Consider the following 230686-nt stretch of genomic DNA (forward strand, 5'->3'; position numbering starts at 1 on the left):
TTAACACCTACGGTGAATTAATTGATTTAGGTGTTAAGCATAAATTGATTGAAAAAGCCGGTGCTTGGTATAGCTATAACGGTGATAAAATTGGTCAAGGGAAAGCGAATGCAACCATATATCTGAAAGAGCACCCTGAAGCGGCCGAAGAAATTGATAAAAAACTGCGTGAAATGCTACTAACTCACACTGGTGAATTTAGCAGTGCAGCCACTGATTACATCAGTGAAGCCGAAGAAAATGAATCGCCTGAAGAATTTTAATATTGATTCATTGGTTTGATAAATAAGCAGATTATTAACGCCACTCCAAAAAAGAGTGGCGTTTTTTATTTTTCATTTGCACTATATTGGGAGTAAACAATAGTTTTCCAGTGGAAAAATAGCCAACTGAAAGGTATAAACATACTTTCAGAAAATACTCAGACGCTTTACAATGAAAGCCACGAATGGATGTATCTATACTTTAAAACGCTCAAGTTGCAGTTAAGTGACCAAATAGGCAATAGGAACATTCATCAATGTGTGACTAATGCGAATGAATGTCATCAACTGTACTGAAACTTACAGTATGAAGAGTATAAATTTTACTTCTACGCAAAGAGACTTTATCTTATCAGTCACTTTTTAATCGGAGAGTTGATTAGAGGTGATGTTACATTCCATCTCAACAATTCGTAATTCAGTTTCCAGCTTGAAATCGGGATAAATATGAGTAAAAGCACCGCTGAGATCCGTCAAGCGTTTCTCGACTTTTTTCATACAAAAGGTCATCAGGTGGTAAGTAGCAGTTCGCTAGTACCAAATAATGACCCAACATTATTGTTCACTAACGCAGGGATGAACCAGTTCAAAGATGTATTTCTTGGTCTGGATAAAAGAGCATATTCCCGAGCGACTACGGCACAAAGATGTGTGCGAGCAGGTGGTAAACATAACGATTTAGAAAACGTTGGCTACACAGCCCGTCACCATACTTTTTTTGAAATGCTCGGTAACTTTAGCTTTGGCGATTACTTCAAACATGATGCGATCAAATTTGCTTGGGAGCTATTAACTGGAAAAGAGTGGTTTAACCTACCAAAAGAGAAATTGTGGGTTACCGTGTATGAAACCGATGATGAAGCCTATGAAATTTGGAACAAAGAAGTCGGAATTCCAGTTGAACGCATTATTCGTATAGGCGACAACAAAGGTGCACCATACGCCTCTGATAACTTCTGGCAGATGGGGGATACTGGTCCTTGTGGCCCATGCACCGAAATTTTCTATGACCATGGTGAGCATATCTGGGGTGGGCCTCCAGGAAGTCCTGAAGAAGACGGCGATCGCTATATTGAAATCTGGAACATCGTCTTCATGCAGTTTAACCGTCAATCAGATGGCACGATGGAACCATTACCTAAGCCATCTGTGGATACTGGTATGGGGCTTGAACGTATTGCGGCTGTATTGCAGCATGTTAACTCTAACTATGATATCGATATTTTCCGCGACCTTATCGCTGCGGCTGCAAAGGCTACAGGTGCTAGCGACCTATCAAATAAATCACTTCGTGTTATTGCTGACCATATTCGCTCTTGTGCATTCCTCGTGAGTGATGGCGTCATCCCATCGAATGAAGGCCGTGGTTATGTATTGCGCCGGATTATTCGCCGTGCTGTACGTCATGGCTATATGCTAGGGGCAAAAGAGACCTTTTTCTACAAGCTGGTTGCTCCACTGATTAAAGTGATGGGATCAGCAGCAGATGAACTTGCTCGTCAACAAGCTATGGTTGAAAAAGTGCTTAAAACGGAAGAGGAACAATTTGCACGTACATTAGAGCGTGGTCTTCAATTATTAGATGAAGAACTTGCGGCTCTTAAAGGTGACACCTTAGATGGCGAAACTGCGTTCCGTTTATATGATACTTATGGTTTCCCTATCGATCTTACCGCGGATGTTTGCCGTGAGCGTAACATCAAAGTTGATGAAGAAGGCTTTGAGCGCGCAATGGAAGATCAGCGCCGCCGTGCAAGAGAGTCGAGTGGTTTTGGTACCGACTATAATTCGTTAATTAAGGTTGAAAAACACAGCGAATTTTCTGGTTATGCCTATAATGAACAATTAGCCACTATCACTGCTATCTATAAAGATGGCCAGTCAGTAGATTCCCTGAATGCTGGTGAAGAAGGTCTTGTGATCCTTGATAAGACTGCATTCTATGCTGAATCGGGTGGTCAAGTTGGCGATACGGGTGTACTGCGTAATGAGAGTGGTCATTTTACTGTCACTGATACACAAAAATATGGTCAGGCAATTGGTCATATTGGTCAGGTAGAGTCTGGCTCACTAGTCATTAACCACCGTATAGATGCTAAAATTGATGTGAAAAGACGTGATGCAATACGCCTTAATCACTCAGCAACTCACCTGTTGCATGCGGCATTACGCCAAGTACTTGGTGAGCATGTATCACAGAAAGGCTCTTTAGTTAACGATAAATATCTCCGCTTTGATTTTTCACACTTTGAAGCAATGACACCTGCACAATTACGCGCAGTGGAAGACATTGTTAACGCACAAATTCGTAAGAACACACCAATTGAAACGGAACTTATGGATTTAGAAAGTGCAAAAGAAAAAGGTGCGATGGCATTATTCGGTGAAAAATACGAAGAACGTGTACGTGTTCTGAGTATGGGCGATTTTTCTATCGAACTTTGTGGTGGGACACATGCAAGCCGTACTGGTGATATCGGTTTATTCCGCATCACCAGTGAATCAGGTACGGCTGCGGGGGTTCGTCGTATTGAAGCTGTCACAGGGGAAGGCGCGATTGAAAGCGTACATAACCAATCTGATCAGTTGAATGCGATAGCTCACCTCTTAAAAGGTGATATGAATAGCTTAGTTGAAAAAGTTAAGTCTGCATTGGAAAAATCTCGCCAATTAGAAAAAGAGATTTTGCAACTAAAAGATCAACAAGCATCCCAAGAAAGTGCTTCACTTAGTAGTAAAGCAAAAGATATTAAAGGGATTAAATTACTTGTTAGCCAATTAAGTAACACTGAACCTAAACTTTTGAGAACGATGGTTGATGATCTCAAAAATCAGTTGAAATCGGCGATTATCGTGCTTTCAACAACGAGTGGTGATAAAGTCAGTGTAATTGTTGGTGTAACTAATGATTTGACTGCTAAAATAAAAGCGGGTGATTTGATATCATATGTTGCACAGCAAGTCGGTGGTAAAGGTGGTGGGCGCCCAGACATGGCTCAAGCGGGTGGTACGGATGTGAGTGCGTTACCAGCGGCGATGGCCAGTGTAGAAGAGTGGGTTAACTCACGACTATAAGCGCTGATTAGGTTGCCTCATGCACCGTGAGGCAACTTTATCTGTTGCAACGTTGTTAATATGTTGTGGGTAGTGTTATATTTTGTACGTATATAATTAAAATGATTGCCTTGATGGCATCGATGCTTTAGGTGTATATCATTGCTTTACGTTTTCACGGTGTGTGATGGACAATAGCGGGGGAAACCTAGAGACCCGACTCTTTTAATATTTCAAGGAGCAAAGAATGCTTATTCTGACTCGTCGAGTTGGTGAAACACTCATGATAGGCGATGAGGTAACAGTTACTGTACTGGGAGTAAAAGGCAATCAAGTTCGTATTGGTGTCAATGCCCCAAAAGAAGTTTCTGTTCACCGTGAAGAAATTTATCAACGGATCCAGGCTGAAAAGACTCAACCAGATAATCAATAATAATGAATAAGCGTCCATATCTTGAACCACACAGCAAAGATGGACGCTTGTCTTTCATTTGACCTCATTCTTAACCCTGCTATATTTTAATTTATTCGGCCTTCAAGCGAGTGGTTTAACTTACCACGATACCAATTTGATACTTATCGTTGACAACTTCCTCTCTAGCTTCTCAATTTGAACGCAGCGCTGACTATTTTTCGAGAATTCATTTTTCAATTCATCATTTTTTATCGGGTAAAATTTTGTGAAATTACCCCGTGATGAATCCGATTTTCGGTGCTAAACTAATCATCTTGCTTGTGAAATGTGCAAACAGTCATTATAAACCAAAAAGTTTGGAAAAATTGTTTGACTTCTAAAGCTAGGAAAGTAATATGTGCGCCACACAGAGACGAGATGTTCAAAACAAATCGTCTGTGACTAAAAACGGTGAGGTGGCCGAGAGGCTGAAGGCGCTCCCCTGCTAAGGGAGTATGCGGTCAAAAGCTGCATCGAGGGTTCGAATCCCTCCCTCACCGCCATTTTAGATAGCTGCATCCGTAGCTCAGCTGGATAGAGTACTCGGCTACGAACCGAGCGGTCGGAGGTTCGAATCCTCCCGGATGCACCATATTTAACCCTATGAGTAAAACTGGTGGGGTTTGTTTTTAGTTTTTAGCAACTAAAAACAAGCAGTAGTTATGAAGTGTAGAGTTTGATATTGTAATGCATCCGTAGCTCAGCTGGATAGAGTACTCGGCTACGAACCGAGCGGTCGGAGGTTCGAATCCTCCCGGATGCACCATCTTCAGCTAGTCCTTGTCTAGTGTATCAAAATTTCCTTTATCAAAACGATGGCTAATTATTGAATCAACGATTCAATGAACGAATTAAGCATCCGTAGCTCAGCTGGATAGAGTACTCGGCTACGAACCGAGCGGTCGGAGGTTCGAATCCTCCCGGATGCACCAGAACAAGAAGCTCCTCATAGAGGGGCTTTTTTTTCGTCTATCAATCAGATTTATCATAATTCGATGTTATTCCAAATGCGTATCTTATATAAACCACACATCTAAGCAGCGACAATTTCCTTCATTTACGCTAAAGTAAGCTTCTTACTAAAATAAAATTACATCACAGGCGGGAGGTCGATTTGATCCCGGACGTATCTAAAGCGCTCTCATGGTTAGAGGCGCACCCAGAAGCACTGAATGGTATTCAACGTGGTATCGAACGTGAAACATTACGTGTTACTCCGAAAGGTTCTATTGCTGAAACTTTGCATCCGGAAGAATTGGGGAAAGCATTAACACATAAATGGATCACGACAGATTTTGCTGAGTCTTTACTTGAGTTCATTACACCTGTGGATAAAAGTACTAGGCACAGTTTGGCTTTTCTTAGGGATTTACACCGTTATACGGCTCGTCATCTGCACAATGAAAGGATGTGGCCATTAAGCATGCCTTGTTTTATCGAAAACGAAGATAAAATAACGCTTGCTCAATACGGTACATCGAATGTAGGCCGCTTCAAAAACTTATATCGTGAAGGGCTAAAAAACCGTTATGGCGCATTAATGCAGACCATTGCTGGTGTTCATTATAATTTTTCATTGCCAATTGAATTTTGGCAGGCGTGGGCAGGTGTTAAAGATGCACAGAGCGGTAAAGCGCAAATTTCTGATGGTTATTTACGCCTGATTAGAAACTATTATCGCTTTGGCTGGGTGATCCCTTATTTATTTGGGGCATCTCCTGCTATTTGTGGCTCATTCCTTAAAGATAGAGAGACTAAATTAACCTTTGAAAAGACAGCGACGGGAACGTATTACTTACCTTATGCGACGTCGTTAAGAATGAGTGATTTAGGCTATACGAATAAGTCTCAGAGCGATTTAAACATTACCTTTAATGATTTAGATAGCTATGTGGCTGGTTTGAAAAAAGCGATTTATAAGCCGTCTGAGGAATTTGCCGCGCTAGGTGTGAAAAAAGCAGGTAAGTATATTCAATTGAACACCAATGTGTTGCAGATTGAAAACGAGCTATATGCACCCATTCGACCTAAGCGTGTGCCAAAAGGTGATGAGTCACCATCTGATGCATTGTTGCGTGGTGGTATTGAGTACATTGAAGTTCGTGCGTTGGATATTAACCCGTTTAGCGCGATTGGGGTTGATGAGACGCAAACGCGCTTCCTAGACCTGTTTTTGATTTGGTGCGTGTTAGCTGATGCACCAGCAATGAATGCTCAAGAATTAGATTGCAGTCGCCAGAACTGGAACCGCGTGATCCTTGAAGGGCGTAAACCGGGTCAAGTTATCGGTATTGGTTGTGGTAGTGAAATGAAACCATTGGTGGAAGTAGGGCAGCAGTTATTTGATGACTTAATCCGTGTTGCTGAAGTCCTCGATACCTGTTGTGATGCCAAATATCAGGAAGTTTGTCACCAATTTATTTCAATGTTTGAAGATCCAACTCGGACGTATTCTGCATTAGTGATGGATAAAATGGTTGAACAAGGTATTGGTGGCTACGGATTAGAATTAGCTGAAAAATACTATGCGCAATTGGTTAGTGAACCTTACGAAGTGATTACCGAAGCTCAGTTTGAAGCTGCTCGATTAGCTTCCATAGAAAAACAGGCTATGATAGAGAAAGATGAAACTGAAAGCTTTGAGGATTATTTGCGGAGGCATGCAGGGCGCTAAAAGAAAATGGCCACAACGAAGTGGCCAAATATAAAATCTCTTAGAGAATTAGGGATGATAACAAATTTGCGCGTCTTTCATAGATTAAGACTCAGCGATTGCCAAATAGTTTCATTTATTTTGCAAATAAAATAATTTTTTTTCAGGAGGTCAATAAATGCCGTTATTAGACAGTTTTACTGTAGATCATACGCGTATGGCTGCGCCTGCGGTTCGTGTAGCAAAAACGATGAAAACACCTAGCGGAGACACGATTACCGTTTTCGATCTGCGCTTCACCGTGCCTAACAAGGAAGCCATGTCTGAAAAAGGCACTCATACCCTTGAACATCTATTTGCAGGGTTTATGCGAGACCATCTCAATGGCAATGGTGTTGAGATTATTGATATCTCTCCAATGGGGTGCCGTACTGGGTTTTACATGAGCTTAATTGGTGCACCTGATGAGCAACGTGTTGCCGATGCTTGGAAAAGTGCAATGCAAGATGTATTAAAAGTGCAAGATCAGAATAAGATCCCTGAGCTGAATATTTTTCAGTGTGGCACGTATAAGATGCATTCACTAGACGAAGCTAAACAAATTGCACGCAATGTCCTAGCGTCAGAAATTCGAATTAACAAAAATGATGAACTTGCATTACCGGCTGAAAAGCTGACTGAACTGCATGTTTAAATAACGTTAATGCAACAAACTGCACCTAACTTGTTAGCGAATAACACATTAAGGTGCAGTTTTTTTATTGATATTTAATGAACTTCAGATGTAGAAGCATTCGTTGCGATAGGGGTAATTTTGACTTGCTTAATAATATTATCGCTAATGAGCAGGACCTCGACTAAATAGTGTGAAATGACGATTTTTTCTTGCAGCTCAGGGATATCGCCAATCGCTTCTAACACCATACCATTCACTGTTCTCGGCCCATCGACAGGAAGGTGCCAATCAAAGGCTTTGTTCAAGTCACGAATATTTGCCGTACCATCAACGAGTACACTACCATCGCTTTGCGGTAAAACTTCTTCAGACAATGAAGGGGACATCGACGTGGTAAAATCGCCGACGATTTCCTCAAGGATATCTTCAACCGTAATCAGCCCTTGAATCTCACCATACTCATCAACAATGATGCCTATTTTTTCTTTATTATGTTGGAAGTTTATTAGCTGAGTACTTAGTGGCGTACTATTTGGAATAAAGTAGATACTGTCGGCTGCTTTGATCAAATTCTGCTTGGTAAACTCCCGTTTCTCCATCATCAAACGATAGGCTTCACGGACACGCAAAATTCCAATCGCATCATCAAGGGAGTCACGATACAGCAGGATGCGGCCATGAGGTGAGTGGGTCAGTTGCCGAATGATAGATTTCCAATCATCATTAACATCAATACCGACGATCTCATTCCTTGGTAGCATAATGTCGCCAACAGTCACTTTTTCAAGATCTAAAATCGACAACAGCATGTCTTGATTTCGCCTGCTGAGTTTAGCTTTTGACTCATGAACGATGGTTCTCAGTTCATCTTTACTGACCGCATCACTGCGTATTACAGGGGGTTTTATGCCACAAAGAAACATGAATAATAATGTTATTTTGTTGAAGGCCCAAACCACTGGCAGCATAATTTTTTGTAGAGGTTTTAAAATATAGCTGCTTGGGAAAGCAATTTTTTCTGGGTATAAAGCCGCGATAGTCTTAGGCATCACTTCAGCAAAGACTAATATCACAAAGGTTAAAATACCCGTGGCAATTGCGACACCCGCATTGCCATATAGGCGCATACCAACAATAGTCGCTAGGGATGAGGCAACAATATTGATTAGGTTATTGCCGATAAGAATCAAACTAATGAGTTTATCGGGGTGACGAAGTAATTTTTCGACACGTTTTGCTGACCGGTTACCTTGTTTGGCAAGGTGCTTTAAGCGGTAGCGATTCAGCGTCATCATACCTGTCTCTGACGCAGAAAAATATGCGGACATGATAATTAAAATGATTAATATAATGATGAGCGTACCGGTAGATACGTGATCCAAAACTAGGTTCCTTATACTGTGTAGATAAGATGATTTTATTCGTCTTAGCGTTAAGATACCAGAATTTGTTGCATCAACCGGTTGCCAAAGAATGCCATTGTTAGAATAAAGGCTCCAGCGACGTGGAAAAATAGAACTCGCTTCCCTCTCCAACCACCGTGGAAATGGCCCCACAGTAAAATAATATAGACGAACCAAGCGATAACCGATAAGACAGATTTATGGATATTCTCTTTATCAAAGATATTATCCATATAAATAAAGCCAGTGCATAAGGTTAAGGTGAGTAGGATCACACCAACTTGGGTGATATGAAACATTTTGCGCTCAATGACCATCATAGGCGGCATATCTGAACTGAATTTCAGGGTTTTATTCTTTAGTTGAAAGTCTATGAGTGCAACTTGGAATGCATATAGTGCAGCGATTAAGAGTGTCGCATAACTCAGTAACGCTAAACCAATATGAATGAAGAGTGGGACACTGCCTTCTAGGTGGGTGATAAACTCACCGGGCATAATGGTGGATAACATTAAATTGATGACAGCAAAACTATAGACAATCGGCGTCAAATACCAAGCTTTGCCCTTATAAGCCACGACGGTCATAATAATACACATGAGTAAACTCACGGCGGAACCTAAGTTTAATAATGTGAGGTTTTGTCCTTCATCACCACGAAAAATCAGTAACTTTAGCGTTATTGCATGAGTTATCAGTGCAATAACGGCCAATAAAAGGGCTAGTCGGCGATAGACAGGTTGTTTTCGAACCTGGCCGGGTACGATCAGCGATAGGCTGAATAGGTATGTACAAACTGCTATGACTGCAAATACTGGCATAGTATAGTGTCGTTATTCATTTTAAGTGGATTATATTGTGTAGTATAACTCGTGGAGCTGCCGGCTCCAACCATTGGTACAGTTAATAAGCCTCTTCTTAATCGTTAATCGCATGATAAGAGCGCCTCTCACGGAGTATGACTGTTCATTTTATGATTGAAATCTGATTTTACTATTCAGTCAGTCAAATCAATACTAACAGAGTGAAGCGAATAAACGTCAGGTGTGATACACTGTGGCGAAAAATTTCGGCGTTGGTTTCAGTTGTGGCTGTCATCGGTTATGCACCTTTGAAAAATAATGAGTGAGTGTTGTCTAAATTAGCCATTGCGTACTTGTATTTTTAAGTATCAATAACCAGATAGAGTGTTGACAGTAGGCCCATAAACAGAATTGAGTTAAGACATATGTTTGATAATTTAACTGACAGACTATCGCGCACTTTGCGCAACATCAGCGGGCGTGGGCGTCTGACTGATGAGAATATTAAAGATACATTGCGTGAAGTTCGTATGGCTTTGCTGGAGGCAGACGTAGCGCTTCCCGTTGTCCGTGAATTTATTCAAAAAGTAAAAGAAAGCGCTGTTGGCCAAGATGTCAATAAAAGCTTAACTCCAGGTCAAGAGTTCATCAAAATTGTTCAGAATGAACTGACCAAAGCCATGGGTGATGAAAACCATCAACTTAACCTCTCGGCGCAGCCACCAGCGGTTGTCTTGATGGCTGGTTTGCAAGGTGCGGGTAAAACCACAAGCGTTGCAAAACTGGGTAAGCTTTTAAAAGAGAAACAAAAGAAAAAAGTTTTAGTGGTCTCTGCTGACGTTTATCGCCCAGCAGCGATTAAACAGCTAGAGACATTGGCAGAAACGGTTGGTATTGATTTTTTCCCTTCAGATGCCAAAGAAAAACCCGCAGCAATCGTACAGAAAGCTTTAAAACACGCTCAGCTACAGTTCTATGATGTGTTGTTGGTGGATACCGCAGGTCGTTTACACGTTGATGAAGCGATGATGGACGAAATTAAAGAGGTCCATCGCATTATCAATCCTGTAGAAACCCTGTTTGTTGTTGATGCGATGACAGGTCAAGATGCCGCGAATACGGCTAAAGCTTTTAATGAAGCGCTACCGCTTACTGGGGTGGTGTTGACGAAAGTTGATGGTGATGCGCGTGGTGGTGCGGCTTTATCCATTCGCTCAATTACAGGTAAGCCAATCAAATTCTTAGGGGTTGGTGAAAAAACGGATGCTTTAGAACCTTTCCACCCAGAACGTGTAGCGTCCCGTATTTTAGGTATGGGAGATGTGTTATCTCTTATTGAAGAGATCGAGCACAAAGTTGACCGCGATCAGGCAGAAAAACTTGCTAAAAAGCTGAAAACAGGTGACGGTTTTGATTTAAATGACTTTTTAAGTCAGTTAAAACAGATGCGCAATATGGGCGGCATGGCGAGTATGATGAGCAAGATACCTGGAATGTCTCAAGTTCCAGATGCTGTTAAGTCGCAAATGGATGATAAAATCACTATCCGAATGGAAGCGATAATCAATTCAATGACGCGTAAAGAACGTGAAAAACCTGAAATTATCAAGGGGTCACGTAAACGTCGTATTGCCGCTGGTTCAGGTACGAGTGTTCAAGAAGTCAACCGCCTTTTGAAGCAATTTGATGATATGCAACGCATGATGAAAAAGATGAAAAAAGGCGGTCTTGCCAAGATGATGCGTGGCATGAAAGGAATGATGCCTCCGGGTTTTCCGGGGCGTTAAGCAACAAAGCTAGAAAGAATATGCACTTTTGATTGATTTTTACGTCGAAGCGAGTAAAATTTTCGGGCTTTTTATATGACAGCCGGACTCTATCCCTCGATGGAGTCTGGTTGTTTTATTAACTAATGAGGATGTTATGGTAACAATTCGTTTATCTCGTGGCGGCGCAAAAAAGCGTCCGTTCTACCAAATCGTTGTAACCGATAGCCGCAATGCGCGTGACGGTCGTTTCATCGAGCGTGTTGGTTTCTTCAACCCAATCGCTTCAGGTCAAGCAGAAGAACTGCGTTTAGACTTGGATCGTGTTGAGCACTGGGTTGGTAAAGGCGCAACTATTTCTGACCGTGTTGCACAACTGGTCAAACAAGCTAAAAAAGCAGCTTAATCTGTCACGGTGGTAACTATGGGCAAGCAAGTAAATCTAGCGACTCCTACTCACCCAATCGTCTTGGGGAAATTAGGCGCTGCATATGGAATTCGTGGTTGGCTCAAAGTTTTTTCCTCCACCGAACATGCTGAAAGTATTTTTGATTATCAGCCTTGGTTTATTCAACGTTCAGGTCAGTGGCAACATGTGGAACTGGAAGATTGGAAACACCATAACAAAGATATCATTATTAAACTTAAAGGGGTCGATGACCGCGATGCAGCAACGTTGTTAACTAATTTTGAAATAGTCGTTGATTCAACGCAACTTCCTGAATTAGATAATGATGAATATTACTGGAAAGACCTTATGGGCTGCCAAGTAGTGACACTGCAAGGTTATGATCTCGGGACCATCACCGATATGATGGAAACCGGTTCTAATGATGTCATTGTGATTAAGGCAAATCTAAAAGATGCATTTGGCATCAAGGAGCGGCTGGTTCCGTTTCTTGATGGGCAGGTTATCAAGAAAGTCGATCTTAAATCTAAACTCATTGAAGTTGATTGGGATCCTGGTTTTTAAATCTCCGGTTGAACGGTTTTAATGAGTGGGACTAAATAATGTGGATTGGTGTAATTAGCCTGTTTCCCGAAATGTTCCGCGCAATAACCGAGTACGGGGTAACTGGTCGGGCAGTGAAAAATGGCCTACTGTCTGTCGAGTGTTGGAATCCACGCGATTTCACTCACGATAAACATAAGACAGTTGATGATCGCCCCTATGGTGGTGGTCCAGGCATGCTGATGATGGTGCAACCTTTAAAGGATGCTATCAACACAGCAAGAACTGAGGCAGGTGAGGGTGCGAAAGTTATTTATCTGTCACCTCAGGGACGCAAACTCAGCCAAGAGGGGGTTTGCGAATTGGCAACGAATGAGAAGCTAATTCTTGTTTGTGGTCGATATGAAGGCATTGATGAGCGAATCATTCAAACCGAAATTGATGAAGAATGGTCAATCGGTGATTATGTTCTCAGTGGTGGGGAACTCCCCGCGATGGTGTTGATTGACTCGGTGTCTCGGTTTATTCCGGGAGTACTTGGTCATCAAGCTTCTGCACAAGAAGACTCTTTTGCAGAGGGACTACTTGATTGTCCACACTATACCCGTCCTGAAGTGTTAGACGGCATGCAAGTACCTGATGTTTTATTATCCGGTAACCATGCAAAGATAGATAGCTGGCGTATGAAACAATCACTTGGCCGTACCTGGCTTAGAAGACCTGAGCTTCTGGAAAGCCTAGCTCTGACTGACGAGCAGAGGATGTTGCTGACTGAATTTCAAAATGAATATTGGTCTGAGCAACAAGTGAATCCAGACAATTAAAATAATTGTCTAACATATATCAGTTTACCTAGGGTAAGAGAATTATTATGAGCAACATTATTAAACAACTTGAACAAGAGCAGATGAAGCAGGACGTACCTTCATTCCGTCAGGGTGATACTGTGGAAGTTAAGGTATGGGTCGTAGAAGGCTCTAAAAAACGTCTGCAGGCATTTGAGGGCGTGGTTATTGCTATTCGTAATCGCGGTCTGCACTCTGCATTCACTGTTCGTAAAATTTCTAACGGCGAAGGTGTTGAGCGTGTATTCCAAACTCACTCTCCAGTCGTAGATAGCATCACTGTTAAACGTCGTGGTGCCGTTCGCAGAGCTAAACTGTACTACCTGCGTGAGCGTTCTGGTAAGGCAGCTCGTATTAAAGAGCGTCTGAACGCCAAGTAATACGCTTTCGCTACATCCGAAAGAATATAAGGCCCGCCCCAGTGCGGGCCTTTATATCTCTGTCATCTTTCGGCCCGTACATTGCTGGTTGCACTCCTTCAGCTATATCAATCCCTCAATATCTCACTTATACACTGCTTACCGGCAACATGGACAGATAAGAATGATCCTTTTCAACACTCATTAAGGATTCCGATTCTTATTTATTAAGATATTATTAATTTGATCTGTCTCATTTCATACTATTACCAAATTGTAAACTTATGATTACACCCTCTTTCTGTTTGTATGTTTTTTGAGCGTTAATAAAAGAGGTGGATATTTTATTATTTGCTTTTTCAATTGGTTATCTGTGTGTTCATTTTTATTTACATCGCTGTAATTATTTTACATTTTTGGATTGTAATCTTTACGTTCCATGGTATGTTATTAACCAGCACACAAACACAATATATAAACAGTTAAGCAGGTAATAAAAATGATCATGCAAAAAGATGTACTCAATAATGTGAATATTCGTGATGAACAGGTATTAATTACACCTGAGGCTCTAAAACAAAAATTTCCACTGAGTCACAGCAACCTGCATGCCATCGCGGCTTCGCGTAAAGTCATTGCTGATATTATTCATCAACGCGACCCACGCTTACTCGTGGTATGCGGCCCTTGTTCTATTCATGATGTCGATGCGGCTATTGAATACGGCCAACGTTTACAGAAACTTGCTGCTGAATTGAATGACAGTTTATATATTGTGATGCGTGTTTATTTTGAAAAACCTCGTACAACTGTTGGCTGGAAAGGTTTAATTAGCGACCCATTAATGGATGGTTCGTTTGATATGGAAAAAGGCTTACATATTGCTCGCGACTTGCTGACAAACCTTGTTAATATGGGGCTACCTTTGGCGACAGAGGCTTTGGATCCTAATAATCCTCAGTACTTAGGTGATCTTTTCAGTTGGTCTGCCATTGGTGCAAGAACAACAGAATCGCAAACACACCGTGAAATGGCATCGGGTCTATCAATGCCTGTAGGATTTAAAAATGGTACCGACGGTAGCTTATCGACAGCGATTAATGCGATGAAAGCGGCGTCTATGCCTCACCGTTTTATGGGAATTAATCAATCAGGTCAAGTGAGTTTGTTGCATACAAAAGGCAATGAAAATGGACATGTTATTTTGCGTGGCGGTAAGACACCAAACTATAGCCCAGAAGATATTGCTGCCTGTGAAGCTGAAATGCGTAAAGCTGGACTTGAACCGTCATTGATGGTTGATTGTAGCCACGGTAACTCGAATAAAGATTTCAGGCGTCAACCGTTGGTTGTTGACTCTATCATCGAGCAAATTACTCATGGAAATAAGTCAATAACCGGTATTATGTTAGAAAGCCATTTACATGAAGGCAATCAAAGTTCTGAACAGCCACGTAGCGAAATGAAATATGGCGTGTCAGTGACCGATGCTTGCATTGATTGGGAAACAACCGAAACAGTATTGCGTAAGCTCCATCATGCATTGCAGCCAGTGCTTGACGAACGTGCTGAAAAATTTGAAATTGCAAGTTGATACAAGGTATAGGTATGTCTGCTGAATTATCTCATCTGAGAGAACAAATTGATGAGGTTGATAAATCGTTATTAGATTTGTTGGCTAAACGCTTACAACTGGTTGCTGAAGTCGGTGAAGTCAAAAGCCAACATGGTTTGCCTATTTATGTCCCTGAGCGAGAGTCAAGCATGTTGGCTGCTCGCCGCCAAGAAGCAGAACGGATGGGGATACCGCCTGATTTAATAGAAGATGTTCTTCGCCGCGTGATGAGAGAATCTTACGCTCGCGAAAATGATAAAGGATTTAAAACCCTGAAACCTGATGCTGGCCCAATTGTGATTGTGGGTGGTGATGGCAAAATGGGGCGCTTGTTTAATCGTTTACTGACACTCTCAGGTTATCAAGTTAAAACGCTGGGTGAACAGGATTGGGCGCAAGCAGAGTCAATTCTTTCTGGTGCTAGCGTTGTTATTATCAGTGTACCGATCCATTTGACAGTACAGGTAATTGAACGACTGCCAAAATTGGATAAAGAAACAGTCCTCATAGATATTGCATCGGTTAAAGATAAGCCTTTAAAAGCGATGTTAGCAGCGCATGCAGGACCTGTTTTAGGCTTACACCCCATGTTTGGTCCTGATGTAGGAAGTGTTGCTAAACAAGTATTTGCCTTTTGTGATGGCCGAGATAGCGAATCTTACCAGTGGTTCCTAGAGCAATTACAGGTTTGGGGAGCCCGCTTGAAAAAGATTACAGCCAGTGATCATGACCGTAATATGAGTTTTATTCAGGCGTTGCGCCATTTTACAACTTTTACGTATGGTCAAAATTTAGCGCAGGAACATGTGGATCTACAGCAGTTGTTAGAGTTGTCATCGCCTATATATCGCTTGGAACTGGCAATGGTTGGGCGTCTATTTGCTCAAGACCCTCAATTGTACGCTGATATTATTATGTCATCCGATGAAAATATTGAATTAATTCGCCGTTACTATCAGTTACTCGGCCAATCTATAGAGATGCTCGAACGTAAAGATAAGGCCGAATTTATTCGACAATTTAATGAAGTAAGCGATTGGTTCGGGGAAGATGCTCACCATTTTATGAAAGAAAGCCAATCGCTGTTGCAAAGAGCCAACGACAACCGCAAGTAGCTTTTAAAAATGGCTCCTATATAAGGAGTCATTTTTATGTATCGTCAAAAAATTCGCCGCAATTTACCTACCTGATCTTTACCATCTACACGTAATTTCACTTATTTTGATTTTTTGTAATTAAAAATACTGTACTCATTTACTTGTATAGTTATTTATATTGCTATTTTTTAATAATATCTATTTATAGAGTGAATATTTATAAATTAAACGATTTAACTGATAAAGTTAGTGAATAATTTACCGATATTAATTCTCATAAAGTGACAGTTTTATCGGTGAGGAATCTATGTCTTTGAAGGATATGAAAATTAGCGCAAAATTATCCATTGCGTTCGCTTTCTTTATTTTACTTATATTAGTGAGTTCGGCGTTTTCTTTCGTCAGCTTGAACAAAGCCAACAACGGTATTCAAACAATCATCTATAAAGATTATCCAATGACTGTTAGAGCTAATCAGCTAATGGATAATTTTTATTCTTATATTGGCATACAGGAGTTGATACTTCTGGATGATCGAGATAGCGATAGGCGTCGAAATGAACTAAAAAAAATTAGTTCAAACGTCGCCCAGCTTTTGAAGGAATTAGATGAAAACGCAATGGATGAGCCCTCTAAAGAGGGGCTAATTCAGATCCGTGATGTTCGTCAGCGCTTTCTACAATCTCAGGCCCGCTTAAATGAATTCTTAAATAATAACAATCGCAGTGCTGCTATTGATGAGATGATGAATAATACGTCAGCTATTCAACGTGAGTACCGTGAAAGAGTTCAAAACTTCATCGAAGTTCAGAATAGACGCATGCAAGCAGCTGCTGGGGTTGTAGAGAGTAATTATAATTTTAATAAATGGTTATTAGCGACTCTTGTGATTATTAGCATTGCAACAGGCTGTGGTATGGGCTGGTTTATTGCACAATCGATCACACGCCCATTGAGCCAAGCCGTTGGTTTTGCTCAAGCGATAGCATCGGGAGACCTAACACAACATGTTGCAGCCAGATATCGCGATGAAACAGGTATACTATTACAAGCGTTAGTTGAAATGAAAACACGCTTACTTGAGATAGTTAGAGAAGTTCAACATGGCTCCGAGAGTATTTCAGCTGCCGCAGGCCAAATTGTGGCAGGAAACCAAAACCTAGCGGCAAGAACAGAAGAGCAGGCGACATCCGTAGAAGAAACAGCGAGTTCTATGGAGCAAATTACATCCACGGTACAAAATACCGCTGATCATACCCATCAAGCGACGCAGCTTGCGGCAGATACTGCTGTTGCTGTAACCAAAAATGGGCGAATGATGAATCAAGTGACAGAAAAAATGCGGGTTATTCATTCTTCATCAAGCCAGATGACAGATATCATTAATCTCATTGATTCGATTGCATTCCAAACCAATATTCTTGCTTTAAACGCTTCTGTTGAAGCCGCAAGGGCTGGTGAGCATGGGCGTGGTTTTGCCGTTGTTGCAGGTGAAGTGAGATTATTAGCGCAAAAAAGTGCGAATTCAGCGAATGATATTCGAGGCCTTATTGAAAATTCTCTCGCTCAGACGAAGGAAGGCATGGAATTAGTTGAACATGTTGAATCTCAAATTAATGACATGGTTAAAAATGTCGATGAAATCGATCAACGTTTGCAAGAAATAGGCCAAGCAAGCCATGAGCAAAGTTCGGGGATCTTGCAAATCAATAGTGCAGTTGGGCAGCTTGATGCGACAACGCAGCAAAATGCGAGTTTAGTGGAAGAATCCGTTGCCGCAGCGGCGTCACTTAATGAACAAGCATTGCACCTTAAACAATTGGTGAACTATTTCCGTATCGACTTTGCAAATAGATAACATTATTAAATCAAAATAATGGTGTTATTGATGATGTCATTGAAATAGGTTGGTGATGATATAAAGCCAGTGTGTATTGACTGGCTTTATATTTTGCAATGTCACTCGATTATGGCGCGATTTTCTCGGGTTCAACAGGAACGATATTTTCAGAAGGGTAGCAACCAAGAACTTTAATAGAACGTGTAATGGCTGATAACTCTTTTAATGCCTGTTGCATATTCCCAGAACGTAGGTTGGCATGCACATCTATATAAAACATCTCTTCCCAAGGTTTGCCATTGATAGGACGAGACTCGAGCTTACTCATGATAATCTTATTATTTTTTAAGATGATAAGTGCATCAACAAGGGCACCTGCTTGTTGGCCTGTTGTGATAAGTAATGTGGTTTTTGCAGGTACTTGCTCTGTAACTTCAATGGATTGTTGAGCAACGACAATAAAACGCGTCATGTTAATTTGCTGATTAGCTAAATTATGCTCGAGAACCTGTAAACCATACAAGGCACCACCCGCTTCGCTGCCGAGTGCTGCAACATGCGGTGAGTTTTGTTGGGCGACATTTTGCATCGCGGTTGAAGTGCTATCACAGTATTCAATTTTCCAATGTGGGAACTGAGCTAAATATTGACTGCATTGTTGGAATGGCTGCGGATGACTATAAACCGTTTCTATTTTACTGAGATCAGTGCCCCCAACGGTAAGCAGGCAGTGATTGATGGGGAGACGAATTTCACCCACAATCGATAATGTGGTGTTTTGCAATAGATCATACACATCATTGATTGCACCTGAGCTAGTATTCTCTATTGGTAAAATACCATAATCGGCTTGGCCACTTTCAACGAGAGAGAAAATATCTTGGAATTTATGGCAACTACACTCAACCAATTGGTCAAAATGACGAGCTGAATATTGGCGTGCAGCAATATGAGAATATGAACCTTTAGGGCCTAAAAATGCGAAACGCGCAGAGTCATTGGGTGTTAAGTTTAAATATTGCTGCAAGATGGCTTGCTGCGTAAGTACGGAATCTTCAATGATCATTTGAAAGAGACGTGTCACATAAAAACCATCTAACCCTAGTGGTTTAGCTTTATTAATCAACACATCTAATAATTGACGTTCACGTTCTTTATCCCGTATTGGGCGGTTATCTTCTAATTTTGTCTGTGCAACTTCAACGGCATATCCACGCCTTTTGGCTAGGAGTTCGAGAAGTTCGCTGTCCAATTGGCTAATTTTTTTTCGTATCTTCAGTAAATTAGTGCTGTTATCCATCCTACCCGCCCTATAAAACATCGCTGAAACAAAAAAGCCCCCTAATTTAGGGGGCTTGCAAATCTTGTCATCTTTTCTTTCTCAAACGACAAAAGCCCCTAATAGGAGTGGCTAAAGCTAAAGAAAGAAAAGAAAACAAAATTCATATGCATAATAATATCACCATTGTTTGTCTAGTCTTTAAATAGACCTGATACAAGAGCAGATGTCAACAAAAAAGAAGCTGTTCAACTAAAAACGCGCCTATGGTAGGCGCGTTGGCAAGGTTTCAAGATAAGTTTGTAGATAATATAAAATTATAACGTAACGAGGTTCGCTTCTTTTACACTATTGCTGGCTCTTCTTGATTCTCCTTTATGTTGCACTTTATTAAGTTGTCTTTCGAGTTTGTTAATCAATTCATTTATGGCAACGTACATATCTTCATGTTTTGCACTAGCAACGAGTTTTCCTGTGGCTGTTTTAATATTGGCATCTACCATAAAACCTTGTGGTTCTTTTGATAAGACAACATGAGGACTAATTAAATTGACTTGCCATTTTTCAAGTTTAGTCAGACGGCTTTCAATGTGATCTCGGATAGCTGGGGTAATATCCATTTGTTTGCTAGTTATGTTCACTATCATATAGTTACCTCTCATTGTTTCCGCCTTTGATGTATTCAGAATACTGACTATTTATCTAAAAAACTTGACATAGATCACACTTGAAGAATGCAGTTACACTTCGTGATCTGAACTGTGATTCAGGATAAAAAAGAAAGGGAAAGGGATTGCCAAGTTAAGGTTCTTGGGCGAAACTGAAATAGTTGACTATCAATACGGTTAATAGTCGGTACTCTTTTTGGGTTAAAATTCGCAATTGGCGTAAAATGCGAAAAATACTCTGGAAAATCAACAGAACCGAATTTATTTCGGGATGAACCTATCTTTATCACGCCATACTGGAATAAAAAAAACAGCAGCCGAGGCTGCCGTTTTCAATCGTTACTGACTAGCGTTAGTTTGCATTGGCGGCGAGTAAGCTATTAACTTTATTAGCTTCGACATCTAACCCCATCTGCTTATAAGCTATTTCCATATATTTTAGTGCTTTATAGGTAGCTTCAGTATCTGGGTAATCCCTTAACATTTGTTGCGCACGATTGACAACCGCGACATAAGCCCCGCGTTTGTTGTAGTATTCAATGACAGAAAGGTCAAACCTTGCTAAGCGATCTTTTAAATAAACAAGACGTTTACTAGCATCGTTAGCATAGAGGCTGTTAGGATAATAGCGAACTAACTGACTAAAATCTTTGAAGGCAACACGTGCATGTTGAGGATCTCTGTCTGAACGGTCGATACCAAAGAAACCTTGCAGTGCACTGTCATCAAGTGCCATTGCCGTTAACCCGCGCATATAAAGAACATAGTCAATATTTGGGTGAGTTGGGTTTAAACGCATAAAACGGTCAATTGCTGCTATCGCCATTGGTAGCTCAGCTGATTTATAATAAGCATAAATCAGATCTAATTGCACCTGTTGTGCGTAAGGGCCAAATGGATAACGGTTATCCAATGCTTCCAGTTGTTTGATGGCTGCTTTGTAGTTACCATCCTGCAACTTTTGCTGACCAATACTGTACATTTCAGCCGGAGTGCTATCAGGGCTGACTTCATTATTGCTGGAGCATCCGGTGAGTACCAGGCTCAACGTGGCAGCAGCCACCAGATATTTTATACGTATCATCACGTGTTGGTTATCCTCTGAGTGTTTCGAGGGAGACTATCCGTAAGGCTCCCGGCAAAATTCGAGTTACAATAGCATACATTTTAAATAAAACGGCACTGCCGTCAAAACACAAACACTAAAAAAGTAGATTAATTTATGGCTCAACAAGTACAACTTAATGCAACTGTTGCTGAATCACAGCTCGGTCAACGTTTAGATCAGGCTTTAGCGGAATTGTTCCCTGATTATTCGCGTTCACGTATAAAAGAGTGGATTTTAGATGATAGAGTGCAGGTTAATGGGAAAGTTATCAATAAGCCAAAGGAAAAAGTTTTAGGCGGAGAAGAAATTTTAGTTGATGCATTAATTGAAGAGGACAATCGTTGGGAGCCACAAGATATTCCTCTTGATATCGTTTATGAAGACGATGATATTCTCGTGATTAATAAGCCTCGTGGATTAGTTGTACACCCTGGCGCAGGAAATCCAGATGGCACGATATTAAATGCCTTATTGTATCGTTACCCTGAGATTGCCGATGTGCCACGAGCAGGTATTGTGCATCGCCTAGATAAAGACACAACAGGGCTGATGGTTGTGGCAAAAACAGTTCCTGCACAAACTCGTTTAGTTGAGTCGTTACAATTACGTGAAATTACACGTGAATATGAAGCGGTTGCGGTTGGCAGAATGACGGCTGGCGGCATGGTGGAAGAGCCTATCTCACGGCATCCGACTAAACGCACACATATGGCTGTTCATCCAATGGGAAAACCCGCATTGACACACTATAGGGTTATGGAGCACTTTAGGGCTCATACACGTTTGCGTCTACGCTTAGAAACCGGTAGAACACACCAAATTCGTGTCCATATGGCACATATCAATCATCCTCTTATTGGTGATCCTCTGTATGGTGGGCGTCCACGTCCGTTAAAAGGGGCGAGTGAAGCATTTTTTGAGGTGATGCGTAAATTTGACCGTCAAGCGCTGCATGCCACGATGCTTCGGTTGTATCACCCAATTTCTGGTATTCAAATGGAGTGGCATGCGCCTCTGCCAGATGATATGGTTGAGCTTATTGAAGCCTTAAAAGCAGACTATCAACTGCACAAAGACGATATGGATTGGTAATGAACTCATTGATTTTTCCTGACTGGCCACAACCTAAAAAGGTCTCATGCTGTAGCACCACACGTATTGGTGGGGTCAGCTCATCTCCATTTGATAGCCTAAATTTGGGTGATCATGTTGGTGATGAGCCAATGGCCGTCAGTGAAAATCGTTACCGCCTTCAGGCATTAGCAGGGTTGCCACAACAGCCGTTATGGCTCGAACAAGTCCATGGTACAAAAGTATTATGCTTAGATGGCAGCGACATTGAAAATAAACAAGCTGATGCCGTTTACACTCATCAAACGGGCGTTGTTTGTGCCATCATGACGGCAGATTGTCTGCCGGTTCTCTTTTGTAGTCAGGATGGACAAGAAGTTGCCGCTGCTCATGCCGGATGGCGTGGGTTATGCGATGGTGTTCTTGAAAATACAGTTGCTCAGTTTTCGTGCCCCAAAAATCAAATTATGGCTTGGCTGGGCCCTGCAATTGGCCCCAGCAAATTTGAAGTCGGGCCAGAGGTCAGAGACGCTTTTATCAAGCAGTCAACTGAGCTGGCCGCAGGTTTTGCTATTCATGGCGACAAATTTTTAGCGGATATCTATTTATTGGCACGTAAAAAGTTGCAAGCCGTTGGCGTAACTTCAATTTATGGTGGGGAGTTTTGTACCGTGAGTGACAAAAACAGATTTTACTCCTACCGTCGTGAGGGAAAAACGGGGCGCATGGCCTCATTAATATGGGTAAATAACTAGTGTTTAGTGAGTTATTCTGAATTAACCCATATGGATGAAATAATTCATTTATAAACTTGAATAAATAAAAATAGACCTCATCTATTCTCCAGAAGCAATTTTAATCTCATTTTTAGTGGAGGTGTTATGCGTCTGGATCGTTTAACTAATAAATTCCAGCAAGCTCTCGCTGACGCCCAGTCATTAGCCCTTGGGCGCGAAAACCAGTTTATTGAACCTATTCATTTATTAAGTGCACTGTTTAATCAAGAAGGTGGCTCTGTACGACCTCTTTTGACAACGGTGGGTGTCAATGTCGGGCAGTTGCAACAAAAAATTGAAGAAGCGCTTTCGCGTTTACCGCAAGTGCAAGGGGTTGCCGGTGATGTGCAGCCTTCAAGTGATTTGATCCGTCATTTAAATTTATGTGATCAATTAGCACAAAAAAATGGCGATGAATTTATCTCCTCTGAATTATTTCTTCTTGCAGCTTTAGAAGCGAATACATCACTTGCGGATATGCTTAAAGCAGCCGGTGTCAATAAAGCGAATTTAAATAAGGCAATAGAACAAATGCGTGGTGGCGAAAAAGTGAATGACCAAGGTGCTGAAGACCAGCGCCAAGCGTTAAAGAAATTTACTGTTGACCTGACAGAGCGTGCGGAACAAGGCAAGTTAGACCCAGTGATTGGTCGTGATGAAGAAATTCGCCGTACTATTCAGGTATTACAGCGTCGTACAAAGAACAACCCTGTGCTGATTGGTGAGCCTGGCGTTGGTAAAACCGCGATCGTTGAAGGATTAGCGCAACGTATTGTGAATGGTGAAGTGCCTGAAGGTCTGAAAAACAAGCGTGTTTTATCCTTAGATATGGGAGCCTTAATCGCAGGTGCTAAATACCGTGGTGAGTTTGAAGAGCGTTTAAAAGGCGTACTGAGTGACCTTGCTAAGCAAGAAGGTAATGTCATTCTGTTTATTGATGAATTGCATACCATGGTTGGTGCGGGTAAAGCGGACGGTGCCATGGATGCGGGGAACATGTTGAAACCTGCATTAGCACGCGGTGAATTGCACTGTGTGGGGGCAACAACACTTGATGAGTATCGTCAATATATAGAAAAAGATCCGGCTTTAGAACGTCGATTCCAAAAAGTGTATGTTGCAGAGCCAAGCGTTGAAGACACAATCGCGATTTTACGTGGTCTGAAAGAGCGCTATGAGTTGCATCACCATGTGCAGATTACGGACCCTGCAATCGTCGCAGCGGCAACGTTATCTCATCGCTATATTACGGATCGTATGTTACCGGATAAAGCGATTGACTTAATTGATGAAGCTGGTGCGAGTTTGCGTATGCAAATGGACTCGAAACCTGAATCGCTTGACCGTTTAGAGCGCCGTATCATTCAGCTCAAATTGGAACAGCAAGCCCTGAAAAAAGAGTCCGATGACGCGAGTAAGAAACGTCTTGATATGCTCGAAGAAGAGTTAGCGGAAAAAGAGCGTGAATATTCTTCATTAGAAGAAGAATGGAAAGCAGAGAAAGCGTCATTAACAGGTACACAGCATATAAAAGCCGAGTTAGAGAACGCACGCTACGAAATGGAGAAAGCACGTCGTAGTGGTGACCTCGGAAAAATGTCTGAACTGCAATATGGCCGTATTCCTGAGTTGGAAAAACAGTTAGATGCAGCGACTAAAGCAGAAAATAAGAGTATGAAACTTCTGCGAAATAAAGTGACTGATGTCGAAATCGCTGAAATTCTAGCTCGTTGGACTGGTATACCTGTTTCTCGTATGTTGGAAAGCGAAAGAGAAAAACTATTACGTATGGAACAGCAATTACACCAGCGCGTAATAGGCCAGGATGAAGCGGTAGTTGCGGTATCGAACGCTATTCGTCGTAGCCGTGCAGGTTTGTCAGACCCTAATCGCCCAATAGGTTCATTTATGTTCTTGGGGCCAACTGGGGTTGGTAAAACGGAATTATGTAAAGCACTGGCAAACTTTATGTTTGATAGTGATGATGCGATGGTTCGTATCGATATGTCCGAGTTTATGGAAAAACATGCCGTTTCACGTTTAGTGGGGGCTCCTCCAGGATATGTGGGGTATGAAGAAGGTGGTTATCTAACTGAAGCCGTTAGACGTCGCCCTTATTCTGTTATTCTCTTGGATGAAGTCGAAAAAGCACACCCAGATGTCTTTAATATTTTATTACAGGTATTGGATGATGGGCGCTTAACGGATGGCCAAGGTCGTACGGTCGACTTCCGTAATACCGTTATTATTATGACATCAAACCTCGGTTCTGATTTAATTCAAGAACGTTTTGGTACTATCGGTTATTCAGAAATGAAAGATATGGTTATGGAGGTTGTAGCACATAGCTTTAGACCTGAATTTATTAACCGTATCGATGAAGTGGTCGTGTTCCATCCATTAGGTAAAGAACATATTACAAACATTGCGAATATCCAGCTTGGTCGTTTATATAAACGTCTTGAAGAACACGGCTATGAAGTTACCGCATCATCTGCGGCATTGGAAAAAATTGGTGAAGCAGGGTTTGACCCAATCTTTGGTGCTCGTCCATTGAAAAGAGCAATCCAACAAGAGATTGAAAACCCTCTAGCGCAAGAAATATTGTCAGGTAAATTGATCCCAGGTAAACCAATAGTCTTAGATGTGGAGAATGATGAGATAGTCGCTAAACAGTAACTATTCGCTTTTCAATTAGGTAATAGAATCCAAGGCGGCCTTAGGGTCGCCTTTTTATCACCTTTTTTCATGAAAAGAGGCCCTTTTTGCTATAAAAATGCACCAAAAGTGTAAAAAACAATCAGTCGTCAAATTTTTTTAAAAAAAGACTTGCTAGAATTTTCTGACTCCCTATAATGCGCCTCCACTGACCGACGATGAGCCAACACAGAATGTGATGGCAAGCCCAAAAGGCTAACGACGGCAGACGAGAGAATCTGAAAAGATAAGCGAAAAAAAGCTTGACTCTCGATGAGGAAAGCGTAATATACGCCACCTCGCGACAACGACCTAAACGGTTAATATCGAAAGATAAAGTCGCAACGCTCTTTAACAATTTATCAGACAATCTGTGTGGGCACTCACAGGACACTATCAAAAAAATATTTGATTTTAAGTCTTGAAGAGTGACTAACACGTTAATTCATATATGAACTAACAATGTGCAATTCGATTGTGGAAGGATAACGCGAAGGCGAGTGAGCATTTCCGAGACAGTACTGAGGTACGGCGAGGAAAGCGGAGCGAAGCCGACAAGGTTAGCCGAACAGAAGCGAATTGATAAACAGTTTAATTCTTTGAGCATCAGACTACTTTTAATTGAAGAGTTTGATCATGGCTCAGATTGAACGCTGGCGGCAGGCCTAACACATGCAAGTCGAGCGGTAACAGGGGAAGCTTGCTTCTCGCTGACGAGCGGCGGACGGGTGAGTAATGTATGGGGATCTGCCCGATAGAGGGGGATAACTACTGGAAACGGTGGCTAATACCGCATAATCTCTAAGGAGCAAAGCAGGGGACCTTCGGGCCTTGCGCTATCGGATGAACCCATATGGGATTAGCTAGTAGGTGGGGTAATGGCTCACCTAGGCGACGATCCCTAGCTGGTCTGAGAGGATGATCAGCCACACTGGGACTGAGACACGGCCCAGACTCCTACGGGAGGCAGCAGTGGGGAATATTGCACAATGGGCGCAAGCCTGATGCAGCCATGCCGCGTGTATGAAGAAGGCCCTAGGGTTGTAAAGTACTTTCAGTCGGGAGGAAGGCGTTGATGCTAATATCATCAACGATTGACGTTACCGACAGAAGAAGCACCGGCTAACTCCGTGCCAGCAGCCGCGGTAATACGGAGGGTGCAAGCGTTAATCGGAATTACTGGGCGTAAAGCGCACGCAGGCGGTTGATTAAGTTAGATGTGAAATCCCCGGGCTTAACCTGGGAATGGCATCTAAGACTGGTCAGCTAGAGTCTTGTAGAGGGGGGTAGAATTCCATGTGTAGCGGTGAAATGCGTAGAGATGTGGAGGAATACCGGTGGCGAAGGCGGCCCCCTGGACAAAGACTGACGCTCAGGTGCGAAAGCGTGGGGAGCAAACAGGATTAGATACCCTGGTAGTCCACGCTGTAAACGATGTCGATTTGGAGGTTGTGCCCTTGAGGCGTGGCTTCCGGAGCTAACGCGTTAAATCGACCGCCTGGGGAGTACGGCCGCAAGGTTAAAACTCAAATGAATTGACGGGGGCCCGCACAAGCGGTGGAGCATGTGGTTTAATTCGATGCAACGCGAAGAACCTTACCTACTCTTGACATCCAGAGAATTTAGCAGAGATGCTTTAGTGCCTTCGGGAACTCTGAGACAGGTGCTGCATGGCTGTCGTCAGCTCGTGTTGTGAAATGTTGGGTTAAGTCCCGCAACGAGCGCAACCCTTATCCTTTGTTGCCAGCGATTCGGTCGGGAACTCAAAGGAGACTGCCGGTGATAAACCGGAGGAAGGTGGGGATGACGTCAAGTCATCATGGCCCTTACGAGTAGGGCTACACACGTGCTACAATGGCGTATACAAAGAGAAGCGACCTCGCGAGAGCAAGCGGAACTCATAAAGTACGTCGTAGTCCGGATTGGAGTCTGCAACTCGACTCCATGAAGTCGGAATCGCTAGTAATCGTAGATCAGAATGCTACGGTGAATACGTTCCCGGGCCTTGTACACACCGCCCGTCACACCATGGGAGTGGGTTGCAAAAGAAGTAGGTAGCTTAACCTTCGGGAGGGCGCTTACCACTTTGTGATCCATGACTGGGGTGAAGTCGTAACAAGGTAACCGTAGGGGAACCTGCGGTTGGATCACCTCCTTACCATTGAAGTGTTCTTGTGAAGTGTTCACACAGATTGTCTGATGAAATAGAGTCAACGGTATCAATAGGCTTGTAGCTCAGGTGGTTAGAGCGCACCCCTGATAAGGGTGAGGTCGGTGGTTCAAGTCCACTCAGGCCTACCACTTTTTGCTTATGCTGCGTTGTAGCTTAGCTCGTTTACCCGCGTAAACGTCGCCAAGACTACGCCTTGCCTAAGAAAAAAGACCTTCCGAAGACGCGAACCGCGTAAAGAAGAAGATAATTGGTACTGTCAAACCTGTTATGGGGCTATAGCTCAGCTGGGAGAGCGCCTGCCTTGCACGCAGGAGGTCAGCGGTTCGATCCCGCTTAGCTCCACCATAATACTTTTGAATTATTCAGAATAGATTAGTTATAGTCTATTGCGAATAATTATGCTCTTTAACAATCTGGAACAAGCTGAAAATTGAAACAACGCACATTGTTTATCGCTTAAACAATGTGAGAGTCTCTCAAAAATCTCAACGCGAATGCTGTTTTGTCATGATGGCAACTGTAATGAGCGAGCAGTGTGAAATTCAAGGCGGACAGCGCACAGCAAGCGCAGCGTACATTGGTACGTGAGCATTGCGAGCACTGCCCAACGCAGAAGTTCACCACGCGCAGCCATTACCGGTCAGAACGACACGAAAAGACACCTTCGGGTTGTGAGGTTAAGCGACTAAGCGTACACGGTGGATGCCTAGGCAATCAGAGGCGATGAAGGACGTGCTAATCTGCGAAAAGCGTCGGTAAGGTGATATGAACCGCTATAGCCGACGATGTCCGAATGGGGAAACCCAGTGCAATTCGTTGCACTATCGTTTGATGAATCCATAGTCAAACGAGGCGAACCGAGGGAACTGAAACATCTCAGTACCTCGAGGAAAAGAAATCAACCGAGATTCCCCTAGTAGCGGCGAGCGAACGGGGAGCAGCCCAGAGTCTTAATCAGCATCAGCATCAGGAGAACGGTCTGGAAAGTCCGGCAGTAAAGGGTGATAGCCCCGTATCCGAAGGTGTTGGTGTTGTGAACTCGACGAGTAGGGCGGGACACGTGTTATCCTGTCTGAATATGGGGGGACCATCCTCCAAGGCTAAATACTCCTGATTGACCGATAGTGAACCAGTACCGTGAGGGAAAGGCGAAAAGAACCCCGGCGAGGGGAGTGAAATAGAACCTGAAACCGTGTACGTACAAGCAGTGGGAGCCCCATCACTCAAGTGCCTCGGCAATTGAGTGAGGGTTTAAACAACCACCACAAGAACAGCGCAGGATTTGCAAACAAGATTGGCTGATTTTTTCAAGCCGCAGCGCAGTGTACATAGAAGTACACGAGCAGCGGAAGTTAAAAAATCGGGCAAGATTGGCCGCAAAGACAAGCGGGACATTTGAGGATGGGGTGACTGCGTACCTTTTGTATAATGGGTCAGCGACTTATATTCTGTAGCAAGGTTAACCGTATAGGGGAGCCGTAGGGAAACCGAGTCTTAACTGGGCGATTAAGTTGCAGGGTATAGACCCGAAACCCGGTGATCTAGCCATGGGCAGGTTGAAGGTTGGGTAACACTAACTGGAGGACCGAACCGACTAATGTTGAAAAATTAGCGGATGACTTGTGGCTGGGGGTGAAAGGCCAATCAAACCGGGAGATAGCTGGTTCTCCCCGAAAGCTATTTAGGTAGCGCCTCGTGAACTCATCTTCGGGGGTAGAGCACTGTTTCGGCTAGGGGGTCATCCCGACTTACCAACCCGATGCAAACTACGAATACCGAAGAATGTTATCACGGGAGACACACGGCGGGTGCTAACGTTCGTCGTGAAGAGGGAAACAACCCAGACCGCCAGCTAAGGTCCCAAAGTCATGGTTAAGTGGGAAACGAAGTGGGAAGGCTCAGACAGCCAGGATGTTGGCTTAGAAGCAGCCATCATTTAAAGAAAGCGTAATAGCTCACTGGTCGAGTCGGCCTGCGCGGAAGATGTAACGGGGCTAAACCATGCACCGAAGCTGCGGCAGCGACATTTAGATGTTGTTGGGTAGGGGAGCGTTCTGTAAGCCTGTGAAGGTGTGCTGTGAGGCATGCTGGAGGTATCAGAAGTGCGAATGCTGACATAAGTAACGATAATGCGGGTGAAAAACCCGCACGCCGGAAGACCAAGGGTTCCTGTCCAACGTTAATCGGGGCAGGGTGAGTCGACCCCTAAGGCGAGGCAGAAATGCGTAGTCGATGGGAAACAGGTTAATATTCCTGTACTGGTGATAATTGCGATGGGGGGACGGAGAAGGCTAGGCTGGCCGGGCGACGGTTGTCCCGGTTTAAGGATGTAGGCAGGTGAATTAGGCAAATCCGGTTCACTATATGCTGAGGTCTGATGACGAGTCACTACGGTGGCGAAGTAGCTCATGCCCCGCTTCCAGGAAAAGCCTCTAAGCTCTAGATTATCATTAATCGTACCCCAAACCGACACAGGTGGTCAGGTAGAGAATACTCAGGCGCTTGAGAGAACTCGGGTGAAGGAACTAGGCAAAATGGTGCCGTAACTTCGGGAGAAGGCACGCTGGCGCTAGGTGAAGTCCCTCGCGGATGGAGCTGAAGCCAGTCGCAGATACCAGCTGGCTGCAACTGTTTATTAAAAACACAGCACTGTGCAAACACGAAAGTGGACGTATACGGTGTGACGCCTGCCCGGTGCTGGAAGGTTAATTGATGGGGTTATCCGTAAGGAGAAGCTCTTGATCGAAGCCCCAGTAAACGGCGGCCGTAACTATAACGGTCCTAAGGTAGCGAAATTCCTTGTCGGGTAAGTTCCGACCTGCACGAATGGCGTAATGATGGCCAGGCTGTCTCCACCCGAGACTCAGTGAAATTGAACTCGCTGTGAAGATGCAGTGTACCCGCGGCAAGACGGAAAGACCCCGTGAACCTTTACTATAGCTTGACACTGAACATTGAGCCTTGATGTGTAGGATAGGTGGGAGGCTTTGAAGTGTGGACGCCAGTCTGCATGGAGCCAACCTTGAAATACCACCCTTTAATGTTTGATGTTCTAACGTGGCCCCATCATCTGGGGTGCGGACAGTGTCTGGTGGGTAGTTTGACTGGGGCGGTCTCCTCCCAAAGAGTAACGGAGGAGCACGAAGGTTGGCTAAGCATGGTCGGACATCATGCGGTTAGTGCAAAGGCATAAGCCAGCTTGACTGCGAGAGTGACGGCTCGAGCAGGTACGAAAGTAGGTCTTAGTGATCCGGTGGTTCTGAATGGAAGGGCCATCGCTCAACGGATAAAAGGTACTCCGGGGATAACAGGCTGATACCGCCCAAGAGTTCATATCGACGGCGGTGTTTGGCACCTCGATGTCGGCTCATCACATCCTGGGGCTGAAGTAGGTCCCAAGGGTATGGCTGTTCGCCATTTAAAGTGGTACGCGAGCTGGGTTTAGAACGTCGTGAGACAGTTCGGTCCCTATCTGCCGTGGGCGTTGGAAGATTGAAAGGGGCTGCTCCTAGTACGAGAGGACCGGAGTGGACGCACCACTGGTGTTCGGGTTGTCATGCCAATGGCACTGCCCGGTAGCTAAGTGCGGAAGAGATAACCGCTGAAAGCATCTAAGCGGGAAACTTGCCTTGAGATGAGTCTTCCCTGACTCTTTAAGGGTCCTAAAGGAACGTTTAAGACTAAGACGTTGATAGGCTGGGTGTGTAAGCGTAGCGATACGTTGAGCTAACCAGTACTAATGAACCGTGAGGCTTAACCTGACAACACCGAAGGTGTTTTAGAGAGAACGTTGTGAAGCGCACACAGAGTGCGAGAAATTAGCTTGTTCAAGATTGCTGTTCTGGTTGGTGCAAGCCGACGGGAACGAAAACCGAATTTGTCTGGCGGCAATAGCGCGGTGGTCCCACCTGACCCCATGCCGAACTCAGCAGTGAAACGCCGTAGCGCCGATGGTAGTGTGGGGTCTCCCCATGTGAGAGTAGGGAACTGCCAGACATTAAATTAAAGACTTATTGCGAAGCGATAAGCAGCCGTTAGGCGAAAGAATAGTGGAGCGGTAGTTCAGTTGGTTAGAATACCTGCCTGTCACGCAGGGGGTCGCGGGTTCGAGTCCCGTCCGTTCCGCCACTTATTAAGCCCCGTGAGATTTCTCACGGGGCTTTTTACTATTTGTAAAATCAGTTTTGCTCTGCAATTTCTTTGCTCATGGTTTCCTTATTTAGCCGTTATAGTGAATGATAAGAAGGCATCTTGTAATATTCTATAAAGCACTCAAAAATGGTTAGTATACAGTCATTATAAGGGGGGTTAGTCTTAACTTCATAAGATATAACATGATAGCTTTGATATACTACAAGCCATGTCGTTTCTAAACTTGTTAGAATACGGTTAACTTCTCATTTTTGTAGGGATTTAAAACGTGGCGAAAAGAACCTATTCTGTTAGATATATTGCAGGTCAACCCGCTAAACGTATCCAACCCATGCCTGTACATATGTTAGGAGAATCACTACCCGTCGGATTACCTTTATTTGCAGCAGGTGAAACCTTAGATGTTCTGACATGGAATATTTATAAGCAGCAACGTCCAAATTGGAAGATTGTGCTAGATGAGCTTGTTAAAGGTAAAAAGCTGATCCTACTGCAAGAAGCACAAATGTCCCCAGAGCTTGTTTCATTTGCGGCATCGCATCAATTAATTGCAGACCAAGTGCCTGCTTTGCCTTTCTCTCCGCATCCTGCTGGCGTAATGACACTTGCGACTTCTCATCCTATATATTGTTGTCCACTACGAGAAAAAGAGCCTTTATTGCGTTTAGCAAAATCTGCATTAATAACGGTGTATCCGCTGCCGAATGGAAAGCATCTGATGGTGGCGAATGTACATGCGATTAACTTTAGTTTTGGGGTCGATGTTTACACACGACAATTAAGTAAATTAGGTGACCACATTGCTAAACATGTTGGTCCTGTACTGCTAGCTGGTGACTTTAATGCTTGGAGTCGGCAAAGAGTGAATGCATTAAAACGCTTTGTGAGGAGTGTTGGGTTAAAAGAAGTTGGCTATGATCATGACCAACGAACTAAAGCCTTTGGAAGACCTTTAGATTATTTATTTTATAGAGGGCTGAAGGTAAAGGATAGCTACGTTACAAATACCGATGCTTCGGACCATAACCCGATTATAACTCAATTTGAACTCGTTTAGTTTTATTGGCGTTAACCGTCTCTTTTTCTAATTGTTATTTTCACCTTATACTTTAGTGGTATTCTTATTATGCAGAAGTGAGTTTAATATCTTCAACTCTTCTTTATAGCACTTTTCTCGATAGACTCGTTACCCCGATTAAGAAACCGGTTAGTAATAGCCAAGTTAATATTGATAAGAGCAAAAAATAGCTCCCCCATCCCGTTCATTGCTGCATCTCGAATCTTTTATCGTAAAGGTATCATTAAACCAATTACTGCCAATACAGAGACGATTTGGCTATTGATATTTGAGATAGGGATTAACGGCATATTGCGATTATAAAGAGATATATAGAGTAATAGATAAGCAACACTATCTTATTATCCATAATATTGGAGATGAAAAAATTTTATAAGATGTATTATTTCATTGTTAAATTGTTGGTCGTTACAGAGGGCACAATAAACAAATCTAAAAAAGAATATTATTATTTCATTAAGTGATAAATTATATGATTAATTATAATTAAATTGATTCTCCATCGGTTGATATATTTATCATCGTGATTAATATATATTTTTTAAATTAACATTAATTGCCAAATATATGAGTGGCGAATTATTGAATATCAGCTATATTTACTTAGTCATACGCTGTCTATTTAAAAACTATTTAAATATAGGTGGTTAATAATATGAAAAATATCATAATAGTTGGTGGTGGGACAGGTGGTACAATGTTAGCCAACATTTTAGCTAGGAAATTAAATAACGATATTTTTGCTAAGAAAATAAAAATAACATTAGTTACTGATAATCCTATTCATTATTACAAACCTGCCTTTATGTATATAGCATTTAATTTGTTTTTTAAAGATGAGCTAAGTCGTCATGAGCGTTCATTATTAAGGCCAGAAATAGATTTGGTTATCGATAAAATCGATGCATTTGATTTTAAAAATAAAGAGTTAAAATCACGTAGTGGTAAAGTTTTAAATTATGATTATCTTGTTATTGCAACAGGATGTGTTCCTAGACCGGATAGAATTGAAGGATTAAAAGAAATAGGTCATCATTTTTATGCTTATGATCCCGCGAGAAAATTAGCCGATCAATTATCTAAAATTGAAAAAGGTCGGATTTTTATAACGGTATCTTTTCCTGAAACACCGAATGTCCCTCATCAATGCGGTATTGCGCCCATGGAAACAACGCTTATGCTAGATGAATTTTTACGTAAGCGGCGTGTGAGAGATAATATTGAGATTGTCTATACTTACCCTACAGTATCTCAATTATTACGTAATTGTCTTTTCCTTCAACAACCTGTTTGTGAAGCGATTCCTGAAATTTTTAATATAAAGAATATTAAATCTCAACGTGGCTTTACTTTAAGTAAAGTTGACCCAGATAAAAAGGTCGCTTATTCAAAAGAAGGTGATGAACAGCCTTTTGATATTTTAATTAGTACGCCGCCAATTACTGCGGTAGAAGCCGTCGTGAATACAGGTTTAAGTGAACATAATAATGGTGAAGGTTGGTTGCCAACTGATCATGAAACGCTACAAGTTTACGGTACGGAAGGTGTCTATGTTATTGGTGACACTGTTGATTTACCCATAAGTAAGGCGGGTGGTAGCTGCCATAATCAGGCTGCAATTATCGCTGATAATATCGTTGGCGAATTGACTTACGGTTACCCAGCGGCAATTTATGACGGCCGAGTTCAAGCTGTTGCACAAATGGGGCTAAATGCAGGGATGCCTTTACAGTACGACTATAAACATGATGTGTTGCCGATACCTGCGACTAAAGTGGGGGGATTGCTCCGAAATGGTTTCAATAGGGGAATTTATTGGGCTGCTATTCGTGGATTAGTGTAGGAGGGTCATGATGATGTCAAATGAAAATACACAAGCGAAACTTATTGAATTACTTAATTCAGAGTCTGCGGATCATTTAGCTGAAAAAATTTCCCCACTTCTACATTTAAAACGTTTGGACAATATTGTTGACCTGTTGTCTTTACTGTCTGACCTTGTGGATATTCTCGATTTAGGCACAGTTGAAAAATTAGCTAATTCATTTGAAGACACGTTAACGCCGGTTTGGGAGTTAGGAACAGCGTATAACATGGCTAAGATGGAAGCTATTTATGATAATAAAGATCAAAGTTTTCGTTCGGTTTATAGCTTATTAAAAGATCCAAATACATTACGGGGAGTGAGCATCCTATTAAGGACCTTGCAGATTATGGGGTCTAGGATACCTCAATCTAGTGACAAGTAATTTTAGGAGAGTGGTATGAGCTTAGATACAAAAAATGCATTTGATACTCGTATAATACACAGCTTTTATAACCAGAGGGAAAATAAAGGTTCATTAATACCACCTATATACCAAACTGCAACCTATTCGTTTAAAGATGCAGAAGAGGGAGCAGCTTGTTTTAGTGGTGAGAAAGAAGGTTTTATCTACACAAGAATTAATAACCCAACCTTAGATTTATTAGAAAAGAGAATTGCTGATTTAGAAGAGGGAGAAGCCGCGATTGTGTTTTCTTCAGGTATGGGGGCCATTACGTCAACTTTTTGGTCTTTAATGAATCCTGGGGATGAATTGTTGGTCGATATGACTGTTTATGGTTGCACTTATTCTTTCTTTCATCACGGATTGGAACGATTTGGTGTTCGTGTGCGTCATATTGATATGAGCAACCTTGAAACTGTAGCGCAATCAATCAGCGAAAATACGCGCATGATATTCTTTGAATCACCCGCTAACCCTGATATGCGTTTAGTGGATATAAAAGCCGTCAGTGAGCTAGCTAAAAAAAATAATATCATGGTCGTCGTGGATAATACGTATTGTACCCCTTACTTACAAAAGCCAATAACATTAGGTGTTGATATTGTTATTCACTCGCTGACTAAGTACATGAGTGGCCATGGTGATGTCGTCGCTGGCGCAGTGATTACGACAAAAGAGATAGCCAAACAAATTAGGTTAGTTGGCTTAAAAGATATGACAGGGGCATGTTTATCGCCACATGATGCGAGTTTGATTATACGCGGGATGAAAACGTTACCTATTCGCATGGAGCGTATAGTGAAAAATGCTCAGCGAATCGCACAATATTTAGAATCCCATCCGCAGATTGAGTTTGTGGTCTACCCTGGTTTAAATAGCTTTAAACAGTATGAATTGGCCTGCCGGCAGATGAAGCTGCCAGGTGGGATGATAGCATGCGAAATAAAAGGTGGGATTGAATCTGGTAAGCGTTTTTTAAACCGCTTAAATCTGTTTTCTCGGGCTGTAAGTTTAGGGGATTGTGAATCTCTAGCACAGCATCCCGCCAGTATGACTCATTCGACGTATACACCTGAAGAACGGTTATTTTATGGCATTAGTGATGGCTTAATTAGATTATCGATTGGGTTGGAAGACGTTAATGATTTGATAGCAGACCTTGATCAAGCTCTGCAATTAGAAAGTTAAAAGAAAACGCCCCTGAAGTTTAGCAGGGGCGTTATTTGATGTTGTGTTCTATTTAATGCGCTATGGTTAATTGTTATTTGTTTGGTTATGTTGGAATGAACGCATAATAAAATAGGCGACAGTGAGTATTACAACCCAAATACAGCCAACCAGTAAAGCCACTTGTGTTTCTTTAAAGAAGCCAAGTAATGCGATAACAAATACCATAAATGCAATTGTTATTGCAGGACCTATTGGCCAGAATGGCACTGGGAATTTAAGTTTCTTAACGTCTTCTTTGCTCATTTGTCGGCGCATCGCAACTTGTGAAAGCAAGATCATTAACCATACCCAGACAGTTGCAAAAGTCGCAATTGACGCAATAATCACGAAAATTCGCTCAGGTAGAAGGTAATTTAGATAGACACCGAGGAGCATGACAACGGACATCACAAGCACGGTCACCCAAGGTACACCATTGCGGGTGAGTTTAGTGAAAACTCTTGGGGCTTGTTTATCTTGAGCCATACCATACATCATTCGACCCGCACCAAAAATATCACTGTTAATGGCGGAAATCGCCGCGGTAATCACCACGATATTAAGTATGTTGGCAGCAGAAGTAATATTTAAGCTAGAAAAAATTTGTACGAATGGACTGCCATTTTGCCCGATTTGGTTCCATGGGTAGATGCACATTAAAATAAAGAGTGTTAATCCATAGAATAACAAGATACGAATCGGCACGGCATTGATTGCTTTCGGGATGGTTTTTTCTGGGTTTTGTGCTTCACTAGCTGTGATACCAATGACTTCAATACCACCAAATGCAAACATGACAATAGCTAAAGAAGCGATGACACCCGCGATGCCATTCGGCATGAAACCCCCGTGTTCCCAGAGGTTTTGAATACCAACAGCATGGTCAGTTTCTTTGCCAAAACCATAAAACATTAAGAACGCACCACCGACAATCATTGCAATGATCGCCGTGACTTTCACGATGGATAACCAGAATTCTAGCTCGCCGAATATTTTAACGTGGCATAGGTTTAGTGCACCAATAAATAACACAATGCTTAGCACCCATATCCATTGGTCTACATGCGGGAACCAAAAGCCCATATACATACCGAAAGCGGTGATATCCGCTAGGCAGACAACAAGCATTTCGAAAACATAGTTCCAACCAGTTAAAAAGCCAGCTAGTGGGCCCATATAATGGCTTGCATAGTGGGAGAATGAGCCTGGAACAGGGTTATGAACAGCCATTTCACCGAGCGCGCGCATGACCATAAAAACGGCGGCCCCACCAATCATATAAGCAATTAAAACGGCTGGGCCTGCTGCTTGTATCGCTGACGCAGAACCATAAAACAGGCCGGTACCAATCGCTGACCCTAAAGCCATAAAGCGAATGTGTCTGACACTCAATCCCTTTCTGAGTTGATTTGTTTTACTACTTTGCATTTTGTTTCCTGTCTTAAAATTACCGAATATTGTTCCGGTTTTTTCTCTATTAGATGCACTTTGTTGAAACCAAGCTGATTACATTACCATAAAGCGTATGGTTCGCGGGATAGATATCTTGCAATATACGCGCCATACACCAAATTATATGAAGTTCACGAGGCGAAAAGATTTTGAACGAATAACGCGTGCAGTTGAATGGGACATTCTCGTTGTCGTTCGCATGCAACTTGCATGCGTTAGAGTATATAATACGCATGAAGCTGACAATGCTAGAGAGAATTATGAAATACCCAATTAATGAAATTTTTCAAACGTTACAAGGGGAAGGTGTGTTTACTGGCGTTCCCGCCGTATTTATTCGCTTACAAGGCTGTCCTGTGGGATGTAGCTGGTGTGATACAAAACATACTTGGGATAAAGACGCTGACAAAGAAACAACACTTGGCGATATCGTCGTGAAAACGATGGATACAGATTCATGGTCGTTGGCCAATAGCCATGAATTGATTGCTCTTATGCATAAGCAAGGGTATACGGCAAAACATATTGTCATTACGGGTGGCGAGCCATGTATTTATGACCTCGTACCTCTGACGACGGAATTAGAAAACCAAGGTTATCAATGTCAAATTGAAACCAGTGGTACGTATCCTATTCAATGTTCCAGTCAAACCTGGGTGACGGTGTCGCCAAAAGTGGCTATGAAAGGTGGGTTACAGGTACTGACGGAGTCAATCAATCGAGCGAATGAAATCAAGCATCCAGTTGCGCGTGAAAAAGATATTGAAGAGTTGGATAATTTATTATCAAAACGCACAGAAAAAAGTGCTGCGGTTGTTGCGTTACAGCCGATTAGCCAAAAAAGCGCAGCCACTAAGCTATGTATTGATACCTGTATTGCGCGAAATTGGCGACTTTCCATTCAAACACACAAATATCTCAATATCGCCTGATGTGCCGCGATGTTCACGGCATATCAGTGAATGACTATTCGCCGCGATAAATACATCCAGCATTACAGGTTTCTTTCACCGTTACGGCGCTTAATAAAGGTAATAGGGGTTTGGTTTTATGCCAAATCCAACTTGCCAAGACTTCACTGGTTGGGTTTTCGAGGCCTTCAATATCATTTAAATAATAGTGATCGAGCTGATCTAAAATTGGCTTAAACGCTTCTTTAACATCACTAAAATCAATTAGCCAGCCTGTTTTCTCATCGATTTCACCTGTGAGCTCTAGTCTCACCATGAAAGAATGTCCATGGAGGCGCCCGCATTTGTGACCTTCAGGAACATAAGGAAGCCTATGGGCTGCTTCAAAATGAAAATCTTTATAGATACTTGTTCTCATAACCAACTCCGTATAAATCAAAACGCAGTGTATTCTACTGAAATTTGTGCTCGGAGCATCTTATTTTATCGAATTATTGCTAACCATTTTTATGAGTATGATTCACTAGCTATTTTCATTAGGCTTTTTAGCTATTAGTTATGGCGATCGTTTCTTATCCCGTTTAGCAAGGGTGTTATAACCTGACAAACTATCGGGGTAGTAATTTTAGATAAGCAACTCTGGGGTTATAGAATAATGACAAAAAAACAGTCTCCCATATCGGCATTGCCAATATCGGTGGAACAACTTTCACGTTTGCAGACGGCTGTCGATGACTTTTCATCTCACCAACTCGCTTGGTTGTCTGGTTATTTGTGGGGAATGGTTAATCAAAATACAGTCACTAACGTGCCTATGAGTGCTGAAGTACCACAAGATGAAACTATTACGATTATTTCAGCTTCACAAACAGGGAATGCTCGACGTTTGTCTGAGCAACTGAGAGAACGACTCATAAGTGAAAAACTGAATGTCAACTTAGTTAACGCGGGAGATTATAAATTTAAACAAATCTCACAAGAAAAAGTGTTAGTCATCGTAGCATCAACTCAAGGAGAGGGAGAGCCTGCCGAAGAAGCGGTTGCTTTATATAAGTACTTGCATTCTAAAAAGGCACCCAATTTGAGTGGTACGGTATATGCTGTTTTTGCTTTAGGTGATTCTTCTTATGAAAAGTTTTGCCAAGCAGGGAAAGATTTTGATACTCAATTATCGCAATTAGGCGCGACATCATTACTTGAGAGGATTGATGCCGATGTCGAGTATCAATCCATCGCTGAAGCATGGATTGAGGATTTGACGCAGCGCCTTAAAGAGCGAGTGCCTACGCAAAGTGATCAGCAATTGGTGGTAACCCAAGCGGGCAGTGTTGATGAAATACATTCATCGCCTTATACAAAGACAGCGCCTCTGACCGCGTCATTACTCGTCAATCAAAAAATTACTGGGCGTGGATCGCTAAAAGATGTTCGTCATATTGAAATCGACCTTGGCGATTCAGGGTTACGTTATCAACCGGGAGATGCTCTCGGTGTGTGGTTCGATAATGATTCAGCCCTTGTCGATGAATTGATAGGCTTATTATGGCTGACAGGTGATGAACCAGTTCAGGTGGCTGAACAATCATATCCATTACGTGATGCATTGATACACCATTTAGAATTGACTCAAAACACCCATCTAATTGTTGAAAAATATGCCAATTTAGCAAAGGACGATGCATTACTTGGTTTGATCAGCGATAAACAAGCACTGTTACATTACGCTCAGACAACCCCTATTGTTGATATGGTTAGGCAGGCTGCTTCTCAGCCGACAGCCCAAGAGTTTGTTGATATTCTTCGGCCGATTACTCCAAGACTGTATTCAATTGCCTCTTCACAAGCGGAAACAGAGGATGAAGTACATGTCACTGTAGGGGTTGTACGTTATGACATTGATGGACGAGCTCGTACGGGTGGCGCTTCTGGTTTTTTAGCTGATCGCCTTAAAGAAGGTGACGAGGTACGTATATTCATTGAACATAATGATAACTTTCGCCTTCCAGCTGACACCTCGAAACCCGTCATTATGATAGGCCCAGGAACCGGTATCGCTCCATTTAGAGCCTTTATGCAGCAACGTGATAATGAACAAGCGACAGGTAAAAACTGGTTGTTTTTTGGTAATCCTCACTTTGTTGAAGATTTTCTCTATCAAGTGGAATGGCAGCGCTATGTCAAAGATGGCTTATTGACCAACATTTCATTAGCTTGGTCTCGAGATCAAGCCCAAAAAGTTTATGTGCAGGATAAGTTACGCGAACAAGGGGAAGAGGTATGGCGCTGGATTGAAGATGGCGCACATATTTACGTCTGCGGCGATGCGAATCACATGGCACGTGATGTGGAACATGCGTTGTTGGATATTATTAGCCAATACGGCAACATGGATAGTGAATCGGCAGATGAGTTTTTGAGTGAGCTGCGCGTAGAGCGCCGGTATCAGAGGGATGTCTACTAATGAGCGATAAAAAATACGGGCCTTTGGTCGTAGAAGGCAAACTGGCTGATAGTGAGCGTATGAAAAATAATAGTCATTATCTGCGTGGAACTATCAAAGAAGACCTTAAAAATGGGCTGAGTGGGGGTTTTGAGGGGGATAACTTTCTGCTCATTCGCTTCCACGGTATGTATCAGCAAGATGATCGCGATATTCGCGCGGAACGGGCGGAGCAAAAATTAGAACCTCGCCATGCGATGATGCTACGCTGCCGATTACCTGGTGGAATTATTACGCCGAAGCAATGGTTGGACATCGATAGATTCGCCTCTGAGCATACGTTGTACGGTAGTGTGCGTATTACTAATCGGCAGACCTTTCAATTTCATGGCATTTTAAAAGGGGATGTCAAGCCAGCGCATCAGATGTTACATCACGTCGGGTTGGATGCCTTAGCAACGGCCAATGATGTCAACCGTAATGTGTTATGTACATCTAACCCTGTGCAGTCTGAGTTGCATCAGCAGGCGTATGAATGGGCAAAAAAAATATCGGAGCATCTATTGCCTAAAACCAATGCTTATGCGGAGATTTGGCTTGATAAAGAGAAAGTCGCAACCACAGATGAAGAGCCTATATTAGGGAAAACCTATTTACCGAGAAAATTCAAAACATCGGTAGTGATCCCACCCTTAAATGATGTAGATCTACATGCTAACGACATGAATTTCATAGCGATCGCTGAAAATGGTGAGCTTATCGGTTTTAACGTACTGGTTGGTGGTGGTTTAGCCATGACTCATGGTGATACAGCAACTTTTCCACGGTTAGCCAGTGAGTTCGGGTTTATTTATTTGAAGGATACGTTAGCTGTTGCGGAAGCGATTGTGACGACTCAGCGCGACTGGGGAAATCGTACTGAACGTAAAAACGCCAAAACAAAATACACTCTTGAACGGGTTGGTGTAGAAACATTTAAGCAAGAAGTAGAACGGCGTTCGGGAGTGACATTTGAAGCCATTAGGCCTTATCAATTTACTCAACGTGGTGATCAAATTGGTTGGCTAAAAGGGATAGATAATCATTGGCATTTAACGTTATTTATTGAAAATGGCCGCCTGATTGATTTACCTAATAAGCCCCTAAAGACAGGTGTAGCAGAAATTGCAAAAATTCATCAAGGGGATTTTCGTTTAACGGCAAACCAAAATTTAATTGTTGCTGGTGTACCTGAAACGGAAAAAGCCCGTATTGAGGCGATTGCCCGTGAACATGGTTTGATGAGTGCAGAAGTGACTGCGCAGCATGAAAACTCAATGGCTTGTGTTTCTTTCCCAACGTGTCCACTGGCGATGGCAGAGGCCGAGCGTTTTTTACCTGAATTTGTCACTGAGGTTGAAAAAATCATGCAATCACACGGCATTGGTGATGAGCATATTGTTTTACGCGTTACGGGGTGCCCAAATGGATGTGGTCGAGCAATGCTGGCGGAAGTTGGGCTCGTGGGTAAAGCACTCGACAGATACAATTTACATTTAGGGGGAAACCGGATTGGTACTCGCATTCCTCGTATGTATCGTGAAAACATTAGTTCAACCGAAATTTTATCTCTTTTAGATACCTTGATTGGTGATTGGGCTAGAGGGCGTCAAGCACAAGAAGGATTTGGTGATTTCTTAATACGCACGGATGTGGTGAAACCAGTACTGAACTCTGCGGTTGATTTCTATGAGGTTAAGGAGGCCGTATGAGCCAGCTTGAACTCGCTGAGGTATTAAAATTAGACAAAGCAGAACAAGACGAGTATTTATCTGCATTTAATGCCCAGTTAGAAAAATATGATGCTATCAAACGAATCGAATGGACAATGAACCATTTACCTACAGCGTTTGTATTGTCATCGAGTTTTGGAATACAAGCCGCTTTAACGCTACATATGGTCACTCAAGTCATTCCTGATATTCCAGTGATCCTCACCGATACAGGGTATCTTTTCCCTGAAACCTATCGTTTTATTGAGGAATTGACGGAAAGGCTGAGGTTAAATTTGCATGTTTACCGTTCGCCATTGTCTCCTGCTTGGCAAGAGGCTGTTTATGGGCGCTTATGGGAACAAGGACTATCAGGAATCGAGCAATATAATCAAATCAATAAAGTTGAGCCGATGAACCGTGCTTTGCAGGAATTGAAAGCACAAAGCTGGTTTTCTGGATTACGTAGAGAGCAGTCGGCGAGTCGTGCTATGTTGCCGGTATTGAATATAGGTAAAGGGATATTTAAAGTCTTACCTGTTATTGATTGGAATAATCGGCAAGTACATGAGTATCTGACACAGCATAACCTACCTTATCATCCATTGTGGGAACAAGGATATTTGTCCGTGGGGGATACCCACACCACTCGAAAATGGGAACCGGGTATGAGTGAAGAAGAAACCCGCTTCTTTGGTTTAAAGAGAGAATGTGGGCTTCATGAAGGTTAAGCGATATCAATATATTGAGTGGCTGACTACTAAATTAGCCACTCAATATCATCATTAATTTATTCTAGAATAAGTATTTAAATCTCACTCTTGTGCCGTAACGATCTTTGTCGCTATTTTTCACTTCAATATCTTTTCCATCAATGACTGAATAGTATGCCCCGATATAAATTTTAAAATTATTCATATCAAGTATATCCGGTAACTCATAAGAGGTATAAAGGGTATGAATATCATATTTGCCAGGACCAAAGATGACTTCATTATCAATATTGTTATCATAATTTAATGCATAGGATTTGATGTCATTATGAGCGTAGATATACCCTAACTGTAAACGACGCCATAGAATATTTGCACCTGTCGTAAAATCAGTTTCATGACTGGCATCTAAATAGGCGGTATTCCAATTTATCGTCAAGCCATTGGTTGGATCATTTTTTAAATTATTCCAGCCCAATGTTAAGCCATAGCCATTGCGTTTAGACTGATCTTTAAATTGGCCTGTGTTTTTATCTTCATAACCATAGGCATTATTCACGATATTGCTTTCTAGCGCAGCAGCAATTTTAAAGCTATCTTTTTCCCAAGCGATAACAGGACGGACATAGACAACATTCTTTTTATTAATCAGTTTTCGTCCGTGGTACTCACTATTGCTAAAGATACTGGTACCATCTTCAATAAGCAGGTTTGTTTCGAAATACCAATTGTCATATTTCGTATTAAACATCATGCTGCCGCCGCTATTGGTTCTTCCTCGACCTTCTTTCATCATATAAATGTAGCCAAACCCATCGCTATAGGTGTCATTGGCGGTATTGCCTGAATACTCAACAAAGGTATCTTGATTTAATGGGAACATATCATAGGCTTCATAGCGACCGAGCTTTATTTGCCAACTCTCTTTTTTACCAAAATGAAATTCAGCATCATCTAAGCTCACATCTCCATCAATTTTAGCGAGAGGTTGGACAGAAAAACCCGCATAGTTTTTATTATCTAATACTCGTTCACCATCTAAACCGATTAGAATTCGTCCATTGATTCCCCATTTATCATAGTCACCAAAATCTTTGTCTTTTCCTGCCTGGGTATTAATTGAAGTAAGTTGTCCTTTTTTACTAGCAATATCTGTATTAAATTCGACATCACCATACAACTTAAGGGTTCCATATTGACTATTGGTTTCAATTAAATTAGGCGCTTCAGGTGTTTTTTTAGTCACTATTTGTTGGTCATTAGCAGGTTGACTAATCGTAGCATTATTCTTTAATACATTTTCTAAATGGGCAGCTTTTTGTTCAGCAAGTTCGGCTCTTTTTTCAGCTGCAAGGGTTCGTTGTTCTAATAGGGCTAAACGTTGTTCTATTGATAGAGAGTTTGTATTAGCTAAGGTTATTGTTGGTACAGTTAATCCCAAGCTAATAGCAATAGCGAGTAGTTTCATATTCATTCTTTATTCCTTTTATACCTAAGTGGGAAATATATTTCCCACTTGATATTTTATTATTGGAGTAGTGTCTGTATATTTATTTCAGTCAATGAGTTTACTTCCAGATCTGCTTCGGGTAATAACCCTTCAGCGATAATACCAATAGCATAAATCCCTGCTTTCTTTAGAGATTGTATTCCTGCTATTGAATCTTCAAAGCCAACACAAAATTCTACGGGGACATGAATAAGTTGTGCTGCCTTTAAAAATATTTCTGGGTCAGGCTTTCCTTTTGCTAAGGATTTAGGGTCAACAATAGCTTGAAAATAACTATCAATATTTAATTTCTTTAATATCGTTGGTGCATTCTGAGATGCTGAAGCGATAACACAAGGAATATTGTATTGATAGGCCTGTTCAATTAATTCTAACACGCCAGGTAAAATATCTTTTGGCGTAATGTTATCCAATAACTTCACATAGTAGTTATTTTTTCTTTCTGATAATTCACTTTTCTCTTGAGCAGAAAAAAGGTTTTGCTTATTACCATAATTTAATATTTTATCTAATGATTCTGTTCGGCTAATACCTTTTAAGGTTTGATTGAACTCTTCATTAATGTCAATACCAATTTCATTCGCTAATTTCTTCCATGCTAAATAGTGATAGCCAGCGGTATCCACAATAACGCCATCTAAATCGAATATCAGACCTTTAACCATTAGTTTTATCCTCATTGAAGTTTAAACAAAAAGCCGTGTTATCAATAAGGTGATATTGATGATGATTAATGGATATTATGCAGGCTTTATCGCTCGTAACAGTAATGTCATTATGAGTTAGGTTAATGTGATACAAAACATTTTGATGGTTTAAATGGAAACTCAGTCTCTGCCATTGGTTTGGCAATGATGGTGTAATATTGAGAGTATCTTGACGAATATCCACACCCGCATAAGCCATAATCGTGGTATTTAACGTTGCGGCCATGACACCGGTATGAATTCCTTCAGCAGTTGTTCCACCTTGAATATCATTGTAGTCTGAATATAAGGCATCCTGATAAAGTTTCCATGACAGGTCATGTCTTTGTATTTGTTCGGCTAAATAGGCATGAACAATACGAGATAACGTTGAACCATGAGACGTTCGTTCAAGATAATACTGAAGGTTTTTTTCAGCGAAATCGTCAGACAATGAGTAGCCTAGAGACTCAATTAAGAATTTGACGGTCGCTTTATCTAGATTATTAAATAACATCAGCGTATCGGCTTGTTTAGCGACTTTAAAATCATCGGCTGACTTATTTTCTTTACGCAATATCCGATCCATACGATAAATATTGCCATATTTTTGGCGATAGCTTTCCCAATCCAATTCATTCAACGAAAAGTAACCTGAAAATTGTTCAATCACTTCATCTTGATTAAGCGTAACGGCCAGTTGGGTTCTAATATGGTTAAGTTGCTGGATGAGATCTGCATCAAAGCCCAATTCAGTGAATTTATGGGTAAAGTGGCTATTGCTATACAGTGTCACTATTTCATTAAATAGCCATGCGACCATTAAATTGGTATAGGCATTATCTTTTAAACCACCTTCTTGTGAGTCAGAATATTTTTCATGGAATTCATCAGGTCCCATAACGCCACTAATATGAAAACGCTGATCTCGTTCATCAAATTGGCATAGGCTTACCCAAAATAAGGTAATTTCATTGAGTAATTCTAAACCGTAATCCGCCATAAATTGATGATCAAGAGTATTGCGCCAATATAGCCAGACGTTGTAAGCAATCGCTAATGAAACATGGCGTTGACGGCAACTATGATCCGGATCCCATTGTCCAGAGAGTGGATTGAGATGTAGCACTTGTGTTTGTTCACTACCATCATGCCCTGATTGCCATGGGAACATGGCTCCTTGAAAACCTGCCGCTTTGGCTGCTGAACGCGCCGTTTCTAAACGATGATAGCGATAGAGTAAAAGTTGGCGAGCGGTGTTAGGAAAATGCATGATATAAAAAGGCAGTATGAAAATTTCATCCCAGAAAATATGCCCTCTATAGGCTTCGCCGTGTAAGCCTCTTGCTGTTACAGATACATCTAATTGATGTTTTTCATTACTAAATGGTGAAGCCGATGCAAGCAGATGGTAGGTATGTAAACGCAACAATTTTTGTGTCATTAAATCGCCTGAAACAACAATATCAGCGCTATTCCATAAGCTTGCCCATGCTTGTTTAGTCTCTAATAATTGCGCTTTTAAGGTAGGAAGTTGCCAGTTTACAATTTCATGCCAATGATGTGGGTAGGCGGTAGAGGTTGTCATAGCAACACATTTTTCTAATGTATAGCTGATATTTTGTTTGGCATTAAAAGTAATTGTTTGATCAACCACGGATTCAGAAATATGGCAAACAATGTCTTTGTCTGTAAAAAAATCACCATAAATATTTGAGGTCAAACCTATCCCTATTTTTGACTGATTTGTTTCTGCTAATAGGTAAGCTGTTTGTTGTTTTGCACCTGTTTTTAACACATGGTAATGATGTTGATTAAGACTACGATAACGTTCCACTCCGGCGTTAACCGTATTTCCTTCTAATCTGGTGACTACGGTTATTTCCGCGGAGAAATTTAATGGCGTAAATTGGTAGTGAAGACAATAGTGGGACATATCCGCCATATTGGTAAACTTGAAGCAGCGAATACTCAATTGTTTTCCATCCGCGGTTTTAATCAGCCAATCAGATGACATCACTCCGGTTTTCATGTCTAAATGACGGGTGAGGCGGTGAGTCGTTACGTTATTAGGATGAATATAATCAGAGTCACCGATTCTAAGGGAGATAAATTGTCCATTCGGCGCATTAACGAAATCTTCATTAATAACTTGATGATCACCTATTTGGGATGTTGCTTGATTATATAATCCTGCCACATAGGTTGCTGGGTAGTAATTTTTGCTGGCGGTCATTTCAGGTAATGTGCCGCGTAGTCCGATATAACCATTTGCAACAGTCAATAGTGACTCTTGGCAATATTCATCTTTACCTGACGTTAGCCCTGAATATTCGATAGACCATGTAAATTCATTTTCTTTATCAGCTAATTTTTCCGCTATATTCGTTAACTGATTTAATGAGTTCGTTTTTTCTATAATAAAAGGAGAGTTAAACGTCTCAGAGAAAAAGTTTGCTAAGTTAATTGTTTTATTATCTTTTGTTTTAATAATAGCATTTTTTTCAGCATCCGGATCAAAAGGAGGAGCTATAATACCTCCATGCATCAGAGGAAAGTCATTTTTTATTTTCTCAACAACGTTTAACCAGTCATGATAAGTATTATTTAAAAAATCAAATGAGTAATGTTGTTTTTTATTTTTGTCTTCAACAGACACGCTGATATCTGAAAAAATAATAAGTAAGTAATTCATAATAAACCTTAAATTTAATGATACATTAATTAGCTTGTAGCGTGCCTTTTCTTTCTTTATAGCGATAGGCAATAATCGTTAACCCAATCGGAACGATAATAGAAACAATCATGGCAAATAGATAAACTAACCAATAAGTAGGCTGTATCGATAAAATGCCAGGTAAACCACCAACGCCAATACCATTTGATAACACATGATTTAAACCGCAAATCAACCCCGCAAGCGCGGATCCAATCATTGCGCATAGCATTGGAAATCCATATTTTAAGTTAACCCCATACATGGCGGGTTCGGTGACACCTAAATAAGCCGAGATAGCCGCAGGAATAGTAATTTCATGTTCATTGACTTTACGACTGACAATGATAATACCAACAACCGCAGATGCTTGAGCAATATTAGAGAGCGCAATAATTGGCCAAATAGGTGTACCGCCATAGCTCTGAGTCATTTGTAGATCAATGGCTAAGGTTGTGTGATGTAATCCGGTAATCACCATTGGCGAATAGAAGAAACCAAAGATAGCAGAGCCAATAGGGGCGAAGTCACCTAACATTAATAATTTGATTATTTCAGCGATACCATTACCGATCCCTCTGCCTATTGGGCCTAAAATAACATGGGCAACAAAAACAGAAACAATTAGGGTAACGATTGGAACAATAACCAATTTTAAATAATCGGGGATATAACGGCGTAAGCGGGTTTCAAACCAACCTAAAAATAATCCAGCCAAAATAGAAGGAATGACTTGAGCTTGATAGCCTACTTTCGCAATGGTAAATAATCCAAAGTTCCAAATATCAGGCACTTGGGAACCTAAATTATAGGCATTCATCAGCTGAGGTGACACTAATGTAATACCAAGTACTAAACCGAGAGCTGGGGTACCCCCCATTTTTTTAGTACTAGACCAACAAATACTCACGGGTAAAAAATGGAATATCGCTTCACAAGGTAACCATAGAAATTCATAGATAGGTTGTAGCCAAGGATAAAAATAGGTTAATGGTTTATTTTCTGATATCGGCATTTCACCGATGACATTGCGTAAACCTAAAAGTAAGCCCCCACAAATTAAAATTGGTAATAAAGGAACAAATATTTCAGCCAAATTAGCTATTAGTCTTTGCCAAAAGCTCATGTTTTTTTTGGCGTCAGATTTGACCTCATCTTTGCTTTTTGTTTTTAACTCTAAACAATTAGAAAGTGTTTTATAGTAGCTTTCAACTTCTATACCAATAATAACTTGAAATTGACCTGCATTATTAAAACAGCCTTTAACAAAAGGAATTTGTTTTATTTTATCTATATCAGCAAGATTGGGATCATTAAGGACAAAGCGTAACCTTGTTAAGCAGTGAGAAACACTAATGATATTATTTTTACCGCCAATCAGCACAATAAGCTCTTCAATGGCTTTTAAATCTTTGGCACTAGACATATTCATTTTCTCGTGATGGTTTCGTTTTTTTTAATATATATCGTTATTTGACTTATTCAAACGGGAACGTTCCCATAACTAGACGATGATCACATGTCATTATCATTAATTATTGAAAATTATTAATTTAAGCTGTCGCTAGAAATAATGATTTTTTGAGGGGGAATTGTTTCTTTTTGCATTTTGATCAATATATTAGCTGCTTCTTTCCCACTTTCTCTAAAACCTAAACGGTAAAACTTAGTTTGAGGAAATAAAAATGTCAGTAAGTCGTTGCGACCAATACAGGCAACATCAATATGTGTCATTTTTTGTTCAGACAAATATTTTTGAACGCCAAATGCTAAAGAATCTGTTGCGCATAAGATAGCTTGTGGGGATGTCGTGACTATTTCTTTAGCGAGCAGGTAACCACTTTGATAATTTAGCTCACCTAGACGTGCATGAGGGGTTAAATGATGCTGTTCGCAATATTGTAAGTAGGATTGATAACGAAGTAAGCCCGTTGTTTCATCATGAATATTGATCCCAACATAACTGATTTTGTCATGTTTCTTTTGTCCATGAAAATAATGCATTAAGTTTTTAACTGCATTGTCATCGTCGTGACAGATTGAAACAAACCCTTCTAATGGTCGTGCAATGACCACCATTTTTTGCTTCCATTCGACCAATTTATTGGTATCTATACCTGAAAAAGCGAAGAGCACAATACCGTCAACTTTTTGACGAGCAAGCATTTTTAAATGTTCTTCTATTTTCTCTTGCTTAAACTGGGTTTCTAAAATAATTGGGTCGATATTATTTTCATAGAAAATAGGTAGCATGGAGCTGACAGCTTGGTTTTCTGCATAAGAATCTAGACGAGTCATGATGATGCCAAAAGAACGATTTGAGTATCCTCGCATCGCACGAGCCGATTTTGATGGCGTAAATTGATATTTTTTGATTATTTGATTAACTTTTTGTCGAGTTTCTTCATTAACCATTGGATCTTGATTAATGACACGTGAAACCGTTGATTTACCTACACCGCACAATTTTGCTATATCATTGATGGTTAATTTTTTTTTATCAGTATTTATCATGATGTTTCGTCTTAATTGGCTGAATACTTATAAAGGCTAAATAATTTATATTTTTGTTCTATTGATGATCTTAGTCTAACTCATTTTTTTCAAGATATTTGTATAAAAGAAGCGATCAACATCCGTTATCACCCTTCTCCGTATTCACTGACCTATTTGGTCTCTGCCATTGACTCAGTAATGACTTATTCCTTTGCGTTACATCTAATGAATTTTTGGCATTTCATAACCCAACTTGCACGCCATATAGTCAATTTAAATCGTTGTCATAAAAAAGTGATATAACACCGGAAGAGTAAGATGGAATATTTACCGTTATTTGTGGATCTGCGATCCCGTAAAGTTGTGCTAGTTGGCGGTGGTGATGTTGCGGCACGTAAAGCAGAGCTGTTACTGAAAGTCGATGCAGCGCTTATGGTCATATCTCCTACATTAAGTCCGGTTTTACAACGTCTTTATGAGCAAAAAAAATTTATCTGGGTTAAGGAAGAGTATCATTTTTCTCATATCGAAAAGGCTTATCTCGTGATCGCTGCAACAGACCAACCTGCATTGAATGAGAAAGTTTTTCATGATGCGGAGTCACAACAAATTTTAGTTAATGTTGTGGATGAGAAACCATTATGTTCTTTCATTGTTCCGTCAATTATTGACAGAGACCCCGTCGTTATCGCCATCTCATCTGGGGGAACAGCGCCGGTTCTTGCTCGCTTATTGCGTGAAAAACTTGAAGCCATGTTGCCGAATTCGTTAGGGCATATGGCAAAAATAGCAGGGCGGTGGCGAGAAAAAGTCAAATCATCGATAACGAGCATGCGTGAACGAAAACGCTTTTGGGAAAAAAGCTTTAATGGTCGTTTTGCATCGTTAGTTGAAAAAGGTCAACTCCTTGAAGCCGAACAGCAATTAGAGAAGCAATTATCTGAAAGGGATAATAGCGGCGAACTTATCCTAGTAGGCGCTGGGCCTGGTGATGCGGGCTTGTTGACGTTAAAAGGCTTGCAAGTTGTGCAAAACGCGGACGTTGTTTTATATGACAACTTAGTCAGTGAGGAAGTACTTGATTTAGTGCGACGAGATGCAGACAAAATCTGTGTCGGAAAGCGAGCTCATCATCACTCGGTTTCACAAGAAGAAACGAATGCATTAATCGTCAAATTGGCTAAACAAGGAAAAAAAGTTGTTCGATTAAAGGGGGGGGATCCGTTTATTTTCGGGCGAGGTGGTGAAGAGCTTCAGGTTGCGGCAGAAGCTCAAATTCCTTTCCAAGTGGTTCCTGGTATTACAGCCGCGATTGGTGCAACCGCCTATGCGGGGATCCCGCTTACACATAGAGAACATGCTCAAAGCGTCACGTTTATCACGGGTCATTGCAAAAATAATGGTAACGACCTTGACTGGCCAGCACTGGCTAGCGGACATCAAACATTAGCTATCTATATGGGAACGGTAAAAGCTGAATATATCAGTAAACAACTGATTGAGTTTGGACGTTCTCCAAACACACCTGTTGCGGTCATTGGTTGCGGAACACGCAATAATCAGCAGGTGCTTAGCGGGCAGTTACATGAATTAGAGACACTTGCTCAGCAAGCACCTTCCCCTGCTTTATTGGTGATTGGCGAGGTTGTTGCATTGCATCAACAATTAGCTTGGTTTGGTCATCATGGCGTGGAAAACAGATGGCGTTCCGCCGTGCTGGAATTGGCTTAAAAGGAGGCCATCATGAATGAAAAACGATTGACTCATTTGCAGCAACTGGAAGCCGAAAGCATTCATATTTTACGTGAAGTCGCGGCTGAGTTTGCAAACCCGGTAATGCTTTATTCAATAGGCAAAGATTCATCCGTCATGCTTCATCTAGCGCGAACAGCGTTTTATCCGAGTAAATTGCCATTTCCGCTGTTACATGTTGATACTGGGTGGAAGTTCCGTGAAATGTATGAGTTTCGCGATAAAACAGCGAAAAATTATGGGTTTGAGCTTTTAGTTTATCGTAATCCAGAAGGGGCTAAACTGGGAATCAATCCATTCATACATGGTAGTGCAAAGCATACTGATATCATGAAAACAGAAGGATTGAAGCAAGCGCTCGATAAATATGGTTTTGATGCGGCATTTGGCGGTGCAAGACGTGATGAAGAAAAGTCACGAGCAAAAGAAAGAATCTATTCTTTTAGAGACCGCTCTCATCGCTGGGATCCCAAAAACCAACGCCCTGAGTTATGGCATAACTACAATGGGCAAATAAATAAAGGTGAAAGTATACGTGTCTTTCCTTTATCAAACTGGACTGAACTGGATATTTGGCAATATATCTATTTGGAAAATATCGACATCGTTCCCCTTTATTTTGCGAAAGAACGCCCTGTGTTGGAGCGTGATGGCACATTATTAATGGTCGATGACGACCGTATTGACTTACAAGCGGGCGAAGTCATTGCTAAACGTAAAGTCCGTTTTCGTACTTTAGGATGTTGGCCATTAACTGGAGCCGTTGAATCACAGGCAGAAACATTACCTGAGATTATCGAGGAAATGCTGATATCGACAACCAGTGAGCGTCAAGGCCGATTAATTGATAGCGATCAGTCAGCATCAATGGAGCAAAAAAAGCGCCAAGGGTATTTTTAAGGGGGGAAACGTTATGGCAGATGTCACATACAATGAAACAATTGCGGAGCAAATCAAGCAACAAGGTGGTGTGGAAGCTTATTTGTTAGCGCAACAGGAGAAAGGGCTATTACGTTTCCTGACTTGCGGGAATGTGGATGATGGAAAAAGTACGCTCATTGGTCGCTTACTTCATGACACACGGCAAATTTATGAAGATCAACTTTCTGTTCTGCAAAATGACAGTAAACGTATAGGAACACAGGGGGAAAAGTTAGATCTTGCGTTGCTGGTGGATGGTCTTGCAGCTGAACGTGAGCAAGGCATCACTATTGATGTCGCATATCGCTATTTCTCCACGCAAAAGCGTAAATTTATTATTGCAGATACGCCTGGGCATGAGCAATATACCCGAAATATGGCAACGGGCGCATCGACATGCTCACTTTCTATTTTGTTGATCGATGCTCGAAAAGGTGTTCAAGAGCAAACGCGACGTCATAGCTTTATCAGCACGTTGCTGGGGATCCGCCATTTAGTGGTTGCCGTCAATAAAATGGATTTGATGGACTATAGCGAAAGCGTATTCGAAAAAATTAAACAAGATTATCAGTCTTTTGCGACTGAGTTGCCTATCGACCTTAATGTATGGTTTGTGCCTATTTCGGCACTTGATGGCGATAATATTGTTAATAAAAGTCACAATCTACCTTGGTATCAAGGTGAGACGTTACTGCAAATTTTAGAGAATGTTCAAGTTCAGCAAAAAGCCTCAGAGCAAGCATTACGTTTTCCCGTTCAATATGTGAATAGGCCTAACCTTGATTTTAGAGGTTATAGCGGCACCTTATCTTCAGGAATAATTCATATTGGGCAGTCTGTTAAAGTGCTTCCTTCTGGGCAGTTATCGCGAATCAAAGATATTGTCACTTTCGAGGGTTCACAACATGTTGCAATACCCGGTGAAGCCATCACGTTGGTCTTGGAAGATGATATTGATATTAGTCGCGGAGATTTAATTGTTGCCGAGGATGATACGCTAACAAGAACGCGTCAAGCGCTTATCGATGTTGTTTGGATGTCAGAACAACCATTGGTACAGGGGCAGCAGTTAGATATCAAAATTGCAGGCAAAAGAAGTCGAGCGAAGGTAGAAAATATTCAATATCAAGTTGATGTGAATAATTTGACGCAAAAGGTCGCGACTGAGTTACCGCTAAATAGTATTGGCCTTGTTGAATTCTCGTTTGATGAACCCCTGTTATTGGATAATTATCAACATAATGCGGATACCGGCGGCATGATCTTAATCGATAGGTTAACGAATGTTACAGCAGGCGCGGGACTCGTTCGTGAAATTAAAGCAGATTTCATTGAGCAAGATGATCACTTTAGTGAATTTGAAATCGAGCTGAACAAGTTAATTAGGCGCCACTTCCCTCACTGGGGAGCTCGTGATTTGCTGGGTGGAAAATAACTATCATGGATTTGATTAATGAACATATTGTGTGGCATCCACATGCCATTACGCGTCAATTTAGAGAGCGAGCGAATGGCCATAAGGGGGCAGTGCTATGGTTTACGGGGCTGTCTGGCTCAGGTAAGTCAACATTGGCTGGTGCAATTGAACAAACATTAGCCGAGATGGAGATTAAGACTTACTTGCTTGATGGTGATAACGTACGCCATGGATTATGCCGAGACCTTGGTTTTAGCGAGGAAGATCGGCAAGAGAACATTCGACGCATTGGCGAAGTGGCTAAGCTGATGGTTGATGCTGGACTGATAGTTGCGACAGCGTTTATATCTCCTTATCGAGAGGACAGACAACGGGTTCGTGAATTGTTTGAAGCAAATCAATTTTTTGAATTGCACGTAGCAACACCAGTAGACATCTGTGAACAACGCGATCCAAAAGGGCTGTATAAGCAAGCGAGAGAGGGGAAGATAACGCATTTTACAGGGATTGACTCTCCGTATCAGGAGCCATTACAGCCGGAGTTACGCATTGATGGACGGCAGCCCATCGCTGATTCAATAACGCAAATTCTCCACTTGCTGAAAACTCAACAAGTTATTAAAACCTAATCTGTTATTCTCAAAAAGATGTTGCTGAATGGCCTTGAGTAGCATCTTTTCATCAACGACGCCGTTAAATCACATTTAATGGTATCTTCTTTTTACTTTCACGCTGATAAAATAACCTTTTTCTATTAAGATGTTGCACGAAAGTACAATCAATATTGTCTTGGCGCTCGTATTTTTGTTGGCAAATTTCACTTGGATTGGTAATAGTGATTTTTATGATTCAAGGTACCCTATAATTTGCTAGTGAGAAACGGAACAAAAACAGCGTGATCAACACTAAGTTGAGTGAATTTTAATCATATAATATGTGATTTACTCTGACTTTTATGACATTACTTTCTTCTTAGTAGCGTCATGAGCTGAGTTATGGGATGATTAGCAAATCATTTCAGGGGGCAGAATGGGCAAATTAACGCTTCTATTAATCGCAGTATTAGCTTGGACGCAATATTCTCTATGGTTAGGAAAAAATGGTATCCATGATTATGTGCGAGTAAAAGACGATGTTGCAGCGCAAGAAATTATCAATTCTCGCTTAAAAGTGCGTAATGAGCAGTTATTTGCTGAAATTAATGACCTAAACGATGGTCAAGATGCGATTGAAGAACGAGCTCGCACAGAACTCGGAATGATCAAACCTGGCGAATCATTTTATAGAATGGTCAAAGAAAGTAATAATCAGAAAGCATCTAATAATCAATAAATAACGTATTTGCTCATGAATTATTATCGCGATTGGCCATTAATTTCGATGTAAGATCCAACATAATGAATAACTCAATCATTGGGGAAAACCCGCAAATTGTTGCAATAATTCCCGCGGCAGGTATTGGCAGCCGTATGAATGCTGATTGCCCAAAACAGTATTTACAAGTCGCAGGGAAAACAATCATTGAACACACGATTAGTGCATTGTTACTCAACCCTAGCGTCACCCATATCGTTGTCGCACTCAGCCCGGATGATGATTATTTTGCTAAGCTTGATATTGCACAAGATCCGCGAGTGACCACAGTAAACGGTGGAAAAGAGCGCGCGGACTCAGTGATGGCGGGGTTAAACCTTTTAGCCAAAAACGAAAGCATGCAAAATAAGTGGGTGTTGGTGCATGACGCAGCACGTCCTTGTTTGCATCAAGATGATTTAAATAAAATTATTCAGCTATCAACAAAAGAGTGTTGTGGCGGAATTCTTGCTGCGCCTGTTAGAGACACAATGAAGCGGAGTTTTAAAACGTCTGCTCTTATTGATCATACAGTTGAACGTGAAGCATTATGGCATGCATTAACCCCACAGTTTTTTCCATTATTGTTATTGCGGGATTGTTTAAGTAAAGCTTTGAAAGAAAATGCGGTTATCACAGATGAAGCCTCTGCCCTTGAATATTGTGGTTATCAACCTGTATTGGTTTCAGGGCGTTCAGATAACTTAAAAGTGACCAGACCAGAAGATCTTGCTCTGGCAGAATTTTATCTTTCTAAAATGAAATAAAAGGAATAAATCATGAGAGTTGGGCACGGGTTCGATGTACATAAGTTCGGTGGTGATGGTCCCATCATTATTGGTGGGGTTCGTATTCCATATGAACAAGGTTTATTAGCTCACTCTGACGGTGATGTTGTATTACATGCAGTAACGGATGCAATTTTAGGGGCTGCTGCACTCGGGGATATTGGTAAATTATTCCCAGATACCGATCCGGCCTATAAAGGTGCTGATAGCCGTGTGCTACTAAAAGAAGCTTATCGTCATGTACGTGCAAAAGGTTACAGTATCGGTAATATTGATGTCACTATCATGGCACAAGCCCCTAAAATGCTGCCACATATTCCACAAATGCGTGTCAATATTGCAGAAGACCTAGAATGCCATATGGATGACATTAATGTTAAAGCGACGACAACTGAACAATTAGGTTTTGTTGGTCGTAAAGAAGGTATTGCATGTGCTGCGGTAGTATTACTTGTTAAAGATAATGGTAGTGAAAATCATGAATGTACAGTACCTGCATGGTAAGCCGCTATCATTCGGTAAACTAAAAAGTCAGCCTGAAGACTTCATCGTTAAGGAAAACTTAGGTTTTGAGCTTGATGGAGAAGGCGAGCATGTTATGGTTCGTGTTGAAAAGATTGGCTATAACACGCTATTTGTTGCCGAGCAGCTCGCTAAGTTCGCAAAAATTTCAGCAAGAGCAGTGAGCTATGCTGGCTTAAAAGATCGCAATGCGATGACGGAACAATGGTTCTGTTTGCAGATGCCAGGTAAAGAAACACCTGATTTTTCTTTGTGGCAACTTGATGGCTGTCGAGTGATTGCGACAACGAGACAAAAAAGAAAATTGCGCATTGGCACCTTGAAAGGAAACCAATTTGAATTGACCATTCGGGAGATTTCGGATCCTGACGATGTCGAATTGCGTTTACAGAAAATAGCAGAGCAAGGCGTTCCTAACTATTTTGGTGAACAACGCTTTGGTCGAGATGGACAGAATTTAACTCAAGCGTTACGCTGGGCAAATCAAGAAATTACTGTTCGTGAGCGCAACAAACGTAGCTTTTACCTGTCAGCAGCACGCAGTGCGATGTTTAACCACGTGACGAGTGAGCGTATTGCGAACCAGACCGTCAATCAAGTGTTATTAGGTGATGCTCTTCAATTGACAGGGCGTGGCAGTTGGTTTGTGGCAACGACAGAAGAATTTTCTTCATTACAACCCCGAGTTGATACATTTGAACTTAGCATCACGGCACCTTTGCCCGGTGATGGTGAATTAGGTACGCAAGAAGATGCGCTAGCCTTTGAGACGGGTTGCTTAGAGAATTATCGCGCCTTGATAACATTGATGAAAACGGAACGGGTATCCTCAACACGTAGGGCGATGATGATGAAACCTCAAAACCTTCAATGGCAATGGGTTGATCAAACGACATTAAAAATGTGTTTTTTCCTTAATTCGGGAAGTTTTGCAACGAGCGTGGTGCGAGAACTTATTAATCAGGATAGTGCCGATGCTGAAAATTTTATTGAGTAACGACGATGGTGTGACAGCCCCTGGTATCCAAACACTGGCAGCTGCTTTACGCCAATATTATCAGGTGCAAGTGATTGCACCTGATCGTAATCGTAGTGGTGCATCAAACGCATTAACTTTAGATAAACCTTTAAGGATCCAAACACTGGCTAATGGTGACCTTTCAGTACAAGAAGGTACGCCGACAGATTGTGTTTATATTGGTGTTAACAAAGTGGTGAGACCAAGGCCTGATATTGTTGTATCTGGCATTAACTGTGGTCCTAACCTTGGGGATGATGTCATTTACTCAGGTACCGTTGCGGCAGCGACGGAAGGTCGACACTTAGGTTTACCTTCCATAGCAGTTTCTCTTGATGGTGACACGCATTTTGAAACCGCCGCAAAAGTGACTTGTGACATATTGGCATTGTTACAAAAAAATCCATTGCGAGCAGGCAATATATTGAATATCAATGTACCTGATATTCCTTACAATGAAGTGAAAGGGATTAAAGTCACTCGTTGTGGCAGTCGTCATGCCGCCTCTGAGGTTTACAATCTCGAAGATCCTAAAGGTAATATGCTGTATTGGCTTGGGCCAGTGGGGGAAATCCGCGATGCAGGGCCTGGTACCGATTTTGAGGCGGTATCGCAAGGTTATGTCTCCATTACGCCTTTACAAGTGGATTTAACAGCTTATAAAGCACATTCATTGATTGAAGAGTGGCTAGAGAAATCAGGAGTGAAAGTAGAATGAAAACAGGGCTCATGAAAGAACTATTGGCACAGTTACGCCAACAGGGAATTCACGATGAGCGCCTATTAGACGCTTTATCACGAGTTCCGCGTGAACGTTTTGTGGATGAAGCGCTTTCACATAAGGCCTATGATAACATCCCATTACCTATAGGTTATGGGCAAACTATTTCTCAGCCTTATATTGTTGCTAAAATGACCGCATTGCTTGCGGTTACACCGCAAGATCATGTTTTAGAAATAGGCACAGGTTCTGGCTATCAAACGGCTGTTTTAGCGCATTTAGCGGATCATGTTTTTTCAGTCGAAAGGGTGAAGAGTTTACAATGGACGGCGAAACGCCGTTTTAAACAACTTGATTTGCATAATATCTCTACTCGTCACGGTGATGGTTGGGAAGGATGGCAATCAAAAGGGCCTTTTGATGCGATTATCGTCACCGCAGCACCCAGTGAAATTCCTCCTCGGCTATTACAGCAATTAAAAGAAGGTGGACGTTTAGTTTTACCTGTTGGGGATAAAGACCAAGCCCTCAAGTTGATTATTCGTCGAGGAAATGATTATCACGCAAATGTCATAGAGAAAGTGCGCTTTGTTCCTTTAGTTTCAGGTGACTTAGCTTAGCGATTTAGTGGCGATGATCTTCGACAAAATATGACCTTGACTGCTCTAAAACTGAGTAAGTCGCATTTTCTATTAAGTCATAATCTCAAATTGTTATATTTTTGATATATTTGGCTTGTTCAATAATTTATATTTCTGTTTTAATAAGCCAAATACTTTTCGTTTAAGAGTTTTAATGTTCTAAATAATTCAAGCTGTAGCTAGGTGATGCAGGGCCTATAAAAGAGGTGACCTATGCGCATAAACCTAGTTAACAATGCTGCAACTTGAAGTATGATGAGAATAATAGGCTCGAATGTTTTACTGACGCAAATTTAGTTGTGATGTCAGATTTTTCTTCACGGGAGAAGATGCATGAAAATTGTTAGCCCAATAAACAGAATTCGATGGGCGGTGATCTTTTCATTTGGCGGGGCATTACTGGCTGGATGTTCAACTCCGTACCATACAGCAGCGCCGATTACTAGCGTAAATGAAGGTCAAGGAAATCAATCAAGTCAACAAACAGTTCAAAGAACACCATCAAGCAATAGTGGTGGGACGAGTATTGCGATGCCTTCTTCACGGCCTAATTTGTCTGCAAATTCTTCATCATCTGTTCGCACGTCGGCCCCAGTGAATATGGATGGACAAGGCCGTATTATCTATAACCGTGACTATGGCAGTATTTCAAAAGGCAGTTATAGCGGTAGTACTTACACGGTACAGCGTGGCGATACGTTATTCTACATAGCGTATATAACGGGCAATGATTTCCGTGAGTTAGCATCGAAAAACAATATTCCAGAGCCTTATAGCCTAAATGTTGGGCAGGTGATCAATATTGGTAATGGAAATGTGAACTCAAACGGACAATTAGCATCAAATTCATCAAATAGTAACCAGCAACCGGTTGATCTTCGAACAACTAATGCGTATCCTGCAAATGGAAGCGGTCAAAATACGGGTAAAATGTTGCCTAATAATAAGAAGCCTGCAACGCAAGTTTCTACAGCAACAACCTCGACTGCTTCTACAACTTCTACGACGACAGCAAGCAGTACAAATAGCTCATCGATAAAATGGCGCTGGCCAGCAGAAGGGAAAATGATAGAAGGTTTCTCTGATGCGCAAGGTGGAAATAAAGGCATTGATATTGCCGGTTCACGAGGCCAACCTGTACTCGCTGCTGCTCCCGGTAAAGTGGTATACGCAGGAAATGCACTACGTGGATATGGAAATCTTATAATAATAAAACATAACGATGACTACCTAAGTGCTTACGCGCATAACGATACGTTACTTGTGCGTGATCAGCAGGATGTCGCTGCTGGGCAAAAAATTGCAACTATGGGTAGCACCGGTACAAGCTCGGTTAGGCTACATTTTGAAATTCGTTACAAGGGAAAATCAGTAAACCCGCTGCGCTACTTACCGCAGCGATAAACTGGGCAGAATGCAATGACATTCTGTCCTCATTATCAAGGGTAGGAGTCACTGATGAGCCAAAGTTCGCTGAAAGCTAACGAGTTATACAATGACCTCGACGACAGCATGATGGATGATGCTTTTGATGAGAGTCAATTCAAAGAAGAGGATCTGGTTGCAGAACTAGACGATGAAATGGACTTATTCCAGAGCACGAATTTGCGTGTTCTGGATGCAACCCAAATTTATCTCAGTGAAATTGGATTCTCTCCGCTCCTGACAGCTGAAGAAGAAGTTTTCTATGCTAGGAGAGCCTTGCGTGGTGACATTGCTTCACGTCAACGCATGATAGAAAGTAATCTTCGCTTAGTTGTTAAGATCTCTCGACGTTATAATAATCGGGGCCTAGCATTACTTGATCTCATTGAGGAAGGTAATCTAGGGTTAATTCGCGCAGTTGAAAAATTTGATCCTGAAAAAGGTTTCCGTTTTTCAACATATGCGACGTGGTGGATACGCCAGACGATTGAACGTGCCATCATGAATCAAACCAGAACCATCCGCCTCCCTATTCATATCGTCAAAGAGCTCAATATTTACCTTCGAACCGCCCGAGAATTAGCGCAAAAACTTGATCATGAGCCTAGCGCTGAAGAAATCGCCGAACAGTTAGATAAGCCAGTAGAAGATGTTAGCCGTATGCTACGTTTAAATGAACGTATTACCTCGGTTGATACGCCTATTGCCGGTGATTCTGAAAAATCTTTACTTGAGGTTCTATCTGATGAGAATGAATCAGGCCCAGAACATACAATTCAAGATAACAACTTAAAAGAAAACATTGTGAAGTGGTTATTTGAATTGAATCCTAAACAGCGTGAAGTATTAGCACGACGTTTTGGTTTATTGGGTTATGAGGCAGAAACGCTCGAAGAGGTTGGTCGAGAAATTGGATTAACACGGGAAAGAGTACGTCAGATTCAAGTGGAAGGGTTAAGAAGGTTAAAAGATATTTTACAAGGTGAGGATCTTTCTTTGGAAGCCTTATTTAATATGTAAAAATCGTTAACAGTAGATTATCAAAGCCCTCAGCGACAAACTGAGGGCTTTCTTTTTATGGATAATATGTCAAAAGAGGTTTGTCGCCTTAGGCTTTATATTGGCGCACCACTATGAAATTTGAAATCATTATCGGGAGACAGAATAAGCTGTGCTTCGATAATACCGAACATTTTAACGCGGTCACTGATATCTGTTTTACTGATAGATTGTGCTAGTTGCAGATAATCTTGATAGTGTCTCGCTTCCGAACGCAATAATGAGACGTAGAAATTAGCTAAATCATCATCTAAAAAAGGGGCTAGCTTAGCAAAGCGTTCACATGATCGGGCTTCAATATAAGCACCAATGATCAGTTTATCGACCAATGTTTGCGGCTCATGCCCACTCATATGGCTAAACAGACCTTTAGCATAACGGCTTGCTGTTATGCCATCATAAGGAATATTTCGTTGGTGCATAATTTCTAACACTTGATAAAAATGATGAAGTTCCTCTTTAATCAAGAGTACCATTTTATCAATTAAATCTTGGCTATAAGGAGACTGTTTTCTTGCTAGGATCTGTTTTGATACTTGGTTTTTATGCTTTAAAGTATCAACATTTCCTATACGATCGTAGGCAAAGTCCTCATAAGGTTTAAACCAAGCAAGCAGTGTCGCGGCACTCTCTTTATCAACGGCATATTTACGGATCAAAAACATTGCGCTTTGCGCCGCTTTTAATTCACATAAAAGGTGGTCTTTTAAGAGTATAGGTAAACTTTCAGGCTCACTTGCTTTTTTAACCCAACTATCAGGCGTTTCACAATGTAAAAACGCGCTGATAGGCGCCAGTAGCTCAGCGTGATCTTGCATACTACTTATCCATTTCCTTTAAACGATATAACCAATCTAATGCTTGTTTCGGTGTTAATCTATCAGGGTCGATAGTCTCTAATGCACTGAGAACTGGTGACGGTTCTTCAGGCGCTAAAAAGCTTAATTGTGCGCTATCAACATGGCTAGCATTGGTATTATTGGAAATGAACTCTAGCTCTTTAAGTTTTTGTTTCGCGCGTTTAATGACCTCTTTAGGCACGCCCGCAAGAGAAGCAACAGCGAGACCATAACTTTTGCTTGCCGCACCTTCTTGAACATTATGCATAAAGGCAATGGTGTCACCATGTTCCATCGCATCTAGATGGATATTAACAGCACCTTCTAATTTCTCAGGTAGTGTTGTTAATTCAAAATAATGGGTTGCAAATAAGGTCATCGATTTTATACGATTGACTAAATTTTCTGCACAAGCCCAAGCTAGAGATAGACCATCGTAAGTTGATGTTCCACGGCCAATCTCATCCATAAGGACCAAGCTGTGTTCAGTCGCATTATGTAAAATATTAGCGGTTTCGGTCATTTCAACCATAAAAGTAGAACGCCCAGAGGCTAAATCATCTGAAGCACCAACGCGCGTAAAAATACGGTCTACAGGGCCAATAACGGCTTTAGTCGCGGGAACAAAGCTACCAATATAAGCAAGCAAAGTAATCAACGCAGTTTGGCGCATATAGGTACTTTTACCCCCCATATTGGGCCCTGTGATGATGAGGAGCCGGCGTTGCGGAGACAGCGAAAGCGGATTAGAGATAAATGGCTCGCTGAGTACTTGCTCTACGACAGGGTGACGACCTTCAGTAATATGAATGCCCGGTTTATCTGTCAGTTGTGGGCAAGTGTAGCCAAGCGTTTCAGCTCGTTCTGCTAAGTTGTTCAATACATCTAGTTCAGCTAGTGCTTCCGCACTGATTTGCAAATTGGCTAAATGGGGCAAAAGCATATCGAATAGCTCATCGTAAAGCGCTTTTTCAATCGCTAATGCTTTGCTTTTCGATGTTAGTACTTTGTCTTCGTACTCTTTTAATTCGGGAATAATATACCGTTCAGCGTTTTTCAGCGTTTGGCGGCGTACATAATGAATAGGGACTAAATGGCTCTGACCTCGACTAACTTGAATAAAATATCCATGCACCGCATTGTAGCCAACTTTTAGCGTATCAATGCCGAGCTTTTCTTTCTCTCGAATTTCCAGTCTATCAAGGTAATCTGTTGCTCCATCAGCAAGCGCTCTCCACTCATCCAGCTCACTGTTATAGCCGGGGGCAATAACACCGCCGTCACGTACGAGCACTGGGGGGGCATCAATAATAGCGCGTTGTAACAGATCTTGTAATTCATCAAACTGATTAATACGTTTTTGTAAGCTTTGTAAATATTCGCTGTTGGATTGGCTGAGAATTTGATGAATTTCGTGGTATTGCTCAAAAGCGTGGCGCATACGCGCTAAATCACGGGGACGAGCTGAACGTAATGCTAATCGTGCGAGTACACGCTCTAAATCACCAATTTGGCGAAGTAGGGGCTGTAATAACTCAAAGCCACACTGTTGTAGCGCCGTGATAGCCTGTTGACGATTATTAAGGGTTTGAATATGACGTAACGGTGTATGTAGCCAGCGTTTTAGCATACGACTCCCCATTGGGGTTACACATAGGTCTAAAATGGCTGCTAATGTATTTTCTGTTCCACCCGATAAATTTTGGGTGATTTCGAGATTACGGCGCGTTGCCGCGTCAAGAATAACACTATCGGATTGCCTTTCCATGATAATGCTACGGATATGGGGCAGTGCAGTGCGTTGTGTATCTTTAACATATTGAAGAAGACAGCCTGCTGCTCGTAGCGCTCTGGAAGCATTTTCAACACCAAAACCAATAAGGTCTTTTGTGCCGAATTGTAGACCTAACTGCTGCTTCGCTGTCTCTAATTCAAATTCCCATAAAGGACGACGACGCAGCCCTTTACAGTTCTCAATCAGAGTCATACTGGTAAAGTCTTCAGGATAGAGTAACTCAGCAGGACGAGTGCGTTGTAATTCAGCTTGTAAGGCTTCTTCATCATCGATCTCACTGATCATAAACCGGCCTGAAGTAATATCTAAGGTGGCAAAGCCATAACCCTGTGGCTCTTGCCAAATTGCAGCCAGTAAATTGTCCTGACGCTCATTCAGTAATGCTTCATCAGTAATTGTTCCTGGGGTCACAATACGTACAACTTTTCGTTCAACAGGCCCTTTACTGGTTGCTGGGTCGCCTATTTGTTCACAGATTGCAACAGATTCACCCATTTGCACTAATTTTGCCAAATAGTTTTCCGCGGCGTGGTGCGGAACTCCCGCCATAGGTATAGGCTGACCCGCAGTTTGCCCACGCTTAGTCAGTGAAATATCTAATAATTGAGACGCCTTTTTGGCATCATCAAAGAAAAGCTCGTAAAAATCTCCCATACGATAGAACAGCAGTATATCGGGATGTTGTGCTTTTAGTTTTAAATACTGCTGCATCATTGGTGTATGGGATTCGAAATTTTGGTTGTCAGTCATAGCATTGTCTGTTGTTACTTAATGAGTTTATGGAGTTTTACGAGTATTAGTACCTGATTGCATTTTACTTATCACTGTTACAGTATCACAGAGTTAGCCCAATTAGTGATTCAGCGTTGGCCTATTGTATAACGTCTTGTTAGAAATTCATCCGCAAACATGGATATGAGTAAAAATTTAGGAAAAGATTCGCAGAAATTAGGCTAAGAGAAAAAGAGTCTGTGCCAATTTGGCATGACTCTACCTCAAATTGTACGTTGTCTCTCTCGTGAATGTTCGGAGAAAATGGCTGTTTTTAACCAGTAATAGCCTTAAATTTTATGTTTAAGTGTATTTAAAAATTAGCCACTTTCCCCGTGAGCTTATCTTCCGTGACCAGTGGTTGAAATTTATTCATCTGAATATAACGAGTCTAATGAAGAGCGCAATTTATGCGCAAGCTCTGGGGCGACATATTTCCCCGTAATGATTTCAATATATGAGGCACTATCATGTGATTCAGCTTGAGTAATAGCTAAGTCAAGTTCATCACAGCAAGTGACTTTTTGACAATACCAATCATGGCAGCCGAGTGCCGCAGGTAATTGAGCATAATTCCACTGAGCAATATCATTGAAATAAGCATTGGGATTTTTACATATGAGTCGCTCGAAGAGGTATCCATCGTTATTAATGATGAAGATGATGGGTTTTAATCCAAAACGGGCAAACTGACAGATCTCTTGTGCGGTTAATTGGTGTGCACCTTCTCCTGTGATTAATACGACCCGACGATGCGGTGCAGCTAAAGCAGCTCCAAATGCAGCAGCAGTAGACCATCCGATAGACCCCCATAATGCTTGGTTATAGAATTGAGCGTTTTTCGGAAGTTGTGCAGAGAGTAATCCCATTAATGACGTCCCTGTATCAGTAATAATAATATCGTTCTCTTGAAACATTTTTTCCAATCGAGAGTAGAGGTATTCAGCTGATATTAATTCATTATCGGTGACGGGGGGCTCACCTAAAGGTTGAACACTAGGGGGCATTTGATGGAAAACAGGGATTTGTTCTTGCAAAGCGTTAAGCACATCTTTCATATAAACGTGAGGGTAGTGATTAGGACCAATATTGACATGATCTGGCATAATGCTGATATGGTTTTCGACGGGAATATCCGCGGTAAAACAGCCTGTATTCATATCCGTCATCATGACGCCAATACTCATAATGCAATCACTACTTTCAACATATTCATAAACATGTTGATTCATTAATTTACCATAGTAGGCTCCCATATAATTGGGGGTTGTTTCACTTAATACTCCTTTATCCATAATCATAGAAGCATAAGGCAGATTGGATTTATTGATTAGGGATAACACGGCATTTTCGAGCCCTAAACGCGCAATTAAAATCCCTGGGAGTACACTTATTTTTTTACTGTTTGTCAGCTTATTTAAGATAGCGGTAATTACGACAGCCAAATTTTCCTGATGACTGTTGGGGGGACTTATCGCTGGTGGGTATGGCATATCTGTATGGATTGCCATTTGTGCATAATCGGCTGGAATGCCAATATAAACAGGCCTACGCTCAGATAAAGCGCATGTAATTAATCGTTTTACTTCCTCGACACAATTTTCAGGGGTAAGAATTGCCTGTGCACAGCTCAATGGCTGATACATTTTATAGAATAGAGTATGGTCACTATGGCCGAGTGAATGATGAATTAATTTTTGGCTTTGTAACATTCGACTTGAAGGCATGCCCACGAGATGAAAAATAGGCAAATATTCGGCATAAGAACCTGCAATGGCATTAATCGCACTTAATTCACCAACACCAAATGTTGTTGAGAGTGCAGCGATACCTTTTACTCGGGCATAACCATCTGCGGCATAGGCAGCATTTAATTCATTACAACAACCAACCCAGCGTAGTTCGTTATGCTCACAGACAGCATCATTAATTGGAAATGAATAATCTCCAGCAATACCAAAAATGTCACTAATACCTAAATCATAGAGTTGCGACAATAAATACTGTATAACTGTTTTTTTCACTTTTCTCTCCATTAATTATTTAATAATGGTTAATAAGCAGTCTTTTGTGGACGGTTTCAATATGAGTTATTCGATGTGATCCGCGTTGTATAAATGAAATAATATAATAAAGCGTAAAATATAAATTAGGAGGTAATCTTTTGTTTGTTAAGCACTAATAATATTTCTATTCTTGAAAGGAGCGTACAGATATGATGGTGTGTGTCATTGACAAAAAACACGTAACTTATTAGTGTCCTAGAAAATATAAATCAATTAATTTTTAGGATGGCTTGACGATGAATAGATTGAAGGTTTTATTTTTATCTTTAGCCTTATTAAGTCCAATCGCTTTTGGTGCAACGGAGATTAATTATACTAAATCTCTTTATTTAAAATTTGCTGGCACAGTAAATGTTGTCATGAACGATGGTGTATCGGCAGATTATGTAAAAGCTATTTCTCAAAAGGCAGATGAGAAAGGGGCCGAGTATTTTGTTATCACTTCCATTGAATCTGAAGGAAGCGGTAATGATGTCTCTGTTACAGCAAGCCTATACAAAAAACAGTAATGATAAGTAGTCGCATCTAATAATATATATTTTTACTATATAGTATGGTGTTGTTCTATATAGAATAGAAACTCTTTTGTATATCGTATTTTTCAGAGAATAAAAAACGCCTTTAGAATAAAAAGGCGTTTTCATTAATAATGGTGAGTAAAATTGGACAGTTGCTGTTAATAAAAATTAATTTTGCGCAGCGATAACCATAATTTCCACAAGCACTTGTTCTCTCGCCATATTTGCTTCCACTGCCGCACGTGCAGGACTATACTCAGCTGGCATCCAAGATTCCCAAACCGTATTAAATGCAGCAAAGTCACGCTTCATATCCTTAATCCATACTTGAGCAGAAAGGATTCGAGTTTTATGACTATGACTCGCAGCTAGCAAAGCATCTATTTTTGCGAGAACTTCTTGGGTTTGAGAGGTAATATCACCAGATAAATCAGTTGGAACTTGCCCTGATAAATAAACTAAACCTGCATATTCAACGCTATCTGCTAAACGTGGTTTGGGATTATTACGCTTTATCATATTTGTATTACCTTGTTAATCCAGTTAAAGAGATTGGTGAAGTTTTTCCTGAAATTAATTGATTAAGGATCTCTGCACTTCCCGCTGCCAATGTAAAGCCTAGACTACCATGGCCAATATTTAGCCAAAGATTATCGTATTCAGTTTTACCTAACATAGGGGGGCCTTTGGGGGTCGATGGGCGCAATCCGCACCATGTTTCGGCATCATCGAGATGCGTCAATTCAGGAAAGGTTTTGCTTATAATATTTTTTAGCGCAAGAATACGGTTATCACGTAACCCTAATTTATCATAGCCAATATCTACCATTGCTGCGATACGAAGCTGTTGATTTAATTTTGCGTAAACAATCTTATTACCGTAATCAGTAACATTAATCTTTGGTACGATGTGTTCTTTTTCTGGGTAGGGAATTGAAAGACTATATCCCTTTAGACCAAGCATAGGTACATGAATACCTAGTGGACGTAATAGTTCTCTACTTCCATTACCTGCACAAACAATGACATCATCACCAAGAATAGTGCCTTGATTAGTTATAACACCTGTGATTCTTTGTTTATTTTTAATAAATGAAAGCACAGCATGTTGTAAACAGAGTTTAAAATCAGCTTGAGTTGATAAGAATTGCAGTAAATTTTTACAGAATAAGTAGCAATCTGCACTTTCATCATCAGGCGCATAAATTGCTCCCTTGAGTTGTGATTGAATATTCTTTAGTGAAGGCTCTAATTCAGTAATTTCAGCAGGAGTTAATACTTTTTGAAATTGGCTATCAATAGTTTCACAAGCTTTATTAAAGCTTTTTTGTTCGCGGTGAATAATTAACTTTCCTGATTTTTCCCAAGCAAAATCACCAATATCACCATTGGTTCGCCAACTATTCATTATTTCTTGGCTGAGTAATGATAAGCGAAGCTGGTGAGCACCATTAATTTTATTAGTCTTTCGGTTACAAGCGAGGGTAAATTGGGTTAGCCACGCCCATTGTTGAAGGGAAAATTGAATTTTTAAATTTAAAGGGGAGTCATCCTTTCCCATCCAACTTAAACCTTGTAATGGCACTCCTGCATCCGCTAAAGGTGCAACATAACGATAGCTAAGTTGCCCACCATTGGCAAAACTGGTTTGCATGCCGACATCAGATTCTGATTCTAATAACGTGACGGCATGACCCGCTTTTATTAAAGCATATGCGGTACTGAGACCAATAACACCTGCACCAATCACCACCACATGTTTTTTCATAATTATCCGCAACCAATAATAACAGGAGAGTTATTATTTAACGGCGAATAAGTTAACTAAACAATTGAGTTTTCATTGCAGGAGTATAACTTTTGGTTAACTACTTTATTTCTTTTTTCTAGGGTCAGTGACAACGTGTTTACATAATTTTGGGCGGCTTTGGTCAAGGGCCTATCTGCACGATGAAATACTGAAACGGCTAAATGTAGATCCTCTTTCAATGGATGGATCATCGATTTTGGTAATGTGTGTTCAGCAGAGAAAATATCCGTAATACTGCAACCTAATCCAGCACGAACAAACTCAGCGGCCATGTGATAAGTATGTACGCTAATATTAGAAACAGAAAATTCATGGTATTGCTGTAATAATTGAGCAAGAGAGTCTGAACCTGGATGGATCCAGCGATTTTGGTCAATATCAGCTAATGAAATCGGCCCTTGGTGCTGTTGGTGATCAACATAAACGAGTGGTATTTCGGCGATAGGTAATACCGTAATACCGCCTTCAATGGATAAATTGAAACCAATACCAATATCTAAGTCTTGCTGAGTTAATAACTGCATAATATCGACAGTATGGTGGGTACCAATTGTCAATTTAATGTTCGGATGTTTTTTTATGAACAGCGCTGTCACTTCAGGAACTAAATTCAGACCAAGGCTTGGTAAACAACCTATCGCCAATTTCCCTTGAGGGTTTTTGGATAAATTTTGTGCTAATATTCTTAGGCGATCTAAATTTCGATAAACTTCTTTTGCTTCATCAAAGAGCAGTAAAGCTTCATCCGTGGGTAATAATTTACCTCTAATTCGTTGAAATAATACTAACCCTAATTGTTGCTCTGCATGTTTTAGCGCTTTACTGGCAGCTGGCTGTGAAATGTGCAAAACTTCCGCTGCACGAGTTAAAGAACCACAAGTCATTACAGCATAAAAGATATCAAGATGTCTTAATTTCATTCTATGTAGCCTACCTACTATTCATTTTGTAGGCATTCTAACGGATAAATAAAAAATAATCAGATAACTGAGTCAATGAATTATTGAATTGTCGGTAATAAGTGCAATTTATAGCGAGGAAAAAGCGAAGTGGTGAACTTCCTCATCTATTTTTTACTATGGGAAGCTCACCAAAGAGAAGCGAATTATTAAGTGAAGTAAGTACCGATCTCAATAAATATTTTGATCAAAATACTGTTTGAAATATCCACAATAAATGCACCTACCATAGGGACAACGAGGAAGGCTTTATGTGAAGGACCAAATGCTTTTGTCACCGTTTGCATATTTGCAATGGCGGTTGGCGTAGCACCCATTCCAAAACCACAATGACCAGCACTAATAACGGCGGCATCATAATCTTTACCCATCATTTTGAAGGTAACAAAGCAGGCAAATAATACCATGACAACAGTTTGCACAGCGATGATGATTAATACAGGTCCAGCCATACTTGCTAACTGTCCAAATTTTAATGACATTAATGCCATTGCTAAGAACAGTGATAAGGAAACGCTACCTAATACATCGACAGTAGGTTCAAATACTTCATGTTTAAATACATGAGCCAGGATATTACGGATAATAATACCTACGAATAAGCACCATACAAAGGTTGGTAATTGTAGGATAGTATCTTTAAATAACGCACTAATATAACCACCAACGACGATACAGATAATCAGCATTGAAATTGTTTCAATGACATTATTGGCGTTAATTTTTCTCTGGACACTGGGTTGCTCAAAAGCCTCAATGATAGTGTCACGTTCTTGCTCTGTTGTCTTAGGGATTGTCACTTTTTTCAATAAGTGGCGTGCAACTGGCCCCCCAACAAGTCCACCGAGAACTAATCCAAGTGTTGCGCATGCCATAGCGAGTTCTACCGCGCCCGTAACACCATACTTATCCGCTAGAATTGGTCCCCAAGCACCTGCGTTACCATGACCCCCAGTCAAAGTAATTGAACCCGCAATTAATCCAATAAATGGACTTTCATTCATCATAACAGCCATACCCATACCAACGGTATTTTGTATAGCAATGAGGATTGTTACAGCAATAGTGAGTAGTACCAAGGGTTTTCCGCCTTTAATCAGCCGAGAAAAGTCGGAGCTTAAGCCGATAGACGAGAAAAAGGCGATCATCAATAAACTCTGTAATGATGAGTCAAAAGTGAAAGTGTATCCTGACGTTTTATCAACGATTAACAAAATAATAGCAACAATAAAACCTCCCACAACCGCTTCGGGAATATGGTTTTTTTGTAGGAATGGGGTAAATTTGACAACAAACATCCCAATCAATAGCGCGATACATGCGACTAATAATGTATAACTGGTATCTAGGATCATTATTTTTACCTCTATTAGTTTACCAGATTTTTCACTATAACAATTTAACATTAGTGAAAAATTAAATTACTTTGGTTAACTAATATTTAACAATGAGTTTTGTTTGGGTATCCATAACTTTTAGTTAATAGAGAGATAATTTAGAGGTTATTTCACACAGTAAATATGAAAAAATTAAGGCAAATGGAATGGGGTATATTTCGTGATAGGCCTAATCGCATGCGGTTTTGACATAATACTGTATAAATTGAAAAATAAAAAAAGTATAAATAATCATCAATTTTATACGGTGGGTTGGCTGTAATAAGAAGATATTGAGTAATTTAAAGAAGTGTGATGTGTGACATAAAACAGTCTTGTTGTTTTCCTTTATTTCGTTGCTTATCGAAGCGTTTATTTTTGGCTGAACTACTCTGTTCGTAGATAAACAACGGAGAAAAATATGATAGCTGTAATATTTGAAGTACAAATACAACCCAACCAACAAACCCGCTATTTAGCTTTGGCTGAGGAGTTAAAAACCCTATTAACTAACGTATCCGGCTTTATTGCTATTGAGCGCTTTCAAAGTTTATCAACAGCAGGAAAAATGTTATCGCTATCTTGGTGGAAAGATGAAGATGCGGTTCTACAATGGAAAAATCACGTTTTACATGCGAAAGCTCAACAAGAAGGTCGAGAATCGATATTTAGTTATTATAAAATCAGCATTACTCATCTAGTCCGTGAATATTCATTTAAAAAGGATAATGATAATGTTTGATATTCATGTTGTTTTAGATAATCAAGCAGGTCAATTAGCCTTACTAGGAGAAACATTAGGTCATCATGGTATTGGATTAGAAGGAGGGGGAATATTTACGATTGGCGATGAGTGTCATGCTCATTTTCTCGTTGAACAGGGCGAGCAGGCTAAGGTTGTATTAGAGCAGATTGGATTATCAGTACGAGCGATCCATACCCCGTTAATTCGTCAGTTAAAGCAAGAAAGGCCGGGGGAACTCGGAGAAATAGCACGCGTGTTAGCAGAAAATGGTATTAATATTTTAGTGCAGTACAGTGACCATGCAAATAAACTGATCCTAATAACCGACAATGATAATATGGCCGCATCTGTCACGCTTGCTTGGGCAATAAAGTGAACGACTATGGTTAAATCTCTCATTCAACAAGATATGACTTTTGAATCTGCAATAGCTGCTATAGGTGCGGCGATGTCTGATATTTCAAGAGTAAAAATACTTTGTGCTTTAATGGATGGTCGAGCCTGGACCGCCACGGAGCTAAGTTCTGTTGCAGACATATCCGCTTCAACGGCTAGCAGCCATTTATCTAAATTAGTAGATAGTCGGTTAATTATAGTAATCGCTCAAGGGAGGCATCGCTATTTTCAATTAGCGGGGAAAGAGATTGCCGAATTAATTGAGAGCATGATGGGAATATCATTGAATTATAGTGTGCATGCTAAAATTTCAACGCCTGTGCATTTACGCAAAGCTCGTATTTGCTATGATCATTTAGCTGGAGAGATTGCCGTTAAAATTTATGATTTTCTTTGTCATCAGCAATGGATCACTGAAAATGGTGAAATGATCACACTAAAGGGAATCCAATATTTTCATGATATGGGTATAGATCTACCAACCAAATATTCCCGTAAAGTCTGTTGTGCCTGTTTAGATTGGAGCGAACGCCGTTTCCATTTAGGTGGCTATATCGGCGCTGCGTTATTTACACTTTACCAATCTAAAGGTTGGTTAACTCGGCATATAGGTTATCGTGAAGTGACGATTAACGAAAAAGGCTATGCTGCTTTTAAGACCCATTTTGGCATTTAAGTTGTTTCTCTAATCCATTAATAATAAGTTCAAGGCCAAATAAAAAGGCGGGTTCTGCTCCTTGATTATCTAATAGCTCGATAGCTTGTCGTAGTAATGGGGGCATAGTATCTGTGGTAGGGTGTTCTCGTTCTTCTTTAGCTGCTTGATGCTCTTGATCTTCTAATACACAGCCTAAAGTAAAATGGCCAACGGCACTAAGTGCGTACAATGCGTCCTCTAAAGAAAAACCTTGCTGACATAAAAATGCGAGTTGTTTTTCGATAGTGTCATACTGTTTTGTTGTTGGTCTTGTCCCTAAATGTACTTTTGCCCCATCACGATGGCTTAATAAAGCACATCGAAAACTTTTAGCATTATTACGTAGGAATTCTTGCCAGCTTTCTCCTTCTAAAGGACAAAAATGAGTATGGTGCCTATCTAACATTTCAATGGCTAATGCATCGAGTAAAGCCCGTTTATTTTTTACGTGCCAATATAATGTAGGCTGTTCTACACCCAATTTTTGAGCCAGTTTACGCGTTGTTAGCCCCTCTATTCCAACCTCATTAAGTAGCTCTAGTGCACTATCAATGACTTTGCTTTTATCTAATCTTGCCATTATTAACTCCTAATTTATGATTGACACTCTATCACTGATAGAGTTATTTTACCACTCCCTATCAGTGATAGAGTTGAGTGAAATGAACAAATCAGCAAAGATTGCATTGGTAATTACGTTACTCGATGCCATGGGGATTGGCCTTATTATGCCAGTCTTACCCACCTTATTACGTGAATTTATTGCGCCAGAAAATATTGCCAATCATTTTGGTGTGTTGTTGGCTTTATATGCATTAATGCAAGTTATTTTTGCACCTTGGCTTGGAAAGATGTCTGACCGATTTGGTCGTCGTCCCATTTTATTATTATCACTCCTTGGTGCGTCTTTGGATTATTTATTATTGGCTTTTTCAAGCGCGCTTTGGATGTTGTATTTAGGGCGTCTATTATCAGGAATTACGGGAGCGACTGGAGCCGTCGCCGCATCAGTAATAGCAGATACCACGTCATCTTCTGAACGAGTGAAATGGTTTGGTAGGTTAGGGGCAAGTTTTGGTATTGGACTCATAGCTGGCCCCATTATTGGTGGATTAGCGGGAGATATTTCACCCCATAGCCCATTTTTTATTGCCGCATTTTTAAATATAACGACTTTCTTCTTTGTCATGATTCACTTCAATGAAACTGGAAAAACTGCGGAAGATGCCAATCTTAATAAAGATAAAGAGGCCGTGATTAAATCCGGTTCCGTGTCTATGACGCTCTTTAAAACGATGCCAATTTTACTGGTCATCTATTTTTCAGCCCAATTGATTGGACAAATTCCAGCAACAGTATGGGTGCTGTTTACTGAGAATCGCTTTGGTTGGAACAGTATGATGGTTGGTTTTTCATTGGCTGGACTTGGTTGTTTACATGCTCTATTTCAAGCGTTTATAACTGGAAAAATTGCCAAAAAGTGGGGGGAGAAAACAACGGTACTTGTAGGATTTATTGCAGATAGTAGCGCTTTTATTTTTTTAGCATTTATTTCAGAAGGATGGCTAATTTTTCCTGTTTTAATTCTGCTTGCTGGCGGGGGGATTTCATTACCAGCATTACAGGGGGCGATGTCGGTTCAAGCAAATCATCACCAGCAAGGTGCATTACAAGGGTTATTAGTCAGTTTGACGAATGCAAGTGGTGTTATCGGTCCTTTAATGTTTGCGTTTATTTATAATCAAACTCTCGCTATTTGGGATGGTTGGGTTTGGCTAATAGGATTGATGCTCTATTTGATTATCATTTTATTGTCGATAAGCTATATGCCAAAGCGTGCAAATGCACTTTAAGCATTAATATGCAGAAAATCTACGCCTAATCATTCAAAGAATGGCACGATTTGAGATTTATTATGGTGTGCTTTTTTGTGAAATCAGTAAGGGAAATGCATGTTCTTCTCCCCAGCTTTTGAGTAACAACAGAATAGGTTTTAGAGATTGACCTTTTTCTGTCAGGCTATACTCAACTTTTGGGGGGACGACAGGAAATACTTCTCGGTGAATTAATCCCGCTGATTCCAACTCGTGTAATTGTTTGGTGAGTATACGATGAGTCATAAATTTGAGGCGACGTTGTTATTCCTTAAACCTCAACGTTTGGTCAGTAAGCTAGTAAAGGATCATGCCTTTCCCTTTACCATCAATCAGCTTTAATGAAGCTTCGACGGGCAGCCATCATATTCATAAGTATCATAGCGAGGTTTTTTACAGTATCCATTATGTGACTATATATCAAAAATGTACGTACTTGTTAAAGAGGTAGTATTGGTTATGATATCAACTTTCCCATTGTTATTGCTGTTATTGATAGGATAAAAGTTATGTCAATCATTGATGTCGCTATGAAACGTTATTCAACAAAATCATTTGATCCAACTAAAACCATTTCTGATGATGTGGTTGAAAAACTTAAACAGTTGTTAAGATACAGCCCTTCTAGTGTTAATATCCAACCTTGGTATTTTATTATTGCGCAAAGCAGTGACGCTAAACAACGCATGGCAAAATCAACAGCAGCTAATTATGCGTTTAATACTCCAAAAATACTTGATGCGTCTCATGTCATCTTATTCTGTAGCAAAACTAACGTTGATACAGCTTATATGAATAAGATACTTGAACAAGAAGCATTCGATGGCCGTTATGCATTAGATGAACATAAAACGATGATGGCAGGAGCAAGGGATTTCTTTGTGAATTATCATCGAAATACGCAAAAAGACTTGTCTCAATGGCTGAAAAATCAAACTTTTATTAACTTAGGAAGCTTTTTAATGGGGGCTGCTGCGTTAGGTGTGGATGCAGTACCAATGGAAGGTATGGATTTTGCTATTCTTGATCGCGAATTTACGCTGACTGAACAAGGGTTAGAGCCTATTGCGATGGTTGCTTTAGGATACCGTGCTGTCGATGATTTTAATGCTGAGTTAACCAAGTCGCGTTTACCTGAAAAAGAGGTCATGACCGTTATTTAAATAAACATAACTCTTCTTTAATGTAAAAGGTAACTCATTAATATGAATTACCTTTTTGTTTTTTTAGTGAATGGCACGATAAGTCATGTAGCGTGTAAAAGCTATCTGTTTTTAGATGCATTATTATTTATTGTTCTTTTTTATCGTGTATTTTTATTATTTATATTCCTGTTATCATCTATTAAAGATGATTTAGATTTAACTTATTCTGTTTTCATCAATATAAAATGTTTTAACAGTCTGTTATTTTAAGATGGCTAAATTTTATTATTTTAATTTAATAGTTTTAAATTTTAAAAAATAGATTAAAATTTTAAACGTATTAAAGATAAAAAACGAAACCTGTTCTCTTTTAGATAAAAGCGTTTTATTCAAAAAATGACCAGCAATGTTATTATTTTAATACTTATTCTAATAAAAATATCTTCTCAGCTGTGATTAGATTATGCCTGTGTTCATTGGCAGTGAAGGATACCGTTGTTGATGATGTTATTATGATAATTACGTTCATCGTCAGCAACAATAGCAACGTCTTTTATGTATTTATCTCATAGAGCCATAGTTATTATTGGAGTTGTAAGATGAAAAAAACGATCCGCCAAGTGACATTCGATTTATTACGTGAATTGGATATCACGACTATTTTTGGAAATCCTGGCTCGACAGAAGAAACATTCCTTAAAGATTTTCCGAGCGATTTTCGTTATATCCAAACTTTACAGGAAGCCTCAGCCGTTGCGGCAGCTGATGGTTATGCGCAAGCGACACGTAAAGTTGCTTTAGTCAACGTGCATACCTCCGCTGGACTGAGTAATGCAATGAGTAACATCTTAACGGCTTATATGAATAGAACGCCACTCATTGTCACTGCGGGTAACCAAACTCGTGAAATGTTACTTATGGAACCATGGCTGACAAATATTGAACCGGAAACCTTACCTAAACCATGGGTTAAATGGAGCTATCAACCTGCACGGGCGGAAGATGTTCCCGCGGCATTTATGCGTGCATACGCAATGGCGCTTCAACCACCGGCAGGCCCTGTTTTTTTATCGATTCCTCTGGATGATTGGGATAAAGCGGCTTTAGAAGAGCACGCCGTTGTGCGTTCTATACCACAGCGTATCGGTTATGATCCTGTACGTTTGGAAGAGTTTGCTGATGCTATCATGGCTGCCAAAAATCCGGTTTTGATTTATGGTTCAGCGATTGCTCGTGGGCAAGGATGGGATGCAGGTATCAAACTTGCTGAAAAATTAAATATCCCTGTTTGGGCCGCCCCAGCTTCAGAACGTCCTGCTTTTCCTGAGACTCATCCTCTTTATGCGGGAGGGTTACCATTTGCAATTAAACCTTTATCAGAAAAATTGCAAGGGCATGACTTAGCGGTGGTCATTGGTGCGCCTGTTTTTCGTTATTATCCTTATGTATCAGGTCATTATATTCCTGAAGGGTTACGTTTATTGCATATAACGGATGATCCTATTGAAATAGGCAGAGCGCCAGTCGGAGACAGTCTTTTAAGTGATGCAGTCTTAGCGATTGAAGGTTTAACTGAGCTTGTTAGCCCAAGAACGGCCCCATCACAAACAATTATTAAACAAACCCATAATATGGCTCCACATCCAGCAGCCGTTGAGCCAGAAACGCAGCAATCTGTATTGAGCGCGGCAGCGTTATTTCGAACCTTGAGAGCTGTTTCTCCAAAAGAAACAATCTTGGTGGAAGAATCGCCATCTAATTTAGGCGAATTACATCGTGAATGGCCGATAGAGACTCCTGATTCTTTTTATACTTTTGCGAGTGGATCTTTGGGATGGAATTTACCTGCGAGTGTCGGTATTGCTCTTGGAGAGAAGGATAGTGGTCGTAATAGGCCTGTAATGGCAATTATTGGCGATGGTTCAATGCAATATTCCATTCAAGGGCTTTGGAGTGCAGCGCAACAGCAATTACCCATTATATTTGTGATCCCTAAAAATGATGAATACGCCATTTTGAAATCATTTTCGGTATTAGAGCAAACGCCGGGAGTGCCGGGTCTTGATATCCCAGGGCTGGATATTGTTTCATTAGCGAAAGGTTATGGTTGTTCTGCCGTTAGGGCTGAAACAATAGAACAGGTTAAAGCCGCATGTGAGGACGCATTTAAGCGGCAGGGGCCTACGGTGATTGAAGTTCCTATTTTGCCTTCAATTCCCCCATTGATTTAACCAATAACAGCGTGTTTTTATGCATTAAATCTCTTAAGCTCCCTCTTAAAGTTGTTGTTTAACTTTAAGAGGGAGCTTTATTTTTGAAAAGGATGACTGAGTAAATAAATTAAATTTAAGTATAATGGCGTTATGTTATTTTTTTAAACTTAACAAAAAGTCACGATAAATAGCGATAAACTGATTTTTTTGCTCTGCAATTTGTTTAATATTTTTTGCATGTATTGCAATATGCATGAACCAGCCATTTAGTAAGTTTTTTAGCACGTCATCACTGTAATCTTTCAGCTGATGTTGTTGAATTAATTCACCGATAATTGCATTGACCCGACCTGAAGTATATTCCAGATTTATTTTTTCGAGCTCATTCCAACCAATGACAGGCATGACTTCTTGAATAGGAATAAGTGTATGATTATTAGCAATAATATAATCAAGGTAGCACTCAAAAACACGTTCTAAAGCTGACCAACTATCCATTAAATCTACGTTTGTTGTGATGTAATTATCAATAATAGTGAGTTGTTGTTTATAGCAAGCACAGAGCAGCTGCTTTTTATTTTTAAAGTGGTGATAAAAAGCACCTTTGGTTACCAAGGCTTTTGCTGAAATCTCATCGATTGAAACCGTTTGATAGCCTTTTTCTACAAATAAGATTCGTGCTGAATCTACCAGTAATTGGTGAGTGCTTTTAAAATTTTTTTGTTGCTGATTTCTATTTTCCATGATAGATATAAAAATAACATACCGACAGTATGTTAATAATATCACGATGGTATAGCCGTGACAATCTTGAAAGCATTTAGGTTATTTTATGTATATTGAACAGCACTCTCGCTATCAAAATAAAGCCAATAGCATCCAATTACGATGGGACGATGAACAGTTTCATATAACTGTTATTAAAGATGTTTTATTATGGATAGAGCATAATCTAGATCAATCTTTATTGCTTGATGATGTTGCAAATAAAGCCGGTTATACTAAGTGGTATTTTCAGCGCTTATTCAAAAAAGTGACGGGAATCACTTTAGCGGCTTATATTAGAGCTCGTCGTTTGACTAAAGCGGCTGTGGAGCTAAGGTTAACTAAAAAGACGATTTTAGAAATAGCGCTAAAATACCAATTTGATTCACAACAATCTTTTACTCGCCGATTTAAATACATTTTTAAGGTTACTCCAAGTTGTTATCGACGAAATAAATTGTGGAATTTGGATGCTATGCAGCCTCCTATTAACTTTGATATTAACTACTTAGCTATTCCGCAAATTGTTGATTGTCTACCATACACTTTATATGTTAAAGACTATCAATATTTGTCTTCACTCGATGAAGTTGGATTGTTGCATGAAAGTATCAGAGAAACATTTTGGGCTGATTTCTTTAAATCCACTAATTTAAAAATAAAAGAATGCTATGTGCTGATCGACTACCAAAAAACGGAAAAGAGGTCACACATGGTGCAGGTTTTTTATCAAATAGGATTAAAGGCAACAGATTCTATCGTTGATAAGAAAGAATTTAGGGAAATTAATTTACCAAGTGGTAAGTACGCTAAATTCTCATTTAAAGGTTCTTTAGCTGAGTATCGTGATTTTAACTTAAATCTTTACCTTTACTCGCTTCCTTCTTTAGGGTTATTTCGCCGTGAGGGGGAGGATATTGAAAAGTATATTAATCAAAAAGAAAATGTTGAATTTCCCTTAAATGACATTGAAATCGAATATTTTGTTCCTATCTATTAAGTCATCAAATCATTTTATTCTTTGTTTTTTATACACATGAGCAATCTGAGCTGTTATCAACAATCACTGTTAAAAATGAGATTATATGTCAAAAAAATTGATTAACCCTGATGCTGTTTTTAATTCATTACAGTATGGATTTAGCCAAGCGATTGAAACTCAAGGTTCACGTCAAATTTTTCTTTCAGGGCAAGTTGGCGTTGATGCAAACCAGCGTACTGTTGCAGGAGGAATGTATGAGCAAACCATCCAATCGATTGAAAATATTAAGCATGTTTTAAAAGCGGCGAACGGAACGTTAGATGATGTTGTTATGTTACGAATTTATATTAAGCAAGGTGCTGATAGCGAAGAAGAACAACAAGCGATATCTCAGGCGCTAAAAGAGAAATTCACGTCGACACCTCCTGCTTCATCATGGATTATTGTCACAGGATTATCACTACCTGAGTGGTTGATTGAAATTGAAGCACATGCAGTGCTCAATTAAAAAGGATAACCGGTAATATTTGATTATCGGTTTTTACTAATCTAAACCATAGCTAGTGATATCTCCGCCGATCATCCAATAATGATGAGTGGTGATAAATATATCGACCGGTATCTCAAAAATGGAATTTCACACTAAAGTTAAATTGCCCACCAAAACTGAATCTAACGTTTAAGATTACCCTCAAAAATAGTGTTAAATAATGAGCATTAAACAAATGGAAATGGATAAGACTATTTAGTTAATAATTTCCACTCATAAATGGAAATAATGTGTCTGCACAGTTTCTAATGATTTTCTTATTCTGAAAATGCTGTCGTTAGATTTAATGCTCATATTTTTTTGTACCAAGATATGAGGTTTGCACTGTCATTAACTTGGAAATTTATTATGTCAAATAAGTTATCTATTTGGGCGGCATCATTGATGTTTGCTAGTACTGCTGTGATAGCGTCGCCTCAATTTGCTTGGGTTGGTACATATAGCCCTAATGGGGAAGGGGTATACCGCTTTAATGTGGATAATCAAACAGGTCAATTAAGTCATAAAATATTAGCGGCTCCACTTACCAATGCAGCACAGTTGGTATTATCAAATAATGGCACAGTGCTTTATGCCGGAAGTGAAGTTGAAAAAGGTACGATTCATGCATGGAAAATCCATCAGGATGGTTCTCTGCAAGCAATAAATCAGGTTTCATCGGGGGGAGATGGCCCCGTTTATTTATCCATAACACCGGATGGCAGTCATTTATTAGTGGCTAACTATCATAGTGGTGCAATATCTGTTCTTCCTATCCGTGAAGATGGTGGCTTATTACCCGCAAGTGATGTTATTCAACATCATGGGCCAGCGGGGGCCGCATATCCTGAAGCTGCGGTTGAAGGCAGTTTTGCAATGAGTGACCATAATGGCCCTCATGCACATATGATATCAGCCGATCCCTCGGGACAATATGTCTTGACGACAGATTTAGGGTTAGATCGTATTTACCAATATAAGTTTGATGCTAAAAATGGCAAATTAATCCCTAATGACCCCCCGTATATTATGGCGTCATCTAAAGGTGCAGGTCCTCGCCACTTTATTTTTTCAAAAATAGGCGAGCGAGTTTGGTTAGTGAATGAAGAAGCCTCGACATTAACACAATATCAATTTGATAAACAAAAAGGGACATTAAAAGAAGGTTTAACTGTATCGACATTACCTGAAAATTATAAGGGAACAAATTTTATTTCAGGGATAGTTGAAAGCCGAGATGGTGAACATTTATATATTGGAAATCGTTTACATAACAGTATTGCGCATTTTAATGTCAATGCAGATGGTTCGTTAAGTCAAGCAAAACAAACGTGGACACGAGGTGATTATCCTAGAACCTTAACGTTATCTCCTGATGGCAAATATTTATATGTAATGAACCAACGTAGCGATAATATCACCCGATTTAAGGTGATGCCTAATACAGGGGAGCTTGTCTTTGTCGATGATTACCTACCTATTGGCGCGCCTTCACAAATGGTTATGAATGAGACAAAATAGCACGAGTGAGATTAATGGGTAATGCTTATGAACGTTACCCATATTATTTTTTCTGAGGAATAGCAATGTCTGGCGTAAAATTTGGTGATGAACGTTTTCGAAGTGCTACGGGAAATAATAAGCGCTTATCAAGATTTGAAATTAATGAAATTAAGCATGCTATTGAAATTGAAAACTCAAAGAGTAAACGCAAAGGTAAAAAACCAAAATTACCTCAAGTGGTGCGTTTTCACTGCGGTTGTAACTGTTTTGTGGTTAAAGTTGATTGATTGAACAGCACCCAGCTATTGCCGAGTGCTGAAAGTGATTAATGTTTAACTAATGTGGAGAAGTAATACACGAGTGGTACAGCTAAAACCCATAGGCTAATTGGGATTTCTCGCCATTTTCCAGCAACCGCTTTAATCAGAATATAAAAGAGTAACCCACCGGCAATACCGGTACCAAAGCTATTCGCGATTAACGTGATCATTACCATTAGCAAAACCGGTAAACCGTCAGTAAAGTTGGCAAGGTCGACTTTACGTAAACCACTGAACATGTTTAAACCAATCAAAATCAGTGCGGGTGCAGTGGCTTGAGCAGGGATCATTAGAGCAATGGGGGTAAATAACAGCATTAAGAAGAACATAAAGGCTGCTGCCAGTGCTGTTAAACCTGTTTTACCTCCCGCTTCCGCGGCTGCTGATGATTCGATCAAAGCCGTTGCTGCGGGAATACCAACCCAAGGCCCTAAAGCTGCGGCAATAGAATCGACAATAAAGGGACGGTTTATATTAGGCATATTGCCTTCTTTATCGAGTAAGCCTGCTTCACCGCCAACGGCAAGAGTGGTTCCCATGGTTGAAAAGAATTCGGCGGCAAAGAATACAAATAAAAAAGGAAGAAACGCAATATTCAAAGCACCAATTAAATCAACTTCACCAAATACTGGAGCAACCGAATGAGGAATACCAAAAAAGCTATCAGGTAATTTTGTCACGCCAAAAGGAATGCCAACAATGGTAGCGAAAAGTATTGCCCATAAGATAGCTCCCGGTATACGTCTAGCTTGTAATGCAATCGCTAAAAAGAAACCTGCTAATGCTACAAGTGCACCGGGTGATAAAAAGTCTCCCAACATCAACGCATTTGTTTTGGGATTAGCCAGAACTAAACCTGCATTACGAAATCCTAGAACGGCAACAAATAGGCCGATAGAGGCGGTTAATCCCAGTTTGATTGATTGAGGAACCGACCGTGTCACGACTTCACGTAAACCGAACTTTGTGAGCAAGAAAAATAAAATTCCTGACCAACAAGCAATACCTAAACCAATTTGCCAATTGATCCCTTCGCTACCTGCGAGAGTAATGCCAACCAGTACAGAGCCACCGATCCCTGGACCGACAATAAAAGGCAGATTGGCATAAAACGCCATGAGTAAGCTGGCAAGTACAAATACGATAATGGTTCCTGTTGTGGCAGCTCCTTTATCCATCCCTCCTGCGGCAAGTAGCCCAGGGATCACAACTAACAAATAGGCTGCCGCGAGGAAGCCTGTGATGCCTGCCAAAAATTCGCTTCTGATACTGCTACCACGCGAGTGCAACGCAAAACGTTTTTCTAACCAACTCCCTGATGTTGGCTTTTGAAGCATGTTGTCAGCCATTAGTTGGCTCTCCTATCATTTATTATTGTGTTTGTATTCGTGTTCATTCGATTCAATGACCGCATTAACAATTTCACGAGTCGTGCCATCGGTAAGTCCGAGATCCGTTAAATGAGGGCCTGCATTACAGGCAAGGCAAGTGCCTTCGATTGCTTTGAAAACGCGATAAGGAGGTTCCCAGTCTGCAATCTTACTACTAAGCTCACGTAACTGGCGAAACTGTTCTGCGAGTTGATGAGCAGGTAAATCTGACAACATACCCGCGATCGGCATCGCAACGTGGGCTAATACTTTCCCATCCTGAACTAATGCCATTCCACCACCGCTTTCAATCAGCAAGTTAGCAGCTTGAGCCATATCATTAGCATCACGACCGAGTACAACTAAATTATGAGAATCATGGGAGTAGCTAGTGGCAATTGCTCCTCGTAGTTCTCCCCATCCTTCTAATAATGCTATTTGTGGTTTGGCATCATGGCGACCATGGCGATGTTGAACGCGAATTAAACTAAAGCCACTCGGTAGTTGCACTTTGCCATCATTGATTTGCACATCGATTTCACCCCATTGTGTGAAACGAGCGCCTCGAATATGGCGTAAGCGAGCACTGCCATTGACGATATTTTTAATGTGTAATTGGCAGTCCTCGGCCGAGATTGGTGATAAATGCATGGTATCTCTTGGCGGGAGCACATCTTGGCTCGTGGCGAGAGGCGTTAATAATTGACCATCCTCAGAGATTTGTTGGCCTGCGACATAAACGCGTTGTGCTTTGAGTTGTTTGAGGGAGTCAAAGATGACCAGATCCGCACGGCGTCCAGCTGCAATTAAGCCTAGGTCATTACGTTGTAAACGAATGGCGGCATTTAAGGTAGCAAAACGTAAGACGTCAGTTGCTTGCATACCCTGTTCAATTAATAGGTTGAGTAAGGCAATAATGCCACCTTTTTCAATTAAAATATCTGGTGGAACATCATCAGTACATACAGTGATTTGTGATGAAAGATGCGGTAATTGCTGGAGTGCGGCAACAATTTCAGGTAATAAATACGGATGTGAGCCGCGGATCTCAAGCGTTAGCCCAGCACGCAGTTTTTCTAAGGCATCTTCTGCTGAAGTGAGCTCATGATCGGAGGTGACCCCAGCCGCTAGATATGCTTGTAAGTCGGCACCTTTTAGCCCTCTTGCATGTCCTTCAATCAACTTACCGCAATTTAAGCCAGCGTGTAAGATCTCCTCCATGCGCTCGCTGCCATGAAGTACACCAAACATATCCATTACCTCAGCGACGCCATGGATTTCAGGCCAACTCAACATCGTTGACATTTCTTTGCCCGCGAAATCAGCGCCAGACATTTCTAAGCCAGGTGTTGAAGGAACGGAAGAGGGGGCGGCAACCATAACATGTAATGGTAAATGACGGCTTGCCTCGATTGCGTAGCGAACCCCCTCTAAACCAAGTACATTCGCCAGTTCATGTGGATCCCAAAATACGGCGGTGGTTCCTTGAGTGAGAACAATTTCAGCGTAGCGTACAGGCGGAAGATGGGAGCTCTCTAGATGAACGTGAGTATCAATCAGTCCGGGAGAGATAAAATATCCGTTGAGATTATGCACTTCATTTGCATCGAGGCGACTACCTGTAGGATGAACACTGGCAATCAAAGAATCGATAATACCAATATCAGCAGGGCGAATTTCACCCGTCACCATATCAACGATATTGGCTTGTGTTAGGAGGAGATCAAAGGGAATTTCACCTTTGGCTGCTTGTATTGCGCGGCGTCTGCTGTAGTCAGTTACACTCATAAATCACCATCAATAAAAGATTATTGGTTTGTACTTTATGAGCAACGCAAACGTTTGCCAAGATGATAAAACTTATCAGATCATAAGAAAGGGTTATAATGATAATTATCCTATTGAATTCAGTTAGGCATTATATTTGTTAAATAAATATATTTAACAATACGTTACCTAAAAATAGAGTGTGTACTGATAACATGGCAGAACCTTGGCAGCGTCTACCCGCATTAACGTTAAAGCAAATACAATATTTTGTGACATTGGCTCATTTACGTCATTTTACTGATACAGCCAGTCGATTAGCGATTAGTCAGCCAGCGTTGAGTAGTGCACTGCGTCAAATTGAAAATGTTATTGGCGGTAAATTGATTAACCGTACAGCATCTTCGGTCACACTCACTGAATTGGGGGCGGCGATTTTACCGCATGCTGAACGTATTTTGAGTGTGTCGCATCGTGCTTTTAGCGATATCCAACAAATCATTGAGGAAGGGGGAGACGGTACGTTGCGTATTGGGTTAGTTCCTTCCGTTAGCTCATTATTATTTCCTAATGTTCCTACTCAGCTAAATTTACATTTTCCTCGGCTTAATGTTGAATTCTACGATAAGACAAATGATTCACTCGTTTCTCAGTTAATGAATAATGAAATCGATTTTGGCGTAGGGGTCCTTGACAGTTCAGTGCCTCGTGAACTGCAACTCTTTACATTGCAAGATGATCCTTTCGTTGCCGTTGTTCACCGCGAAGATATATTAGCAAATGGTTTTCATCTCCCTTGGAAAATGCTAAATAATCGTGATATCGCGGTATTCTCTAAGGGGAATATTCAACGTTTGGTCTTAGCGACCATCGAAAGCCATCGTTTGAAGCTAAATGTGCGTTATCAAGTCGATTATATTGAAACTCTTTATGGGCTAGTTCGTTCTAAATTAGCGGTAGCTATCCTCCCTCAGCTCTATACGGCTCACTTACGTGAGCCTGATTTGGTTGTGCTACAGTTACAACAGCCCGCACTGACACGCACTGTATCGTTGATGAGAACCAGTCAAGTATTAACGCCAATGGTCGAGTCGGCATTTATGGTATTACTCAAGACATTAAAAGATAACCCTATAAATAGTTAGTAGGTAACTGAGGAAGTGGATTCTTTGTCACTGTCTTGTGAAGCGACATAAATTAATACTAAAAGCACCGTGACAAAAAAACGAAATGCATTAGGTACACTATTCCATTGTTTAGACATCCACATTGCAAACCATTCACCACCGATAGACATAAAAAGTGTCTGCCATAATACAAAGGCGAGTGTTAGGCCAATAATAGCCATATTTTTACTCCGATTAAAAATGGCAGCACTTTTGTTTCTGTTTTGAAAAAGTCTAATTCCACCCCACCAACAAATTAAAGATGAAATAATTTCAAGCATAATAATAGTAATGTAAGCAAAATGATGAAGTATTGGGGAATCGATGGCACGATATTTAATAGTCGCATCATAAAATATTGAATCCATCGTTAAAACATGTTGTATAAAAGTAAAATTAATATTGTAATCTGTTAAGTTATTGAATGCAGATAATGAAATAAAAAAGGCTATGGCGCAAACACATAATGATTTAGAAACTCGAATTATCATATTTCCCCTTGAAAATAATTATTCTTATAATGTTTATGTCTATTTTTAAAATAGCATTTTGATATTTTATTTACGATTGTTTGTTGTCAATATCAGATGAAATGTATATTTGTATCAATGGGTTAAATAAATTATGGGAAGGTATGGAAATGAGGAATGTTTATCTGTAGATAGTTAATTGTGTGAGTAATTAAAAGTAAAAGTATCAAACATAAAAATGTACTTAAATTGAGTGCAGAGGTTTGTGTTTTATGCTGCAAAAAGAATGAATGGTGTATTTTTATTTGTTGATGGCGTATGTTATTTAGATGTTTGTAAAATCCATTTCGTTGTTAGAATAAATCATTTTAAGAGTATACTTAAAAGGTAACCAGAGTATTCTTATGTGAAATAAGCGTAGTAAACTAATAATGGTTATTAGTCCAAGATGTATTTTCTTATAGGAATAACAAAATGAATTCAAAGTTAAAGTCGTTTCTTGGCATGATCGTTATGTCTATTTTGCTGATGTTTTCTTCTATTGTCAGCGGCCAGAGTGTGATTGAGAAGAAATCACAAGCAGAAGTATTAGATTTAGTTTTTATACTCGATAAAAGTGGTTCAATGTCAGGCTTTGAATCGGATACGATTGGCGGCTTTAATAGTGTATTAACAGAAAATCGTAATAAAAAAGGGGATGTTTTTATTACGACGGTTTTGTTTAATGATAAAACCACATTACTACACAATAGAGAACCTATTAATAAGGTTTCAAATTTAACACTAGAAGACTATAAAGTAGGCAGTAACACTGCTTTGCTAGATGCGGTTGGCGATACGATTATCAAAATGCAAGAAAACCGTAAATTAACGAAGAATAATAATGTCCTGTTTGTCATTATTACTGATGGTGAAGAAAATAGTAGCCGTAAATACAGTCAAGATAAGATTAAATCGATGATTAAGTCGGCGGAGATCGAGGATAAATGGGACTTCATCTTTCTCGGTGCCAATATGGATGCCATTGTAGCCGCTGATAATATTGGTATTAGCAGGTCAAAAGCAACATCTTACGTACAAGATGATGTGGGTTACGATAAAGCTTATAAAGCGGTAAATAATGCCGTTGAGTCAAAGAAAAAAGCTGCACCAATATCAGAGGAGTGGAAAAAGGATGTTGAAGCCGATGCGATGGATCGCGCTAAAAAATAGAGTAGCAAGAGGTTAAGGCTACCAATAAGCGGTATATATACCCCCAATGAAGTTTATTGGGGGTATTTTTTGCACTAATCTTTCGTTGGGATATGGCGAAGCAATGCCTCGAGTGGCTCAACAATCGCAACCACTAATTCATCCTGTAACTCAGCACTCTTTTCTAACTGCTGAGCCATGGCTGCTTTACGGCTGGCAGTTAGGGGGGTATTGGCCGTGTAATGCTCAATTAACTCGATGCCTATTGTGGACAATTGCTCCACATTTTCAGCAACAGGCGCTAAACGTGCTAAATTGACGTTTTGCTTTATCAGCTGTTGCACCTGTGGAATGTTATTGTGCCAACGTTTTAATTTATGTGTTAACCACTGGGCAGTCACTTGATCATCGGGTTTAGCGATCAATGTATCAATATGTTGTTTAAAAGCTCTTGCTTGCGTACTTTCGGCGGGCAAAGCATCAACAAACCGGTTCAGTGGTTCGTATTGATGATATTGATTTTCACGGAATTTCAAATGGTGACGCGTATAATAATGCGCAGGCTCTACAGATTCAGATAAGATGATTAAAGGTTCAATATCAACACCATTTGCTAATCGTGTAAATTCACGCGCTGTTTGTGCGTGTTGTTGTAAACCGACAGAGAGGGTCGACCAAGCATCTGCTGCATGCAGACGACGGTACATATCATTTTCATTATTGACATCTTTTGCTGACCATAAACGCTCTGAAACCGCAAAGGCTCGTGGCCACAACTTAGTATCAATGATCGGTGCGCGAATATTTTCCGCCCATAAAGCAATTTCTCCCCCGAGAATATTCGGCATTTTATTGCTGTCAGGGGTTGTTGGTGCAATACCTTTGGGGATTGCGGTTAATTGAGAGCCTATTGTTGGATAGCGTGCATTGCCAATAATCGTGTAGCCACTCAGCTTTCCATTGGTTAATGTAACGACTGGACGAGTTTCTCCCATCCAAGTATCTACAGAAAAGCTGACTTGTTGTGGTGAGCGCCATTCAATTTTATTGATAGCTCGTCGTGATTTACCTGCAAAATCAATAAATCCACGCCAGCCATCCACTCCTTTTATTAACGTGAAGCTACCTTTTACTGGGCTGCCTTTAAGCCTTTCAATTTCAAATTGCCAACTTTGGAATTGTTCACCTTGTTTAACATTGATATCTACAGTAAATGGCTGAGGTAATATTTCATTGCGATAATGATAAGCTGCACTTTGCGATTGATCGAGATAGAAGCCCGTCGACAAGAGTCCTTTAAACCCCTCTTGAGCACTATGCCCGAGTGAGTCTTGCCCTTGCCATGATTGAATGACGATATTTTTTGATAACGTAGGATGCTGTATTTCATCCCAGCCAACCATTTTACGGTTATGATGGGTTAATATCTGTTCAAGGCTTTGATTGAAATAAGCTTGTAGCGCATGGGTATCTTTTAAATTATTTTTTCGCATGAACTCTTGAATGGATGGATTATTTTGCCATTGTGTTGGGTCGACTTCATCACCACCAATGTGGATATATTCGTCAGGGAAAATGGTGGCTAACTCACCAATGAGTGCATCGGTAAATTGATAGACGCTCTCTTGGGTTGGGTTGAGCAGGGGAGGGTGAACCCCCCAATGGCGTTGCATTTGGTATGGACCCGCGGCACTGATTAGCTCTGGATATGCAACCGCAATAGCGGAGGCATGACCTGGAAAATCAATTTCTGGTACGACACGAATACCTCGTTCTTTAGCATACTCAACAACTTGGCGCATTTGATCTTGTGTGTAATATTGACCGTCACTGGCGAGCTGTTGCAGTTTTGGATAACGAAGCGATTCAAAACGCCATCCTTGATCATCGGTTAAATGCCAATGAAATACGTTGAATTTTGCGGCTGCCATACCATCGATTTGCCGCAAGATATCGTTGATCGGAAGAAAGTGTCTCGAAGAATCCAGCATCACACCACGCCAACTAAATCTCGGATTATCATTAATGCTCAACAGTGGCACAAACGTATTTTCACCATCCGTTTGAATCAATTGCAATAAGGTTTCCATTCCTCTCATAGCACCAAAACGAGTCGCAGCTTTGATGGTGGCACCGTTATCATCGGTAATGATTTGATAGCTTTCGTCCATCTCAATAGCGGGTAATTCGGCTACTTTTTTCTCGATGAAAATTTTGATAGGTGCATGGCTATTTTTTGCTTGATGTGGCGTTAATTGCCAGCCTGTTTGGATCTCTATTCTATCGCGCCAACGACGTATCGCGTCATCTAAATCATCACCTTCAATATAAATATCGAGTTCATTATTCAGTAGCCATTTTCCATTCGCATTTTTTATTTCAATCTGCTGAGGCCAAGGCATTAAGGGCAATTCAGAGATTGATTGAGCACCACTCGGTAACGCATAAATCAGTGAAGAGATGACGATAGCAGACGTAAATTTGTTAATCATAGAGATCCCTTATTATTCGTAATAGTGAATGCTATTTTGAACACAAATAAAGCTATGAAGTCCAACTTAGTTGATGAGGAGATGACATGGCTCACACTATTTTTTTGATGCGAATTAAGTGCGGAAGGTAATATTAAATCTAGATAATTGATTTTTATTGTTTATTTTTTGTATGGAATGTAGGAAGGAAAGTGATGTATTTTCATCGACAATGAGTTTATCGCGGAAGTATTAATTCTCCCGCGATGGATTAAGGCTTAACGGGGTTGTTTGAGTGCCTCAAACATGCCTTGAGCGAGATACTCTGACGTATTTTGAATACCGGGCACAACAAAATAGTAACCGCCACCAAAAGGTTTAATATAGCGCTCAAGTGGCTCGCCATTAAGGCGTTTTTGGGTATCAATAAAACCGGTTTTAAGATTTTTTTGATATGAAACAAAGATTAGCCCCATATCGAGTAGCCCATTAGTTGTTAAACCAAGAGAATAGCTATAGCTACGGCGCCTTAATTTAGCCGTATAACGCTCAGGGTTGCGAGGCTCAGCACGGCGCATATGAGAATCAAACAATATGCGATCGCCATGAGGATCTTTAGCAAATTCAGGATCGTCATGTTCCTGCTTCATACCAATAGGCGCGCCGCTATCTTTATGACGACCAAAGTCGTTTTCTTGGTCTTCGAGGGGCGTTCTATCCCAAAATTCAAGATTAAACCGGATAAGGCGCACTGCTTGATAAGTACCACCAACACACCATTTAGGTTCTTTGTTATCCTCTGTGACCCAAATCAATTCATTCATCAGTTGGCTATCGCTGGTTGGGGCATTGCCAGTGCCATCTTTGAAACCAAATAAATTGATTGGCGTTGAGTGGTTATCAATATCTCGTGAAGGTAAAAAACCATCTATTTTCCAGATAGGGAACATCAACGGAGCGGTATGGCGCAAGAGATCGCGTAATGCATAGATGACACTTTCTTGGCTATTGGCGCAAATTTGTAAACTAATATCCCCGCCACACCATTGCTGTTCCAGTCTATCATTGGGGAAGCTTGTCATTTCAACAAGGTAACGAGGCTTGATTTTATCCAAACCAAATCGAGCATCGAATAGGCTATGACCTAATGAAACGGTAACAGTCAAGGAATCAGGTTGGAGGTTGCTCCCAAGAATACCGGATTCGGCTGGTGGCATACGATCATTGTGAGTGTTAGGTGCTTTTTGTACTTGTGTGAGATAGGCAATCCTATTTGTCAAAATTTCAAACAGTTTTTGTAATTTATCAAGTGAGTCGGCAGTGACATTAAAGGCAATAAATGAAGCATTTTTTTGTTCTGGCGTTAATACCCCTGCTTGATGTAAACCTTCAAAAGGGATGGTTTTCTCATAGGAAGATTGGCATTGGTTTTGACGAGTATTTGCCGCCAGGGTTGGGGCTGCTGCCATAAAGCTGCCAACAGCTAAGGTTTTTAGTGCATTACGTCGAGAAAAGCTAATTGACGTAGCATGGTTATGTGATTTCGCCTTCATGGCTTGTTACCTCAATACTTGTAATACACATCAACACCGAGCTGATATCGAAGTTGTGCAAGATCTTCAGCCTGTTGTGTTAATACAGAATAAAGCGCCATCATGTCTTTTTTATCAAACTGCTTATAACTCTGATAATGATTAGGTGTTAATTGATATGGTTTGATAATACGATAGGCTTCTAGGTAATTATCTTGGATGCGCTGAAATTGTTTTGGCTCGATAAAAGGAGCCAGTACGTTGATCACTTCTTGTGAGCCACGTAGATTTGCAGCAATATCCGTTAAATCAGATTGGCTATAGATATTTTCTTTGCCAGCCATTTTGGTTTCTAGAATCATCTCAATAAAATCTGCCGATGCTTGAACCAATTTGGGGATTTCAATATTTTCAGTGGCAACCCGCTTTTGCAAATCTTGTGCTTTCATGAGTAATTCATCGGTTGCACGCATCGCAGCGGTATTATCTTTGCGATCAAATAATTGATATTCAACGAGATGAAAACCAGTAAAACGATAATCTTTTTCTTTATCAAGAAAATAGTCAGCCCTTGCATTGATTATGCGGTCAGTATTACCAAATAGAATGATGATAGGACGAACGGATTCATAATATTGATGAGCTTGGATGTAAGCTCGCTCGGCTGCGGTTAAATCACCGACTTTAAGGCTGCTCTTTAAGATTTCTAATTGAGAAACCATGTCCTTTAATTGAGTACGCGTATAGTCTAAATAGGCTCTGATAGCAGGATGATATTTTTCAGGGGTTGGGATATCCCCCTTAGCGATAATGATATCATCACCCGTTTGTACTGGGGACCTCAATGCTTTGGCCAGCGCAGAGGTAGGCATCGCCATCATTAAAACTAAGCTTATACCCAATAGTATTGGTGTAGATATTCTTGTATTACGCATGTTTTTTACCTCGAGAAAACAGCGTGATAACGATAATCCAATAAAGCACAAATGTAATAACACTTAACCATATAGGCTGTGACCGATAAGCAAAGAAAGAAGAAATAAAGTTACCGGCAATATTTGAGTCATCAAGCAAAGCCGTGGTATCCCATGCAGGATAAATTAAAAATTCAGGGATAGGATAATCGTATTCAATGAATAAGTTAGCGCTTTCTTCAACCCCTTTGAGTAAGAGAGAAAGGGCAAGAAATAATAGAATGACGCCTGTCGCTTTAAAAAATATCTTCCATGAAACAAAACGATTAGTGAGTAAGAAGGCATAGAGTGTCAAACCTGCAATTAAAATACCGGCAGCAACTTCTATCGTAAATTCGGAGGCATTTTCAGCATTTAATGACATGATAAAACTAGACAGGAAGACAACAATTTCACTTCCTTCGCGAGCAATGGCAATGGCAATAATCAGCGTAGCTCCCCACCAATTGTGGTGTGCTGCATTACGGCTAATACCCGATTCAATTTCAGATTTTAAGGACCGACCATGTTTATTCATCCAATATACCATTTGGACGATCAAAACACAGGCAAGCAATTCCATAAAGATCATAAATAGAGATTGGCCCGTATCATCGAGAACGTTAAAAACACCATAAATCAATAGTGCTAATAGAACAGAAACGATAAGGCCGAGGGCAACTCCCCCCCATAAAAATTTCATGCCATTGCGAGAGTCAGGATGGTGTTTTATCCAAGCATAAATAATGCCAATGACTAGCAATGCTTCAAAGCTTTCTCGCCAGACAACAAATAGAACTTGCCCCATAATTTATCCTTCTATTTCGCGATGATCTCACCTTTTGGGTGAGACAGGTGGAAATCATCAAAAAAGGTATAACTTCCCGGTTTTAGGGGAGCAATAACCACAACAGAGCTAGCTCCCGGCGCGAGAACTTTTTCTTTACGCAATTGTGTGCTTTCAAACTCAGCGGGTTCAGTTCCTGTGTTAGTTATTTTGATACGAATAATCGTTTTTGCAGGAACTTCAAGCACACGTGGGATTAAATCACCGTTCTTCATTTCTAATTCAACGGTAAATTTTTCTGCTGCGAAAGCCGCATTGGGTATGAGTGCTGAAAATAGCAAAAGGGCTAAACTTAGTAATGTTTTCATTTTATTGGCTCTAAACATAACGACAAATAAAAGGGCTATACGCAGCAATTAAGCAGCGGCTAGCCCTGAAATGATATACCCGTTATATTGCAAGTCGCAGCGTTGTTGACTCCTTTCTGTACACGGGGGGATCGTTTCTAGCTATTTCCCGTGTTTCATATGCTTGTCGTTTTGCCGCGTCGAGAATAACGCTGAGTATCGATCTGTGGGTTAGTAGCTACCTTTTCGGCCTACACCCGCATAGTCAAACTCCCATGAAACTTCAAAAGGTTTGAACCATGGAGCTACCCCTGTTTCTTTATCAATATGGCGACCAAATGCGACTTGTTTATTATGGGATGGCGGATAGATCTTATAGGTGACTTGGTATTTACCGTTGCCATCCAATTTGATGTTTTGACCATAATGAGGGCCATCACTAGCGACCATCGGCATGAATGTGCCTGTTTGAGTTTGTGGCTTATCGCCGAGTTTTTTGACTGTGTATTCGATAGTGAGGTATGGGATCCAATCACCTTCAGCAAATCCATTTGGATTATCCTCAACCGCATGGATATCTGCTTCTAAATGGATATCTGCTTTATCGGCAGCAAGGTGGGACATCCCTTGATGGCCTTCTTCTGTATCCATTGTTATTGGTTGAAGATAAACCCCTTGAATCTCCATTCCATCTTTAATGATAGGTTGTCCTAAAGGATATTCTTGAGCAAAAGCAGTGATTGAGAATAAAGCTAAACCCGAAACAGCTGCTTGATAAGCGAGTTTCATCGTCTTGTCCTTACCATTATTTATTATTGGAACGCAATGATAATCATTATTATTCATGCTGTTCAAGTTAAAGTTTGAGGCCAAAAATTTAATTTATAGCCAAATATATGAAAAGTTTTAGAAAAATAGTTACAGTAGGAAAGTTATTATTTTTTGAAAAATATCTTTTGAGCCAAAATGTATTCAGCTTATTGATTATATGTCACGATAAATTGAACAGAGTTTATTTATTATTAGCCTACGAATAAATAAAGGTGTAAAGCATGCAAAAACGTTATCTTGATTGTACCGCTTCTGAAATATCGCGCATGAATAAAAAGGCGTTATTAGAAGCCATTAAGGGGAGTGAAGGGCGCCTTTTGGTTTCTGAAACCATTGGTACGATACAGCCTGTTTTAATGAATGTGACAAATGCGGAGCTCGCCGCAAGTCAAGGGGCGGATATTTTATTATTGAATATTTTTGATGTTGATAATCCGGTTGTGCAAGGTCTCCCTTCAAATATAGAACCACAAGAGATTATCCGGACTTTAAAACACCTTACAGGTCGAGCCATTGGTGTAAATCTGGAACCTGTTCCTGCGGGGTTTAATAATCCCAATCAGGATGTGCAGTGGAAGATTTCTGAAGGCCGTTTAGCCACGGTAAAAAACGCAATAAAATTAAAGGAGATGGGCGTTGACATTATTGTGCTAACGGGCAATCCGGGTAATGGAGTCACCAATCAAGAAATCAATTTAAGTCTAAAAGAATTAAAAGCGGTTGTTGGTGAAGAGGTCATTTTAATTACCGGAAAAATGCACGCTGCTGGTGTTCTCAATGAGTCAGCAGAGCAGTTGATTACAGAAGTTGATATTCGAAGTTTTATTGATAGCGGTGCCGATGTGATCCTTTTGCCCGCACCGGGAACGGTACCCGGTATTTCAGCTGAATTTGTGCAAAGGATGGTGGCTTACTGTCATTCTCAAGGTGTATTAACAATGACAGCGATTGGAACATCACAAGAAGGCGCTGATTTACAAACCATCCGTCAAATTGCGTTGATGTGCAAAATGGCAGGAACAGATCTACATCATATTGGTGATTCAGGCTATAACGGTATTGCATTACCTGAAAACATTCTTAATTATGGCATTGTTATCCGTGGTGTGAGGCACACTTACTCGCGTATTGCTCGTTCGATTAATCGTTAATCAATCATATTTTGCAATCCGAATCACATCATCTGACGGTGTGATTCGGATTATTTCTATTAGCTATCTATTTGTTATTTAAACATTTTAAAATGGTGTTTGATTAATCAAATTGGAATAATATGGATTTTAAAAATCGACTTTTATTAACGTTCCTTGTCGACGTAAAACCAAAGATAGCTGTCCTTTGGGTAATGTATTGATCAAATGTTGCACTTTGACTAAAGCCTTTGTTGGGTATGAAACCCCATTAAGACTCATTAAAACATCCCCATTTTGAATAGGGTATTTAGCGAGGGTATCCTCATTATTATAAAAGAATTCAATATTGTTATTAAACATCCGGATATTTATTTTTCTAATATCCTCCAATTCTTTCTCTGGGGATTTATGACTATTATAGCAGATGAGCATTCTATCTGGTGATAATAGATATTTATCAAATGAAGCTAATGCAGACATGCCAATAGCATAAGCATTATTATTATTTTCAGCAAATTTTTGGTCGATGAGTGTAGTATCATTTAATTGAACTTGCTGAATTCGATACAGATCTTCTTTTTTGTTATTCACACCAGAAAAATCGATGGTAATTGCATTGTCAAATTGTTCTATTTTTTCCATCTTATTGATTTTATTTTCTTTTAGATAATCTAAAAATTCAGAAGACAAATAGCTCACTTTGGATCCAGTATCTAATTTAACATTCACATAGGTCTTATCATCAAAGTAAGCATTGAAAGAGGGAGCTCCAAGCGTGTAATCATCATATGTAATACACTGCTCATAGTTATTGATATTAGGAGGATTATCATAGAGCGTTAATACTTTATTTTTGTTATCGATTTCCCAATTTAATCGTCTAAAAATATCAATACCGAGTATCCCTGAAATATTTTCGCCTACCATTTGTGATAGCAGGCTAAGATCATTTGCAGCCCAGAAGTCTCCGCCATTAAAGTACTTTTCCCCAATATAAAAGGAAATGGGATTAACAAAATTAACGTCCGCCATTTTTTTATTATCACTGACAGTTTTTACGACATTAAAGTATTTTTGATAAAAGGCGGGTGGTGCATCAAGGTTGCTTGTTAATTTGTTGACCAAGGATTGATCAATAACAGATGTTGATGAGCCAGTGTCTAATAAAAATGTGTATTTCTTACCATTTATCGTGACGGGAACTAAAATATAATCAACATACTGGTCTTGAAAATCGTTAACAAGTATAGGGTCATGGTTTTTTATCGTGTTAGAGCAACCCGTTATCATTAATAACGCTAGGTAACTTATTATTTTATTGGATTTTTTTACCAAGACAGGCTCCTTGTTTTGCATTGTTTACCCTATAATCTTATGATCTATCACACAATGAAATAATAGCTTTTTATACGAATAAATTTATAAACGAGAACTCAATAATCAATACTTTTTAGCATTAGTTACACGATTAAATTTCCGCTAAATATAAATTTTAGTTCGAGTTTTTTATACTTTACTCTATCTCACTTTATTAACATTCATCATTTTTCGTATAAATAAGCTTATTTTTTAACTCGTTATCGTGCTGATTAAGGATGTTTTATTCTCGTTATAGACAGAGTTACGATCAATTAAGGGGAGGTTATCTCGCGGAAAGATTTTCAGAATAGAACAATCATCTATCGGACGGCTAATGTGATCACTACAGATGAACTGCGAATTGAGCCGCTATAAGAGTCTATGGTTCTGCTGAAAAAGCGATTTATAGCGCTAAAATATACGTCAGGTAAAACTCGGCTCATTTTTAACCCAATAACAGACGTGAGTTAAGTCGCAAAATACCAATCCGGCGCCAAAAATTGGCTTCATGTCACTTGGTTGCCCAAATGAAAAAAATGCTACAGTTAAGATGATTATTTATTAATATCATTGATATAGCGGATATTGCCTTCGAATTCGGGATAAAGCCAAGTAAAGAATAGAATTACCCCAATAGCGATAAGCACAGTTGAAGCTAAGCACAAAACTAAAGCCCATGAAAGCGGTAAAATTGTGACCCAAAATAGCCATAACATCAATGAAATTCCTAAAACGATGATGGTCAAAATCATGCAATATATATTTTCTGACCTTCTCTTTGATGGTGCAAATTTAAATGTTTGTGGGTCTATATCGAGTTTAGTGAATACACGTTGGTTGATTTTGATATCAGGAATTCTCGCAAGCCCTTTAAGTAGCGCTTTGAGCATCAATTTTCTTTTTTCTACTGGAGAGAAGGGGGAATAGTTAATCCAATTTTCGATGGGTAATTTATATTCTTTACTCTCATTTGAGGCGTTTTTATACTGAAAAACAAGATAGTTAGGACTATATCTACCGCCTGTTTCGATATGAACAACATATTCAGAGCAAATATTTTCCCAGAGTATTTCAACGTTCATGTTTGGATATGGATCACAAATAAAGCGAAATCCGTTATTATCGATAGAAAAATAACTAACAGTTTTATTAAATCGTTTTAGTAGAGTATAAAATGAAACTAATAGGACGATCTCAATAGTGACAAAAAGGAACCTTCCTGAGATAACATTCCATAGAATAAGAGAAGTCAATGCACATATTAAAGTACAAAATAGCCATATAAAATAAGTAAATGTTTGATTACCATGTCCAATGATCGATGCTATAGGAAGTTTTAATTCATTAGGTAATGGGTAAGCCATTGTTTCTAAATGGGTGTAATGACGATGCTCGTTGCGAGTACTATTATCACGATTCCGACTATCAGTGCTAACAATATGACGGTTGTCGCTATCGTGGTTTCTATTTCGACTTTTGTTTTTACGTTTTTTGTTATTGTATTTTTTCATTTTCTAAAGGCGAGTCGTTGTAATCAATTATTTTCAGGAATTCAAATGGTAACATAAGCTAAATTTTGTAGCTATCAACAAGAAAGGCGCTCATGGTTTTTGGCTTTATATCGACAAAATCCGCCAAGCATAAATCGTTTAATAAAAATAGTTTTATAGATAAAAATTTATACAATTCCTACTATACTTCAGGTAAAATCCAGCCCATTTTTTAAAACAATAAAAGAAGTGAGTTATGTCGCAAAATACTAATCCGGTGCCAAAAATTGGCTTCGTTTCACTTGGCTGCCCGAAAAATCTTGTTGATTCTGAGCGCATCCTGACTGAACTACGTACGGATGGCTATCAAGTCGTACCAAGTTATGATGATGCTGATTTGGTTATTGTTAATACTTGCGGTTTTATTGATAGTGCGGTTCAAGAATCGCTTGAAGCGATTGGTGAAGCATTAAATGAAAACGGCAAAGTAATTGTGACTGGATGTCTTGGCGCTAAAGAAAATCAAATTCGCGAAGTTCATCCTAAAGTGCTGGAAATCACAGGTCCTCATAGCTATGAACAAGTTCTCAATCATGTTCATCACTATGTACCAAAGCCAGAACATGATCCTTTCCTAAGTTTAGTTCCTGAGCAAGGTGTTAAATTAACACCAAAACATTATGCCTACCTTAAAATTTCAGAAGGTTGTAATCACCGTTGTACATTCTGCATTATTCCATCAATGCGTGGTGACTTAGATAGTCGTGCTATCGGGGATGTATTAAATGAAGCAAAGCGCTTGGTTGAATCAGGGGTTAAAGAATTATTAGTGATCTCTCAAGATACTTCTGCTTATGGTGTTGATGTTAAGCATCGCATGGGGTTTTGGGATGGTAAACCGGTAAAAACCAGTATGGTTGGATTATGTGAACAGCTCGCATCACTTGGCGTGTGGGTACGTTTGCATTATGTCTACCCATACCCACATGTTGATGATGTCATTCCTTTAATGGCGGAAGGTAAAGTACTTCCTTATTTGGATATTCCATTACAGCACGCGAGTCCAAAGATTTTAAAGTTAATGAAGCGTCCTGGGGCAGTAGAAAGAACTCTCGAACGCATCAAGCGTTGGCGGGAAATCTGCCCTGAATTAACGTTACGTTCGACCTTTATTGTGGGCTTCCCCGGCGAAACGGAAGACGATTTCCAAATGTTGCTCGATTTCTTGCAAGAGGCTCGTCTTGATCGCGTAGGTTGCTTTAAATATAGTCCAGTTGAAGGGGCGAAAGCGAACGAACTTGCTGATCAAGTTCCTGAGGATGTTAAAGAAGAGCGTTATCATCGTTTTATGCAATTGCAGCAACAGATTTCAACCGAAAGATTACAAGAAAAAATAGGCCGCCGTTTACCAGTAATGATTGATGAAGTCGATGATGAAGGCGCGATTGGTCGTAGTATGGCTGATGCTCCTGAGATTGATGGTATGGTTTATTTGAATGGTGAATTCGGAGTGAAACCCGGTGATGTTGTTAACGTGTTGATTGAACACGCTGATGAGTATGACCTCTGGGGGTCGATCGTTAACGAATAACCCGCACATCAACAGTAAAGTGCCCTAATCGTTGGAATGTCAATCACTGGGGCATTTTACTCTTATCGGATAAGTAAGAAATCGTTTTATCTCAGCGACAGTAATAATCTCTGATTTGGATATATCCTGACTTTTTGTTCTAGATCAATAGATAAAAATCTATCAATAGATTATTTGATTTGAGATATTAAAATTTAATAAAAAATAGACATAATCAAAGTATAACTTATCGGTGTATAAGGATGGCTATGTCTGTTGATTTTTCATCTCCAGTGATTTTTCCTGAACAGGAAGAGATAGCAAGAACTATTTCATCCGACGTGTTAATTGATATTGCGAGTCTTGCTATCGAAAAGGGTTTGTCACCTATCAACGATTTGGTAATAGATACTGCATTAATCGAACCTTATGGTGAGATGCTGTGGTCCAATCGTATTTGGAAGAACTCCTTTTTCATTCACAATATTTTAGCAACCTGTGATATGCAGGAAACCCCACTTAGCTTGTTTAAGCATCCAATCAAATGGCAGGGAACCTTTTATTATCTCGCGCCTATTCTTAGTGAAAATGAAACTCTCGTTGCCATCATTATTTTGGCATCTCAGACGGTAAATAACACCCTTCTTCTTGCGTTAACCCAATCGATCGCCCGTGAAATCAGTGAAAAAATTAAGTGTCACCTTCAGATGCAGGATATGACTTTTGATAATTGTGCCGCTACCTGCGTTAGAGAACTGAATATTCATGAAATTGAAAAATCAGCAATTATTGAGGCTGCTAAGGTATGTAACGGAAAAATTCAGCAAATGTACCAAGTGCTGAATATGGGAAGAACGACTCTCTGGCGTAAGTTGAAGCAGTATGATATCGACATCAAGGAATATAAGTAGCAATTCGATGCAGCGGTTTCACGCCATTAGAAGAGGGGGAAATAGGTTTGATAACATCAGTCTTCTTAACAAGCTTAAAAGGATCATTTTGGGTTAATGCTAGCAGGTATTGTTGCGCATCATTGGGCTGACTTGTGTTGAGGCTTGCGATGGTTGAACATTATGCTGATTTTAAAACATCGCAAGCCGTATCGTTTATTTATGCAGAAATAGGCGCCTCAATAGTTAATGTTTCTGTTGCAACGGATAGCGTTAATTTTGCATTTTCGGGAATTTCATCAATTTTCTCACCAAGATTGACTAAAATGGGGATCCCCATTTTGGTTGCAATAATACAGGTGTGTGAATAAGGGGACCCCTGAGCGAGAGCAATTCCGACCACGTTAGCGTTGTTATAGTGCAGTAATTCTGAAGGACCTAAGTGATGAGTCAGAAGGATTGTCGGCTCAGAAAGCACCAAAGGGGAGGAGGATGCCGACGATATTGACATAAGTAGCTGGTTTTTTAAGTCATCAATATCAATAAATCGCGCTTGCAAATAGTCATCATCGAGTTGTTGGTACTGTTCTGATATTTCACTAAATACTTGGGATATGGCATCATAGGCCGTTATCGATTCATGTTCTATTTTTTGCTTAATGGAATCGATAAGATCATCGTCATCTAATAATACACTGTGGCCATGAAAAATATTGGCAATCTCTTTTCCATAAGTCTCAGCGAGTGAATCAGCTAGGGTATTTAACTGTCTTTGTAGTCTTTTAATGGCTTGAGTTGCCGTCTCTAGCTCATGTTTACTGCCTTGATAAGAGAAAGTGCAAAGTTTGCTATTTTCAGGGATATGATAGGCAAATCCGGTTACGGAAGGAACATAAGCGGCTTTTCCTATCAGTGAATTCGCATTTGATGTGCTGATATTATCACCAAAGTGTTGTTGTGCCAGTTGATTAAATGCGTCGATAGCTTCTTGGCTATCTACTCCTTCTGCAATAAGCCTAATTTTATCCCCTTGATGAACCTGTAATAGCGCGATTTGGTTCATGCTTTTAGCATCTGCACGCTTTTCGTTGTTTTGTAATTCCAGTTTTGCTTTAAAACCTGAAAGTAATGTTGCCAATTTAGCCGCAGGGCGAATATGAAGTCCTGAAGGATTCTGTACCAACCATTCCGTCATCATGGCTTTTTCAGAGAAGCTGCTAGGCGCTGGTGTTTCTTTCTCTGTTATGTCGTTAGCCTCATTCAATTGCTGTTGTTTTGGATAAAGCGCTTGGCGTGCTTCATTTAAAATTGTATCAATTGACGCACCAGTAGATGCAGAGGCAGTGATAGCAATGGCTCCTTCGACTAAAGGTGCACTGCACAAATGCACTTTTTTTGCCAATTCAGCGTCAATGAGGTCGAGAGCAGTTTCTGCACTGAGTAATGCGCTACCTAAGTCCATTAATAAAATAATCGCTGTAGCATCTGCTAGGGTTTCGATCGCCTCCATGACTTTCACTGCATCTGTACCAATAGGGTGGGTGTCATCATCAACACCCGCCGCAGTGATTATCTGACAATGCTGTTTATTCTGTATCTGCTCTACGAGTTGGAGCACTCCATCAGCAAGCAATTTGCTATGAGAAACAATAATGAGACCAATCATATTCTTCTCCTCTGGTGAGTCTTAGCGGCGATAGATATCGATTTATAATAAGTAATGTTACGAAAAAAAGAGAGAGCTTCTGCTGATATTTAGCAATAAAGATTAAGACACTTACAAATCACAAATAATTTAACGAATATTCTTAATAATGACGATGGCATAGCCATTTGGAGACAAAATGTTTTATTTCACTTTAGATGTAATATTAAAGTTTCCAACTAATGAATATCGTCATTTAAAAATGAAGGGAGGGTAAAATTATTGACTAACGATTGATGTTAAGATATCGATTTTGAACTGTTTTTTTTTATACTAAGTGAATTTTCAGATAATAACATTTCACAAAGCGGTAACTTAGTTTTAAAATTAATGGCTGTAACTTGTACGGTCATGATTAATATTACTTAGTGATATAGAAATAATATGCGAAATAATTTCATCACGTAAGTAATAATTTTTCTAAGTAAGATTACGATATAAGCGAAGAAGGCTGTACGTTGTAAGTAAACAGACGACAGCCTATGCCATTAATCTAGCCATATAAATGAACTATAGTGATTAAAGCTGTAAAATCTTAATATTTGAAATAAAACTATATTAAATAGTTAAATTTTCTGATTAATTAATAGCTAAATTAATTTTATCTACAGTAATCATTGATGAACAATGAGTTCATAAATTCCTAGAGTATGTATTTATATACTCATATTCTTGTATTAATTGCGGTAACGATTTTATACCGAGTTTTGTATAAATATTTGATCGGTGTACTTCAACGGTTCTAGGGGAAAGGGCTAATTTTTCAGCGGTTTCCTTGCTTGTATTGCCTTCAAGGATCATGTCCATGATCTCTTTTTCTCGATTGGAAAGCCGATCAAATTTATCGGTTAATTTGTTGTATTTATTGAGTTCTGCATGTTCACTAACAAAGTGTTCCATCGCATTGTTTATCGCATGGACGATATCAGAATCTTTAAATGGGAATGAAAAGAAATCAAAGGCACCAGATTTAAAACTTTCACGGCAAAGTTCTACTGATGGTTTTTCGGAGAGGACGATAAATGGGATAATACCGAGTGAGCCGTCGATATTATTCAATCTGCCAATATGGTTATTTTCATTGTTTAAGAATATTAATACACACTCTTTAGCTCCTTCTTCTTGAGGGTACGTATAATTACTTGTAAATAACGTTTCGTCATTATAGAACTTAAAATTAAAACCAAAAGATTCCATCATTAGTTTCAGTTTATTCTTAATGACATTATCATTTTCTATGATTACGTGAATGGTGTTATTCATCACCATACTCCTGTTACACTGATTTGATATTCATATAATTTTGAAAAAATAGGTAGAACCAGATGGCTAAGTAAGCCAATGGTAATATTTTCTTGCTAATTTTTTAGTTTTATTATTAATGTATTTACAGACCTTAATTTATATTATATTTCACAGCTAGGTAAATTTAATATAAAAGTAGAAATAATGGTTAACGTTTGTGTCAGTGAGTAAGAATTAATAAATGACTGACAAAATAATAAGTATTTACACTTACTTTTTATTAACTACATCAAATATTACTGACATGTTATAAAAATTTTTTATGTAATGGAACGATAATATCGTAAAATAGTAGTCATAAAAAGCCTTATTGCTAGATTTTAGTATAGTTTCATTCGTGATAATAACAAGGTTATTTAATCACTCCTGTAGGTGATTTTTATCTTTATCATGTTAGAATTTTTATTTATTAATATCTGGCTGAGTGAAAATACTTAATGGCTTCTTTAAAAGATGTAGCTCGACTTGCTAATGTTTCACTAATGACCGTGTCAAGAGCTATCAATAATCCCGAGCTGCTGAAACCTGAGACGCTTAAGCAGGTGCAGCAAGCCATTCAAACATTAAATTATGTTCCTGATTTTTCGGCTAGAAAAATTCGAGGGAAAGGCTCGAAAATATCTACCGTGGGTGTTTTAGCGCTTGATACAGCGACGACACCATACTCAGTCGAGGTCATTCTTTCAATAGAACAGACAGCAAGGCAATTTGGCTGGAGTAGTTTTGTGGTTAACATCACATCAAATGAAGACAATGAACGAGCCGTAAGGCAATTATTGTCTCAGCGGCCGGATGGTATTATTTATACAACGATGGGATTACGTGAAGTCACTATTCCAGAAGGACTGCATAAAAGTCATTTAGTGCTGGCAAATTGCATCGACCCTCAAAATCGTTTTCCTGCCTATATTCCTGATGACTACAATGGTCAATATCAGGCGATATGTCGGCTGATTGAAAAAGGTTATAGAAAACCCCTTTGTTTATATATTCCGCAAGAAACAGTGGCAGGAAAAACGCGTAGAGAGGCTGTGGAGTCTGCATGGCGTTGTGCTGGTCTACGGGAGGAGTCCTTAAAGCAGTATCATTTAGCATTAGGGGATGAACACTATCGTGATGTGATTGATCTTATCAATCGACATTGCAAGCAAGCGAAACCTGATTTTGATGTGGTGGTTTGTGGTAATGACCGTATTGCTTTTTTAACTTATCAAGTATTACTGAGTAAGGGGTTACGTATCCCAGAGGATGTTGCGGTATTAGGCTATGACAATATGATCGGTGTAGGAGAGCTATTTTATCCGCCATTAAGCACCGTTGTATTGCCTCATTATCAATTAGGGCAACAAGCCGCATTACATATTATTGAGCAAAGGAAAAATAATGGGACACAATATGTCTCTTGTGATTTACTCGATAGGGAATCTCTTTAACGAGATAGGATCGCTCTGATATCAGCGATCCTCGCAGGTCATATTATTCAGCGACACTTTTTAGTGGCCACAATGTTCCTTTGATCAACTTTGCACTTTGGTTAATTGTAAACAGTGTCAAAGCCCGCTCGCCTTCTTGTGGATAAATTCGACTGGTAAAACACATTTCACCTTCATTAATAAATACTTCAAGGCTCGATCTATCAATAAAAGCACGTATGGTGAGATAGCGAGTTTGTGGGAGTGGGGCGCTACGGTAATCGCTGATGATATGTTCAGGATAGTGGCGGGATAAGGTTAATTGCTGTGTCTGTCCATCAATAAAAAACTGTGTACCGTTACCAAGCCAAAAACCAAATTTTTCAGCGGGACTGTTTTGTAAATCCCAAATTAATTCAATTTCACACGCGATAGCATCATGGTAAATCGGTAGCGTGCTATTTTTTTCCAGTGTACAAGCGGAGAGGTTAACCGCTTGTTGTCTTAATGATTGTAACTCTTTGATCGGATTGACCAGTACCTTTCCTTGGGCGTTTAACGTTAATTCTCTAGGTACAGTAAAGCTGCCTGCCCAGCCGTGCGCTTTTGTTGGCATATGGCTCTCCCACATATCCATCCACGCGATAGCAATACGGCGGCCATCTTCAGCTAAAAAAGTTTGTGGCGCATAAAAATCATGACCAAAATCGATTTCAGCAAAATGATTGGTTATTTCATAAGATTGATCGGGTGCCCAATTCCCGACGAGATAACCATTTTGAAAGCGATTTCGATATTGATGCCCAGATGGTTTTTTTCCTTGAGGAGAAAATAGTGTGATGAATTGCTCGCCTAACGGGAAAAAGTCAGGACATTCCCACATATAAACATTTTTATCGTCTGTTTTAGCCAGTATTTGGTACTCTTCAGGCCAATTCAGTAAGTCATCGGTGCTAAAGAGCAAAATTTGTCCTTGATCGAGACTATCTCTTGCGCCAACAACCATCCACCAGCGTGAATCCTGAAACCAAACTTTAGGGTCTCGAAAATGCATGTAACCTTCAGGCGAAGGGATCACGACGCCGTGTTTTTCAAAATGAATACCATCATGACTTATGGCCAAACATTGCGCTTGATAGATTTGGCTGTCATCTCCTGCATTGGATAACCAAATATGGCCAGTATAAAATAAGTATAACTTGCCTTGATCACTGACGGCTGATCCTGAAAAGCATCCATCACGATCATATTCATCACTAGGAGCAAGCGCGATAGGTTGATGTGACCAGTGGATCATATCTTTACTTGTCGCATGTCCCCAATGCATAGGTCCCCAGTCAGCGCTGTAAGGATGGTGCTGGTAGAATGCATGATATAACCCATCATGATAAATGAGCCCATTAGGATCATTCAGCCAGCCGGCGTAGGTTGCAAGATGATATTCAGGATAAAACTGCCTGTTGAGAGATTGTCTCGCTATTTCAAGTGCTATCGATGCTTGGTGAATACGCTGTTTCATCATGGTTCCTTTCGTTACTAATGATTTCTATCTATACAATCGTTGTGGAATAGTGGGTTATTTAATGGAGTGTGATTCGTATCATGTGATGGTGTGACCTAACGCACGCGTTACGAACTGTTTTTTATTTATACTCAATACAAATCATGTTAACGTTAACAAAAAGCAGTTTCTAGCATTAATTTGTTTTAATTGTGATGATTGCTAGTTGAGTCACTCATTGTCGAGATGGAGAGCCTATGAAAGTTTGGTCTTTAGGAGATGCAGTCGTTGATTTAATTCCTTTGCACAGTATGCAATATGAAGCTTGTGCTGGTGGCGCTCCTGTCAATGTTGCAGCGGGAGTTGCTAAGCTAGGACAGCCTAGCGGTTTTATTGGACGTGTTGGTGAAGATGCTTTTGGCCATTTTATGCAAAAGACGTTATTTGATATGGGGGTCGATACCCGTGCGATGGAATTTGATGAAAAATATCATACCAGCACCGTTTTAGTGTCTTTACAAGAAAATGGGGAACGTGAATTTTCTTTTTTAGTCTCGCCGTCGGCGGATCAGTTCTTAAGTCATAAAAATCTACCTGCATTTGAAAAAGCGATATTGCATTTTTGCTCATTGGCACTGGTGCATCCTGTGTGTCGCACTTCATTAACTGCGGCTATTGAGCAACTTAAACAAGCGGGGGGATTACTCAGTTTTGATATTAATATTCGTCCTCAAATGTGGTCAGATCCTATTGAAATGCAGACAAGGGTCGACCAATTTGCTTATCAGGCGGATATACTGAAACTTTCAGAAGAAGAACTGTTGTGGTTGGTTGATGACCTTAGCTTAGATAATGCCATCGAGAAGCTTAAACGGTATCCTGCTCGTTTGAAAGTTATCACTCAAGGAGCCAAAGGCTGCATCGTTTTGACGCATAACCAACAAATAGGTATGAGTGCATTTCGGGTTGAAAGTGTTGATACCACAGGGGCGGGAGATGCATTTATGGCAGGACTGCTTGCAGCGATTGCTCAGGCTGGGTTAAGTGATAATGAGGAATATTTGATGAATATTATCACTCAAGCTACTGCTTGTGGGGCGCTAGCAACGACGCGTAAGGGGGCAATAAGTGCGGCGCCAACGCAGAAAGAGTTAACTCTGTTTATTAATCAGCAACCACCATTACATATTCGAGAGCTTTAAAACTAAGACTATATTAATGTGAATAGTGATGTTAATTAATTCAAATTAATAGATAAAAGCGTATGATACTGGCAGTAAAATTTTATCTGTAAAACATCTATTTTGGATTAATTATGCTACTAAGATCAGGGGTAGTATTAGCTATCTTTTCTTATATTCTTTGGGGGATCACGCCACTTTTTTACCGTTTATTACCCGGAGCAGAACCTTTAGAGTTATTGGCTCAACGTGTGATTTGGTCGATCCCTTTTTTATTACTGATCCGTCTGCTGATTAAAAATAAAACGGCTTGGCAACAAGTATGGGCGGATAAACGTTCGATAATTTTGTGCCTATTTAGTTCGGCGATTATGGCGATATCATGGGGCGCATTCACCTATGCTTTAACCCATGGGCAAGTGCTAGCCGCGAGTCTTGGTTATTTTATTAATCCTTTATTTTCCATTTTACTCGGCGTTGTTTTTTTACACGAAAGGCTTGTTGTCGCGGAAAAGATGGCGGTATTACTCATTTTTTCGGGCGTTTGCTTTCAAATTTTGCAGTATGGTGAATTACCTTTACTTGCATTGGTGATGGGCAGTGCTTTTGCGGTTTATGGTTTGATCCGTAAATTCATTCGTTTCGATGTTATTACTTCACTATTTATTGAAGCCATTTGGTTACTGCCTGTCGCTGGTGGGATCACGTGGTGGCTCTCTGTTAATGAGAATAGTGCTGTAGCCGCAGGGGATTGGCAAATTAAACTACTCTATATGCTCGCTGCTCCTGTCACGATTATTCCATTACTGTTTTTTACCGCCGCAATTAAGCGCACGACATTGACGGTAATCGGACTGGCACAATATATTGAACCGACAATTCAATTTTTACTGGCGGTATTCTTATTTAATGAGCTATTTGATTGGGTAAAAGGAGTCAGTTTCTCATTAATTTGGTTGGGGTTACTCTGCTGCATTATTGCTTTATTGCATAAGCGTTACAACGAATACCATAAACGGGTTCCTTACGTTACTGGGCGCGATAAAACACCAAGACTGTAATGTATTATTTGAGATGGGAGAGATTGCTCAGATCTTTAGTGGTTAAAGCAAACGATTGCGTATATAATCTTCGCCATTAAATTGGCATATTTGCATACAAGGTTATCTATCATGAATCAATTAGGTACAGCACTTTGTCCTTCTGCAACAAAAGTTATGTTACTCGGTTCAGGTGAGCTAGGAAAAGAAGTGGCTATTGAATGTCAGCGTTTGGGCATTGAGGTTATTGCGGTCGATCGTTATGACAATGCGCCTGCAATGCACGTTGCTCATCGTTGCTATACCATTAACATGTTAGATAGCGATGCGATTCGCCAGCTGGTAGCGCAAGAAAAACCCGATTTTATTGTTCCAGAAATTGAAGCTATCGCGACAAAAACCCTTGTGGAATTAGAACAGCAAGGACAAAAAGTGGTGCCTTCTGCACATGCTGTTTATTTAACAATGAACCGTGAAGGCATACGTAAACTTGCAGCAGAAGAACTGGGTTTGCCCACTTCAGATTATCGGTTTGTTGAAACGCAAACTGATTTTATCAATGCTGCCAATGAGATAGGTTTTCCATGTATTGTGAAGCCAGTCATGAGCTCTTCAGGTAAAGGACAAAGTGTCATTCGTTGTGAACAAGAGCTCGAATCTGCATGGCACTACTCACAAGAGGGTGGGCGCACCGGTCAAGGACGCGTGATTGTTGAGAAAATGGTGCATTTTGATTTTGAAATCACCATGTTAACGGTCAGCGCAAGTGACGGTATTCATTTTTGTGCACCTGTTGGGCATCGCCAAGAAAAAGGTGATTATCGTGAATCATGGCAACCACAGCATATGAGCGAAAAAGCGTTGCAAAATGCGCAGGAGGTCGCTGCAAAGATTGTTACGGCATTAGGTGGATATGGTTTGTTTGGAGTCGAGTTATTTGTATGTGGTGACGATATCATTTTTAATGAAGTTTCTCCCCGACCACATGATACTGGAATGGTCACACTCATCTCACAAAATTTATCCGAGTTTGCTTTACATGTGCGTGCATTTTTAGGCTTACCTATTGGCATGATCCGCCAATATGGACCCAGTGCATCAGCGGTTATTTTGCCTGAATTACATAGTCAAAATATTGTTTTTTCAGGGCTTAAACAAGCGCTGGGTTCTGATATTCAATTGCGTCTATTTGGAAAACCTGAAATAGCAGGAACTCGCCGTTTAGGGGTTGCACTCGCAATAGCTGATTCGATTGATAATGCGCTCGATATGGCGAAAAAAGCGGCTCAAACGGTTAATGTGAGTGGTTAACGAAAAGCCACAATGTATGAGCGAATAAATTGTGGCTTAGTATTCGCTCATTAGTGATTATCTTGTATGAGCATGGCAGCACCGCGTTCAGCGATCATGATTGTTGGTGCGTTGGTGTTGCCACTTGGAATTTCAGGCATAACAGAGCAATCAATAACACGGAGTTTGTTGATACCATGAACTCGTAAGCGTAAATCAGTAACAGAGGTTGCTGCGTCTTTTCCCATACGGCAACTACCAACGGGGTGATAGACCGTTTTACAGAAATTACGTACAAACTCTTCTAATGCCGCATCATCATCGCGGACTTGTGCTGGTGGCATCAGTGTTTCTTTACTGACCGCTTGCAAAGCTTCTGATTCAAGAACTTGCAAACCGAATTTGACGGCACGCTTACAACCTTCCATATCTTCTGGAGAAGCTAAGTAGTTGGCATGAATTTTCAGAGGGGCTTGAGGATCTTGACTACGCAGCAGTAATTCCCCGCGTGATTTCGGCTGTAAATAGCCCACTTTTAAGGTAAATCCATGTGTAGCGGGAAGCGGCTCGCCAGGAACATCATCCCAACTATCGAGAATAGGTAAAAAATGGATTTGCACATCTGGGCGGCCTTGACCACAGCTATCGATAAATGCAGCGCCTTCGAGTACGTTCGAGGCTAATAAACCACTGCGAAAAGCGAGCCATTGAAATCCATGCTTCAAGGCATTAATCCCTTGATCTGCCCCGAAAAGGCTAATGGGATCTTTGGTTGTGACATTAATAGACATATGTAGATGGTCATGGAAATTCTTGCCAACAGGAAGATCCACGATAGTTTCAATACCGAGCGTACTAAGATGATCTTGTGGACCAATCCCTGATAACATTAATAACTTAGCGGAGCCCATTGCGCCGGCACAGATAATAACTTCTTTCTGTGCGAATGCTTCTATTTCATGACCATCGTTTCCTTGATAAGCCACTCCTACCGCTTCCCCATCACGAATAATGATACGGTTAACTTGTTTATTGAGTTTTACAGTGAGCTTATCGCTTTGAGCTACACTTTTGAGGTATGTTTTTGAGGTGCTGGCTCTCTCTCCATTTTTAGTCGTTGTTTGATAGAAACTGACCCCTTGTTGGCTTTCACCATTAAGGTCGCTGACATAGGGTAGGCCCTGTTCTTGGGCTGCCCGAATAAATGCCATGGAAAGAGGGTGACGATAGCGATTTTCACTGACAGGCAGAGGGCCTGAGGTGCCGTGATAGCTATCAGATAAACTTTCATTTTGTTCTGCTTTTTTAAACCAAGGTAGAACGTCTTGATAGCTCCAGCCATCACAGCCATAGACTTGGGCCCAGTTATCATAGTCTTGTTTTTGGCCTCGAATATAAATCATGCCATTGACCGAGCTGCTACCGCCAAGGACTTTGCCTTGTGCTATCTGCATTTTTCGATTGTTTGCATGAGGTTCAGGCTCGGTTTCATAAGGCCAGCTCTTTTGAGCAATAATTTTGGCAACGCCCGCAGGCATACGGATATACAGATGATTGTCATTGCCGCCGGCTTCAAGGAGCAAAACCCGTGATTGTGTTTCTTTGATAAGGCGTGCGGCAATAACACATCCCGCAGAACCTGCTCCAACAATGATGTAATCATAATTGTTATTATTCATAGATTCCCCTGACGAAGTGACATTTTTGTCATCATTGAATTTCGTTTTATTAACAATAACTCTTTATTTTATTAACGTGTGAATAATATGATGTTTATGTGAGGTGGTTCAAATTGGCTACTCGGAAATGGCTTATTGAAGCTATTATGCTGTTGTTTTTTCTCATTAATGTAATTCTTAAAATTGTATTTCTCTTATTATCATTAATAAGTAAATGAATTTATTGGGGGAATTTTTCCATGATCTGATTGGCTCATTTTCATTCTATTCTTAGTTTAACGATCAGTAATACCCAGTATATTGAGGTCAACTTATTTAGCTCTAAAAAGAAATAAAAATGATTAAACGTTTAATAGTTATGTTAATCGTGATACCCGCGATATCATTTGCCAATTCATTGTCGGAACAATTTGCTCAGTTTCTGGAGCAACCTGATAAACCATTAAACTGTTTTGAAGCCGATTCTGCCTATCGTTATTGTTTAAAAAACCAGCCTAAACAGGGCGTAATTGTGATTGACCGGCAGGGGAATGAGGTTTACCGACCTTATTATTTTGATAATTGGCCTGATGAAGCTCAGGAGGGGGTTTATCGTATTCGACAGGGCGACAAAATTGGTTTTGCTGACGCAAAGACAGGGGATATTGTCATCGCCGCAGAATATGATTGTGCTTATCCATTTGAAAATGGTATCGCGAATGTGGGGATAGGCTGCAAAACCGAAACGGCTGGTGAACATAGCTGGTGGACTGGCGGTCAATGGAAATGGATTGATTTGAACGGTCGCACGGTAAAGCCCAATCACTAAATGATGATAGTGATGTTTATATTGCTTCTACGTAACAAATTGTTTTATTTTTGTCATTTCAATTAATATGATTAACTTATTGATAATAAATGTTTATTGTTAAGTAAATCACACTTCTGCGGTCTTTTTTCTTCTAATAAAACCATTCACAGTGAAAATTTGACCGCTTAATTTTGTATGTAACCGCTCACGCTTACTTTAGCCATTCTTAAATAGATATTTTCTACCATATAAACCATGGCAGAGCTCAAACTTTTTCTTAACACATGGTGATAACGGCTGCCAAAAACAGACTTAACTGCGACAACATTACGCTCTTTCAAATTAGTTTGTCCTTGATAAGTCAATAAAACACGAAAAAAGTACGTTTTACCTTAGAAGGGTGTTCTATGAACAAAAATGGTATTTTAAAGCACATTCCTTGGATGATACTGGGGATAATTGGTGCGATCTGTTTAGGGGTAGTCGCACTCAGACGTGGGGAGCACATTAGCGCATTATGGATAGTTGTGGCTTCCGTCGCTGTTTACCTTATAGCCTATCGTTATTACAGCTTATATATCGCCAAAAAAGTGATGAAGCTGGATGAAACGCGCGCGACACCCGCCGTGATTAATAATGATGGTTTGAACTATGTACCGACTAATAAAAACGTGTTATTTGGTCACCACTTTGCCGCTATTGCGGGGGCGGGGCCATTAGTAGGACCTGTATTAGCAGCCCAAGTCGGTTATTTACCCGGAACATTGTGGTTACTCGCTGGGGTGGTACTGGCGGGAGCGGTGCAAGATTTTATGGTGTTGTTCATCTCTTCACGCCGTAATGGTGCATCATTAGGGGAAATCGTCAAAGAAGAGCTTGGCCCAATTCCAGGGACGATTGCCCTTTTTGGCTGTTTCTTGATCATGATTATTATTCTTGCAGTATTAGCGCTGATTGTGGTTAAAGCATTGGCTGAAAGTCCATGGGGTGTATTTACTGTCTGTTCGACGGTTCCAATTGCACTGTTTATGGGGATATACATGCGCTATATCCGCCCCGGACGTGTCGGGGAAGTCTCAGTCATTGGTATTGCTTTGCTGATCTTATCTATCTGGTTTGGTGGAGTGATCGCGCATGACCCATATTGGGGACCTGCTCTCACCTTTAAAGATACGACCATTACTTATGTTTTAGTTGGTTATGCTTTTATTTCGGCTTTATTACCTGTTTGGTTGATCCTAGCTCCTCGTGATTATCTGGCTACTTTCCTGAAAATTGGGGTTATTGTTGGCTTGGCTATTGGGATCGTGATTTTAAATCCTGAATTGAAAATGCCAGCAGTGACACAATTCGTCGATGGTACAGGTCCTGTTTGGAAGGGTACGCTGTTCCCATTCCTGTTTATCACCATCGCATGTGGCGCAGTATCCGGCTTCCATGCTTTGATAGCATCTGGTACAACACCAAAACTACTGGCTAACGAAAAAGATGCGCGTTACATCGGTTATGGTGCGATGTTGATGGAATCATTTGTTGCGATTATGGCATTGGTTGCTGCTTCCATTATCGAACCAGGCCTTTATTTCGCCATGAATACACCGCCAGCTGCTTTAGGTATCACAATGCCTAATTTACATGAGCTTGGTGGTCCAGATGGTGCTGCAATTATGGCACAGCTAAAAGATGTGTCTGTGCATGCAGCTGCAACCGTCAGTTCATGGGGATTCGTCATTTCACCTGAGCAGATCATGCAAACGGCGAAAGATATCGGTGAGCCTTCTGTCCTGAACCGTGCTGGTGGTGCACCAACACTAGCGGTTGGTATCGCTTATGTATTCCATGAAATTATGCCTGCTGCCAATATGGGCTTCTGGTATCACTTTGGTATTCTCTTTGAAGCTTTATTTATCCTAACAGCGTTGGATGCGGGAACACGTTCAGGCCGCTTTATGCTACAAGATTTATTGGGTAACTTCGTTCCATTCCTGAAAAAAACCGACTCCTTAATTGCAGGTATTATTGGAACGGCGGGATGTGTTGGCCTATGGGGTTACCTATTATATCAAGGTGTTGTCGATCCATTAGGTGGCGTTAAGAGCCTATGGCCACTGTTCGGTATTTCGAACCAAATGTTGGCAGCGGTTGCTTTAGTCCTGAGTACTGTCGTTTTAATCAAGATGAAACGGAGTAAATATATCTATGTCACCGTATTGCCGGCGGTATGGTTATTGATTTGTACTACATGGGCACTAGGATTGAAACTATTCAGTGACAACCCTCAACTTGAAGGTTTCCTCTATCTTGCGAAATCGTATAAAGAGAAAATTGCTGCGGGTGGTGCTGATTTAACTGCACAGCAAATCACCGACATGAATCACATTATTATTAATAACTATACTAATGCGGGTCTAAGTATCCTGTTCTTAGTTGTCGTCTACGGTATTATTTTCTATGGTATCAGAACGGCAATGAAGGCATATAAAAACCCAGAACGTACCGATGCAGAAACACCTTATGTGCCAGTACCTAAAGAAGGTGTGAAAACATCATCACACTAATCTTTAGTCGATAAACGGTGCCCTGCATGGTGATAAACACGATGTAGGGCATTTGTATTGGAGTGATACTATGTTTGGAAATTTAGGCAAAACAGGTAAATACCTTGGGCAAGCTGCGCGTATGTTAGTGGGTATCCCTGATTATGATACTTATGTACAGCACATGGCAGACAATCATCCTGATAAGCCTGTCATGACGTACAAAGAGTTCTTTCGCGAACGCCAAGATGCGCGTTATGGTGGTAGCGGTAAAGGTGGATTTCGCTGCTGTTAATTGATGACATAATGAGGATAACAATGAAACCTATCTCTGTAACGATTTTAACGGGTTTTCTCGGCGCTGGAAAAACCACCTTATTACGTCATATTCTACAAGCTGATCATGGCCATAAAATCGCGGTCATTGAAAATGAGTTTGGTGAAGTACCGATTGATAATGCCATTATTGGTGATCGCGCAACACAAATCACCACATTGAGTAATGGTTGTATCTGTTGTAGCCGTTCCAATGAATTAGAAAATGCCTTATTAGATTTGTTAGATGCGTTAGATAATGGCAAGTTAGATTTTGATAGGTTAGTGATTGAATGCACAGGAATGGCGGATCCTGGTCCTATTACGCAAACTTTTTTTTCGCATGAAGCCTTATGCGAACGTTATCTGTTAGATGGTATTATTACTTTGGTCGATGCTCTTCATGCAGACAAGCAACTGAATGATTTTGCGATAGCACAAGCGCAAATCGGCTATGCAGATAGAATTCTACTCACCAAAACCGATATACAACCTCATCATGAAGCACTCATTGAACGCTTACAGCGTATTAACGCTCGTGCGCCAATTTACCCAGTGATCCATGGTGCTATCGACCTTGATTTATTATTTAATATTCAAGGTTTTTTATTAGACTCACAACTTCAAGTCAATCAGCCAACATTCCGATTTACGCCAAAACAGCAAAATGAAGTTGAGTCGATAGTGGTTGAATTTGATTATCCTGTAGAGTTAATGGCGGTATCACAGGTCATGGAAGAACTGTTACTCGGTTTTGCTGATAACTTATTGCGTTATAAAGGTATCTTATCGATTAAAGATGAACCTAAACGTTTACTATTCCAAGGGGTACAACGCCTTTATAGTGCAGATTGGGATAGAGAATGGGAAGTCGGAGAAGCGCGCAACAGCATACTGGTCTTTATTGGTATCCATTTGCCAGAAAAGGAAATTCGCGAAAAGTTTTCTCAACTTAACAAGGCTGAGAGTCAATAACGAAACCGTATTTAACATCCCTTCCCATTTAGGGAAGGGAAAATATCAGTCATAAGAAAAGAGTATTGCCGTTGATGAGGTGAAGTGACCTGCATTATAGAAAACGCCATCAATATTAGCTCGAAAATCAAGAGTGACATTTTGACCTCGCCCAACAATCGCTCCCGTTGACCCTCCAGTGTTGGTTTGATTGATGATTGGAGTGTTGTTGATAAAAAGTTGAATTGTTTTGCCATCGAGCTTTGGCATGTTGCCGAGGACGGAAACACGGACATTGGCAGTCGTGTCGCATTTTACAGAGCCAGTACCAATCGCTGTACTTGAAATAGGCTCTCCTGCTTTTACAATACCAAAATCAAGTGAATTAGGAACGGTCGCGCTACATGACAGATTGGCGGGGGTAACGACGCCACAAGTTGCATTTTGTGCAAGGACTGACACAGAGACTTTATTCTGCGGAACTGAGGCAAATCCAATACAAAGTGAGCCCCACTTTGTTGCAGGTGAGGACCAGATGAATCGATTTCCTTCGCTAATTTGGTAGGTGCCACGACTTCCTTTAGCGTTGACATAGCGCTGATAGGCTTCTTGATAAGTGATGTTGTTAGGAACCAATATCATGGATTGGTTTATCAACGCTGCCCTACCATTACAGAATCCACCTTGGTCACAGTCGGTACCCATATTTGAGGGACCTAACCCAGTTCTCGGGATTGGGCCAAAAAAACATTGAAGACTACCGCAAGAAATTGTGCCATTAGCCTCTCCAGATAAATCGATCCCCCAATCAAATCGAAGCTGAACTTGATTGCCAACCCTAACGATTTGATAAGGGCTCGCCCATGAAGATGCGGCGATAGCCGAAAAATTTATAAATAATAGGCTGATAAATAGTATAAATATTAAATATTGTTTTCTCTTTGTCATAACTAATATCTCATTAATATTTAATGAAATGACTCTATGAGGAAGATGTCATCTTATACTGAATTAATTGTAATCAAGTTCAAAAGTTGCCGTTGCAATAAAATCGCCTAATATCAGTGATTTATTTGATAGTGCTTCAGGGTCTATTTGAATAAAAGCCTGTAGTGCTAACGAATTATTTTTAGTTAATATCCTATTCGTGTGGCTTCCTTTGTTTATAGGAATTAAATCACCACTTTGTGATTCTATACCAAGTGCAATTCCTCTCGCCGAACTTGATGGTATAAGGGCAATTAGCCCCAGGGATATTGAACTTTCTGTACCACTGAATTTAATCGTGACACTTTTACTTAATTCTAAGTCGCAATTAATTAAGCGTATTTTAAAAGGGATACCTTTTGTTCTTGTGTATGTGTACAGATATTGATTAACGACAGTACCAAAATCAATTTCAATATTTTCATCACCAGGGAAAATATCGCAAGCATCTTCAATAAGCTGACCATCAAAATTAATATTAGTGGCAAAGCTGGGCGCTGCCATTGCGAAAAATAGGAGGCCTAAAATAGTATTAAACGGGATCATGATTTTTCCTATTGAAAATCGATAGTTAAATAACCCGAAGCCGTAAACTCATCAGCAATCAGATGGGTATTAGCGAGCTTTACAGGGACAGCCGAAATAATAGGTGGTGCATTAATATTAATAGAGAAAGGCTTATTTAAAGGTTGTGGTACACCATCAACCTGTATTTGGATCCCTATCTTTCCATTATTTTTAAGGGTCTGAGTATAAAGTGTTGAGTCATCAAATCCTCGGCCAGCTAAATTACCACTGAAGGTTAATTTAACATCCCATAATGGATGCGTATTTTTATTACAATTAAGTGTAAATGGAATTTGTCTACGAAAAGCATCGCCATCAATTTTTTGGATCCCAATTTTACCAAATGACACTTGCAATGGATTTTCTTCAGCAAGTTGACATATTGGCGGAATAATCAAATTACCGGTAAATTCCCAATTGGCGAGTACAATCAGTGGGAATGATGCCGTTATCATTATCAAGGTTAATAAGGTTGTTTTTTTCATAATAACCTCATTGATATTCAATTTGAAGCATAGCTGTAGCCGAAAATTGGCCACCATCGGTATCACTAAAGTTCGCACTCATATCCTTTATTGGAGCAACTTCAATGTTAGGAAGGTGATTATAGTTAAAATCGAGTAATGTATTGATTGGCTGCTGAATGCTATCAATATAAAATACAATCCCAATCTTACTATTAGAGGTGCTCAACCCACCATAACTATTGAAGCGGGTTGGATTACCAATCACTTTTAATTTTAAATTGTTTTTTAATATATTATGGCATGTTAATTCAAAAGGAATCGTTTGTTTATAATTGGCACCATTTAACCTTATTAATAAAACATCACCGAAGCTAACGGATTTTGGGGAATTAGTATTTAATAGACACACGGGGGATTCTATTTTTAAATTTCCTTTAATAGTAAGGTTGTAAGATGCCGCATAACTATTCGAAATTAATAACCCCAAAAATAACAGGTAAATAATGCGTTTTGGGTAAAGTATCATTGTGTTTTCCTTATTGATAATCGATGGACATAACAACTGTTCCATTGAAAGTTCCATTACGCTGTAGTGAGACTCCACTAGGTTTGATTGGAACAGCGAATAACACAGGAGGTTGATTTCCATAGGTGAAATTAATAGTAGCGTTATTGTTTAGCGGTTTATTTTCGTTATAAATAGCTAAACCCAAATTGGGGATACTCGTTAAGACGACTGATTTTCCATCCATGATTGCACTTGATGGCCAAAATAATGTCATTTTAAATGAGTTAATGAGAACCTGTTTACAGGTTAAATTAAAATTAATTCGCGTTTTTTTATAATCAGTACCATCAATTAATGTTTCATATATATCACCGATATCTGTGATGCTATTAATGACACTGCATTCTGGCTCTTGACTCACGACAATTGAAAAATGAAGCGTTTGTTGCTCAGCAGACGTTATCGCTGAAAATACAGGGAATAATAAAAAAAAAAGTGACTAATGCAATAATAATTCTTTGATGAAAATATCGCATGTTTCCTCCTAATCACTATCGAACGCTCATTGAGCGAAAATACAAACCTTCAATATTGTGAGAACTATAGCCAGTGCAGGAAATATGAACGGCTTACCGCGTTCATAAAAAACGCCTTGCAACTGAGTATGGTATTAATTCCCTTCACTATTCTTATCGGGAATAACGTTGCATTGCGTGTTTTGGCAATTAAATATCAAGGTGGGGCGGCCACCGTAATCATTGATATAGGTTAAAACAGGTGTATCCCCTAATGTTTTAATTGTTAAATTGAGAGGAGCCGAACTTTTAGGCTCAATCATAATGGGTTCAAAATTTGCTATTGATTGACCCTTTTTACGGGAGCTCGCATCGACAATGGTAATAAAAAAAGACGTCGGATTATTGACAATATATTGGCCATCTTGACGTGTTAAGGTTAGTTTTTCTTGCCATGGTTCGCTCATTGCTCCATTTGTTGGGATAATACTTGTTGGGCGATAAAACAGTTTTATACGCGTTTGTAATGCAAGTTGAAGCGTGTTGGGTTTATCACTTTTTGGTGGGATCTCACGCAAATTAAAATAAAATACAGACTCGCGGTCTAACGGTAAATTTTTGATACTAGGTGGAAGCGCAAGTATTTTTATCTGGCTTATTGTGCCTGCTTCAAGCCGTTGCACTGGGGGAATCACTGTAAAGGGAAGGTTGGTTTTATTTCCACTGCCATCTTCTAGCCAAGCTTGAGCTAAATAAGGTAATTGTTTATTTTCATTGCTAATATTTAATGAAATAGACTTGTCGTCACTCGTGATAATAGCACGAGTACGATCCAGTGCGATTGCAGCTTGTGCAGTTGAAAAATTGACGGATATTATCGTCGTTAAAAGCGTGCTAATTAAGTGGTGTCGATGTAAATATTGATTTTTTACTGTTTTAATAAGTAACTTTTTCATATCAAATCTCTTTATTAATAAATTTCTAATCATTGTTATTTGCTTAAAATAGGTATTCTTTTTAACGCGCTACTTTGTTAGCCAGCGTGTTGGTTTAATTGATTTGGGGCTAATTGGCATTGGCGAGACTTCCAAATACTTTTCTAATGGTGGCGGTGGCTGATTTTCGCTCACACAAGGTAATAACCAGTTGGTCATCAAAACGCTTTCATCGGGAAAGGTTTCTGGTAAATGTATTTGGCATTGAACGCTGCCATTCCATGTGACGTCTAATGTGTCACTAGCTTTTAAGCCAGTTAAGTAGATGCTCCCGTCATCGGAAATGATCCCAACTTGTTTTTTTCGTGTATTAGTTACGGTGGAACCGAATGGAGGAAAGCTATTATCTGCTAAGCGAATTATTGCCATTGCATTCGTGCCAGAGACCACTTCAAATTGGCGATATCCAATCGCTCCTTCCGTCAGTGTCGCTTGTTTGATGGATTGGCTAATCGCCGCGGTATCCGGCAATTTATTGACATCAATACGTACTTGATTGCGGTAGTAGCTATTGATGTCATTAATAACTGCATAACCAAAGGAATTGGTGTTAACGACTGCACCAAATCCTTGTATCGGTATATTTTCTACACCATCGGTTGAAACTAGGATGCGAGCACCACCCATTTGATTAATACGATGTAATGCAACACCTTCTTTAGTGGCAGTGAGACCACCATTAATACTCAGTGCAGCGGAACGATAGCGGTTATATTGATAGCTAGTATTGGTGCTGATTGCTGCATAGCTGCCATCATAATTATATGAACCGCCAATCGATGTGCCATCGCGGTTTATGCCTGAATTAAGGCTGTAATGACTGCTTTGATCTAATCGGCTGTAATAATTGGCTTGATTCGAAGTATCATTTTTATTCCAATTGCTACTTAATGAAATGGTTTTTGATTCACCCCAAGGAATTGATAAAGAAAAGTACGTACCATAATCATTTTGCTGATCAGCGCGATTATAAAATTCAGTCATATTTAAACTTAAGTTTTTAAAAGACCCTAAATCAAAATATTTTGCCAATGATAAACTATAGCGATCACTGTTTGGCTTATTCCAATAGGATTGGTGATAGAAATTTAAATAAGCGCTTAAACCCAGCGTAGTTAGCTGTTGGTTATACGAAATGGTGTACATCTCTTTACTATTAAATTGACGAATACCACTGGTTTGAGCATCAAGGTATTCCGACATGCTCATAAAACCTTCTTCCGAAAATCGATAACCAGCAAACGTCACTTGGCTATTTGCCTCATCAAAGCGCTTTGAATAACTTAATCGATAAGAACTACCTTGATATATTCTGTCTCCAATATCATACATATTGGTTAGACTGGCTCTAGAATGAGTGACATCAAAGGAGAGGGCGCCAAATATCGTTAGGTCACGGCCAACGCCTAAGGCGGCTGAGAGGTAGTTATTAGCGGTAACACTGCCGCCGTACAATGACCAGTTATTGTTTATTCCCCACGAAAATTCACCACTCGCAAAGATATCGCTATTGATCCGATGCTGATAATCAGAGGTTTTGCCCGCAGCAAGTTTATAACGAATTTGCCCCGGACGAGTTAAATAAGGCACAGTAGCAGTTGAAAGGGTAAAAGTTTGCGTACTGCCATCCTGTTCTTGAACCGTTACTCGTATCTCTCCTGAGAGCGCATCATTTAAATCTTGAATTCGAAAAGGCCCTGCGGGAACTTGGGTTTGATAAATAATATGACCTTGTTGGCTAACAATGACAGTTGCATTGGTTTTCGCGACACCAGTGATTTCGGGCGCATAACCTCGAAGATTTGGCGGTAACATATTATCGTCGGTAATAAGGCTAAATCCGCTAAAGCGGAAACTATCAAAAATGTCAGAAGTAAAGTAGTTTTCACCTAGTGTTAACTTTGCGCCAAGTGATTTAATTGCTCGGTAACTGTAATAACGGCTCAAATCAAAATCATTTTGCTGCTGTTGTCCTTGCGTTTTATTAATACGGCTTTGCCAATCAACACGAAAACGCCAAGCGCCAGTATTAAATCCCGTGATGCCGGTAGTATTAATACTGTAGGTCGTATTATTGGTTTTATGTGTTTGTTGATTAATTTGGGAAGTTAGATTGTAATCAAATAAGTAACCTGAAATTCCCTCTTCCCAGCGTGAAGGTGGATCCCAATTATCTGCCGTATATTCAAGATAGGCCTGTGGTACACTGATATAAAAGGCGGATTTAGGCAGATCGGCTCGGGCTTCCATACCCGGCAGGCTCTTTAAATTTAAACACTGATTATCGTGCCACCATGTTAATGCATCATTATATTCAGCCTTTAAACCCAGTTGCTTAACGATTTCCGGCGATACGCAAGCGGTAGACTCATCATTATTGTTCGGATCAAGATAAAAAAAGACTGTCTCATCATTAAAGGAGCTATTATTGATATAAATAGTGAAGCTGTATTCTCCTGGCATTAAATAACCAGGTTTTGAAAACTGTGCTAAGTTAATGTTAGCTCGATCATTAATATCAAGTATATTACTGTTGAATTCAATTTCATTTAACTGCGTGCTCATTGAGAATGAAGATAATAACAGTAAGGGTATAATTATTGTCTTTATGTTAAGCCAGGTCGTAATGTACGGTTGAATAGCGACCATAATATGTTTCCCCTAATGTCAATGTGTTGCTAATAAATTAAAATTAAAGATACTGTTATTTTTCTTTTTTATTTATATTTTAGTCATAGTCGACTTTAAATCGAATTTGAGTGTAATATAGCTCTGACGGTAAATTCTCTTCACGATTAATCAATGTTAATTGGTAGTTTAAGTTTATAATGCCTTGAGTGATATCTTGTGTTGGTATAGGAACATCAGGAATAATAATACGGTTAAATTGGTCATTAAGTCTTAGTGCAATTCCGCCTGAACCGCCATAATCTTTAACCAATGTTTTATCTTGGGTGCTCTCAAACGTAATGTGAAAATATTTCCAACCTAGCTTATTAATATCATTCGAGGTAGTGCGCTCAATTGAACAATTGATTAGACGAATGGTAAATTTATGAGGGGAACTCTCTCCATTACGTCTAATTTGAGTCAATGGAAGAGTTCCTATATCAATAGTTTGATCTCGGCTGCTCATATCAATTGAACATGCTGTTTCTACAATACTTCCACCAATTTTAATGGGAGTAACGGCTGTACTCATATTTGCAGTACCTATGAGCAGAAAGCTACCGAAAAAAACATTCATTGATTTCAACATTCGCCCTCTGTCTAAATTAATTCCCACTTATTTTTCTTAATTATTCACTGTCAGTGGAAAGAGTGTGTTATTCGTAGTTGAGTGTGAAATCTGCAACCGATGAGAATTCACCTACAGTTATCGTGTCGATATCACCGCCATTCCCCACCAGATAGGCCGAAAATTGTAGGGTATTATTACTATTTTGGATCTTTTGGAATGGAGTGGGTTGCCCTAACGTGATCACGCCAGCACTGCCATTAGCAATTTGAATACCAGCTCCTGACCCTGTACCAACAATTCCTAATGTTTTATTGGTTGTATCAAAACTGGCTGCTGCCCCACTAAAGGTTAATTGCACCCCCTTAGTTAATTTTGATACATCACAGTTTTCTAATAATATTTCAAACGGTCGCGGAGTTGATTTACCGCCAATGACTAATGCCATATTTGAAATTTGACCCAGTTCGATAATCTCTTTAGTCTCTGGAGAAATAGAGCAAGGTGCATCAATAATGGAGCCTTTAAATTTAATTTGGCCATGCCCCTGATCGCGTAGCGCATAAACATTTCCAACCGCAGAGACAGACAATAATAAAATCGGTAAAATAAATTTTAATTTCATAAGAATCTCCTTTAAAAAAGTAGGTTATTATTAGAAAGTCGCAGAATTTAACCCCACAGTATTGATATTACTGTAAAGGAAGCGTCATGAGACTGATTGTTATTTTTGTTTGAATAAAGTTCTATCCGAATAAAACCGGTGAACTGGAGGTTGGACTGCTATCATTATTGACCTTATTGAAAACGGATGTACTTAGCACCTTATTTAAATCAATGTATTTTTCAATAGATGCTATATTTATTTCTTCAATAAGTAATAAGTTAAACTCATCGATAGTAATATCGATTTTATCTAATAATAGCAGTAGTAAGCATACATTTATGCGGTTACTTCCACATTCATAACGCGACATTTGTTGTTGGCTTAAATTAACTAATTTTCCAAATTGCCCCGCCGTGAGTCCTTGGCTTTTTCTTATCCTTTTTAATGTTCTTCCAATAGCTAATGAGATAAATGAAAAAAAATCATTTATATTAATATCTTCACTCTTTTTCATTGATTCTTCCCCTTGTTGGATAAAGTAAAAATATTCAACATAATGAATATTTATTTAAGAGTTTATTTCTATACGATTTATTCTTTGTAAGTTTTATTTAAATGTGCTGATTTTAAGCAAATATAAAACGTATTTTTTTTAAGATCAAACCTTCTATAAATAGCAATTATTTTATTTTTATAAAAAACTCTCAACTGGAGTAACTAAGGAATTTATTAAAGGATAATAAAATCAATGTATTCATCCTTTGTGGCATACTTTTGTTGGTAAATATCTAGCATAAAATGCTAAAAATACAGACTCAATGAAGCAATTAAAGATAAAATATTAAAATAATTAAAAACTCATACTTTCTATTTTTTCCGTTACCATTCGCAACACTCTCATGTTAATTTGTATCTATTATTGTCTATTTGTAATGAATTATTGGTTGCTCACAATAAAATGGATTGTTTATCAGCGAGATAAAAAAATCAGTCTATTAACCATACAATTTATATGGCTTAGAAAATGTAATAAATATTAGAAATCAACCATTTGATTATAAGTTGAATCTGTTTTAATTACCTACTTTTTATAGGTGAATAGATATTTAAAAAGGAATGGCATTATCATTAATCATTGTGGGTTAGCAGCAAAGCAAATTAAAAAACAATTATTTTTTATAACCTGCATTGTTTATTTTTTGCTATTTTTTTCAGGTGACATAAAAAAACAGACAACATCTACTGTTGTCTGTTTTTTTGACTTACTTAGGATTAACGGGCTTTGGCTGCCATGATTTCAATAATTTGCACATCGGTATGGCGCATTGAGCCTGTCGCTAGCGAACATAAATTTGCTATCGATTGATCGACATCATCGGAAACAATGCCATCAGAGCCTCTTACACAGCTGTTGTCGAGCGCCATTAAAACGGCTTTGTAGGCCGCACTTGCACTTGTTGAAACTTTCATGGCACAACTATTCGATGCACCATCACAAATCATACCGCTGACATCACCGATCATGCTGCATATTGCCATTGCGACGACTTCATAGCGTGATTCTAGCAACCATGCGATACCTGCGGCGGCACCCATCGCGGCAGTTGTCGCAGCACATAATGCGGAAAGGGCAGGTAATTGATTATGAATATAGATAGCCATTAAATGGGATAGCATTAATGCTCTAGCTAATTGTTCTTCTGTTGAATGCAAATAATCTGCCGTGACAACAACGGGCATGGTGGCAGCAATCCCTTGGTTGCCTGAACCTGAGTTACTCATCGCGGGCAATATCGCCCCTCCCATGCGAGCATCAGATGCTGCGGATGTCCGTATCATAATTTCAGATAAAAGATCTTTTGATAGTAATCCACGATCACGTTGAGCTTGGAGTGTTTTTCCTATGTGCAAGCCATAGACATGACGTAACCCTTCTTGCGAGAGTGCATCATTTAACTGTGCAGCTTCTAAAATAAAGCGAATATCTTCAAATGGGGCTTGGGTTGCGAATTGATAAACGGCTTTTGCGGTCACCTCAGGGAGTGCGACATCGGCAGCACAATCAACAGGGGAAGTGTTTAATGGTGCTTTTTGGCTGATATCAAAAATGACATCATTATTAACCATCATCTTTACGAGGTTGGTGTGTGACCCTGCAATAATCGCTGTTGCAGAACCTTTGTCAGTAAACACTGTCGCTTCTGAATAGATGACATCATCACAAGGTTGTTTAATATTCACAGTCACTAGGCCTTGTTCGAGCATGTTTTTACTCGACTCAATAGCCGAAGTTGACGCTGACTTTAATACCTCAAGTCCGGCATCCGCATCGCCACCAAGAGCGCCTAATGCCGCAGCAATAGGCAGACCCACCATACCTGTTCCTGGCACAGTTACACCCATCCCATTTTTCATTAGGTTCGGTGAGACTAATGCGGTGACTCGAAGAATATCACCTTCAATACAAGAGGCTGCTTTTGCTGCCGCGAGTGCTAATGAAATGGGTTCGGTGCAACCTAAAGCAGGTTTAACTTCTTGTTTGACTGCATTGATAAAGTACTGCCAAAGAAGTGGCTGGGCTTGAGTTTGCATCGTAAATTCCCCTTCAAGAACATCGTATTAATAAGGGTATTTTAAATAATTATGAGGAGAAAATTTTCATTATGTTAGGGGGGAAGTTTAAATTTTATAGAAATATTTTCTATGAATTTAGTTAAAAATAGAAACTATTTTTAAGTTTGACCTTTATCACAAAGTCTCCTGCCTAAATATTTAGGCAGGAGTAAGGTGACGTTAATCTCAACTTTCGAGGTCGAGTCGTTTATTTTGCCATCGCCGAGAACGCCAACGCCATGCATTGGTTAAACCACGTAACCACTCATCAGCAAAGAAGCCGATCCAAATACCCAGTAAGCCCATTTCCATTTTAATACCAAGAAAATAGCCTAGTGGAATCGCAACGCCCCACATAAAAATAATGGCGGTACACAGTGGGAAACGCGCATCACCTGACGCTCTTAATGCGTTAACCATAACAATATTGATGGTACGACCCGGTTCTAAAAAGACTGAGAGTAAGAACAGAGGCAGTAACACATGGATAATACTTTGATCTTCAGTTAAATTATCAAGAATAGGGTCTCGGAATAACCAGAAGAAAAAGACTACGCCAATCGTGACATAAAAGCCCATTTTGAGGCTTTTCAGCCCGCGTTTGTAAGCATCATCGAAACGTTTAGCACCAACAAGGTGCCCCACCATAATTTCATTACCTATACTGATTGAAATACCAAATAGCATAATAAAAAGTGAGAGTTGGAAATAAAGTGTTTGTGCCGCTAACGATGTTTCGCCCATTAAACCGATAAACGCAGATGCGGTCATAAAATGTAGGATCCACACTAAGTTCTCGCCGGCAGATGGCAAGCCAATATGCAGGATTTTTCCTAACATATTACGTGACCAGCGTATCAGTAATTGTGGGGAGAACTTAATTCTTAGCCCATAAAATAATAAGCAAAATAGCAGTATAACAGCCACAACCCGCCCTACGACGGTTGACCAGGCGACGCCTTCAAGGCCATATTGAGGCAGGCCAAAAAAGCCATAAAGAACAATCATGTTACCAAATACAGTGATGACGTTAGCTATCAGTGTTACCCACATTGCAGGTTGAGCTTTGCCATAGACGCGCAAACAAGCCGCAAGAATAATGGATATCGCTTCAGGGATTAAACAGATTCCTAGAATATGTAAGTATGCATAACCATCTTGCATAAGATGAGATGGTGTATTCATGATGCTAAGAATTTTATAACCAAAAAAGAGTGCAATCAGGGCACTGGAAAAACCTAATAAAAAGTTGAAAGCGATAGAGATGTGGATAGCTTGGCTGGCTTTTTCACGTCGCCCAGCCCCTAAATATTGCGCGATAACAACACTACACCCCACACTGATAAAGTTAAAAATGGTGATAAACAGATCAAATACCTGATTTCCCACCCCCATTGCCGCTAGGTAGGCTGTTGAAACATGGCTCACCATATAGGTGTTGATGAGTAATGTGGCCAAATGAAGAAAAATATCAATAAATATTGGCCAACTGAGAGAAAAGAGTGATCTCTCAGTGACATCAGATTGATGCATTAAGAACCTTCAAAATAATTTAAAAAGTGATATACCAGAAAAGTAGGCTGATTCTACCCGCATTTATGTTGAGTTAATAGAGTTTAAATACGCTTATTTAAAAGGAAGTTAATCTTTTGTTTAATAATGATGATTCTGCTAATTTATTCTAGATTGATATTCATTTTATCAATGCAAAAAACAACATCAGCATAGTAAAGGAGTCACAATGACAAAAATTAAAGCCGCAATAGTGGGATACGGCAATATTGGCCGCTATGCACTCGAAGCGGTATTGGCAGCTGAAGATTTTGAACTTGTTGGCGTAGTTCGTCGAAATGGACAAGATATCCCAGCAGAGTTAGTCGGGCATACTGTTGTCGATGATATTGAAAAATTAGGCAAAGTAGACGTTGCGCTGCTGTGCTCTCCGACTCGTGTAATTGGTGATTTAGCGGAGAAAATCTTAAATCTGGGGATTAATACGGTTGATAGCTTTGATGTCCATTCAGAGATCGTGGCATTAAAAAAACGTTTAGATAAGGCTGCTAAACAACGCGATAGCGTTGCCATTGTTTCTGCTGGTTGGGATCCTGGTTCTGACTCCATTATGCGTGCCTTAATGTTAGCGATGGCACCAAAAGGCGTTACTTATACTAACTTTGGCCCAGGAATGAGCATGGGGCACAGTGTTGCAGCAAAAGCGATTGATGGGGTGAAGGATGCCTTATCGGTCACCATTCCACTGGGTACGGGAGTGCATCGCCGCATGGTTTATGTGGAACTCGCTGCAAATGCAAATTTTGATGAAGTGGCTAAAGCCATTAAAGCGGATAGCTATTTTGCTTCCGATGAAACACATATTCGCCAAGTGGATAGTGTGGATGCACTAAAAGACGTTGGTCATGGTGTACATATGACGCATAAAGGTGTTTCTGGCGCGACACACAATCAACTATTTGAATACTCAATGCGTATTAATAATCCAGCATTAACTTCTCAGTTTATGGTTTCCGCAGCACGAGCAACGATGAAGCAATCACCAGGGGCATATACTGTGATTGAAATTCCACCAGTGAATTTCTTACAAGGTGATCTTGATAATTTGATTGCTAAGTTAGTGTAATCACTGGATGGCATGATTGTAATGAATGCACTCATGCCAGTTCCGTTGATACGCGTTATACTTCAAATGTCGCATCGTATTAAGAAAGCTCGTTATATTCTTCTTTATCCGCAACGATGTTGTCATTTACCTTATTAGTGGATAGTTTATGGGATGATTGACGTTGTCTCAATGAGGTCAGCTAGATAGTTTGAGATAAAAAAGGACTTTATCATGGCTAAAAATTCAAAAAGAAAAAATAATATCACCACAGAGACAAAAACATTCTTTTCAGCAAAAAGCACCCCACAAACAGTTGTAGAAAATAAACATGCATTTAGTGTATTGCGTTTTTTGTCAAAAATAATAAGTGTGTGTTTTTCTCTTTTTTATGTTGGTTTTATTTTTTCTGTTTGGTTTTTTCCTGAATATTATGATGTTGCTTTAATTTATAACTTAACGCTGATCCTTATCTTCGAGTTTATTTTAGTACACTCGGGTGTTTTTATGTCAATAACCAATAATATCAAGGTGTTGATAGGTTTTGCATTATTATACGGATTGTTTGCTTTTGCGTTTAATTACTCCGTGCTTGGTGATTCACCGCTGATCCTTTATTTATATAGTTTCACCATATTAAATCGCATATTATACGGTTTTAGTAGCCGAACTGATGAAGAGCGTAAAGAGAATTTGGGGAATTCCGCTATGATGGCGGTAAATTTTATGTTTTGCATCGTTCTGGTAGTCATCGTGTCTTCGCTAGTCCCTTATGGTGGACTGACGCCCAATTATTTATCGTCAATCGACTACTATAATACAATCCCACACGGTGGAGAATTTCCTGAAAAACCACACGTTGCCTTTGCTTTTGGTGTTTTATATTTTGGTTTACCTGTCGTGTTACCACTATTTTTTAAACTATTAAGTAAAAAATAGGCTAATGTCTAATTAGGTAACAATCTTCATATGCCACAAGGCCAACAAGGTAAAATAAATAAAAAAGCACCTACCGAAGTAGGTGCCCTGGTGTTGACAAAGTCTCATTGTGATTAAAGCGGCTTAATAATTATGATTGATGAACGTTATTTGCTTGCAGCCTATGCTTATATTGTTTTGCGTATTAACGCTTAATGGTTTTGAATTTTTGGGTTGTTGCAGTGAGTGCGACTTCAGTTGGCAAACGTTCCATCGAGCTAGCGCCATAAAAACCATGGCATTCAGGGCAGTTTGCTAATATATATTCCGCATCTTCAGGTGTTGCAATTGGACCACCATGGCACAGAACAATGACATCATCGCGTACTGCTTTTGCCGCTTTGGCCCAGTCATTGATTAAAGGTACGCAATCTTTAAGTGTTAGTGCCGTTTCTGCGCCAATATTCCCCCCAGTGGTTAAGCCCATATGAGGAACAATAATATCAGCACCGGCTTCGGTCATTGCTATCGCATCTTCACGGCTGAAAACATAAGGGGTGGTTAATAACCCTTTTTCATGGGCTAAACGGATCATATCGACTTCTAAGCCATATCCCATGCCGGTTTCTTCTAGGTTAGCCCTAAAGTTACCATCTATTAGGCCAACGGTTGGGAAATTTTGTACCCCAGCAAACCCTTTTGCTTTGATCTCGTCAAGAAAGTGGTCAAACTGGCAAAAAGGATCCGTACCGTTAACTCCAGCAAGTACAGGTGTGTGTTTTACAACAGGCAAAACTTCTTTTGCCATGTCCATCACGATTTCGTTAGCATTACCATAAGCCAGTAAGCCCGCGAGTGAACCGCGTCCAGCCATACGGTAGCGACCTGAGTTATAAATAACGATTAAGTCTATACCGCCAGCCTCTTCACATTTTGCGGATAGGCCGGTACCGGCACCACCACCAATAATTGGTTCGCCTCGAGCGATCATCTCTCTGAATTTTTTCAGTAAGCTTTCGCGATTATGTTTCATTGATGAACCTCTACTTGTTGTTCAAAATTTCCTGGTGTAATTGAATAACTTGTTCGCAGAACTCAATTGAGTTGATATGGTACGGACTCAAAATAAGTTTGCGTTTTTCTGTTGTTATAAGATTTTCGGTTAATGCATTGATAAAGGCTTGGTCTGCTTCTGGATCCCAGAATGGGGCACCTTCAATATCCAGTGCAGAGAAGCCGGCTGTTGGAATAATAAAGCGAATTTCCCCTTCACAGCGGTTAAGCTTATCGGCAATCCAACGACCCATTTGTTGATTTTCTTCTTTTGTTGTACGCATTAACGTAACTTGTGAATTATGGTTATAGAATAACCGGTCACGATAATGCTCTGGTACTGTCGATGGGCGACCAAAATTGACCATATCTAGCGCCCCGCATGACAGTACACAAGGTGTTTGTGTTCTTGCGATTGCGCCAAAACGATCTTCATCGCATGCTAAAACGCCACCAAACAGATAGTCACACACTTCCGTTGTCGTGATGTCCAATACGGAATCTAATAAGTGGCTATCAATTAATTTTTCCATGGCTTTACCGCCACTTCCCGTCGCATGGAAAACTAAGCAGTCATATTGTGATTCAAGTTGCTCGGTTAGCTGTTGAACACACGGGGTAGTGACGCCAAACATAGTTAGTGCAATAGCAGGTTTTGATGCCTCTTCATATTTATCTTCACGATTAAAATAAACGGCACCTGCAATTTGATTTGCAGCGTTTTTTAATACCTTACGAGAAATAACATTTAAACCTGAGACATCGGTGACCGAATACATCATTGAAATATCACTTGCACCGATATAACCGGATATATCCCCTGACGCCATCGTTGAAACCATCAGTTTAGGTATGCCAACAGGGAGCGCTTGCATTGCTGGAGTAATTAGCGCTGTACCACCGGAACCTCCTAAACCTAAAATAGCGGCAACATCATCTTGGGCACTGAGGTACAGACTAAAAGCCTGTGACATAGCTTCAATGGCTTTTCCTCTATCACCACAAAACACGGCTTCAGCTCCGGAAGGATGGTAAGCCGCAACAGTGAGAGCCTTAATATCTGCATTTCTGTTTAGTTGAGTTGGTTGCGTCGTCAAATCTACTGAACGTACAGATAAACCTGCTTCTTTGATCAAATCGCAGACATAGAACAATTCATCGCTTTTAGTATCTAGCGTGGTTGCTATATAGATGTATCCCTGATGCTGTTTCATCGGAAAATCCTTACAGGTTAGGAAGATGTTTAATTTCTCATCTGAATGAGACTATAGTATCATTTTGGATAAAAGTAAAATGAGATTGCAGTCTCATTTTTGGGGTTTATTTAAATATCATGATGTTATATTTTTATCTCAATGATAAATAAGCATTTTAAAATTTTAATGGCATATTAAAAACCGCATTTTTTATAACAGACGAACGATAACATTCTCATCGTTATTAATAAGCAGTAGCTGTAGCCATTGTAAAGTGTCATGATGAGTCACCCATTCACTATAGTAGCGAACATGTTTTAAAGGGAGGGAAACGATGTCATTCACATATTCTAATCATGAATATAAAGGAACAAGGAAGCGAACTTATAACTTATTGGTGAATACGGCACTGGCTCTTTTTGAAAAAGGGGATATGCCCTCTATTTCGGAGCTTGCTATTGAGGCGGGCGTATCAAGAGCGACAGCTTATCGCTATTTTCCAACGCAAAGTGATTTGATTGCGGCAACTGTTAATGCCAGTTTAGGGCCCATTTTGACATGGCGACCGCAAAGTGAAAAAACGGAAGAGCGTATTGAGGAGTTGCTGACATATGCACTCCCTAGAATGTTTGAGCATGAAGGCGTCTTGAGAGCCGCATTACAAGTATCGTTACAGCAGTGGGCACAAAGTCGCGCTCTGACGCAAGATCCTAAAGAAAAACCACTGGAAAGAGGAAACCGTAAAAATATCCTCGCGATGGTTACTGCACCAATGAAAGATGATTATCCGCAAGATGTTATTGATAAAGTTATCAAAGCATTTTCAGTCATTTATGGCTCTGAAATCTTTCTAGTACTCAAAGATATTTGGAAGCAAGATGACGCTGAGGTGATTGAAATTGCACAGTGGATGGCGAAAGCGATTATTAACCAAGCCACAGCAGATAAACATGCCCGAGAATGCTGAGGTATCGCATTAAAAGAACGGTAGGGGAAAACCTATCGTTCCTTATAGGTGGAGTTACAAAGATTTCATAAAATAATATCTTTCATGTTTAATTGGGTAATCAATGAGTGTTGAGATCACCTGATAGCCCTGTTTCTCATAAAAAGGTTTTGCTTGGAAACTGAACGTATCGACTTGAGCATATTTGGCACCTAACTCTCTCGCTTTATTTTCCATCGCTTGTAGCAATTGTGAACCGATGCCTTGCTTCCTCAATGATTCTTCAAGCCAAAAGTAGTCAATTCGTAGCCAATTTCCGAGTATTGAACCTGTTATTCCGCCTAATATTGCCTCTTCTTGCTCATAAAATACGGCTAATGGAGAATGAATATCTTCACTGAAAAATTGTAAGTTATAGTTAATCAATGATTGATGAATATGCGCAATTTCAGATTTAGCAGGGGATGTTGCGACGCGTATTGCCATAATTTTTCTTATCTTTCAATGTAATGATAATTTATGAGTTTATATACTATTTAATAATTTAATGAATTTAAAGTATTAAGAAGATACTATTAAGACTATTACAGATGATATCGATGCGCTAAGTGCTCTTAGAGTAATAGGATTTCGCGATGATAAGATTATTGAAGATGGGCTTAGGCATTGCTATTTGTGCCTTAATTGGTGGAACCCTCACTTATCTTGGCGTACCTCTCGCTCTTATGTTTGGCCCAATCATTGCGGTGATTGTTTTTAATCGCTTCAACATTCAATTTGCTATTCCCAAATATACCCTCACATTTGTTCAGATATCATTAGGAACGTCCGTGGGATTGATGTTTAATCAAGTCTCATTAGGGCAAGCAGAGAATCTATTTCTACTTCTTCTGCTGTTGGTCGTCTGCTTGGCTGTCCAATTTTCATTCAGTTATTTTTGGTTTCACCGCAAAGTCGGATGGACAAAACAAGAAGCGATGCTGGGCTCTGTTCCGGGAGCCATGGCTGCCATATTAGCCTTAACAGATCATACGCATACGCCTCCACAAAAAATCGTGATTTCTCATACGATCCGTCTCATTATTTTAATTCTATTGGCAGGAATTGTGGTAGGTAGTCATGGGGATCCTCAGCCTCTGATTGTACTACCATCCTTAACATTGGAAGCGACCTTCTGGTTAACGGTGATTGTATTAACAGGACTCGGATTAGGCTTGGTATTGCAGCGAATGCATGTTCCTGCCCCCTTTATGCTGACATCATTAGGTGCCGCGACGTTGATCCAAGGCTGGCTTGATGTACAAATTCATTTTCCGGTGATGATCACTGAGCTCAGTATGGTTTTGATCGGGATGAATATTGGTAACCACTTTATTGTTTTTCCACTGTCGTCATTGATCAAAAATATCTATTCATCTGCCCAAGTGGTGGTGATTAATATCTTTTTAACCTTATTGATCACACTGTTTGCTGCATGGGTCACTGGCTATCCTCTATCGGTATTGCTGCTGGCTTGGGCGCCAGGAAGCATGGAAGCGATGACATTTGCGGCGATCACCATGAACCTTGATGCTGGATTTGTCATGTCAAATCACATCATTAGGATGGTAATTATTCAAAGTATCCCTTCGATAGTGATGTTTTGGCAAGAAAGACGCGTGAAGAAAAAGGAAGGTTGAAGTGAAATAATGATAACTCCCCTAGTGAAGGGGAGGGAATTATTTCACATAAGCAAACAAGCCTAATGAATCCCGGGCAAGAGATTGGCACTTAAATTCTTGTGATAGCGGGATACCTTTTAGGTCGTTGTAGCTTTCTTTGTTGAGCATGGTCATCTTGTGAGAATCGTAATCACCAAGATCCCATTTATTACTACGGGCAAAATAGACAATTGCGCGCTCAATTTCCCTATCAGGGATTTGTGAATAGCCACAATCATATTTTAGGTAGATAAAAACCGCCGTCAGATCGGCAAGATCTTCAGCTTCATTGGGGGTCAGTGCTCTGGCAGAATGTGTTATCCCTAACAGAGTAATGATGTAAAAAATCACAGTAAATTTGCGCATTCAATATTCTATCTGTTTTTTATGTCAAGTAACGTTAACATAATAATAGAATTGTTAGTCAAGTATATTTTTCTTAAATAAGTGTAATATACCCCTAACAACCCTATGGTTTCCTTGACCTTCCTGTAAGGGGAAGCTTTATCATTTTTAGATATTAAACCATATTTTGGCTCTAAACGGTAATAGCCTACAGTGCCATAGAATTTTTACTCGGTTTTTAATTTGATAAATAAAAGGAAGGTTATCAATGTTACGTCGCGATTTCATTAAGCTAAGTGCTATCGCTTATGCTGCAAGTGCACTGCCTGTGTGGAGCCGTATCGCTGTGGCTGCCGACAATTACCCGACACTGGCTATCCCACCTCTGATAGAACCTGATGCGCAAGGTAATCTTCAACTTGCGATTAAACAAGGGGTTTCTCAATTTGTTCCGGGTAAGAAAACAACAACGTGGGGGTATAACGGGGATCTACTCGGGCCAGCACTTAGCTTGAAAAATGGTCAAAACGTCAATATTCATATCGCTAATCAATTACCGGAAGAGACGACCGTTCACTGGCATGGCCTTGAAATATCAGGAGAACAGGATGGTGGACCGCAGGCAATTATTAAGCCAGGAGCTAGCCGCAAAGTTAATTTCACTGTAGAGCAACCAGAAGCCACTTGTTGGTTCCACCCTCATACACACGGAAAAACAGGCCATCAAGTCGCTATGGGGCTTGCGGGTCTGGTTATCATTAAAGATGAGCAAAGCAATAAGCATGGATTGCCGAGTACCTGGGGCGTTGATGATATCCCAGTGATTTTACAGGACAAGCGTCTTAAGGATGATGGACAAATTGATTATCAATTAGATGTGATGAGCGCAGCGGTAGGTTGGTTTGGTGATCTCATGTTAACCAATGGCGCGGTATTCCCTAAGCACGTCGCGCCGAAAGGTTGGTTACGTTTCAGACTACTTAATGGCTGTAACGCACGTAGCTTGAATATCTCAACGAGTGATGGCCGCAAAATGTATGTGGTGGCGAGTGATGGTGGATTACTTGCGGAACCTATCGCAGTCACAGAGTTGCCGATTCTTATGGGGGAGAGGTTTGAAATCTTAATTGATGCAACGGATGGCCGCTCTTTCGATTTAGTGACATTACCGGTTAATCAAATGGGAATGACGCTTGCACCATTTGATCAACCTTTACCTGTACTGCATGTCGAAACCACGATGAGTGCGAGTGAGGGGCAGCTACCGACTCAGTTGGCAAGTTTACCAGCACTGCCTTCATTAGCTGGATTAACTCGTCGTCGTTTCCATTTAATGATGGATATGCGTTTGGATATGCAGGGTATGATGATGCTACGTGAGCGCTATGGTGACCAAGCTATGGGCAATATGGGGGGCCATGGTGGCATGATGCAAGGTCATATGATGCAGAACAGTGGTATGGATCATGGCAATATGGGCCATGGTAATATGGGGGGAATGCGTAATAGTGGCGGCCATTGTGGAACAAATTCAGGTGAGCTAGATATATACAACGCCAATACGATTAATGGACAAGCCTTTTCTATGACAGAAGCAGCCTTTAATGCTGCCATGAATCGACAAGAGCTATGGGTGATTTCGGGTCGTGGGGATATGATGTTGCATCCATTCCATGTTCATGGGACACGTTTCCGTATATTGAAAGAGAATGGTAGAGCCGTGGAACCACACAGACAAGGTTGGAAGGATATCGTTAAGGTTGAAGGCCAAGTCAGTGAGGTATTAGTTGAATTCAAACATCCCGCCACTAAACAGCATCCTTATATGGCTCATTGCCATTTATTAGAGCATGAAGATACAGGCATGATGATGGGATTCACTGTTAGCTAACAGGCTAACGGTTCATTAATTGTTGAGTATGTTAGGGGCTGACTATTGTGGATACTGTTAGCCCCTAACAATTAGAAAGTGAACAATAAAGCCATTTGGTTGTTGTTATTATTTATAGCTTATACGGCCTGGTCTGTGGCACTACGATGAGAGTGAAAATAGGCATGTCACTCATTAGGTCAATAATGGTTATTTGGGTAAAGGGTAGCGTAACGCAATTTCTGGTGTATTAGCGAGGATCCTACCGGAATGAAGACAAAGGTAACAAGCAATCTCTTCAGCACTGAATTCATCGTCTATCTCTTCATTGTTAAACCATTCATCTGGCCAATAAATCAAATCTGAAGCATTTGCATTGGGAAAATTGATATCTAGCAATTCCAATGCATGGCCTTGCTCTGCTTCGCTTCCTTCCGCACTGCAAATAAAATCGACAATCATGACAAGCTCATCGAACTTAAGGTCATCAATATAGGTGGATTGAAGGAGTGCGGAGCAGATAAAGTCTTGTTCGCTGATCCATGAAGGGTAATCTCTAAACTCATGAAATTCGAAAGTCCTGACTGCAATTTCATTCCATTGTGAAATGTGTTTTTGTACAGTTATATCGCATTCATTACGCTGATGGTGTTGGATTTCATGTGTGATTAGTTCTAATAGCGTTTTCAGGCGAGCAATCTTCTGTTTCTGGGGTTTTTGAGGGGCTAATCTTTGTGGTAAAGGCATCAACAATTTCCTTTTTGAGTTTGTGAGCTTTTATTTTATTCATTAAATAACGTTATCAATAGTCTTAAATTTCTCTTTTCTTGACGTTAATCGAAATTTATATCCAATTGTTTTGTAATTATTTATTTTGTTTTTGATGATTTTTATATCAATGTGTTTTGAATATCATTCTACGTATTTGATAAAATTTATAACAAGTCACAGGATCCTCTTTTACGACAAATGGTGAGTTCTGTTATACTTGCTGAAAATTTTGTTCTCATATTTTGTATGTTATTACTTTTTCGTTCTTAAATGTGCGAATTCTTTGATATGAAATATGATTTTTAGTATTGAAAACAAATAGGTATTGGTAAATTGAAACATACTCTTGAAGTTATGATCTCTGAAGAAGAGCTCAGCCAGCGAGTCAGTGAACTTGCTGAAAAAATTAGTGAGCATTATAAAAATATTGAAGGCGAGCTGGTATTAGTCGGCTTGTTAAAAGGCTCCTTTATTTTTATGGCTGACTTATGTCGTAAAATTGACGCGCCTCATGAAGTCGACTTCATGACTGTTTCAAGTTATGGCAATGCGATGAATTCAAGTCGTGATGTTAAGATAGTCAAAGATTTAGATGAAGATATTCGTGGAAAGCATGTTTTGATTGTCGAAGATATCATTGATTCAGGTAATACCTTAAATAAGGTGCGCGAAATTTTTGAGTTGCGTGGTCCAAAATCAGTGGCTATCTGTACGCTACTCGATAAACCATCACGCCGTGAAGTGGATGTGCCAGTTGAATGGATTGGCTATTCGATTGAAGATAAATTTGTGGTGGGTTATGGCATCGATTACGCGCAGCAATATCGTCATTTACCCTATATTGGTCACGTTACACTGATCGAAGAGTAATCACTCACGCTACTCGTCATACGGCGCACAACAATCTTGGTGTTAGTACTCACTTGTACGAGTTACCTCATAAAAAGGGCTGTTCTGATAAACAGCCCTTTTCGTTAGCTAAAGCATAAAACTTATTTTTTGTTTGTCAGTTTGGCGATAGCTTCACGATAGCACAATTCAAGTCTTTCTCGACTATCCGCTGTTGTGTGTAGGTCATGCAAGCGACCATTGTTGATACCGTAAACCCAACCATGGATCATCACTTTTTGCCCGCGTTTCCAAGCTGACTGCATAATGGTTGAATGACCAAGGTTATAAACTTGCTCAACAACGTTTAGTTCACATAACCGATTTAAACGTTCACAAGGTTTTAGTTCACCGAGCATCGAGCTATGTCGGTACCAAATATCACGGATATGCAGTAGCCAGTTATTGATTAAGCCAAGCTCTGTATTGTCAACAGCAGCCTCAATACCACCACATCCATAGTGGCCGCAGATGATAATATGCTCAACCTGAAGAACATCAACAGCGTATTGGATGACCGATAAGCAGTTTAGGTCAGTGTGAATAACTAAGTTAGCAACATTACGGTGAACGAAAAGATCACCTGGCGCCGCATTAATTAATTTTTCAGCAGGTACTCGGCTGTCTGAACACCCTATCCATAAGAATCTTGGCTTTTGAGCTTTAGATAACTCTTTAAAGAATTCAGGATTTTTTTCATTTACAGAAGCTGACCATGCTTCGTTGTTAGCAAACAGCTCTTCAATTTTTCTCATCATGACGTATAGCCTAGTTGTGTTACTTTACGGTAAAATCTTATACAACATTTATTTATTAATTAATATTCAGTTATATTAATTTTTACATTCCTATGATGCATATTTCATTCTGATTAGACAATATTGATATAGCTAACCAATTGAATTAGCTAGCATATACCTATTTTCTCTTTTCTGCATAACAGTGATCAGGAAAAAATGGCATCATAGTATTATATTGCTCCTAAACCTACCCAAGAATAAAGGTGTTTTTTAAATATGACTTACGCACTTGAGTTATCGCAGCTAACCAAAACCTATTCCGGTGGGGTGAAAGCCTTACGAGGGATTGACCTAAGCGTAGAAGATGGTGACTTTTATGCGTTACTTGGCCCTAATGGCGCGGGTAAGTCCACCACAATAGGAATCATTAGCTCATTGGTCAATAAAACGAGTGGGTCTGTTAAGGTTTTTGGTTATGATTTAGACAAACAAGTCGTGCAAGCCAAACAACAACTAGGATTGGTTCCTCAAGAATTTAATTTTAACCCTTTCGAATCGGTGTTACAGATAGTATTGAATCAAGCTGGCTATTACGGTGTTCCTCGTGCAGTCGCGCATCAACGTGCCCAAACATACCTAACTCAGCTGGATTTATGGGAAAAACGTAATGAGCGTGCTCGTAATTTATCAGGGGGGATGAAACGCCGCTTAATGATTGCACGAGCTTTGATGCATGAACCTAAGTTATTAATTTTAGATGAACCTACAGCAGGGGTCGATATTGAATTACGTCGCTCTATGTGGAGTTTTTTGAAAAAGCTTAATGCTCAAGGTACGACGATTATTTTGACGACACATTATCTTGAAGAAGCTGAAATGCTTTGCCGCAATATCGGCATTATTCAACACGGCGAACTGGTTGAGAACACCAGTATGAAGCAGTTATTAAGTCAGTTGGAATCAGAAACGTTTATTTTTGATTTGGGAACGAGAAGCCCAATACCTGATCTGAAGGGATATGAGACGCGTTTACTGGATACATCCACTTTAGAAGTGGATGTCAAAAGAGAGCAAGGGCTTAACGGCGTATTTAGCCAGCTTAATGAACAAGGTGTGGAAATTTTGAGCATGCGCAATAAAGCCAATCGATTGGAAGAACTTTTTGTGAATTTAGTCAAAAAAGACAGTGATGCTACGCATATGGAGGAAGCACAATGATTTCTCTGTATTGGGTTGCATTAAAAACTATTTGGATAAAAGAGGTGACCCGTTTTGGTCGCATATGGGTACAAACGTTATTACCGCCAGTCATTACCATGTCTCTCTATTTTGTTATTTTTGGGAACCTGATCGGTTCGCGAATTGGTGATATGGGCGGGGTGGACTATATGCAGTTTATTGTCCCCGGTTTGATTATGATGGCCGTAATCACCAATTCCTACTCCAATGTTTGTTCCTCGTTTTTTGGTTCTAAGTTCCAGAAAAATATTGAAGAATTGCTTGTTGCACCTGTACCAACGCATGTCATTATTGCGGGATTTGTCGGGGGAGGCGTCGCTCGTGGTATTTTAGTTGGATTATTGGTGACTATCGTTTCGCTATTTTTTATCCCTCTACAAGTGCATTCTTGGGGAATGGTCGTCATCACGTTGCTATTAACGGCAATAGTTTTCTCACTTGCAGGCTTATTGAATGCTATTTTTGCGAAAACATTTGATGATATTAGTATCGTTCCTACGTTTGTGTTGACGCCGTTAACCTATTTAGGGGGGGTCTTCTATTCGCTTTCATTATTGCCGCCGTTTTGGCAGGCCGTATCAAAATTAAACCCAATTGTTTATATGATTAGTGGCTTTAGGTACGGTTTTTTAGGCATTGCGGATGTATCAATTGCTGTGACATTAGGCGTGTTGCTGGTCTTTTTGATTGTTTTTTATGCGCTGACTTGGTATTTAATTGAACAGGGTCGCGGCTTAAGAAGCTAATAACATCGTTTTATTCTATAAAAATTCAATAATACAGCCTCCTAATAGTTGAGAATCAATTGTTTGGAGGCTTGTTTTTTGTACACTACTCGATATTTAAAGCCCTATTTATCGCTGTGTGAATGTTGATATTTAACCAAAACCAATGACTGTTAAATATACACAGAAAATTTTAAGTGTTTTTACTTATTTAATCTCTCTCAAAAATAGTGCCCTACAGAAATAATAACATCCATTAATAAGAAAAATAAAAATAATGATGCATTGGCTATGTGTGTTCAAATGTAACGAACAAAAAAATTAGAAGAATTTAAATATTAAATTTAAGTTTATTTTCGAGCTAACAAAAATTATTTCCCATAAAAAACTTTTGATTATATTGGCTTTTATTTTTTTTTGTGAATTATTGCATCTAAAATATCTCTTTTGTTGGTGTAATATAGGGTAATATTGCGTTACATTTATGTATTTTTAGATAATATAGATTACGATGGTTGTGATGGATTATTTGTTTGTGTATTTGTCATTTTCAGGGGGTTAATTTTTATTGTTGTGTTTTGATTTTTGTTTTGCTGGTGTTTTATGGTGACTTATTGCAAATGTTTATTTTTATCGGATAAGCTGGATTTTCAATATAAATTGAATATACTCCATTTAGGTGTTTAGGTATGAAAATAACTTCATTAAACTATGTAATTTCATAGTTATATGGCAATAAAAACTAAGATAATAAATTATATATTTTAGGAGTCATCAAGATGAAACTAAATAAAGTCTTATTAGTTACTTCAGCTATTACTATGTCCTTATTTGTCGGTGCTGTAAATGCCGATGTTACCGATGGTAAAGAAACCGGAACTATTCATTTTAAGGGGCAATTTGTTGATTCTACTTGCTCGATCGAAACAAATAATGAAAATTCTAATGAAGGAACTGTACAATTAGGTACGTGGCTTGTTAGCAATCTGCAAAATGCAAATGAGACAACAACACCAACAAAATTTGTGATCGCATTGAATGGCTGCCCTGATGTCATTAAAAAAGCCAAAATCACTTTCTCTGGTACAGCTAACGCAACAAACCCTAGCTTATATAAAACGACAACAGATGTAGGCGCTGGAATTGGTATTACCCATAATGAGAGTGATACAGCGTATATTACTCCTGGTGAGCCAGCGGGTGAAATTGAACTTACTGGTGCAAGTAATAGTGGAGAAAAAGCGTACTACGCGCGTTATGTCACAACAGAGGCCGCTAAAGCGGGCGCAGCTAACGCAGATGTTACTGTCACTATTTCCTATAACCAATAATGCAAGATGAATAGCCATTATTAATGTGGGAGATTGTTCCCACATTAATTTAACCATGTCGAATAAGCATTAACGGAGTTAGGTTGGTTTTCCGCTAACCATTGAGTAAATTTACTCCGTATTTATAGGATATGTTATGTTTAAAATAGTAATATCAGCGGTTGTTGCATTTTTTTTGATGATGACGCAAGCATATGCAAGTGTTGTTCTTGGTGGTACCCGCGTTATTTATGATGCAAACAGCAAAGAAGCTTCAATTTCTGTACGTAATAATGACAAACGCCCTTACTTGATCCAATCATGGATTGATAACTTTGAGGGACAAAATCAAGCCAAATTACCTTTTGTAATAACACCACCATTATTTCGTATCGAACCAGAATCAACTAACTCTTTGCGGATTGTCTATACAGGCAAAGATCTTCCCGAAGATAGAGAGTCTATTTTTTGGCTAAATGTAAAATCCATTCCCCCAACGGATCCAAAAGCAAAAAATAACTTAACTATTTCAATTAACAATAGAATTAAATTAATTTATCGCCCTAAATCTTTATTTAACTCAGACGCCGAAAACGCCTATAAAAAAGTCACATTTGAAAGAAATGGCAATATGTTAGTGGGCAAAAATCCAACACCTTATTATGTGTCTTTCAGTGATTTGCAGGTAGGAAATAAGTCTATCAATGAACCCGCGATGCTTCCTCCTATGGGTGAACAATCATGGAATATTTCCGGTGCACAAGGTAATAAAGTTATGTGGAAGGCAGTGTCTGATGCGGGCGCTATTACCGACAGCCAAGAGCAAACACTAAAATAATAAAAACCATATCAGGTATGGAATTTTGCCACTATGCTAATTTTTAGAGAAAAAGCGTTAATACAACAAAATTTAGTATCCATATTTGAATTTAGAAAGATGAATCCTCATTTGTTTGGCAAATTTATCGCGAGCTTAACAATACCGGTGAGTGTGGTATTTGTCTCGGGAGCTTTTGCTGATGACTACTTCAGCCCGCATTCATTAACCCCTGTTAATGGACAAGATGTTGCTGAATTACAAAGCTTAGAGCAATTCTCGACACCGGGTGGGCAGAAGGCAGGGGAATATCATGTCGATATCATACTAAATGGGCTGAAAGTCGGCTCTGAATCCCTTATGTTTATTAATAATGGGGAAAATCACAAACTCGTCCCTGTTTTAACTAAAAGTGAACTAGAAAATTGGGGGGTGGATGTAAAACATATCGCTAGTTTTGATAAATTATCAGATGATCAGCCCATTGATGATATTTCTCATTATATACCAGATGCTTATACACGGCTTCAATTAACCCAGCAGAAGCTGATGATATCTGTTCCGCAAATAGCGATGAGCAAAAAAGCGTCAGGTACGGTTGATCCTAGCTTATGGAATGATGGTATTCCTGCACTGGTACTGAGCTATTTCTATCGAGGCTCTAATACATGGTATAAATCCTCCAGTGCGGACAGCGCTTCCCATTATGTTAATTTACGTAGTGGGCTAAATATTGGTCCTTGGCGTTTAAAAAATTATTCGACCTATTCTTATCAGGATAATCGAAGCCAATGGCAAAATATCGAAACCTATCTTGAACGTGGTATTAATTCAATAAAATCCCAATTAACGATTGGGGATACCTCAACACCGAGTGATATATTTGATGGTTTTCAATTTCGCGGGATAAAACTGGCCTCTGATGAATCAATGATCCCCAGCTCATTGCGTGGTTTTGCGCCGATAATTAGGGGAATAGCACAAAGCAATGCTGAAGTGACCATCAAACAAAATGACTACATTATTTACCAATCCTATGTATCACCAGGCCCATTTGAAATTAATGACCTTTACTCAACGGGAACCAGTGGCGACTTAACCGTGACAGTCAAAGAAGCGGATGGCAGTGAACGCTCGTTTGTTGTTCCCTTTTCCTCTCTCGCGATTATGCAACGTGAAGGGCAATTTAAATATTCGGTAACTGGGGGGAAATTTAAACAAAATAGTAGTAGCAAAGAACCTAATTTTGCGCAAATGACGGCTATTTATGGTTTACCAAAAGGGGTCACAGCTTACGGTGGTGGACTGTTTTCAGACGATTATCAATCATACGCAGCGGGTTTGGGGTTAAATTTAGGCTATGTAGGCGCGTTATCAGCAGATGTTACTCAAGCAAAAACAAAATTTTCACAATTTAATCATCAACGAAAAACGGGGCAGTCATACCGTTTTCAATATACTAAAAATATGTTGTCGACAGGTACAACATTAACTTTTGCGGGTTACCGTTATTCAACTGAGGGTTTTTATACTTTCTCAGAGGCCAATTCAAACAATTATAATGACCGCCTGTATAACAAAAAAAATCGTTATCAAGCCATGATTAACCAAAGTTTAGGGGACTATGGTAATATTTATGCCTCTGCTTACCAGCAGGATTTTTGGAATCAACGAGGGCAAGAGCGTACGGTAAATACAGGCTATAGCAATAGCCACAAAGGTTATTTATACACATTTAACTATAGTTACTCGGATTTTGCAGGCAATAACAAAGCTGATCATCAATTTGTCTTTTCCTTAAGTATACCTCTTAGTGGATCTGCTTTTGGTGATAGCATGCTAAATATGTCTATGAGTAGTAATAACCATGGCGATAGCAATTATATGGCCGGTTTAAGCGGCTCATTGTTAGAAGATAAGAACCTAAACTATTCCGTTCAGCAGTCGTATGGTAATCGTAACCAGCGAGCCCAAGGTAATGCATCATTGTCCTATAAAAGTGGTTATGGGATAGCGAATGCCGGTTATAGTTATGACCGATTTTCACAGCGCGCTAATTACGGTTTAAATGGCGCCATTGTTGTACATTCTGACGGCGTGACATTATCACAACCTATTTATGACTCGTTCGCTATTGTTAAAGCGCCAGGAGCAGAAGGCGTTAAAATTCAAAATAAAACAGGGATTCGTACCGATAGTCGTGGCTATGCGATCGTCCCTTATTTAAATGCCTACGCACAGAATGAAATTTCATTAGATACAACCTCATTACCGGATAATGTTGACCTACAAAAAAATTCAGCCACGCTAATACCGACAAAAGGTGCGGCTATGCTAGCAGAGTTTAAAACTTACACAGGATATCGGATTTTATTCAATGTTTCCTATCATGCTAGAGCGATTCCTTTTGGTTCAGTTGGGCAATTAGTTTCGGATCACCCTGAAATCAGTAGTAGTGGCATTGTTGGCGATAATGGCGATATTTATCTAAGTGGCATGCCAGAAAAAGGGAAAATCCATATTAAATGGGGGAATCATTCTAACGAGCAATGTACAGCACATTACCAATTGAATGACAAAGAAAAGCAAATGCCAGTCGCATCATTACAGATAATATGTGAATAAAGGGAAACTAATGCATAGATTAATTTCAAAAACACCATTTATCCTGTTTGTGCTGGGATTGCTATTTAGCTGCATGAATATGGCTAGGGCCTCAGATATAAGTCCAGACATCGACATACCAGATTCTAAATTATCTTTTGGTACTGCGGAAGCTGAAATGGCATCAGGAGAAATAATCGGTGAAGGGTGGCAAATCTACTCAGGAATAGCCTGTGACAGTAATCTAAATAATCCTAATGAGAGAGAAAACTTCGAATATTTTATGATACGTGATGGCTCTTCACGAGAGACTGGGCTAACGATAAATTATGATGGCGTGTCATTTCCTGTTTATGCGAGTACTGTTAAAGGAATTGGTTATGCATGGGGGTTTAGGGAAGAAGGCCAACGGAAATGGCAACCCCTCTTACATGGTACTAATGGCCTTAAATATGAAATACATAAGCCGAGCCCTAGATTAAATCTTGAAATTGCTTATGCGCGGGTGAGAGTTGACGGTATTCCCCCTCTTGGAAAGACAAACATTACTCGAGATGCTCGAGCATTTATCCAATGTTATAAAATGGATAACAAAAATATCATTTACTATGGTTATGTCAGTAATGGTTATACTGATTTGACATCAACAGCCTCTACTTGCGAGATTGATACGAGACGATTAAATGTTGACTTGGGTGAACATGACCTTAACGAAGTTAATAAATTATCTACGGGATCACATTTTGGATCAGCGGAAGAAAATGTTGATATGAGATGTAATGCGGGTATTCGGGTGTATGTTTCTATTGGCGAATATGGACGAACCCCGAGTATAGGCCGAGATGTCATTGAGTTAACTGATAATTCTAATTCTCCCGGTTATGGCGTGCAGGTTTTTCATAGGGATGATCCTACGCCATTAAAAATTGGTGGGGACAGCAATGTGATTGGCAAATACCATCGATTTTTATTTCGCTCCGAACAAGGAAATAAGCTTTATAGCGTTCCCTTTATTTTTAAATATATAAAAACAGCTAATACCGTCAAACCTAGTTCTGGAAATGCGGCATTAACAATGACGTTTGTCTATGATTAAGGACCTGATGTCATGAAACAGCGCGATAAATTGATACGTTATTTTCTGACCATGTCGCTGCTTTCCTGCATGGTCAATCATGCCACGGCAATGGTGAATATTCATTATAAAGGGAGTATTAAATACTCCACTTGTGGCATTAAAACACAGAATATCAATGTTGATTTGGGCACATGGTTAACGAAAAGCCAAAATGGTTTTGGCAGTGCACAAAATACCCAATCAGATTGGGTTGAATTTACACTTGATTTTGAGTGCCCTGACTCAATGAGTCTATTGAATGGCCAATTTCAAGGTGCTTCAGAGTCCAGTGGAAAATATTTATCTCTCGATAAAGGTAATGGTTATTCGACAGGAGCAGCGATTGAAATACAAAGTTATGAAAATGCGTCTCATCGCTGGGTCAATCGAAATATCAATACGCTTTATAACTTCATGAAAAATGAAGCGGTTAATAAAGGTAATACGTCGTTAAAGGTTAGGGCGCGTTATGTTCAAACCCATACTAAGCTTACACAAGGTAAGGCTAATGCGTCGGTTACCTTTGTCGTACAGGCAAATTAATATGGCGATAAAAAAAATACTCGGTATTGCGTTGGTCGGCTTGTTGGGACTGACACTCAATCAAGCGTATGGATATCACACACTAGTGAATATTACAGGTTCAGTCAAAGCAGCCACCTGTGATCTTACCTCAAAGGAAAGTGAAGATATTAAATTAGGGGATATTTATCTCAGTTCAACAGGATTTGGTGGCAATATTGGTTCTACCAGTGAAAAAAAAGATTGGTCGATTACGTTGAAATGCCCAAGTGATATTCCGGTGATTTTTATACCTGAAGGGAATAGCTATTTAGGGCATTCAAGTGTACTTGCTCTCAACGCAGAAAGCGGCAGTGCGACGGGAGTCGGTATAGAGACTGAATATTTTACAGAAAGTGGTAACTGGAAAGTATTAGAGCTAAACAAACGAAATGAAATCATCAAAACGGTTAAGAAGGATGGTGATATTGCGATTTTAATGCGTGGCTATTATAAGCAAATGGAAGAGAAAGTGACCTCAGGTAGCGCGAATGCATCGATGACAATCGACATTGTTTATCAATAACCATGTATTTGATGATGACGATTCAAGCCAAGATAAAGTTTGTGACGCTTATCTTGGTTTTTGTTTTTGGGGTTCACTACAATCATTTGCTGTCGTAATGCGACTGTCAATAATCGTTATTATTAAGGTTACTTAAAGTAAGTGTAAAAAAATAATACAAAAAAGAGTAAAGGTCAGAATATTTATAAGTACAATCCCATACGACTAACACATTGATATTATTCTATTTTTTCAACCCTACCACTTTATGTTTATTTTTTGATGTTGATCAAAAAATAAAAGTCATTTATAACAATGAATTATAGAGTTCTAAAGTATTTTTTAGAGCATCGTAAATTTACATTTAGAAAAATTTACATAAACTCATCATCATTTCTATCCTATATACTCACTTCACTTGTTACTCATAATGTGGGTTACAAGATTTAATAATATTGATTCTTTTTTTTACTCAAAATGCTTTTGAAATTTATCAATTAAGCTTTAGGAGAGTATTGTCTGATGCGCCCTATTAATTCATTGATAAATGACTAATAGAGTTACATTTACTGATAAGAGTATAAAGGTATATTCATGAAAACATTATCAACGAAAAAAATGATTATGGCTGTTATTGCTTCTGCATTTGCATTTTCAGCTACTGCTACAGCAGCAGAACAAAATGGCACAATTTCATTTAAAGGGCTTATTTATAATGCGACTTGTACCATTAACTTAAACGATAGTTATTCACCGAATGCTGAAGTCAAAATGGGACGTTTTGCAACGAGTGAATTTAGTGATGAAGGTGATGAAGTTGGTGGTACTGGTGGTGATGGTAAATTAAAAGTTGAATTAGTTGATTGCCCAGACCAAGGAACCGTTTCTATTAATTTGACGGGTAATGCAAATCGCTATGATGACACTATTTTAGAATTAGATAATAAAGGTAGTACTAATGTAGCAAAAAATATTGGTATCCGTATTTATCGTGAAGATCAGCCATCTAGAGCTTTAAAAGTCAATGGTAGTAAAAGTGAAGATATCAAAGTGAATGGTTCTAGTTCTGAATGGCGTGGAACTTTCATCGCAAAATATGTTAGTACGGATGATACAGTAGAAGCAGGCCAAGCTAACGCAACATTAAATTATAAAATTACTTATAAATAATTTGCTAACGCAGATTATTAATTATGAATTATTAATCTGCGTTAACTTTTCTATCATGGGGCCTATGTTTATGAAGAAAATAATTTCTGCATTATCGCTATTCTGTGTTTCTATTTCATCAAGTTATGCTGGGTTTGGTTTAGAAACTACTCGTGTGATTTATCATGAAAAAGATAAAAGTGAAGGCGTTGTTGCATTTAATACGGATAAAAATCGGAATTACTTACTTCAATCTTGGGTAGAAGATAAAAAGGGTAATGTAACACAAGATTTCGCGGTAACACCACCATTAGTAAAATTAAGAGCTGAACAAAAAAATACGATTCAGCTAATGAAAGTGTCGACATTACCAAGCGATAAGGAATCATTATATTGGCTTAATGTTAAATTTGTCGCGCCTAGCAGTGAAGATCTAGAACACGTTTTACGTTATTCAATGACAAATAAAATAAAATTAATTTATCGTCCCACAGCATTATCAGATAAAAAAGTAGAAGAGTCAGTAAATGAACTGGCTTGGTATAAAGCGGCATCAGGTATAAAAGTCAACAACCCGACACCTTTTTATATCAATATAGCGAAACTTAAGGTGAATGGTAAAGAAGTTGAAGCACCAAGTTATTTAGAACCTCGTTCTGAAACAACTATAAATATTCCTAAATTAGGTGCAGGTATTCATACAATTTCTCTGAACTATATCAATGATTATGGTAAAGGGTTAGATAGCAGTTATACGATAAAATAATAATCTCAAAAAGCTGAGTAAAGGCCTATGAATCGTTTTTTTTATAAAAAATATCCATGCTCGCCTATTGTTATGGCTGTTTTATTTGCATCATATTCATTAGATATGCGTGCTGCTGATTACTATCCACCTAGCTTATTAAATATAGCAGGAATGGGAACACAGCTCACGAATGAAGACTTGGATGTTTTCAGAGAAAATGATATTTCACCAGGGAAATATCATGTGAAGTTTTTTATTAATAATAATTTAGTTTTTACTAAAGATATCAATTTTGTCATGATGTCTACTGCGAATGGCGGTGAACAGCTAACGCCTTGCTTTAGTTTTTCTGAGTGGGAAAGTTTTGGTATTGATTTCCAGTCACAGATAAAAGATGAGCAGCAATGTTTTAATATTAATGATATTGAATATGTTAGCCATTATCTTGATTTAAATACCAAAGTTTTTTCATTAACTGTTCCTCAGTTAATGATTAATAAACAGCGTATCAAACAAATAGAAGAAGAACAGTGGGATAATGGTATTCCAGCGATATTCGTTAATTATTCATTTTCAGCATTTAACACTTATGAAAATGGCAAAGTTGATGATAATTATTACGGTAATATCCAAAGTAAAGTCAATATAGGTGCGTGGCGTTATCGTAATTATTCAACTTGGTCAAACAATGAGAGAGAAAAAAATAAGTGGAATAGCATCAGTAACACGCTATCAAGAAATATTAATACAATTAAAAGTGAGCTAACACTAGGGAATTTATATACAAACTCACAGCTCTTTGACTCCTTTAAATTTAAAGGGGTTAAGTTAGCGACTGACAGACAAATGGAGTCATACGATTTAACGAACTATGCTCCGAGTGTGAATGGTATTGCCAACTCTGAATCAGTGGTAACCATTGTTCAAAATGGACAGGTTATCTATAAGAAAAGTGTACCAGCAGGACCTTTTGAAATTACTGATTATTACCCAATGAGTAATGGTGGTAATTTGTATGTTACAGTGCAAGAGGCGAGTGGTAACGAAGTGAATTTTATTGTTCCTTTTTCTTCCATTGCGTTTTTAGAAAGAAAAGGAAAGTTAAAATACAGTTTCTCTAGTGGTCAGTATGACGGTAATAACAAAGGTGATGGTCGTTATATTAATGAAGCTGAAGTTTATTATGGGCTGACAGATTTTGTCACAGTTTTTAGTGGTGTATTGTATTCTAAACATTATCAATCTTACGCAATTGGTACGGGTTTTAACTTAGGAAATGTCGGTGCAATTACGACTGATATGGTGCATTCTCGCGCTAATGTTGAAAATAAAACGACATTAAGTGGAAATGCGTTTAGAGTTAATTACTCAAAACGTATTGAAATGACCAATACCAGTTTATCACTGGCCGGTTTTCGTCACTTTGATAACAATTTCTTAAATATTGATGATGCATTCTCTTATGAGAATAAAGACCATGGTAGTTATGATAAATTGAAAAATGAATATACTGCATCATTGTCTCAGCCAATTTTGGGAAGTGCTAGCTCTATCAACTTAAACGCTGTTGTTTATGAATATGCAAGCGGTAATAAACAACAGTCTTATAATGCGGGTTTTAACAGTAATATAGATAAGGTGCATTATAGTGTCTATTACACTTACTCAAAAGGCAGGCAGTTCCAAAATGATAATAAAAGCTCATATAACCTGAGTTTAAATATCAGTGTGCCATTTGATGTATTTGATAATACTGTGTATGTCAATTATGGGGTCTCAACAGATGATCAGCATAGGACATCACAAACGGCACGATTAAATGGAAGCTACGGTGAATCATATCGTGGTACTTGGGATATTTATCAAAGTTACAGTAATAAAGGTGTTGGATATTCAGGTGGATTAAGCAGTTCTTATCGCTCTCCTTATGCGGTGGTGAATGCTGGATATGCTTACAACGATAATAACAAAAACTTTAACTATGGTATTAGCGGATCATTAGTTGGTACGCAATATGGCATGGTGCTAGCCCCGTCAATGCAAGATACGAGTGCGTTGATCTTGACGAAAGATGCCGCTGGGGTTGGTGTCATTAATGGACATTCTGTAGAAACTAACTCATCTGGTTTGGCGGTTGTGCCAGGTATTGCTCCGTATCGTAAAAATACATTAGCGATTGATACGAAAACAATTCCTGAGGATACCGAAATTGAGAATAATATTATTAATAATGTTATTCCGACAAAAGGCGCATTAATACTCGCGGATTTTGAAGCGAAGAAAGGCTACAAGTTATTATTTAAGCTACAGCTTCCAATGAATAAAGAATTACCTGTTGGAGCGAAAGCGGTGACAGAAGACGACGCGACTCATTTAGTTTCTAATTTTAATACGCTGTATTTAGTCGCGGATAAACCAAAAGGCCAAATTAAGGTTAATTGGACAAATGATGGTGTTAATGAATCCTGTACTGTGAATTATAACATCGAAAAGGCTATACCAACGAATGGGCTTTATATGCTTAATTCAGAGTGCCGTTAAAAGGAGCACTAGCAATGAAAAAACAAATACATTTAGGTCGTGTTTTGGTACTGAGCTTAATTTTAATGCTCGTTGGTATAAATAAAAGTTTTTCTGCTCAGGACTGTCTCCCCGGCGGGGATGGACAAGATCATTCAGCAATGCGTGCCACGATTGATATTAAATTGAGTGGCGTGATCAAAAAACATGATGAACTTGGGCGCTACACCTTCGAACGTGAGAGTGGGCGTGGTGGTATTGCTCAGTGCGGGCCTGATTCACAAGTTTATGGTTACGCAACGTATGGTGAAGGTAGCGGTATTTATGCTCGATACTATGGGGATATTGACGGTCGACCTGCTTATCATGTTCACGCGGGTGGACCTGCAAATATTGTTTATGTGTTGATTGATAATAGAACCGGACTCCCTTTTCGTAATCGTCCGGGGCAAGAGTTACCCGTACCTGAAGGGTCATTAATGCCACTTGATGCGACAGTTATTTTCTATGCCGCAAAAGATAATCCAACACCGACTACCTTTACTAACTCAGTGATTGGTTCAGTGTTAATTAAACGTTTTGAGTCAGGTGGTGGGTCAACGAAAGTCGGTTTCACTTATCGATTAAAAGGTAAGGTCGAAAGTGCACCCACATCTTGTTCTGCTCAAAATACCGATTTGACGTTTACATTGCCTCGTTTACCCATAACCGCATTTTCGTCAATAGGCTTTCCTTCTCAGTCATCCGCTGTTGAAGAGAATATCAAAATCGTTTGTACGGGAAATGTTTCAGCGAAGATCAAATTGATAGCTAATAAAACCGAAAGTTATGATGGCAAAGATGCGGTTATTAAGATTGATAATGAAGGGCAGGGGAGTAATGCAAGTGGGATTGGTTACGTGGTGAAATCACCATTAAGTAATGATAATGTTTTGGTTAATCAAACGTTCGTTAAATTAGCGGATTTAGAGAAAGGGGAAACGATGGTTCCTCTGAAGGCGGAATATTATCGTTATAGCCATTCGATAAAAGCGGGGAAAGCGGAAGCAACGGCACAATTTGTTTTGCAGTTTGACTAAGCTAATTTGACCACGATGAAAAAGTATAACCCCCAGTGAGTTTCTCATCGCTGGAGGTTAAAGAGATTAAGCGACTTGTACCGGAACGGCTTTAGCTATGCGGCTCATGACGTTATCGCCGTCAAAATAAGCAACCTTTGGTTTATGTTGGCGCGCATCTTCATCGCTAATACTCACATAAGAGCAGATGATCAGCCTATCACCAACCGCGGCGCGGCGAGCAGCTGCGCCATTGACCGAGATAATTTTAGAGCCTCTTTCCCCAGCGATCGCGTAAGTCGAGAAGCGCTCGCCGTTATCAACATTATAGATATCGATAGCTTCGTATTCGAGGATCCCTGCTGCATCCATAAAGTCTTGATCAATCGCACATGATCCTTCGTAGTGAAGGTCGGCTTGTGTTACTTTGACTCGGTGTAACTTACCTTGTAGCATTTTTCTAAACATAATTGTTATCTGCCATCTTAATATTTATGCTGTGTTTGCTTATTTTTTTAAGCTGAAACAGCGGGTAGGTCAACCTGTAAATTATCAATGAGCCGAGTTTGACCTAACCATGCCGCCATTAAAATCACCGCTTTTTTGCTTCTCGCATTGAGTGCGGCGAGTGTCTCTGCATCACGGATAAACAGTTCATCTGGCGTGAAGCCTGCTTGCCGTAGTAAATCTTCAGTCTCTTGAAGCAATGTATCAACGGTTTCTGGAGCTGCACTGAGCTTATCTGCCGTTTGTCTCATGATATTGTACAATTGAGGGGCTATTTTTAGCTCTTCAGCGGAAAGGTTATTATTGCGCGAACTGAGTGCCAGGCCATTTTTGGCCCTAACGGTAGGGACAGAGACAATTTGTATATCAAATGAAAGGTCATGTACCATTTTGCGAATCAGTTGTAGTTGTTGATAATCTTTTTCGCCAAAAAACGCTAAATCAGGTTGGACTAAGTTGAAGAGCTTGGTCACGACGGTGGAAACACCACGGAAATGCCCCGGACGGCTAGCACCTTCCAATATTGATGATAATTCAGGTACTTCAACAAAGGTCTGTTGATCCATTCCTTCTGGGTAAAAATCTTTCACTGACGGTGCGAAAACAAGATTGATGTCACGACGTTTCAGTTTCTCACAATCCTCTTGCAGAGTGCGAGGATAGTTGGCTAAATCAGACTGACGATCAAACTGCATGGGATTAACAAAAATACTAACAATAACAATATCGGCTTGTTGTTTTGCCTCATCAATTAAAGTCAGATGCCCATCATGCAGGTTTCCCATGGTTGGTACAAGAGCAATACGTTTACCATCTAGCTTCCAGCGGCGGATTTCACGGCGGAGGATTGGCGACGTTTCGACGATCAGCATGTGTGCATTCCTTATTATTGAGCCATAATGACATTATTCAAACGAGTGAGCTTCACTTGGGTAGATCCCCGCTTCAACTTCTTGAATATATAACCTGATAGCATCTTGCATATTGCCTGCTTGGGCAAGAAAGTTTTTGGCAAATTTAGGTGGGCGAGCTGTGATGCCTAATGCATCATGCATGACGAGAATTTGCCCATCAGTACCACTTCCTGCACCAATGCCAATCACGGGAAGCAGAAGCTCTTCAGTGATGCTGCTCGCAAGTGATGTAGGAACACATTCAAGGACCAAAAGCTGAATGCCTGCATTTTCTAAGGCGATGGCATCTTTCATTAATTGGTTAGCGGTGACCTCATCTCTCCCTTGGACTTTATAACCACCAAGTACATTAACGGCTTGTGGTGTGAGTCCTAAGTGTCCACAAACAGGTACAGAACGTTCACATAGCATCTTGACGGTATCACAAAGCCAACTGCCACCTTCAATTTTTACCATGTTAGCCCCTGCTTGCATTAAAACAGCCGCATTTGCACAGGCTTGCTCTGGTGTTGCATAGCTCATGAATGGCATATCTGCGATGATAAATGCGTCAGGAGCACCTTTGCGTACACAGCGAGTATGGTAAGCAATTTGTTCAACAGTAACGGGAAGCGTGCTTGTTTCGCCTTGAACGGTCATGCCCAGAGAGTCACCGACAAGCATGACTTGGATCCCTTGCTCTGCAAATAACTGCGCAAAGCTGGCATCATAGGCCGTGATGGTTGCGAATTTGTGTTTGTCTTTTTTGAACTGACCCAGAGTAGCCAGAGAAATGGGTTTCATTATAATAACCTCCGGAAAAGATCCCACGAATGACCCCTTCTATTAGGAAGGTCACTGTTTAGACGGTGATATCCCAATAAGTGAGGCCGTTACGTGGAACATGTGTGAGCCTTTCTGATAGTTGTTCACCATCAGGAAAAATAAGGTTAGGGGCGATCTCATAGAGCGGATATAACATGAATTCACGCTCTTTTAACCCATAATGAGGTACGGTTAGTCTTGGTGTATTAATAACTTGATGACCGAAAAGCATAATATCGAGATCAAGTGTTCTCGGACCCCAGCGTTCAGCTTTGCGTACTCGACCAAGCTCGAGTTCGATACGTTGTGTATGGTCAAGCAACGTCTCAGGCTCAAGCTCAGTTTCAAGTAGCACCGCGATGTTGAGAAAATCATTTTGATCTTGTGGCCCGAGTGGTTTGGTGCGATAGATAGACGATGTTTTGGCTACACGGCTCTTTGGAATAGCATTTAAAGCTTCAATAGCCTGTTGAGCTTGCTTTAACGGCTCACCAAGGTTACTGCCAATTGCAATATAGACCAATTCCATTCTATGACTCCTGAGTTTTATTAGGCTTACGAGCGCCAGATGAAGATTTACGTGGGCGATGGCGCTTACGCACTGGCGCACTACCTAATTCTGCAATCATTTCACGTTGTTTGGTGTTGTTTGAACGCTGATAATCATCCCACCATATAGCAAGCTCTTGTAGCTCATTTCGACGCTCAACGTTAGCTCTTAATTCTAATAAATCAAATGCAGCACGGAACTTAGGGTGCTCCATTAATTTATTGGCGCGACGCCCTTGACGACGAGGTAGACGTAATTGTAGTTGCCAAATATCACGCATGGTTGTGGTGATCCGTTTTGGTATGGCAATCGAACGGCATTGATCGTCAAGAATATCATTCATCGCGAGTGCAAAGGCATCGTAGTAAGCTAGGCCACCTTCTTGAGATAACTTTTCAGCATGTTCAGTAACCGGATACCATAACATGGCTGAAAATAAAAATGCAGGGTTAACGCGCTTATCATTTTTTAGTCTAAAATCAGTATTTTTGAGCACTTGCTCAATGATTTTTTCCATTGGAGAATCATTGTTGCTACTAAAGCGGCTACTAATAACCGGAAAGAGTTGCTCAAATAGATGATACTCTTTTAGCATCTGGTAGGTTGCGTAGCCTTGTCCGGCTTGTAATAGCTTTAATGATTCTTCAAAAAGCCTTGCGGAAGGGATATCGCGTAATAGCGGAGCAAGACGTTCGATAGGTTGAGCCGTTTTTGGCTCAATTCGCATATTGAGTTTACAGGCAAAGCGTACCGCACGTAACATCCTAACAGGATCTTCACGATAGCGCGTTTCAGGATCACCAATTAGGCGGATAATACCCGCTTTAAGATCGTTTAATCCCCCGACATAATCACGAACAGAAAAATCATCGATATTGTAGTAGAGGCTGTTAACAGTAAAATCTCGACGGATAGCATCTTCTTCGATTGAACCGAAAATATTATCGCGTAGCAACATACCATTTTTGGCTTGCTGAGAGAGATTTTTGTCTTCGGATTCATTTTGGTCATGATGGCCGCGGAAAGTCGCCACTTCAATCACTTCAGGCCCAAACATAATATGAGCGAGGCGGAATCGACGACCCACCAACCGACAATTACGGAATAATTTACGAATCTGTTCTGGGGTTGCGTTAGTGGTAATATCGAAATCTTTGGGTTTTTTACCAAGGAGTAAGTCACGCACGCCGCCGCCAACAAGATAGGCTTCAAAACCACTTTTATTTAGGCGATAAAGTACCTTCAAAGCATTATCACTAATATCACTGCGTGAAATAGTATGCTCTGAACGCGGAATTATGGTGATGTTTTCATCCGTATCAGTCGTCATTGTCTCTGGTTTCTCTGCCTGAATGCCGGCACGCTTGGAATGACGAACCGTGGTTTTTGTTTGTTTAGTGTTCTGCTCTACGGACTTTGCTATCGCAGTATCAGAATAAGTGACTGGCCTTTCACCGGCTGCCTGTGCGTCACGCGTGTCCTTGTCATTTCGCGATAAAATATTGCGGCAGAAATTTGCTACTCGGTTAAAAATAGTACACCTCGATATCGTTACTAATATTCATTAAACAAAATAAGCGGCTAATCATAGCCTACTGGCCTTTCTTTGAGAATGCTTAAACGCATAAAAGTCATTTTCAGTTATAAGCATCATCAATAATATCATGAGATGGGATCGCTTTGAGTTGCCATTTATCGGTTGCGATTTTTAAAATCTCACTCGTGCTTAAGTCCCGCCAATGCTCGATTGAAGGCTGATTTAACAACTTTAACGCATGGCATATTACTGGGCGAGGATCTGTCATAGGTAGTGCTGTAGCATGATTTTGCTTTGAGAGCTTATTATTATCATGATTTAGGATTAATGGTAAATGGGCATAATCAGGAATGGGTAATGAAAGATGGTGATATAACGAAATTTGCTGTGAGGTGGCGGGGATGAGATCGGCTCCTCTGATCACTTCCGTGACATTTTGATAGTGGTCATCAACAACCACGACTAAATGATAAGCAAACAAGCCATCTTTTCGATGAATAATAATATCTTCCTCAGCAATATTGGCTTCAGTATAAATTTCTCCTCTCAATCGATCCGTAAACTGGTAAACAGGGTGGGTTTGTTTTAAGCGAATGGCAGCGTCGTGATTAGGCAGGTACAAATTACGGCAGTGCCCATCATAATGCCCTTGCAGCTCTTTTATGCGTTGACGTGAACAGGTGCAGTAATAACTTTTTCCTTGCTGACGCAGGCTATCTAATGCGGCTCGATAAGCATCATGACGTTTTGATTGATACAGTACAGGCTCATCCCAATACAGTTGGTAATGTTCCAATGTTTTTAAAATGTTTGCAGCAGCTCCAGGCACCTCTCTGGGCGGGTCAATATCGTCAATACGCACTAGCCATTTACCTTGCTGGGCACGAGCTTGCAAATAGCTACCTAAGGCAGTAACAAGAGAGCCAAAGTGAAGATTACCAGAGGGAGAGGGTGCAAAGCGACCAACATAGGATGACGAGGGGATCTTCATTATTAGACTTCCTTATAACGGCGCAATGTGAGGTGCGCCGTTAAGGACTCCATAATTAGCGATTAGCCAGCCATTTGCTTTTCGCGAATTTCTGCTAATGTTTTACAGTCGATACACAAATCTGCGGTAGGGCGGGCTTCCAAACGACGGATACCGATTTCCACTCCACAAGATTCGCAGAAGCCAAAATCATCTTCTTCGACTTTCTTCAACGTTTTCTCGATTTTCTTAATCAACTTACGTTCACGGTCCCGGTTGCGTAATTCAAGGCTGAATTCCTCTTCCTGGGCTGCCCGATCAACAGGATCTGGAAAGTTAGCCGCCTCATCTTGCATATGAGTAACTGTCCGGTCTACTTCATCCCTGAGTTGATTGCGCCATGCTTCGAGAATGAGCTTAAAATGCGCCAACTGGGCTTCGTTCATGTACTCTTCGCCAGCCTTTTCATGATAGGGCTCAACCCCGGCAATGGCGAGAATGCTTAAGGACGATGTCTTACGTTTTTGCCCTTCTTGCATAATGCTTCTCCTACACACGCAAATTTCACAAAACCCCAAAGGGGGAAAAATTAAGGTCGCTATAAATAGCAGAAGAGTGCCCTCTTGGCAATCGTTCATGCAATGAGTTTTGTAATGCTGTGAAGGCGCGCGTGTTTATTCCTTTTTAAGCCCCCAGAACCCATTCGTCCTCGCTTTGTTAAGCGATATAACGACCATTATTTAACAGCTATAAACTTAATGTTTTTACCCAATAGCATTTTTTGTGTATTGATATCTACGTGATAACAAAGAACTTCGACACCATTTTCGATAGCTTCACCCAAAAGTTTTGCGTATTGCTTATCAATATGAGCCGCAGCCGAAACTTCGTAGATTCCCGTATGCAAAACTGCAAACAACAGTATGGCTCTTTTTTTTTCTTTAGCAATTACTGTTAATTCACGTAAATGTTTTTGTCCTCGCTCAGTGACGGTATCAGGGAAAAAACCGCAATTATTTTCCAGTAAAGTAACAGATTTAACCTCTATAAAACAATCAGGTAACCCATCACCAGATAAAAAGAAATCAATACGACTATTTTCAGAGCCATATTTCATCTCAGGCTTTATTACACTATATTCGGATAATTCTGGAATGTTATTTTGCGACAACGCTTCCGCGACTACCTGATTTGCGCGTAACGTGTTAATACAGATGAGATGATCTTGCGAGGTTTGTGTGAGTTCCCAGCTATGGGGATACTTTCGTTTTGTATTATTTGATGTTGAATACCAAATAGTATCCCCAGGTGTCGCGCAACCCGTCATCGCACCCGTATTTGCACAGTGAATGGTCATCACACGACCTTCAGGCGTGATGACGTCTGCTAAAAACCGCTTGTAGCGTTTAATCAGTGTGGCTGGCTGTAACGAGGGAATAAACTCCATATCGTCTCCGCAATAAGTCTTCAGAAAATAATCGGCAATGCTACAATCTTTATCAGCAAATGTTAAACCTCATTGGAGCTATCATCCGCGTGTTACCTATTCATGACGTTAGTAATTCCTTACTCACCGCTTTAGAAAAGTCACCTCAAGTTCTACTGCATGCCCCAACTGGTGCGGGTAAATCCACTGTTTTACCACTAATTATATTGAACAGTGGTGTGATTGAGGGGCGTATTATCATGCTAGAACCACGCCGTATTGCCGCACGTAGTGTTGCTATGCGTTTAGCTGAGCAATTAGGTGAAGAAATCGGTCACACAGTAGGGCTACGTATGCGTTCGGAAAGCCGAGTGAGCTCAAATACGCGTATTGAAGTCGTGACTGAAGGTGTTTTGACCAGAATGTTGCAAAGTGACCCAATGTTAGAAGGGATTGGTTTAGTCATTCTTGATGAATTTCATGAACGCAGTTTGCAGGCGGATCTAGGGCTAGCACTATTGTTGGATACACAACAGGCATTACGCGATGATTTAAAGATTTTATTAATGTCAGCCACTTTGGATGACCAAGGGTTGAACCGGTTGTTCCCAAATGCACCTATTGTGATATCAGAAGGGCGTACTTACCCCGTTGAACGGTATTTTTACCCTATAAATAGCAATAAACTATTTCATAAAGAGGTCGCTAATGCGGTCTGGCAACTGTGTCAAAGAGAGAAAGGGTCGTTGTTACTGTTTTTACCTGGGGTAGGTGAAATTGAGCGAACACTGACAGAACTCTCCTCAATAGTGAGTGAGGACATACTTTTATGTCCGATGTATGGTGCACTGTCTATAAAAGAGCAGCAACTGGCTATTCAAGCCGCGCCAGCAGGGAAGCGTAAAATTGTTTTAGCAACGAATATTGCAGAAACCAGCCTTACCATTGAAGGCATTCGGTTGGTCGTTGATAGTGGTTTTGAACGAATAGGGGTTTTTAACCCTCGAACGGGGCTGACTAAACTGGTTAAACAAAGGATTAGCCAAGCTTCTATGGTGCAGCGAGCAGGGCGAGCAGGACGTTTAGAGGCGGGGGTTTGTTGGCACTTATTTAGCCAAGAACAGGCTGAACGCGCTGCGAAATACAGTGAGGCAGAGATATTACACAGTGATTTAAGCTCCCTATGGTTATCGCTGTTGCAATGGGGTTGCCAAGAGACGGAGCAGCTACAATGGCTGAATGCACCACCTCGCCCCGCGATTGCCGCCGCTAAAGATTTACTGTACCGATTAGAGGCTGTCGATATACATGGGCAATTAACGTCGGTAGGTCGTGGAATGGCCGAGTCAGGTAGCTCGGTGCGGACAGCGGCGATATTATATCAGGCTCAACAAAGTCAGAACGATGAGGTCGTTAAGCTAGCCGCTTTACTCGTGGCTATTTTAGAAGAGCCACCTCGTCAGGGAAGATGTGATATTCACGACTATTTAGAAAGACCAACTGAAAATTGGTGTCGACGTGCTTCCTTGTTGAGTGGCCATAAAGTGACGGCTGCTGTAGGAAAAGCACATGCTTTAATTAGTGAGTGGTTACCTACTTTGCTAGCCGTTGGTTTCCCTGATCGGATAGCCAAAAATAGAGATAATCAAGGTCGTTATCAATTAGCGAGTGGGTTAGGTGCATCGTTAGATGAGAAGGAGACATTATCAGGTCGAGAATGGCTGATTGCACCTATGCTATGGCTGCCAGAAAGCTCAGCAGATGCAAAAATAGCCTTAGCGGTTGCGATTGAAATAGACAATTTGCGAGAGGCATGCCCCCATTTATTTTTTCAACAAGAAACGGTGGAGTGGGATGAACAAAAAGGCACATTGATAGCTTGGCGGCGGCTGCAATGTGGCCAATTAGTGGTACATTCAGAAAGATTGACTAATCCTGATAGTAAACAGATTGAACAGGCATTGTTGCATTGGTTACGCCAGAATGGTTTGAGTAGTTTGGATTGGCATTCTTCTGCTCACCAGCTACGTATTCGTTGCCAATTGGCGAAACAATGGTTTCCTGATGTCGTTTTGCCGGATGTTGATGATGCGACCTTGTTGGATTCGTTAGAGTCTTGGCTAGCACCTTATCTCAGAGGTATTACTCATCGTAAACAACTGCAAGCGATTGATGTCGGAGCACTCTTAGCGCATCGTTTAGATTGGCAGCAGAAAAAATGGTTAGATGATGCATTACCGACACATTATTTATCAGGCTCAGGGAGCTCTGTGAATATTCATTACTCTTTAGATAAAGCGCCGATGATGGAAATTCGTATGCAAGAAATGTATGGACAAGCCTCTAACCCAACCGTTGCTCATGGTAAGGTGATTGTAGCGGTGTCTTTATTGTCACCTGCAATGAGGCCATTACAAATTACCCAAGATTTGGGCGCATTCTGGCAAGGCAGTTATCGTGAGATACAAAAAGAGATGAAAGGTCGCTACCCAAAACATTTATGGCCAGATGACCCTGTTAATACGCGACCAACGAATAAAACTAAAAAAGCGCTAAATAACATTGAAAAGCATTAAATGAATGCGAATAGAAAAATACAGCGCTAAATATACTCGAAACGCGCTGTAAAAAAGCGTAACCGCTTGGGTTCATAGGTAAATCTAAGCCCTTTCATTTTTTCTTTTTGTTGGTATAAGTGAATAATACCGTTAGCAACCCAATCTAAATGTGCATAGGTATAGACTCTACGAGGGATGGCCAAACGAACGGTTTCCAGTGCTGGTCGAAGGTTTTCCCCTGTTTTTTTATCTCGTCCGTCCAAGATAATACCGCGTTCCACGTTACGTACAGCGGTTTCAAGGTAGATACTTGCAGATAAGCTTTGTGCTGGAAATTGATCTTGTGTTAAGTGTGGACAAAAACGCCGAGCATCTAAAAAGACGCCATGTCCACCAATAGGTTCAATAATAGGAACATTCGCGGCTTGCTTTTCAGCTCCGCATCCTTGATGTGTCGGAATGACTATTTAAATCCAAAGAGCTGCTGTACGGCGTGTTCAAGTTGATAAAAGTTTTGACTGCCAGCATAGGATTCATCTCCAGTCATCAAACTTGCCCACGGTTTGTCAGACATTGTATTCGTCCCACTGTCAGTCAATAAGTCGATGTAAATATCTTACGAACGTAACAGAAAAGGATTATAGCCAGCTTCATGAATTTTTATTTTGCCTGCTTGTCGCGACAATATTGATAGTGTTTCAACACTCTTTATTCGGTAAGGTTCTACTGGATACAGCATAATAACACTCCACAGGTTAATAAATTATTTAAAAAACACTTCATTGGTTATTTTTGATTAGAAAATAATTTATGAAAGTTGAAAATATTCTTTTTTTATTAGTAAGCTATAAGGAATTTTGTTTTTTTTGGCGTGTTGGTATGTCGCTGGCGATTTTTGGGATAAAATTCAGTGGTGCCTATGCAGCGAATGATAAAGATAAGTGCGAAATGAGGTTGTTTTGTGCTCTAATAGATATCTGCGACGGATGAATAATGTCTCGCAAGGTAACGTAATGAAATGTAATTAAGAGCTTTCTTCTGTGAACACTTGAGTATATTGAGTCAAAATCACGGGAAGTCAGTGCAGAATTTGGGTGATATGGAGCGACCATGTCCGGTAAAGATTTAGAACCTATCGGTAGACGTAAAAAACCGTCAACCAAAAAGAAACAGCTAAATTCACGTCGCCGCCGTGACGACTATGATTATGATGAAAAGTTATTTGATGACGATGATATTGATGAGCAAGACCTCGATGATGAAGAGGGCGAGCTAATGGCTAAGAAAAAAAATAACGGTAATAAAAACCGCCGACCAAAGAGTAAATGGCGTTGGTTTTGGTTGCTCGTTAAAATTTTTATTGTCCTTGCCGTGTTACTTGGCGCTTATGCATTTTATCTAAACCAGCAAATCAAGGAACGCCTTGATGGCAAAGTTTGGGATTTACCTGCTGCTGTATATGGCCGAATGGTTAACCTTGAACCAGGCATGGATTATAGCCAAGCTGAAATGGTGCGTTTACTTGAAGGTATGCAATACCGTAAGGTCACCAAAATCACCAATTCAGGTGAATTTTCAGTAAAAGGCAATACGATTGAAATTCTGCGTCGTCCATTTAATTTCCCTGATCAAAAAGAAGGTCAGATATTGGCACGTATGGTATTTGATCAAGGGATGCTGAAGAAGATCGAAAATATGGAAAATGGCCGTTCATTTGGTTTTTTCCGTTTAGATCCGAAGCTCATCACGATGATGCAATCGGCTAATAATGAGCAGCGCTTAGTTTTACCTTTGTCTGATTTTCCTGAGTCTTTGGTGAAAATTCTACTTGAGACTGAAGATCGTTACTTCTATGAACACGATGGGGTAAGCCTTTACTCAATCGGTCGAGCAGTAGTCGCGAACTTAGTGGCAGGTAAATCTGTGCAAGGGGGCAGTACTTTGACGCAACAGTTGGTAAAAAATCTATTTTTAACCAATGAGCGAACCTTTAAGCGCAAAGCTAACGAAGCCATTATGGCTGTGTTGTTGGATTACAACTATAGCAAAGACCGTATTCTCGAATTGTACCTGAATGAAGTTTTCTTAGGGCAAAACGGTAATGATGAAATTCGTGGTTTCCCATTAGCAAGTCTGTATTATTTTGGACGCCCAATTAATGAGTTAAGTTTAGACCAGCAAGCTCTACTTGTTGGCATGGTGCAGGGCGCGTCAACTTATAACCCTTGGACGAAACCGGAAAACGCGACAAAACGCCGTAACATTGTGTTGAAAATATTGGAAACTCGCCATGTTATCGACAATGAAATGTATCAGGTTCTTAGCGCACGTCCTTTAGGTGTGAAACCAAGGGAAGGTTTGGTCGCTTCTCAGCCTGCTTTTATGCAAATGGTTCGTCAGGAACTGAATGAAAAATTAGGTGATAAAGTTAAAGAGCTGTCAGGCGCTAAAATCTTTACCACGCTAGATCCTGTCGCGCAAACAGCAGCAGAAAATGCAGTTGAAGCCGGGGTGGCTCAGTTACGTAAAGATCGTAAGCTAAATGATATTGAAGGTGCGATGGTTGTGGTTGACCGCATTAACGGTGAAGTTCGAGCGATGGTAGGCGGTTCACAGCCGCAATACTCTGGTTTTAACCGTGCACTGAATGCTCGCCGTAACATCGGGTCATTAGCGAAACCGCCCGTTTATTTAGCCGCATTGAATGAGCCTGACCGTTTTCGTTTAAATACTTGGCTGAAAGATGAACCTTTATCGGTGAAAGTCGGTAACCAGACGTGGAAACCGAGAAACTATAGCCGTAATTTCACTGGTGGAATGATGTTGGTTGATGCACTCGCAAAATCACAAAATATTCCAACCGTCAATTTAGGGTTAGAAGTCGGCCTTGATCAGATCGTGAATATTTTTGTTCGTTTAGGTGCTCCAGCCGCGGCGATAGAAAAAGTCCCCGCGATGCTACTTGGTGCTGTAAACCTAACGCCAGCTGAAGTGGCTCAAATATATCAAACGATCGGTGGTAATGGTAACCGCGCTAAATTGTCTGCGCTGCGCTCTGTTATTGATGGTGATGGAACTGAAATTTATCAAAGTTACCCATCTGCGGAACGTGCAATACCTTCACAAGCGGCTTATCTCACCCTATACGGTATGCAACAAGTGGTTCAACAAGGCACAGGGCGCGTCTTACTCTCCAAGTTTGGCAAATACAACCTAGCTGGGAAAACAGGTACCACAAACGATTTACGTGATAGCTGGTACGCTGGAATTGACGGTAAAGAAGTCGCGATAGTTTGGATTGGTCGAGATAACAATGAACCAACACAATTAACGGGTTCAACTGGTGCTTTGAGGGTCTATCAACGTTATTTAGATAACCAAGCCCCACTGGCTCTGTTTAATCGTCCTCCTGAAGGGATCGTTGATATGAAAGTCATGCCAGATGGCCAATTTAACTGTTCAGAGTTTGGTGGTGGCCGTGTTCTACCGATCTGGACAGATAATCCTGATGCTTTATGTCAGTCGTCTTCGCATCAAGAACCTGTGTGGGATTTGAATAATCATGCCGAGCCAGCACAAGATGATGCGCCTGACTGGGTAAAAGAGATGTTTGGAAATAATTGATTGAATCTCTTGCGCTATCAAGAATCAAAAATGCCCCTGTTAAGGGGCATTTGAGGTTGTTGACAAAGCGGGATAAAAGCGTGGTTTTTCCCGCTTTGTGTTATCAGCCGAAAATCAATAAATTGATTTTCCTCGTTTATTTTCAAAACCTATTCGACTTGCCGCCAAATATAATAGGTTTGTCCGCAGTCTGAAATGCCCCTGTTAAGGGGCATTTTTATTTGCTGCAAGAAAATTAAGCAGCAGCCATTTTAGCAAAGGCAGCTTCTGCGGCTTCGATTGTTTTTTCAATGTCTTCATCGCTATGCGCAATTGACATAAATCCGGCTTCGAATGCAGAAGGGGCTAAATAAATTCCCTGTTCTAACATGAGGTGGAAGAAGGTTTTAAAGCGTTCAACATCACACTTCATGACGTCTTGGTAGCAAGTGACGGTTTTAGCGTCAGTGAAGAAAATACCAAACATACCACCTACATGGTTGATGACCAGTGGGATACCTTGCTCTTTCGATACGCGCTCTAAACCACGAGCTAATTTTTCGGTAAGCTCGGTGAGTCGAGCGTGAACCCCAGGCTGAGAGACTTCATTGAGGCAAGCTAATCCAGCCGCCATCGCTACAGGGTTACCCGACAGTGTACCTGCTTGATATACAGGGCCAATAGGGGCTAGCTTCTCCATAACTTCATAGCGGCCACCAAATGCGCCTACAGGCATACCACCGCCAATAATTTTACCTAAGCACGTCAGGTCTGGCTGTACATTGTAGTAGTCTTGTGCGCCGCCCAAAGCAACACGGAAGCCAGTCATCACTTCATCAATAATCAGTAATGCATTAAATTCATCGCACAATGCACGTAGACCAGGTAAAAACTCAGCCGTTGGCGGCACACAGTTCATGTTGCCAGCAACGGGTTCCACGATCACACAAGCAATTTCTTCTGGGTAATTTTCAAAAGCTTGGCGGACAGATGCAAGGTCATTATAGGTACATGTTAGTGTATGTTTAACGAAATCCTCGGGCACTCCCGGAGAATTGGGTTCACCCATGGTTAATGCACCTGATCCGGCTTTGACGAGCAGACAGTCAGCGTGGCCATGATAACAGCCTTCAAATTTAATAATTTTATCTCGGCCGGTGTAGCCACGCGCAAGTCGAATAGCGCTCATTGTCGCTTCAGTTCCTGAGTTCACCATACGGATCATATCGATAGAAGGCACTAACTCACAAACTAATTTAGCCATTTCAACTTCAGCAGCCGTTGGGGCGCCAAAGCTTAAGCCTTTGTTGACCGCTTTGATTACGGCATCGCGGACAGAAGGATGATTATGGCCGAGCACCATTGGGCCCCATGAGCCGACATAGTCGACATAAGCTTTACCATCAACATCAAAAATATAAGCGCCGTCAGCACGTTCAATGAACAGAGGTGTACCGCCAACGCCGTTAAAAGCACGGACAGGTGAGTTGACGCCGCCAGGGATAAGCTGTTGCGCTTCATTATATAGGTTTAAAGATTGGCTCATGCAGGGCTCCTGAATAGGGACTGATAAATAAGCTGAATAAAATAGTGGCTCTATTCTAAAGCACTGAACCAATTAAACCAAATCCATTGATTGCTATGCACAATGTGTTGAATTATGTCACAGGGCTTGAATCAATGACTAAGCTGGCGGATAATTAGCTCATTGATCTGAGTAGGCTATCTGCTTACACTGAATTACCGCTTGATCGGTCTGGAGTACAAAATGAGTGATGATGCAGCTCTGCCATTGCAGTTTACTGATGCGGCAGCAATTAAAGTAAAAGACTTAGTTTCTGATGAAGACAACCCAAACCTGCGTCTACGTGTTTACATTACCGGTGGTGGTTGTAGTGGTTTCCAGTATGGCTTTACTTTTGACGACCAAATAAATGATGGCGATATGACGATCGAAAAACAAGGTGTTGCCTTAGTTGTTGATCCAATGAGCCTACAGTATTTAGTTGGTGGAAGCGTTGATTATACTGAAGGCCTAGAAGGTTCTCGTTTTATTGTCACCAACCCAAATGCCAAATCGACATGTGGTTGTGGTTCTTCATTCAGCGTTTAAAACCTACCTGTTGAGAGGGGAATCCCCCTCTCACTCATTTATTGTCTGGATAGAGTTGTTCACACAAAGATTGCGCCGCGAATAATGCACGTGGCCCAGCGCGATGAAACCAATCTTCATTTAAACGGATAATAGGGATAGGCAGTTGTGTCTGCCAAAATTGCTGTACTGCGTTTTCTTGTGTTGGATCCCCACTCATCACGATCACTTCAGGTTTTCTAGCAAGAACTTGCTCTCGACTCACTTGAGGCCATGGTACTGCACTATTTTTAAAGATATTGTCACCGCCACACAGGGAAACGATATCGTTTTGAATCGTGTTATTACCTGTGCTAAATAGAGGTTGGGTACCGAGTTGAATAAATACCGACTTTTTAGGCTGTGCTTGTTGTGCATAGCGTTGTTGTAATTGGTGGAGTTGTTCACGCATGCCAGCAACAGATTGTTCTGCAATCTGAGGTTTTGGACTGTAATTCGCTAGTTGTTCTACGGCAGAAATGACGGACTCAATATTATTTGGGTCAAAATAGATAATTGGAATCCCTAAAGCGGCGAGCTGGTCTAGTGGACGCTGAGGGTTACCTCCTCGCCACGCCAAGATCAAATCAGGTTTTAATGCAATGATTCGTTCGACATTGATGCCCTGCCAATCAGACACTTGTTCTAATTGTTTAGCCTCAGCCGGATAGTCAGAATAGGCACTGACAGCAATTAAACTTTCTCCTAAGCCAGCCGCATAAGCTAACTCAGTATTCGCCGGTGAAAGACTGATCACACGATGTTTTGTCTCTGCAATGACTGATGAGTTAAAAAATAAGAGTAGCAATAAGGCCAGTATCGCTCTGAATGCATTGAAGGGCCATTTCATGGGATGATTGCCTTTAAAAGTAACAAAAAAGCATAAATATTAAGCATTTATGCTTTTTTATATTGAAAAAGATTAAGCTAATTCAGCTAAAATAGCCGCTATCATCAATGATGATTGACGTGCTGCAACAGGTAAAAACTCCTCAAAGCTGGTGTGCGATTCTTTATCTGCTACATCTGAAATGGCTCGTACAACGACAAACGGCACCCCAAATTGGTGGCAAACTTGGCCGATAGCGGTTGCTTCCATCTCAACTGCGGCAACATGTGGGAAATGCTGTTTAATGCGCGCTAAAGGCTCTGAGCCATTAATAAAGGCATCACCACTGCACACAAGGCCGCGTACCGCGTTCATATTTAGCTGCTGAATACATTTTTCGGCAAGGCTAATCAAGTTTGCATCTGCAATAAAGGCGGGTGGGCATTGTGCCATTTGACCATATTCATAGCCAAAAGCAGTGACATCAGCATCATGATAGCGAACTTCGGTTGAAACCACGATATCACCGACATTAAGTTTGGCATCTAAACCGCCAGCAGAACCCGTGTTAATCACAATATCCGGTTGGCAATGTTCGAGGAGTAAAGTTGTACCGATTGCTGCTGCAACTTTACCTATACCTGATTTTAGTAGTGCAACATCAACGCCATTAATTTTTCCTGTATAAATTTCGCAGCTAGCGCGGCTAATTGTTTGGCAGTTTTCAATTTGTTCACGCAGGATGGCAACTTCCTGCTCCATTGCACCTATGATACCGACTTTCATTATGTCATACTCGCTGTTGATTAATTAGACACTTAAGGTTGAGATGGCTAAAGTGTAGCATTGAACGGCCTATTTTCTCTGCCTTTTATTTTAGTCTGTACAGAAAGGATGAGGAGTTGGCGTGAGCGCAATTAATTTTCTGACTAAACTGAATTATCAACGGAACTATAATAGTTCGAAAAGCCCTAAAATCTCAGCTCACAATGAAGATGCGGTCAATCGTCAATTTGAGAGCGATAGAGGGCGTATCATCAATTCAGCAGCAATTCGTCGTTTACAGCAAAAAACGCAAGTTTTTCCATTAGAACAAAATGCCGCTGTACGTAGCCGTTTGACTCATTCATTAGAAGTACAGCAAGTTGGGCGTTATATCAGCAAAACCGTTTTACATGAACTAAAAAAGAAAAATTTGTTAGAGAAATATGGTTTAGAGGAACGTTGTGATGCTTTTGAAAGCCTCGTGGAAATGTCATGTTTGATGCATGATATTGGTAATCCGCCTTTTGGGCACTTTGGTGAAGCGGCAATCCAAAGTTGGTTTAGCCAGCTTCTTGCTCCTCAATATCAATTCACTCCTGAATCTCCAGATCCTTGCAGGATTGCGGCAATGCGTTTGACAGGGGATGAGCGACTCGACCTATTCCGTCGGCAATTAAAACAGGATTTGTGCTCTTTCGAAGGGAATGCACAAGGAATACGCATGGTTCATCGCTTGCTGAAATTGAACCTGACTTATGCTCAGGTTGGGGCAATTCTGAAGTATACCCGTGGTGCTTATGATCTCGAGCCTATTCCTGAACAGTTTGATTATTTAATGAAAAAGCCCGGTTATTACTGGTCTGAGTTACATTTTATTAATGAACTAAGCCAAAAGCTTGATATGGAGAAATATTGCCGTTTTCCTCTTTCTTATATCATGGAAGCCGCTGATGATATCTCTTACTGTATTGCTGATTTAGATGATGCGGCGGAAAAAGGTATTTTTACCGTTGAGCAATTAATTGATTATTTACAAGCAGAGTGGGGAACGGTCAAAAAAGGTGACTTATTTGATGAAACAATCATGAGTGCTTTTAATAATATCAGTGATAATCATACGAGACGTATTCAGCAAGACCAATTCTTTATGTATTTACGCGTCAATATTACTAGCAAACTGGCTCGTTACAGTGCTCAGCGTTTTATTCAAAACCTCCCTGAAATCTATGCAGGGCGTTTTAATAGTGCGTTACTCGAAGATAAAAGCCCAGAACATCGGCTACTAAAGGTTTTGAAAACGGTGGCATTCAAGCATGTTTTCAGCCACCACGAGGTGGAAGAGCTTGAGCTGCAAGGTTATCGTATTATCGGCGGGCTGCTAGATTTTTACCGTCCATTATTGATGCTAGATAGAAACGATTTCGCCTCATTAGTTGAAAATAACTACCATAAACAATTTTTTATCGAGACGCGTTTATTTCATAAGCTCTCTAATAAACATCGATTGTCATACAGCGAAGCGATTGAAGGCATCTGCGCAACCAATGAAGTAGAAAGATCGATCCTTGAATTTTACTACCGAGCGCGGTTAATTCAGGATTATATCAGTGGAATGACTGATCATTATGCCTATGAAGAGTACCGTAAAAGTACGGTGTCTAATTGAATGTTTATTTATGCGCCATAAGCGGATTTTCGGCGGAAAATGCAGCGATTTATTTAGAAATAAGTTGATAAAAAAGAACAAAATAATAAAAAAATATACGTTAAGTGAAAAAGTGATAACTCATCTTGGCAAAAAAACTGCTATTATAGGCGTAATGCCGATCAGTTAAGAACTAAATAATGAGTTGAACGATCCTACAGTTCTGCAAAAATCCGTAATCATTCCAAAAATTACGGATTTTTTTATGTTACTTAGCCAAGCACTCGAGACTGTTCAGGCTTTCTCTCCAACAGAATTTACAGCCCTTTCGGACCTCCTTTCCGCTGAACTTATTGATGAATGTCTCGTGGATGCTGGGGTTGTTACGATAAGAAAACGCCGTCTTCCGATGGAAATGATGGTATGGGCTGTAACAGGAATGTCCCTTTTTCGTTCTCTTTCCATGGCGCAACTCGTTTCTCATTTAGACATTGTTTTACCAGGTAACCGGCCTTTCGTTGCACCAAGTGCCGTTGTTCAGGCACGTCAACGGCTAGGGGAAGATGCAGTCCGTAAAGTATTTGAGAAAACAAGTCAGCTCTGGCTTGATAAACTGCCATTATCACACTGGAACGGATTAACCCTAATGGCTGTCGATGGCACATTATGGCGTACACCAGATACCCCTGAAAATGATGCCGTATTTGGGCGAACAGCCAATGAACACTCACGTTCTGATTGGCCGCAACTTCGCATGGTTTGCCAGATGGAGATCACAAGCCATCTGATTTCGGGCGCACATTTTGGTAGCGTTTCCGAGGTGAGCGAAATTGGCCTTGCTGCCAAATTGACAGAGCAAACCCCGGATAGTTCTCTGACCATTTTTGATAAAGGATTTTATGCTCTGGGGTTACTTCACCATTGGCAGTCCTCTGGCGTAGAGAAACACTGGATGCTCCCATTACGTAAAGGCTCACAGTACCTAGTCGTAGAGAAACTCGGCTCCGGAGATGAGTTAGTTGAATTACGTCTATCCCCTCAAGCACGCAAAAAATGGACTAACGCTCCAATGATATTGAGAGCTCGATTGATAACAAAAGACGTGAATGGGAAGAGGGTTCAGATATTAACATCAATGAGTGATCCACTTCGATACCCCAACGCCGATATTGTCGACCTGTATGGGCATCGTTGGGAAATAGAACATGGCTTCAGAGAAATGAAGCAGCATATGTTGAATAATGAACTCACATTGAGGAGCAAAAAGCCCGTCTTAGTAAATCAAGAGTTATGGGGAATGGTACTCGCGTATAACTTACTGCGGTTTATGATGGCTCAGATGGCATACAGCTTGAAAGATACAGAGCCCTATCAGATGGGATTTAAACAAACTGCGATATACCTGAGTGCCCAACTGAGCCTGCTTCCCGCGGTTGCTCCGGGAAACATACCAAAATTCATTAATGGGATATTGGCAATGGCTAGAAGTTTTGTTCTACCGAGTCGACGACAAAGGCATTACCCTAGGGCGGTAAAGAAAAAGCCGCAACGATACCCGTTACGGCGATATTAATGACTTAACTGACAAGCATTACTATTATAGGCGCGCTTTTTACTTCACATCTAACATGCGAGTAAATAGCGCTTTTTTGAAACAGAGAAAGCAAACAAAATTATCTTCTAAAACTTAACGCCTCGTAGTGACGAATTATGGCCCAATTTTACTCGCCAAACCGCCGTACCACCCAACGCCGTCAAGTAACGGTTACAATTGATAGTTTAGATGCTTCAGGCCAAGGCGTTGCGCGCTCTGATGGCAAAGCTATTTTTGTTGCGGGGGTGCTACCTGGGGAACAGGCTCAGGTCGAACTGGTTGAGGAAAAAAGTCGCTTTGCAAAGGGCAAAGTCATTAAACGATTCAATACCAGTCCACAACGCGTTAAGCCGCAATGCCGTTATTTCAATCAATGTGGTGGCTGCCAGCAGCAACATGTTGATATTTCATTACAAAGAGAAAGCAAAGCACAAGCATTGCAACACTTGATCGCGCGTGAAACAGGCGTAATAAAAGAAGCGAAGCCGATTATTTTTGGTGAGCCTTATGGTTATCGTCGTCGGGCGCGTCTAGGGCTGCAATACCATAACAAAAGTCAGCATCTTTTGATGGGATTCCGTCAAACTCAATCGAATACACTGGTAGACATCAAACAGTGTCCAGTGTTACATCATGATCTTGATCAGCTGCTCCAACCGTTATCTGACTGTTTAAATCAGTTAAAAGTAGCTCCAAAACTTGGCCATGTTGAACTGATCCGTGCGGATAATAGCCTGATCGTGTTACTTCGCCATCTTGCCCCCTTAGTATCTTCAGATAAACAACAGCTTAAGCATTTTGAAAGCGTGTATGGGGTCTCTGTTTGGTTAGCAGGGGAGGATCATCACTTACAGCCACTGAGTGAAACCGCCGTTTTACCTGAATATCAAGTGGCTGGAGAAACCTTGCAGTTTAGCCCATTAAACTTTATACAAGTTAATGGTGAAATTAACCAAAAAATGGTTACCCAAGCTCTTGAATGGCTTGAGCTGAGCCCTCATGATCGTGTTTTAGACTTATTTTGCGGTATGGGAAATTTTACCTTACCAATAGCGAGGCAGGTAAAATCAGTTGTTGGGGTTGAAGGTGTCGAAAATTTAGTCAAACAAGCTCAGAATAATGCTGAGCGCAATTTAATTGCTAATGCGACCTTCTATAATGAAAACTTAGAGGCGCAAATCCATACACAACCATGGGCAACTGAAGGGTTTAATAAAGTGCTTTTAGACCCTGCTCGAGCAGGGGCCGCTGGTGTAATGGAACATTTAGTTAAACTGATGCCCGAAAAAATTGTCTATGTTTCTTGTAACCCCACCACTTTGGCGCGGGATAGCAAAGTTTTGCTTGAGGCTGGATATCAGTTAATACAATTGCGGATGTTGGATATGTTTCCACATACCAGCCATCTGGAATCAATGGCGCTATTTATCAATAGCCCAGAGGGTTAACAGGTAGGGAGAATATATGGTTGCTGTAAGAAGTGCACATCTTACCCCAGCAGGTGAGTTTGCCCCTGAAAAATGGGTAAGCGGACTGGGGCTAAATAATCCACAATCAGAACAAAAGCTCATCCATACCTGGCAGTATTGTCATGATAAATTAGCAGGGCAAGAAATAGCCGCTTTATTGCTATGGCGTGGGATTGAAATGACGGAAATTCTGTCAACGCTGAGCATGGATATTGGCAGTCTACAAGCGGCATTACTATTCCCATTAGTTGAAGAGAATCAGCTAGATGAACAAGCTGTCATCGATGATTTCGGTAAATCGATTTATGAGCTTGTTAAAGGCGTCTTGGAAATGGATGCGATCCGTCAATTAAAAGCAACTCAATCAGCGGAAACGAGCTCTGTTCAAGTCGATAACGTTCGTCGTATGCTTTTATCGATGGTGGAAGATTTTCGCTGCGTTGTCATCAAACTTGCAGAAAGGATTGCACATTTACGAGAAGTTAAAGATGCAACCGAAGATGAGCGCGTACTGGCAGCAAAAGAGTGTTCAAATATTTATGCGCCATTAGCCAATCGCTTAGGAATTGGTCAGTTAAAATGGGAATTAGAAGACTTCTGCTTTCGTTATCTGCACCCAGAAGAATACAAAAAAATTGCGAATCTATTGCATGAACGCCGTATCGACCGCGAAGACTACATTGATAATTTTGTGAGTGTTTTGCGTAAAAAAATGCTGAAAGAAAATATTCAAGCAGAAATTTATGGGCGTCCTAAGCATATTTACAGCATTTGGCGCAAAATGAAGAAAAAATCGCTGGCATTTGATGAATTGTTCGATGTCAGAGCTGTACGTATTGTGGTGGAACGTCTTCAGGATTGCTATGCGGCATTAGGAATTGTTCATACCCATTTCCGTCATCTACCTGATGAATTTGATGATTATGTTGCCAACCCCAAACCAAATGGTTACCAATCCATTCATACAGTGGTGTTAGGGCCGAATGGAAAAACGCTGGAAATACAAATCCGGACTCGACAAATGCATGAAGATGCAGAGTTGGGGGTAGCCGCACACTGGAAATATAAAGAGGGTGCGACTGGTATAGGCAAAGGTAGCAGTTATGAAAACCGTATTGCGTGGTTACGTAAACTGATCGCATGGCAAGAAGAAATGGCTGATTCAGGTGAAATGCTTGATGAAGTGCGTAGCCAAGTCTTTGATGACCGTGTCTATGTGTTTACGCCTAAAGGTGATGTGGTTGATTTGCCTGCCGGCTCAACACCGCTTGATTTTGCCTACCATATTCATAGTGATGTTGGACACCGCTGTATTGGCGCTAAAATTGGTGGCCGTATTGTGCCGTTTAGCTATCAATTACAGATGGGCGATCAAATTGAAATTATTACCCAAAAACATCCAAACCCAAGTCGTGATTGGCTGAATCCTAACTTAGGTTATGTCACAACGAGTCGTGGTCGCGCCAAAATTCATAATTGGTTCCGTAAGCAAGATCGTGACAAAAATATCCTAGCGGGACGTCAAATTCTTGATAACGAATTGGCGCATCTTGATATCAGTATCAAAGAAGCCGAAAAATTGCTGATTACGCGCTATAACGTTCATTCCCTTGATGAAGTCCTTGCCGGTATTGGTGGCGGTGATATTCGTATCAACCAGTTAGTCAACTTCTTACAAAGTAAATTTAAGAAGACCACAGCCGAAGAAGCTGATCGTGAAGCACTAAAAACACTGGAAAGTAAAACGGCAGCACCACGTCCAACATCTCAAACTAACAGTAGTGGACGAGTTGTGGTCGAAGGGGTTGGTAACCTTATGCACCATATTGCGCGTTGCTGCCAGCCAATTCCCGGTGATGATATTGTCGGCTTTATCACTAAGGGAAGAGGGATCTCAATCCATAGTGTTGATTGTGAACAGCTTGCTGAGTTACAGAGTCATGCACCAGAACGTTTAGTTGACGCGGTCTGGGGAGAAAACTACTCCAGTGGCTATTCGCTAGTCGTACGTGTTGTCGCTAACGATAGAAGTGGATTATTGCGTGATATCACTACCATTTTAGCGAATGAAAAAGTGAATGTACTCGGCGTGAGCAGCCGTAGTGATGTTAAGCAGCAGTTAGCCACGATTGATATGACGATTGAGATATACAATCTGCAAGTCTTAGCGAGAGTGTTAGCGAAACTCAATCAACTACCAGATGTGATTGAAGCCAAACGCCATTCACAATAATAGGTTTTAGTGAATAACCCAAGATCCCATGTTATCCTTTGATTCATGGGATTTTTTATATTTAAAGGTCAAAAAATATGAGTTCAAGCACACCACAAATTGAACGTTTACTGGATATCATGGCAAAACTGCGTGATCCGCAAACAGGTTGTCCATGGGACACTCAGCAAACGTTTAAAACCATCGCACCGTATACGCTAGAAGAGACATATGAGGTGATTGATGCCATTGAACGCGAAGATTTTAACGACTTAAAAGGGGAATTAGGCGATCTGCTCTTTCAAGTGGTGTTTTATGCACAGATGGCTAAAGAGCAATCACGATTTGATTTTGATGATATTTGCCAAGCAGTTAGTGATAAGCTAGAACGGCGCCATCCACATATTTTTGACGCCGAAAACCACCCTGATAGTGATGCTGCACTGGCTGGATGGGAAAAACGTAAGTCTGCTGAACGCGCACAAAAGGCGCAATTTTCGGTGCTTGATGATATTCCAAGCGCATTACCTGCATTAATGAAAGCGTATAAAATACAAAAACGTTGCGCGTCGGTCGGTTTTGATTGGGATACACTCGGTCCTGTGGTCGATAAAGTGCGTGAAGAGTTGGATGAAGTGATGGAAGAGGCCACTCAAGTGGTTGTTGATGAACAGCGCCTAGAAGAAGAAATTGGCGATTTACTGTTTGCTACTGTGAATTTATCTCGCCACCTAGGCCATAAGCCCGAAATGGCGCTAAACAAGGCCTGCCAGAAATTTGAAAAGCGTTTTCGCCAAATTGAGTCACGCCTTGCACTAGAAGGTAAAACCACAGAAACCGCAACGCTTGAGGAGATGGAACAGCATTGGCAGCAAATTAAGCTCGCGGAATAACTGTTGTTTGTAATTTCATACCAACAAAATATTCAGTGTGCATATCTTCGTTGTGATGCAAAGCGATAAGTGATTATCAGGGTTTCCGTAAAAGTATAACGAGTTTGACTGACTTAGCTGTCGTAGAAAATGAACGTAAAATAACGGAGGCGATTGCCTCACTGCAAATTACTCATGTTTTTGTCGCTCATCGCCCAGAAAGGATAAAATCGGCAGATAAGGTTTTTAATCTGCGATTAAATCGCTGGGTGTCACCGTATGATTGATTATCTTGTTGGGAAAATCATCACTGCGGTAAAGCACACCGCTGTTAACCTATAATGTGTGCTTAATACATGTCAGATTGCCGCTCTTTTATCCGCATCATACAAAAAATTTCACCTAATTTAATAAAACCATCTTAGTTCTCGCTAGTTTTGCTGAAAGGATTTAGCTTTTGCGAAAAATATGCTAGCCTTAGAAGGTGTTTCTATGGGGAGACATGGAATTGAAGAGAGATGAAGTGTTAAGAGTGGCATGATAACGCAAATTTGCTAACCTAAAATAGGTATATGATGAGTGAACTCACATTGCTATTTTACTTTAAGGAAAACTGTTTTTAAGCGGCCGTATCTTGAAGACTAGGGTAAGCAAAGTCACTTAATAGGTTAAACAGCTTGAGTCTCGCACTGTTGCTGTTTGCATGTTAATCAACCTTGTTTGGGGCTAGAAAATATTTTTTATTTTAACTAGCTGATATTAATGGAATATAGAGGAAAGTTAACCTTATTATGCTTAGAACATTTGTAGCGAAATTAAGGTTCGGGTATACTGTTTTCCCGTCCTGTTATATCCATCATCTTTTAAACCTAAACTTTCAGGTTCAGCATGAAAACTAATTATATTTTTGTGACCGGCGGGGTCGTATCCTCTCTGGGTAAAGGCATTGCCGCAGCCTCTTTGGCGGCTATACTCGAAGCCCGTGGACTCAATGTCACCATTATGAAACTGGATCCGTACATCAACGTTGATCCTGGTACAATGAGCCCAACCCAACACGGGGAAGTTTTCGTAACAGAAGACGGCGCTGAAACTGACTTGGATTTAGGTCATTATGAGCGTTTTATCCGTACCAAAATGACACGCCGTAATAACTTTACGACTGGCCGTGTTTATTCAGAAGTACTACGCAAAGAGCGTCGTGGCGACTATCTAGGCGCAACTATCCAAGTCATCCCTCATATCACTAATGAAATCAAAGACCGCATTATCCGTGGTGGTGAAGGTCATGATGTTGTTCTCGTTGAAGTCGGCGGAACGGTTGGTGATATCGAATCTCTACCATTCTTAGAAGCGATTCGCCAAATGGCGGCTGAAGTTGGTCGTGAGCGCACTTTATATCTACATTTGACGCTAGTGCCCTATCTGGCAGCAGCAGGCGAAGTTAAAACGAAACCGACTCAGCACTCAGTAAAAGAGCTGCTCTCTATCGGTATTCAGCCTGACGTATTGATTTGTCGTTCAGACCGCGTTATTCCTGCGAATGAGCGTGCGAAAATTGCTTTGTTCTGTAATGTTCCTGAAAAAGCCGTTATTTCACTGAAAGATGTTGATTCTATCTATAAAATCCCTGGTATGTTGAAATCACAAGGCTTGGATGAGTACATCTGCCGACGTTTCAACTTGGATTGCCGCGAAGCGAATCTTTCTGAATGGGAACAAGTCATTTATGAAGAAGCTAATCCTACTGGTGAAGTTACCATCGGTATGGTTGGTAAATATGTAGAATTACCCGACGCTTATAAATCCGTGATTGAAGCGTTGAAACACGGTGGTTTAAAAAATCGCCTCACCGTCAATATTAAACTGATTGATTCTCAAGATGTAGAAACACGTGGCGTTGAACTGTTAAAAGGCTTAGATGCAATTCTCGTTCCTGGTGGATTTGGTGAACGTGGCATTGAAGGTAAAATTATGACAGCGCGCTATGCACGTGAAAACAAAGTGCCTTATTTAGGTATTTGTTTGGGAATGCAGGTTGCTTTAATTGAGTTTGCACGTAATGTTGCCAACATGGAAGGGGCGAACTCAACTGAGTTTGATGCGGAGTGTAAATATCCGGTTGTTGCGTTAATTACTGAATGGCGTGACGAAAATGGTAATCTAGAGGTGCGTTCTGAAGAGAGCGATCTTGGTGGCACGATGCGTGTAGGTGGTCAACCATGCCACTTAGTGAAAGACAGCTTAGTTCGTGACATGTATGGCGAAGATACAATTATTGAACGTCATCGTCATCGTTATGAAGTGAATAATATGCTGCTAAAACGCATTGAAGATGCTGGTTTAAAAGTTGCAGGTCGTTCAGTGGATAATAAACTGGTTGAAATTATTGAAAATCCAAACCACCCATGGTTTGTAGCATGCCAGTTCCACCCTGAATTCACTTCAACACCAAGAGATGGTCACCCATTGTTTGAAGGTTTTGTTAAAGCCGCTGGTAGCTACCAGAAAGGTGAGTTGAAATAAGATATGGCGGGATAGGTCAATGGCCTATCTCCCACAATTTAACTTGTACTGAGGAAAACCTAATGTCCAAAATCGTTAAAGTGATCGGTCGTGAAATCATTGATTCTCGTGGTAACCCAACTGTAGAAGCTGAAGTTCATTTAGAAGGTGGCTTTGTTGGTTTAGCTGCTGCGCCATCAGGTGCATCTACAGGTTCTCGTGAAGCACTGGAGCTGCGTGATGGTGATAAATCACGTTTTCTGGGTAAAGGTGTTTTGAAAGCAGTTGCGGCAGTGAATGGTCCAATTGCAGAAGCGCTGATCGGTCAAAATGCGAAAGACCAAGCAGCTATCGATAAGATCATGATTGATCTGGATGGCACTGATAACAAATCTAAATTTGGTGCAAACGCGATTCTGGCTGTGTCTTTAGCTAACGCAAAAGCAGCCGCTGCGGCAAAAGGTATGCCTCTTTACGAGCATATTTCTGACCTGAACGGTACTCACGGTCAATATTCAATGCCTCTGCCAATGATGAACATCATCAATGGTGGTGAGCACGCTGATAATAACGTTGATATTCAAGAATTCATGATCCAGCCTGTTGGCGCTCCTACGCTGAAAGAAGCTGTTCGTATGGGTTCTGAAATTTTCCATCACTTAGCTAAAGTACTGAAGTCTAAAGGTATGAATACAGCTGTGGGTGATGAAGGTGGCTATGCACCAAACTTAGAATCTAACGCTGCTGCTTTGGCTGCGATTAAAGAAGCAGTTGAACAAGCTGGTTATGTTTTAGGTAAAGATGTTACTCTGGCTATGGACTGTGCGGCTTCTGAGTTCTACAACAAAGAAACAGGTAACTACGAATTGAAAGGTGAAGGTAAAACCTTTACTTCACAAGAATTCACTCATTACCTAGAAGGTCTGACCAAAGAATACCCAATCGTTTCTATCGAAGATGGGTTGAACGAATCCGACTGGGATGGTTTTGCATACCAAACTAAGGTACTTGGTGACAAAATCCAATTGGTTGGTGACGATTTGTTCGTTACAAATACCAAGATCCTGAAAGAAGGTATTGAGAAAGGCATTGCTAACTCTATCTTGATTAAATTCAACCAGATCGGTTCTTTGACTGAAACTCTGGCTGCAATTAAAATGGCGAAAGATGCGGGTTACACTGCTGTTATCTCTCACCGCTCAGGTGAAACTGAAGATGCAACCATTGCTGACCTAGCAGTTGGTACCGCAGCGGGTCAAATTAAAACAGGTTCTATGAGCCGTTCTGACCGTGTTGCTAAATACAACCAACTGATCCGTATTGAAGAAGCTCTGGGTGAGCGTGCGCCATTCAATGGTTTAAAAGAAGTTAAAGGCCAAGCGTAATTAGATATTAGGCTCAGTCATTAAAGAAAACGGGAGGCTCAGGCTTCCCGTTTTTTTATTCAATATATTGAATCGTTGTAGGGATTCCGCTTATCTGTCGATAAAAGCGATAATTTTTTATGTATCAAATGAAAAAATAGCTAAATTGCGCGTTTCAGATCTCAATTTTTGATTATCCACATTTTCATTCCATTCAATTAACTCTATATTTCCTCCACTGTAAATAAATATTAACAAGAGCTTGATGTGTTACCGCACTGATGAGCCAATGGAGTTAACATGGATGCTTCTGAATCCCTAAAACCTTCTGTGGGGCCAACCCCGTCCAATGTTAGGGGCTGGGTGATTTTAGCTATTGATATCGTATTGCTAATTTTACTTTTAAAGTATTTGCCTTTTGATGATAAAGCAAATGCAGGCCTAGCAATGATGGTATTTATTGGTGTGCTTTGGTTAACTGAAGCTATACACGTGACTATCACTGCATTATGTATTCCAATTCTAGCGGTAGGGCTAGGGTTAATGAACACTGGGGATGCGTTGAAATCCTTCGCTAACCCAATCATTTTTCTATTCTTCGGTGGCTTTGCTTTGGCAACGGCTTTGCATATTCAAGGTCTAGATAGACTGATTGCTAACCGTTTGTTGATGATTGCCCGTGGGCGCTTATCTGTTGCGGTGGTGCTATTGTTCGGTGTTACTGCATTACTTTCGATGTGGATTAGTAACACTGCGACTGCGGCGATGATGTTACCACTTGTATTAGGTATTCTCTCTAATTTAGATGTTCGCCATGAACGTAATACATTCGTGTTTGTGTTACTCGGCGTTGCTTATAGTGCCAGTATTGGTGGGTTAGGGACTATTGTTGGTAGTCCTCCAAACGCAATCGCTGCATCTGCACTTGGTTTAGACTTTTTATCATGGATGAAATATGGTATTCCGATCATGGTTGTATTACTGCCTATGATGTTTGTGCTGATGTTTATGATGTTACGACCAAATCTGAAGCACCGCTTTGAATTAGAACTTGAGCATGTAAAGTGGAATGGTAAACGTATCACTGCCATGATCATTTTCTTAATTGCGGTTGTTTGCTGGATTACGAGTACGTTTATTAGTGATGCGTTAGGTGGTGTTAAAGACTTGGACACCATTATTGCTGTAAGTGCAGCAATTCTAATTGGGATTACTGGTGTTGCTAGCTGGGCTCAAATTCAGAAAAATACTGAGTGGGGTGTACTGATGCTGTTCGGTGGTGGTTTAACACTGAGCGCGATTTTAAGTTCATCTGGAGCAAGTAAGATAATGGCTGACTGGATGCAAATGACATTTGGTCAAAGCCACTGGTTTGTTATTATTTTAGCGGTGACTACATTCATCATTATTTTAACAGAATTTACCAGTAATACGGCGAGTGCGGCGCTATTAGTTCCGATTTTTGCCACAGTCGCTGAAGCATTAGGCATGCCTCCAATGGTATTAACGATGATCATTGGTATTGGTGCATCTTGTGCCTTTATGTTACCTGTTGCAACACCTCCGAACGCTATTGTCTTTGGTTCTGGTTATATTAGACAGATAGAAATGGTCCGTGTTGGCGCGGTATTGAACGTAGCTTGTATCATTGTGATCTCACTGTTTGCTTGGTTCTTCTGGTTATAATGACCCAATAGTGAGTTCAAGATTAAATTTTTATCCCCTAGCGGCCTCAAATGAGGCCGCTAGTGTTTAATAAGGCGTGTATTTTATTCTTTTAATAGTGACTTTAAAAATTGGCACTTTGTCCGACTAAGGTTTGTTGGTTACTACCTAAACGTAATTGCCCCGTGATAGCCAACTGATTCTCACCTTGTAATGAAAAATTCATCGCTTCAATTAACCCATTAATATCAATTTTATTTTGTGGACACATAAAACTGTCTTTACATTGATACCGATGACTTTCGAGCAAAATTGAACGCCCCATAAGTTTGGCATTTTCACTTAATTCAAAGTGACTTCCCTCACTATGCAAAGTTGTTGAACGGTATTTAGCACCTGAATGGAGTAAACCTTCACTAATAGACAAGGATGCATTGCCTGAACTACTGAGATAGTTTTGAACTGCTGAGGTAATATTGACTGCATTTTGTAGTTTGATACGATCAGCAAACACATTAATTTTAGATAACTGTATAGGCACAGCCTGCTGCTGGCTGATGATGACTTGGCTACCTGGAGATACAGAGAATTTTAATTGCTTATAATCCTCAAGGGGTTTAGGGATAAGTTTATCTTGGTCTGTTTTATCTTTAATAAATTGCCTTTCGAAGTTACCTGCTATCAATGAAAGACTAGAAATGTTACTTGCGGAGCCATTATGCCAAGTGATGCCATTAGGATTAGCAATCACAAGGTTGGCCGTTTTACCTTTAATCGCAATAACGCCTTGGATATTGGTCGCTTCACTTCCTGTCACTTCCGCAAGGATCATTTTAGCGGCCTTACCATCAAGAGTGCGATTATCTTGAATATCATTATTAAAAACTAAACCATGTTCATTAGAAGAGAGTGTTTCGAAACTATTGAATGAAATATGGTTTTTAAGCGGGGCGGCAATATTGATCGTTTTAGCTTGGTTGATATCAAGAGTAGAAGCCGATAAGTGAGTATGGACAAACAATAATACAAATGATGATATTTGGACGGTTAATAATTTCATTGAGTGAAGCTCCTTGCAGTGAAAGATCCCTTTTACTGTTTGGTAGTATAGCTCCGTTTAACTCTTTCAGTTTGGCTAAAAAATAGAATGATCTGTTAAAAAATAAAATATCACTTCGCTTAAATAAGCATCATATTAAACTCAGCTTTTCTATGTTTTTCTATATCATTTTTTGACGCTACAGACGTAACTCATGTGGTTTATACATAATAAAAAGGGCCACATATACAGTGGCCCTTTACGATTTATTCTAACTGAAATGGTTATTCAGTTTTTGCTGGTGAATGACTATGTTCGATGTCTTCAGACTTATTCGAAAAGCGGCGACGGATCACCACGAAGAAGACTGGAACAAAGAAGATAGCTAATGAGGTTGCAGCGAACATACCACCCAGTACACCAGTACCTACCGAGTTCTGTGCCGCAGAACCTGCACCATTACTAAATACCAGAGGGATAACACCAAGCATAAAGGCTAATGATGTCATCAGGATTGGACGTAAACGCATCTTAACCGCGTTAAGTGTCGCTTCGACTAACCCTTTACCTTCTTTTTCCATCAAGTCTTTGGCGAATTCAACAATCAAGATTGCGTTTTTCGCCGATAACCCAATGGTTGTTAACAGACCGACCTTGAAGTAAACATCGTTAGACAGTCCACGAACAGAAGTAAACAGTAATGCACCAATAATACCCAATGGTACGACTAACATGACTGAGAATGGTACAGACCAACTCTCATACAATGCCGCGAGACACAGGAAGACGACAATCAGTGAGATTGCGTACAAAGCAGGTGCTTGGTTACCTGATAAACGTTCCTGATATGACATACCCGTCCACTCATAGCCAATACCTTTTGGTAGGTTTTCAGTGGTGAGTTTCTCCATCATCAGCATTGCGTCACCGGTACTTTGACCAGGTGCTGCTTGCCCTTGAATATTCATCGAAGGTACACCGTTATAACGCTCTAAACGTGGCGAACCATATTTCCAAGGATCTTGGGATTCATCCAAGAAGGCCGAGAAAGGTACCATGTTTCCTTGGGCGTTACGAACATACAGCGCGCTAATGTCAGATGGCAACATACGGCTTTCTGCATCACCTTGTACATAAACTTTCTTAACACGACCGCGGTCGATAAAGTCGTTTACATAAGTACCACCAAATACGGAACTTAGCGTTGCGTTGATATCCGCGATAGCAACACCTTGAGCCTGTGCTTTTTGCTGGTCAATGTAGATTCGATACTGTGACGTATCATCCTGACCGTTAGGACGAACACCTTGCAAAATCTCAGGGTGCTGAGCTGCTAAGCCAAGTAATTGGTTACGTGCGGCCATTAAGGCATCATGCCCTAAGTTACCTTGGTCAACGAGCTCGAAGTCAAAACCGTTTGCAGTACCTAACTCAACAATAGCAGGTAGGTTAAAGGCATAGATCATGGCTTCTTGTTTCTGAGATAACGCTATGTTCGCACGCTGAACAATGGCTTCAACATGGTTTTCATCGCCTTTACGTTCACTCCAATTTTTCAGAACGACGAACGCTAGACCCATGTTTTGGCCTTGACCTGCGAAGCTGAAGCCACCAACGGTAAATACAGATTCAACGTTACGCTCTTCTTTGGTGTGGAAGTAAGTATTAACTTCATCCAACACGGCTTGTGTTTGTTCTTGCGTTGATCCCGGTGGTAATTGAACCATCGCTAAGAATACCCCCTGGTCTTCTTCTGGTAAGAATGAAGATGGGAGACGAACAAACATTAATGCCATACCTGCCACTAAAATGAGATAGATGATCAGGTAACGGCCCGTACCATTGAGCATGCGGCTAACACTATCGGTATAGTGATGCGCTTGCTTTTCAAATGTACGGTTGAACCAACCAAAGAACCCTTTTTGGCTACCATGACTGCCTTTCTCAATTGGCTTCAACATAGTGGCACAAAGTGCAGGGGTCAGGATCATTGCAACGAATACGGACAGGATCATTGCCGAAACGATGGTTACTGAGAACTGACGGTAAATTGCCCCTGTTGACCCTCCAAAGAAAGCCATTGGGATAAATACCGCTGATAGCACCATCGCAATACCGACCAACGCGCCTTGAATTTGTCCCATGGACTTTTTAGTCGCTTCTTTTGGCGGTAGACCTTCTTCTTGCATAACACGCTCAACGTTTTCGACAACAACGATGGCGTCATCCACAAGAAGACCGATGGCAAGCACCATCGCAAACATGGTCAAGGTGTTTATCGAATAACCGAAAGCTGCCAAAACAGCAAACGTTCCAAGTAAAACCACGGGTACAGCAATTGTTGGGATTAATGTGGCTCGAATATTCTGCAAGAACAGATACATAACCACGATAACCAACATGATCGCTTCGACTAGCGTTTTAACTACTTCGTTAATCGAAATTTTAACGAAAGGCGTTGTATCATATGGATAAACAATTTCTAGTCCTTCAGGGAAGAACGGTTCCATATTCGCCAGTGCAGCACGAACGTTGTTAGCAGTATCTAGTGCGTTAGCGCCTGTTGCGAGTTTAATACCGATCCCCGCAGCAGGTTTACCATTAAAACGGGCAATAGTACTGTAGTTTTCAGCACCTAACTCAACCGTTGCAAGATCTTTTAAACGCACCTGAGAACCATCCTGATTAACACGTAACAGGATATTGGCAAACTCTTCAGGGCTGTTTAAACGTGTTTGCGCGATGATTGAAACGTTCAAGCGTTGGCCATCAACTGGAGGTGTTCCCCCTAACTGACCTGCCGCAACTTGGTTGTTTTGCACTTTAATGGCATTGATAACATCATTTGTTGTCATGTTGTACTTCACGAGCTGTTCTGGTTTTAACCAGATACGCATCGCGTATTGCGTACCAAACAACTGGGTTTCCCCAACACCATTGACTCGGCTAAGTGGATCCTTAATGTTTGAACCTACATAGTCGGCAATATCATATTGCCCCATAGAGCCATCGGCAGAAACGAAACCAGCTACCATCAAGAATGAACTGGTAGATTTATCAACGCTGATACCTTGCTGCTGTACTTCTTGTGGTAGTAATGGCATTGCAAGTTGCAGTTTGTTTTGAACCTGAACCTGAGCAATATCACCATCAGTACCTGCTTCGAACGTCAGCATGATACTTGCAGAACCGGATGAATCACTGGTTGATGACATATACACCAAGTTATCGATACCATTCATGTTCTGTTCGATAACCTGAGTCACTGTGTTCTGTACCGTCGATGCATCTGCGCCCGGATAGTTTGCCGAAATAGAAACGGACGGCGGTGCAATAGTCGGGTACTGTGCCACAGGTAACTTGATAATTGCCAACAGACCAGCAAGCATAGTAATAATCGCGATTACCCATGCAAAAATTGGTCTATCTATAAAAAACTTAGGCATTAATCAACCGCTCCCTTACTTAGACTTTTGTTCAGGTTGAGCCTGATTGTCTATGGTTTGCGCTTCTAAATTAGCTTCCTTAGGAACGACAACAATACCGGGTTTGATTTTTTGTAGGCCAATCACAATCACGCGATCGCCATCCTTCAAGCCATCAGTCACCAGCCATTTGTTGCCTACAGCTTGTGCTGCTTTAACTTTTCTGACTTCAACTTTATTCTCGGCACCAACAACCATGACTTGAGCGTCACCTTGTGGCGTACGAGCTAAACCTTGCTGAGGAACCAGAATCGCTTTTTCCATAACACCATCTTCTAAGATAGCGCGCACAAACATTCCTGGCATAAGCTCTTTATTTGGGTTCGGGAATACTGCTCTCATCGTGATTGAACCTGTTGTCTCATCCACGGTGACATCAGAAAATTCCAGAGCTCCTTTTTGGGCATACTCTTGGCCATTATTAATGACTAAGCTAACAGGGGCTTTGCCCGGCTCTTTTTGGAGAGCACCTTTTTCTATCTCATTACGTAGGCGTAAGAAATCCTCACTGGATTGCGTAACGTCAACATAGATAGGGTCTAGCTGTTGAACTCGCATCAACTCAGTCGCTTGTCCTGAAGCAACTAATGCACCTTCTGTGACATTAGATTTCCCAGTACGACCGCTGATAGGCGCAGTAACTTTGGTATAGTTTAGGTTAATACGCGCAGTCTCAACGGCTGCTTCTGCTGCCTTAACGGCTGCTAAAGCTTGAGCATAAGTTGAGGTGGCCTGATCGTATTCTTGCTTACTAATATAATTAGTGCCTAGAAGTGGTTTGTAGCGTTTTACAGTCAAACCCGCTAAGTTTGCGTTAGCTTGCGCTTTAGCAAGTTCCGCTTTAGCACTATCAAAAGTGGCTTGGAAAGGCGCTGGATCTATCTGATATAAAGACGTTCCGGCCTCAACATCGCTACCTTCTTTGTAGTTACGTTTGAGTATAATGCCACTTACCTGTGGGCGAACTTCTGCAATACGATATGCAGACGTACGACCTGGTAATTCAGTCTTGATAGTCAGAGGTTCGGCTTTAAGCGTAACAATTCCTACTTCAGGCGCCGGGCGTTCACCGCCACCTTTCTGTTCATCGTTACAACCTGATAAAGCTAAGCCACCTGAAAGAACCAACAGAGCCAGAGGTAACACCCCTCTGTTTTTTCGCATAAGTTAACCTCAATTAATCAACATGAGTAAAAAACAATACAAGAAAATGGTAAACAATAAGATTTATCACTATGCTATAGTACAAACATACACGAATGTATGTAAATCAGCTTTGTATATAAACGAGTTACAATGGCACGAAAAACTAAACAACAGGCCGAAGAAACCCGTCAGGAAATTTTAGATGCTGCCATCAAAACCTTCTCTGAACGAGGCGTTTCGGCGACATCGTTAGCCGATATTGCAAAGGCCGCTGGTGTAACCCGCGGTGCGATATACTGGCACTTCAAAAATAAGGTCGATTTATTCCACCAAGCTTGTGAATTTAGTGATAGCCAGATATTACAGGCCGAAAACTATTATCGTCAGAAGTATAGTAATGATCCACTAGCAATTCTAAAAGAAATTTTAGTTTATATTTTGACAGATTTTATAGAAAGCCCTAAAAATCGCGCTTTAATGGATATTCTTTTTCATAAGTGTGAATTGGTAGGTGAAATGGCTGTTATTGTGGATTTAAAAAGAGAAAACTATATGGCGAGCCATTATCGTATCATTGAACATTTGCGTAGTTGTGTTGAACTAGGACAATTACCTGCGAACCTTGATTTAGAATGTGGTGCTATTATGGTACGAGCGATGATGGCGGGGCTATTGGAGAACTGGTTATTACAGCCTGATAGTTTTAATATACAAAAACGTACTGAAATGCTGGTAGAAACCATGTTAGACGCATTGAAATACAGTCCATCTTTACGGCTAAAGACAGAACAGCCAGAATAATTGGAGAGAGGTTATGTCATCAATTTTAATAATTGCTAATGGTGCTCCTTACGGTAACGAAACGTTATTTAACTCATTACGGTTAGCAATCACACTAAAAGAACAACATCCGCAAACCGAACTGAAGTTATTTTTAATGTCGGATGCCGTTACGGCGGGAATTAAAGCGCAAAAGCCAAAAGAAGGTTATAATATTCAGCAAATGTTAGAAATTTTGACTGCACAGCAGGTGCCAGTGAAATTATGCAAAACCTGTACCGATGCACGTGGTGTTAGTGAATTAGCCCTAGCAGATGGTGTCGAGATTGGTACATTAGTTGAGCTTGCTGCTTGGACATTAGAAGCAGAAAAAGTTCTAACATTTTAATTAGGACTCAATGTGCTGTTAGTCTTTACTAGCAGCGCGCTTTATTTTATCTAAACAGAATCAAAAAACCTCTTATGGGTTCATCCATGCGGACACTGAAAAATCTAAGAGACTGGCAATTCAGGGTTATCTTTGTACTCTTTGCTTTCTTCTTTTCTTGCTATGCTAATGCTGCAATAAGTAATTCTCTTCCAAGCAAAAATGACATTCAAAATAAACTGAATGTATTGAGTAAAAAAAGTAACCAAAGTGCTGAAGATAAGCTGTCTATTGCTGATATTGAAAAGTCGCTTATTTTTTATGATGAGCTAAGTAAACTGGATAGTAAGTCGGATGAACTGCAAAAAAGTCTCGATAGGGCGAGTGATGATGCTAAACATGCGGTGAATGCATTACAACAACTTAAAAATAACAGTGAAGAAGAAACACGGAATTTTACCAATAGCATCAAGAATGCGTCACAAAAACAGTTAGAAACTATGCTCAGTCATGCATTAGAACAATTACAAGCTGAGCAGAATGACCTTGCCAATTACAATAGCTATTTAATTACTTTGCAAACTCAGCCAGAAAGAGCGCAAGCGGTGATGCTGGAGAATGCTCGGCGATTACAAGAAATACGTAATGAGCTTAATAGTGTTTTTAATGAATCGACAAAACTACGAGATACACAAATTGAATTACTGCAAATAGAACAGAACTATTTACAGCAACAAAATGATTATCAAAAACGTGTGTTACAGGGCAACACCCAGTTGCAAGATGTATTACAAAAACAACGTGACTACACGATTTATTATATTGAACAGCTTGAAAACCGTATTCAATTACTACAATCCTATATAAGCAGTAAACGGCTTAATGATTCTGAAGCTACAGCGCGTGAGGCACAAACCTCCACGGATAATGAACTACAGTTAAAGCAAAATCCTATCATTCAAAAAGAATTAGCGATTAATAATGCGCTTAGCGAACGTTTGATCGAAGTGACTCAGAGTAATAATCTCATGGTACAAAATAGTATCCGTGTGAAAACTTGGCTTGAACGAGCAACGCAGTCTGAACGTAATTTGAAAGAACAAATTAATGTATTACGGGGTAGCTTATTGTTATCACGTATTCTGTTTCAACAACAAATTGATTTACCAGATGATATTTTAACTAAAAATTTGCCTAATACCATTGCGGATCTACGCCTTGAACAGTTTGATGTTAATCAGCAGCGTGATGCGTTATATCAAATGAATAATTACATCTTGAATCTGGAGAAACAATTAGCGGAAAAGTCAGGTGGGGAACAAGACAGTCGTTATTTGTTGTCAGATGAAGATAAACAAGCGTTAACTAAATTATTGGATGTAAGGCGTGAGCTATTAGATGAGCTTAATCTACAATTAGGTAATCAAATTTCTCAAGCGATTAATTTACAACTCGATCAAAATCAATTATTGAGTGTGATTAGTTCGCTAGAACACACTCTCGCACAACAAATCTTTTGGGTAAACAGTAATAAGCCGATCGACCTCACTTGGGTTAAAACGTTTCCAGAGGCAGCAACACAACAAATCAATAGTTTTGATTTTAGCTTATCAAAGGGCAATATTAAAAAGGGGATCACCAATTCATTATTCGTGGTAATCCCATTATTGGTATTGGCATTAGTGTTTATTTGGTTATACCGAAAAATCGCTGAACGTTTACAGCAAATCACTCAAAGCCTTTCCAGTTTAAGACAAGATAGTTTATTAAATACGCCATTTGCGCTATTACTTACGCTGCTGCAAACATTACCGACGGCTTTGGTATTACTGGCTATTGGTTATTGGTTTTTAAAAACAGGCAATGCTCAAGGTGAATTTGTGTGGGCGCTTTGCCAGCAATTAGCCATTTTTTGGGTGCTTTTTGAATTAACGTTAAGGGTATTAAAGCCAAGAGGGATAGCAGAAAAGCATTTTAGTATTGAGCCAAAACTTGCCGCACAGACTCGTCGCCGAGTCGCGCGTTTATCACTGCCATTGTTACCATTAATTTATTTTTCAACTTATGGCGTGATTAATCCTCTAAAAGTTTCTGAAGATGTGATTGGGCAGTTAATTGTTTTACTGTCACTACTGATGTTATTTATATTTACATTGCCATTTTGCAAACATATCTGGCAAGAAAAAGGCAGCCATTTAACTCGTTCTGTCGTGGTAACATTGCTCACGTTTTCTCCTCTAATCTTAATTGGTTTAATGATGGCGGGGTATTACTACACCACATTACGTCTGGCTAATCGTTGGTTAGATAGCCTGTATTTATTACTGCTTTGGTATATTACCTATAATGCGTGTTTGCGCAGCCTGACTCTAGTGGCTCGTAAACTGGCTTATCAACGTGCTATCGAACGTCGTAAAGCCCAGCATCAAGAAGAGAGTGAAAACGAACCCATCAAAGAACCGCCAATGACGATTGAATTAATTAGTCAACAGTCATTGCGTTTAACCACGATGGTATTATTTATCATTTTTGCTTTAGCTTTTTATGCAATCTGGTCTGATTTTATTACGATATTTTCATTTTTAGACAGTGTTGATTTATGGCATTACACCGCAACAACCGCTGAAGGTAGCAATACTTTACAATCAGTCACGCTAGCCAATTTAATCTTGGCGATGGTGATTATCGTTGTCGCATGGATTATGACACGTAACTTACCGGGCTTATTAGAGGTTTTAGTTCTGTCACGCTTAAAATTACGACAAGGTTCGACTTATGCCATCACCACGATTTTAACTTACATTATTGTCGGTATTGGTGCGATAACGTCATTGGGGATGCTCGGTATTACATGGAGTAAGCTTCAGTGGTTAGCCGCGGCATTAACGGTTGGTTTGGGGTTTGGCTTACAAGAAATTTTTGCGAACTTTGTTTCGGGGATTATCTTGTTATTCGAAAGGCCGATTCGTATCGGTGATACCGTAACGATTGGCAGTTATTCGGGAACGGTAAGTAAAATTCGTATTCGTGCAACCACTATCATTGATTTTGATCGCAAAGAAGTGATCATCCCGAATAAAGCGTTTGTGACTGAACGTCTCATTAACTGGTCACTTTCGGATACAGTGACGAGGATTACGGTAGCATTAGGTGTGGCTTACGGTTCTGATCTCGATAAAGTGAAGCAAGTGCTGTTAAGTGCTGCGACCTCAAATAGTAAGGTGATGACAGACCCTGCACCTGCGGTGTATTTCACTGGGTTTGGTGCGAGCACCCTTGACCATGAATTGCGTTTTTATGTTCGCCAAATAGGCGATAGAGGAACGACGAGTGATGAGGTGCATCGTGCAATAGATAAATTGTGTCGTGAAAATGACATTAATATTGCATTTAACCAGTTAGAGGTTCACCTTCATAACGAGCGAGGTGACGAAATTCAAGAAATAAAACGTGACCCTAACGTAAAAAAAGATGATGGTAATTAATATGACTTAATTGCTCGATGAGCAGGTTGCTTCGGCAGCCTGTTTAGTGAGATAGTCATTTTTTACAATTTCAAGCGCTTTAAGTACCACGTCAGTTTCAACGTCTGAAGTTTCAAGTAAATAGATAAGATCAACGGCAAGCTGAGTTTCTTTGGGGGCATTTTTTAGAGAATCCATTCTGGCTCCTTAGTATCGACTTAGCGAGTTATCGTACGCATTTTTTTAGTAGCGACATTGATAGATATTAGTTTTTAATCGAAATAGGAGCAAGTTGATATTACACAATGATAAAAAAATAATAAGAATAGCGACGAGAAATTAACGTGCCTTTGACATTTTATCGTGAAGGGGAGAGTTAAAATCTACAATAGTTTTTATAATTCTAATATGTATAGTAAATAATAAAATAACCCGTCATTAATCGATTTGTGAAAATAGAGTAGCTGAGTAATATCATTTATATCAATGATATTGAAGTAGTTTATTGATTGTTATGGTATTACGTGCATGTTAGTATTATTACCTATTGGTAATAGTATAACTGGGTGATTTTGTGACGAAATTATCGGAAAGCCTCTATTTAACATTTTGTATCGTGCTAAGCTTTATTATCACTTATTATATTGCAGGTATTGATGCAACTTTATGGAGTTCACTGTCAGCGCTTCATGGTTATACGATATTTAATAAAGCGAATCGCTATAAAAATATTATTTATTCATTATTATGTTCATTATTTGTGTTTGTAGGGACGGCTCTTGGTTATTCTTTAGGCTTTAGTTATTTGTTCTTTATCGTATTATTTCTATCACCTTTTTTCTATTATCAACTTTATAATGTTGATTCCTCTTTAGAGATGTCGTTTAAGTACTTTATGATTTTCTTTATCATAGGGGCAACCTTAAATAAGTCGAGCTTCAACGGCTTGGTGATAGGTTTACTGATAGGAACGGTGGTGACACTTGCGTTCTGTTACGCTGTGAGCAAACGGAAAACAATTACGATTCACCAGATAAAGAAGTATATCTTTTTAAAAAGAGATAGAGTCACTGTTCCCTTAGTGGGACAATCATTGATCTACTCGACAGGCTTAATTTTTTGTGTTTTATCATCAAGAGCCATCAATATAGACCATTTTTTTTGGGCACCATTAACCTTTATCTTTGTCTTAAATCCTAAATTAACAAATATCGTTAAATTAACGCGTGATAGGGTCATTGGAACGCTGATTGTTGTTTTGATACTTTATTTGGCATTTAACTCATCTATCTTAATGCCATACATAGGTTTTACATTAATTCTCTTGTTTTCATTTTTAATCCCTATCAGTAATACAAAGAAAAATAATGTATTCGGGACAATTTGTTTGACTGGGTTAGTCTTGTCATTAATTGAAATGTCAATTTATCTGAATAATGTTGATTATCATTTATTGTCAGAAAGGATCATGGAAACATTCATTGGTGGCTTATTTGCGGTAGTATGCAGTTACTGCATAAAATTAATCATGAAGAATAAATCAATTTATTGAGGTCGCCTTACAATGGGAGCTGAGGCTACACCCATTAATAATTTAGTCCAAAAATTGGTTTTCTTGATGTTCTATGGCTTTTTCGATACGTATCAATGCTTGCCGGCAACGGTATAGCCTTCCCGCTAATGCTGCAATATCTTTTTGGCATTGGTGACGTTTTACGTGATCGGTCAGGCCATTGAGTTGCAATTCACGTTCACTGACCATGGCGAGTAATCGGCGTTCATAATCTTGATGCTGTGCCAACCGTTCATACAGATCGACGTGTTCTTTCTTTTCTTGAAAAGAGGTCTCTTTTTGGCGTAATGCTTGAGTAGACAGTTCTCGGGAAAGCGCTTGGATTTGATGCGTTATTTTCTCTGTCAGAAAGTTAACTTGTTCAATATGACCAAGTGACACACTGTGGGAAAGTTGTTGGTACAGTTTATTTAACTCTTTTTGGCAATCCCCTAGATGCGTTGATTTAGTGCTAAACAGTTGCGAATCAAAGCGGGAATGTGAAAATTCCTGATCAGCGATAGGTGCTATGCGGGTTTGCAATGCGTCAATTTGCGTTTTTAGCGCATCTAAAAGAGCCTGTATTTTCATTTTTCTTCTCGTTACTAGTGAAAAATCATGGAAAATTGATATGTAGCAATAAAACTTGTCGCAAATAAGCGGCTCCTTATTGCATTTTTATGGTACTTTAAATAGATTCTACCTTTTCGTGTTTACTATTGATTGGCACTTTATTATGACTGCTAGAGAGCAACAACTGCAATTGATTAAAGAAAGTATTGCAACTATCCCTGATTACCCAAAAGAAGGGGTATTATTCCGCGATATTACCACACTGTTAAATAACCCAGCAGCTTATCAAGCTACCATCGATTTGTTGGTTGAGCATTATAAAGATAAAGATGTCACCAAAATTGTAGGTACTGAAGCGCGCGGTTTTCTGTTTGGTGCACCAGTCGCGTTGCGCTTAGGCGTTGGTTTTGTTCCTGTACGTAAAAAAGGCAAACTACCTCGCGAAGTATTAAGTATGACCTATGATTTAGAATATGGCACTGACACGCTGGAGATCCATCGTGACAGTATTCAGCCTGAAGATAATGTATTAGTCATCGATGATCTACTTGCAACAGGCGGTACTGTTGAAGCAACAGTAAGAATGATCAAGCAACTAGGCGCGAACATTGTCGATGCCGCTTTTATTATCAGCCTACCGGATTTAGGCGGCGTAGAGCGCCTTGCTGCTGAGGGCGTTAACTCATTTAGTTTAGTTGAGTTCCCAGGCCACTAATCCTATTTTCCTCACTATTTTTATCACAGTCTCGCCGTAAGGGGCGAGGCTGTGGTAGCATGGTGCTATCACCGTGTTAAGAAACTGCATAATTCATGAGCTATCAGGTACTTGCCCGTAAGTGGCGCCCCCAAAAATTTTCAGATGTTGTCGGTCAACAGCATGTATTGACCGCATTAGCAAATGGTCTGGAACACCAGAGGCTTCATCACGCCTATCTTTTTTCTGGCACTCGTGGTGTCGGTAAAACGACAATTGCCCGTTTGTTTGCCAAAGGTCTTAATTGTGAAACGGGGATCACAGCAACACCTTGTGGAAAATGTACCAATTGCCAAGAGATCGAGCAGGGGCGTTTCGTCGATTTGATCGAAATCGATGCGGCATCGAGAACAAAAGTTGAAGATACGCGAGAATTATTAGACAACGTGCAGTATGCGCCGGCTCGCGGGCGTTTTAAAGTCTATCTTATTGATGAAGTGCATATGCTATCGCGCCATAGCTTTAATGCGTTATTAAAAACGCTAGAAGAGCCGCCTGAGCACGTTAAATTTTTACTGGCAACAACCGATCCACAAAAATTACCGGTGACGATTTTGTCGCGTTGTTTGCAGTTTCATTTAAAAGCGTTAGATGTCACTCAAATTAATGAGCAGCTTGAACATATTTTAAATGCAGAAGGCATTGAACATGATTCGCGCGCGCGCCAGCTCATTTCTCGCGCAGCTGATGGTAGTTTACGTGATGCGTTGAGTTTGACAGATCAAGCGATAGCGATGGGGCAAGGTCAGGTTACAGCAGATATTGTCAGTCAGATGTTAGGTACGCTGGATGATGAGCAGCCGCTTGCGATCATTGAAGCTTTGGTGCGTGCTGATGGTATTGCTGTCATGGAAGAAGTCGAGCATGCAGCAACCCGTGGCGCAGATTGGGAAAATCTTCTGGTAGAAATATTGTCATTGTTGCATCGCGTTGCCATGATCCAGCTATTACCCGCAGGAAAAGAAACGGATCCTTCATCGACGGAAGGGCGTCTCAGACAAATAGCGCGAATAATTTCTCCAGCAGATTTGCAATTATTTTATCAAACATTACTGATTGGTCGTCGAGACCTCCCTTACGCACCAGAACGCCGTATGGGCATTGAAATGGCTTTGTTACGTGCTTTGGCGTTTCACCCCAAAAGCATTATTGAAGAACCCGTAGCACAAACGGTGGCCGTACAGCCTGCTTCTGTGATGCCGACTCGCTCAGTTGCATCGAAACCAACACCGGCTTCATCACCGTTATCGGCAAATGCGCCGATAGCAGAAAATAGTCCTACTTTTCAATTATTAAAGGCTAAGGAAGCGCTACAGTCCTCACAAGATGAGGTATCTGACGGAAAAAAGAATAAACCGGCCGCGCCTGAAAAGGCTAAGCCGGCGATGTCAGCACTTGAGAGGCTGGCCGCGGTCACTAGCCAGCATCAAAAAAAGGGTGTTAACCAAACTGTTGACGCTAAAAAATCGACAAAACCAAAGCATTATCAGTGGCGGCCTCAGTTTGAAGAACCTCAAGCTAAAGAAACGATTACCACACCGACTGAAATAAAAGAGGCGTTAGAGTATGAAAAAACGCCTGAATTAGCGGCTAAGATTATTGAAGAAGGTCGAGAGCGGGATAGCTGGTCAGCAGAAATAGCGCAATTAAATATCCCTAAGCTAGTTGAACAATTAGCTTTGAATTCATATATAGAAAGAATCAGTGAGTCACAAATCGTTCTTCATTTGCGACCCGCGCAGCGTCATCTTAATAAGCCGTCGGCACATGACGCATTACAAAGTGCCTTGAGTGAACACTACGGTCATCCTGTTGAACTAAACATCGTTCAAGATGATAATACCGAAGTGAAAACGCCGCTTGAATGGCGACAGGCGATTTATGAAGAAAAGCTGGCGCAAGCGCGTCAGTCAATTATTGCGGATAAAACGATTCAAAAACTACGCTCGATGTTTGATGCGCAGTTAGATGAAGAAAGTATTCGCCCCGTTTAACGCTACAGTCTCTATGAGCAAGCTGTGGCCTCAGTAGTGAGAGATAACTATGTTTGGTAAAGGTGGTTTGGGCAATCTAATGAAGCAAGCCCAACAAATGCAAGAAAAAATGCAAAAAGTTCAGGAAGAAATCGCCAATCTAGAAGCAACAGGCGAATCTGGCGCTGGTCTAGTCAAAGTTACCATCAACGGCTCACATAACTGCCGCCGTGTTGAGATAGATCCAAGTCTTCTTGAAGATGATAAAGATATGCTGGAAGATTTGATTGCCGCAGCATTTAATGATGCAGCTCGCCGTATTGAAGAAACGCAGAAAGAAAAAATGGCAAGTGTTTCAAGTGGCATGCAACTGCCACCAGGCTTTAAGATGCCATTCTAATGCAAACGAGTCCGCTTCTAGAGTCATTGATGGAAGCTTTGCGCTGTCTCCCTGGTGTTGGGCCAAAGTCAGCGCAACGTATGGCTTTTCATCTGCTTCAGCGTGATCGTAGTGGTGGCATGCGCCTTGCGCAGTCACTGACTCGAGCAATGTCAGAAATCGGTCACTGCCGTGATTGTCGTACTTTTACCGAACAGGATGTGTGTAATATCTGTGAAAATCCGCGTCGTCAACAGAACGGTTTGATTTGTGTGGTTGAAAGCCCTGCGGATATTTATGCTGTGGAACAAACTGGTCAATTTTCAGGGCGTTATTTTGTGCTGATGGGGCATTTATCACCGATTGATGGTATTGGCCCGATGGATATCGGACTGGATAGATTAGAAGAGCGGTTATCTTCTGAAACCATTACTGAAGTGATACTTGCGACTAACCCAACGGTAGAAGGTGAGGCAACAGCAAACTATATTGCGCAGATGTGTGCTCAATATGGCATTACTGCAAGCCGAATCGCACATGGCGTACCTGTTGGTGGTGAGCTGGAAATGGTCGATGGTACCACGTTATCTCACTCATTAGCGGGTAGGCAGCGCCTCTAGTAACAGGTAACATCTTAAGCTACGGGCGGTTGACTGGCTGTAGCTTTAATCACCGCAATGTCTTACCATAAGCATCGCTTATTGTTTTTGTCGCAGTCCTTTCACATAATTCGAATCTCTTCGCTTTTTTATTCTTTAGTATCACTCAGTTATCCCTTTGAATGACTTATTGTCGTTGAGTCTTCGCGGAGACATTTTTTCTTTCATGCGCTTGAATTTCTGTTTTTTGCCCCCAATTCAATCTCATCGATAAGTCAAAACTATCCCATTAGATTGATGATATAGAGGCATTAATGAGTATGAAAGGACAAGAAACTCGCGGGTTCCAATCTGAAGTCAAACAACTGCTCCAGTTGATGATCCACTCTCTTTACTCAAACAAAGAAATCTTTTTGCGTGAACTTATTTCAAACGCATCCGATGCGGCAGATAAACTGCGTTTTCGTGCACTTTCAAAACCTGAATTGTATGAAAATGATGGGGAACTGCGTGTTCGCATTAGCGCAAATAAAGAAGATGGGACACTCACAATTAGCGATAACGGTATTGGTATGAGCCGTGATGAAGTTATTGATAACTTAGGAACGATCGCTAAATCAGGCACTAAAGCCTTTTTAGAATCTCTGGGTGGTGACCAAGCAAAAGATAGTCAAATGATTGGTCAGTTTGGTGTTGGTTTCTATTCTGCTTTTATCGTTGCTGATAAAGTGACTGTTCGTAGCCGTGCTGCTGGTGCATCGGCAGACCAAGGCGTATTTTGGGAATCTGCTGGTGAAGGTGAATACACTATTGCCGACATTGAAAAAGCGGATCGTGGCACTGAAATCACGTTACATTTGCGTGAAGATGAAAAAGAGTTTTTAGATAACTGGCGTTTGCGTTCAGTTATCAGCAAATATTCAGACCATATTGCACTACCTGTAGAAATTGAAGTTAAAAATGAAGAAGATGGCACAATAACTTGGGAGAAAATCAACCAAGCTAAAGCGCTATGGACGCGTAATAAGTCTGAAATTTCTGATGAAGAGTATATCGAGTTTTACAAACACATCTCCCATGATTATGCGGATCCATTAACTTGGTCTCATAATCGTGTTGAAGGTAAGCAGGAGTACACTAGCTTATTGTATATACCTTCACAGGCGCCGTTTGATCTCTGGAATCGTGAGCAGCGCCATGGATTAAAACTGTATGTTCAGCGTGTGTTTATTATGGATGACGCTGAGCAGTTTATGCCAAATTATTTGCGCTTTGTGCGTGGGGTATTGGATTCAAACGATTTACCCCTCAACGTATCTCGCGAAATACTGCAAGATAGCGCATTAACTCGTAGCTTGCGTGGTGCATTAACCAAGCGTGTCCTGCAAATGCTAGATAAACTGGCGAAGAATGATGCGGAAAAATATCAGTCTTTCTGGCAGCAATTTGGTCTAGTGATGAAAGAAGGACCTGCGGAAGATATGAGCAATAGTGAAGCTATTGCGAAACTGCTGCGTTTTGCATCAACACATAATGATAGCAACGTGCAGAATGTCTCTTTAGAAGACTATATTAGCCGTATGGTTGAAGGGCAGGAGAAAATCTATTACATCACGGCGGATAGCTATGCTGCGGCTAAGAGCAGCCCTCATTTAGAGCTGTTCCGTAAGAAAGGTATTGAGGTACTACTGCTTTCTGATCGCATTGATGAATGGATGATGAACTATTTATCCGAGTTTGATGGTAAGCCTTTCCAATCGGTTAGCAAAGCCGATGAGTCGCTGGATAAACTCGCAGATGAAGATAAAGCAGAGCAAGAAGAAGCCGATAAGCAATTAGAACCTTTTGTTGAGCGTGTGAAAACATTGTTGGCAGATCGCGTTAAAGAGGTCAAATTGACCCACCGCTTGACGGATACACCTGCGATTGTCACCACCGATGCCGATGAGATGAGCACACAAATGGCGAAGTTATTCGCTGCGGCAGGTCAAGCGGCTCCTGAAGTGAAATATAACTTTGAGCTTAATCCATCACATCCACTGGTTAAGAAAGCGTCAGAAGTGACGGATGATGCACTGTTTGCTGATTGGGTTAATGTTTTGTTAGACCAAGCTTTATTAGCAGAGCGCGGTACATTAGAAGATCCAAATTTATTCATTCGTAAAATCAACGAATTATTAATGAAATAATTCGCTAATTGATTTTCGTTTTTGAGCAAAAACCACGTTTTAGCCAGCGCTTTAGCGTGGTTTTTTTCTTTTACGAAAGAAGTAAAATGCGAAAACGTTTACGTGTCTTCTTGAGTAAAGCGCCATCCTAATGGTATGGTATCTTGTTTTCTTTTCAAATTATAAAAAACTAAATAGCAAGGGGTTTACGCAATGCGTATCATTCTGCTCGGTGCTCCAGGCGCCGGTAAGGGCACTCAAGCTCAATTTATTATGGAGAAATTTGGTATTCCACAAATTTCAACTGGCGACATGTTACGTGCAGCAGTTAAAGCAGGTAGTGAGCTAGGTTTAAAAGCAAAAGAGCTAATGGATAATGGTAAGTTAGTGACTGATGAATTAGTGATTGCATTAGTTAAAGAGCGCATCAAACAAGATGACTGCCGCAATGGCTTCTTGTTGGATGGGTTCCCGCGCACCATTCCTCAAGCTGATGCAATGAAGGAAGCCGGTATTGATGTTGATTTCGTATTAGAATTCGATGTACCTGATGAAATCATTGTTGAGCGTATTATTGGTCGCCGTGTGCATGCACCTTCAGGTCGTGTTTATCATGTGACATTCAACCCACCTAAAGTTGAAAATAAAGATGATGTCACAGGTGAAGAGCTCACTATTCGTAAAGATGACCAAGAAGATACCGTTCGTAAGCGTTTGGTTGAATATCATGATTTAACCGCACCTTTGGTCGCTTATTATCAAAAAGAAGCGGCTGCGGGTAACACTCAGTATTTCAAAATTGATGGAACTCGCAAAGTTTCTGAAGTGAGTGAAGAATTAGCAAAAATCCTCGGCTAATAAAGATGATAGCTATCAACAAAGGCAGCGATAATCGCTGCCTTTGCTTTTGTCGCATAAGAAGATAAATAAAGACCGCATTTTATGATATAAAGTTGGGAATAATTATCATTTAAGGAGTATCATTGTGTCAGAGAATAAATTCGGTATTTTATTGGTTAATCTAGGGACGCCTGATGCCCCAACGACTCCGGCAGTTAAACGTTATCTTGCGGAATTTTTGAGTGATGTCCGTGTTATTGATGTCTCTCGTGCGATTTGGAAACCTATTTTATATGGCATTGTATTGCCATTTCGTTCGCCTAAGGTTGCGAAACTCTATCAATCAATTTGGACCGAAGATGGTTCACCTTTACTCGCTTATACGTTAAAGCAGAAAGCTAAGTTAGCTAAATGTTTTTCTAATATACCAATAGAAGTTGGGATGAGTTATGGCTCACCGTCACTGAAAAGTGCAATTGACTCCTTGATGTGCCAAGGTGTGACCGAATTAATCGTACTTCCTTTATATCCTCAGTACTCCTGTTCGACGACAGCGGCTGTCTATGATGGTATTTCCGCGATTCTCAAGCAAATGCGTACAATTCCGTCGTTACATTTTATCCGTAGTTATGCGACGCATCCTGCCTATATTCAGGGCTTAGTCAACTCAATTGAGCAAAGCTTTGCTCAGCATGGTGAACCTGACCGACTGATTTTGTCGTTCCATGGCATTCCTAAACGTTATGCGGATACTGGCGATATTTATCCACAAGAGTGTGAAGCAACAACTCGTTTAGTTAAAGAGGCGTTGAATTTTCCAGCGGAACGTGTATTGATGACTTATCAATCTCGTTTTGGTCGTGAGCCTTGGTTAACGCCCTATACCGATGAGACAATGAATCAATTACCCTCACAAGGCGTAAAATCAGTTCAAGTGATTTGTCCCGGATTTTCTGCGGACTGTTTAGAAACACTAGAAGAAATTAGTGAACAAAATCAACACTTTTTCAAAAGCCAAGGGGGAGAATCCTATCATTATATACCCGCATTAAATGACAGTGAGGATAGTATTAACTTATTCAAAATCCTGATTAATGGTTTAATAAAAACAATTTAAAGTTTAAATTAATATTAAATATGGTGTTTATCGATATATCATAAATCGAGAAAACTATTATACTCACTGATATAAAGGGTTGATGCATTATTAATTTGGTACTTAACTGGAATTTATTATGAGCACTGATAGAGAATCACGGAATGATAAAACAGCAAGTGAGATGCAAATCTCGCAATTTAACTTACAGCAAAGCGATGAAGTTGATTTGATGGCTTTGTTTGCTGTTTTAATAAGAAATAAATTTATTATTATCGCTATCACTGTTGCTATTACGCTTATTAGTACTCTTGTGGTATCCCTGCTCCCCCAAAAATGGAGCAGTACAGCGGTTGTTGTTCCCCCATCTTCTGAAGAAATTAAAGATATTAATACACTCAGTGCGCAACTCAGTGTTCTTGATGTGAAAATTGATTTATCTGCACAACAAATTTTTAATGCATTTATTGAGCAGTATCGGTCAAAAGTTAATCAAGAAGCCTATGTTCGTAGCACGAACTACTTTCAAGAACTCGCCAAAAAAATTGATCCAGCGGATAAAGAAAATGGTGAGCAACGACTGGTAAATAACATTATTACCAACAGTATTCATATTACAGACCAGTCAAAAGAAAAAAATAGTACATCGAATGACATTATACTCACTTTCATTGCACCGACGCCTTCAGAAGCTCAAGATCTGTTGGCTGGCTATGTTCGCTATACAGCAACAAAAGTCAGGGAGCAATTTAAGCAAGATATTCAAAATGCGATAGCCCAACAGTTAGTCCGTGCAAATGAAACCTTTAAACAAGAGGTGACAAAAATTCGGACAGAATACGATGTTAAGGTGGAAAGATTAAAACGTGCCATTGATATCGCAAAAGCGGCGGGCGTTCGTAAGCCGATAGTGACGGATTCTGCCATCATTAGTGATGATCCTGATTATCCCATTGCGTTAGGAACTGAAGCGCTAGAGAAAAAATTAGCGATAGAGTTGCAGAACCGTGATATTGCAATGTTGAGTGAAGATTTACAAATTCGTCAACACTACATCAATAGCTTGTCAGAATTAAAGATTGATACTATCGACTTTTTACCCGCTAAATTCATTCTTGCACCTGATTTACCCGCTAAGAAAGATTCGCCAAAATCGACACTCATCATCGCATTGAGTGCTATCCTCGGCCTGATCTTGAGCAGCGCATACGTATTAACTCGCGAGCTATACCGCGATTATACAATGAAGACGGCGTCACATTCATAATCGATCACGATAAACATAAATTGTCACCTTGATCGCAGGTGCTGGTTTATGTTTATCATGCTAGAATAGCGGCATGTCTACTCGCTAATTTGTTCATTATGAAATTCCCCGGTCAACGTAAATCAAAGCATTATTTTCCTGTTAGTTTAAGAGATCCACTGTTACAACCTATCAAAGAGCGGATGGATGAGGGTGAAAACTGTCGATCCTATATCGTGGGTATCGATCAGACACTTGTCGATATTGAAGCCAAGGTCGATGATGCATTTATTGAACGCTATCAATTAAGCAAAGGGCATTCTTTAGTTATAGAAGATGATGTTGCAGAAGCGTTATATGCAGAGCTAACAAGTAATGCATTGATAACTCATGAGTTTGCAGGTGGAACCATCGGCAATACTTTGCATAATTACTCTGTGTTGGCGGATGATCGCTCTGTATTGTTAGGTACCATGTGTAATAACATTCAAATAGGTAGCTATTCTTATCGCTATTTATGCCACACATCGAGCCGAATGGATCTTAACTATTTACAAGGGGTTGATGGGCCTATAGGACGTTGCTTTACACTGATTGCAGAAAATGGTGAACGAACTTTTGCGATTAGCCCTGGGCATATGAATCGACTTCGTCCTGACAGTATTCCAGAAGAGATTATTGCTGGTGCATCGGCCTTGGTACTTACTGCGTATTTAGTGCGTTGTAAACCGGGTGAAACCATGCCCGAGGCTACGATGCAAGCTATCAGCTATGCTAAGAAGCATAATGTTCCTGTGGTATTAACGCTTGGAACTAAGTTTGTTATAGCCCAAGACCCTCAATTTTGGCGTGATTTCCTCGCTGAACATGTTTCTGTCGTGGCGATGAATGAAGATGAAGCATTGGAGCTGACGGGCTTTAATGATCCACTGTTAGCATCGGATATGGCCCTTAATTGGGTTGATCTTGTGTTGTGCACGGCGGGGCCTTCAGGCCTTTATATGGCTGGCTATACGGAAGAAGCATTTAAACGCACTACACAGCATCCTCTGTTGCCGGGGGCGATCCCTGAATTTAACCTCTATGAATTTAGCCGAGCTATGCGCCGGCAAGATTGTGAAGTTCCTATGCGTATCTATTCCCATATAGAACCTTATATGGGGGGCCCAGAAAAAATTATGAATACCAATGGGGCCGGTGACGGCGCTTTATCGGCGTTGTTACATGATATCACTGCGAATTCATACCATCGTATGAACGTTCCGAATTCCAGTAAACATGCGCGTCAGTATCTGACTTACTCTTCATTAGCCCAAGTATGCAAATATGCGAATCGGGTGAGTTATCAAGTGCTAACTCAGCATTCACCGCGTTTAACCCGTGGTTTACCTGAAAAAGAAGACAGTCTAGAAGAGTCATATTGGGAACGCTAGTTGTTGGTTTTTTCTTAAATAGCGTCAGATAGCACCTCATTGTTGCTAATAAAACAGTGGGGTGTTTTTTTAGATAGTGAAGAAAAAACCCCCCACACAGTGGGGGAAGTAGGACACAAAAAATATCATCAATAATGGTTTAGGCGAAATGGAGTATAGCGCCTTATAGGGGCTGAAAAGTGGAGGAAATATGAATCCATTTATTGTTAATTGTTCTATTTTAGACTAATAAACAGATAAAAATGTTATTACGATATTATTGCAAGGAACGGGTAAGCCATATCAAATTGAATTTAAGGTTTTTTGAGTGTCGTGGGCATAGATTGGTTAATCACGATGAATAACCGATATGATGTTTTACATCTTGCTTAGAGAAAGGGATATTTGATTCGCAGACGATGGAAGCGCTTAATGTTGTTTTGGTATGAAATTAGCGCCTAAAAGAAAGGGAAGTTTGCACTTCCCTTGAGGTTGTTGACAAAGCGGGATAAAAGCGTGGTTTTTCCCACTTTGTGTTATCAGCCGAAAATCAATAAATTGATTTCCCTCTCTTATTTTCAAAACCTATTCGACTTTCCGCCAAACATCATATGTTTGGCGGCAGTCTGAAGGGAAGTTTGCACTTCCCTTTAACATTATTTTAGTGAGATGGTTTTAGATACTCATCGAGGTTTTTGCCTTCAGTATCTTTTGATAATGGTTCATCATCAATTGAACAGCCATACTCGGTCACGTCGTTACACATAAAAGTCGCCATGGCTTTAGCAATTTCATGTTCACCAATGATGATATGGTCGGCCCCACGTTCTTTAATAAAGCTAACTTCATCATCATAGTGAGCACGGACGATCACGGTAATATTCGGGTTCAACTCTTTTGCATGAGTCACGATTTCACCAGCCTCGTAGCCATTTGGAATCGTGAGTAGCAAAGTTTTCGCACACTCAATGCGCGCAAGGCTAATAATGTCTTTATTCGCACCATTACCTAGGATAGCGCTAAACCCGTTTTCAGCCAGCTCTTCAAACTTAGCTCGAGTGTCTTCCACGACGACTAATGGAATATCACGACGGCGCAGTTTATCAGCTAACATACCACCAACACGCCCGTAGCCGACAATGATGGCATGACCACAAATATCGACAGGAATTTGGGTTTCTTCTTCCAATGTCTCTTCGAGTAGTTGTTCCTCGATAGTCTCGGTTTTTTCTAAGTACTTATCGAGTAAACTAAAGAGTACAGGATTAAGCATAATTGAAACTATCGCACCTGCTAACACTAAGTTTTGTGCTTCTTTGTCCATGACACCAAGTGCCATTCCCATGCCTGCTAAAATAAAGGCAAACTCACCAATTTGCGCCAAGCTAACAGAGATGGTTAATGCCGTTCGCCTTGAATGGCCAAATAGGCGAACAAGGATTAATGCGGCCGCAGATTTACCGACGATAATAATCGCGAGAACACCAATCACACCTAATGGATGGTCAATCAGTACGACAGGGTCGAACAGCATCCCAACGGAAACAAAGAAGAGTACAGCAAACGCGTCTCTTAGCGGGAGCGTATCCTGTGCTGCACGGTGGCTAAGTTCTGATTCATTTAACACCATACCCGCAAAGAAAGCACCGAGTGCAAATGATGCATCAAATAATGCAACAGCAGCATAGGCGATACCCAGTGCAAGAGCGAGCACAGCAAGTGTAAATAATTCACGAGAACCTGTGGATGCGGTACGTGATAAAATCCAAGGGATCACACGACGACCAATAACTATCATAATGATAATAAAGGCGACCACTTTCCCCACAGTCCATGCAAGTCCGATAAGTAACTCACTAAAGCTCGCTTGCTCAGAATTCATAATTGCAGCAGCAGCGGGTAATAGAACTAGCGTCAGAACCATCGCGAGGTCTTCAACAATTAACCAACCGATAGCAATCTGGCCTCGTTGGCTTTCAATCAGTTGCCGTTCTTCTAAGGCACGAAGTAATACAACCGTACTTGCTGTTGATAAACAGAGGCCAAAAACGATACCTGAAAAGGTTCCCCAGCCAAATAGCATGGAAAGGCCTAAACCTAAAAGAGTGGCGACTGCAATTTGTGCAATCGCTCCGGGAATGGCGATGGCTTTAACGGCTAAGAGATCTTTCAGTGAAAAATGTAGCCCGACACCAAACATTAAAAGGATAACACCAATTTCAGCTAGTTCTGGCGCAAGCGTTGTATCGGCAACAAAACCCGGAGTAAAAGGACCGGCTAAAACACCCGCCGCAAGATAGCCCACCAAAGGGGAAATTTTTAATCGCTGAGCGATCATACCTAACAAATATGCAAGGGCGAGACCACCAACAATGGTTGTGATTAAGGGCGTAGAATGCTCCATTTAGTCTCCTTTGATTGATTTGAATTTTTAGGAATCAAGTTCCCATATTTTGGAATGCACTTTGCATATAATTCTATTTTATCGTTATTTGAGAAAAATTTCCTTAAAAAATTTAAATGTTTTTCAAATAAAAGTGGTTTATTAGTGCTAAATCGTTACAAAGATGTCATTTGTGTGATTTTTTGTTGAATTTTAAGTGAGATATAGAGGTAAGTTCCCATACTTATTTTTCAATAAGTATGGGTTAAATAAAGGGAAATGACTATTTTTGTTCTAGATTTGGTAGTAATACGGTAAAAATACCCAATAAAGGCAGAAATGCACAATATTGATAAACTTGTTCGATGCTGGTTTTATCTGCGATTTGCCCCAATACTGCGGCGCCAACACCTCCCATGCCGAATGCTAACCCAAAAAACAGGCCAGATATCATTCCGGTTTTACCGGGGATCAACTCTTGTGCATAGACTAAAATGGCCGAAAACGCTGAGGCTAATATCAACCCAATGATAACGGTTAAAATGCTCGTCCAATACAGAGAGGCATGTGGTAGCAGCAATGTAAACGGCGCGACCCCTAAGATAGAGAACCAAATTACATATTTACGCCCAATCTTGTCACCAACAGGCCCGCCTATCATGGTTCCAGCGGCGACCGCAAAAAGGAAGATAAATAGGTGGATCTGCGCGTTCTGTACGGTGACACCAAATTTTTCAATAAGGTAAAAAGTGTAATAGCTACTAATACTTGCGAGATAAAAATATTTAGAAAAAATTAATATCAGCAATATAGCTAATGAACCAATGACAGCCTTACGAGGCAATACGTTGATTTCGACGTGAGATACTGGCTTTTTACTGACAGCTCGATGTTGTTGCTTATACCAACGGCTTACTTGCAATAACACGACAATCGCTAATAAGGCGGCCAAAGAGAACCAACCGACATTACCTTTACCGTAAGGCTCAATAACCAGTGCGGCAAGTAATGGCCCCAAAGATGCCCCTAAATTTCCACCAACCTGGAAAAAAGATTGTGCAAGGCCGTGACGACCGCCTGATGCCATGCGTGCGACACGAGATGATTCAGGGTGGAAGACTGAAGAACCCGTTCCTACTAATGCGGCAGCTAACAATATAACGGGGAATGTTTCAGCCATAGCAAGCAATAGCAATCCTGTTAGTGTAAAGCCCATCCCGATAGGTAATGAATAAGGCTGTGGATGTTTATCGGTATAATAGCCAATGACAGGTTGCAGTAATGATGCTGTAATTTGGTAGGTCAATGTAATCAAACCGACTTGTGCAAAACTGAGTGAAAAATCAGACTGCAAGAGTGGATAGATAGCTAATATCAATGACTGAATCATATCGTTCAGCAAGTGAGAGAAGCTAATGGCAGTAAGAATGCTAAAAACAGTTTTACCTGTTTTACTAATAGGTTTTGCGGCAGGGGTATGACTTTGGTTGGTTGTTTGCTCACTCATAATTAGTAACTTTCATAGTTGTGTTGCTAAATTGTTATCAATATAGCGTATTTGTCATTTAATTGAACTAATAAATATCACGATAAAAAAAGTCACCATCGTTATTAATGTTGATTAATGTCTCAGTTTAATGAAACAAGCACCATTTAACGCATAGGTTATCCAATTATGATCGCAGTTTTATGCTATAAATTAGCATTTACTATTAGGGCTAGAACCTAAACATACCATAAAAATTTGAGATATAGGCAGGGAGAAAAAGATGAATTTAACCTTTAAAGCATCGGTATGCGCATTGACGGTATCTTTGGCACTGTTGCCTATCGCACAGGCAAATGCTTGGGAAAAAGATAAAACATACAATATCACGATTTTACATACGAATGACCATCATGGTCATTTTTGGCATAACGATCACGGTGAATATGGTTTAGCAGCACAGAAAACCGTTGTGGATGAAATTCGTGATGAAGTGGCTAAGCAAGGTGGCAGCTTATTATTACTTTCCGGTGGTGATATTAATACCGGTGTCCCCGAATCTGATCTGCAAGACGCTGAGCCAGATTTTAAAGGGATGAACTTAGTCGGTTATGATGCAATGGCGCTGGGTAACCATGAGTTTGATAACCCACTAGACGTACTACGCACACAAGAAAAATGGGCTAATTTTCCGTTCTTATCAGCCAATATCTATCAAACCAGCACAGGTGAGCGTCTATTTAAACCTTACCAAATATTCGATAAACAAGGTGTCAAAATTGCAGTTCTAGGATTAACCACTGACGATACGGCGAAACTAGGAAATCCTGCAAACTTCCCAGATGTTGAGTTTAGAACACCGGCGGTTGAAGCGAAAAAAGTGGTTGAAGAACTCCGCGCGACAGAAAAACCAGATATTATCATCGCGGCTACCCATATGGGGCATTACGACAACGGTCAGCATGGCTCAAATGCTCCCGGTGACGTAGAAATGGCTCGTAGCTTACCTAAAGGCTATTTGGATATGATTGTGGGCGGTCACTCACAAGATCCCGTCTGTATGTCCAGCGAGAACAAAAACTATAAACAAGTCGATTATGTTCCTGGTACCCCTTGTGCGCCTGATAACCAAAATGGTACATGGATCGTTCAGGCTCATGAATGGGGCAAATATGTGGGGCGTGCTGATTTTGAATTTAAGAATGGTAAATTCACGCTAAAACATTACCAACTGATTCCGATCAATTTGAAAAAGAAAATCACGAAAGAGGACGGAACCAGCGAGCGTGTCTATTACACTCAAGAAATAGCCCACAATGAGGACATGATGAAGTTATTGACCCCTTATCAACAAAAAGGGGGTGAGCAACTGAATGTAAAAGTCGGTTCTGTTGAAGGGAAGCTTGAAGGCGATCGCAGTAAAGTCCGTTTTGTCCAGACTAACATGGGGCATTTGTTGTTAGCGGCACAAAAAGAGCGTGCAGATGCTGATTTTGCTGTTATGAGTGGTGGCGGTGTACGTGACTCGATTGAAAGTGGTGATATTACGTACAAAGATGTTTTAAAAGTACAACCCTTTACGAATGAATTGGTCTATATCGATTTTAAAGGGAATGAAGTCCTCGAGTATTTACAGGCCGCTGCGAATATGAAGCCTGATTCAGGGGCTTATGCACAATTTTATCATGTTAGCCTGACGTTAAACACAGACGGTAGCATTAGCGATGTCAAAATTGATGGCAAACCGTTTGATCCTGAAAAAACCTATCGCATGGCGACATTAAATTTCAATGCGATTGGAGGAGATGGTTATCCAAAAATCGACAATCATCCTAATTATGTTAATACAGGATTTGTCGATGCGGAGGTATTGAAAGCTTATATTGAAAAACACTCACCTTTAAAAGCGGCAGACTATGAGCCAAAAGGTGAAATTATTTATAAAAAATAATTGGTTAATTAATTTTACCAAGCCGATATAGTCTATAAAACCTGATCTTAGCCAGTGGCTGGGATCAGGTTTTTTCATATGGCATTATGCTTTTGTCTTCTTGTAATAAACAGGTTAAGGCGGCTTGTAAATGTGCAATGAAGTCGTGTTTAGAGTGAATGCCTAACTGAATTTGTTCAATAAAAAAGGGTAATTGCTGTTCTAACTTAGGGTATTTACCACTCAATCGACTGACATGTTCACTGAGCGTATCAGGCCAATCATTATCATGAAATGTTCGTAAGATATTGGTCGAGCGTATTAGTTTTTTGGCGGCCTGTTTTGATAATGTTAAGTATGTCGAGTGATCGTCTGTGTTGGCTATTTTTTGGCGATATTCTAAAAGAACAGAATGATAGTCACTATTAACGGCTAATGCGATATCCCTTGATGGACGGAATCGCGGAAAGAAGAGAGAAAGGTCTTCGCCATAAATGATTCGGCAATGATGTTTTAACCAGTATCCCCAACTATTGATATTACTGGGGGCGAGAACCTCCTGTTTGGTGGCAATATCAAAATCAATTTTAGGTATGATAGGGAAATGTTGAATACTGTTTTGCGCAATGTATTCAAGAGCTAGCGTCTCGTTTTCACTGATGTTGTTATTGAAAATAACACACAAGTCGAGATCTGAAATAGAGGGGATAGCATGACCACGCGCCACACTACCATAAATAAAAATACTGCAAATAGCCTCCCCATACTCAGCCAAAAGCTCCGCCTGAACAAAGGATACTATGCCTTGGTATGTGGTTTGGGTGGTGTTATTGTTTAGTGTGCTGATGTAACCATTTTCATCAACTGCCATGATCAATCCCTTTTAGTCTTTTTAGTCATGGAGCGTTGACATAATGAGCGATGAGTGGATGTCATCGGTACACACCTAAAGCAGCTTACCGCGATATTATTCTACATAAAATAATTATGTAGAATAAAGATAATGCCAACAAGAGATTATTTACACGCATCAAATCGTGTTGATATATAAAAGTAAATCACAAGGTTAGCTCGTGATCAACCACGAAAGCGGGCGCTGGCGGCTCGCCAAGGCTAACATCGGACCAACGTAGTACAGCGGCAGACGCTTCAGAGTGCCCCCCATAGGCGTATAAGACAACGAGTGAGCCGGGTTTGATCAGTTTTTGTGTGGCAGCCATGTATAAATGGATAGGAACCATTGCGGGGCCACTATACGCGTTCTGAGGAAAAGTATTCACCACTCGCTCTTTTGCTATGCCTAACGCATTGGCAGAAAACTCTGCATGCCAAGCTGTAGGTGTATTTAGTGCAACACAATCAATTTGTTCAATCGTCACGTTGGCTTTTAACAACGCGCTGTCAACGGTGCGTTTCAGGTAATATTCTGACGTGGCGCGTAGTACTTGAGACACCGTATCATCGATACGTAAACGAAGACGTTGAGATATGGGAGTCTGTTGACCTTCAATGACATCTAAGTGCCACGTTCCGCATGTTTCCCCCAGATGAATAGACTCAGTGCTAAGCAGGCCAAATGATTTTTCGACTGAACCAACAATGAAAGCGGCAGATGCATCGCCATAAAAGCGCAAAGCGGGATCATCTGCATCAAATAGGCGAGAAAATTGGGCCGTCGCAATCACTAATACTCTCTTTTTTTGTCCGCTTTGGACTAACCCACAGGCTGTGAGGAAGGCCGACATTGAGCCATTACAGGTGGCTGAAATATTGAATGCGCCGCCACCAATCCCTAATTCATGAGCAATATACCCCGCATCTCCGAAACCGATGTTATCGTCAAAGAGAGAGGTCACGATGAGACAATCGATATCACTTGCGGGTATTTTGGCCGCTGTTAACACTTTCGTGGCGGCTTTGATACCAAGCGATGAGGCACTCTCATGATTGATGACAACTCGACGTTCCACGCTACCGAGAAAAGTGTCAGATAGATAAGGTTTCATTGCGTCATCATAAAAATGAGGGGGGGAGGATTGAGATCGAGAAAGGGAAGGTTTACGACGAACGATAGCGTCTTTATCCCACCATCCATTGGTACGTACTCCTTCAGGTAAATGAATTGCAATCGATTGAATTCCAACGGATAACATATGTTCTCCTTTAGTGATGTTGATAATTAAGCTAATTGCGAGTCGTTACATTTACACCAATAAAATAAAACGATATTTCCCCAAGTTAGATAATATATAAATTATAATGACTGAATATTATCACCATGAATAATCGTGTTTTTTATATAAAAATAAAGATTAAATAAATATTAGATGGTAAATTTTATAGTTCAAGAACATTAATAAAAATAAAACTTTTATATATTAACTATTAAAGAACTTATAATTAATTTGGTATTTATATTATGTATAATCTGAATGAAATAATAGGCTTTTCTATTGATGAATAATCAATGCCTCTATGTAAATCAATGGGTTAATGTATTATCTCGAAGAGGGGGGCCCATCAAATATTAATGGGCAATATATAGAAGGTAAAAACGATGGTGCGAAGTCACATAATCAAGCTGTTAAAGTTTTTTTATTTCTGCAAAGCTAGCATTAAGCACATTAGCTAAATCTTGTGGCGCTAACTCAATATCTAATCCTCTTTTTCCCCCAGAAATAAATATCGTCGGATATTGTTGAGCTTGGCTATCGATGACAGTCAGTAAACGTTTTTTTTGGCCGAGTGGGCTAATGCCACCGATTAAATAGCCCGTTGTTTTTTGCGCGACTTGTGGATCAGCCATTTCAACTTTTTTCACGTTGAAGACTTTGGCGACCAATTTTAAATCTAATTGTCCCGACACAGGGGTAACCGCAACGGCTAATTTTTTTTGATCACCATTAAGAGCGACCAATAAGGTTTTGAAGACTTGCTTTGCATCTAAACCGAGCTTATTCACGGCTTCATCCCCAAAATTATGGACATTCGGGTCATGTTCATAAGGGTGAAGCTTAAAATTTATCTTTTGTTTTTCCAGTAGATTGACAGCAGGAGTCATATATTTACCTGTATTTTTCAATTGCGTAAATGGTCAACTAAGCTGCCATCACCAAACAAATGTAGCGCTCCAACCGCGACAACATAATAACCATCAGGTAATGATCTAAGCTTAGTGCTCCAAGCTTGGTTACGTTGTTCCATCAGTATGTGGTACACCTCATCACTGAAGGTTTTAGGTAATGTCACGTCATTATTTGGTTGGAAATCTAACCACCAACTGATCATAGTTTGTAGCGAGCGGGCATTAGTACGCCAATGTACCAGCGTATCTCTTAGTAAGGCTAGGCCTTCCTCAGGCAATGTTAATAGCAACTCGATTTGAGTATCGATACCCTCAAGTTCAATGATCTTTTTTTGTTGGGATTGTGCATTACATAATAATTGATAATCAATCCCATAGCGCCCATGTAAACCGAGGCCTTGAGCTTGGGTTGCTTGTAGGATTAAAGCAACTTGCCATGAGGGAAGGGAATCAAACTGTGTTGGCTCTTGGTGTATTTCTTGGCAATGGCTTAGTAACAAAGCGTACTCAGTAGCCGTTAAGCGTTCTTGTAACGGTACGTGAGCGTTTTCACCCGCAGTGAAAGGTGAACGCATATCAGTGATATCCGATTCAACAATCAAAGCATCGGCTTGGTTAAGCTTCTCAAGCAGTATTTCAGACAAGGGGAACATATTTTCAGTGCCCATATGAATACTGCCCACAATATGCAGTTTGAGTTTCTTTGATAAACGAATATCAACGGCAGGATAAGGATAGACGGGGGCTGCTTCCGTATGTAACCAATTCTTTAAACTTTCGAGCAGCTTGGCCATGTCATTTCCTCATCTCATATTTAGATATCAATCCGTTAGATTAAACAATCTGACTCCGTTTGGCGACTCACTTTGCGCTATTTTTTCTTCGAAATATTACGAGACTGATTCATGGCAGTAAAATGGATATGCGCTAGGAAGCTTCAACATGAAGCGCCCCAATAGCGGAATAACTCACTCTTGGGGCGGTTTAGCTTGTCGACTAGTCTTGTTTCGGTTTAAAGCGTAATAATCGGTTGGCATTAGTCACGACCGTAATCGATGATAGCGCCATGGCAGCCCCCGCAACGACAGGGTTTAATAGGGTGCCTGTTAATGGATAAAGAATACCCGCGGCGATTGGAATGCCTAATGAGTTATACACAAAAGCACCGAACAAGTTTTGTTTCATATTGCGCAAGGTACCTTTAGAAATAGCAACCGCATCGGCCACACCGTGTAAACTTTGGCGCATTAAGGTAATGGAAGCTGTTTCGATAGCAATATCACTACCTCCGCCCATAGCAATACCAACATCTGCACGGGCTAATGCCGGAGCATCGTTGATCCCATCACCAACCATGGCAACTTTATGGCCTTTAGCTTGCAATGATTCAATTGCGGCTGATTTACCGTCTGGCATGACACCCGCAATGACTTCATCAATACCGGCTTCTTTCGCAATGGCTTTCGCGGTGACGGGGTTATCTCCCGTTAACATGACTAAACGGAAACCTTGCTTATGCAGTCGAGCTAGCGCACTGACACTGTCTTCACGTAATGGGTCACGAATGGACAGCAAAGCAGCCACTTGACCATCGATAGCCAATAATACAGGCGTTACCCCTTGTGAAGCCTGTTGATGTAAGACCGTATCGATCTCGCTCGTATTAACACCGCTTTGTGCAAGGAGTTTTTGATTTCCGAGCAAAACGGTTTGACCATTAACGACTGCACTGATACCGAGACCCGCTAATGTTCTAAATTGCTCATTGGCTGGGAGTGAAAGTTCTTTAGCCCGTTGAGTAATGGCACGCGCAAGCGGGTGGTTAGAGCCACTTTCAAGTGAGGCGGCAATTTGCAACACTTCATGTTCAGAAAAATGATTAAAGGTATGAATATCCGTAACTTGTGGCATTCCTTCCGTTAACGTCCCAGTCTTGTCGAAAACAATGGTATCTAATTCACTGGCTTGCTGGAGGGCATCGGCATCACGTACTAATACGCCAAACTCGGCAGCCCGCCCGACACCAGAAATAATCGACATCGGTGTCGCTAACCCTAATGCGCATGGGCAAGCAATGATCAGAACCGTGGTTGTAATCACTAAGGCATAAGTAATTTGTGGTGCAGGACCGACAAAATACCAAATGAGGCCGGAGATGACGGCAATTGCAACGACCACAGGCACGAATACAGCGGAAATGCGGTCGGCTAATTGGCCAATTTGTGGTTTACTACTTTGTGCTTGGCGAACTAAGTGAATAATACGTGCAAGCGTGGTTTGGCTACCGACGGCTGCCGCACGGAAAAGAACTGTTCCATCTTGCACAACAGTACCTGCATGAACTTGATCTCCTTTGGTTTTTTGTTGAGGGATCGGTTCTCCTGTCAGCATAGCTTCATCTAACCAAACTTCGCCTTCTATGATTTCACCATCAACAGGAACACGATCCCCTGTTGCTAGGCGTAATATCATGCCTTTTTTAACGTGTTCGAGAGGCAAATCGACTTCCCCTTGCTCGGTTACCACACGCGCTGTGGGTGGCGTTAAGTCGAGTAGCCTTTCCAGCGCTTTTGAAGAGCGTTGACGGGCGCGCTGTTCAAGAGCATGGCCTAAGTTAATCAAACCGATGATCATCGCACTGGCTTCATAATAAAGATGGCGAGCTTGTTCTGGAAACAGCTCAGGCCATAGGTTAACCACTATCGAGTATAACCAAGCCGCCCCAGTTCCTAATGCGACTAAGGTATCCATAGTCGCACTGCCATTTTTGAGGCTTTGCCATGCATTTTTATAGAAGTGACCACCTGCAAATACCATTACAGCTAAAGTTAAGATACCAATTGTCAGCCAAATGAAATGGTTTTGAGGGCTTAACATCATATTATCGCCCATCATACCCCAGATCATGACTGGGATACCGAGCGCTAATGCCAGTGCTGATTGCCAACGAAAGCGACGCATATTGGCATCTGCAACTTGTTGCTGGCGTTCACGTCGTTTCGCTTCATCCTGAATAATTTCTGCACCATAACCGGCTTTTTCAACGGCGGCGACGAGATCTGCGGGTTGTGCTGTACCAGTGACTAACGCACTGCGTTCAGCAAGATTAACCCGTGCATTCTCGACCCCCGCTACGCTGGTTAGCGCTTTTTGTACTTTATTAACGCAACTCGCACAGGTCATGCCATCTAATAGCAATTGAATACTGTCATCAGCTGGCGATATTTCAGGTTGTTGATCGACGTCAGACTGCTGTGCCGGAATATCACAGATTGCCGCTGAGCTTGTTTCCGGTTGCTCAGTAGGTATGGTCAGCGGCGCAGTTTTTGGGGCAGTCGTGTCATCTTCATCGCTCTGCGTTGCTTGATAGCCTATTCCCGTCACTGCTGCAATTAACTGTTCTACCGGAGCATTACCGTAGACAACAGCCGACTCGGTATTCACATCCGCTTTCTCTACCCCCTCAACGGCTTCAAGGGCGAGGCGAGTTTTTTCTGCACATTTCATGCAGCTCAGTCCTGATAAGGCTAAATTCACACGGTTTGGCACAGCGACTTGCGCTTTATAGCCAGCTTGTTCAACGGCTTGAATTAAGGCTTCTGCGGTTGTATTGCCATAAACGCTAGCTTGTTGGGTATCGACAATAGCAGCGGCAACACCGTCAACGGCTTCAAGAGCTTGCTGAGTTTTACCTGCACAGTTCATGCAACTTAGGCCGGAAAGCTGTAGCGTTACATCCGGTTTTTCAGCCACTTTGGCTTCATATCCTGCTGCTTCAATGGTTTCAATCAACGACTGCGCACTGGCATTAGTTTCAATAACGGCATACTCGATCGTGACTTTGACATTTTCAATATCTGAACGAGCTTCGAGCGCTTTGGTCACTGTATTCACACAGTGCATGCAACTTAGTCCTTGCAGGGAGAGAATGATTTTGCTACTCATAAGTTAAATCTCCTAAACTCATGACTGATTCCGTCTTTTTTATTATCATGACAGAATTCAATGAGTTTTTTAAATCATATAAATTTTGATATATAGAAAAGGTTAAACCTTCCCTCAAGGTTAAGGTCAAGAGATATGATGAATATTAGCGAAATTGCCAAAAAAACAGGCCTTACCGCAAAGGCCATTCGTTTTTATGAAGAAAAAGGTTTAATTACGCCACCTGAGCGGGGCGAAAATAGTTATCGCTATTATCAGGATAGACATCTCGATGAATTGGGCTTATTGAAGCAAGCAAAAGATGTTGGGTTTACCTTAGAGGAGTGTGGCGAATTACTAGGCTTGTTTCGTAATCCAGCGAGACACAGTGCTGACGTAAAAAGTACGACGATTGCTAAAATCGCTGAATTAGAGCAGACAATTGCAAAATTGTCTGCCATAAAGGATACCTTACAAGAATTAGTGGATGCCTGTCCTGGTGACGAGGGCGCTGATTGCCCGATTATTGATCACCTTGCACGGAGCTGTTGTCATCATGACAAGGCTTAACATGCAGTGTGATACCATCAACTGAGGTGATAATCACCTCAGTTCCGGCTTTTAATGGTAATTCACTATAGACTCGCCAGCTGCCATCCGCTAGACGTGCACGGCTAAAACCCTCTTCAGTATCAGAGAGTAAACGAACTTTGACGCCAATAAGTTGATGGCTTTTTTGGTTTATCTCATCAGCGGGCACATTTTTGCGTGAACTTAACCATTTCCGCCATAATATCGCGGAAGCGATGGTGAAGACGGCAAATAAGATGCCTTGCCATTCCCACCCAAGGAAAGGCAGGATCAATGCCGTGATCGCCACGACTACCGCGGCGATACCTGACCATAATAGATAACCTCCGGTGCCGAGTAATTCAGCAATCAGCAATAAACCACCAAGGCATAGCCAAAACCAAGCAGGTTGAGCGCTGATAAGTTCTATCATGAGTTTTCCTGCTTTTTAGCGTTGTTATTGCTGTTTTTACTCTGGTTGATAAGTTCAGAGATACCGCCAATCGCTCCCATTAAATTACTGGCTTCAAGAGGCATCATGATGACTTTACTATTATCTGCCGCACCAATGCTGGCAAGTGCATCGGTGTATTTTTGAGCAACGAAATAATTAATGGCTTGCATGTCACCGGCAGAGATAGCCTCAGACACCATTTGGGTGGCTTTAGCCTCGGCCTCAGCGGCTCTCTCGCGAGCCTCTGCTTGCAGGAATGCAGACTGACGATCCCCTTCAGCTTTGAGAATTTGTGATTGTTTTTCACCTTCGGCTTTTAGGATCGCGGCTTGACGGATACCCTCTGCCTCAAGAATATCAGCACGCTTAGTACGTTCCGCTTTCATCTGTGCGTTCATCGCGTTAATAAGCTCTTTAGGCGGTTTTACATCACGAATTTCAATACGGGTAATTTTCACGCCCCAAGGGTTGGTTGCATCATCCACGATATGAAGCAGGCGAGAGTTAATCGCATCACGTTGTGATAGCATTTCATCCAATTCCATTGAGCCTAAAACGGTACGGATATTGGTCATGGTGAGATTCAGCACAGACAGCTCAAGGTTGCTGACTTCATAGGCTGCACGGACTGGGTCAACGACTTGAATAAAGCAAACAGCATCAATCGTTACGTTAGCGTTATCGCGTGAGATAACTTCTTGTGATGGAATATCAAGAACTTGTTCCATCATATTGATACGACGACCTATTTTATCCATAAAAGGCACAATGATATGAAGACCCGGTTGTAATGTGCGGGTATAGCGCCCAAAACGTTCAACAGTCCATTGGTATCCTTGCGGTACTGTTTTTACGCAGGTAAAAACAATAACGATGGCGATAAAAATGATTATGGGTATAGCACCAAACGCGAACAAGTCCATTATTAATCCTTACTTAATAAAGTAATGAATACACTTGGCGACGATATTTACTGGCGACAGCATCACCCGTTCCCATCGCTGACATAATATCCATCATGGTTTTTTTCACAGCGCCTTCTCCAGCACTGAGGTCTTTTTTCAAGAAGTTTAGTAATATTTCTAATGCTTCTTCATTACGATTGACTTCATGCAATTTTAGGGCTAATTGCACTGCTAAAGCCGCATTGCTCGGGTCTGCTTCAAATTGCTGTTGTAGCTGTTGAATTTCTGGTGTATCAGCAGCTTGTCTTAACAGTTCAATTTGGGCAAGCAAGCCTTGATAACGGCTGTCTTGATCTTGCATTGGCACGGATGACAATGTCGTTTCAGCCTCATCAACTTGATTCAGGTGGATTTGCGTTTCAGCCAGCAGTAATGTGATTTCACTGTTTTTAGCATTGAGCTGGTGGGCTTCTTTCAGTAATGGTAAGGCTTCTTGGTGCTTACCTTCAGCGATCAATTCTGCTGCTTGTGCTGCTTTTAATTCTTCAGGGCTTGGTAAAACGCGTGAAAGAATCTCTAACACGACTTCCTCGGGTTGAGGGCCTTGAAAACCATCAACAGGACGACCTTCTTGCAATACATAGACAGTAGGGATTGCTCGAAGACCAAACTGAGCGGCAATGTTTTGTTCTACATCACAATTAACTCGAGCCAATATAAATAGGCCGGCATAGTCATTGGCAATTTTGTCGAGCGTTGCGCCAAGCTCTTGGCAATGTGGACTTTGTGCTGACCAGAAATAGAACATAACAGGTATCTGCATTGATTGTTCTACGACTTGGTGCAGGTTTTGTTCATTAACATCGATGATTTGGGCAAAAGCTTGCATAAGATATCTCTTTCAAATAAGTTTCTAATATTGTATACGTGGGGCTAATTTGTTTTTTTTCAAGCTTTTTTTCCCTGACCCGCCAGTATTTTATCCATTAAACAGTCCGGCAAGAGTCGTTTTAGAATACGTACCGCAACAGTCAGTAACGTAACAGAATAACGAATACGCGGACGAGTGCTTTCAAGGGCATGCACTAATTTTTCCACCACATGTTCTGGGGTTAAGGTAAAACGTTGTGCGATACTTGGGTTTTTAACCGGTTTATCCTGCTGAGTCTGTTCTACGTTATGGGTGAAATTGGTATGAATAGGTCCCGGTTCAATTAAACTCACATGGATGTTGGTTCCTTTTAATTCGAGACGTAGTGCATCTGACCAAGCCTCTAATGCATATTTACTGGCTGCATAAGCGCCACGGCCGGGCGTAGAGATAATTCCCATCACTGAGCTAGTTTGGACGATCCGCCCTTCATTATGTGCTAGCATCGCTGGGAGTAGACGTAAGGTCAATTGGTGTATTCCGAAAAAGTTAGTCGAAAACTGAGCTTCTAACTGCTGGCGGCTAATACTAGTGAGTTCACCGTAGACGCCAAATCCCGCGTTATTGAATAATCCGAAAAGCCGACCATGACAGAGGCTGAGTACCTCATCCGCAGCGCGATCTATGCTATGGTTATCATCAAGATTGAGCTCTACAGCATCAAATCCCAATCCTTTGAGACGTAAAATATCGGCTTCTTTACGGCAAGCGACAATCACATGATAGCCGCGTTGGCGAAGGGTTTGAGCTGCACACAACCCAATACCGCTAGATGCACCAGTGATAAATACCGATTTTTGCATAACTTTACCTACCTGTAGGCTCAAATTGAGATAAAAATTGCTTTATTATTACTCACTTATTTAAACCTTTATTCTGATGGTGAAAATAAATAAGGTTGCAATTGTTTTTCCATAAAATCAGCAATAGAAGGTTGAGCTTCTTCTGTTGGATGAATACCATCCTGTTGGATCCATTCAGGCTTGGTAATAATGGTTTCCATATAAAAAGGCAGCAGTGGAACCGCGTTTTTTTGCGCAAGCGTCGGATAGACTTTTTCAAAACTAGAAGTATAGCGTTTACCGTAGTTTGGCGGTATACGAATTTGCATTAAAAGCGGTTTAGCGCCCGATTGCGTTATTTGTTCGATAATTTGTTGTAGTGTGTTTTCCATCTGTTGAACAGATAACCCCTGCAAACCATCGTTTGCACCTAACTCGATCAACACCCAGTCGGGTTTATTTTGTTCCAGTAAGGCAGGAAGACGCTCCAGTCCTTGTGCGGAGGTGTTTCCACTGATACTGCCGTTAACAACAATAACGGGCGGTGACAATTTCTGCCAACGTTCGGCGAGTAAGGATGCCCAAGCTTGCTCTGCCGGTAGTCGATAGCCTGCACTTAGGCTGTCACCCAGGATCAATAGTTTTGTGGTGGCGAGTGCTGGTCCACTCGCGCCAAATAACAGGAGAAATACCAGTAAATGTCGGCGGAAAATATTCTTGAAGTTCATCATCTCATTAAACGTGTTGGTCAAGGTGAACATGAATTGACTATATTGCAAGGTGTTGAGCTAATTGTCGAGTCCGGTCAAACAATTGCTTTAATTGGCGAGTCAGGTTCTGGTAAATCGACACTGCTCGGTATCATTGCTGGACTGGATGATGGCAGCAGCGGTAGCGTTAGCCTGTTAGGCCAAGATCTTACTCAACTGGATGAAGAACAACGGGCATTTCTCCGTGCTCAGAGTGTTGGATTTGTTTTTCAATCGTTTATGTTGATCCCTTCACTCAATGCGCTAGAGAATGTGCAGTTACCCGCCTTATTGCGCGGAGAGCCCGAGTCTGCAAGTTATCAACAAGCCGCGAGTTTATTGACTGAATTGGGGTTAGGTAATCGATTAAAACATATGCCAGCTCAATTATCAGGAGGTGAACAACAGCGTGTCGCCTTAGCGAGAGCATTTAATGGTCGCCCTAAAATTCTGTTTGCAGATGAACCGACTGGCAACCTTGATCGTCATACCGGCGATAAAATTGCAGACTTATTATTCTCAATGAACAAAGAATATGGCACGACGTTGATTTTAGTGACCCATGACAATGAATTGGCAGCTCGTTGCCAACGTCGTTTACGATTAGTGGATGGTGTATTGAGGGAAGAGGCATGATCTGGCGTTGGTTTTGGCGAGAATGGAAAACGCCATCACTTTTGATTGTCTGGCTTGCGCTAACATTGGCAGTGGCATGTGTTTTAGCGTTAGGACGCATTAGCGATCGTATTGAAAACAGCATGAGCTATCAAAGCCGTGAACTGTTGGCAGGCGATTTAGTGCTACGTTCATCTCATCCTAGTGATCCCTCTTGGTTACAACAAGCCAAAGATAACGGCTTAACGCTAAGCCAGCAAATGTCGTTTTCTACCATGGCATACTCAACGGTAGATGAAGCGTTACGTCCTCAACTAGTCCTAGTGAAAGCGGCGGATCAGGCATATCCACTGTATGGTGAGCTCATCACTGAGCCAGCAGGGCTGCGCCCAACGAAAGGGGAAATTTTAGTCACCCCTCGTTTATTGGAGTTACTGAATTTAAAGATTGGCGATGATATTGATATTGGCGATGCCACGTTAAAAATTTCAGGTAAATTAATTCAAGAGCCTGATAGTGGTTTTAACCCATTTCAAATTGCCCCTAGAGTGTTAATTGCATTGGACGATGCAGAATCGACAGGAGCAGTTCAGGTAGGGAGCCGCTTAACCTATCGTGATATGTTTGCGGGCGATAGTGCCGCTATTGATGCATTTGAGGCTCAGTTTGATAAGCAACTCAGAACTGACCAACGTTGGTATACCTTAAAAGAAAATAGCGGGGCAGTAGGGAAAACGTTCCAACGTGCTCAGCAATTTTTACTGCTGTCGGTATTGTTGACCTTGTTGTTAGCAATCGCGGCAGTGGTTGTCTCGATGACCCATTATTGTCGTAGTCGTCACCAACTAATCGCGGTATTGAAAACGTTGGGGGCGGGGCGTTCAGCATTACAAAAATGGGTTATTGGTCAGTGGTTAGTGATATTAATGGCGGCGGCGCTATTAGGGTCGCTGTTAGGATTAGCGTTCGAAGGTATTTTGATGCAAATACTGGGCGCAATGTTACCTAAAGCACTTCCTTCAGCGAGTTTATGGCCATGGGTTTGGGCTATTGGTACGCTATTTTTAATCGCCATAATTGTCGGGATCCGTCCTTATCGCCAATTGATGGCTACGCAACCATCACGAGTTTTACGGGAAGATGCTCCTTCACCTGTTTGGCCGCTGTATTATTATTTGCCAATCGTCAGCTTGATCGTTGTTGGGGGACTCTTTCTGTTTGCCGGAGTTAACCCTCTTTTATGGTCAATTTTGATTGGTATTGTGATCGTCGCGGTTTTATTGGCATTAATTGGGTGGCTTGGTTTGTGGCTATTGCGGCAATTGAAGTTTAAGCAATTGAGTTTACGTCTTTCAGTTAGCCGTTTATTGCGTCAACCGCTACAAACAATTACGCAAATGAGCGCATTTTCGCTCTCATTCATGTTACTGGCACTATTGATCTTAGTGAGGGGGGATTTATTGGATAGATGGCAGCAGCAACTGCCAGCAGACAGTCCCAATTATTTTCTAATTAATATGAATGAGTCACAGATAAAACCGGTGACAGAGCTGTTAGCGAAGCACCAAGTGAAGCCGACAGAGTTTTATCCGGTAGTATTAGCTCGTTTGTCTGAAATAAATAATACCTCTGCAATAGAGTGGGCTGATGAGAGAGACCCTAACAATAATACGGTGCGACGTGAATTAAGTCTCACATGGCAATCCTCTCTACCTGACGCCAATGTGGTGAATGAAGGAACGTGGCCGCCTAAAGAGGGAGAAGTTTCCATTGAACAAACTGTGGTGAAACAGCTAGGAATCAAAATAGGGGATAAACTGACGTTTAATGCGGGAGCTCAAGTCTTTAGTGCAACAGTCAGTAGCATTCGTACTGTTGACTGGGAAAGTTTGCGACCGAACTTTTTCTTTATCTTCTCAGAGGAGACTTTAAACGATATCCCCGCGACATGGATGAGCAGTTTTTACTATGATGGCAATGGCAAATTGTTAACGGATTTGAGCCGTAACTATCCTACTATCAATGTATTAGATACTGGTGCCTTGATCGCACAAATCCAGCAAATTTTACAACAAGTAAGTCAAGCGCTTGAAGTCATGGTAGTACTCGTGATTTTCTGTGGTTTACTACTTTTATTAGCGCAAATTCAAGTCGGAATGAGCCAAAGAGAACGCGAGTTAGTGGTCTATCGCACGTTAGGGGCAAGTAAAAAATTGATGCGTCGTACCTTATGGAGTGAATTTGCCTTACTTGGCTTAATGGCGGGACTTGCGGCGGCATTTGGTGCAGAGGTTGCTTTATGGTTATTACAAACCAAAGTGTTTGATTTTCCTTGGCAGCCAGAGTGGTCAATGTGGTTATTATTGCCATTATGTGCAGCGCTACTGCTATCGATTTGTGGTAGCTGGCTTGGCATTCGTTTGTTAGGCACTGGCAATCAACATCGTCGCATGCCAAATAGCTAATTTATTTTATGAATACGGCTTCTTATTTTTGACTAGTGCAGGAGTAAGAAGCTGTTCAAATAACTGTCTTAATTCCATCACTAAATTGTCATTTATCCTGCTTATGATTCTCGAGTCAATAAATGATTAACTATTTGATGGGAACATAATAATGCAGCCTCGCCGCACCATAAAATTACGTACATTATCGTTACTTGCAACATTGATTGCATTTTCCAACACAGGGTATGCTCAACAAGAAGTCTCTGCAACACTAGCAGGACACGCTATTTTATCGGTCAATTCTACAGTACCAGCGCCCACTGATGCACCACTAGATTTACAGGTTAGCGGAAAATATACGACAGGAAATCGTATTGACGAACTCGGTAAGGTTGAAGGGAAGTCTGCTGATCGTCCAACTGGGATGCATGTACCGATTAAAGGTCAACCTCGACAGGGACATTCCGGTATTAAACGTATGGCCGATGGCACCTATTGGGTATTGACCGACAATGGTTATGGCAATAAGGTTAATTCACCAGACTCGATGCTGTATTTAACTCAATACGACATTGATTTTAAAACCGGCCAAGCCAATCCACTCAATACTGTTTTCTTCCACGATCCGGATAAAATCATTCCATTTCATATCATGAATGAAAGTACAGATAAGCGTTATCTAACAGGGAGTGATTTTGATCCTGAAAGCTTTCAATTTGCGGATGGCGCATTATGGGTAGGGGATGAGTTTGGTCCTTATTTAATTAAGATGGACCTCAATGGCAAAGTTCTCGCATTATTTGAAACTCACGTTGATGGCAAAAAAGTGATTTCACCTGATCACTA

General features: G+C 40.6%; 191 protein-coding genes, 7 tRNA genes, 3 rRNA genes, 2 pseudogenes and 1 other annotated feature (2 of these 204 running past the window's edge). Of the genes and pseudogenes, 118 read left to right on the top strand and 85 right to left on the bottom strand.

Features of this window, described 5'->3' with window-relative positions:
• The 9 genes from recA to luxS all read left to right on the top strand — a co-directional run.
• Nucleotides 1–263 carry the 3' end of a recombinase RecA gene (gene recA, locus M1F03_RS04950; protein ID WP_154625109.1) on the top strand. It extends 805 nt beyond the left edge of the window, so only the last 263 of its 1068 coding nucleotides appear in the window; its start codon lies off the left edge, out of view; it ends in the stop codon at nucleotides 261–263.
• Nucleotides 264–710: 447 nt separating this feature from the next.
• A complete protein-coding gene (alaS, locus tag M1F03_RS04955) occupies nucleotides 711–3338 on the top strand; it encodes an alanine--tRNA ligase (RefSeq protein WP_154625110.1) in 2628 nt (875 codons plus the stop codon).
• A 226-nt stretch (nucleotides 3339–3564) separates the two neighbouring features.
• Nucleotides 3565–3750 carry a carbon storage regulator CsrA gene (gene csrA / locus M1F03_RS04960; RefSeq protein ID WP_004264815.1) on the top strand — a complete coding sequence of 62 codons (186 nt, stop codon included), beginning with the start codon at nucleotides 3565–3567 and terminating at the stop codon, nucleotides 3748–3750.
• A 431-nt stretch (nucleotides 3751–4181) separates the two neighbouring features.
• A tRNA-Ser gene (locus M1F03_RS04965) sits at nucleotides 4182–4274 on the top strand.
• Between the two features lie 12 nt (nucleotides 4275–4286).
• Nucleotides 4287–4363 (top strand) — tRNA-Arg (locus M1F03_RS04970).
• A 97-nt stretch (nucleotides 4364–4460) separates the two neighbouring features.
• A tRNA-Arg gene (locus M1F03_RS04975) sits at nucleotides 4461–4537 on the top strand.
• A gap of 89 nt (nucleotides 4538–4626) precedes the next feature.
• Nucleotides 4627–4703, top strand: a tRNA-Arg gene (locus M1F03_RS04980).
• A 182-nt stretch (nucleotides 4704–4885) separates the two neighbouring features.
• On the top strand, nucleotides 4886–6445 hold the full coding sequence (gshA, locus tag M1F03_RS04985) for a glutamate--cysteine ligase (protein ID WP_154625111.1): 1560 nt from the start codon (nucleotides 4886–4888) through the stop codon (nucleotides 6443–6445).
• A gap of 157 nt (nucleotides 6446–6602) precedes the next feature.
• Complete coding sequence (gene luxS / locus M1F03_RS04990) at nucleotides 6603–7118, top strand: S-ribosylhomocysteine lyase (RefSeq protein WP_251463679.1); 516 nt, start codon at nucleotides 6603–6605, stop codon at nucleotides 7116–7118.
• A 74-nt stretch (nucleotides 7119–7192) separates the two neighbouring features.
• On the opposite strand, the gene M1F03_RS04995 is transcribed toward luxS, so the two are convergent.
• Both M1F03_RS04995 and M1F03_RS05000 read right to left on the bottom strand, forming a co-directional pair.
• Entirely contained in the window at nucleotides 7193–8482 is a 1290-nt protein-coding gene (locus M1F03_RS04995) for a CNNM domain-containing protein (RefSeq protein WP_318840092.1), read from the bottom strand.
• Between the two features lie 50 nt (nucleotides 8483–8532).
• Nucleotides 8533–9324: an inner membrane protein YpjD gene (locus M1F03_RS05000; RefSeq protein WP_154625114.1), complete on the bottom strand. Its 792-nt coding sequence runs from the start codon at nucleotides 9322–9324 to the stop codon at nucleotides 8533–8535.
• 407 nt (nucleotides 9325–9731) lie between these two features.
• On the opposite strand from M1F03_RS05000, the gene ffh reads away from it, so the two are divergent.
• From ffh to M1F03_RS05040, 8 genes are all read left to right on the top strand, one after another.
• Nucleotides 9732–11093, top strand: a complete 1362-nt coding sequence (gene ffh, locus M1F03_RS05005; RefSeq protein WP_154625115.1) for a signal recognition particle protein — start codon at nucleotides 9732–9734, stop codon at nucleotides 11091–11093.
• Nucleotides 11094–11229: 136 nt separating this feature from the next.
• Complete coding sequence (gene rpsP / locus M1F03_RS05010) at nucleotides 11230–11478, top strand: 30S ribosomal protein S16 (RefSeq protein WP_154625116.1); 249 nt, start codon at nucleotides 11230–11232, stop codon at nucleotides 11476–11478.
• Between the two features lie 18 nt (nucleotides 11479–11496).
• Entirely contained in the window at nucleotides 11497–12045 is a 549-nt protein-coding gene (rimM, locus tag M1F03_RS05015; protein WP_154625117.1) for a ribosome maturation factor RimM, read from the top strand.
• A gap of 38 nt (nucleotides 12046–12083) precedes the next feature.
• Entirely contained in the window at nucleotides 12084–12848 is a 765-nt protein-coding gene (gene trmD, locus M1F03_RS05020; RefSeq protein ID WP_154625118.1) for a tRNA (guanosine(37)-N1)-methyltransferase TrmD, read from the top strand.
• Nucleotides 12849–12895: 47 nt separating this feature from the next.
• The gene (gene rplS / locus M1F03_RS05025; protein ID WP_154625119.1) at nucleotides 12896–13249 is read left to right on the top strand and encodes a 50S ribosomal protein L19; all 354 of its coding nucleotides are present in this window, start codon (nucleotides 12896–12898) and stop codon (nucleotides 13247–13249) included.
• A 478-nt stretch (nucleotides 13250–13727) separates the two neighbouring features.
• Nucleotides 13728–14822 (top strand): 3-deoxy-7-phosphoheptulonate synthase, encoded by a 1095-nt coding sequence (locus M1F03_RS05030; RefSeq protein WP_269723313.1) that lies wholly within the window; start codon nucleotides 13728–13730, stop codon nucleotides 14820–14822.
• A gap of 14 nt (nucleotides 14823–14836) precedes the next feature.
• Entirely contained in the window at nucleotides 14837–15958 is a 1122-nt protein-coding gene (gene tyrA / locus M1F03_RS05035; protein ID WP_251463682.1) for a bifunctional chorismate mutase/prephenate dehydrogenase, read from the top strand.
• Between the two features lie 289 nt (nucleotides 15959–16247).
• Complete coding sequence (locus M1F03_RS05040; RefSeq protein ID WP_163860774.1) at nucleotides 16248–17798, top strand: methyl-accepting chemotaxis protein; 1551 nt, start codon at nucleotides 16248–16250, stop codon at nucleotides 17796–17798.
• A 109-nt stretch (nucleotides 17799–17907) separates the two neighbouring features.
• Here the strand turns inward: M1F03_RS05040 and pheA are convergent, their stop codons facing one another.
• The 3 genes from pheA to bamD all read right to left on the bottom strand — a co-directional run bounded on the left by pheA (nucleotide 17908) and on the right by bamD (nucleotide 20811).
• Complete coding sequence (gene pheA, locus M1F03_RS05045) at nucleotides 17908–19080, bottom strand: bifunctional chorismate mutase/prephenate dehydratase (protein WP_167520911.1); 1173 nt, start codon at nucleotides 19078–19080, stop codon at nucleotides 17908–17910.
• A 27-nt stretch (nucleotides 19081–19107) separates the two neighbouring features.
• Nucleotides 19108–19236: a sequence feature (Phe leader region), on the bottom strand.
• Nucleotides 19237–19376: 140 nt separating this feature from the next.
• Nucleotides 19377–19706: a ribosome-associated translation inhibitor RaiA gene (raiA, locus tag M1F03_RS05050; RefSeq protein ID WP_154624347.1), complete on the bottom strand. Its 330-nt coding sequence runs from the start codon at nucleotides 19704–19706 to the stop codon at nucleotides 19377–19379.
• Nucleotides 19707–20079: 373 nt separating this feature from the next.
• Nucleotides 20080–20811, bottom strand: a complete 732-nt coding sequence (gene bamD, locus M1F03_RS05055; protein ID WP_154624350.1) for an outer membrane protein assembly factor BamD — start codon at nucleotides 20809–20811, stop codon at nucleotides 20080–20082.
• 138 nt (nucleotides 20812–20949) lie between these two features.
• Here bamD and rluD point away from each other — a divergent pair, with 138 nt between their 5' ends.
• The 13 genes from rluD (at nucleotide 20950) to megL (ending at nucleotide 36240) form a co-directional block, all read left to right on the top strand.
• A complete protein-coding gene (gene rluD, locus M1F03_RS05060) occupies nucleotides 20950–21927 on the top strand; it encodes a 23S rRNA pseudouridine(1911/1915/1917) synthase RluD (RefSeq protein WP_154624346.1) in 978 nt (325 codons plus the stop codon).
• Nucleotides 21927–22661: a purine nucleoside phosphorylase YfiH gene (yfiH, locus tag M1F03_RS05065; RefSeq protein ID WP_251463684.1), complete on the top strand. Its 735-nt coding sequence runs from the start codon at nucleotides 21927–21929 to the stop codon at nucleotides 22659–22661. Before rluD ends, yfiH begins: the two co-directional genes overlap by 1 nt.
• Nucleotides 22662–22787: 126 nt before the next feature.
• The gene (gene clpB, locus M1F03_RS05070) at nucleotides 22788–25361 is read left to right on the top strand and encodes an ATP-dependent chaperone ClpB (RefSeq protein WP_154624344.1); all 2574 of its coding nucleotides are present in this window, start codon (nucleotides 22788–22790) and stop codon (nucleotides 25359–25361) included.
• Between the two features lie 636 nt (nucleotides 25362–25997).
• A 16S ribosomal RNA gene (locus M1F03_RS05075) occupies nucleotides 25998–27537 on the top strand.
• A 66-nt stretch (nucleotides 27538–27603) separates the two neighbouring features.
• Nucleotides 27604–27680, top strand: a tRNA-Ile gene (locus M1F03_RS05080).
• A gap of 141 nt (nucleotides 27681–27821) precedes the next feature.
• Nucleotides 27822–27897, top strand: a tRNA-Ala gene (locus M1F03_RS05085).
• Between the two features lie 330 nt (nucleotides 27898–28227).
• Nucleotides 28228–31313, top strand: a 23S ribosomal RNA gene (locus M1F03_RS05090).
• Between the two features lie 119 nt (nucleotides 31314–31432).
• A 5S ribosomal RNA gene (rrf, locus tag M1F03_RS05095) occupies nucleotides 31433–31548 on the top strand.
• The 16S, 23S and 5S rRNA genes sit together here with 3 tRNA genes alongside, the layout of an rRNA operon.
• A gap of 55 nt (nucleotides 31549–31603) precedes the next feature.
• A tRNA-Asp gene (locus M1F03_RS05100) sits at nucleotides 31604–31680 on the top strand.
• Between the two features lie 292 nt (nucleotides 31681–31972).
• Complete coding sequence (locus M1F03_RS05105; RefSeq protein WP_163860776.1) at nucleotides 31973–32761, top strand: endonuclease/exonuclease/phosphatase family protein; 789 nt, start codon at nucleotides 31973–31975, stop codon at nucleotides 32759–32761.
• A gap of 676 nt (nucleotides 32762–33437) precedes the next feature.
• Nucleotides 33438–34625, top strand: coding sequence for an FAD/NAD(P)-binding oxidoreductase (locus M1F03_RS05110; RefSeq protein ID WP_196714205.1), 1188 nt, complete (start codon nucleotides 33438–33440; stop codon nucleotides 34623–34625).
• A gap of 13 nt (nucleotides 34626–34638) precedes the next feature.
• On the top strand, nucleotides 34639–35031 hold the full coding sequence (locus M1F03_RS05115) for a hypothetical protein (protein WP_154623490.1): 393 nt from the start codon (nucleotides 34639–34641) through the stop codon (nucleotides 35029–35031).
• Nucleotides 35032–35046: 15 nt separating this feature from the next.
• Nucleotides 35047–36240 carry a methionine gamma-lyase gene (megL, locus tag M1F03_RS05120; RefSeq protein WP_154623488.1) on the top strand — a complete coding sequence of 398 codons (1194 nt, stop codon included), beginning with the start codon at nucleotides 35047–35049 and terminating at the stop codon, nucleotides 36238–36240.
• Nucleotides 36241–36306: 66 nt separating this feature from the next.
• Here megL and M1F03_RS05125 read toward each other — a convergent pair whose 3' ends face one another.
• The gene (locus M1F03_RS05125) at nucleotides 36307–37689 is read right to left on the bottom strand and encodes an amino acid permease (protein WP_154623487.1); all 1383 of its coding nucleotides are present in this window, start codon (nucleotides 37687–37689) and stop codon (nucleotides 36307–36309) included.
• A 284-nt stretch (nucleotides 37690–37973) separates the two neighbouring features.
• On the opposite strand from M1F03_RS05125, the gene queE reads away from it, so the two are divergent.
• On the top strand, nucleotides 37974–38645 hold the full coding sequence (gene queE, locus M1F03_RS05130) for a 7-carboxy-7-deazaguanine synthase QueE (RefSeq protein ID WP_154623486.1): 672 nt from the start codon (nucleotides 37974–37976) through the stop codon (nucleotides 38643–38645).
• Between the two features lie 34 nt (nucleotides 38646–38679).
• On the opposite strand, the gene queD is transcribed toward queE, so the two are convergent.
• Nucleotides 38680–39042 (bottom strand): 6-carboxytetrahydropterin synthase QueD, encoded by a 363-nt coding sequence (gene queD, locus M1F03_RS05135; RefSeq protein WP_154623485.1) that lies wholly within the window; start codon nucleotides 39040–39042, stop codon nucleotides 38680–38682.
• A 237-nt stretch (nucleotides 39043–39279) separates the two neighbouring features.
• Between queD and cysJ the strand changes: the two genes are divergently transcribed.
• From cysJ to M1F03_RS05150, 3 genes are read left to right on the top strand one after another with little or no spacing between them, the layout of a single operon-like run.
• Nucleotides 39280–41085 (top strand): NADPH-dependent assimilatory sulfite reductase flavoprotein subunit, encoded by a 1806-nt coding sequence (gene cysJ, locus M1F03_RS05140; protein WP_251463686.1) that lies wholly within the window; start codon nucleotides 39280–39282, stop codon nucleotides 41083–41085.
• Nucleotides 41085–42815 (top strand): assimilatory sulfite reductase (NADPH) hemoprotein subunit, encoded by a 1731-nt coding sequence (gene cysI / locus M1F03_RS05145; RefSeq protein WP_318840093.1) that lies wholly within the window; start codon nucleotides 41085–41087, stop codon nucleotides 42813–42815. The genes cysJ and cysI overlap by 1 nt, the downstream gene beginning before the upstream one ends.
• Nucleotides 42812–43546, top strand: a complete 735-nt coding sequence (locus M1F03_RS05150) for a phosphoadenylyl-sulfate reductase (protein ID WP_251463690.1) — start codon at nucleotides 42812–42814, stop codon at nucleotides 43544–43546. The genes cysI and M1F03_RS05150 overlap by 4 nt, the downstream gene beginning before the upstream one ends.
• Nucleotides 43547–43610: 64 nt before the next feature.
• On the opposite strand, the gene M1F03_RS05155 is transcribed toward M1F03_RS05150, so the two are convergent.
• The 5 genes from M1F03_RS05155 to treR all read right to left on the bottom strand — a co-directional run bounded on the left by M1F03_RS05155 (nucleotide 43611) and on the right by treR (nucleotide 50954).
• A complete protein-coding gene (locus tag M1F03_RS05155; protein WP_250000071.1) occupies nucleotides 43611–45002 on the bottom strand; it encodes a carbohydrate porin in 1392 nt (463 codons plus the stop codon).
• Nucleotides 45003–45055: 53 nt separating this feature from the next.
• Nucleotides 45056–45703, bottom strand: a complete 648-nt coding sequence (pgmB, locus tag M1F03_RS05160) for a beta-phosphoglucomutase (RefSeq protein WP_251463692.1) — start codon at nucleotides 45701–45703, stop codon at nucleotides 45056–45058.
• Nucleotides 45696–48419, bottom strand: coding sequence for a glycoside hydrolase family 65 protein (locus tag M1F03_RS05165; protein ID WP_251463693.1), 2724 nt, complete (start codon nucleotides 48417–48419; stop codon nucleotides 45696–45698). The genes pgmB and M1F03_RS05165 overlap by 8 nt, the downstream gene beginning before the upstream one ends.
• 25 nt (nucleotides 48420–48444) lie before the next feature.
• Nucleotides 48445–49866, bottom strand: coding sequence for a PTS trehalose transporter subunit IIBC (treB, locus tag M1F03_RS05170; protein WP_154635559.1), 1422 nt, complete (start codon nucleotides 49864–49866; stop codon nucleotides 48445–48447).
• Between the two features lie 122 nt (nucleotides 49867–49988).
• On the bottom strand, nucleotides 49989–50954 hold the full coding sequence (treR, locus tag M1F03_RS05175; RefSeq protein ID WP_154622372.1) for a trehalose operon repressor TreR: 966 nt from the start codon (nucleotides 50952–50954) through the stop codon (nucleotides 49989–49991).
• A 300-nt stretch (nucleotides 50955–51254) separates the two neighbouring features.
• Between treR and cysG the strand changes: the two genes are divergently transcribed.
• The 12 genes from cysG to rpoS all read left to right on the top strand — a co-directional run bounded on the left by cysG (nucleotide 51255) and on the right by rpoS (nucleotide 62514).
• Nucleotides 51255–52667 carry a siroheme synthase CysG gene (gene cysG / locus M1F03_RS05180; RefSeq protein ID WP_154622371.1) on the top strand — a complete coding sequence of 471 codons (1413 nt, stop codon included), beginning with the start codon at nucleotides 51255–51257 and terminating at the stop codon, nucleotides 52665–52667.
• Between the two features lie 12 nt (nucleotides 52668–52679).
• The gene (cysD, locus tag M1F03_RS05185) at nucleotides 52680–53588 is read left to right on the top strand and encodes a sulfate adenylyltransferase subunit CysD (RefSeq protein WP_318840094.1); all 909 of its coding nucleotides are present in this window, start codon (nucleotides 52680–52682) and stop codon (nucleotides 53586–53588) included.
• A gap of 13 nt (nucleotides 53589–53601) precedes the next feature.
• On the top strand, nucleotides 53602–55044 hold the full coding sequence (gene cysN, locus M1F03_RS05190) for a sulfate adenylyltransferase subunit CysN (protein ID WP_318840095.1): 1443 nt from the start codon (nucleotides 53602–53604) through the stop codon (nucleotides 55042–55044).
• 5 nt (nucleotides 55045–55049) lie between these two features.
• Nucleotides 55050–55655: an adenylyl-sulfate kinase gene (gene cysC, locus M1F03_RS05195; RefSeq protein WP_163860784.1), complete on the top strand. Its 606-nt coding sequence runs from the start codon at nucleotides 55050–55052 to the stop codon at nucleotides 55653–55655.
• A gap of 400 nt (nucleotides 55656–56055) precedes the next feature.
• On the top strand, nucleotides 56056–56358 hold the full coding sequence (gene ftsB / locus M1F03_RS05200) for a cell division protein FtsB (protein ID WP_154622367.1): 303 nt from the start codon (nucleotides 56056–56058) through the stop codon (nucleotides 56356–56358).
• Between the two features lie 65 nt (nucleotides 56359–56423).
• Entirely contained in the window at nucleotides 56424–57146 is a 723-nt protein-coding gene (gene ispD / locus M1F03_RS05205; protein ID WP_154622366.1) for a 2-C-methyl-D-erythritol 4-phosphate cytidylyltransferase, read from the top strand.
• Nucleotides 57147–57158: 12 nt separating this feature from the next.
• Complete coding sequence (ispF, locus tag M1F03_RS05210; RefSeq protein ID WP_154622365.1) at nucleotides 57159–57671, top strand: 2-C-methyl-D-erythritol 2,4-cyclodiphosphate synthase; 513 nt, start codon at nucleotides 57159–57161, stop codon at nucleotides 57669–57671.
• Complete coding sequence (gene truD / locus M1F03_RS05215; protein ID WP_163860785.1) at nucleotides 57637–58686, top strand: tRNA pseudouridine(13) synthase TruD; 1050 nt, start codon at nucleotides 57637–57639, stop codon at nucleotides 58684–58686. Before ispF ends, truD begins: the two co-directional genes overlap by 35 nt.
• Entirely contained in the window at nucleotides 58664–59425 is a 762-nt protein-coding gene (surE, locus tag M1F03_RS05220; protein WP_163860786.1) for a 5'/3'-nucleotidase SurE, read from the top strand. Before truD ends, surE begins: the two co-directional genes overlap by 23 nt.
• Complete coding sequence (locus tag M1F03_RS05225) at nucleotides 59422–60048, top strand: protein-L-isoaspartate(D-aspartate) O-methyltransferase (protein ID WP_154622362.1); 627 nt, start codon at nucleotides 59422–59424, stop codon at nucleotides 60046–60048. Before surE ends, M1F03_RS05225 begins: the two co-directional genes overlap by 4 nt.
• 354 nt (nucleotides 60049–60402) lie before the next feature.
• A complete protein-coding gene (nlpD, locus tag M1F03_RS05230) occupies nucleotides 60403–61473 on the top strand; it encodes a murein hydrolase activator NlpD (RefSeq protein WP_163860787.1) in 1071 nt (356 codons plus the stop codon).
• A gap of 54 nt (nucleotides 61474–61527) precedes the next feature.
• On the top strand, nucleotides 61528–62514 hold the full coding sequence (gene rpoS / locus M1F03_RS05235) for an RNA polymerase sigma factor RpoS (RefSeq protein ID WP_154622360.1): 987 nt from the start codon (nucleotides 61528–61530) through the stop codon (nucleotides 62512–62514).
• 95 nt (nucleotides 62515–62609) lie between these two features.
• Here rpoS and miaE read toward each other — a convergent pair whose 3' ends face one another.
• The 3 genes from miaE to M1F03_RS05250 form a co-directional block, all read right to left on the bottom strand.
• Nucleotides 62610–63371: a tRNA isopentenyl-2-thiomethyl-A-37 hydroxylase MiaE gene (gene miaE, locus M1F03_RS05240; protein ID WP_154622359.1), complete on the bottom strand. Its 762-nt coding sequence runs from the start codon at nucleotides 63369–63371 to the stop codon at nucleotides 62610–62612.
• A 1-nt stretch (nucleotide 63372) separates the two neighbouring features.
• Nucleotides 63373–65937: a DNA mismatch repair protein MutS gene (gene mutS / locus M1F03_RS05245; RefSeq protein ID WP_154622358.1), complete on the bottom strand. Its 2565-nt coding sequence runs from the start codon at nucleotides 65935–65937 to the stop codon at nucleotides 63373–63375.
• A gap of 389 nt (nucleotides 65938–66326) precedes the next feature.
• On the bottom strand, nucleotides 66327–67982 hold the full coding sequence (locus M1F03_RS05250; RefSeq protein WP_251463697.1) for an alpha-keto acid decarboxylase family protein: 1656 nt from the start codon (nucleotides 67980–67982) through the stop codon (nucleotides 66327–66329).
• 278 nt (nucleotides 67983–68260) lie between these two features.
• Between M1F03_RS05250 and M1F03_RS05255 the strand changes: the two genes are divergently transcribed.
• On the top strand, nucleotides 68261–68533 hold the full coding sequence (locus tag M1F03_RS05255; protein WP_196714195.1) for a DUF1471 domain-containing protein: 273 nt from the start codon (nucleotides 68261–68263) through the stop codon (nucleotides 68531–68533).
• Between the two features lie 177 nt (nucleotides 68534–68710).
• Here the strand turns inward: M1F03_RS05255 and M1F03_RS05260 are convergent, their stop codons facing one another.
• The 4 genes from M1F03_RS05260 to gltS form a co-directional block, all read right to left on the bottom strand.
• Entirely contained in the window at nucleotides 68711–69061 is a 351-nt protein-coding gene (locus M1F03_RS05260; RefSeq protein ID WP_154623291.1) for a RidA family protein, read from the bottom strand.
• 7 nt (nucleotides 69062–69068) lie between these two features.
• Nucleotides 69069–70310 (bottom strand): D-amino acid dehydrogenase, encoded by a 1242-nt coding sequence (locus M1F03_RS05265; RefSeq protein WP_163860791.1) that lies wholly within the window; start codon nucleotides 70308–70310, stop codon nucleotides 69069–69071.
• 56 nt (nucleotides 70311–70366) lie between these two features.
• The gene (locus tag M1F03_RS05270; protein ID WP_154623289.1) at nucleotides 70367–71272 is read right to left on the bottom strand and encodes a LysR family transcriptional regulator; all 906 of its coding nucleotides are present in this window, start codon (nucleotides 71270–71272) and stop codon (nucleotides 70367–70369) included.
• 188 nt (nucleotides 71273–71460) lie between these two features.
• Entirely contained in the window at nucleotides 71461–72666 is a 1206-nt protein-coding gene (gene gltS / locus M1F03_RS05275; RefSeq protein WP_251463699.1) for a sodium/glutamate symporter, read from the bottom strand.
• Between the two features lie 442 nt (nucleotides 72667–73108).
• On the opposite strand from gltS, the gene M1F03_RS05280 reads away from it, so the two are divergent.
• Genes M1F03_RS05280 through M1F03_RS05290 form a run of 3 tightly spaced genes read left to right on the top strand, consistent with a single transcriptional unit; the run spans nucleotide 73109 to nucleotide 74504 of the window.
• Nucleotides 73109–73429 (top strand): antibiotic biosynthesis monooxygenase family protein, encoded by a 321-nt coding sequence (locus M1F03_RS05280; protein WP_163860793.1) that lies wholly within the window; start codon nucleotides 73109–73111, stop codon nucleotides 73427–73429.
• Complete coding sequence (locus M1F03_RS05285) at nucleotides 73422–73808, top strand: amino acid-binding protein (RefSeq protein WP_154623986.1); 387 nt, start codon at nucleotides 73422–73424, stop codon at nucleotides 73806–73808. The genes M1F03_RS05280 and M1F03_RS05285 overlap by 8 nt, the downstream gene beginning before the upstream one ends.
• Nucleotides 73809–73814: 6 nt before the next feature.
• On the top strand, nucleotides 73815–74504 hold the full coding sequence (locus M1F03_RS05290; protein ID WP_163860794.1) for an ArsR/SmtB family transcription factor: 690 nt from the start codon (nucleotides 73815–73817) through the stop codon (nucleotides 74502–74504).
• Here the strand turns inward: M1F03_RS05290 and tetR are convergent.
• A complete protein-coding gene (gene tetR / locus M1F03_RS05295; RefSeq protein ID WP_154623988.1) occupies nucleotides 74482–75105 on the bottom strand; it encodes a tetracycline resistance transcriptional repressor TetR in 624 nt (207 codons plus the stop codon). The genes M1F03_RS05290 and tetR overlap by 23 nt on opposite strands.
• A gap of 82 nt (nucleotides 75106–75187) precedes the next feature.
• Between tetR and tet the strand changes: the two genes are divergently transcribed.
• Nucleotides 75188–76378, top strand: a complete 1191-nt coding sequence (gene tet / locus M1F03_RS05300) for a Tet(A)/Tet(B)/Tet(C) family tetracycline efflux MFS transporter (RefSeq protein ID WP_251463701.1) — start codon at nucleotides 75188–75190, stop codon at nucleotides 76376–76378.
• A gap of 60 nt (nucleotides 76379–76438) precedes the next feature.
• On the opposite strand, the pseudogene M1F03_RS20015 reads toward tet, so the two are convergent.
• Nucleotides 76439–76645 (bottom strand): annotated as a pseudogene (locus tag M1F03_RS20015) (winged helix-turn-helix transcriptional regulator); the annotation flags it as partial.
• Nucleotides 76646–76908: 263 nt separating this feature from the next.
• Between M1F03_RS20015 and nfsB the strand changes: the two are divergent.
• Entirely contained in the window at nucleotides 76909–77562 is a 654-nt protein-coding gene (gene nfsB, locus M1F03_RS05310; protein WP_251463703.1) for an oxygen-insensitive NAD(P)H nitroreductase, read from the top strand.
• Nucleotides 77563–78143: 581 nt separating this feature from the next.
• Complete coding sequence (gene mdlC, locus M1F03_RS05315; protein WP_163860795.1) at nucleotides 78144–79775, top strand: benzoylformate decarboxylase; 1632 nt, start codon at nucleotides 78144–78146, stop codon at nucleotides 79773–79775.
• Between the two features lie 135 nt (nucleotides 79776–79910).
• On the opposite strand, the gene M1F03_RS05320 is transcribed toward mdlC, so the two are convergent.
• Nucleotides 79911–80501, bottom strand: a complete 591-nt coding sequence (locus M1F03_RS05320) for a TetR family transcriptional regulator (protein WP_163860796.1) — start codon at nucleotides 80499–80501, stop codon at nucleotides 79911–79913.
• An 88-nt stretch (nucleotides 80502–80589) separates the two neighbouring features.
• Here M1F03_RS05320 and M1F03_RS05325 point away from each other — a divergent pair, with 88 nt between their 5' ends.
• From M1F03_RS05325 to M1F03_RS05340, 4 genes are all read left to right on the top strand, one after another.
• Nucleotides 80590–81522: a helix-turn-helix domain-containing protein gene (locus M1F03_RS05325; protein ID WP_154623111.1), complete on the top strand. Its 933-nt coding sequence runs from the start codon at nucleotides 80590–80592 to the stop codon at nucleotides 81520–81522.
• 85 nt (nucleotides 81523–81607) lie between these two features.
• The gene (locus tag M1F03_RS05330; protein WP_154623109.1) at nucleotides 81608–82012 is read left to right on the top strand and encodes a RidA family protein; all 405 of its coding nucleotides are present in this window, start codon (nucleotides 81608–81610) and stop codon (nucleotides 82010–82012) included.
• A 390-nt stretch (nucleotides 82013–82402) separates the two neighbouring features.
• Nucleotides 82403–83554 carry a lactonase family protein gene (locus M1F03_RS05335; RefSeq protein ID WP_375097483.1) on the top strand — a complete coding sequence of 384 codons (1152 nt, stop codon included), beginning with the start codon at nucleotides 82403–82405 and terminating at the stop codon, nucleotides 83552–83554.
• Between the two features lie 65 nt (nucleotides 83555–83619).
• Entirely contained in the window at nucleotides 83620–83823 is a 204-nt protein-coding gene (locus tag M1F03_RS05340) for a hypothetical protein (RefSeq protein WP_163860799.1), read from the top strand.
• 38 nt (nucleotides 83824–83861) lie between these two features.
• Here the strand turns inward: M1F03_RS05340 and M1F03_RS05345 are convergent, their stop codons facing one another.
• Complete coding sequence (locus tag M1F03_RS05345; RefSeq protein WP_154623103.1) at nucleotides 83862–85205, bottom strand: NCS2 family permease; 1344 nt, start codon at nucleotides 85203–85205, stop codon at nucleotides 83862–83864.
• A gap of 15 nt (nucleotides 85206–85220) precedes the next feature.
• Nucleotides 85221–87014 carry an adenine deaminase gene (locus M1F03_RS05350; protein WP_251463705.1) on the bottom strand — a complete coding sequence of 598 codons (1794 nt, stop codon included), beginning with the start codon at nucleotides 87012–87014 and terminating at the stop codon, nucleotides 85221–85223.
• 194 nt (nucleotides 87015–87208) lie between these two features.
• Here M1F03_RS05350 and M1F03_RS05355 point away from each other — a divergent pair, with 194 nt between their 5' ends.
• Nucleotides 87209–88138 carry a LysR family transcriptional regulator gene (locus M1F03_RS05355; protein ID WP_163860801.1) on the top strand — a complete coding sequence of 310 codons (930 nt, stop codon included), beginning with the start codon at nucleotides 87209–87211 and terminating at the stop codon, nucleotides 88136–88138.
• Here M1F03_RS05355 and M1F03_RS05360 read toward each other — a convergent pair.
• Entirely contained in the window at nucleotides 88135–88650 is a 516-nt protein-coding gene (locus M1F03_RS05360) for a DUF2165 family protein (protein ID WP_251463707.1), read from the bottom strand. The two genes, M1F03_RS05355 and M1F03_RS05360, sit on opposite strands and share 4 nt — an antisense overlap.
• Nucleotides 88651–89103: 453 nt before the next feature.
• Between M1F03_RS05360 and M1F03_RS05365 the strand changes: the two genes are divergently transcribed.
• A complete protein-coding gene (locus M1F03_RS05365) occupies nucleotides 89104–89841 on the top strand; it encodes a vWA domain-containing protein (RefSeq protein WP_196713451.1) in 738 nt (245 codons plus the stop codon).
• Nucleotides 89842–89915: 74 nt separating this feature from the next.
• Here the strand turns inward: M1F03_RS05365 and M1F03_RS05370 are convergent, their stop codons facing one another.
• The 6 genes from M1F03_RS05370 to M1F03_RS05395 all read right to left on the bottom strand — a co-directional run bounded on the left by M1F03_RS05370 (nucleotide 89916) and on the right by M1F03_RS05395 (nucleotide 96699).
• Nucleotides 89916–92312 carry a beta-N-acetylhexosaminidase gene (locus tag M1F03_RS05370; protein ID WP_318840096.1) on the bottom strand — a complete coding sequence of 799 codons (2397 nt, stop codon included), beginning with the start codon at nucleotides 92310–92312 and terminating at the stop codon, nucleotides 89916–89918.
• A 257-nt stretch (nucleotides 92313–92569) separates the two neighbouring features.
• Complete coding sequence (efeB, locus tag M1F03_RS05375; RefSeq protein WP_196713449.1) at nucleotides 92570–93844, bottom strand: iron uptake transporter deferrochelatase/peroxidase subunit; 1275 nt, start codon at nucleotides 93842–93844, stop codon at nucleotides 92570–92572.
• Nucleotides 93845–93855: 11 nt separating this feature from the next.
• Nucleotides 93856–94758, bottom strand: a complete 903-nt coding sequence (locus M1F03_RS05380) for an EfeM/EfeO family lipoprotein (RefSeq protein ID WP_251463711.1) — start codon at nucleotides 94756–94758, stop codon at nucleotides 93856–93858.
• On the bottom strand, nucleotides 94751–95584 hold the full coding sequence (locus M1F03_RS05385) for an FTR1 family iron permease (protein WP_163860807.1): 834 nt from the start codon (nucleotides 95582–95584) through the stop codon (nucleotides 94751–94753). Before M1F03_RS05385 ends, M1F03_RS05380 begins: the two co-directional genes overlap by 8 nt.
• Nucleotides 95585–95595: 11 nt before the next feature.
• Nucleotides 95596–95931 carry a cupredoxin domain-containing protein gene (locus M1F03_RS05390; RefSeq protein ID WP_154625014.1) on the bottom strand — a complete coding sequence of 112 codons (336 nt, stop codon included), beginning with the start codon at nucleotides 95929–95931 and terminating at the stop codon, nucleotides 95596–95598.
• 210 nt (nucleotides 95932–96141) lie between these two features.
• Nucleotides 96142–96699 (bottom strand): iron transporter, encoded by a 558-nt coding sequence (locus M1F03_RS05395; protein WP_154625015.1) that lies wholly within the window; start codon nucleotides 96697–96699, stop codon nucleotides 96142–96144.
• Nucleotides 96700–96962: 263 nt separating this feature from the next.
• Here M1F03_RS05395 and M1F03_RS05400 point away from each other — a divergent pair, with 263 nt between their 5' ends.
• Nucleotides 96963–97892, top strand: a complete 930-nt coding sequence (locus M1F03_RS05400) for a haloacid dehalogenase-like hydrolase (RefSeq protein ID WP_154625016.1) — start codon at nucleotides 96963–96965, stop codon at nucleotides 97890–97892.
• Nucleotides 97893–98021: 129 nt separating this feature from the next.
• On the opposite strand, the gene M1F03_RS05405 is transcribed toward M1F03_RS05400, so the two are convergent.
• A complete protein-coding gene (locus M1F03_RS05405; protein ID WP_318840097.1) occupies nucleotides 98022–99230 on the bottom strand; it encodes a retropepsin-like aspartic protease in 1209 nt (402 codons plus the stop codon).
• 557 nt (nucleotides 99231–99787) lie between these two features.
• A complete protein-coding gene (locus M1F03_RS05410) occupies nucleotides 99788–100744 on the bottom strand; it encodes a hypothetical protein (protein ID WP_163860809.1) in 957 nt (318 codons plus the stop codon).
• 235 nt (nucleotides 100745–100979) lie between these two features.
• On the opposite strand from M1F03_RS05410, the gene rimO reads away from it, so the two are divergent.
• Both rimO and M1F03_RS20020 read left to right on the top strand, forming a co-directional pair.
• Entirely contained in the window at nucleotides 100980–102314 is a 1335-nt protein-coding gene (rimO, locus tag M1F03_RS05415) for a 30S ribosomal protein S12 methylthiotransferase RimO (RefSeq protein WP_163860810.1), read from the top strand.
• 248 nt (nucleotides 102315–102562) lie between these two features.
• Entirely contained in the window at nucleotides 102563–103204 is a 642-nt protein-coding gene (locus M1F03_RS20020; protein ID WP_163863493.1) for a helix-turn-helix domain-containing protein, read from the top strand.
• Between the two features lie 199 nt (nucleotides 103205–103403).
• Here the strand turns inward: M1F03_RS20020 and dhaM are convergent, their stop codons facing one another.
• Nucleotides 103404–104849, bottom strand: a complete 1446-nt coding sequence (dhaM, locus tag M1F03_RS05425) for a dihydroxyacetone kinase phosphoryl donor subunit DhaM (RefSeq protein ID WP_196713443.1) — start codon at nucleotides 104847–104849, stop codon at nucleotides 103404–103406.
• A 672-nt stretch (nucleotides 104850–105521) separates the two neighbouring features.
• Nucleotides 105522–106151, bottom strand: coding sequence for a response regulator transcription factor (locus tag M1F03_RS05430; RefSeq protein ID WP_154635725.1), 630 nt, complete (start codon nucleotides 106149–106151; stop codon nucleotides 105522–105524).
• Between the two features lie 479 nt (nucleotides 106152–106630).
• Between M1F03_RS05430 and M1F03_RS05435 the strand changes: the two genes are divergently transcribed.
• Nucleotides 106631–107626: a LacI family DNA-binding transcriptional regulator gene (locus M1F03_RS05435; protein ID WP_163860812.1), complete on the top strand. Its 996-nt coding sequence runs from the start codon at nucleotides 106631–106633 to the stop codon at nucleotides 107624–107626.
• Nucleotides 107627–107669: 43 nt separating this feature from the next.
• On the opposite strand, the gene M1F03_RS05440 is transcribed toward M1F03_RS05435, so the two are convergent.
• On the bottom strand, nucleotides 107670–109124 hold the full coding sequence (locus M1F03_RS05440; protein ID WP_318840098.1) for a glycoside hydrolase family 32 protein: 1455 nt from the start codon (nucleotides 109122–109124) through the stop codon (nucleotides 107670–107672).
• A 239-nt stretch (nucleotides 109125–109363) separates the two neighbouring features.
• On the opposite strand from M1F03_RS05440, the gene M1F03_RS05445 reads away from it, so the two are divergent.
• The 3 genes from M1F03_RS05445 (at nucleotide 109364) to purT (ending at nucleotide 112638) form a co-directional block, all read left to right on the top strand.
• Complete coding sequence (locus M1F03_RS05445; RefSeq protein ID WP_196713441.1) at nucleotides 109364–110308, top strand: aminoimidazole riboside kinase; 945 nt, start codon at nucleotides 109364–109366, stop codon at nucleotides 110306–110308.
• Between the two features lie 113 nt (nucleotides 110309–110421).
• A complete protein-coding gene (gene rarD / locus M1F03_RS05450) occupies nucleotides 110422–111348 on the top strand; it encodes an EamA family transporter RarD (protein WP_318840099.1) in 927 nt (308 codons plus the stop codon).
• Between the two features lie 111 nt (nucleotides 111349–111459).
• On the top strand, nucleotides 111460–112638 hold the full coding sequence (gene purT, locus M1F03_RS05455; protein ID WP_154622258.1) for a formate-dependent phosphoribosylglycinamide formyltransferase: 1179 nt from the start codon (nucleotides 111460–111462) through the stop codon (nucleotides 112636–112638).
• Nucleotides 112639–112688: 50 nt separating this feature from the next.
• Here purT and M1F03_RS05460 read toward each other — a convergent pair whose 3' ends face one another.
• Nucleotides 112689–114296, bottom strand: coding sequence for a GMC family oxidoreductase (locus M1F03_RS05460; protein ID WP_318840100.1), 1608 nt, complete (start codon nucleotides 114294–114296; stop codon nucleotides 112689–112691).
• A 337-nt stretch (nucleotides 114297–114633) separates the two neighbouring features.
• On the opposite strand from M1F03_RS05460, the gene M1F03_RS05465 reads away from it, so the two are divergent.
• On the top strand, nucleotides 114634–115104 hold the full coding sequence (locus M1F03_RS05465; RefSeq protein WP_154622260.1) for a WG repeat-containing protein: 471 nt from the start codon (nucleotides 114634–114636) through the stop codon (nucleotides 115102–115104).
• A gap of 167 nt (nucleotides 115105–115271) precedes the next feature.
• Here M1F03_RS05465 and M1F03_RS05470 read toward each other — a convergent pair whose 3' ends face one another.
• Nucleotides 115272–115427: a hypothetical protein gene (locus M1F03_RS05470; RefSeq protein WP_196713438.1), complete on the bottom strand. Its 156-nt coding sequence runs from the start codon at nucleotides 115425–115427 to the stop codon at nucleotides 115272–115274.
• A 66-nt stretch (nucleotides 115428–115493) separates the two neighbouring features.
• Here M1F03_RS05470 and M1F03_RS05475 point away from each other — a divergent pair, with 66 nt between their 5' ends.
• The 3 genes from M1F03_RS05475 (at nucleotide 115494) to yjiA (ending at nucleotide 118913) form a co-directional block, all read left to right on the top strand.
• Complete coding sequence (locus M1F03_RS05475) at nucleotides 115494–117644, top strand: carbon starvation CstA family protein (RefSeq protein ID WP_154622261.1); 2151 nt, start codon at nucleotides 115494–115496, stop codon at nucleotides 117642–117644.
• Between the two features lie 70 nt (nucleotides 117645–117714).
• Nucleotides 117715–117918 carry a YbdD/YjiX family protein gene (locus M1F03_RS05480; protein WP_154622262.1) on the top strand — a complete coding sequence of 68 codons (204 nt, stop codon included), beginning with the start codon at nucleotides 117715–117717 and terminating at the stop codon, nucleotides 117916–117918.
• A 23-nt stretch (nucleotides 117919–117941) separates the two neighbouring features.
• Complete coding sequence (gene yjiA / locus M1F03_RS05485; RefSeq protein ID WP_154622263.1) at nucleotides 117942–118913, top strand: GTPase; 972 nt, start codon at nucleotides 117942–117944, stop codon at nucleotides 118911–118913.
• A gap of 45 nt (nucleotides 118914–118958) precedes the next feature.
• On the opposite strand, the gene M1F03_RS05490 is transcribed toward yjiA, so the two are convergent.
• From M1F03_RS05490 to M1F03_RS05545, 12 genes are all read right to left on the bottom strand, one after another.
• Nucleotides 118959–119840 carry a hypothetical protein gene (locus M1F03_RS05490; protein WP_154635726.1) on the bottom strand — a complete coding sequence of 294 codons (882 nt, stop codon included), beginning with the start codon at nucleotides 119838–119840 and terminating at the stop codon, nucleotides 118959–118961.
• 63 nt (nucleotides 119841–119903) lie between these two features.
• The gene (locus M1F03_RS05495; RefSeq protein ID WP_251463723.1) at nucleotides 119904–120425 is read right to left on the bottom strand and encodes a fimbrial protein; all 522 of its coding nucleotides are present in this window, start codon (nucleotides 120423–120425) and stop codon (nucleotides 119904–119906) included.
• 8 nt (nucleotides 120426–120433) lie between these two features.
• Nucleotides 120434–120931, bottom strand: a complete 498-nt coding sequence (locus tag M1F03_RS05500) for a fimbrial protein (RefSeq protein ID WP_251463725.1) — start codon at nucleotides 120929–120931, stop codon at nucleotides 120434–120436.
• A gap of 7 nt (nucleotides 120932–120938) precedes the next feature.
• On the bottom strand, nucleotides 120939–121484 hold the full coding sequence (locus tag M1F03_RS05505) for a fimbrial protein (protein WP_318840101.1): 546 nt from the start codon (nucleotides 121482–121484) through the stop codon (nucleotides 120939–120941).
• A complete protein-coding gene (locus M1F03_RS05510; RefSeq protein ID WP_318840102.1) occupies nucleotides 121450–121842 on the bottom strand; it encodes an MrfE protein in 393 nt (130 codons plus the stop codon). The genes M1F03_RS05505 and M1F03_RS05510 overlap by 35 nt, the downstream gene beginning before the upstream one ends.
• A 249-nt stretch (nucleotides 121843–122091) precedes the next feature.
• Entirely contained in the window at nucleotides 122092–122892 is an 801-nt protein-coding gene (locus M1F03_RS05515) for a fimbria/pilus periplasmic chaperone (RefSeq protein ID WP_251463732.1), read from the bottom strand.
• Nucleotides 122893–122961: 69 nt separating this feature from the next.
• Nucleotides 122962–125580, bottom strand: coding sequence for an outer membrane usher protein (locus tag M1F03_RS05520; RefSeq protein WP_318840103.1), 2619 nt, complete (start codon nucleotides 125578–125580; stop codon nucleotides 122962–122964).
• Nucleotides 125581–125659: 79 nt separating this feature from the next.
• A complete protein-coding gene (locus tag M1F03_RS05525) occupies nucleotides 125660–126190 on the bottom strand; it encodes a fimbrial protein (RefSeq protein WP_154622803.1) in 531 nt (176 codons plus the stop codon).
• 67 nt (nucleotides 126191–126257) lie between these two features.
• Nucleotides 126258–126794 (bottom strand): fimbrial protein, encoded by a 537-nt coding sequence (locus M1F03_RS05530; protein ID WP_154622804.1) that lies wholly within the window; start codon nucleotides 126792–126794, stop codon nucleotides 126258–126260.
• A gap of 121 nt (nucleotides 126795–126915) precedes the next feature.
• On the bottom strand, nucleotides 126916–127290 hold the full coding sequence (locus tag M1F03_RS05535) for a helix-turn-helix domain-containing protein (RefSeq protein WP_163860822.1): 375 nt from the start codon (nucleotides 127288–127290) through the stop codon (nucleotides 126916–126918).
• 758 nt (nucleotides 127291–128048) lie between these two features.
• Complete coding sequence (locus M1F03_RS05540; protein WP_251463736.1) at nucleotides 128049–129368, bottom strand: serine dehydratase subunit alpha family protein; 1320 nt, start codon at nucleotides 129366–129368, stop codon at nucleotides 128049–128051.
• A gap of 207 nt (nucleotides 129369–129575) precedes the next feature.
• Nucleotides 129576–130922: an MATE family efflux transporter gene (locus M1F03_RS05545; protein WP_154623573.1), complete on the bottom strand. Its 1347-nt coding sequence runs from the start codon at nucleotides 130920–130922 to the stop codon at nucleotides 129576–129578.
• 208 nt (nucleotides 130923–131130) lie between these two features.
• Here M1F03_RS05545 and M1F03_RS05550 point away from each other — a divergent pair, with 208 nt between their 5' ends.
• Together M1F03_RS05550 and M1F03_RS05555 are read left to right on the top strand one after the other, a co-directional pair.
• Complete coding sequence (locus tag M1F03_RS05550; protein ID WP_163860824.1) at nucleotides 131131–132027, top strand: diaminopimelate dehydrogenase; 897 nt, start codon at nucleotides 131131–131133, stop codon at nucleotides 132025–132027.
• Between the two features lie 213 nt (nucleotides 132028–132240).
• Nucleotides 132241–132945, top strand: coding sequence for a hypothetical protein (locus M1F03_RS05555; RefSeq protein WP_195848170.1), 705 nt, complete (start codon nucleotides 132241–132243; stop codon nucleotides 132943–132945).
• A 184-nt stretch (nucleotides 132946–133129) separates the two neighbouring features.
• On the opposite strand, the gene M1F03_RS05560 is transcribed toward M1F03_RS05555, so the two are convergent.
• Complete coding sequence (locus M1F03_RS05560) at nucleotides 133130–133957, bottom strand: phosphoenolpyruvate hydrolase family protein (protein WP_154623571.1); 828 nt, start codon at nucleotides 133955–133957, stop codon at nucleotides 133130–133132.
• Between the two features lie 10 nt (nucleotides 133958–133967).
• Nucleotides 133968–135191 (bottom strand): Tm-1-like ATP-binding domain-containing protein, encoded by a 1224-nt coding sequence (locus M1F03_RS05565; RefSeq protein ID WP_251463738.1) that lies wholly within the window; start codon nucleotides 135189–135191, stop codon nucleotides 133968–133970.
• A 316-nt stretch (nucleotides 135192–135507) separates the two neighbouring features.
• Here M1F03_RS05565 and M1F03_RS05570 point away from each other — a divergent pair, with 316 nt between their 5' ends.
• Nucleotides 135508–136140 carry a TetR/AcrR family transcriptional regulator gene (locus M1F03_RS05570; protein WP_251463740.1) on the top strand — a complete coding sequence of 211 codons (633 nt, stop codon included), beginning with the start codon at nucleotides 135508–135510 and terminating at the stop codon, nucleotides 136138–136140.
• 54 nt (nucleotides 136141–136194) lie between these two features.
• Here the strand turns inward: M1F03_RS05570 and M1F03_RS05575 are convergent, their stop codons facing one another.
• Complete coding sequence (locus M1F03_RS05575) at nucleotides 136195–136605, bottom strand: GNAT family N-acetyltransferase (protein ID WP_251463742.1); 411 nt, start codon at nucleotides 136603–136605, stop codon at nucleotides 136195–136197.
• 149 nt (nucleotides 136606–136754) lie between these two features.
• On the opposite strand from M1F03_RS05575, the gene M1F03_RS05580 reads away from it, so the two are divergent.
• On the top strand, nucleotides 136755–137798 hold the full coding sequence (locus M1F03_RS05580) for an AbrB family transcriptional regulator (protein ID WP_154622591.1): 1044 nt from the start codon (nucleotides 136755–136757) through the stop codon (nucleotides 137796–137798).
• 39 nt (nucleotides 137799–137837) lie between these two features.
• On the opposite strand, the gene M1F03_RS05585 is transcribed toward M1F03_RS05580, so the two are convergent.
• Nucleotides 137838–138185 carry a YacC family pilotin-like protein gene (locus M1F03_RS05585; RefSeq protein WP_154622590.1) on the bottom strand — a complete coding sequence of 116 codons (348 nt, stop codon included), beginning with the start codon at nucleotides 138183–138185 and terminating at the stop codon, nucleotides 137838–137840.
• Nucleotides 138186–138432: 247 nt separating this feature from the next.
• Here M1F03_RS05585 and cueO point away from each other — a divergent pair, with 247 nt between their 5' ends.
• On the top strand, nucleotides 138433–140055 hold the full coding sequence (cueO, locus tag M1F03_RS05590; RefSeq protein ID WP_251463744.1) for a multicopper oxidase CueO: 1623 nt from the start codon (nucleotides 138433–138435) through the stop codon (nucleotides 140053–140055).
• Nucleotides 140056–140244: 189 nt separating this feature from the next.
• On the opposite strand, the gene M1F03_RS05595 is transcribed toward cueO, so the two are convergent.
• Nucleotides 140245–140781, bottom strand: a complete 537-nt coding sequence (locus M1F03_RS05595) for a hypothetical protein (protein ID WP_251463746.1) — start codon at nucleotides 140779–140781, stop codon at nucleotides 140245–140247.
• 357 nt (nucleotides 140782–141138) lie between these two features.
• Here M1F03_RS05595 and hpt point away from each other — a divergent pair, with 357 nt between their 5' ends.
• Entirely contained in the window at nucleotides 141139–141675 is a 537-nt protein-coding gene (hpt, locus tag M1F03_RS05600) for a hypoxanthine phosphoribosyltransferase (protein ID WP_154622716.1), read from the top strand.
• 122 nt (nucleotides 141676–141797) lie between these two features.
• Here the strand turns inward: hpt and can are convergent, their stop codons facing one another.
• Nucleotides 141798–142451: a carbonate dehydratase gene (can, locus tag M1F03_RS05605; protein WP_154622715.1), complete on the bottom strand. Its 654-nt coding sequence runs from the start codon at nucleotides 142449–142451 to the stop codon at nucleotides 141798–141800.
• Nucleotides 142452–142709: 258 nt separating this feature from the next.
• Between can and M1F03_RS05610 the strand changes: the two genes are divergently transcribed.
• From M1F03_RS05610 to M1F03_RS05665, 12 genes are all read left to right on the top strand, one after another.
• Nucleotides 142710–143651 (top strand): ABC transporter ATP-binding protein, encoded by a 942-nt coding sequence (locus M1F03_RS05610; protein WP_154622524.1) that lies wholly within the window; start codon nucleotides 142710–142712, stop codon nucleotides 143649–143651.
• The gene (locus M1F03_RS05615) at nucleotides 143648–144418 is read left to right on the top strand and encodes an ABC transporter permease (RefSeq protein ID WP_154622523.1); all 771 of its coding nucleotides are present in this window, start codon (nucleotides 143648–143650) and stop codon (nucleotides 144416–144418) included. Before M1F03_RS05610 ends, M1F03_RS05615 begins: the two co-directional genes overlap by 4 nt.
• 758 nt (nucleotides 144419–145176) lie before the next feature.
• The gene (locus M1F03_RS05620; RefSeq protein WP_251463748.1) at nucleotides 145177–145728 is read left to right on the top strand and encodes a fimbrial protein; all 552 of its coding nucleotides are present in this window, start codon (nucleotides 145177–145179) and stop codon (nucleotides 145726–145728) included.
• A 136-nt stretch (nucleotides 145729–145864) separates the two neighbouring features.
• Nucleotides 145865–146545 carry a molecular chaperone gene (locus tag M1F03_RS05625; protein ID WP_154624219.1) on the top strand — a complete coding sequence of 227 codons (681 nt, stop codon included), beginning with the start codon at nucleotides 145865–145867 and terminating at the stop codon, nucleotides 146543–146545.
• Nucleotides 146546–146578: 33 nt separating this feature from the next.
• Nucleotides 146579–149149, top strand: a complete 2571-nt coding sequence (locus tag M1F03_RS05630) for a fimbria/pilus outer membrane usher protein (protein WP_251463750.1) — start codon at nucleotides 146579–146581, stop codon at nucleotides 149147–149149.
• 10 nt (nucleotides 149150–149159) lie between these two features.
• A complete protein-coding gene (locus M1F03_RS05635; RefSeq protein ID WP_251463752.1) occupies nucleotides 149160–150224 on the top strand; it encodes a fimbrial protein in 1065 nt (354 codons plus the stop codon).
• Between the two features lie 12 nt (nucleotides 150225–150236).
• Entirely contained in the window at nucleotides 150237–150788 is a 552-nt protein-coding gene (locus M1F03_RS05640; RefSeq protein WP_251463754.1) for a fimbrial protein, read from the top strand.
• A 1-nt stretch (nucleotide 150789) separates the two neighbouring features.
• Nucleotides 150790–151332 carry a fimbrial protein gene (locus M1F03_RS05645; RefSeq protein ID WP_154624215.1) on the top strand — a complete coding sequence of 181 codons (543 nt, stop codon included), beginning with the start codon at nucleotides 150790–150792 and terminating at the stop codon, nucleotides 151330–151332.
• Nucleotides 151333–151905: 573 nt separating this feature from the next.
• Nucleotides 151906–152481: a fimbrial protein gene (locus tag M1F03_RS05650; RefSeq protein ID WP_154635637.1), complete on the top strand. Its 576-nt coding sequence runs from the start codon at nucleotides 151906–151908 to the stop codon at nucleotides 152479–152481.
• A gap of 70 nt (nucleotides 152482–152551) precedes the next feature.
• Nucleotides 152552–153226 carry a molecular chaperone gene (locus M1F03_RS05655; protein WP_251463756.1) on the top strand — a complete coding sequence of 225 codons (675 nt, stop codon included), beginning with the start codon at nucleotides 152552–152554 and terminating at the stop codon, nucleotides 153224–153226.
• Between the two features lie 27 nt (nucleotides 153227–153253).
• The gene (locus M1F03_RS05660) at nucleotides 153254–155749 is read left to right on the top strand and encodes a fimbria/pilus outer membrane usher protein (RefSeq protein WP_251463758.1); all 2496 of its coding nucleotides are present in this window, start codon (nucleotides 153254–153256) and stop codon (nucleotides 155747–155749) included.
• Between the two features lie 14 nt (nucleotides 155750–155763).
• Entirely contained in the window at nucleotides 155764–156807 is a 1044-nt protein-coding gene (locus M1F03_RS05665) for a fimbrial protein (protein ID WP_154622208.1), read from the top strand.
• Nucleotides 156808–156873: 66 nt separating this feature from the next.
• Here the strand turns inward: M1F03_RS05665 and panD are convergent, their stop codons facing one another.
• The 8 genes from panD to sfsA form a co-directional block, all read right to left on the bottom strand.
• Nucleotides 156874–157254: an aspartate 1-decarboxylase gene (panD, locus tag M1F03_RS05670; protein WP_154622207.1), complete on the bottom strand. Its 381-nt coding sequence runs from the start codon at nucleotides 157252–157254 to the stop codon at nucleotides 156874–156876.
• Between the two features lie 47 nt (nucleotides 157255–157301).
• On the bottom strand, nucleotides 157302–158165 hold the full coding sequence (gene panC / locus M1F03_RS05675; protein WP_154622206.1) for a pantoate--beta-alanine ligase: 864 nt from the start codon (nucleotides 158163–158165) through the stop codon (nucleotides 157302–157304).
• Nucleotides 158166–158198: 33 nt separating this feature from the next.
• Complete coding sequence (gene panB, locus M1F03_RS05680) at nucleotides 158199–158990, bottom strand: 3-methyl-2-oxobutanoate hydroxymethyltransferase (protein ID WP_154622205.1); 792 nt, start codon at nucleotides 158988–158990, stop codon at nucleotides 158199–158201.
• 58 nt (nucleotides 158991–159048) lie between these two features.
• Nucleotides 159049–159540: a 2-amino-4-hydroxy-6-hydroxymethyldihydropteridine diphosphokinase gene (gene folK, locus M1F03_RS05685; RefSeq protein ID WP_154622204.1), complete on the bottom strand. Its 492-nt coding sequence runs from the start codon at nucleotides 159538–159540 to the stop codon at nucleotides 159049–159051.
• A gap of 1 nt (nucleotide 159541) precedes the next feature.
• Nucleotides 159542–160891, bottom strand: a complete 1350-nt coding sequence (pcnB, locus tag M1F03_RS05690) for a polynucleotide adenylyltransferase PcnB (protein WP_208852759.1) — start codon at nucleotides 160889–160891, stop codon at nucleotides 159542–159544.
• A gap of 307 nt (nucleotides 160892–161198) precedes the next feature.
• Complete coding sequence (gluQRS, locus tag M1F03_RS05695; RefSeq protein WP_154622203.1) at nucleotides 161199–162089, bottom strand: tRNA glutamyl-Q(34) synthetase GluQRS; 891 nt, start codon at nucleotides 162087–162089, stop codon at nucleotides 161199–161201.
• Nucleotides 162090–162151: 62 nt separating this feature from the next.
• Entirely contained in the window at nucleotides 162152–162607 is a 456-nt protein-coding gene (gene dksA / locus M1F03_RS05700; RefSeq protein WP_004922522.1) for an RNA polymerase-binding protein DksA, read from the bottom strand.
• 197 nt (nucleotides 162608–162804) lie between these two features.
• Entirely contained in the window at nucleotides 162805–163515 is a 711-nt protein-coding gene (gene sfsA / locus M1F03_RS05705; RefSeq protein ID WP_163860830.1) for a DNA/RNA nuclease SfsA, read from the bottom strand.
• A 59-nt stretch (nucleotides 163516–163574) separates the two neighbouring features.
• On the opposite strand from sfsA, the gene hrpB reads away from it, so the two are divergent.
• Complete coding sequence (hrpB, locus tag M1F03_RS05710; RefSeq protein WP_251463763.1) at nucleotides 163575–166070, top strand: ATP-dependent helicase HrpB; 2496 nt, start codon at nucleotides 163575–163577, stop codon at nucleotides 166068–166070.
• 26 nt (nucleotides 166071–166096) lie between these two features.
• Here hrpB and M1F03_RS05715 read toward each other — a convergent pair.
• Nucleotides 166097–166791, bottom strand: a pseudogene (locus tag M1F03_RS05715) (beta-eliminating lyase-related protein).
• A gap of 71 nt (nucleotides 166792–166862) precedes the next feature.
• Between M1F03_RS05715 and M1F03_RS05720 the strand changes: the two are divergent.
• Both M1F03_RS05720 and mrcB read left to right on the top strand, forming a co-directional pair.
• Nucleotides 166863–167042, top strand: a complete 180-nt coding sequence (locus M1F03_RS05720) for a hypothetical protein (RefSeq protein WP_251463764.1) — start codon at nucleotides 166863–166865, stop codon at nucleotides 167040–167042.
• A gap of 120 nt (nucleotides 167043–167162) precedes the next feature.
• Entirely contained in the window at nucleotides 167163–169676 is a 2514-nt protein-coding gene (gene mrcB / locus M1F03_RS05725; RefSeq protein ID WP_154623410.1) for a bifunctional glycosyl transferase/transpeptidase, read from the top strand.
• Between the two features lie 235 nt (nucleotides 169677–169911).
• Here the strand turns inward: mrcB and hemL are convergent, their stop codons facing one another.
• Nucleotides 169912–171201, bottom strand: coding sequence for a glutamate-1-semialdehyde 2,1-aminomutase (gene hemL, locus M1F03_RS05730; protein WP_154623409.1), 1290 nt, complete (start codon nucleotides 171199–171201; stop codon nucleotides 169912–169914).
• 222 nt (nucleotides 171202–171423) lie between these two features.
• Between hemL and erpA the strand changes: the two genes are divergently transcribed.
• Nucleotides 171424–171768, top strand: a complete 345-nt coding sequence (gene erpA, locus M1F03_RS05735; protein WP_154623408.1) for an iron-sulfur cluster insertion protein ErpA — start codon at nucleotides 171424–171426, stop codon at nucleotides 171766–171768.
• Nucleotides 171769–171802: 34 nt separating this feature from the next.
• Here the strand turns inward: erpA and btuF are convergent, their stop codons facing one another.
• Together btuF and mtnN are read right to left on the bottom strand one after the other, a co-directional pair.
• Nucleotides 171803–172636, bottom strand: coding sequence for a vitamin B12 ABC transporter substrate-binding protein BtuF (gene btuF / locus M1F03_RS05740; protein WP_154623407.1), 834 nt, complete (start codon nucleotides 172634–172636; stop codon nucleotides 171803–171805).
• Nucleotides 172637–172708: 72 nt separating this feature from the next.
• Nucleotides 172709–173401 (bottom strand): 5'-methylthioadenosine/S-adenosylhomocysteine nucleosidase, encoded by a 693-nt coding sequence (gene mtnN, locus M1F03_RS05745; RefSeq protein ID WP_154623406.1) that lies wholly within the window; start codon nucleotides 173399–173401, stop codon nucleotides 172709–172711.
• Between the two features lie 121 nt (nucleotides 173402–173522).
• On the opposite strand from mtnN, the gene dgt reads away from it, so the two are divergent.
• The 8 genes from dgt (at nucleotide 173523) to M1F03_RS05785 (ending at nucleotide 186727) form a co-directional block, all read left to right on the top strand.
• Nucleotides 173523–175046 carry a dGTPase gene (dgt, locus tag M1F03_RS05750; protein WP_163860832.1) on the top strand — a complete coding sequence of 508 codons (1524 nt, stop codon included), beginning with the start codon at nucleotides 173523–173525 and terminating at the stop codon, nucleotides 175044–175046.
• Nucleotides 175047–175290: 244 nt separating this feature from the next.
• A complete protein-coding gene (locus M1F03_RS05755) occupies nucleotides 175291–176598 on the top strand; it encodes an IS4 family transposase (RefSeq protein ID WP_251465252.1) in 1308 nt (435 codons plus the stop codon).
• A gap of 137 nt (nucleotides 176599–176735) precedes the next feature.
• Nucleotides 176736–178067: a 23S rRNA (uracil(1939)-C(5))-methyltransferase RlmD gene (gene rlmD, locus M1F03_RS05760; protein WP_251463766.1), complete on the top strand. Its 1332-nt coding sequence runs from the start codon at nucleotides 176736–176738 to the stop codon at nucleotides 178065–178067.
• 16 nt (nucleotides 178068–178083) lie between these two features.
• The gene (gene relA / locus M1F03_RS05765) at nucleotides 178084–180321 is read left to right on the top strand and encodes a GTP diphosphokinase (protein ID WP_154623404.1); all 2238 of its coding nucleotides are present in this window, start codon (nucleotides 178084–178086) and stop codon (nucleotides 180319–180321) included.
• Nucleotides 180322–180398: 77 nt separating this feature from the next.
• The gene (mazG, locus tag M1F03_RS05770; RefSeq protein ID WP_154623403.1) at nucleotides 180399–181193 is read left to right on the top strand and encodes a nucleoside triphosphate pyrophosphohydrolase; all 795 of its coding nucleotides are present in this window, start codon (nucleotides 180399–180401) and stop codon (nucleotides 181191–181193) included.
• An 867-nt stretch (nucleotides 181194–182060) separates the two neighbouring features.
• Nucleotides 182061–183698, top strand: a complete 1638-nt coding sequence (gene pyrG / locus M1F03_RS05775; RefSeq protein ID WP_154623401.1) for a glutamine hydrolyzing CTP synthase — start codon at nucleotides 182061–182063, stop codon at nucleotides 183696–183698.
• Between the two features lie 62 nt (nucleotides 183699–183760).
• Nucleotides 183761–185062 (top strand): phosphopyruvate hydratase, encoded by a 1302-nt coding sequence (gene eno / locus M1F03_RS05780; RefSeq protein WP_154623400.1) that lies wholly within the window; start codon nucleotides 183761–183763, stop codon nucleotides 185060–185062.
• Nucleotides 185063–185341: 279 nt separating this feature from the next.
• Nucleotides 185342–186727 (top strand): SLC13 family permease, encoded by a 1386-nt coding sequence (locus M1F03_RS05785; RefSeq protein ID WP_154623399.1) that lies wholly within the window; start codon nucleotides 185342–185344, stop codon nucleotides 186725–186727.
• 103 nt (nucleotides 186728–186830) lie between these two features.
• Here M1F03_RS05785 and M1F03_RS05790 read toward each other — a convergent pair whose 3' ends face one another.
• The 3 genes from M1F03_RS05790 to M1F03_RS05800 form a co-directional block, all read right to left on the bottom strand.
• The gene (locus M1F03_RS05790) at nucleotides 186831–187766 is read right to left on the bottom strand and encodes a filamentous hemagglutinin N-terminal domain-containing protein (RefSeq protein WP_247046959.1); all 936 of its coding nucleotides are present in this window, start codon (nucleotides 187764–187766) and stop codon (nucleotides 186831–186833) included.
• Nucleotides 187767–188029: 263 nt separating this feature from the next.
• A complete protein-coding gene (locus M1F03_RS05795; protein WP_154623397.1) occupies nucleotides 188030–191191 on the bottom strand; it encodes an efflux RND transporter permease subunit in 3162 nt (1053 codons plus the stop codon).
• Nucleotides 191192–191206: 15 nt separating this feature from the next.
• On the bottom strand, nucleotides 191207–192394 hold the full coding sequence (locus M1F03_RS05800; protein ID WP_154623396.1) for an efflux RND transporter periplasmic adaptor subunit: 1188 nt from the start codon (nucleotides 192392–192394) through the stop codon (nucleotides 191207–191209).
• 132 nt (nucleotides 192395–192526) lie between these two features.
• Between M1F03_RS05800 and acrR the strand changes: the two genes are divergently transcribed.
• From acrR to mscK, 3 genes are all read left to right on the top strand, one after another.
• A complete protein-coding gene (acrR, locus tag M1F03_RS05805) occupies nucleotides 192527–193177 on the top strand; it encodes a multidrug efflux transporter transcriptional repressor AcrR (RefSeq protein ID WP_154623395.1) in 651 nt (216 codons plus the stop codon).
• A gap of 13 nt (nucleotides 193178–193190) precedes the next feature.
• A complete protein-coding gene (locus M1F03_RS05810) occupies nucleotides 193191–193544 on the top strand; it encodes a DsrE/DsrF/TusD sulfur relay family protein (RefSeq protein WP_154623394.1) in 354 nt (117 codons plus the stop codon).
• A gap of 86 nt (nucleotides 193545–193630) precedes the next feature.
• Entirely contained in the window at nucleotides 193631–197008 is a 3378-nt protein-coding gene (mscK, locus tag M1F03_RS05815) for a mechanosensitive channel MscK (protein ID WP_251463768.1), read from the top strand.
• A gap of 6 nt (nucleotides 197009–197014) precedes the next feature.
• Here the strand turns inward: mscK and M1F03_RS05820 are convergent, their stop codons facing one another.
• Complete coding sequence (locus M1F03_RS05820; protein WP_154623392.1) at nucleotides 197015–197185, bottom strand: YbaM family protein; 171 nt, start codon at nucleotides 197183–197185, stop codon at nucleotides 197015–197017.
• Between the two features lie 376 nt (nucleotides 197186–197561).
• On the opposite strand from M1F03_RS05820, the gene M1F03_RS05825 reads away from it, so the two are divergent.
• Nucleotides 197562–198539 carry an FUSC family protein gene (locus M1F03_RS05825; protein ID WP_163860836.1) on the top strand — a complete coding sequence of 326 codons (978 nt, stop codon included), beginning with the start codon at nucleotides 197562–197564 and terminating at the stop codon, nucleotides 198537–198539.
• A gap of 42 nt (nucleotides 198540–198581) precedes the next feature.
• On the opposite strand, the gene priC is transcribed toward M1F03_RS05825, so the two are convergent.
• Complete coding sequence (gene priC, locus M1F03_RS05830) at nucleotides 198582–199130, bottom strand: primosomal replication protein PriC (RefSeq protein ID WP_154623582.1); 549 nt, start codon at nucleotides 199128–199130, stop codon at nucleotides 198582–198584.
• 145 nt (nucleotides 199131–199275) lie between these two features.
• On the opposite strand from priC, the gene apt reads away from it, so the two are divergent.
• From apt to M1F03_RS05875, 9 genes are all read left to right on the top strand, one after another.
• Nucleotides 199276–199827 (top strand): adenine phosphoribosyltransferase, encoded by a 552-nt coding sequence (apt, locus tag M1F03_RS05835; protein WP_154623581.1) that lies wholly within the window; start codon nucleotides 199276–199278, stop codon nucleotides 199825–199827.
• Nucleotides 199828–199922: 95 nt separating this feature from the next.
• A complete protein-coding gene (gene dnaX / locus M1F03_RS05840; RefSeq protein ID WP_196713420.1) occupies nucleotides 199923–201860 on the top strand; it encodes a DNA polymerase III subunit gamma/tau in 1938 nt (645 codons plus the stop codon).
• Between the two features lie 49 nt (nucleotides 201861–201909).
• Entirely contained in the window at nucleotides 201910–202239 is a 330-nt protein-coding gene (locus M1F03_RS05845) for a YbaB/EbfC family nucleoid-associated protein (RefSeq protein WP_154623579.1), read from the top strand.
• Complete coding sequence (gene recR / locus M1F03_RS05850) at nucleotides 202239–202838, top strand: recombination mediator RecR (protein ID WP_154623578.1); 600 nt, start codon at nucleotides 202239–202241, stop codon at nucleotides 202836–202838. The genes M1F03_RS05845 and recR overlap by 1 nt, the downstream gene beginning before the upstream one ends.
• Nucleotides 202839–203131: 293 nt before the next feature.
• A complete protein-coding gene (htpG, locus tag M1F03_RS05855) occupies nucleotides 203132–205006 on the top strand; it encodes a molecular chaperone HtpG (RefSeq protein ID WP_154623577.1) in 1875 nt (624 codons plus the stop codon).
• 192 nt (nucleotides 205007–205198) lie between these two features.
• A complete protein-coding gene (gene adk, locus M1F03_RS05860) occupies nucleotides 205199–205843 on the top strand; it encodes an adenylate kinase (RefSeq protein WP_154623576.1) in 645 nt (214 codons plus the stop codon).
• Nucleotides 205844–205970: 127 nt separating this feature from the next.
• On the top strand, nucleotides 205971–206942 hold the full coding sequence (gene hemH / locus M1F03_RS05865) for a ferrochelatase (RefSeq protein ID WP_251463772.1): 972 nt from the start codon (nucleotides 205971–205973) through the stop codon (nucleotides 206940–206942).
• 118 nt (nucleotides 206943–207060) lie between these two features.
• A complete protein-coding gene (wzz(fepE), locus tag M1F03_RS05870; RefSeq protein WP_154624233.1) occupies nucleotides 207061–208188 on the top strand; it encodes an LPS O-antigen length regulator Wzz(fepE) in 1128 nt (375 codons plus the stop codon).
• Nucleotides 208189–208286: 98 nt separating this feature from the next.
• Nucleotides 208287–209600 carry an inosine/guanosine kinase gene (locus M1F03_RS05875; RefSeq protein ID WP_154624234.1) on the top strand — a complete coding sequence of 438 codons (1314 nt, stop codon included), beginning with the start codon at nucleotides 208287–208289 and terminating at the stop codon, nucleotides 209598–209600.
• Between the two features lie 640 nt (nucleotides 209601–210240).
• Here M1F03_RS05875 and ybaL read toward each other — a convergent pair.
• A complete protein-coding gene (gene ybaL / locus M1F03_RS05880) occupies nucleotides 210241–211983 on the bottom strand; it encodes a YbaL family putative K(+) efflux transporter (protein ID WP_154635641.1) in 1743 nt (580 codons plus the stop codon).
• A gap of 262 nt (nucleotides 211984–212245) precedes the next feature.
• Complete coding sequence (locus M1F03_RS05885; RefSeq protein WP_154624235.1) at nucleotides 212246–213469, bottom strand: MFS transporter; 1224 nt, start codon at nucleotides 213467–213469, stop codon at nucleotides 212246–212248.
• 262 nt (nucleotides 213470–213731) lie between these two features.
• On the opposite strand from M1F03_RS05885, the gene ushA reads away from it, so the two are divergent.
• On the top strand, nucleotides 213732–215399 hold the full coding sequence (ushA, locus tag M1F03_RS05890; protein WP_196713419.1) for a bifunctional UDP-sugar hydrolase/5'-nucleotidase UshA: 1668 nt from the start codon (nucleotides 213732–213734) through the stop codon (nucleotides 215397–215399).
• Between the two features lie 64 nt (nucleotides 215400–215463).
• On the opposite strand, the gene M1F03_RS05895 is transcribed toward ushA, so the two are convergent.
• From M1F03_RS05895 to copA, 5 genes are all read right to left on the bottom strand, one after another.
• Complete coding sequence (locus M1F03_RS05895) at nucleotides 215464–216249, bottom strand: nucleotidyltransferase domain-containing protein (RefSeq protein ID WP_251463774.1); 786 nt, start codon at nucleotides 216247–216249, stop codon at nucleotides 215464–215466.
• Nucleotides 216250–216436: 187 nt separating this feature from the next.
• On the bottom strand, nucleotides 216437–217531 hold the full coding sequence (locus tag M1F03_RS05900) for a 3-oxoacyl-ACP synthase III family protein (protein WP_251463776.1): 1095 nt from the start codon (nucleotides 217529–217531) through the stop codon (nucleotides 216437–216439).
• Nucleotides 217532–217962: 431 nt separating this feature from the next.
• Complete coding sequence (gene ybaK, locus M1F03_RS05905) at nucleotides 217963–218439, bottom strand: Cys-tRNA(Pro)/Cys-tRNA(Cys) deacylase YbaK (RefSeq protein ID WP_154623265.1); 477 nt, start codon at nucleotides 218437–218439, stop codon at nucleotides 217963–217965.
• A gap of 17 nt (nucleotides 218440–218456) precedes the next feature.
• Nucleotides 218457–219257: a TraB/GumN family protein gene (locus M1F03_RS05910; RefSeq protein WP_154623266.1), complete on the bottom strand. Its 801-nt coding sequence runs from the start codon at nucleotides 219255–219257 to the stop codon at nucleotides 218457–218459.
• A 202-nt stretch (nucleotides 219258–219459) separates the two neighbouring features.
• The gene (copA, locus tag M1F03_RS05915) at nucleotides 219460–222408 is read right to left on the bottom strand and encodes a copper-exporting P-type ATPase CopA (protein WP_251463778.1); all 2949 of its coding nucleotides are present in this window, start codon (nucleotides 222406–222408) and stop codon (nucleotides 219460–219462) included.
• Between the two features lie 138 nt (nucleotides 222409–222546).
• Between copA and cueR the strand changes: the two genes are divergently transcribed.
• Nucleotides 222547–222957 carry a Cu(I)-responsive transcriptional regulator gene (gene cueR, locus M1F03_RS05920; RefSeq protein ID WP_318840131.1) on the top strand — a complete coding sequence of 137 codons (411 nt, stop codon included), beginning with the start codon at nucleotides 222547–222549 and terminating at the stop codon, nucleotides 222955–222957.
• Here the strand turns inward: cueR and M1F03_RS05925 are convergent.
• From M1F03_RS05925 to tesA, 5 genes are all read right to left on the bottom strand, one after another.
• Complete coding sequence (locus M1F03_RS05925) at nucleotides 222911–223390, bottom strand: NfeD family protein (protein WP_196713416.1); 480 nt, start codon at nucleotides 223388–223390, stop codon at nucleotides 222911–222913. The genes cueR and M1F03_RS05925 overlap by 47 nt on opposite strands.
• Nucleotides 223387–224334, bottom strand: a complete 948-nt coding sequence (locus M1F03_RS05930) for an SPFH domain-containing protein (RefSeq protein WP_247046903.1) — start codon at nucleotides 224332–224334, stop codon at nucleotides 223387–223389. Before M1F03_RS05930 ends, M1F03_RS05925 begins: the two co-directional genes overlap by 4 nt.
• A 13-nt stretch (nucleotides 224335–224347) precedes the next feature.
• Nucleotides 224348–225205, bottom strand: a complete 858-nt coding sequence (locus tag M1F03_RS05935) for a co-chaperone YbbN (protein ID WP_251463780.1) — start codon at nucleotides 225203–225205, stop codon at nucleotides 224348–224350.
• Between the two features lie 59 nt (nucleotides 225206–225264).
• Nucleotides 225265–226050: an SDR family oxidoreductase gene (locus M1F03_RS05940; RefSeq protein ID WP_251463782.1), complete on the bottom strand. Its 786-nt coding sequence runs from the start codon at nucleotides 226048–226050 to the stop codon at nucleotides 225265–225267.
• Nucleotides 226051–226118: 68 nt separating this feature from the next.
• Entirely contained in the window at nucleotides 226119–226757 is a 639-nt protein-coding gene (tesA, locus tag M1F03_RS05945; protein ID WP_195848160.1) for a multifunctional acyl-CoA thioesterase I/protease I/lysophospholipase L1, read from the bottom strand.
• On the opposite strand from tesA, the gene ybbA reads away from it, so the two are divergent.
• The 3 genes from ybbA to M1F03_RS05960 all read left to right on the top strand — a co-directional run.
• Nucleotides 226728–227414: a putative ABC transporter ATP-binding protein YbbA gene (gene ybbA / locus M1F03_RS05950; RefSeq protein WP_154623273.1), complete on the top strand. Its 687-nt coding sequence runs from the start codon at nucleotides 226728–226730 to the stop codon at nucleotides 227412–227414. The two genes, tesA and ybbA, sit on opposite strands and share 30 nt — an antisense overlap.
• Nucleotides 227411–229858: a putative ABC transporter permease subunit YbbP gene (gene ybbP / locus M1F03_RS05955; protein ID WP_272657929.1), complete on the top strand. Its 2448-nt coding sequence runs from the start codon at nucleotides 227411–227413 to the stop codon at nucleotides 229856–229858. Before ybbA ends, ybbP begins: the two co-directional genes overlap by 4 nt.
• Nucleotides 229859–230009: 151 nt before the next feature.
• Nucleotides 230010–230686, top strand: partial view of an esterase-like activity of phytase family protein gene (locus M1F03_RS05960; RefSeq protein ID WP_196713415.1) — the beginning only. The gene runs 688 nt beyond the window's last position; the window shows 677 of its 1365 coding nt (coding positions 1–677); the start codon lies at nucleotides 230010–230012; its stop codon lies off the right edge, out of view.

Source organism: Providencia sp. PROV080 (genome assembly GCF_033688105.1).
GTDB lineage: Bacteria > Pseudomonadota > Gammaproteobacteria > Enterobacterales > Enterobacteriaceae > Providencia > Providencia zhejiangensis.

Excerpts from the sequence above, each read along its gene's own strand:
- M1F03_RS05260 (WP_154623291.1), bottom strand. The coding sequence starts at position 69,061 with ATGATAAAGCGTAATAATCCCAAACCACGTTTAGCAGATAGCGTTGAA.
- M1F03_RS05030 (WP_269723313.1), top strand. The coding sequence starts at position 13,728 with ATGATCATGCAAAAAGATGTACTCAATAATGTGAATATTCGTGATGAA.
- ybbP (WP_272657929.1), top strand. The coding sequence starts at position 227,411 with ATGATCTGGCGTTGGTTTTGGCGAGAATGGAAAACGCCATCACTTTTG.
- M1F03_RS05795 (WP_154623397.1), bottom strand. The coding sequence starts at position 191,191 with ATGCCTAAGTTTTTTATAGATAGACCAATTTTTGCATGGGTAATCGCG.
- gltS (WP_251463699.1), bottom strand. The coding sequence starts at position 72,666 with ATGATCCTAGATACCAGTTATACATTATTAGTCGCATGTATCGCGCTA.
- M1F03_RS05380 (WP_251463711.1), bottom strand. The coding sequence starts at position 94,758 with ATGCGTAATACAAGAATATCTACACCAATACTATTGGGTATAAGCTTA.
- M1F03_RS05565 (WP_251463738.1), bottom strand. The coding sequence starts at position 135,191 with ATGAAACAGCATCAGGGATACATCTATATAGCAACCACGCTAGATACT.
- cueR (WP_318840131.1), top strand. The coding sequence starts at position 222,547 with ATGAATATTAGCGAAATTGCCAAAAAAACAGGCCTTACCGCAAAGGCC.
- M1F03_RS05320 (WP_163860796.1), bottom strand. The coding sequence starts at position 80,501 with ATGGAAAATAGAAATCAGCAACAAAAAAATTTTAAAAGCACTCACCAA.
- M1F03_RS05585 (WP_154622590.1), bottom strand. The coding sequence starts at position 138,185 with ATGCGCAAATTTACTGTGATTTTTTACATCATTACTCTGTTAGGGATA.
- M1F03_RS05040 (WP_163860774.1), top strand. The coding sequence starts at position 16,248 with ATGTCTTTGAAGGATATGAAAATTAGCGCAAAATTATCCATTGCGTTC.
- M1F03_RS05290 (WP_163860794.1), top strand. The coding sequence starts at position 73,815 with ATGGTTAAATCTCTCATTCAACAAGATATGACTTTTGAATCTGCAATA.
- cysD (WP_318840094.1), top strand. The coding sequence starts at position 52,680 with ATGAATGAAAAACGATTGACTCATTTGCAGCAACTGGAAGCCGAAAGC.
- can (WP_154622715.1), bottom strand. The coding sequence starts at position 142,451 with ATGATGAGAAAAATTGAAGAGCTGTTTGCTAACAACGAAGCATGGTCA.
- M1F03_RS05540 (WP_251463736.1), bottom strand. The coding sequence starts at position 129,368 with ATGCAAACTCAAGCCCAGCCACTTCTTTGGCAGTACTTTATCAATGCA.
- M1F03_RS05330 (WP_154623109.1), top strand. The coding sequence starts at position 81,608 with ATGTCAAAAAAATTGATTAACCCTGATGCTGTTTTTAATTCATTACAG.
- mutS (WP_154622358.1), bottom strand. The coding sequence starts at position 65,937 with ATGACTGACAACCAAAATTTCGAATCCCATACACCAATGATGCAGCAG.
- M1F03_RS05655 (WP_251463756.1), top strand. The coding sequence starts at position 152,552 with ATGAAGAAAATAATTTCTGCATTATCGCTATTCTGTGTTTCTATTTCA.
- ftsB (WP_154622367.1), top strand. The coding sequence starts at position 56,056 with ATGGGCAAATTAACGCTTCTATTAATCGCAGTATTAGCTTGGACGCAA.
- cysN (WP_318840095.1), top strand. The coding sequence starts at position 53,602 with ATGGCAGATGTCACATACAATGAAACAATTGCGGAGCAAATCAAGCAA.
- M1F03_RS05270 (WP_154623289.1), bottom strand. The coding sequence starts at position 71,272 with ATGAAATTAAGACATCTTGATATCTTTTATGCTGTAATGACTTGTGGT.
- M1F03_RS05395 (WP_154625015.1), bottom strand. The coding sequence starts at position 96,699 with ATGAAACTCGCTTATCAAGCAGCTGTTTCGGGTTTAGCTTTATTCTCA.
- rlmD (WP_251463766.1), top strand. The coding sequence starts at position 176,736 with ATGGCCCAATTTTACTCGCCAAACCGCCGTACCACCCAACGCCGTCAA.
- M1F03_RS20020 (WP_163863493.1), top strand. The coding sequence starts at position 102,563 with ATGTCTGTTGATTTTTCATCTCCAGTGATTTTTCCTGAACAGGAAGAG.
- megL (WP_154623488.1), top strand. The coding sequence starts at position 35,047 with ATGAGCTTAGATACAAAAAATGCATTTGATACTCGTATAATACACAGC.
- M1F03_RS05475 (WP_154622261.1), top strand. The coding sequence starts at position 115,494 with ATGAACAAAAATGGTATTTTAAAGCACATTCCTTGGATGATACTGGGG.
- sfsA (WP_163860830.1), bottom strand. The coding sequence starts at position 163,515 with ATGGAGTTTATTCCCTCGTTACAGCCAGCCACACTGATTAAACGCTAC.
- yfiH (WP_251463684.1), top strand. The coding sequence starts at position 21,927 with ATGAACTCATTGATTTTTCCTGACTGGCCACAACCTAAAAAGGTCTCA.
- yjiA (WP_154622263.1), top strand. The coding sequence starts at position 117,942 with ATGAAACCTATCTCTGTAACGATTTTAACGGGTTTTCTCGGCGCTGGA.
- M1F03_RS05645 (WP_154624215.1), top strand. The coding sequence starts at position 150,790 with ATGGCGATAAAAAAAATACTCGGTATTGCGTTGGTCGGCTTGTTGGGA.
- M1F03_RS05360 (WP_251463707.1), bottom strand. The coding sequence starts at position 88,650 with ATGATAATTCGAGTTTCTAAATCATTATGTGTTTGCGCCATAGCCTTT.
- M1F03_RS05545 (WP_154623573.1), bottom strand. The coding sequence starts at position 130,922 with ATGCATCAATCTGATGTCACTGAGAGATCACTCTTTTCTCTCAGTTGG.
- mdlC (WP_163860795.1), top strand. The coding sequence starts at position 78,144 with ATGAAAAAAACGATCCGCCAAGTGACATTCGATTTATTACGTGAATTG.
- M1F03_RS05555 (WP_195848170.1), top strand. The coding sequence starts at position 132,241 with ATGGCTAAAAATTCAAAAAGAAAAAATAATATCACCACAGAGACAAAA.
- M1F03_RS05505 (WP_318840101.1), bottom strand. The coding sequence starts at position 121,484 with ATGGAACAGTTGTTATGTCCATCGATTATCAATAAGGAAAACACAATG.
- M1F03_RS05355 (WP_163860801.1), top strand. The coding sequence starts at position 87,209 with ATGGCAGAACCTTGGCAGCGTCTACCCGCATTAACGTTAAAGCAAATA.
- ybaK (WP_154623265.1), bottom strand. The coding sequence starts at position 218,439 with ATGACTCCTGCTGTCAATCTACTGGAAAAACAAAAGATAAATTTTAAG.
- M1F03_RS05500 (WP_251463725.1), bottom strand. The coding sequence starts at position 120,931 with ATGAAAAAAACAACCTTATTAACCTTGATAATGATAACGGCATCATTC.
- M1F03_RS05285 (WP_154623986.1), top strand. The coding sequence starts at position 73,422 with ATGTTTGATATTCATGTTGTTTTAGATAATCAAGCAGGTCAATTAGCC.
- M1F03_RS05365 (WP_196713451.1), top strand. The coding sequence starts at position 89,104 with ATGAATTCAAAGTTAAAGTCGTTTCTTGGCATGATCGTTATGTCTATT.
- M1F03_RS05935 (WP_251463780.1), bottom strand. The coding sequence starts at position 225,205 with ATGCAAGCTTTTGCCCAAATCATCGATGTTAATGAACAAAACCTGCAC.
- M1F03_RS05530 (WP_154622804.1), bottom strand. The coding sequence starts at position 126,794 with ATGAAATTAAAATTTATTTTACCGATTTTATTATTGTCTGTCTCTGCG.
- M1F03_RS05465 (WP_154622260.1), top strand. The coding sequence starts at position 114,634 with ATGATTAAACGTTTAATAGTTATGTTAATCGTGATACCCGCGATATCA.
- ispD (WP_154622366.1), top strand. The coding sequence starts at position 56,424 with ATGAATAACTCAATCATTGGGGAAAACCCGCAAATTGTTGCAATAATT.
- tetR (WP_154623988.1), bottom strand. The coding sequence starts at position 75,105 with ATGGCAAGATTAGATAAAAGCAAAGTCATTGATAGTGCACTAGAGCTA.
- priC (WP_154623582.1), bottom strand. The coding sequence starts at position 199,130 with ATGAAAATACAGGCTCTTTTAGATGCGCTAAAAACGCAAATTGACGCA.
- pyrG (WP_154623401.1), top strand. The coding sequence starts at position 182,061 with ATGAAAACTAATTATATTTTTGTGACCGGCGGGGTCGTATCCTCTCTG.
- M1F03_RS05430 (WP_154635725.1), bottom strand. The coding sequence starts at position 106,151 with ATGAATAACACCATTCACGTAATCATAGAAAATGATAATGTCATTAAG.
- gluQRS (WP_154622203.1), bottom strand. The coding sequence starts at position 162,089 with ATGAAGATCCCCTCGTCATCCTATGTTGGTCGCTTTGCACCCTCTCCC.
- M1F03_RS05345 (WP_154623103.1), bottom strand. The coding sequence starts at position 85,205 with ATGGCTGACAACATGCTTCAAAAGCCAACATCAGGGAGTTGGTTAGAA.
- M1F03_RS05125 (WP_154623487.1), bottom strand. The coding sequence starts at position 37,689 with ATGCAAAGTAGTAAAACAAATCAACTCAGAAAGGGATTGAGTGTCAGA.
- M1F03_RS05640 (WP_251463754.1), top strand. The coding sequence starts at position 150,237 with ATGAAACAGCGCGATAAATTGATACGTTATTTTCTGACCATGTCGCTG.
- hemL (WP_154623409.1), bottom strand. The coding sequence starts at position 171,201 with ATGAGCCAATCTTTAAACCTATATAATGAAGCGCAACAGCTTATCCCT.
- mazG (WP_154623403.1), top strand. The coding sequence starts at position 180,399 with ATGAGTTCAAGCACACCACAAATTGAACGTTTACTGGATATCATGGCA.
- dnaX (WP_196713420.1), top strand. The coding sequence starts at position 199,923 with ATGAGCTATCAGGTACTTGCCCGTAAGTGGCGCCCCCAAAAATTTTCA.
- mtnN (WP_154623406.1), bottom strand. The coding sequence starts at position 173,401 with ATGAAAGTCGGTATCATAGGTGCAATGGAGCAGGAAGTTGCCATCCTG.
- relA (WP_154623404.1), top strand. The coding sequence starts at position 178,084 with ATGGTTGCTGTAAGAAGTGCACATCTTACCCCAGCAGGTGAGTTTGCC.
- rplS (WP_154625119.1), top strand. The coding sequence starts at position 12,896 with ATGAGCAACATTATTAAACAACTTGAACAAGAGCAGATGAAGCAGGAC.
- pheA (WP_167520911.1), bottom strand. The coding sequence starts at position 19,080 with ATGGATAACAGCACTAATTTACTGAAGATACGAAAAAAAATTAGCCAA.
- M1F03_RS05875 (WP_154624234.1), top strand. The coding sequence starts at position 208,287 with ATGAAATTCCCCGGTCAACGTAAATCAAAGCATTATTTTCCTGTTAGT.
- pgmB (WP_251463692.1), bottom strand. The coding sequence starts at position 45,703 with ATGGTTAAAGGTCTGATATTCGATTTAGATGGCGTTATTGTGGATACC.
- M1F03_RS05930 (WP_247046903.1), bottom strand. The coding sequence starts at position 224,334 with ATGGACTTGTTCGCGTTTGGTGCTATACCCATAATCATTTTTATCGCC.
- queE (WP_154623486.1), top strand. The coding sequence starts at position 37,974 with ATGAAATACCCAATTAATGAAATTTTTCAAACGTTACAAGGGGAAGGT.
- tyrA (WP_251463682.1), top strand. The coding sequence starts at position 14,837 with ATGTCTGCTGAATTATCTCATCTGAGAGAACAAATTGATGAGGTTGAT.
- M1F03_RS05410 (WP_163860809.1), bottom strand. The coding sequence starts at position 100,744 with ATGAAAAAATACAATAACAAAAAACGTAAAAACAAAAGTCGAAATAGA.
- M1F03_RS05440 (WP_318840098.1), bottom strand. The coding sequence starts at position 109,124 with ATGAAACAGCGTATTCACCAAGCATCGATAGCACTTGAAATAGCGAGA.
- M1F03_RS05435 (WP_163860812.1), top strand. The coding sequence starts at position 106,631 with ATGGCTTCTTTAAAAGATGTAGCTCGACTTGCTAATGTTTCACTAATG.
- M1F03_RS05480 (WP_154622262.1), top strand. The coding sequence starts at position 117,715 with ATGTTTGGAAATTTAGGCAAAACAGGTAAATACCTTGGGCAAGCTGCG.
- pcnB (WP_208852759.1), bottom strand. The coding sequence starts at position 160,891 with ATGACGACTGATACGGATGAAAACATCACCATAATTCCGCGTTCAGAG.
- treR (WP_154622372.1), bottom strand. The coding sequence starts at position 50,954 with ATGATAAATACTGATAAAAAAAAATTAACCATCAATGATATAGCAAAA.
- queD (WP_154623485.1), bottom strand. The coding sequence starts at position 39,042 with ATGAGAACAAGTATCTATAAAGATTTTCATTTTGAAGCAGCCCATAGG.
- M1F03_RS05665 (WP_154622208.1), top strand. The coding sequence starts at position 155,764 with ATGAAAAAACAAATACATTTAGGTCGTGTTTTGGTACTGAGCTTAATT.
- adk (WP_154623576.1), top strand. The coding sequence starts at position 205,199 with ATGCGTATCATTCTGCTCGGTGCTCCAGGCGCCGGTAAGGGCACTCAA.
- rarD (WP_318840099.1), top strand. The coding sequence starts at position 110,422 with ATGCTACTAAGATCAGGGGTAGTATTAGCTATCTTTTCTTATATTCTT.
- treB (WP_154635559.1), bottom strand. The coding sequence starts at position 49,866 with ATGTCTAGTGCCAAAGATTTAAAAGCCATTGAAGAGCTTATTGTGCTG.
- M1F03_RS05570 (WP_251463740.1), top strand. The coding sequence starts at position 135,508 with ATGTCATTCACATATTCTAATCATGAATATAAAGGAACAAGGAAGCGA.
- M1F03_RS05165 (WP_251463693.1), bottom strand. The coding sequence starts at position 48,419 with ATGAATTACTTACTTATTATTTTTTCAGATATCAGCGTGTCTGTTGAA.
- M1F03_RS05525 (WP_154622803.1), bottom strand. The coding sequence starts at position 126,190 with ATGTTGAAATCAATGAATGTTTTTTTCGGTAGCTTTCTGCTCATAGGT.
- M1F03_RS05800 (WP_154623396.1), bottom strand. The coding sequence starts at position 192,394 with ATGCGAAAAAACAGAGGGGTGTTACCTCTGGCTCTGTTGGTTCTTTCA.
- folK (WP_154622204.1), bottom strand. The coding sequence starts at position 159,540 with ATGGAATTGGTCTATATTGCAATTGGCAGTAACCTTGGTGAGCCGTTA.
- M1F03_RS05900 (WP_251463776.1), bottom strand. The coding sequence starts at position 217,531 with ATGTTATCCGTTGGAATTCAATCGATTGCAATTCATTTACCTGAAGGA.
- cueO (WP_251463744.1), top strand. The coding sequence starts at position 138,433 with ATGTTACGTCGCGATTTCATTAAGCTAAGTGCTATCGCTTATGCTGCA.
- rimM (WP_154625117.1), top strand. The coding sequence starts at position 11,497 with ATGGGCAAGCAAGTAAATCTAGCGACTCCTACTCACCCAATCGTCTTG.
- cysI (WP_318840093.1), top strand. The coding sequence starts at position 41,085 with ATGAGCGATAAAAAATACGGGCCTTTGGTCGTAGAAGGCAAACTGGCT.
- efeB (WP_196713449.1), bottom strand. The coding sequence starts at position 93,844 with ATGAAGGCGAAATCACATAACCATGCTACGTCAATTAGCTTTTCTCGA.
- mscK (WP_251463768.1), top strand. The coding sequence starts at position 193,631 with ATGCGGACACTGAAAAATCTAAGAGACTGGCAATTCAGGGTTATCTTT.
- ybbA (WP_154623273.1), top strand. The coding sequence starts at position 226,728 with ATGTCGGCGGAAAATATTCTTGAAGTTCATCATCTCATTAAACGTGTT.
- M1F03_RS05495 (WP_251463723.1), bottom strand. The coding sequence starts at position 120,425 with ATGATCCCGTTTAATACTATTTTAGGCCTCCTATTTTTCGCAATGGCA.
- M1F03_RS05575 (WP_251463742.1), bottom strand. The coding sequence starts at position 136,605 with ATGGCAATACGCGTCGCAACATCCCCTGCTAAATCTGAAATTGCGCAT.
- btuF (WP_154623407.1), bottom strand. The coding sequence starts at position 172,636 with ATGAAATGGCCCTTCAATGCATTCAGAGCGATACTGGCCTTATTGCTA.
- cysC (WP_163860784.1), top strand. The coding sequence starts at position 55,050 with ATGGATTTGATTAATGAACATATTGTGTGGCATCCACATGCCATTACG.
- M1F03_RS05335 (WP_375097483.1), top strand. The coding sequence starts at position 82,403 with ATGTCAAATAAGTTATCTATTTGGGCGGCATCATTGATGTTTGCTAGT.
- panB (WP_154622205.1), bottom strand. The coding sequence starts at position 158,990 with ATGAAACCCATTTCTCTGGCTACTCTGGGTCAGTTCAAAAAAGACAAA.
- M1F03_RS05820 (WP_154623392.1), bottom strand. The coding sequence starts at position 197,185 with ATGGATTCTCTAAAAAATGCCCCCAAAGAAACTCAGCTTGCCGTTGAT.
- M1F03_RS05000 (WP_154625114.1), bottom strand. The coding sequence starts at position 9,324 with ATGCCAGTATTTGCAGTCATAGCAGTTTGTACATACCTATTCAGCCTA.
- M1F03_RS05885 (WP_154624235.1), bottom strand. The coding sequence starts at position 213,469 with ATGAGTGAGCAAACAACCAACCAAAGTCATACCCCTGCCGCAAAACCT.
- luxS (WP_251463679.1), top strand. The coding sequence starts at position 6,603 with ATGCCGTTATTAGACAGTTTTACTGTAGATCATACGCGTATGGCTGCG.
- M1F03_RS05255 (WP_196714195.1), top strand. The coding sequence starts at position 68,261 with ATGAATAGATTGAAGGTTTTATTTTTATCTTTAGCCTTATTAAGTCCA.
- M1F03_RS05620 (WP_251463748.1), top strand. The coding sequence starts at position 145,177 with ATGAAACTAAATAAAGTCTTATTAGTTACTTCAGCTATTACTATGTCC.
- rpsP (WP_154625116.1), top strand. The coding sequence starts at position 11,230 with ATGGTAACAATTCGTTTATCTCGTGGCGGCGCAAAAAAGCGTCCGTTC.
- cysG (WP_154622371.1), top strand. The coding sequence starts at position 51,255 with ATGGAATATTTACCGTTATTTGTGGATCTGCGATCCCGTAAAGTTGTG.
- M1F03_RS05720 (WP_251463764.1), top strand. The coding sequence starts at position 166,863 with ATGAAAGTTGAAAATATTCTTTTTTTATTAGTAAGCTATAAGGAATTT.
- M1F03_RS05490 (WP_154635726.1), bottom strand. The coding sequence starts at position 119,840 with ATGACAAAGAGAAAACAATATTTAATATTTATACTATTTATCAGCCTA.
- M1F03_RS05755 (WP_251465252.1), top strand. The coding sequence starts at position 175,291 with ATGTTACTTAGCCAAGCACTCGAGACTGTTCAGGCTTTCTCTCCAACA.
- acrR (WP_154623395.1), top strand. The coding sequence starts at position 192,527 with ATGGCACGAAAAACTAAACAACAGGCCGAAGAAACCCGTCAGGAAATT.
- clpB (WP_154624344.1), top strand. The coding sequence starts at position 22,788 with ATGCGTCTGGATCGTTTAACTAATAAATTCCAGCAAGCTCTCGCTGAC.
- miaE (WP_154622359.1), bottom strand. The coding sequence starts at position 63,371 with ATGCAAGATCACGCTGAGCTACTGGCGCCTATCAGCGCGTTTTTACAT.
- nlpD (WP_163860787.1), top strand. The coding sequence starts at position 60,403 with ATGAAAATTGTTAGCCCAATAAACAGAATTCGATGGGCGGTGATCTTT.
- M1F03_RS05115 (WP_154623490.1), top strand. The coding sequence starts at position 34,639 with ATGTCAAATGAAAATACACAAGCGAAACTTATTGAATTACTTAATTCA.
- M1F03_RS05535 (WP_163860822.1), bottom strand. The coding sequence starts at position 127,290 with ATGAAAAAGAGTGAAGATATTAATATAAATGATTTTTTTTCATTTATC.
- M1F03_RS05615 (WP_154622523.1), top strand. The coding sequence starts at position 143,648 with ATGATTTCTCTGTATTGGGTTGCATTAAAAACTATTTGGATAAAAGAG.
- M1F03_RS05350 (WP_251463705.1), bottom strand. The coding sequence starts at position 87,014 with ATGAGTGTAACTGACTACAGCAGACGCCGCGCAATACAAGCAGCCAAA.
- dhaM (WP_196713443.1), bottom strand. The coding sequence starts at position 104,849 with ATGATTGGTCTCATTATTGTTTCTCATAGCAAATTGCTTGCTGATGGA.
- rpoS (WP_154622360.1), top strand. The coding sequence starts at position 61,528 with ATGAGCCAAAGTTCGCTGAAAGCTAACGAGTTATACAATGACCTCGAC.
- ybaL (WP_154635641.1), bottom strand. The coding sequence starts at position 211,983 with ATGGAGCATTCTACGCCCTTAATCACAACCATTGTTGGTGGTCTCGCC.
- M1F03_RS05515 (WP_251463732.1), bottom strand. The coding sequence starts at position 122,892 with ATGAAAAAGTTACTTATTAAAACAGTAAAAAATCAATATTTACATCGA.
- panD (WP_154622207.1), bottom strand. The coding sequence starts at position 157,254 with ATGTTTAGAAAAATGCTACAAGGTAAGTTACACCGAGTCAAAGTAACA.
- M1F03_RS05550 (WP_163860824.1), top strand. The coding sequence starts at position 131,131 with ATGACAAAAATTAAAGCCGCAATAGTGGGATACGGCAATATTGGCCGC.
- csrA (WP_004264815.1), top strand. The coding sequence starts at position 3,565 with ATGCTTATTCTGACTCGTCGAGTTGGTGAAACACTCATGATAGGCGAT.
- M1F03_RS05390 (WP_154625014.1), bottom strand. The coding sequence starts at position 95,931 with ATGAAAACATTACTAAGTTTAGCCCTTTTGCTATTTTCAGCACTCATA.
- erpA (WP_154623408.1), top strand. The coding sequence starts at position 171,424 with ATGAGTGATGATGCAGCTCTGCCATTGCAGTTTACTGATGCGGCAGCA.
- cysJ (WP_251463686.1), top strand. The coding sequence starts at position 39,280 with ATGACAAAAAAACAGTCTCCCATATCGGCATTGCCAATATCGGTGGAA.
- raiA (WP_154624347.1), bottom strand. The coding sequence starts at position 19,706 with ATGATAGTGAACATAACTAGCAAACAAATGGATATTACCCCAGCTATC.
- panC (WP_154622206.1), bottom strand. The coding sequence starts at position 158,165 with ATGCTGATCGTCGAAACGTCGCCAATCCTCCGCCGTGAAATCCGCCGC.
- htpG (WP_154623577.1), top strand. The coding sequence starts at position 203,132 with ATGAGTATGAAAGGACAAGAAACTCGCGGGTTCCAATCTGAAGTCAAA.
- M1F03_RS05110 (WP_196714205.1), top strand. The coding sequence starts at position 33,438 with ATGAAAAATATCATAATAGTTGGTGGTGGGACAGGTGGTACAATGTTA.
- M1F03_RS05910 (WP_154623266.1), bottom strand. The coding sequence starts at position 219,257 with ATGGCCAAGCTGCTCGAAAGTTTAAAGAATTGGTTACATACGGAAGCA.
- M1F03_RS05520 (WP_318840103.1), bottom strand. The coding sequence starts at position 125,580 with ATGGTCGCTATTCAACCGTACATTACGACCTGGCTTAACATAAAGACA.
- bamD (WP_154624350.1), bottom strand. The coding sequence starts at position 20,811 with ATGATACGTATAAAATATCTGGTGGCTGCTGCCACGTTGAGCCTGGTA.
- M1F03_RS05460 (WP_318840100.1), bottom strand. The coding sequence starts at position 114,296 with ATGAATAATAACAATTATGATTACATCATTGTTGGAGCAGGTTCTGCG.
- M1F03_RS05650 (WP_154635637.1), top strand. The coding sequence starts at position 151,906 with ATGAAAACATTATCAACGAAAAAAATGATTATGGCTGTTATTGCTTCT.
- M1F03_RS05895 (WP_251463774.1), bottom strand. The coding sequence starts at position 216,249 with ATGGCAGTTGATGAAAATGGTTACATCAGCACACTAAACAATAACACC.
- copA (WP_251463778.1), bottom strand. The coding sequence starts at position 222,408 with ATGAGTAGCAAAATCATTCTCTCCCTGCAAGGACTAAGTTGCATGCAC.
- nfsB (WP_251463703.1), top strand. The coding sequence starts at position 76,909 with ATGTCAATCATTGATGTCGCTATGAAACGTTATTCAACAAAATCATTT.
- M1F03_RS05790 (WP_247046959.1), bottom strand. The coding sequence starts at position 187,766 with ATGAAATTATTAACCGTCCAAATATCATCATTTGTATTATTGTTTGTC.
- M1F03_RS05385 (WP_163860807.1), bottom strand. The coding sequence starts at position 95,584 with ATGGGGCAAGTTCTATTTGTTGTCTGGCGAGAAAGCTTTGAAGCATTG.
- M1F03_RS05660 (WP_251463758.1), top strand. The coding sequence starts at position 153,254 with ATGAATCGTTTTTTTTATAAAAAATATCCATGCTCGCCTATTGTTATG.
- ispF (WP_154622365.1), top strand. The coding sequence starts at position 57,159 with ATGAGAGTTGGGCACGGGTTCGATGTACATAAGTTCGGTGGTGATGGT.
- M1F03_RS05845 (WP_154623579.1), top strand. The coding sequence starts at position 201,910 with ATGTTTGGTAAAGGTGGTTTGGGCAATCTAATGAAGCAAGCCCAACAA.
- M1F03_RS05370 (WP_318840096.1), bottom strand. The coding sequence starts at position 92,312 with ATGATTAACAAATTTACGTCTGCTATCGTCATCTCTTCACTGATTTAT.
- M1F03_RS05560 (WP_154623571.1), bottom strand. The coding sequence starts at position 133,957 with ATGAAACATAATCGCGAAAGCTTACTGAAAAAATTCAGAGAGATGATC.
- dksA (WP_004922522.1), bottom strand. The coding sequence starts at position 162,607 with ATGCAAGAAGGGCAAAAACGTAAGACATCGTCCTTAAGCATTCTCGCC.
- rimO (WP_163860810.1), top strand. The coding sequence starts at position 100,980 with ATGTCGCAAAATACTAATCCGGTGCCAAAAATTGGCTTCGTTTCACTT.
- M1F03_RS05785 (WP_154623399.1), top strand. The coding sequence starts at position 185,342 with ATGGATGCTTCTGAATCCCTAAAACCTTCTGTGGGGCCAACCCCGTCC.
- recR (WP_154623578.1), top strand. The coding sequence starts at position 202,239 with ATGCAAACGAGTCCGCTTCTAGAGTCATTGATGGAAGCTTTGCGCTGT.
- M1F03_RS05405 (WP_318840097.1), bottom strand. The coding sequence starts at position 99,230 with ATGCAAAACAAGGAGCCTGTCTTGGTAAAAAAATCCAATAAAATAATA.
- rluD (WP_154624346.1), top strand. The coding sequence starts at position 20,950 with ATGGCTCAACAAGTACAACTTAATGCAACTGTTGCTGAATCACAGCTC.
- M1F03_RS05940 (WP_251463782.1), bottom strand. The coding sequence starts at position 226,050 with ATGCAAAAATCGGTATTTATCACTGGTGCATCTAGCGGTATTGGGTTG.
- M1F03_RS05630 (WP_251463750.1), top strand. The coding sequence starts at position 146,579 with ATGCTAATTTTTAGAGAAAAAGCGTTAATACAACAAAATTTAGTATCC.
- M1F03_RS05610 (WP_154622524.1), top strand. The coding sequence starts at position 142,710 with ATGACTTACGCACTTGAGTTATCGCAGCTAACCAAAACCTATTCCGGT.
- M1F03_RS05150 (WP_251463690.1), top strand. The coding sequence starts at position 42,812 with ATGAGCCAGCTTGAACTCGCTGAGGTATTAAAATTAGACAAAGCAGAA.
- M1F03_RS05340 (WP_163860799.1), top strand. The coding sequence starts at position 83,620 with ATGTCTGGCGTAAAATTTGGTGATGAACGTTTTCGAAGTGCTACGGGA.
- M1F03_RS05225 (WP_154622362.1), top strand. The coding sequence starts at position 59,422 with ATGAAAACAGGGCTCATGAAAGAACTATTGGCACAGTTACGCCAACAG.
- tet (WP_251463701.1), top strand. The coding sequence starts at position 75,188 with ATGAACAAATCAGCAAAGATTGCATTGGTAATTACGTTACTCGATGCC.
- hrpB (WP_251463763.1), top strand. The coding sequence starts at position 163,575 with ATGTTAAACCTCATTGGAGCTATCATCCGCGTGTTACCTATTCATGAC.
- eno (WP_154623400.1), top strand. The coding sequence starts at position 183,761 with ATGTCCAAAATCGTTAAAGTGATCGGTCGTGAAATCATTGATTCTCGT.
- M1F03_RS05595 (WP_251463746.1), bottom strand. The coding sequence starts at position 140,781 with ATGCCTTTACCACAAAGATTAGCCCCTCAAAAACCCCAGAAACAGAAG.
- surE (WP_163860786.1), top strand. The coding sequence starts at position 58,664 with ATGCTGAAAATTTTATTGAGTAACGACGATGGTGTGACAGCCCCTGGT.
- M1F03_RS05265 (WP_163860791.1), bottom strand. The coding sequence starts at position 70,310 with ATGAAAAAACATGTGGTGGTGATTGGTGCAGGTGTTATTGGTCTCAGT.
- M1F03_RS05810 (WP_154623394.1), top strand. The coding sequence starts at position 193,191 with ATGTCATCAATTTTAATAATTGCTAATGGTGCTCCTTACGGTAACGAA.
- ushA (WP_196713419.1), top strand. The coding sequence starts at position 213,732 with ATGAATTTAACCTTTAAAGCATCGGTATGCGCATTGACGGTATCTTTG.
- M1F03_RS05280 (WP_163860793.1), top strand. The coding sequence starts at position 73,109 with ATGATAGCTGTAATATTTGAAGTACAAATACAACCCAACCAACAAACC.
- M1F03_RS05925 (WP_196713416.1), bottom strand. The coding sequence starts at position 223,390 with ATGATAGAACTTATCAGCGCTCAACCTGCTTGGTTTTGGCTATGCCTT.
- M1F03_RS05325 (WP_154623111.1), top strand. The coding sequence starts at position 80,590 with ATGTATATTGAACAGCACTCTCGCTATCAAAATAAAGCCAATAGCATC.
- purT (WP_154622258.1), top strand. The coding sequence starts at position 111,460 with ATGAATCAATTAGGTACAGCACTTTGTCCTTCTGCAACAAAAGTTATG.
- M1F03_RS05635 (WP_251463752.1), top strand. The coding sequence starts at position 149,160 with ATGCATAGATTAATTTCAAAAACACCATTTATCCTGTTTGTGCTGGGA.
- trmD (WP_154625118.1), top strand. The coding sequence starts at position 12,084 with ATGTGGATTGGTGTAATTAGCCTGTTTCCCGAAATGTTCCGCGCAATA.
- M1F03_RS05580 (WP_154622591.1), top strand. The coding sequence starts at position 136,755 with ATGATAAGATTATTGAAGATGGGCTTAGGCATTGCTATTTGTGCCTTA.
- tesA (WP_195848160.1), bottom strand. The coding sequence starts at position 226,757 with ATGAACTTCAAGAATATTTTCCGCCGACATTTACTGGTATTTCTCCTG.
- M1F03_RS05445 (WP_196713441.1), top strand. The coding sequence starts at position 109,364 with ATGAAAGTTTGGTCTTTAGGAGATGCAGTCGTTGATTTAATTCCTTTG.
- apt (WP_154623581.1), top strand. The coding sequence starts at position 199,276 with ATGACTGCTAGAGAGCAACAACTGCAATTGATTAAAGAAAGTATTGCA.
- ffh (WP_154625115.1), top strand. The coding sequence starts at position 9,732 with ATGTTTGATAATTTAACTGACAGACTATCGCGCACTTTGCGCAACATC.
- M1F03_RS05400 (WP_154625016.1), top strand. The coding sequence starts at position 96,963 with ATGCAAAAACGTTATCTTGATTGTACCGCTTCTGAAATATCGCGCATG.
- mrcB (WP_154623410.1), top strand. The coding sequence starts at position 167,163 with ATGTCCGGTAAAGATTTAGAACCTATCGGTAGACGTAAAAAACCGTCA.
- alaS (WP_154625110.1), top strand. The coding sequence starts at position 711 with ATGAGTAAAAGCACCGCTGAGATCCGTCAAGCGTTTCTCGACTTTTTT.
- M1F03_RS05155 (WP_250000071.1), bottom strand. The coding sequence starts at position 45,002 with ATGAATATGAAACTACTCGCTATTGCTATTAGCTTGGGATTAACTGTA.
- M1F03_RS05625 (WP_154624219.1), top strand. The coding sequence starts at position 145,865 with ATGTTTAAAATAGTAATATCAGCGGTTGTTGCATTTTTTTTGATGATG.